This window comes from Leucogemmata humicola, assembly GCF_055379415.1.
Map to the genome: position 1 here is coordinate 2,529,403 of NZ_AP040875.1, position 230,686 is coordinate 2,760,088.

The window sequence follows — 230,686 nt, forward strand, 5'->3', positions numbered from 1 at the left end:
CTTGGCGTCGGCGGAACCATCGTGCTCATGCCGTCCGTGTTTGCCGCGTGTGACGACAAGGCAACCGGCGACCTGGTCCTCAATCCAGGTACCGGCGGATCAACCGCGATTGCGCTCGATCTGTCTAACGACTTTGGCATTCTGAACTTCGCCTACGCGCTCGAGCAACTCGAAGCGGCGTTCTACACGGCCGTCGTAGGATCTACCGCGTTTGCAACCCTGAACGCCGAGCAACAGGAGGTGATGCTCGACCTCCGCAATCACGAGGTGATTCATCGTGAGTTCTTTCGGGCGGCGCTCGGTTCGCACGCGATTGCGTCGTTATCGCTAAACGCTGCTGCCGTCAATGCCACGCTCACCGACGGGCCAACCATTCTGAAGAACGCGGAAGCGTTCGAAGATCTTGGCGTGTCGGCCTACAACGGCGCAGGCAAGTATCTCGTGAGCGCCGACTATCTGACGGTTGCCGGCAAGATCGTTTCCGTCGAGGCGCGCCATGCCGCAGCGATTCGTGATATTCGCGACGCGCTCGGTGTTCGCGGGACCGATACCGCGAATACGCGCTTTGCCGGTGATTCAGTGGTAAACAGCCAGGGCCTGGATGTGAAGCTCGAGCCGAGTGCGGTGCTCGCGCGCGTGGCCGCGACCGGACTCGTCTCGAATACCCTCTCTGCAACTGGACTTCCGACAAAAGCCGGTACACCCGACTTTGGCCCGCCATCACCCACCCCCTGAACTCGCGATCCGAGAGGTATTCCCATGCATACGAATGAACGCATTCTTGGATCGATTGATCCGGAGATTGGCGATCGACTCGCCGCGGCAAGCGCCGAAATCGAACGGGGAAGAACGGTCAACAGCACAGTCGCCGCGGGCCTGGCGATGGCATCCGTGCCGATCGCGCTTGCGGCGCTCGCGCGCGATGCATTTGCTCAAGCGCCAACGTCAGTGGTGGGCGTGCTCAACTTCGCGCTCATTCTCGAAATCTTCGAGAACGAGTTCTACAAGGCGGTCCTAGGAACGAGTTCCTCCGCGGCGCAGAACACGGCGTTCGCGACCGTACGAGCGAAGGCATCGGCGGCTGCGGTCGCCGCGTTGCAGCAAATCCAAAAACACGAGGCGGCCCACGTCGCGTTTCTTTCAGCAGTGTCCGGCGTCTCGAACACGCTCGGCCTGACGGCGAGCAGTTTCGATTTCACTGGCGCGCGCGGCGCAGGCAATGGACCATTCGCCGCCGCGACGACTGATCTCAATTTTCTGCTGCTGACAGCGCAGGGCGCCGAAGACACCGGCGTTCGTGCGTACAAGGGGCAGGCGCCGGTGCTTCAGGCGACCGGCGACACCGCCACTCTCGAGTACGCACTTCGCATCCATTCGGTGGAAGCGCGACATGCAGCGAAGATTCGCCGGCTACGCCGTCAGACTGGCGCGACCACCGTGAAGTTCAGCGGGACAGTGACGGGCGGCGGTGCAGCCGCTGCGGGCGCAGACAATATCACGAATCCGCCGGCCGGTGCGGTGACGGCCCTTGGCCTCATTTACGCTGGCGAAGACAACACGACTCAACTCGGCATCAATGTCACGTCGCTGCCGAATCTCCCGTCGGCGAATTTCACCTCGACGACGGCGGGGACCGAGGCGTTCGACGAACCGCTGACGCGGGCGCAGGTCATCGCGATTGTCCAACCCTTCTTCATTCCTACCATACCAGGTTAGCGGCTTACTTCGTTCGAGACGGCGCCGGGGGACAATCCTCGGCGCCGTCTCAGCTTACGGGCCCTGGAGTGGCACGGTCGCCGTAAACACCGAGCCGACACCAACGGTGCTGGCTACCGTCACATCGCCCCCGAGCAGCCGCGCCAAATTCCGGCTCACAGACAAGCCGAGTCCCGTCCCCGAGGCGATTCGCCCAACGCTCGGCGTACCGCGAATGAACGGCTCGAAAATTCGACCGAGCTCGTGCTCCGGAATTCCCGGTCCGGTATCGCTGACGGCAAACGCCACGCAGTTCGGCTCGACGAGAGTGACGTTGATCCCAATCGTGCCAGTATCTGTAAACTTTGCTGCGTTGCCGAGCAGGTTGATCAAAATCTGTCGGGCCTTCGTGACGTCGGTAATCATGCTGACCGGCGTGGCGAGTGGCACAAACGTCAATTCGAGTCCTTTCTTGCCCACGAGCGGCTCGACGGCATTGATCGCCTCCTGAGCCAGCGTCGATGCGTCGATTGGTGTGAGCGAGAGCGTTTCGCGGCCAGCTTCGATGCGCGCAAAGGTGAGAATTTGCTCGACGATACCCGTCAAGTGACGGCCGACGGCCTTGATCCGGAGTAGTTGCTCTCGCTGCGTCTCGAGAATCTCTCCGAAGACTCCGTCGGCGAGCAGATCGGCGTACCCAGACATCGCACCGATCGGCGTACGCAACTCATGACTCATCGAAGCGAGGAAATCCGATTTCGCACGATTGGCCTCCTGCGCCACCGCTACCGCCGTGCGCAATTCGTCCTCGCGAGCAACCCGCTCGGTCACGTCTTGAATGAGCGCGACCGCGCCCCGCGATTCGCCGTCCGCGTCGCGAACCGGCAGGATACGAACGCTCTGCTGCATGCGCTCGAAGCCGTCGTAGCCGGTTGGCGCCGGAATGTCGAGAAAATACCCGTGAAGGCGTTGGGACAGAACGACGGTCGCGCCGCCCATCGCGCGCTCGAGCGCGGCGCGCGAATTGGGCCGCAATCCTGGCTCGATGTCGAGCAGTGGACGACCGACGACATTCGCCGCCAGCTTCCCGGTCACGGATTCGAGCCACCGATTCCAACCCGTAATGACCATTCGCTCATCGACGCCGAGGATGCCGACATCCAGTGCGTCTCCGATTGTTTCCATCGAAGACGGTGCGCGACCGATCGAGGACAGACCGACGTCGTGCATCGATCAGATCCGCTTGACCAGTGCTTCTGAAATCCGCATCAGCGACTTGGCGCCGACAGCGACGATCAGATAGCCATCGATGGCGAGCGCGCTGAGACGAAACCGTGTCGCCGCGATGACCGCGTATTGCACTTCGTTCGAATCGACGAGCAGAGAACCCAGAATCGTCTTCAGCGACTCGATCTGCATTCGAGGAATGGAAAACGACACCGGCAGTTGGAGCATGTCGCCAAAACCGCTCAGACACGCACCAAGCACGATATTCCCGACTTCGACGAGGACTTCGCGCGCCGATTGATCGAGCCGGCCGCCAAGTGCGGCCTCGCCGTCCGTCATCAATTTCGCGAGCATCGCGGCTTTGTCGTGTTCGAGCAGCAACACGGCATCGCCGGCCACTGCGCCGCCGAACATCTGATGGACCGTCGCGATCTCTCCCCCAACGAGATCGGCCAGCCGCTCCTCGATCTCAGTGATGGGGCAGATCACCAGGCGAGGCATGTCGACGAGAATACGCTGCCCCGTGATCTCCGAGAGCGACGCCGCGGCTCGGTGGAGTCCGACGTTGAACAGCTCGCCAAGCGCGTCGGAATCGATATCGTTGAGATTCACGGAGCAGGCTCGCGCAACGCGGCATTGACCGCGGCAGCCAAGCGCTCGGCACTCGCCGGCTTTGCGACGAAGGATTCCGCACCCGCGGCCATGACGGCCTCTTCGGTCGTGCGTTGCACGTCGGCGCTCACGACGATCACGCGCGCGTCGGCATCGAGTGATCGCATGGTGCGCAATACGTCGAGGCCACCAATGTCCTCCATCGAGAGGTCGAGCACAACGAGGTCCGGGTGTTCCAGCGAAAAGGCTTCAATGGCACCCGTTCCGGTAGCGGATTCGATGACAGTATGGCCCGCCCGCTCGAGCATTCCGCGGTGCACCCGGCGCGCATATGCAGAGTCGTCGACGATCATGATCTTGCCCATTATATCATCTCAGTGATTGTGCTGGCCATCTGGTCGAGCGACGCCTCGCGATCGCTCACGCCCGCTTCGACGACAGCGCGGGGCATTCCGTACACCACGCAGGACGATTCCGCTTCAGTGATAATTCGTCCACCCTTCGCTTGAATATGGGCGGAGCCGACCAGACCGTCAGTCCCCATCCCCGTCATGACGACGCCCAGAACTCGAGAGTCGTAGACCTCGGCTGCTGATCGGAAAAGCACATCGACAGAAGGGCGATGCAGGGAGTCGAGGGGGCGGTCGCCCAGACAGGCGCGCACCCCGCCATCCATCTCGCGGACGAAGGACAAATGCTGCCCCGCCGGTGCAAGGTACATCCTCCCGCCTTGAATCGTGTCCCCGTGACGTGCCTCGACGACATCCAGCGCCGAGATGTCGTTGAGACGCTGGGCATACATGGCGGTATAGCCGATCGGCATGTGGAGCACGACGGCAATCGGAATCGGAAAGTCGCGCGGAAAGAGCGGAATCATCTGGCGTAACGCCTGCGGTCCACCCGTCGAAATACCGATGACGACGATATCCGCGTGGGGCGCGGTCAAGGTAGACGCGCTCGCATCGCTCGCGCCAGGCGCTCCACGGACGAGAACTGGCGCCGCTGCCCGTGCGACCCCCGCAGAGGCGATGCTCGCCGCGGCCGCGGCCTTGACCTTTGCGATTAATTCATCAGCAATCTCGAATACCCGATCGGTGGCCAGCGCCGTCGGCTTTTGGACAAAATCAACGGCTCCCAGTTCGAGTGCCTCGAGCGCCGCCGCGCCTGACTCGTGGCTGATGCTGCACACGACGACTGGAATCTGTCGCACCGCCATTTGCCGTCGAAGGAACTCGAGTCCATCGACCCGTGGCATGACGAGGTCGAGGGTCACGACATCAGGCTCCAGGCGATCAACCATCTCGCGGGCTTCCTCGCCATCGCGCGCCGTGCCGACGACCTCAATGAATGGGCTGCGGCTCAGCATCTGCGTCACGACTTTTCGCACGAACGCAGAATCGTCGACGACGAGAACGCGGATCACCTGAGTCATTTCAATCCTGTATGCTGCGGCGTCGCTCTGTGCGCAACCGTCGGTTCAGACGAGGGGCGCCGAACACGCTCCACTGCTTGTCGTCGTCCTTCTTTCACATAGCCGAATGCTCGCCCGATCTCCGCCAGCTCGAGATCGACGCTCAGCCGGGTCAAGGACTCCGATGCCCCGACGAATAGATATCCGTCGTGCGGCATGCACTCAGAGAACATACCGACCACGCGACGAACGACGTCATCGCCGAAATAGATGAACACGTTCCTGCAGAAGATGACGTCCGCAGCAGCAAAAGGCCGGACGTCGGCGGGTTCTACGAGGTTGGCGACTTCCCAGCGTACGGCACGACGTATCTGTTCGATTGGCCTCCAGCCAGCGGGACCTGGCTCGAAATACTTTTCCTTGAGCGAATCGCTGATCTGCCGGAACGACCGCGCTCCGTACCAGCCGCGTTTCGCGCGTTCGATCATCGCGACGCTGCCGTCGGTGCCGACAATTTCGATCGGATGTCGATCCAACAATCCGGCCTCGGCCAGCGCAATCGCAATGCTCAGCGGCTCCTCTCCGCTGCAGCAGCCGGCGCTCCAAATTCGAAGCGGCCGACTCGGTTGCGTCGCAAAATGCGTTGGCGCGACGATCTCGGACAGCGCCTGGATTTGCTCCGCCTGTCGCCAGAAATACGTCTCCGGCACGGCGAGGCGATTCATCAAATCGACGAGGTGCTGCCCGGCGGCGTCGTCGTACTTCAACAAATAGTAATAATCGAGAAACGACGTCAGGCCATTCTGGTTGACGAGTTCCGACAACTTGTCAGCGAGAATGCCTCGTTTCGGTTCATCGAACAGAACGCCGGTACGCTCGAGAATAAAATCGCGCAGCAAGGCAAACGAGCCGTCAGGCAGAGCGAAGACTTCGCTGTGCCACGCCAACTGCGAGCGAACTCGGATGCCGTCGCCGGCCATCAGCCGTTCACCAACGATCGGCGTGAATCGTCCGGCCGGCGCGTCGTTCCACTGGTGGGCGCTGTTCCAACCGGCAGATACGCGGCTCGAAGGTCGAGCCGCCGAATGCCGCGTTCTGCGGCATCGCGAACACTCGGCGACGGGTCGTCGAGTAGCGATGCCAACAGCCGATCGGTGCCGGCGTGCTTCATTCGTCCGATCCCGTCCACGAGCAGGACGCGAACCTCATCCGATACTCGCGGTAGTTCACGCTCGAGCATCGGCAAACAGTCGCTGCGGAGTTGCGCAATCGCACTCGTCACCCGCTCGGCGTAGCGATGGTCGCGACCGAGAGACGCGAGTGTGGCGACCGACGACTCGTCTCCGATGGCAACCAATGCTTGAAGTGCGAGTTTGCTCGTCGTTTCATCGATGGATTCACGAACTCTCGCGGCGAGGGCGGGAACGGCGTGAGCCGCATCGCCGCCCTGGCGCTCGAGTGCAAGGAGAGCGGCCCGAACTCGCGCGACGTCGGGTCCAGTGACCGCGCCGATGAGCGCCGACGCTGTCCGGGAAGCATCGAAGCCCCCGAGGCCGGCGAGGGCCGCGCAAGCGATGTCTGCATCGCTGTCGCGCGACAATTCGAGGATTGTCTCAATCGACGTCGGAACGGCGAGCTCGCCAAGCGCATCGATTGCCGCGATGCGGACGGGCGTTGCGCTATCATGCCGGGCGCGTTCCGTCAACGCAGCGACAACATCATCCGTGGCTTCGCCACGACGCGCGCACGCGCGGGCCGCGTAGTACCGCACCCACAGATTCGGATCCGCCAGCGCGCGTACGAGGACGGGCAGAGAATCCGCCGAGTTCAACTCTCCGAGCACGCGCGCCGCGGCTGCTCGGACTGTCGCGTCGGCATCGTTCGTCATCACGCTATCGATCTTCGATGACACCGCGTCGTCGAAATTGGCGAGTCCTTCAACCGCGGCACGACGAACGAATGGCTCGTCGTCGTCGCAGAGTTCGATCATTCGATCGACGCACGACGGATAGCCAAAATATCCGACCACTCGTGCGCCAGACTCCCGTACGCGCGGCGAAGGATCGTCGAGGCGGCGGACGAATTCGGCTTCCATACTCGGATCCGCAATCGAATTCAACGCCGCGATGGCCGCTTGCCGAACCGTGGACTCTGCGTGATCGATCAGCGGAAGCAGAGCAGGGAAGGCACGTCGATCGCCGATCGCGCCGAGTGCGGCGGCGGTGGCAACGAGCACCTGGGATTCGCATTCGTCCGTCAGCATCGCCATCAACGCAGGAACGGATGACCGGCTCCCGATCCGCCCGAGCACGAAGGCCCCCGCGGCGCGAACGTCTGGTGCGTTGTCGGCGTGGAGAGCCCTCTCGACGACGGGCGCCGTACCACTGCCGCGACGACCAAGTCGATCCGCGACGAACTCGCTGAGTTTCTCGTGCCTCAGGAGACGCGTGAGTTCGCGATCGACGCCATCGAAGGGCAGCCACGAGAGCACCATCGCCAACGCCCGTAGTTCGCCGACGTCCCCGCTCTGTAAGGCGGCAATCATCGCGTCTGACACGTCCTTCGTCACTACGCCTTGTACGACATCGGCAACGACGGTCGCGTCGCCCAAGATTCGTTCGACACGCTCGTACACGCTGCACAACGCAAGCGCTGTATCGACAAGTGGAGCACCCGCGCGGCCAAGTACCTCGGCGAGGTGTCCAGCGATGTCTTCGGTGCCGACGGCACCGAGACAAGACAAGGTCGCCGGGAGAAGCAGTTCGTCATCGAGCAGCGGCAGGAGACGGTGCGCCATCGACGGATCACCGATGATGGCCAACGCGTCGAGCGCCGGAAACGCCAAGAAGAAATCGCGCTGCTCCGCGACGCCGATTAGCGCCTCGACCGCTCGGCGATCGCCAATGCGGCCAAGCGCCTCGATGGCGTGATAGCGGACGTTCACATCGGCGTCATCGAGGCGCTCGAGCAACCCGGGCACCGCGCGCTCGTCGTCCATGAGACCCAGCGCGAGCGCTGTATACGTACGAACATCCGCATCTTCGTGCTCCAAGAGCGGAATGATCGCCAGGGCCGCGTCGTCGCGAGTTTGAGCGAGCGCCGTGATGACGGAGTTCAGCAGTGCCGGGTCGCGATGATGTTCGCGAAGCGCTTTGACGAGCGTTTCGACTCTATCCGTGTCACGACCGGCGGCCATGCCCTCGGCGGCGACGCGTCGAACGCGCCAACTGCGATCGCTCAGCGCCTCGCTCAATCGTGATGATGTTTCGCCATCGGCTGCGATCGCTTTCGCGGCGCGAAGGCGGACCGCTTCATCTTCGCTATCGAGATCTGCCGCCCACTGACGGTCGCGCTCATTGCGCTCGGTGACATCTTCGATCGTGACGATGATGCCGTCGATTCGATCGCCGTCTCGCAGCGGCGCTATCGTGACGAGCTGACGCATGCGCTCGAACGCCGATGATCGGTCGCGTGGAGGGCAGGGGATCAGATACTTGTGCAGCGCAGGCGCTAGCACCTCGACACCTGCTCCATCGGCGACACGCCGCAGGCGCGCGAGGAGCCCGCGCTCGGACAGTTCGGGATAGAGGCTAACGAGCGGCTCGCCGCACGCTGCGATCTCCGAAACGCCAGTCGCTTCCGCGAGCCACGCGTCCCACGTCTGAACGACGAGCGAGCAATCGGTGGTAAAGGTGCCAGTCGAACCGTGGCGCGACGTCACGTAGTCAGCTCGCCGCGTTCTGACCGAGCCTGTAGGCTCGCTCGCGGAGCTGCTCGGTCAGGAGACTGGTTTCCTTCGTGCCCTGGACCGTGCCACGTCCGAGGCGCTGCGCCTCGCCGAGATTGGCGGCCAGGTCAGCCATGGCCTTGGACTGCTCCTTGTTGGCTCGAGTGACGAGAATGATCTGCGACGCAATGTTGCGCGTCGCAGCCGTCAAGTCTGACGCCGCCTTTGCCTGCTCGGACATACCTTTGCTCGTCTGCTCGGTCTGTCGTCGAATTTCGTTCGCAGCGGATCCAACCTGCGTCATCGCCGTTGCTTGTTCGCCCATGGCGTTACTGACCGATGCTACCATCTTCGTGAGACGTTCGGCCTCGGCACTGATCTGCGTGCCTGCAGTTGCCTGTTCGGCCAGCGCGATTGCCGTCGTCGCCGCTCCTCGGCGAACTGCGTCGGTGGCACTCGAGATCTGCGTCGCCGATGCTGCCTGCTCGTTCATTGCACGACGCACCTCCGAGGCGAGCTTCGCACCGCTTTGTGCGGCCTTGATGATCTCACGTGATGACTGCGCCTGATCGATCATCGCGCGGGCGACATCCTGGCCGACGACCCGCATGCGGCCTGTGGTGCGAACAATCCCTTGCAGGACGCGGGCCTGCTCGGCTGTACCGACGGATACCTGCTTCGCCTGTGTGGCGACCGCGCTGACCACCGCGACCACGTTTTGTCCCGCCGATAGCTGCTCCTCGGTGGCTCGAGCGATCTGTTCGACCTTGCTCGTGCTCTGTGAAACACTCGCAATAATTCTCTTGAGCCCAGCCGAGCCATCGGCGGCAAGCCGAGTGCTATCGTCGGCGACTCGCAGTCCGTCGGCAGACGCCGTCACTGCGTCTCGCACGACACTCTGAAGCGCCTTGATGATTGTCGCGATCTCCGAGGTTGCTCGAGCCGAGCGGTCGGCAAGATTTCGAATCTCTTCGGCAACCACGGCAAACCCGCGGCCGGCCTCGCCGGCGCGCGCGGCCTCGATCGACGCATTGAGCGACAACAGATTCGTACGCTCGGCGATCAGATTGATCGTGTCGACGATGGACGTGATGTCTTCGGTGCGATTCCCGAGCTCCTTAACGACGTTCGCCGACTGCGTCATCGATTCGCGAACCCGCGTCATTCCGTCGATCGAGCGATCGATCGCCAGCCCGCCTTCCTCGGCGTCGCGAACCGCGCGCTGAGCGAGGTCGCGCGACTCGCCAACGAGCGCCGACACACTTTTGATCGAACGGTCGAGCTGCATTGCGCTGGTCGAGGCATCGGCGGCGGCTTCTGTAATCGAGGCTGCACTTTGGGCAACGCCGTCCACCGAGCGGGCGGTCTCCTCGATTGCGGTGGCAGCTTCCTCGATCATCGCCGCCATGTTTTCCGTACTGGCTCCGACCTGTTCGATCGACGACGCCATTTGGTTGATGGAAGTCGACGTTTGTTCCGACGCCGCGGCGAGGTCGTCGGCGTTCGTTCGAACCGAGTCGATTGAGCGCGCCATTTCTTCGATGGCTGCGGCGACCTCGGTGACCGATGTCACCAGCGCGTCGCCCTCGTTCTTCACACCTTGAATCGAGGCGGCCATTTCGATCATGCCGTTCGCAACTTCGCTCGCGGCGTTCGTCATCCCACGACCCGTTTCGGCAACCGCGGCAATCGAGCGGTTTGTTTCTTCGAGCGACGCGGCTGTCTCTGACATCGCACTCGCAAGGCCTGTCGTGCCCCGCGTGATCTCTTCGATCGACGCACCGAGCTCGTTGATCGATGACGCGAGCTCTTCGCCAGAAGTAGCAATCGAGTCGGCCTGGTTCGCTGTACTGCGCAGCGATTCGGCGACCTCGGTGGCGGCAGCCATTGCTCCTTCGATCACGCTTGCCTGCGCCTCACTGCCTTGAGTGATCACCGTAAAGCCTCGGGCGACCGCAGTGGCCGTGTCGGCGATATGACCAGCCTCCACCTGAAAGGAACCGCGACCGTTTTGACTGACGAAGGGATTGCGCATTGCAGAAGTCCTGGGAGACGGGCGTTAAACGATCGACGGGAGAAGCGCCGCGGCGTAGGGAGCCGGTGCATCGGTGACGCGAAGGAGTTCGGCGACGTCGAGAACCAACACGAGCCGTTCGCCGAGGTGTGCCAGACCGCGAAGATACGCGGAGCTCAGATCGGACATTCCTTCGGGCGGCGGCTGAATCGACGACGCCGGAATCGTGGCGAACTCGCGTGCGTTGTCGACGATCAGGCCAACGACGCGCGCGTCGGAGCGAACGACGACGAGACGCGTGCGCAGATCATGCGGAGTGCGTTCGAAGCCGAAGCGTGCGCGCAAACTGACTGCCGGAATCACTCGGCCGCGCACCGAGGTCACGCCGTCAACGAACGAAGGCGAGTTCGGCACCGGAGTAACCTGACCGATCATCTCGAGCTGCTCGATGTCATCGCTACGCAGCGCGTAAGTCGTCCCTGCCAACTCGCAGAGCACGTACGAATCGGAACCTGCTGCGGTCACGACCATGATTCTTCCATATCGTCGTCCTTACCCGTGAGACGCAGCGCGCCGGCATACGACGGCGTTTGCAACCGCGCCGCCGATCCGTGTCGATCGCGAGAATCGCGAATCAATGCACCGGCATCGAGAATGAGACTCACTCGTCCATCGGCGAGCTCCGTGGCACCACCAATTCCCGGTACAGCAATCATGGGATCGGTCACCGGATGGACGACGATCTCTCGTAGTCCGATGAGGCGATCGACAACGAGCCCAGTTTGATGCGCATCACTACCGACGATCAGGACATGGCGCCGCGCGTCGGGCGATGATACCAGGTTGAAGCGCGCCGCGAGATTCAGCAGCGGAATGACGCGGCCGCGATACGAGAGCACTTCGTTGTTCTCGAGCCGCGTGATGGACCCGTCCTCGAGCGCGATGATTTCACGCAGCGACGTTTGCGGAATCGCCATCGATTGGCCGCCGACCTCGAGAATCAGCGCGTCCGTGATCATGAGCGTGAGCGGCAGCTCGATCGTGAAGCGCGTTCCCTGGCCGAGGACCGAGTCGAGAAGGAGCTCGCCGCCGAGGCTGCGAATCGTCGATCGAACAACGGCCATTCCAACGCCGCGACCGCTCGTCATGTCGGCCGACTCTCGCGTCGAGAATCCCTGTGCGCAGATCACGTCGAGTAACTCGTCTGGCGTTGACAGTTCTCCAATGACACCCAATCCGAGATCGCGCGCGCGGCGCGCAACGCGCCTCGGATCGACTCCGGCGCCGTCGTCCTGAATCTCAATGACGATGCGATCACCGGCGGCGCGCGCCCGAAGCCAGATCGTTCCCTCCGGCTCCTTGCCTGCAGCAACGCGCTCGGCACGGGTTTCGATGCCATGGCTGGCCGCGTTCCGAACGAGGTGCAGGAGCGGCTCCAACATTCGATCGACGACCAGTTTATCGATCTCGGTTTCCTGCCCGCTGAACTCGAGGCGAATTGCCTTCTGCGTTTCGCGCGCAATGTCACGCATGGCGAAGCGCATGCGCTCGAACACCTCGCCAACGGCCACGAGACGCACGCGCATCACGCCTTCGCGAATCATTCGAACCTGTCGCTCGATCGCCTCGTTGGTGTCGTTCAGGTCTTCGCTGATGGAGGCGGGCAACCGATCGCTGAGTTGCGCGACGAATTCTCCGAGACGTGCGCGGGCAACGACGAGCTCACCGACCATGCGCATCAAATCGTCGAGTCGTGAGAGATCGACGCGAACGACGTTCGAGGCCGCCGCCGGAACCCACGCCGCTGAAGCGTTGGGTTGTGGTGCGTGCACGACGAGCCCGACGGTTGGCTCGACTTCGTAATCTTCATGCGCCTCCCATGACAGACCGTCGTTGCGCCACGATTCGTCGGGCGCGAGATCGGCGCGCAGCAGCACAGAGAACTCGAACTTCACGCCGCCTTCAGGGCGAACCCGCGGCACGGTCGCGGTGATGTCGCCCAACGACGCCAACCGCTGCCGAATGACCTCGACGCCGATGCCGCGACGCGCGAGCTCCGCCGACGGCGTGAACTCGAACACGCGAGCCGCCGTTCCAAGCGACTGATTCCCGTTTTCGATTCGGGCAGGGGAATTCGACGTGGACGATGGCTCAGTAACCGGGATGCGCTGAAGGACCTCGCGCATCCGATCCACGAATGGCCCTGGCGATGGCGGAAGTGCATTCGAACGCCGAGCGGTGGTACAGGCTTCGAGCAGCGCTTCTCCAGCGAACAACGACTCGAGCAGCTCCGGCGGAAATCCCTGATCGCGCGGAAGCGCTCGAACCCCATCTTCCATTGCGTGCGCGACCTCTTCGGCCGACGCGAGACCGACCATGCCTGCTAAGCCCTTCAGTGTATGGAGCGCTCGGAGCAAATCGGCGATATCGGCCGGCTGGGGAGCCGCCTGCCGGGTGTCCTCGATCTTCAAGAGGACCCGGCGAACCGTCCCGAGGTGCTCCTCCGACTCCGAGAAATAGTCGTCGATGAATTGGTCGACGAAACTGCCTCCGCCGCCCATTTAGGCGTCCTGCAACAACGGCGCGACCTGAGACGCGATCGCGGTCGGCTGGAAGGGCTTCGTGAGATAAAGCGTTGCTCCATCTCGTAGCGCGGCGAGTCGACTGTCCTCGTCCCCGCGCGTCGTGAGGATGACGACCGGCAGATCGCGCAGCGTTTGCTGGCCGCGTATGAAGCGAAGGACCTCGAGCCCGTGCACGTCGGGCATGTTCAGGTCGAGGACGACGAGGTCGATGTGCGAGAGCGTCAGGCGCTCGATCGCCTCCAGACCGCTAACGGCCTGCTCGAAGCCGAGCCCACCGAGTTTGGCGAGGGATGCGATGATCATCCTTCGCATGGTAGCGGAGTCATCTACCACGAGAATTGTCTTCATCGACCCCAGCAGGAACAGGAGTTTTTAAAGGTACGCGACGTAACTAGTCGCTGATAGGCGGGCGGCGAAACTCATGATGCATGAAGCGGGCCCAGCCAGTTACCGGGAGCCTCAACGGCGCTTCACGTCGTTGTGCACGGGCGGGACGGTCCTCAGATACAGGTACATCGCTTTCAGATCGTCATCGGTCATCCGGCGGAGCGTTGGCCACGGCATGATCGGATTGAGCGTATCGCCCGTCGGGGTCACGCCCGTACGCATGGTTCGCACGAATTCCGCTTCGCTCCAGCGTCCGATGCCCGTCGCGCTGTCGGGCGTGATGTTCGACGGATTCGCCGGAAACTCTTTCGGTGGCGAGGCGTCGCCGGCGTACGCGAGTCGATCGTCATACTGGTCGCGGATGCCCGATCGCGGCGTGTGGCAGTGCGCACAGAGCGCCACGTGATCCGCCAGGTAGTTGCCATACGCTGCAGTCGGACCGCGCGGCGGCGGGATCACGGCGACCGGATCCTGTGGCGCCATGAACAGTCGCGCGAACTTGAAGACGAGATTCGGATTCTGTCGAACCTCGTTCCGCACGGGTGGCTGCGACTTCAGGTACTGCGCCACAGCGAATGCGTCGACGTCGGACATTCGATTCAACCAATCGAAGGGCATCACGGGCGAGATGAGGCTTCCATCCTTCCGCTGTCCATCTCGGAGTGCGCGGACGATATCCGCCTCACTCCATGTGCCGAGGCCGGTGGCGGAGTCGGGCGTGAGATTCGATGCCCGAATCGTTCCTAGGCGCCAATCCCTGAACTCGGTGCCACCACCAAGCGGCCCGTCGGGATTCTTCTCACTCGCGGAGTGACAACCACCGCAGGTCGCGGCATTGCGGACGATGTACTCGCCGCGGGCTACGAGATTCATCGTATCGATCGCCAGCGTTCCCGCCGCCGACGCGACGACGAGGGGTGGTCGCTGACAGCCCGAGAGGCCGACGACGAAAGTGATGATCGCGACCGTCCGCGTGGCGTAGCAGGTCATGCGTGAGCCGCCTGTTTGCGTGAATGCCGTCATGCAGCGACGCAGCAGGCGTACCACGCGAGCCGTTTTGTTGAACGGCTCGCAAATCACCTCTCGAGCTAGGCGGCCCCGAGGCTTGGCTCGGCACTCGATCGAGATGGTGTGATCACATCATGCTGCACCGACGAGGGCGATGCAGAGGTAGTAGAGCCCCGCGACCGACACCGCGCCCGATCCGACGCGCTGCAACATTGAAAGCGCGTGCTGCTGCGCGGCGCCCTGCGCGCGAAGGCGACGCGTCAGCTTGAGCGACGCGAAGAGCGGAAGCAGAACGATCTGATTCCCGGCCTCGACGCCGAGGCTGAAGCCAAAGATCGCGAGAAGGATCGTCGTGGGCGGCATCTGACGCATGATGTCGAGCAGTCCGCCGGCGAAGCCGAGCCCGTGAAATAGGCCGAAGCAAAACGCGACAAGTAGCCGGCTGCGCCCATGCGACTGGTCGGGCCAGAACACATTCTGCACCGCCACGAACACGATGCTTCCCGCAATCAGCGGCTCGACGACGCCACTTGGCAGGTGCACCCACCCCAACGCCGCGAGCGTCAAGGTGATTGAGTGCGCAAGGGTGAACGCCGTGACGACCTTGACGAGATCCCACAGCGTCGCGGCGCCAAGGACGAGCGCAGCGAGGAAGAGAAGGTGATCGAACCCGCTCAGAATGTGCTGAACGCCGTGCCAGAAGTAGGTCCTGATGAGCGCGGATCGGTCGCCGCGCACAAGCGACTGCTGCGCGTCGGGTGGAGCATTTGCCGCGAGAGCGGACCCGCCGTCGGCAAAATCCAACCGATACGAGGATTGATCGCGGGATCGATCTTGCCCTAGAACGCGGATCGCCGGATCCTCGGGAACGAGGGTGTTGACCAGATAAGCCGCGATCGACCGTTGATGATGATTCTCGAATGTGAGCCGGTGGTTCACAGCGGCTCGCGACATCGTGCCCGCGAAAGTCAACACGACATCGCCAAGCCCCTGGCGAACGTCGCTTTCGAGCGGAAAGGAGGAAGCGATGAGCGTTAGTTGTATGTTGCGGTCATCGACCTCGAGCGACAAATCCTTGCGAACCCTGTCGGCGTAAGACTGCCGCTCGGCCTCGGAGATGATGCCGTCTCCATTGGAATCGATTAATGCGAGGACCTTTGGCGCCGCGGCTACACCTGCCGCGAGTCGGAGACGAAGCACCACACGCTCACCCGTGAGGGTGATCGTTGCCGCCTGGAGATATTCGTCGAGCCGATGCGCGAACGCGGGAGCGACGGCACTCAGAACAGCGATACACGCGATCGTAACCGAGATGAGACGCCGCTTCATTTCTTGACGTGAGCCGCGCCGTAGTCGTTGGTCGGGTCGCGATAGATCGTATGAACGTGCAGAGCAGGGTCGTCGCGCTGCGGCGCGAACTCGATCACGAGGTGTGGGCCCTGAATGCGATAGTATCCTGTGATATTCTGGCCCGGCGCCGCGGTCGTCGCGCCGCTCCACGCGAAGTACGTTTCGCTCAGGTCGCCTGCGAGCTCCGCCATACGAATCGCTGCCGCGCTGTCGTTGACGATGCCCGCCCATTCTTTGATGAGATCGAGCAGCATCGCGCGCTGACTGGCGTTCATCGCCGAAGCCTTGAGACCTTCTGGAAGAATGGTCTTCGCGTCCTGGCCCGGCCCGAGTACGAGGTCGGCGACGTCATAGGTGAGAATGGCCTTCGTGCGCTGCGCAGCGTCGAGCGCGTTGAGCAACGCCAGTCCTTTGTCGCTCTCGCCGCCGAGCGGGCGAATCGTTTTGCCCTGCAGCGTATAGAGCGAGGGCTGTGCACCGGTGAGCGTCGGCGTGATGATACCGCGGTCGCCGATGATGGTGATGTTCAGGGCGAGGTGATGTCCGCCATACTGCAGCATCCACGGCGCGGTCTCGGACGGTGTCCCGAGGATGGAGATGTAATAGAGATCGCTGCCGAAAAGGTCACCGCCAGCGCCACCACGTCCGCCAGCACGATTGCCGCTCGGCGGCGGACCACCCGGTTGTGCTCCACTTGGCGGTGCTCCACTCGGCGGTCCACCGCGCCGACCGCCCCCGCCGCGTGGACCTTGGCTCTGTGCAGTCGTTTTGAAGACCTCGTCCGCCTCCATGGTCTGTTGCACTTTCTCATAGCCGCGTGCACTCAGCACGGTCGAGACGAGCGTCATCACGGCAGCACGCTGGTCAGCACTGAGTTCACGAAGATTCAGTCCGGCACGTGGAACGACGCCAGTCGGAAAGTTGGACCACCGTCGTCGTTGCTGGTCGTCGTCGAAGGCAAACATCACGCGTCGTCGCTGCGCCGTATCCAGCGTAGCGAGGAACGCGTTCGTGGCGCGCACGACTCGCGTGGTTGCTGACTGCGCGCTGGCGATCTTCGAAGAAAGCGCAATGAGTGCGAGGGCGCTTGCGCGTCGAAAGCTGATCAAGAGATGCTGGTGCGTCATGCGGTGCAGATGGGCGGGAAGGGAGTTGACCGGCCATTCAGTGATCGCGCCTCGAGAGTTGAGGCGTGACCACGATTCAGTCATCTCATTGACAGCCGCACTGCGAATTCATTCCATCTCGGCGCACCCAACGGGGCGCTACTCATCGGCCGATGGAAAGAGCGAGGATCTCGCCGGTGATGTGTTTGACGCGAAGATCAAAACTTGAGCGCGACTTCCGCCGGCTGCCCGAGGCGCCGCATGGAAGCGGTTTATAGAAGTAGCCAAAAGAAGTCGCGCTATTCTGTCTACTGCACCACGATCGTTCCTTTCATACCGGCGACAAGGTGTGGGACGCAGTAGTAGTGATATGTGCCCGGAGTCGCACCGGCGAACGAGACGGTGTAGGTCTCGGCGGCCGTGGCGAGCAGAGGACCGTTCAGCGGCGCCATCGTCTGCGGCATGTTGGCTTGCAGTGCCGAGGTTGCACCGCTCGGAATGCTGTCCGGCCAGAACGCGACATTGTGCGGCGGACCCGATACGAGCGTCCATTTCACTCCGTCACCAACCTTGATGGTGAGGTTCGGGGGATCGAATCGACTCCCCTGCGCGTCGACAATCATCTTGACGTCCCACGTCTTGCCGGTTACGGGCTGCGGTGCCGCGGGCGCGGGCGGGGTTGCGGCCGGAGGAACGGCCGACGCCGCAGTGGCTCCGGCGCTTGGCTTCTCCCCTCCGCGTCCACACGCGATAGCAGACGCGGCGAGAATGAGCGACAATGAGCGAATGTTCATGATGGGCCTCCGTCGATGGGCGGTCGAGACGAAGCGCCCGCGAGCAAGCTCCGGACCGTGACAGTGTTCGGTTCAGGTCGGACCGTCGTCGGCCCGCCCGCGCTCGACTTCGTCGGACAGCCGCGTGTGCTCGCTGTTCTTCTCGGCTTCGTCGTGCTGCTCGCGGTGCTCCACCAATCGGCGCTTGCCTTCGAATGCTGCCTTCGATCGGTCGTATTCGGCGTGCGCTTCTTCCGACGACTTCGGTTGCCCGGACTGCAACTGTTCGACGATGCGCGCCTCGGTCTTTGCGCCGTGCTCGCCTTCGGCGTGCGACGTGTTTCGTGTGCGGCGTTTGCTCATGCTCTGCTCCCCACCGGTGAACTCGACGAAGACGATGTTTGAACAGCGGTCGTTATCGCGAATCGCGCGCCCCGAAGGGAGCCAAAATGCCCGAGAGGGGCCAATTCGAGCCCACCAGTCGACCCTGCTTGCGCCCTTCGATCGGAGGGGCCCAACTTTGCGGGCTATGGACCACCTTCCGTGATGTCGGAACGAGCCCTGCTGCGCGAACTCATGAGTCGCGCCGCGAGCGCTGCTTCGCTCGACGCCGTATACCAGTCTGCGCTGCAATGCGTGCAGGATGGAATCGGCGTCGAACGCGCGTCGCTCCTCCTGTTCGACGCCACGGACACCATGCGCTTCGTCGCATGGTCCGGCCTGAGCGAGGAATACCGTCGGGCGGTCGACGGGCACTCGCCGTGGTCGCGCTCTGAGACGAACCCAGAGCCGCTTCTCGTCAGCGACGTCGAATGTGATCCGTCGACAGCTGGGTACGTGCCTGTCATGCAGCAGGAAGGAATTCGTGCTGTTGCGTTCATTCCGCTGCAATTCGGCGCGACGCTGCTCGGGAAGTTCATGCTGTACTACCGCGAGCCGCACGTCTTCTCCGCTGCCGAGATCGCGACGGCCGAGCAGATCGCCGACTACGTCGTGTTTGCGCTCGAACATCACCGCATCGCGGTCGCGCTCGAGGAGCAACTCGTATCGGAGCGCCAACTGCGTGAGCGCGCTGAAGCGGAGGCGGCGCAGCGACAGGAGGGCGAGAGCCGGCTGCACGTGGCGCTCGCCGCCGGGCGCATGGGCGCGTGGGATTGGGACATGACCACCAATCGGGTCCGCTGGTCGGAGGAACTCGAACGCATGTACGGCCTGGAGCCCGGTGCGTTTGACGGCACACTTCAGACTGTCCAGCGATTCATTCATCCGCTCGATGCTGACCGTTTCGCGCGCAGCCTGACCGATACCGATGCGTCGCGCTATGGCGGGGATCGAATGGAACTTCGTATCGTGCGTGCCGATGGCGTCGTACGGTGGCTAGGGTGCATGGGCCGCGTACTCGTAGACAGCGACGGGCGGCCGAGTCGGATCGTTGGCGTGTGCACTGATATCACCGAAGCAAAGCGACTGGCGGAGGCGGCCAGCGAAGCCGATCGTCGGAAGGACGACTTCCTCGCCACGCTCGCGCACGAGCTGCGCAATCCGTTGGCCGCGGTTCGCACCGCTGCCGCCGTGATCCGAAAAGCGGAGGGCGATCGGGAGACGGTTGTCGAATACTGCACGATCATGGAGCGACAGCTTCGACACGTCACGCGTCTGGTCGATGATCTGCTGGACGTCGCGGACATCACGCGGCGCGGACTGCCGGTGGAGCAGGTCAGAGTCGAACTATCGTCCGTGGTGCGCGTCGCACTGGAGCAGAGTCGTGCTCTCGTCGAACAAGCGGGACATGAGTTGTCGGTGAGACTGCCGTCGGAGTCGATAACGCTTCACGCCGATCCGGAACGGCTCGTCCAGGTGTTGACGAACCTGTTGAGCAACGCAGTGAAGTACACGCCGCGTGGCGGTCGCATTGCATTGACTGCCGAGCGTGACGGCGGCGAAGTGCGTCTCTCCGTCAAAGACTGTGGGCTTGGTATTCCCGTCGACAAGCTCGACTCCGTCTTCGAGATGTTCAGTCAACTCGATCGATCGCTCGAGACTGGGAATAGGGGATTGGGCATCGGCCTCGCGCTGGCGAAAGCGCTCGTCGTGTTGCACGGCGGCAGGATCAAGGCGTACAGCGAAGGTCTTGGGACGGGCAGCGAGTTCACCGTATGGTTGCCCGTCGCGTCGTCGGTCGATGCGGTACAGCCAGCCGCGACGCCGGAGCTATCGTACGATCCGCAGGTTCCCGCCGGGTGCAGAGTGCTCATGGTCGACGACAATCAGGACGTGGCGCTGTCGACCGTTCGATTGCTGCGACAGATGGGGCACGATGTCCGCGTCGCGCTCAACGGCGCCGATGCGATGGAGATCGCCGACGATTTCCGCCCCGACGTCGTGCTACTCGATATCGCGATGCCGAAGGTGAACGGGTACGAAGTTGCTCGAACACTGCGATCGAACACGTGGGGCCGGCAGATGACGCTCGTTGCGGTGACCGGCTGGGGACAGGAGGCCGATCAACGCCGGTCGGCCGAAGCAGGATTCGACCGACACATGACAAAGCCAGTTGATCCGCTCGTGCTCGAGGCCTTTCTGGATTCCATCGCGCGCCCGCAAACTGTCGCGCCGCGGGCACCTGGTTGGCGCTGAGCGAACCCGTGCCGAACGTTGTCGCGCTAACGTGCCGCGACGTTGCCGTACGTGACTGACGTCAACGACAGCGTCAGCGAGAACCGAGAGAACTTCGTCTTGAGCAGCACCGGTAGGCGGCGCTCGTCAGTCGTGAACCAGACCTGAGCCTCACCGTTCTCCGAGAAGATTCCACCAGTTCTGATCGTCGGACGAACGACGATTGTCGGAAAGGTGCCGGCGCCGACGGTGACCGTGTCTTCGCGCAGCCCGGTCAGCACCACCGGGTTGCGATCCGGAACGAAGTAGCGATCGTCGCGCCGGGCTTCGCCAACGCGGATGCCCGCCGCTCTGACGGCATAGATGAACGACCCGTCGTCGAGTGGGTTCGCGACACTCGGCTGTACGGGCTCGTCGTTCTTCTGATACTCGCCTCGCTCGGGCATGATTTCATACGTCGTGTTGCGCTTGTACCGCCCTTCGGAGATCTGCTGGCGATGCCGGAGCGACGACAATGTTTCGATGTCGATCCAGCTGTCGTAGCGATCGTGAACGCGAAAGAGTGGAACACCGCCTTCGACGGTGAAGATGACGTGATAGGCTGCGCGCCCGCGCACCGTGTCGATTGCTTCCACGCGCATGCGCGCGGTGCCGGCCGGGAGCACGCCGAACTTGGCGTGAAACACCAGCTCTTCGCCCACCGAGAACGGAACGGGGGCCGCGACGGGTACCTGAACCGATATCGCTGGCTGTGCTGGAAGGCGAGTGGTCGTCCCCAGCATGACCGCGCTGGCTGCTGCTATACGAAGTAGAGAACTATGAAATCGAAACATTGGGTGGTTCTTTCGGTCGAGTCGGGGGCGCCGAGAGTGGCGCCCCCATGAGGCTGAACTGCGGTTAGCGGCCGACCGTCAGCCCGGCGGTCTGTTGAAGGGGCGCCGGCCTTTGCGCCTGGACGCGCACTGCGTATGCGGCGAATGCCGCCACGACCGCGAGCGTGAGTCCCGCCCGTAAGGTAGAGGGGCGAAGCGCAGGTGGAACAGTCGCGGCCGCGGTATTCATGCTTTTGCGAGACATTTGGTGGATCTCCTTCGGCGCAGGGGCGCCGAACCTCCGTGATGAAAAGCTCATCGATTCATCGGTGTGCCGCCGGCCGCTTTGTACACGGCAACGAGCGCCGTCGCGGCCGAGGTGTGTGCGTTCGCCAATTGATTCTCTGCGTCGAGCAACGTCCGCTGAGCGTCGAGCACCTGGAGGAAGTCCGTGAGGCCTGCCTCGAAGCGCTGCTGGGCGAGCGCCGCCGCGCGCGTGCTCGACGCCACCGCTTCCGTTAGAATCGCCACGCGTTCGTGTGCGCGATCGTACGTGACGATGGCGCTCTCCGTTTCCTCGACCGCACGCAGCACAGTCGCGGTATACTGCGCTTGCGCTTCGTCCTGCCGCGCTTCGGCAAAGCCCACTCGTTGTCTAACGCGACCGAGGTCGAAAAGCGGAAAGCTCACGACTGGACCAACGAGCAATCGTGACGTGCCCGTACGCGTCAACGATTCGAATCGGTTCGCCGTGTACCCGGTACTGGCCGCCAACGAGAAGCGCGGCAGATATTCCGCGCGCGACGCGCCGACCGAAAGCGACTGGGCAGCGAGTTGCCGCTCTGCAGCCAACACGTCTGGCCGATTGCGCACGACTTCGCGCGGCGAGCGGATCGTCACGGAGTCTGGAAGACGCGGCGTCGGACCGTCTACCAATAATTCGGCCGGTATTGCCTCTGGTGCCCGCCCGAGCAGTACCGCAATGCGATAGCGCCCGATGGCGATTTGCGACTCGAGCCCTGGCACTGCCGCAAGCGTGAGCTGGAGTATCGAGCGCGCGCGTTCCACATCGAACGCCGTTCCACGACCGGCCGCCAACCGATCTTGTGTCAAGCCAACGGTCCTACGCTGAACATCGGCATTGCGGCGTGCGACGGCGAGCTGTCGTTGAGCACCGCGTAGCTCGAAGTAGCTTCGCGCGACTTCCGCGGCGAGACTCAGTTGCACGTCGTCGACGGAGTGCTCCGCGGACTCGACGAGCGCGCCGTTGGCGTTCACGGCGCGTCGCGCTCGGCCGAAAATGTCGAGTTCCCATGAGGCGTCGAACCCGACGTCGTACATGTCCTGCTGCGGCAACGGCGTCGTAAGTCCTGGCACCTGCGCAATCGACTGTCGTGTGCGCAGCGCGCTGCCATTTGCGGTAATCGTTGGCGCGAGATCGAACGCCGACAGGCGTCGTGCCGCGCGTGTGGCGTCGAGACGTGCTTCAGCGACACGGACGCTCGTGTTGGCGTGCAGAGCCTCGACGATCAGGTGGCTCAATGCGCTGTCACCAACCTCTTCCCAAAACGGCGACGTGGCGGTGACCGGCCGGAATTGCGCCGACTGTGCGACTGCGTGTGCTGGTGCAATGGCGACCGACGGCGCCTGGTATGCCGGCGAACCAGCGCATGCGGACAAAACCACCGCCGCGGCCACGACCCCTGCCTTCGCTCGCTTCGCGACCAATCCACGCACGATGATATAGAAGAGTGGCGTGAACAGGAGACCGAAGAACGTTACGCCGAGCATGCCGGAAAACACGGCTACGCCCATCACGTGACGCATCTCGGCGCCTGCACCACTCGCGAGAACGAGCGGCACAACGCCCATGATGAAAGCGAACGACGTCATCAGAATCGGGCGGAGTCGAATGCGAGCCGCCTCGAGCGCTGCCGTCAGACGATCGTAGCCCTGGCGTTCGAGATCACGGGCAAACTCCACGATCAAGATCGCGTTCTTGCACGCGAGCCCGACGAGCACCAGCAACCCGATCTGCGTGAAGACGTTGTTGTCGCCCCGCGTAATCCACACGCCGGCGATTGCCGATAGAAGGCACATCGGCACAATCAGAATGATCACCAACGGCAGCGACCAACTTTCGTACTGCGCCGCGAGCACGAGGAACACGAGCAGCATGCACAGCGGAAAGACGAAGACCGCGGTGTTGCCGGCCAGCTTCTGCTGATACGTCAACTCAGTCCACTCGGCGTTGACGCCATTGGGCAGCGTCTCCGCCGCGAGCTGCTCCATGCGCTGGACGGCTTCACCTGCGCTGATCCCTGGAGCGGCGTTGCCGTTGATGTCGGCAGCCGGGTAGCCATTGAAGTGCGTCACCTGATCTGGCCCGTAGGACTGCTTGACCTCGAGCACCGATCCGAGTGGCACCATCTGCCCTTGAAGGTTGCGGACCTGGAGACGTCCAATGTCCTCCGCGTTCGACCGGAACGGTGCGTCGGCCTGTGCGATCACCTGATAGGTGCGACCGAACTTGTTGAAGTCGTTCACGTACGCCGAGCCCAGATAGACGCGCAGCGTTTGAAAGACATCGGCGAGCGGAAGCCCGAGCTGTTTCACCTTGTCGCGGTCGACGTCGGCGAAGAGCTGAGGAACGTTCACCTGAAATCCCGAGAACTCACCAGCGAGTTGTGGCGTCTGATACGCGCGACCAAGCAGCGCCTGCGCCGACGCGTAGAGCACCGAGTCGCCGAGTCCCGCACGATCCTCGAGCATCAGCTTGAAGCCGCCAATTGCACCGAGTCCGTTCACCGCTGGCGGCGGAAAGACTCCGACGTAAGCGTCCTGGATCGCGGAGAACTTCTGGTTGAGCGACGCCACGATCGCGCCCGCGCTGGTCGCCGGCGTTTTGCGTTCGTCGAACGCCTTGAGCGAGACAAAGATGATTCCCGCATTGGACTTGTTGGTGAACCCGTTCACCGACAGGCCAGGGAAGGCAATCGCCGACTGCACGCCTTCCTGCTTCAAAGCGATATCAGACATCCGGCGAATGACAGCCTCGGTCCGATCGAGCGACGCTGCATCGGGCAACTGTGCGATCGCCACGAGATACTGCTTGTCCTGGCTCGGGACAAACCCGGCAGGAACCCGCATGAATCCGAAAATACCCAGCGCGACGAGTCCACCGTACACGACGAGCGTGATCGCCGAGCGTCGAGTCAAACTCCGCACGATGTTGCTGTATCGGCCGGACATGCTCGCGAACGCGCGATTGAATGGGCGAAACAACCAGCCCAGCGCCGAGTTGAGTACGCGCGTTGGCGCGTCTTCCTTTGCACCGCGCGGCTTGAGGAGGAGCGCGGCGAGCGCCGGCGAAAGCGTCAGCGAATTGAACGCCGAGATGAGGGTAGAGAAGGCGATCGTCAGCGCGAACTGCCGATAGAACTGGCCCGTGAGTCCGCTGATGAATGCAACGGGCACGAACACCGCGCACAGAACGAGCGCGATCGCGATGATCGCACCACTCACTTCCTCCATGGCTTTGTGGCTCGCCTCGAGCGGAGTGAGACCCTCTTCGATATGGCGCTCGACATTCTCGACGACGACGATGGCGTCGTCCACCACGATGCCAATGGCCAGCACCATGCCGAACAGCGATAGCGTGTTGATGGAGAAGCCGGCCGCGAACATCACGGCGAAGGTTCCGACGATCGAGATCGGCACTGCGGCGAGCGGAATCACGGAAGCGCGCCACGTCTGCAGAAAGAGCACGACGACGATGACGACCATCAACGTCGCCTCGAGTAGCGTCCGGATGACTTCGTGGATCGAGTCGCGAACGAAGACCGTCGGGTCGTACACGGCCGACCACTGGACGCCCTGCGGGAAGCGCGTCGCCAGCTCGGCCATGGTCGTCCGCACGCCGCTCGATAGCGCGAGCGCGTTCGACCCCGGCGCTTGAAAGACGGCGATCGCGACCGCCGACTTGTTATCGAGCAGCGCGCGTAATCCGAAATCGCTCGCGCTGAGTTCTACGCGTGCGACGTCGCGCAGGCGAGTGGCTTCACCGTTGGCGCCCGACTTGACGACGATATTACCAAACTCTGATGCATCGGCGAGACGTCCCTTTGCCGTGACGGTGAGCTGATAGGCCACATTGCTGGCCATCGGCTGGCCGCCCACGACGCCTGCGGCGACCTGCAGATTCTGCTCGCGTATCGCCTGCACGACGTCGGTCGCAGACAACCCGCGCGCTGCGACCTTGTTTGGGTCGAGCCACACTCGCATCGCGTAGTCGCCGGCGCCGAACACGAGGACCTGTCCGGCGCCTGGCAGCCGCGCCAGTTCGTTTCGGACATTCAACATCGCGTAGTTGCGCAGATACACGGGATCGTATCGTCCATCAGGCGATACGAGGTGCACCACCATAGTGATGTCGGGCGACGTCTTCTCCGTCGTCACACCGAGCGCGCGGACTTCTTCGGGAAGTCTCGCGAGCGCCTGGCTCACCCGGTTTTGCACCTGCACCTGCGCGAGGTCGACGTTGGTTCCAATCGCGAAAGTGACGGTGAGATTGAGCACGCCGTCCGCCGTGGCGGATGACGACATGTAGAGCATGTGCTCGACGCCGTTCATCGCGTCTTCGAGCGGAGTGCCGACGGTCTGCGCGAGCACCGTTGGATTGGCGCCGGGATACATCGCCCGCACGACGATCGTCGGTGGCGTGACCTCGGGATATTCACTGATGGGCAACGCCGAGATCGAGATCAGACCTGCGGCGAGAATGACGAGCGATAGCACGACCGCGAACACCGGTCGGTCGATGAAAAACCGCGAAAAGCGCACGATGAGACTCTAGAAGAGTGTGAGTTACTGACCGGCGCGCGGCGGCACCGCCGCTGGCGCGAGCGCGAGCATGGTGCCGGTCTTGGCCGCCACCTTCATTCCTGGCCGAACGCGAAGCAGGCCGTTGATCACGACGTTGTCGCCCGCCTTGAGGCCAGACTGGACGACGCGCAGCCCGTCGACGACTCGACCCACACTGATCGCTCGGTACTCGAGGGTGCTATCCGGCTTGAGCACGAGCACGAACTTGCGATCCTGGTCGGTGCCGATTGCCTGGTCCTGAACCACGGTCACCGTGCGACGCTCGCCGCCAGCGAGACGAACGCGAGCGAACAGCCCGGGCGTGAATTCGTGATTGGGATTGCGCAGCACCGCGCGAAGACGAATCGTGCCGGCGCTTCGGTCGAGGTGATTGTCGACGAAGTCCAGCGTGCCGTCGTGCGTGAAGCCCGTCTCGCTTGCCAATCCGATCTGCACTTTGCGCGATTCGTTGCGCTGTGTGCCGGTCGCGCCGACGTACTTGAGGTACGCGCGCTCGTCGGTGTCGAAGTAGACGTAGATCGGATCGAGTGAGACGATCGTCGTGAGAAGCGACGGAGCTGGCGCGCCACTCTGCACGAGATTGCCCTCGGTGATCTCGGCCCGACCGACACGGCCGGAGATCGGGGCGCGAATGGTTGTCCAGTCGAGGTTGAGCTGCGCGTTGCGAAGCGCGGCCTCTGCTCCGCGAACCTCCGCCGCCGATTCGGCGACGCCGCTCGTGCGCGCATCGAGTTCCTCGCGCGAAATCGCCTGCGTGCTCACGAGCCGTCCGGCTCGCTCCAACTCTTGATGCGCGAGTTGGGCGTGGGTCTTCGCCTGCTCGAGAATTGCGGCAGCTCGCGCAACCTCGGCCTCGTACGGTCGCGGATCGATCGTCACGAGCGCGTCGCCCTGTTTCACGATGCTTCCTTCTGGGAAGGAAACGCGTTGAATGAACCCGGAGACGCGCGGGCGAACGTCGACCGACTGAGCGGCTTCGAAGTGTCCGGTGAACTCATCCCAGTCGGCGACGTCGTGATCGATGACCGAAGCGACGGTCACTTCTGGGGCTTGTGGGGCAACCTGGGGCTTGGCGCACGAGGTCGCGACGGCCGCGGCGAGGGGCAGGGCGGCGAGCACACTGGTGAAACGGGGCGCGATGTGTCTCATTACAGGTATCTCAGGGAACGAGCGGGCCGGCTCGGAGTAGAAAAGCGGGTGGTACCGATCGGTAACATTGCCTATGTTACCGATCGGTACCACCAGAGTCAAGCCCAATACCTGTCTGCCAACCGTAACGATGTCCGTACAGCCACCTCGACAACGAATCCTTGCTGCGGCCGACGATCTCTTTCGTCGAGTCGGGATTCGTGGCGTCGGTGTGGAGGCAATCGCCGAAGCGGCTGGTACGAACAAGATGACGCTGTACCGTCACTTCCAGTCGAAGGACGAGCTCATCGCCGAGTGGGTGCGCGGCATCATCGCCGAGAAAGAACGCGCGTGGGACGAACTGGTCGCGGCGCATCCTGGCGATCCTGGCGCCCAGCTCGTGGAATGGAGCCGACGCACAGCTGCGGCGTTCGAGCGAATGGAGGAGCGCGGCTCGCCCATTCTGAATGCGCTTGCTGAGTTGCCTGAGCCTGATCACCCGGCTCGTCGCGTGATCGACGAACACCGGCAGGGTGAGCATGCGAGAATTCTTCAGCTCTGTCGCGAGGTTGGCTTTCCGGATGCGGAGCTCGTCGCCGACGAGATGTTCTTTCTGCTCGAGGGCGCCAAGTCCTGCGTGCAATGCATCGGATTGAAGCGTGTCGGCCAGCACCTCATGCGGCTCGTCGATTCGATCTGTCGTCGCGACAGGAGTTTGCCGGAGCGCTGACGCCGCGGGCGCTTCGTTGCGCGAGCGACTGGCACGCTCTACGCCTGTCGTCGGGCCTCGTATCCGATCCGAGGAGCGTTGCCATGGCAACGAACGAATCCGTCAGTACAAGCGCGACCATTGAACGGTCGTACGTGCAGATCGCGCTACCGTATGAGCGAATAGTCGAGGCATTCGAAGCGGCAGTTGGTCACCTCGATCCGGAAACCGTCGCCGCGTCAATCGAGCGTGGCGCATCGTGGACCGAATTGGAGGCAGCGCTGACACGCGCAGCCGGACCAAGTGGCCTGATGATTCTTGGGAAATTCGATCAGGGGCAGGCCGCCACGCTCAGCGGCGCCCCAACTCGGTGTCGACTCTACCTCGTCGGAAATCCCGCGATCGCTGCGCAAATCGTGAAGATCGATGCTCGCGCCAGCCTGTACGTTCCGTTTCGCGTGGCGATTTACGTCGAAGAGCGGTCTCAGGCACCGACGATTTCATTCGATCGCCCATCGTCATCGCTGGGAGTTCTCGATCGCGTGGAGTTGCATCCCATCGGACGGATGTTGGATCAAAAGATCGACGCTGTCGTCGAATCGATTCGTCAAATTGCCAAGACGGGCCGCGCCGCGGCCTGACGGCGATCGGGATTTTCCGTGGTCGGCAAAGATTGGAGTTCTTTAATGATCGGCCGACCGTCGCGCGCTCGGTTGTAACTCTTACGCCTAGCGGTATTTAAGCCGTAGCGCCCATCCGCTAGGTTCAGTTGCTGTGCGTAGCGCGATCTTTACAGGTGACGGCCGCGGTGGCTCGTGCGTCGTTGCTTGGTGCGCCGACGATCCTTGTCTGCCGCGCTTTACGCGTTGTTTACACAAATGGCCGAGTTTTCGGCCGAAACCTGCGAGCCGTATTGGCCGTGGTATAGAACGAACGGCCGATCAAGGGTGTCAAACCCATCGCTACAGGTCACGGCGCCCCGCCGACGGTAGGCCGGGTCCGATTCACTGATGACGCCCAGTCGGCGCGTGACTGGTCCAAGAGTCGTCAGATAACTGCAATTCAACTATTACAACGACTGATGCATAGTTCACGAGCGCTCGTTCGAACCGGCCTCGCCCTGGTGTTTTTCGCTATTGCCGGAGCACATCGACTCATCGCCCAAGCGCCGCCCGCGGCTCGTGTCGCGGCCGGAATTGGTGAAATCCGGGGACGGCTCGTCGATTCGACGAGTGGCCACCCGGTGACCGGCGGATCGGTCGCGGTACGTCGCGCCCAGGATTCGACCTTCGCGAGCGGCGCGTTGCCGAAAGAAGACGGTTCCTTCCGCGTAGACGGTCTGCCGGTCGGCCGATATACGCTTCGCGTTCGAGCGATTGGTTTTGCGCCGGTTCTTCGCGCCAACATCGTCATCAGCGCCGACAAACCGATCGTCGATCTCGGCCCAATCGGGTTAATGACCTCCGCCACGAAGCTCGACGCGGCACAGGTCGTCGCTGAGCGCGAGGAGACGGTGCTCGCGCCGGATCGGAATAGCTACAGCACCAAGAACATGACTACCGCGAGTGGCGGCACTGCCATCGACGTGCTTCGCAACATCCCGTTGGTGGAGGTAGACGGTTCGAACAACGTCAGCCTCCGCGGCAATGCGAATGTCGTGATTCAGATCAACGGCCGTTCCACGCCGCTCAAGGGCGACCAGCTCGGCGCCTTCCTCGCGCAGCTCCCGGCGGGAACGGTGAAGAACGTCGAAGTCGCAACGAATCCGTCGGCGAAGGACGACCCCGAAGGTACGGCTGGCATCATCAACATCGTGCTCAATCAGCAGGCCGAGCTCGGATTGAGCGGCGGTCTGTCGCTCGGCACGGCGTCCACCGGTACGCTCACCGCGAACGGCAACATCGGCAAGCAGCAGGGCAAGCTCACGATGTTCCTCTCGGCGAACGTCTATAGCGACCACCGCTCGACGTCGGGTACGATCGCACGCACCAATCTCGTGCTGCCGGTTCCCGCGTTCACCGAGACCAATCTCGCCGGCAAGCAGTCGCCACTCTCAGGCGGCGGAACCGTGCGCAGTGAGTATCGCTTCACGCCGCGCAATTCGCTGTCGCTCGACGCATTTCTCTTCGGCGGACATTTCGGCGGCGACCAATCGTCCGCGTACACCGATCTCGATGCGACGCATTCGGTCATTGGGCTCGTGGCACAGCGCACGTCGCAGCTCTCGCGGAATCTGTCGCAAGACTACGATCTGACCTTCCGGCGCATGACGCCCAAGAACGCGCCGCTCTTTTCCATGGAAGTTGAATACTCCAACAACTACAACAGCAACAACATCGATCTATCGGGCGACGTCGTTCGTCCCGATGCGTCGACTCCGATGTCGATTCCGACGGAGCGCGATCACACGGTCGGCAGCTTTCCATACTTCAACTGGAAGACCGACTACACGATGCAGTTCGGCGATGCGACGAAGTTGGAGTCGGGGGTCAAGGTGACGCAGCGCCTGACGTCGAATGACTTCGATGCAGCGTATCTGAACGCCATCACGTCTCAGTACGATGCGGTTGCAGCGCGCAAAACATCGTTCGACTATCACGAGGACATCGGCGCTGGCTATCTGCTCCTGTCGAACAAGATCGACAAGGTGCAGACCCAGGCTGGCCTTCGCCTCGAAGACGCGGCCACGTATCTCGATCTGCACACGGTCAATCAGCGCTACGACCGTCGGTACGCGAGCGTGTATCCGAGCGCGATCGTGTCGTACAACTTCACGCCGCTTCGCCAGGCGAAGATCAGCTATTCGCGTCGCGTCAGCCGTCCGAATCCTTTCCAACTCAGTCCGATCGAGTTCAAGCAGGATACGCGCAACGTGTTCCGTGGAAACCCGGCGCTTCGCGCAGAGTACACGGATGCGTTGGAGTTTGGGTATCAGGAGTCGCGGTCGTGGGGATCGATCCAGCTGAATCCATACCTTCGTCGCACTCTGCACGCCGTGCGCAACATTCAGTTCGTCGACTCGACAGGCGTGTCGGTGAGCACGTACGACAACGTGGCGAGCACGATGACGGTGGGTTCAGATCTCAACGTGAACGCACATCACGGCCCACTCCAGATCGGTGGCGGCGGAAGCGTCTATCACTACTCGAGCGACGCATCCAATCTGAGCGGCAATCTGTCGGCCCATGCCATGGTGTGGTCGGCCCGAACAAACGCGACGTGGCGTTTCGGAACGATCGCGGATGCGCAGGCCTTCGTGTTTTATCGTGCGCCCTTCGCGACCGAGGGCGGATCGCAGCTCTCGTCCGTTTCGATGAACCTGGCAGGCCGCTACAAAGTGTGGGGCGATCAGGGTAACATCTCGCTTCGCGTTTCGGATCCGTTCAAGCTGCAGAAGTTCGGCTATCGAACGGCGAACGGCACGGTGGTCGAATACAGCGAACGCTTCTTCGGGTCGCGCGCGGTGTTCCTCACCATCACGCGCAACTTCGGCAAGGCGATCAGACTCCAGCCTAAGCAGCAGGACCCGGATGCTTCGTCGGCACAGTCGCCGCCGGGCTCCACGCCTCCGTGAGCACGCTCGGCGCGTCAGGTGGCATACCCTCTGCTTTTTGCCACTATAACGCCTGATGGAGCAGAGGATGACCAGTCGAAACGTCGGATCAAAGCGCCTCGACACGGACGACGCCGACGTGCCTGCAGAGTTGGCGAGACGCGAAGCGCAGGATCGCCGTAAGGGCGACGAGCGCGGCGGTCAGGCGGAGAGCCCCGTCGATTCGATGCACGTTGACGCGCCGAAACAGCAGGACAACGCGCGCGGACACAAGCGGAAACGTCACGGCTGACGCTACGCGCGGCGCTCGAGCCCCATCGTCAACTCTCATGGGGCTCGCGATGGGCAAGCGCATCGATGTCCCAGCCAGCGAGCGTCGCCGCTGCATCATACGTGCTCTGCAGGAATTGCGTGACTAGAAGTTCTGGATGACGCTCCTTCCTCACCGCATCGTAGGGGAGAACCCACTCGCGTAGCGTCGGGTGATAGCCGGCGGCGGCCGGCTCTATTTGCGCGGCGCGACAACCATCGGGTTCGGGATACGCGTACGCGTAGAACGCTGGCTCTGTCACAGGTCCATCGAGTGAGCCTGGCCACCATCCCGCGCTGATGCATTCGTGCGAGTACGCCTCGCGCGTCACGTAGTCCGGGCAGTTGGGGATACCACCAGGATGCGGCGGTGCTCGCCTACCTGAAAACCGCGTACAGGCAATGTCGAACGCGCCCCACCACAGGTGCGACGGACTGCATTTGCCGACAAATGCTCCGCGAAAGTCTTTGAGTACCTGATCCACGCTGCTCAGAATACGCCACCATCGCCGGACTGCGCCGCTATCGTACGTCGCGTGCGCCTCGTCAATCGAGAACGGGGTCGTGTCAGGCACCTCATTCGGCCACGCGTGAATCGGAAACGCCATCCCGGCCGAGGCGAATGCGTCGCAGTACGCCTGATAGAACGCGGCGACTGACTGCGGGCGCAGCGGGACGGTCTGCGTTCGTCCGTCGTTCACGCGAACGAACAGCGTATCACTCAAGAAGTCGAACTCGACCTCGACGTTCTCTCCGCCAAAGGGCATTGGCGATGTCGTCAGGCCGCGCGCCGAGACGTAGAGCGCGCAGTGCCACCAATGATTCTCGAACGGTGATAGTGCGAGGCGCGTCTTCCCGACGATCTGCATCCAACGGTTGAGCGTGGTGCACGTTGGCGCCCACTCGGCGAGTGGTAGCGGCGGCCATCGTTCCCCAGTTGTCGTCTGCTTCCCAGGCATTGGCCGCATCTCGTTGGTGTCGGACAAACGGAGGCTCGGGTCACTTCTGCGCGAGCGCGGCTGCAAGTCACTAGCCATCGACGGATACGCGCCTGAGTCCGCAATCGTCGCGATGCGTCGATCGAAGTGGCGACGGAATTGCGAGTTCCGCCGCGGAAACTCCGTCAGGAGATGACGCATGGCAGAGGCACTCGACGAGCGCGCGTTCGACACGTTGTTCCGCGAAGCGCGAACGTATTCCAAGTGGCAAACGAAGGACATTCCAGAAGACACGCTGCGGGCGCTCTACGACCTGCTCAAGTGGGCGCCAACGAGTGCGAACGCAACGCCAGGGCGGTTCGTCTTCGTCCGGTCAAAGGAAGCGAAGGAGCGCCTCCGTCCGGCACTCGCGCCTCTGAACGTCGAAAAGACGATGACTGCTCCAGTGACCGTGATCGTCGCCTACGATCTGAGATTCTACGATCACTTGCCAGCGCTCTTTCCCCAGAGGCCAGCGCTCGTCAAGAACTTTCAAAACAGTCCAGAGCTCGTCGAGGTCACGGCCAAGCGAAATTCCAGCCTTCAGGGCGCGTACATGATTCTCGCGGCGAGGGCCCTCGGTCTCGACTGTGGACCATTGTCCGGTTTCGACAATGCGAAGGTCGACGAGGAATTCTTTGGGGCAGGGAAGCCGTGCTTCGGTTGCGAGCAGGAGTTCTTCGTCGAGGGGCACGTGAAGAGCAACTTTCTGTGCAACCTCGGATACGGCGATCCAAGCTCGCTCTTTCCGCGGCTTCCCCGGCTATCGTTCGATGAAGCCTGTTCCGTGATGTAGTCGCGTTCAGGCCAAGGCGCGCGCCAGATACGCCGCCGTGCGGCTCTCGGCCGACCGGGCTACGTCTTTCGGCGAACCGGCGGCGACCACACGCCCGCCCTCTTCGCCGGCGCCGGGGCCGATGTCGACGACCCAGTCACTCCGTGCGACGATCCGCATGTCGTGCTCCACGACGATCACGGTGTTCCCGGCGTCGACCAGCGCATCGAGCTGCGTGATGAGCGTCTCGACATCAGCTGGATGCAGGCCCGTTGTTGGTTCGTCGAGTATATAGAGTGTGTCGCCGCGCTGCATTCGTTGCAGCTCTGTCGCGAGCTTGATCCGTTGCGCCTCGCCTCCCGATAACTCGGTCGCAGGCTGCCCGAGGCGGAGGTACCCGAGACCGACTTCCCGTACGATGCTCAGCGACCGATACACCGACGCTTCGTCGGCGAAAAACTCGGCCGCAGTGGCGACGGTCATTCCGAGCACGTCGGCGATGGATTTATCGCGATACTTGATCTCGAGAGTTTTTGCGTTGTACCTCGCACCGTGACAGGTGGGGCAGGGCGCGTACACGCTTGGCAGAAAGAGCAATTCGACCATGACGAAGCCCTCGCCCTCGCACGTCTCACAACGTCCCTTGGCAACGTTGAACGAGAAGCGCCCTGCGTCGTACCGTCGCGCGCGCGCCGACTTCGTCGCGGCAAACAGCCGACGGATGTGATCGAATAGCCCAGTGTACGTCGCGAGATTCGAGCGCGGCGTGCGACCGATCGGCTTCTGATCGACCTGTACGAGTCGTTTGATGCCGGCGAGGTCTCCGGTGATGCGGCCGCTACCCGCTATGACGGCGTCGGCTTCCAGCGCTTCATCCTCTTCTTCGACGGGGATTTCGTTGCCGAGATGCTCGCTGACCAACTCCACCAAGGCCTGACTGACAAGACTCGACTTGCCAGAACCCGAAACGCCCGTCACCGCGGTCAGCACGCCAACCGGTAAGTCGACGTCGAGTTCGTGCAGGTTGTTTCGAGTGATCGCCGCGAGGCGCAACCATTCTTTCGGCGAGCGAGGCGAGCGAGCCGCGATGGGCAGATGATCGAACAGATACAATCGAGTCTGCGATGCATCGACGCGATCGAGGCCCGCGGGGGGCCCACTGTACAGAACGTCGCCGCCCAACTCACCGGCGCCAGGCCCTACGTCAACTAGCCAGTCGGCGTGCCGGATGACGTCGAGTTCATGTTCGACCACGAAGAGTGAATTGCCTGCGCGCTTGAGCTGATCGAACGCCGCGAGAAGTGCTTCCGTGTCCGCGGGATGCAATCCGGCCGATGGCTCGTCGAGCACGTACACCACGCCGAACAGATTGGACCGTATCTGCGTGGCGAGCCGCAGACGCTGCAGCTCGCCGGGCGAGAGTGTCGGCGTGCTTCGCTCGAGCGTGAGATACCCGAGCCCGAGATCGATCATCGCCTTGAGGCGAGTGATGAGATCGTCCGCGATACGTTCCGTGACGAGCGCTTTCTCTGGATGCTCGGTCATCATCTGCTGCAGTTCGGGCGCTGTGCGCTCGGCATACGGGCGCACGACATCGCTCAATCGCTTCACCGCCAACCGAGAGATGTCGGTAATGTCGTAGCCGGCGAATGTGATTGAGAGCGACTCCAAGCGCAGTCGCTTTCCATGGCACAGCGGACACTCGGCGCTGAGCATGTACTGCGACACGCGCCGCTTCATCATCGCACTCTGTGTATTCGCGAACGTGTGCAGCACGTAGCGCTTCGCGCTCGTGAAAGTGCCATTGTAGCTCGGCTCTTCTTTCCGTTTCAGCGCGCGGCGGACTTCGTCGGGCTCGAGCCCCGCGTACACTGGCACTACGGGTTGCTCATCGGTGAAGAGGATCCAATCGCGATCCTTCTTCGACAGTTCCCGCCAAGGCCTATCGACGTCGTAGCCGAGCGTGACGAGAATGTCCTTCTGATTCTGGCCTTGCCACGCGAGTGGCCATGCGGCGACGGCGCGCTCCCGGATCGTGAGCGAATCGTCCGGCACCATCGATTGTTCGGTGACTTCGTAGACTCGTCCGAGGCCGTGACATTCAGGACACGCTCCTTCCGGCGTGTTTGGCGAGAATGCTTCGGCGTAGACGAGTTCCTGTCCCGGCGGATAGTCGCCCGCTCGCGAGTACAGCATGCGAAGCAGGTTGGACACGGTGGTGACGCTGCCAACGGTCGAGCGCGTCGTTGGCGATCCACGCTGTTGCTGCAGCGCGATCGCAGGTGGCAGTCCGTCGATGTCGTCGACGTCGGGCACACCGACCTGATTGAAGAGTCGGCGCGCGTACGGCGCCACCGACTCCAGGTACCGCCGTTGCGCCTCGGCGAAGAGAGTTCCGAACGCGAGAGAGGACTTGCCCGAACCAGATACGCCGGTAAACACAACCAGCGAATCGCGCGGAATCTCTACGTCGATGTTCTTGAGGTTGTGCTCGCGTGCGCCGCGAACACGTACGAACCCTGTAGGTCCTTTAGTTTGCTTGCCTTCTGAATTGCTTGCCACGTGCACTCGTCGTTGCGGATGTGATCACTCCGCTTGATGCAAAAAGAGATCTCTGGCGCTCTCGATCACTCGGCGAAGAGGCCCTTCTGACGCATCAGCGCTTCGATGAAGAAGTAGTCGGCGTAGACGATGCCGACGTCGACTTCGGACTTGAACGGCATCGCGCCGGTTGAATGCGCCAGGATCGCGCCGCGCGGCGACGGCGCGGCGGCGTAGTTCGACGCCAGCGACGACAGAATACGGTCAGCCGTTGCTCGATAGTGATCTCTCACACCCGCGTCGCCGTAGCGCGCGAGATCGTAGAGCCCCGATGCCGCGATCGCCGCGGCAGACGCGTCTCGCACGGTGTTCGGGACTGCTGGATCGCGAAAGTCCCAGTAGGGTACGGCGTCGGCAGGCAGGTGTGCGATGAACCAGTCTGCGGTGCGCTGCGCGGCCTGCAACAACTCGGGTCGTTTGGTGTGGCCGTAGGACGCGGTGAAGCCGTGAATCGCCCAGGCCTGCCCACGTGCCCAGGCCGAACTGTCGCCGTAACCCTGCCACGTGGTGCGGCGTTCGAGCGCGCCCGTCGTCGGATCAAACAGCGCGATGTGCGCGGTGCTCCCGTCATCGCGAACGTGCGCCCGTGCCGCAGTGAGGGCATGTCGCTCGGCGATGCGGAACCAGGCGCTGTCACCTCCGTGGGCCGCCGCCCAGAACAGCATCTCGAGGTTCATCAGGTTGTCGACGATCACGGGGTACTTCCAATCGCGCCTCGCGTCGGCAACGCTATCGGTATCCCACGACTTGATCGCGCCGACGCGCGGGTTGTAGCGCGTCGCGAGCGAGCGGCTCGCCTGCATCACGACGTCGCGGTAGTGTGCGTTCCCCGTGAGTAAGAATCCGCGACCGAAGCTGTCGAACATCATGAAGCCGAGGTCGTGCGTGTTTGTGCGATTCTTGTTCGGCTCGAGACCGGTGGTCCAACGCTCGGCGAGTGTACGCCACTCGGTCGCACCGGTCTCCTGATACATGGACCAGAGCATGCCCGCGAAGAACCCACTCGTCCATTCAGTCGCCGCGCGTTGGTCCAGATTGCCGGCCGCATCAGTCGAGCGCGGATAGCCGTTCGCCGGATCGAGCGCCATCGCCGTACGTCGCAGTTGATCCGCGGCACGATCGAACGCGCGTTTCGATACAGCTTCGAGCGGAAAATTGACGGCGTCGGGATCCTCAGTTCGAAGGCCGAGCGGGATGTGTTCGAGCGCGCGTGCGAACGCGGCGTTACCGAATTGTGCGGCCGCCCGGCGCAGCGGCGGAAGAAATTCGCCTTGGCCTTGCTCGGCGATATCGGGTGTCGGGAATTTCACAGTACTGTCCGCATACGGCGCGATGAAGAGAATCGCCTTCTCGAGGTTGCCGCCGCTGGGCGCAGTGTAGTGCCACAGATCGATGCCGACGTGCCGCCCCATTTCGGCGAGCATCGTGAACGCGTCGAGATTGAACAACGTGTAGTGCAGGGGACGCGTGCGCTCGAGCTCTCGCTTCTGCTTTCCGTCTCCGTCGATCTGGTTGGCAATCCTGCTCTTGCCGCTCTCGCCGATGAGTTGCTTGGCCATCGCGCTATCACCAATGAAGACTGCGAGCGCGGCGGCCTGCTCGTCGAAGAACACGCCGTGGTTGTTCTTGGCGGCGCGCTCCTCTATTCCATTCTTGCTCTCTAAGAGCCATTTGAGATACGCACCGCACCACGCGACCATCCCGTCTGCGTCACGCTGTGTCCAGCCGGGTGCGTTATCGAGCAGCCGTAGCGCGTCGACCAACTCCGGCATGTCGCGCGTATCGATGATGCCGAAGCTCCGTCCCTCCGTGACGCCGAGCACTGCCTGGGCAAAGCGCAGGTTTGGGTTCATTCGCGTCGCTGTGTCGAGGAAGAACACGCGCAGACGTTTCGCGGCGTTTTCGGAGTACCGCGCGTCGCCCGTGAGGTACCAGGCGAGTGCGAGAGCATGCACATGGCTGACGGTCTGTTGCAGCCGGAGGCCGTCATGGTCCTTGCGACTTTCGGGATTCATCTCGCCATCACGATTCACGAACGGAAGTCCGTTCGGCGTCGCGGGATTCGGCCAGAAGTACGGCGCCATACTCATGTAGTCGTGCTTGTCTCCACTCGACGGAGTGCGCCCCTTCTGCATCACCGAGAGCAGCGGGGCTGCAAGCGCCACGCGGGCCGTCTGCAGCACGGCGTCGACGACGGGCTTGACCGACGCGTCGCCGATCGTGAATAGACGCTTCGATTCGGCGAGGCGTTCACCGCGGAGGAGGATCGTACGCGGAACGCCGGCCGCTGTTCCTGGATCGCGTTTCGGTGAGCCAGCGGCGCTCTGCGCCAGGCTAGGAATCGGAACCGCGGTTGCGATCACGGCGAAGAGCGAGAACGCTCCAATCGCGCGGACAGCGCGAGGGCGAATAGCTGGCTGCATTACAAAGCATCCTCTGGCGAAACTTGTGGTGAAGCGAGCTCGGTCGCCGGCGACGGAACAAGATGTCCGAATCCGTCGGGTTAGAAAAGCGGTAAGAAATCCGCGCGTACTCGCGGGGCGCAAACCGCTAACTTGAAGGTGCTGGTGTGTGGCGCCCGCGCCACCTCCCCCTGGTCTCCTGTGCCTGTCGATCGGCCATCGGACTCGAGAGCCTCTCGGTCCAGCGCTGCTCGTCGCAACGACAGGAGTCAGAATGAACCAGCCGAAAACTGGCGCGCCGACGGCGCGCAATCTCACGGATCTCGCAGACGCAGCCGACCTTCGGTCGGTCGTCTCAGCCGCTCTCGCGTCGAAGCCAGTCGACCAACAAGCACTTCGACGCGGCGTATGGACCTACGTTGGCGTCGAGCGGAGCGCCGGCACCTCACCGGGCCATGTCATTGCGACGCTGTCCGAACTCGTCGAAGCGGCCGACATTACGCCGTTGGCCGAGCACACGGAGCTGATCCGACAGGTGATTCTCTGGAGCGTCGAGGCGTATTTCGGTCACCTCGGTGGCGAGCCCAGCGCGACTTAGGCGAACGCGTCGAAGATGTCGTTCAGCCGCTTGCTTGGTGCGCCGCTGGCCAACCCGGCGAACGATCCCGCCTTCATCTGCTCCGCGGCGGACAGTACCGCGGACCAGCCGACGCGCGCGAGCGCGCCGCCAACGCTGATTCTGCGCACGCCAAGGTCCGCGAGTTCCGCGACGCTGGGCCCAGGGCCCATCATCAGAACATTCACAGGTTTTGGTGCAACGGCGCGGACCATTGCGGCGATGTCGTTCTTGTCGCGCACACCAGGCGCGAAGAGACAGTCGGCACCAGCGTCGGCAAAGGCCACCAGCTTGTCGATTGCCGGCGTCACCGCGGTCGCGTCGGTCAATAGACCCTCGGTGCGCGCGACGAGAATGACGTCGTGCCCGGAGCGATCGATTGCGGCACGTGCGGCGCGAATTCGTTCGACGGCGAAGGGTGTATCGTATAACGCGAACGGCGCTTCGAGTGCACGGTCCTCAATGGACAGACCGGCGACTCCTGTCTCGATTGCGAGGCCGACGTTCACTGCCACGCGTTCGGGATCGGCCGCGAATCCCGATTCGAAATCTGCGTTGATCGGAATGTCGACAGCGGCGCAGAGCGACGTGAGGTGTTGAAGCACGTCGCTCAGGGTCACGTCGTAATCGGGGCGCCCGGTGGTCCAGGCGAAAGCCGCGCTGGATGACGCGAGCGCGGCAAAGCCGAGATGCTGCAGCAGTCTCGCGCTTCCAACATCCCAGGGATTGGGAATGACGAAGCAGCCCTGCGTGTGGAGGGCGCGGAAGGCGGCGCGTTTGCCGGCGATCGTACTTGTCATGAGGTAGTTCTTTGCGACCGCCGGCCTTGGAGCTCCGACGGTCGCTGACGCGCGCTAGTGCGCGTGATGGACGACGAGGCCGCGGGTACGTGCAGCGTCGCTGACGAGCAGCCACTGGAGATATGCGTTCACCAGAATCGGTGGGCCCTGCAGCAGCATGTACCGCGCGCCGCTGCGTGCCTTCTCCACCTTTTCCTGCTTGCGAAACGTCGCGTGCAACGATGCTTCGGCCTTGACGAGCTGATTGTCGGCAAGCGTAGCAATCCAGCGCGCGTCTACTCGGTCAGGAATGGTCATTGATACCTCGTGTCACATCTTGTGACGGAAAGTGATACGTCCCCTAGTGAGATCGTACGGCGAGACGGCGACTGTCACGCGGTCGCCGGCAAGAATGCGAATGCGAAACTTCCGCATCTTTCCGGCGGCGGTGGCGAGAAGCCGATGTCCGTTGTCGAGGTCGACACGAAACATGGCGCTCGGCAGCACCTCGTACACGATCCCTTCGAGCTCGATCGCTTCTTCCTTCATGATGCCTTTTGAAAGGGTATTCGGCGGCGACGCGAAGCGAACACGCTATCGGTCGTGCCGAGGCTGTTTGCGCGCCTTGTCGCGGGCACGCTGAGCCGCTTTCGATTTGATTTTGCGCGCTTCGCTCGGCTTCACATGATGCCGACGCTTACGAAGCTCGCGCAGCACGCCGGATTTCTGAACCTGGCGCTTGAACGTCTTGAGTGCCCAATCGATGCGATCGGTTTCGCTAAGATGAATTTCGGCCATGAATCCTCGAGCTATTGCGCAGTGATGTCGCGGAACCGGACGAGCCTTCGGCGGTCCTCGTCCCAAAGAGCCAGACGTAACGCCGCCATGCCCGACGACAGCGTCACGACGGGAGAACGCTGAAACAGCTCGTTCTCATCGTGACATCGCTGCAAGCGGTAGTTCGGGATACGTGGCGCGACGTGATGAACATGGTGAAGTCCGATGCTCCCGGTGAACCAGCGGAGCACTGGAGAGAGACGAAGATGTGAACTTCCCTGGAGCGCCGCCGTGACGTAGTCCCAGTCATCGTGCGACTCCCAATACGCATCTTCAAATTGATGTTGCACGTAGAACAGCCAGACGCCTGCCATCGCCGCGATGTAGTACGGGATGATGTAGGCGACGAGCACGCTCTTCCAGCCAATCAGAAACACAGCGGCCGCGAGTAGCAGTGCGAGCGCGATATTCGTGCTCCAGACGCTGAACGTCTGCCGAGCACCGGACGCCGCGCCTGGACTACGAAAACGCTGCGTGATCCCGAGGTAGAACGGTCCACCGACGAGCAGAAGCACAGGGTGGCGGCTGAAGCGGTACATCAGGCGGTCCCAGCGGGACTTTTCCATGTACTCACGAACGGTGAGTGTGGGCACGTCACCGTGGCCACGCCGATCGAGATCGCCCGAGGTCGCGTGGTGAATCGCGTGATCGCGACGCCACTGCGCATACGGGGTCAGTGTCAGCACACCGGTCACGAATCCGACCGTGTCGTTCACGACGCGCGACGGAAAGAACGATCCGTGCGCGCAATCGTGCATGAAAATGAACGTGCGAATGATCAGGCCCGCCGCGGGAATCGCGAGCAACAGCGCCGCGACGAGCGAATGCGGCATGACGGCATAGATCAGCCAGACGATCAATGCGAGCGGAACGAGCGTCGTGACGAGCTGCAACGACGCGCGCCGTGCATCCGGGCCGAGGTACGGCCCGACTGCACGGCGCCAATCCGCTCCCTCGCGGGAGACGGTGGGGCTACTCAACGAGCCAACTTCGTGAGATTCTCGGCGGCCGGGCCCTTGGGACCCTGCACGACGTCGAACTCGACTCGATCGCCTTCCATGAGCGACTTGAAGCCTTCGCCCTGAATGGCCGAATGGTGCACGAAGCAATCCTTCGCGCCACCCTCTGGGGTGACGAAGCCGAAGCCCTTCGTGTCATTGAACCACTTGACGGTTCCAGTTGTTCGCATCGTACTACTCCTTGTTGCTATGCTGTGTTGGGAGTGCGGAGATGCGGTACCAACCGACACAGTGCTTCGTGATCTAGCCCTCACGATGGGCCGCTCCGCGGATTGCGGAATGACCGTCCCCCGAAACACAAAAGAGCCTGCCGGCAATTCGGCAGGCCCCTAAAATATCCGGAACTTGTCCACGCGGTCTCGCGTGTCTCGCTGCTATAAGTATAGCAGGAGACACCCCTTGGCGCAACGCGACGGCCCCGTTCTAGCGAAGTTGTAAAGACCGCTCGCTGGCGGGGTTAAGCCGCCGCGATCAGTGCGTTCGCCAGCCACTCCGCCGCCAAATTCGCGGTCGAGTGCGCTCGGCCATTTGCATCTTCCGAGCGCCAGCGCCACCCCTCACGATCCGACGCCTCCACGCGATACACCGTCTCGCGAACCGCCGTAGCAGCGGCCAGGGACCCAGCGCCGCCGCGACTGGCAACCGCGCCCTCCCATTCGATGACCAACAGACGGCCGTCCGCCACGGTTCCAAGTCGCCCCGAGACCCAGGAGAAGCTCAGCGCCACCGAACCGATTTGCAGCACCAACCTGTTTGGCAACGTGTGAAGTTCAGTGGCGTGCTCTGCCGGATCCGTCGCCGGTCGCTTCGCGCGGGGCGTCAGCGCCACGGCGAGCGCATCGAGCTCGCGGCGTAGCGACGAGAACGCGCGCGGCTGCGCGAGAAACGGCGGCGGAGCGCCCACACTGCGTCCTTCGGTCGGCGACGGAGTTGGAGCGGACTCGGGAACCAGCGTCATGTCGCGCGCGTAACCTTCGCACGCGACGACCGCGTCGACGATGAAGTCCGTCACGCCGTCGAGTCCGAGAGCGCTCAACGAACAGCGCGGAACGGACGCAAGCCACTGCGGAAGCGGATGCGCGTCGAGCGCCACGACTCGCACGGAGTCCGGCCGTGTGCGAAGACGCTGAACGATTTCAGCCGCGTCGTCTTGCGTCGTCGATTCGTGCTGCCACAAACGCTGATGCAGCACGATCGTCACGCGCGATGCGTCTTCGCTAAAGGGCGATCCGACATACTCGACGGCATCGGGTGCGGCCGCGTGTCCGCTCCAGTGCGAATTCGAACCGAGTCGCGCCGCGAGGCGTTCTGTAAGTTCGGTGACGAGAATTGCGTCGTACGGGACGGCGGAAATCGCCAACTCGTGTCGATAGATCGGAACGTGGCTCGTTGCGAGGAGGCGAGAAGTCATGCGGCCACCATCTTGGCAACGAGGCGGGCATGCTTCGCACGCAAAAATGACATTTGCAGCGGCACTGGCGGCCTCGGATTCGTCGAGGGACCACTGGATCGAAACGACTCTCGGGAGCCGGCTAGCGGTGCTCGACGCCAGGCGACTGGAGAAAGGAGCGGATCAGGTCCGCTCGCCAGTATGATGTAACCTAACCCCGGGACCGAATCGCGGCTCGACGAACTGCGTTGTCATCCTTGGCGCCGTAACTTGAAGCGCATGGAACCACTGATTCTCATCCATGGCGCTCTCGGTAGCGCGTCGCAGGTCGCGCCATTGAAAACGCTACTCGCGCACGATCGCGACGTGCACATTCTCGAGCTCGAAGGGCACGGTGACACGCGGTCCGAGGTGAGTCAGTACACCATCGAGCGCTTCGCGCAGAATCTGCGCGACTTCATGCGTACGCGCTCGATCGCGAACGCATCGTTGTTCGGTTATAGCATGGGCGGCTACGTCGCGCTTCACGCCGCCGCCGAACAATCGGAGTTGGTGACCTCGGTCGTCACACTCGGCACCAAGCTCGCGTGGACACCGAGCGCCGCCGCACGCGAGACGAGTCGCTTCGATGCGGCCACCATTCGAGCAAAAGTGCCGCGCTTCGCGGAACAGCTCGAGACGCGACACGCAGGCGCCGGTGGTTGGGAAACCGTGCTCGCGAAGACATCGGACCTCATGCTCCGCCTCGGCGCCGAACCGATCGTCGATACCGCGCTGCTCGCGCGAATACAGCAGCCTGTGCGCTTGATGGTTGGCGACCGCGATGCACTCGTCACGATCGAAGAAACAATGACCGCCGCGCGAGGAATGGCTCGCGCCGAACTCGCGGTGCTGCCGGGAACGCCACACCCGTTCGAACAAGTGCGTACGACGCTCGTCGCGGCGATGCTTCGCGAGTTCGCTGAAAACCGCAGGTAGGCGTTACGGCTTCAGCGAGAGCGGGACACGTCCGACCGTGCTCGCCTCGAAGCCACCGGAACCCGTCGGCAATACCTGCCACCAATAGATCACCACGTCGGTCGTCTGTGCGTTCAGACCGGCGACGTCCGCAAGCGGGACGGTCGCGACTCCGCCAGGCTTGAGTCGCAGGCACGCCGGCGACGGATCCGAGCAGGGCGCAAACAAGCCGAGAAAATTGGGATTCCACACCGCGTAGCCCACAGCGCGCTCGGTTCCGTTCGCAATGGCGACGCCGCCAGCGACGCGCGTAGCGGTCACGCTTCCCGCAACGATCGATGCCGGCACAGCCGCTTCGGTGGGAGCGCCGCGGTCGCCGCATGCGGCCAGAGCGATCAGGGCGGCCGCGGCAATGCCACTCGCGGCCCGGATTGGATTCATCGTTTTCATAGTAAATCGCTGAACCGGCCGGCTCGCGTGGTCGTCACCGGGGGACCTTTGCAATCGTCTGGTGTACTCCAAGCCGCTGTCGCCCCGTCTCCTGCCGGAGGTCCCGTTGGTCCCCCTCGCATGGCTCGCTGGCTCGGCCGATGAATCCAACCGCTCCACGGTGATCTAATGCTCATTCGCCGTCTCGATCGGTATGTGTTCGGCGAGTTCTGGAAACTCTTCCTGGTGACGATGCTCGGGTTTCCCGTGCTCCTCATCATCAGCGACCTTGCTTCGCGCCTCGATGACTATTTGAGTCGCGATATCCCGTGGCGCGACCTCGCACTCAGCTACGTCTATTGGCTGCCCGATTCGGCGTTCATGGTCGTGCCCGCGGCCGTGCTGTTCGCGACCGTGTTCACCATCGGGTCGCTCACGCAGCACGCCGAGCTGACAGCGGCGAAAGCATCCGGAATCAGTTTTCTTCGAATGATCGCACCGATCTTCGCTGGGGCAGTCCTGGCGACGGGTGTGGACATTGGCCTAGGAATGGCGGCACCACGCGGGAATCAGCGACGCGCCGAGTTGATTCGAGAAGATCGCGTGTCCAACGGCACGAGCCGCCACAACTTCGTGTTCGCCGGTGGACTCGGCCGCGTGTACAAGGCGTTCGAGCTTCGCGCCGATTCCGGTCGAATCCAGGAGCTGCAGATCGAGCGGAAGGGGTTGGGGCGATCGTACCCCACGTATGTATTGGCGGCGGACCGCGCAGTGTACAACACGCGCACTCGCGGCTGGCGCTTGGGCGCCGGGCAAATGCACATCGTGCGCGACACTGGCGATATGACGACAATCAACTTCGCGTCGGCGCGCGACAATCACTTCAGTGAACGGCCGCTCGAGATGCTGACGCGTCAGCGCGACCCGCACGAGCTGAGCTTCGGCGAGCTGACGCGAATCATCGTGGCTACCGAGCGTTCTGGCGGCGACGCGAATCTGTTGCGCGTCGAACGCATGCTGAAGTTCGCCATTCCGGCGACGTGTATCATCATCGCGCTATTTGGCGCGCCCCTCGCCACGAGTTCGCAGCGCGGAGGCTCGGCATACGGTGTTGCCGTGAGTCTCGCGACGACAATGATCTTTCTGCTCATGATCCAGCTCACGCGCGCGATCGGTAGCAAGGGCGTCGTTCCCCCGGACCTCGCGGCGTGGATTCCTGCGGCGATCTTCGGCCTCGTTGGCATCGGCCTGCTCGCCCGCGTCGAAAGCTGACCCAGGGCGGGGCCTGCGTTTACGTCGACTGTTCGAGCAATGGAAGCAGCGTATCGATGTCGACGGGTTTGACCAAGTGCGCGACAAACCCGGCGTCGCGTGATCGCGCGCGGTCCGACGGCTGACCGTACCCCGTGATGGCGACGAGCCGCGGGCCGGTCGGTTGTGAGCGGCGCAGCCGGCGCGCAAACTCGTAGCCGTCCATTCCCGGCAGCCCGATGTCGACGAGAATCACCAACGGCTGCAAGTCCTCGACGATCTTGAGCGCCGTCGGGCCATCTCCGGCCCCGATCGCCTGATACCCGTGAAGTCCGAGGAGCCGGCAGAGGCTCTTTCGAACATCCTCATTGTCATCGACGACGAGGATGTTGCGTGGCGCGCCGGCGCGGAGCGAACGCCCCGTGGTGCCGGGCGCGAGGCTTCGCGACGGAGACGCGACGGCCGGCGCAATCGGTAGATCGACTACGACGACCGTTCCGCGCCCGCGTCCCTCACTGTTGGCGCGCACTGTTCCGCCATGCAGCGTGATGAGATTGCGAACGATCGTGAGTCCCAGTCCCAATCCGCTCTGGGCGCGATCGGCAGGTTGGCCGCGCTGAACGAACAAGTCGAAAACGCGATCCAGCATATCGGGGTCGATGCCTTCGCCCTGATCCCGTATCTCGGCGACGATGCGCTCGCCGCGCCGCTCGGCGGCGAGGTACACCTCCGTGCCCTCGTCGCTGAACTTCGCAGCGTTCGTGAGAAGATTCGCAAAGGCCTGCACGAGTCGCGACGGATCGGCGTCGACCACGAGACCGCGCGCGGCGATATCGACGGTCAATCGCTGACGCTTGCGTTGGAACAGCGGGCGCGCCACCTCGACAGCTTGCGCAGCAACGACCGACAGCTCGATGTGTTCGGTGTGCAGTTCCACCTTACCGCGGGTGATGCGTGAGACGTCGAGCAGGTCGTCGACGAGTCGGCGAAGGTGCGATACCTGGCGGTCGATCAGCTCGAGCTCATCGTCGTTCCGCCCGCGGCGACGAAGGATTTCGAGCGCGGTCACGATTGGCGTGAGCGGGTTGCGCAATTCGTGGCCGAGCATGGCCATGAACTCATCCTTATCGTGCGATTTGCTTTCGGCTCGACGGGCGGCTTCTTCGTTCGCACGCGACTCAGTGATGTCATCGCAGACGATGAGTGCCGTCGCGCCGTCGGGACCGTCAGCGACGCGCGTCGTTTCCTTCACCCACATCGTCGAACCATCTTTGCAAATCTTACGGAACGACTGTTCGCGCACGACTCCGGGCTCGTTGTAGCACGCGGCCAGGTGCTGCGTGACGGCAGCGCGATCTTCGGGATGGACGATCTGCAGAACGCTGTGGCCGAGCAGCTCATCGGAGGAGTAGCCGAGGTGCTGTGTGGCATACTGATTCACACTTCGTACGGCGCCGGCGGCGTCGACGGTGAAGAACATCGACGGCGTGGAGTCGTAGAAGAGTCTGAAGCGATGCTCGCTCTCGCGAAGTTCGGCGTCGGCGCGTTCACGCTCTCGCATGAGCTCGAGCTTCATCAGCGCGAGGCTTACCTGGTTGGCGACGACCTGAACGAACTCGAGCTCGTCAGCTTCCCAGTCGCGATCGCGCGTGACCTGATTGAACGCGAGCAGATAGAAGCCATCGTGTCGCCGGCCAAAGGGAAACCAGAGCAGGCGTTCGATGGACATCTGTCCGTGCAGCAGCACGTCGGCGCCGTCGGCGGCGAGAAGCGGATTGACCGCGGAGCGACTGCTCTCGAGTGCCGCACCAGTCCGCGAGACTTCGATGGCCGCGGTTCGGAACAGATGCAGCGGGTACGTAGCTTTGGTCGACGTGACACCGCTGTCAGGCTGCCGCCATTCACATAAACCAACCGCGAGCTGTGGCGTGAGCTGAATGTCGTAGATCAGCGCCCGGTCGGCGGGCAGAATCGGTCCCGCGATGTCGACCAGCGATTGCAAAACATCGGACGTCGTGTCGCCGCGTAGAATGGCCTCAGAGAGGCGATTCACCGCCTGTGCAAGCTCGAGACGTCGTTCCTGGGATATCGTCGTCGACATGTCCTGAATGAACGCGGAAACGAACCGAACTGCGCGGCGGATTGTTCGCGCGACAGCCTGGTGAACGTGCACCAACGGAAGGCTTTCGTGCAACCACCGGCTGGCTCAAACCCGCTTCGTTTACTTTGGGCCGATTGACAGGGGGAAACCGACCCAACTACAGGCAAGGCTCGGCCGAGCGGCGATCTCGGCCGTCGAGGGTGGAGAGGGGCAACCCGGAACCGCCGACGGACGGCGATCCGCTTCTTGCCTCTTGCACCGACGGGGCGCGGCCGTGTGACGGCGCGCCGATGCTCGAGGATGCTTGGAGGTTCCGATGCGTGGCAAGTCAAAGGAACGAGCGCGGCGAACGCGGCGCGATCAACCGATCGCAGCAACGACCAACATCACGCGTGTCACAGAGCCGGCTGATTTTCGCGCCGGATACCCCACCGAAGCTGGCGAGCGCCGCCTGCGCGACGACCTGCTCTACGTCAACGCGGTGTCGGCATACCTGTGGGCGCTGCCAGTCCTGAACATGTACGCCATGAAGGAAGGATCGGAAAAGGCCTTCGGCCGAGGATACAATGTCTTGCCGATCTGGAAAGAACGGCTCAATGCAAAAACACTCATCGCGACGCCGAACTCGGACGTGATCTATGCGATGGGCTATCTCGATCTGAAGGAGGATGGTCCCGTTGTGATCGAGGCGCCGCCGGGTCTGCAGGGATTGCTCGACGACTTCTTTCAGCGGCCGCTGCGGTCGGTGGGTCGGATCGACGGACGGGTATGGAGCGGCGACGTCGGGCTCACAGGACCCGACCGAGGGAAGGGCGGCAAGTATCTGATCTTGCCGCCCGACTACGACGGGAACGTTCCCTCGCCGTACTACGCGTATCGTTCGCGGACGTACGGCGTTTTTGTTTTCTGGCGGGGATTTTTCGAAGATCCCAAAGCGCTCGAAGCGCCTGTTCAGGTCATGGAGCAGACCCGGATCTACCCGCTCAACGCCGGCGCGGAGGCCCGGGCGATGGAATTCCCCGACGGGTCGGGCGTTGCCGCGAACATGCTGGCGCCGCGCGACGACCGCGCATTCGACATGCTCAAGCGATTCGTGGATCACGAGTACGTCGACTGTCTCGACATGGACATGCGGGGCGTGCTCGCGGCCATCGGCATCGCGAAGGATCGGCCGTTCGAGCCGGACGCGCACGTGCGAGATGTGTTGTCGCGCGCGGCGAGGCGCGGATCGGAACTCGCGCGCTTTCAGGCGTACGAGCTGATCGCGGAGCGCGACGGCGGGAAGTATTACGAGGACCGCCAGTGGATCAACGGTTTTCCGCCGTTCCCCGGAAATCCAGAATTCGTCGCGCCGACGTACAACGACGTCGATCTCCGCGCCGGGTTTTTCGCGGCGGCCTACTCCACGAGTCCGGCGATGGCGCTCGACATGCCGAACGCCGGCGCAAAGTATCCGTCGGCGTTCAAGGATTCCGACGGAGAGTTCCTCTCTGGCGATCGTGCGTATCGTCTTCATCTGCCTGCCGAGATTCCGGCGAAGATCTTCTGGTCCGTCACGCTCTACGACGCGGAGAATGCGTCGGGTCTCGACAATGGTCAGCCCTTTCCGTCGATCAATTCGATGGACAAGCCCATCGTCGACGCCGACGGATCGATCAGCATCGCGATTGGTCCGCGTCAACCGACATCCGGGAATTGGCTCGCGACTGTACCGGGCAAAGGATTCTTTGTGATCCTCAGACTCTACGGTCCCACGAAGGCATTTTTCGATCGAAGTTGGAAGCCGAGCGACGTTGAGAAGGTCGAGGTAGCAGCACAGGGGTAACCGCTGCGTGGCGTGTCTCAACAGAGTCATTCCTGATCACTCTGGACACGTCATTACATGAAGCAGTCAGTACTCGCACTTGCCGTCGGAATTCCCCTCGCAAGCGCTGCGTGTTCGCGAGGGTCGCGCGCGCCGCAGGTCGATCCGGCGGTGCTCGCCGCGACGCACGGCGAACTGCGACTCGTTTCGAGCGAGACCACGTGGGTGGCGCGCGGCAGCGGTTATGAGCTTGTCGGTCGTTCGAACACCGACCTGGCGATGGTGCAGCCACAGCTGAATCGCGACGCGGGCGTGTTGGCGCGCGTCTTCCCGATCGAAGGCGTGACGCCTGTCACTGTTACGATTCGACGCGTTGTGCCCGAGGGAAAGCCATTCATCATGCGCGCGCCTTTGCCCGAGGGCGTGCACGGCGCGGTCGTCGAAGTGGTGCTTCCAGATCCCTCGGCAAAGAAGCAGGACGACAAGGCACGTGGTCCTGGAATGAGCTATCGTCCGCTTGCAGCGGGTTCGGCGACACTGCCGGTGGTTCGCGCATGGACATCTGCTCACGCAAGCGCGATCACACACAAGCCCGCGGTCTCGACGCAGGCCGACGGTGAGACAGACGATCCTCGCGTGCCCGCGTGGGCCGCGACGATGATTCCATTGCTCACGGCGGACTCTCTCGTCGATCGATTTACGACGACTCTCGCAGCTCACCCCGACGCGCTCTTTCCCTTGTCCGAGTATTTCACCATGGAGCGACCGCAACCCATGGTACTCGCTGAAGGTGGGCGCGAAGGGCGCGGATCAGGCGGTGGAGTGCCTGGTGGTGGGGCCGGCGGTATGGGAGGAGGAGGGATGGGCGGTCGCGGGGGAATGGGTGGAGGAGGACGCGGCGGCATGGGTGGAGGAGGCCGCGGTGGAATGGGTGGACGCGGCGGCGGAGCGTCGTCGGGGCAGGGGCGGGCGGCCGCGCCGCCGCTGCAAGGCAGTGCGCTCTTCGACGCGCAGTCACTGGTGCTCGGCCGCTTTCTCGTCTCGCGCGAGGGATACGATTTCATCGGACTCGTTGCCGACGCGCAAATTCTGGGACGACCGATCGCTGACGCGCTCAAGTTGAAGAACACGCTCGACCTGGCGCAGCTCGACGTCGAGTGGCACAGGTGGCTCGTGGATCGCGCGGCGGTCGTGAGTCGCTGACGCAAGCGTCCAAAGCAAAACGGCCCGTCAGATCGCGTATCGATCTGACGGGCCGTTGTGCAATCAGCGTTTGCTCACGGCTCTTTGGCGAGCGTGAACTGGAACGGCATCTGGACCAGCTGCTTCACGGCTTTGCCACCCACCTGGGCGGGATGGAAGCGAAGGCCAGCAAGATTGTCCTTCACCGTCTGCGTGAAGAGCTCGTGCGACGATCGAAGAACTTTGAATGTCGATACCTCCGCATAGCCCAAGGTATCCACCGTGAATTGTGCGAGCACTTCGCCCTCGACGTGTGCCTCTCGGAGGACGTCCGGGTAGCGCGGGGCGATGTTCCCGCTCATCGGCGTCGCGCCCTGTTCGACCTGAAAGTCGAAGAAGGTCTGATCGGAGGTCATCGGCGTTGGCGATGTGCCGACGACGCCCTTGGTAGTGACGACAGGATCCAACAGCGCAACCCTGGGCGCATCGTTCGGTCGTACGCCAACCACGACCACCGCGCCCGGCGGGAGATTCTTCTCCATGCCCTTCAAATCCTTCGCGGTTTGATCTGCCATCAGGAACACATACGGAATCTGCACCGTGCTGTTCGCTGGGCCGTACCACGTTTGGAGCGACGAGCGGACCGATTCCGAGAAGAGATCGTGTGTCGACATGAGCATGAGGGCCGAGCTTGGGATCGCCCGTCCATCGGCGTCGGTGCTGAAGCGCACGAGCGTGGCACCTTCGATGCCCGCTGACAGCAGCATGTTCGGATAGCGCGGTGTTGGCGTTGCCGTGCTCTGTACGGCGTCGAGTTTGAGCACCTCGTTCCGATTCGCGCCAGGCTTCCCGGGTGCCGGCTTGGGAACTGGAATCGTCTCGGAGCGAATTGCCGGCACCGCGCGCGCGGCAGCGCGAGCCACGGCGTCAACAACGTTCGGCTTCTTGAACGACGTGCCAGCCGATTGCAGTGAACTAGCAAAGGCGAGCAGCGACAGCGCAATGATGCTTCCGCCATACATCGTCGTGCGTGCGAGCCTGCGTGTGGTGGTGCGCATCGCGAGAATCCTCCGCTCGAGATTGGTCGTTGGTTCCGACAACATTGGAGCAAACAGCGTGGGTGCGACCGAACGTCGCTGCGCGATCGTCAGGATCAGCATGCCGTAGCGTTCCGGCGACGGGTGCACGCGTAGCACTCGCGCGTCGCAATCCATTTCGATGGCGAGCCGAAGGCGACGCGCTTGGAACCAGAGCGCCGCATTCCACGGCATGAGTGCGACGGCGATGGCGGCGCCAAAGAGGAGATACGGATCACCCGCCGTGCGGTGTTCTTCCTCGTGTCGCAGGACGATGGCGCGCAGCGATTCGTCGAGTGACAGGATCCATTCCGGAAGCACGACGTCCATCGAGCGAAGGCCGACAACCGCGGGCCCGACGTTATCCGATAGTTGGACACGAACACCGTTTACGCGACCGCGTTTCCAGGTCGCACGCGACCGCTCCAACGACGCGACGCCGACCGCCAGCCGACCCAGGAGCAGCACCGACAATGCGATCCACAGTCCGATGAGCGAATCGTCAATGATGCGTGCGCGCCGAGCGGCTGCGGCGTCGTCGGGAGAGATCACCATTGGTGCTTGCACGACGATCGTGAATGGCAGCACGCGAACCGGTCGCGCCGTACTCGGAACAAGACGGGCAATCGCCGGCGCGAGTGGCCAGCCGAGCGAGAGGGCGAGCGCCGCTGCCCAGACAAATCGCGTTGGACGCCCACGCGATGCCATGGCACGCTCGGCGGCAACGGCAGCGGCTGATAAGAGAATGCTGATCAGCGCGGTGTAGAGCATCCAGGACGCAATCATCGGCTACTTTCCTCCCTTCTTGGCGCCAGACTTCGGGGGAGCCGCGAGCAGCGCGCGGAGGCGCCGCAGGTCTTCAGGGGACAGATGTTCGTCTTCGACCAACTGCGCGACGAGTTGCTCCGGCGAGCCATGAAACAGCTTATCGACGATCTTTGCGATGGCGCTGCGGCGCGCGGCCTGACGCGCGACGCGCGGGAAGTAGCGGTGGGCTTTGCCTTCGCTGGTGTGACGGAGGAACTCCTTCGCCTCGAGATTGCGAAGAATCGTGAGTACGGTGGTGTACGCGAGGTCGGCGGGGAGTTTGTCCCGCACTTCGGTGACGGTGCCGGAACCAAGATCCCAGAGCACGCCCATGACATCGAGCTCGCGATCGCCTAGAACGAAGTCGTCCATGAAATGTCCTGTCTACTAGCGTGGTAGTAGTTTATGGCCAAGGTGTGGTGTTGTCAACTACGAGAATAGTAGATGAGCAGTTTACCGCGCGGCTGACGGGCCCTTCAGCAGGGGAGCGAACGTCTCACGAACGGATTCGGAGAGCGCGCGGTACTCGGTGAGTACCGTGCGACCGGTGGTGGTGAGCGAGGCGCCGCCGCCTTCGACGCCGCCCTTCGCCGTGGTCACGAGCGGTGACCGAAAGCAGGCATTCATCGTATCGACGAGAAGCCAGGCGCGCCGATAGCTCATGCCCATGGCGCGCGCGGCGCCGGAGATCGAACCCGTGTCGGCGATCGCGTCGAGCAGATCGGCTTTGCCGGGACCCATCGCAACCGACGAGTCGGCGAGAACACGGACGCGGACATCGGCGGACTTGCCGGTACGCGCGGGGCGTTTGGGACTCTTGGTGGTAACGCTCACTGTCGGCGTCTCCCTCGAATGGCGGCCTGCGAATTGACCATCATGAATCTGTGCTTCGGGCGATACTAATGTTACCTACTACCGCCATAGTAGATAATGTGCCAGATTGGTCGCATGACCTTCAATCGCCTCGTGCTGCTCGCCGCGGTTGTCCCGTGGCTCGCGGCCAAACGGATCGATGCACAGTCGCCGGCGCCGCGGGCGTCGGCAGACCAGAGCACCATTGAACTCTCGCGGCTGGTGCGCGGCCTCACGACGACGGCGCGCGTGCTCGTCATCGGCATGCACCCCGACGACGAGAATACGCAGCTCATCACCTGGCTGTCGCGAGGGAAGAACGTCGAAACGGCGTATCTCTCGATCACGCGCGGCGAGGCGGCCGCGAATTTCGGCGGCAGCGAATCCGGAAATTCGCTCGGCGCCATTCGCACGGAGGAAGCGCTAGCCGCGCGCCGGATCGACGGCGCGGCGCAGTACTTCACCCGAGCGTACGACTTTGGCAGCGCTCGCAATGAGAGCGATGTGCTCAAGCGGTGGAATCGCGATTCGATCGTCGGCGACATCGTCGCGGTCATTCGATCATTCCGACCGCAGGTGATCGTCGCGATGCTGCCGGATTCGGCGGGCGTCGCCGACGGCCAGCACGCGGCGCTGGAGTTGTTCGTGGCGCAAGCGTTCCTCGCGTCAACCGATGCGTTCCGGTTTCCGGTGACGCCGTTCGGTATTCCCTGGCTCGTTCCACGCATTTACCGGCCCGGCCATGGCTTTACGGTCGAGATGACGGGGTACGACCGCGCGTCAGGCAAGACATACACTGAACTGGCGCTCGAGTCTCGGTCGCAGCATCGATCGCAAGGGTTGAGAGATCTCGCACAGCCAGCGGCTACGCATCTCGATCTCCAGCGACTCGCGCTCAAAGCGGGCGACGATGCCGCCGGGGACAAATCACTCTTCGCCGGGATCGATACGAGCTTTGTGCGACTAGGACGCGACGCGCCCTCCGGTTCGGGCGTCGCAATTCTGTCGATTGCGGCGTACGCGGATTCGGCGCAGCGCGCGCTCGACGTCCTCAATCCGTCGGCTGCCATACCGTATCTCGCCGAGGTCGTCCGACTGACGTCGACGATTCGGTCGGCGGTCCCATGGTGTCGTCACCCGTCGCCAATCGCCGCGCCGCCGGTGTTGCCCAAAGGCACGTGCGATCCGCGGGTGCTCGATCTCGATGCGGCGATCGATCTCGTGAACTCGCGTGCGCAGGCAGCGCTTCTGACGGCGGCCGGCGTGTCGTTCCAGGTGAGTGCCGATCGCGATCTCGTCGCTGGTGAGGATACGCTTCTCGTCACGGTGACGATGGCGAATCATGGCACCGCTCCGGCGACGTTCAGCGATCTCGCGGTATGGGGCAACGTCGATGCGCGCATGACGTCGATTGTGGTTCCCCCCGACAGCGTCGTGCAAGTAACGGCGCGCGTGCATGGGTTGCCCGATCCGCGTCCTTGGTGGATCGGGTCGCGCGGTGGCGTAGGCCGGGGTGGTGATCGATTTGCCGCAGTGGTGTCGTCGGTCGACGGATTGCTGGAAACCGATCTGATCCCCGCCGCACGCACGCTGCTCGGCGTCGCAATTCCCGAGACCATTCGTCGTACGTCCGACGCGACCGCGACCGTCGTCGTGGGCGGGGCAACAGTGATCACGAGCCTGGGTCCGATCGTGCATCGATACGCGGACGCAGTTGTCGGCCTTCAGAATCGACCGGTCGCCGGTGTGACCGACGCGACGCTGCAGTTCGCGCGCGGACTCGAGTGGATTCCTCGGAATAAGCCGTTGACGCGAGCGTTGCGCGTCGCGGTGAAATCTCATTCCGATCGCGAGCAGGATTTTGCGCTCAAGATCGTCACGCCGAAAGGCATGCCGAAGGGCATTCGCGTCGATTCGCTTCCGCCGCGACTGCGGCTCGCGCCGCACGAAAGCCGCGAGCTCTTCGTGCAGCTACGCGGAAATCTCACCGACACCGCGCGGCTGGCGATCGCGCTCGTTGGCGTACCACGCGGCGCCGCGAACGAGGAGGAGAAACAGTATCAAACGGGTTTACAGATCGTGCAACGCGATTACCTGCCGCCCATTCGACTCATGCCGACGTCGGGCGAATGGATTCAGCCAATCGACATTACGGTTCCATCAAACCTCTCGACGCTGTATGTACCTGCCGGTATCGACGACATTGCGCCGGCGCTCAGGCAGGTCGGCGGGTGGGTGACCGAAGTCGAGTCGGCTGACCAACTGCTCACCGTCGATCTGGCCAAGGTGACCACCGTCGCGATTGGCGCGCGCGCGTTCGATGTGCACCCCGAATTGTTGGGCCAAGTGCCGCGCCTGATCGACTTCGTTCGCCAGGGCGGCACATTGGTCGTGCTCCGCGGCGACGCACCGACAGTGGAGTCGCACCTCTTTCCGTACCCGTTATCGTTGGCGCGTCCGACGGCCGAGCGGGTGATGCAGCCCGACGCGGCGGTTACGGCGGTGGATCCGAATGCGCGCGTACTCAACTGGCCGAACAAGATCGTGGCCACCGATTGGGCAGAATGGGTTGGCGAACGCGCTCAATTGGTGCCGACGACCGCGGACCCTCGGTATTCGAGCGTGATCGAAGTACACGACAACGGCGAGCGAGAGAATCGGAATGCGATTCTGGTCGGGCGGCTGGGGAAGGGGACCATCATCTATACGACGCTGACGCTCGAACAACAGATCGCCGGCGGCGTGCCCGGCGGGCTTCGGTTGTTCGTGAACCTATTGAGCGCGGGGTTGACTCCACGGTAGGCCGCCAGTGGGCGGGGCCGCAGGGCCGGCCACGGGTCGCTGGCCGGCCTGCGTGACAATGGGGCATATTTAGGAGCCCACGCCGTGAGAGGAGCTCCGCCATGTGCCGCAACATCAAAGTACTCGCCAATTTCGAGCCGCCCGCCACGGACGACGAGATCCGTGCGTCCGCGCTGCAGTTCGTTCGGAAACTCAGTGGCACGTCGAAGCCGTCGCGCGCAAACGAGGTAGCGTTCAATCTGGCGGTCGATGAAGTGACCGCCGTCGCGACGCGTCTCATTCAGTCGCTCGAGACGAATGCGGCACCGCGCAATCGCGAAGAGGAAGCACGGAAGGCGCAGGAGCGTTCGCGTCAGCGTTTCGGCTAGTCATTGCCGCACGTTCCCTCACCGTCGCAGCGAGAGGCGATCGAGGCGGGACCTCGCTCGCAGCTCGTGCTCGCGGGACCAGGTGCCGGCAAGACCTACTGCCTGACCGAGCGTATTCGCTTTCTCATCGATCGCCTCGGCTTCGATCCGGCGCGAATCTGTGCGTTCACGTTCACGAACAAGGCGGCGGGCGAGATCGCCCATCGTCTCGAGACGAGCCTTGGCCCGGCGGCGGCGCGCGTCAAACGCGGGACAATCCACGCGTTCTGCGCGGAACTACTCCGCGAGTTCGGATCGCACATCGGCCTCGATCCCGGTTTCGGTATTGCCGACGAGGAGTATCAGCTCAACGTCCTGGCGCGAATCGAAGGCCCGCGTCGCTGGCATCGAAATACGCTGACGCGTTTTTCCGCGCATCGCTTTCGTCGCGAACCGTTGATGCACAACGACGCGGCGCTGTTCGAGCAGTACGAGCGATTCTTGAGTGCTCGTCGGCTGCTCGATTTCGACCTGCTGGTGATCGAAGCGGCGAATCTCCTGGAGAAGCCAGACGTTGGACCGCTAGTTCGATCGAGGTGGGATGCGATCCTCGTTGATGAATTCCAGGACGTGAATCCGGTGCAGTACCGTGTGATCCGCGCGCTGGCCGTGGATCACAAGCACGTGTTCGCGGTTGGCGACGACGACCAGTCCATCTACTCATGGGCCGGCGCCGATCCGACCGTGTTCAAGAACATGGCGAACGACTTCGACATTGCGCGCGAGATTCACCTCGAGGAAAATCGCCGCTGTCCGCGCGAGGTCTTCGCGCTGGCGCGGAAGCTCGTCACGGTGAACAAACCGCTGTTCGGCGACAAGATTACTCCGAAGGCCGAGCGTGAGTCGGTGTTTCCAGTTGGGACGCCGAACTTCGAGACGGATCAGGAAGAAGTCGCCTGGATGATCGATGACATCCTTCGCGACCGCGCTGAGCATGGCCACGAGTGGGGCGACGTGGCGCTGTTGTATCGCAAGCACGAGATCGGCGACGCGCTCGAGGGTGCATTCCTGAACGCGGGCATTCCGTGTCGGCTGGCGCAGGGCCGCGCGCTATCGGAGGATCCGGTCGTGGCCTACGTGCTCGCGGCGCTGCGAGTGATCTCCAGTCCGACCGACGTCGTGTATCGCGACGCGCTGTTTGCGGCGCTGCTTCCGCGACCGTTGTTCGACGAGGCACGCGCGCAGGCCGAAGCGAACCGCCATGACCTCCGGCGCCAGCTCAATCACATGGCGACGCGATTGCCGCGCGCTGACGAGAATGGGCGTCAGATCCGTCGAGCGCTCACCGATTGGAAGAACCTCGATGCGCTGAGCAAGCGACACACGACGCTGCGTTCGCTGGTTCAAGAGCTGCTCTCGCGCCGAGTGGGCCGCACGCGGTCGGTGCTCGACGATCGTCGCGACGAGCTGACCGATCCGGCGGGGCTGCCGGATGTCGTCGCCCTCGCGTCACGCCTCTTCGCGGTGCGAGCACGGAACGGCGAGTTGTGGATCGAGAGAATGGGTGGCGTCGAGATCGCGCTCAAGAATCTTCTGACGGCCATTGGGTGCACGGTTCACATCGGCGGCCAGCGCCCCGCGAACGCCGAACGCATCGACGTCGAGAGCACGCCGTCTGTCGGATTGCCGCTTGGCATCTTTAAGGCGGCGCAGCTGATGGAGATGGACGAATTCGGCGCAGCATTCTCGAACTTCACAGCGATCGATCTCGAGACGACCGATAACGACATCGAGAAGGCGGAGATCATCGAGATCGCCGCGGTGCGCGTGCGCGACGGTGAGATCGTCGACTCGTTCTCGTCACTCGTCAGACCGATCGGCCCAATAGCGCCAGGTGCGTCGGCGACTCATGGTCTATTCGCGGCTGACGTCGCAGACGCGCCGCCATTCGAGGAGATCTGGCCGCGCTTCCGCGAATTCTGTGGCGAAGACGTCATCGTTGCACACAACGGATACGACTTCGATTTTCGGATTCTCAAGCGGATGGCTGGCGCGGTGAACGAGCGCTTCGACCTCTGCACGTACGACACGCTGCCGCTGGCGCGCGACCTGTTTCCGACGAGTCGAAAGCTCGTGGACCTTGCTCGCCTTTTCGACATCCCGCCCGGACAATCACATCGCGCACTCGACGACACGCTCGCGCTCGCGAAGATCGTTGTGGCGTTGGATGGCGTGAAACGCGCGCGAGCTCGAACCACGGCGCTCGTCAATCTGCTCGACCATCTCGGCGTCGCGCTCGCGCTGTGCGACGAGGAGACGCTGGGCGACGAGGCGACGTTGTTTCGGGGCATCACGCGCGTGTTCGCGCTGAGTCGCTACAGCACCTGTCTCGAAGCGTACGATCGCGAGCGGAAGCACGACGAATCACTGCCGAGCGTTGCCGATGTGATCGAGCGGTTGGGCGGCGTTGACCTGATGGCCAAGATCCAGACGGACAAGAGCGCCGACGAGCGGTATCCTGCGGCGATGCTGCGGTTGCGACGGTTGATCGTCGACCTGCCCGAAGCGTCGCTCGACGCACAGCTGCGCCTTTTCCTCGAGCGTGCGGTGCTCTCGAAGTGGGATGGCAACGAGCCCGAGCGGATGCGCGTGAATCTGCTCACCCTTCACTCCACGAAAGGCCTCGAGTTTTCGCGCGTTTACATCGTGGGTGTCGAGGATGCGCAGCTTCTGACGGCACCGGCCACGATGGGTCCGAAGCCCGAGGAAATCGAAGAGGCGCGTCGACTGCTGTACGTCGGCATGACGCGAACGAAGGACAGGCTCGTGCTCACGCGCGTCGCAATGCGGGGAGGCAAGCCAACGCGCGGGCATCAGTTCCTCGATGAGATGGGGCTATCTCCACAGCTGGCGACGGAGCCTGTATGAGCGACGCAACGTGGCGCATTGCCGTTGGGGCAGACGAAACGACGGCGGAATACGACGCAGCAACCTCCGGCGAGGATCGGGCAATATTCGTATGCGCCCATGGTGCAGGCGGGAGCATGTCCGATCGGTCGACGTTGGCGGCGGCAAACGCGCTGCGCAAACAGGGATTCGGCGTTGTTCGTTTCAACTTTCTCTATAAGGCCAAGGGCTCCGGTCGGCCCGATCCCATGCCGCGACTCATGACCACGTTCTCCACCGTGGTCGATCGCGTTCGCGCCGAGCTGTCGCCGAAAACGCTGATCGTCGGCGGGCGATCGATGGGCGGCCGCGCCGCGTCGATGCTCGCCGCCGAGGGATTCGACGCGGATGGGTTGCTGCTGCTTGCGTATCCGCTTCATCCGGAAGGACAACCGGAGAAGTTGCGCGATGCTCACCTTCCGCGGATCACGATGCCGGTGCTGTGCATCAACGGCACGCGTGACGGGCTCTGCACGCCCGCGCTGATGGAGCGCGCGCTCACGACGGTCTCGGCGCCGTGGGAGATGCACTGGCTCGACGGAGCCGACCACAGCTTTCACGTCCTCAAGTCCTCCGGTCGCAACGACGCTGCCGTCCTGGGTGAGGTCGGCGAGGTTGCAGGACGGTGGCTGGTGTCAAGTTTTCCCAAGTAGCCGCCGCCTGCTTCCCCGCACGGCGTTCCGGTCGTATGCTAGCGGCTGGCTCTCACCCGCCTCGAGTCGATTCCCGACGAAGCACGCCGGTTCCCCCAACCGGTGCAACAGGAGAATGGTCCGTGAACCAGATCACTGACAGGTCCCGCAGGATATCCAGCGTGTTGGCCGCGACCGCATTGGTCGGCGTTGCCATCACCGCTCAGCCGACCGTCGGCAGCGCGCAGGCCGCGCCGAAGAAAGTGCTGACGGTAGAGGATTACACCCGGTGGCGTAGCATCGGCGGATCGGCGATTTCTGGCGACGGCAAGTGGGTCACCTACGTGCTCTCGCAGACAAACACAGCACCGGCCGACGCAAAGCCCGTGACGCACCTGCTGCGCCTCGACACGAATCAGGATGTCGAGATCCCCAATGCGTCTGCGCCGGCATTCTCGGCTGACTCGCGCTGGATCGCCTATCAGATCGATCCGGCGAGCGGCGGACGCGGCGGACGCGGTGGTCGCGGCGGTGCCGGCGGCGCAGGTGCTGCAGCTCCGGCTGGTCAGAACGGTCGAGCGGGAGCGCCGGCGGCGCAGCCGCGACGCGTTGAGTTACGCAACCTGGCGACTGGGGCAGTGCAGTCGTGGCAAGACATGCAGTCGTTCACCTTCGCGGCGACATCAAACCAGCTCCTCTTGCGCCGACGTGCGCCGGGCGGCGCTGGCGGTGGCGCAGGTCGAGGCGCAGGTGGTGGTGGCGGTGCGCCGGGGGCTGGTGGCCCGGGCGGCGGAGCCGGCGCAGAGCCGACCGGACCGCGCGGCGCCGATGTCATTCTCCACGACCTCGTGTCGGGACGCGATCAACTCCTCGGCAGTGTTGGCGACATTTCGTTCAACAAGAAGGGTGACTTACTCGCGTACACGGTCGACGCCGCGGTGCACGACGGCAATGGCCTCTTCGTGCTCGACCTGCACAGCGGTCGCGTGAATGCGCTCGACAACGATGCGCGCTCGTACAACCGGCTGACGTGGAACGACGACGGCACTGGTCTGGCCGTGCTCAAGGGCGTTGACGTCGACAAGATGCGTGAGCGCGACAACATCCTTCTGGTCTATCCGAACGTGCAGGCCGCGCTTGGCGACGCCGAGTATTCGCCGGCGAAGCTGGACCCGGCAAAGGCGTCGAGTTTCCCGAAGGGTTGGGTGGTCAGCGATCGTGCGGCGCTCGTGTGGAGCGACGACAACAAGCGAGTCTTCTTCGGCATGAAGGAGCAGGTTGCCGCGCCTGACACGTCGACCCGTCGGCGCACGGGTGATGAAGTGGCCGATGTCGACGTCTGGAACACGAAGGACGAGCGCATTCAGTCGCAACAGATGACGCGCGCCGACGCGGATCGGAATTTCACCTTCCGCGAATCGTTCGAGTTGAACGGCGCGAAGTTCGTGAAGCTTGCCGATACGACGATGCGTGAAGTGGATGTGAGCCAGGATGGTCGCTGGGCAATCGGTCGCGACGTTCGCGGATACATCTCGGACTACAAGCGCCCTGCCGCCGACATCTATCGCGTGAACACGGCGACGGGCGAGCGAACGCTGATCCTCAAGAATCAGCTAATCGGTCAACACGTGCTCGGTATTTCTCCGGACGGGAACTACTTCCTCTACTGGAAGGACAACAAGTTCCAGGCGTACAACATGGACGCCGCGACAACGAAGACGCTCGGCGGCACTTCAAATGTGAGTTTCGTCGACCTCGAGTTCGATCATCCGGGGCCAAAGCCGTCGTACGGCATCAGCGGCTACACCAACGACGGTAAGGCGGTCATTGCGATGAACCGCTACGACCTCTGGATGATTCCGCTCGATGGATCGGCGCCGACCAATATCACGAACGGTGCGGGGAACAAGGGCGAGATCCGATTCCGCTACGTGCAGATCGAGGCTGATTCGAACGGTGCGGCCGCAGCGCCAGGCGGCGGTGGTGGTGGTGGGCGCGGCGGGCGTGGCGGTGCGCGTGGAACGATCGATCTGACCAAGCCGGTCACGCTGTCGGCATATGGCGAGTGGACAAAGAAGTCGGGCTTCTATGAGCTCGCGAATGGCCAGCTGAAGCCGCTCGTCTACGAGGATGCGTCGTTCAGCAATCCGACCAAGGCGGCGAAAGCAGACGTCTTCCTGTTTACGCGCCAGACGTTCACTGAATTCCCGGATCTCCGTGTTTCGGGTCCCGGTTTCGCGAACTCAAAGAAGATCAGCGATGCGAATCCGCAGCAGGCCGAGTACCTGTGGGGCCATCGCATCTTGTTCGACTTCAAGGATCGCGATGGACATCGGTTGCAGGGTATTCTCGCGATTCCGGACGACTACAAGCAGGGCGAAAAGCGTCCAATGCTCGTGAATTTCTACGAGAAGAACTCGCAGAACTTGAATCGATACAACGCGCCGTCGTACCTCACTGGCATGGGATCATCGCCGATCGAGGCCACGACGCGAGGCTACATCACGATGTTGCCCGATGTGTACTTCCATACGGGTTCGTCGCATAGCGACATGCTCGACGCGGTCGAAGCGGCGACGAAGAAGGTGATCGAGATGGGCTACGTCGATCCGAAGCACATCGGCATCAACGGTCACAGCTTCGGCGGTGAGGGTGCAGCATTCATCGGCACACGCTCGCGGTTGTTCGCGGCCATCGGCATGGGCGCTGGTGTGACGGATCTCTATCAGGACTTCAGCCAGAACTGGGGCTGGGGCTACCAGGTGCCCGGCGGCAGCGGTGCGAACGGCAACGATTACTACTTGTACGGTCAGGGACGCTGGGGCTTCTCGCCCTGGGACAAGCCCGACGTGTACATGCAGGAGTCCGCGCTGACGCACGTGCGCGAAGTCACGGCGCCGTTCCTGATCATGCACGGCACGTCGGATCCGACGGTTGCGTTCCAGAATGGACTCGGCTTCTACAACGCGCTGCGATACAACGGCAAGAACGCGGTGTTGCTGGCGTATACCGGCGAGGGTCACGGCCTGCGCGGCCTGGCGAACCGGAAGGATCTCACGGTCCGGTATTTCCAGTTCTTTGATCACTATCTGAAGGATGCGCCGGCGCCGAAGTGGATTACGGACGGCGTGCCGTTCCTCCAGAAGGACGCAAACCGGGATCCTGGAATCGTCCCGTAGCCGACCCAGTCGGTAAGGCTCAGGATGAACGAAAAAGCACAATCGCAAACGCTCGCGATTGTGCTTTTTCTTTCCTATGCGGCGAACGTGCGTGTAAGGGCCTGTTCAGTTGTGACGCGGCGGGGTTCCCCGGCCTTGGAGGGTGTGGCAGATTTGCCCATGACTTCGTCACCGAGAGACGCCTTCATGCGACGCATCTTTGCGCTAGCCGGTTTGAGCGCCGTTCTTTTCGTTAGCCAGACAGCGGCTGGCCAACAGCCTCCCGCCGGCGGAGGTGGACGCCAGGGTGGTCGCGGTGGCGGACGTGGAACTCCGATTGCCGCGGGCGAGTCCTGCCCGGCGGGCACGACGGAAATTCGGCCGCGCACGTGTATGGCACCCGAGGCGCCGGCGCCGAGCATTCTGGACTATCGTCCGCGGTCGACGCTGGTCGTGCCCGTGCACATGGTGAAAACGGCCAAGTATCCGGCGATCGACTTTCACGGGCACCCCGCTGGCCTGATGAACAACGAGGCCGGCCTGCTCAGCCTCGGTGCATCGCTGGACAGTTTGAACGTTCGTATGATGGTCTCCGCCGACAACACGTCTGGCGATCGACTCAAGTCGATGATCGCGGCGATTCGTGGTTCGGCGACGATGAAAGACCGAGCGGTCGTACTCGCGGGGATCAACTTTCAGAACGTCGGACCGGGTTGGGCAGAGAAGGCGGTCGCGCAGCTCGAGGCCGACGTCGCCGCTGGTGCGGTTGGTGTTGGCGAGATTCCGAAAAGCTTTGGACTGTCGGTGAAGAAACCCGATGGCTCGCGACTCAAGATCGATGATCCCGAGCTCGATCCAATTTGGGAAGCGTGTGCGCGGCTGAAGCTGCCCGTGTTCATTCACACGGCCGATCCGCAGGAATTCTTCAAGCCGATCGACAACAGCAACGAGCGTTGGCTCGAGCTGTCGCTCTTCCCGGACCGCCGATATCCGCAGGATCGCTTTCCGAGCTTTGAAACGCTGATGACGGAGCGCGACAATCTCGTGCGTCGCCATCCGAAGACCACGTTCGTCACCGCCCATATGAGCTGGTATGCGAACGATCTCGGCCGGCTGGCCAAGATGTTCGACGACATGCCGAATCTGTACACGGAGGTTGGCGCGGTACTGTACGACATCGGTCGCCAGCCGCGTACCGCGCACGACTTCTTCATCAAGTACCAGGACCGCATTCTCTTCGGCAAGGATTCCTTCCAGCCCGAGGAGTATCCGTACTACTGGCGCGTGTTCGAGACGGCCGACGACTACTTCGACTACTATCGCGGCTATCACGCGTTCTGGAAGCTGTACGGCGTGAATTTGCCCGACGACGTGTTGAAGAAGGTCTACTATAAGAATGCGCTAAAGATCACGCCGCTGATTCCGCAGAACGGCTGGCCGAAGTAGCGTCTAGAGTCGCGCCGCGATTGCGCGTGCGACGTCCACGGTGGTTGCCGCGCCGCCGAGATCGGCGGTGCGGGGTGCAGTAGGATCGGACACTACTCGCTCAATCGCAGACTCGATCGCGGCCGCCGCGTCGGTCTCGCCGAGGTGCTCGAGCATCATCGCGCCGGACCAGATCTGACCGATTGGGTTCGCAATCCCACGGCCCGCGATGTCAGGCGCTGAGCCGTGGACCGGCTCGAACATCGACGGATAGTCGCGCTCGGGATTGAGATTCGCGCTCGGCGCAATGCCGATCGAGCCCGCGATTGCCGGGCCGAGGTCCGAGAGGATGTCGCCGAACAGATTGCTCGCAACGACTACATCGAACCAGTCTGGGTGCCGCACGAAGTGCGCGCACAGAATGTCGATGTGGTACTGATCGGTCGTGACATCTGGGTGCTCGCCGGCGATTGCTGCGAAGCGCGAGTCCCAATACGGCATGCTATGGAGGATGCCGTTCGACTTGGTGGCCGACGTCAGATGCTTACTTCGGCGCGTGGCGAGGTCGAACGCGTAGCGCATGACGCGATCGCAACCGCGGCGTGAGAAGCGCGCCACCTGCGTCGCTGCTTCGTCCGGCGTGCCAGCGTCGACGATGCCGCCGACGTCGGAATACTCGCCTTCAGTGTTCTCTCGTACGATACAAATGTCGATGCTTCCGGCTTCGCGCCCGCGGAGCGGCGACTCGATTCCGGCGAGCAGGCGCACCGGCCGAAGATTGACGTACTGCTCGAAGCCGCGGCGAATCGGGAGGAGGAGCCCCCAGAGCGACACGTGATCGGGTACGCCCGGATAGCCGACTGCGCCGAGGAAGATGGCGTCGGACGAGCGAAGCTGGTCGAGCCCGTCGTCGGGCATCATGCGCCCAACGTGGGCGTAGCGTTCGCAACTCCAGTCGAACGGCTGCCAGTCGAGTTCGAAGCCGTGGCGGCGCGCTGCAGTGTCCAGCACGAGTTGGCCGGCGGGAACTACCTCTCGCCCGATGCCGTCGCCAGGGATCACCGCAATTCGATGTCGTCGCGTCATGGGCTGAAGTATCGATTGGTCGGGAACGCCTGGCGACCCTCGCCAATCGTACGCGAGGAGGATGCTTGGCTCGGTCCGGCACGACCCCTGCCTTTGCCGAACCAGTCCGACGACGCGGAGGCGGCGCGCGAGTGCTCGAGATTCTCAAGGGTGCATTCAAGGGATTCGGCAAAGACGACTGCGGCATGCGAGCCGCTGCGCTGTCGTATTACACGGCGTTCGCGTTGCCGCCTCTCTTAATCTTGCTCGTCACGATCGCCGGCAAGATCTGGGACCCGGTTCAGGTTCGACAGGGACTCGAGGGGCAGTTCGCAAAGATTGTTGGTCAGGGAGGCGCGACACAGATCCACGAGATGATCGAGCGTGGACCCGCGACCGTTGGCCGTGGAGTTGTGGCGACGATCATTGGGTCGATCGGCCTGGTGCTCGGTGCAATGGGCGCGTTTCTGTCGCTCCAGAACGCGCTCAATCACGCGTGGGAGGTGAAGCCAGATCCAGCGCAGGGCGGCATCAAGAACTTCGTTCTCAAGCGGCTGCTGTCGCTCGGAATGGTGCTCGGGCTCGGGTTTCTGCTCGCGGTATCGCTAGCCCTTTCCGCGGCGATCGCATCGGTGGCTGGATCGATTGCCGGGGAGGGCGCCACGACGCTGCTGTTCGTTGCCGATCTGGTCGTGTCGTTGCTAGTTCTGACGGTTCTCTTTGCGGCGCTCTTCAAATTCCTGCCGGACGCCAAGATCGCGTGGCGCGACGTCTGGGTTGGCGGAATCGTGACTTCGGTTCTGTTCATCGCCGGAAAGTTCGTGATCGGTCTGTACCTCGGACGCAGCAAGCCCGGGGACGCATTCGGCGCGGCGAGCGCACTCGCCGTGATCCTCGTGTGGATCTACTACGCCGGGCTGATTTTGCTCTTTGGTGCCGAGCTCACGCGCGAATGGGCGGCGTGGCGCGGCAAGCGCGTTCGCCCGGTCGAAGGAGCGGAGCGCGTGATCGAGCGCGAGGTCCACGTAGACGAACGCACGACGTCCCGGTCGTGACCGCCCGCCGCGTATACGCTCCCGCGTGCGCAACCCGGCTGGATGAGATAGCTTCGATGTGCGAACCGCAACAGCTCAACGCGACCTCTGAGAACGGAGTAAAGGAATGCGACGTGCCCTCGTTGTAACGATTCTTACACTGGCAGTTGCCTGCGAGAAGAAGGCAGCGACTAGTGACTCGACGAACGCAGCCGCGGCGGCCGCTGCTGCAGCGCCGGCAGCAGCTCCCGCGGCACCCGCCGCTCCTGCGACGGCGGTGCGGATTGTGTCGCCCGCCAAGAACGACAGCACTGGTCACGATGTGACCGTGGTGCTGGCGGAGACGGGCGTCACCATCGCCAAGGCCGACGGCAAGAAGGTGGAAGGCACCGGTCACTACCACCTGTTCCTCGATACGCCGCCGAGTCCGGATGGAGCGCCGATTCCGCCGACGAGCAAGACGATCGTGCACATCGGCACCGGTGACTCGACGTACACGTTCAAGGGACTGACGCCTGGGCAGCACGAACTCATCGCCGTCATTGGCTATGGCGATCACACGCCGATGGCGACGCAGCGCGACACCGTGCACTTTGTCGTCAAGAAGTAAGCACGCGATTGGAGAATTAGCATATGGTGACGAGACGGTCGGTCATTGCACTCGTGGCAGGCATCGCGGCGATCACGATTGGCGCCGCGTGTCCTGACCGCGCTGGCACGAGTGTGAGCACGACGCCCGCGCCGGATTCATTTCGCGTTGCGTTCGAGACCTCGCGCGGCACGTTCGAGGTGGACGTACTTCGATCGTGGGCGCCGAAGGGCGCGGATCGATTCTACGATCTGATCCAGTCGCAGTTCTTCGACGGAGCTCGGTTCTTTCGCGTCGCGCCAGGTTTCGTCGTCCAGTTTGGGCTCAACGGCGATCCGAAGCGCAATCAGCGGTGGCTCGACGAACGGATCCTGGACGACTCGGTCAAGCAGCACAACGTTCGCGGCACACTCACGTTCGCGACGGAAGGGAAGGATACCCGAGCGAATCAGGTATTCATCAACCTCGGCGACAACTCGCGGCTCGATCAGCTTGGCTTTTCTCCAATTGGCCGTGTCGTAGAGGGCGGTATGGCGGTCGTCGATTCGATCTACAGCGGCTACGGCGAAGACCCCGACCAGCACATGATTCAAACGCTCGGCAATTCCTATCTCGAGCGAATGTTTCCGAAGCTCGACTACATCAAGACGGCGCGGATCTCGACCAAACCGTAATGAGCATTCATGGATGAATCCTGGTCCGCGCGATGGAGTCGCGGCGAATGGAATCACGCTGTGCGGCAAGAACGTTGAGTCTCTGAAGGCGCGCTTGATAGTCGATGTTGAGACTATCTTCGCGCCTTCGATCTTTATGACCGCTGATCGAAATGACGGTGTAGGCGACGCTCGCTCCGCCGTTCATCGTCGGCGCATAGATCGCCTCGCCGGGAAGCCGAGCGGCGCGCCCGTTTCGAGGAATTCCCGGGGCTCGCTTGTCTTGCAGCGCGACCTCCTCTTCGTGGGTGAGCTGTCGCCAGCTTTCTATTCCTCTCGAGTGAGCCGCAGGCCCGCCCGGATTGGGCGACGAGACGCCGGCGCGATCCGAAAAGGGAGCGCCTAGAGTCGCTTCGCCGCGAGCGCCGTCGCCGATGCCTACTCCGCCAGACATCGGGATCGCGGGCAGTGCGCGCGCGGGCGCCGGCAGAAACGCGGCGCGGTTTAGCTCCGTTGTTCGCGCTGGCGCAACGGAGGCTGTGTCACGAGGCGGTGCGACCGGCGCGACCACGGTTGGCGTGCCCGGGTCGGCCGCTTTGGGAGCGGTCGGACCTGCGATCGGCGATGTCGTGCGCGAGACCCGTCGAGGCGGTGCGATTTGCGGCACGGTAACCGCGGGCACCGGAGGGAGCCGAAGCACAGTCGTCCGTTCGCGGGTCTCTCGCTCGCGTGCGGATTCAGCGAACACCCGGGTCATCGAACGAACGGCCAGCACGAAGAGAGCGGCGGTAATCGCCGTTCCCGCCGCGCGACTGGTCCACGACCCATCGATAGGCGCATTGGCCGCCCATCCACGACGTGTATGACCCACCGGGCTCCCCCGAAGATCGATGGCGCTTCTTCAACCACGGGGACGGCCGGGATGTTCCAAGATTCTCAACGTCGCCGCTCGACGTCCAGGCGGCCGGCGGTCCGGGCCGGTGTCAGGTAACTCGAGTCAGCTGGCGCGGCGTGAGGATTGGGCGCACCGTATCGAGGGATGGAGCAAACAGAGAAAGCTGATCAGGGTCCGCGAAGACCACGGCGAAGTCTTCGGCGGTAAACGCCCGAGCAAGGCGCGCCGCGAAGGTATCGCGAAGAACGCGCGAGTAGTGATCGACGTCGTAGTCCCGTGCACCGGCCGCGGCAGCCACGTCATTCTCGTCGACGTCCTCGGCAATGCGGCCGGCGCCGCCAATGGTGCGATATACGCGCACTCGGTCGCCGACACTCCACGTGTTTCGGCCGCTGGCGAACATCGCCTCGTACGCAAGCTCGCGACGAACCTCGCGAGTCATCCGATAGCGCTCTGGCGACTTGGTCAGCCGCACGCGCTGCGACACGTCGCGCGTCGTGAGCGCGCGCAGACGCAGCGCATCGAGTGTTCTCAAATACGCATCGCGCACGCCGACGACGTCGCCAACCAATAATCGGCGAATCGACGTTTTGAGGAAGGACTCGCCGAACGGTTCGGCGCGACTCGACCGAAAAGCGACGCCGCGGAGGAGCAGCGAACCATCGTAGTGCATCAGCGCGTAATTCTTCGGCTCGTGCGAGAGCATCGCTGCATATCGTCCTTCGAATTCGAGCTGCACGAGCGGCGGAAGGAGTGCTGCGACTTCACCGACGACGCGCCGCTCATCCTGCTCGGTCCACGCCGCTGGAACGGAGAAGTACACGCCGTCTGTATCGGCCTCGACCAGCGTGACGCCACGGTCGCCGAGCTCGCGACACATCATCTCGAGCGTTTCGCGTCCGCGCCGGGTCACCTCGTTGGCAGCGTGGACGTCGGCGAAGCGCGTGAGACCGCCGCCAGCGGCGAGATATCCGTACGCCGAATTAACGACGAGCTTCATCGCTGCCGACGTTGCTTCGTGCACATACCGCTCGGCTGATCCCGCCGGCGCCGCGCGCGCTGCCGCCTTGGCTGAGAGTCGTTGCTCCACGAGGCGATCGACGAGGGCGAGGAGAGCACCGAGCGAGTCGCGTGCCGGCCCGATGCGGTACGCGCGCATGAGCGACGGATATAGACTCGCAACGTCTGCCTTCACCACGCGCGTGGCGACGCCGGTGGCGAACAGGTGCAGCGCGGCGCCGCTGTGCGGTGTGTGATCGCCCTCCGCATGCGCGGGGAGAGCCGTTCCAGCGCGGAGGTACGCGCGAACGAGTAGCGGATCGATGACTCCAGTGGCAGCACCGGCGTCGGCCAACCGTTCGTATCGCCGCGGCGCCATACGCGCGAGCGCGAAGGCTGCGCCGCCGAGCATCTTCGCGAGCGCGGCGACTTCGTCGACGTCGGCGGTGGCGTAGCGACGGACGCGATCCGGATCCGTGAGATACGTGGTGAAGATCTGATCGCCGCGAATGAGCTCGCGATTGGGCCCGGCGATGCCGAGGTGTCGCGCGACGGCCTTGAGTCCGTGACCCGGCAATTCGCGCGTCGAGAAATCGTACCGGCGAACGGCGTCGAGCGTGTCGATGAACTCGCGTCCGGGTGCGACGAGCCGAATGCGACGACGGCCGTCGTCGTCGCCGGGGGCGCTGCGTCGCGCGGGGCGTTGCTTCAGTCCAACGGAGCCGAGCCGGCCGATCGGCAGCGGGACGCCGAGCGTCCGCGCGCGTCGCTCGACGAACGGCAGGTCGAAACCGTGAAGGTTGTGGTTCTCGATGACGTCGGGATCGGCGTCGACGATGGTTTCGACGAGACGCTTGATGAGATCCGCCTCGCCGGCATCGCCGCGACCGGTTGCCTCGAGTACGATCCCCGTACCTGACGGGTCGCGTACGGCGACCATGAAGATCCGGTCTCGGCGCGGATCGAGCCCTGTGGTCTCGAGATCGAACTGCAGGCGACGGAGTTGGTCGAATGACAGATCTCGAAAGTACGTCCGCCCAGTCGAGACCAGATATTGTTCTTCCGGCTGAAGCACGAGGACCGACTCGGAGCCGAGCTCGCGCAAATGCCGGATTTCCTTGCCGAGCCGTTGCGATGCGCCGTGAAGGACAGCAGTGGACAACGTTTTGGTATCGCTGGCGCTGACGAGAAAGCGGAGCGCACCGGGGCCAGTCAACTCGCGATAGGTGACGGCTGCGTTCGGCGTTCCATCGACGGCGAGGGACGCACCGAGGTGCCGGAGGTCGTCGAGACGATCGAGAAGCGCCCAGGGGCGAAAGCGGTCGTCTTCTCGGACCAGCTCACCGGTGGCTGGGATGCGTCGCCAAACGATGGCGTGGCCGGACTGCTCGGCCCATACGGAGACGATGCCAGGCGTGGGGTCCCAGCCCCAGAGCCATTCGTCTTCGGAGGTGAGGGTAGGCGGCGTGCCGAGCGGCGGCTGAGACTCCATGCGTCGAGACATAGTGGGGTGGCGTGCTGTCGCAAAGACCACGCTGGCATTCCCGCGGCCGCGCGGGCGGCTCGTATTGACATCCTATACGACGCGCCGTATCCTCGTACAGAATGTCTATACGACCATCGAACGAGCAGGCGAAACTGCTCCAAGGGACGCTCGACCTCCTGATTCTCAAGGCGCTAGCGCTCGGTGAGCTGCACGGGCTCGGCGTGTCGCGGCGGATCGAGCAAATCACCAACGGGACGTTCCAGGTCAAACCCGGTTCGCTCTTTCCAGCATTGCATCGCATGGAAGAGGCGGGGTGGCTCGCGGCCAAATGGGGCGAATCAGAGTCGAACCGTCGGGCGAAGTACTACAAGCTCACGGCAGCCGGGCGACGACAGTTCGAGACCGAAACCGAAGACTGGAACCGCTACACGCTCGCCATCTCGATGGCGTTGCGGACCACCTGACCCCGATGTCGGCTATCGCTCGACTGCGGAGCGCCGCGCGAAACCTCTTTCGCCGGGAGAAGGTAGAGCGAGAGCTGGACGACGAGCTTGGCGCGTACGTCGACGCGTTGGCCGCCGAAAAGGCGCGTGCTGGAATGGACGGCGCGATGGCGCGACGCGCGGCGCTGATCGAAGCGGGCGGCGTGGAGCAGTTGAAGGAGAACGTCCGCGACGCGCGAGCTGGAGCACTGATCGACGCGCTTGTTCGCGATGTGCGGCATGCTTTGCGCGGCCTGCGTCGTTCCCCCGGCTTCACGCTTGCCGTGACCGCGACGCTGACGATCGGCATTGGCCTCAACACGTCGATCTTCACGCTGGTCTACGCAACGCTCGCGCGCCCTCTTCCAGTTCGTGACGCCGGGCGTGTGGTGAACGTGTATCAACAACTGCGTGGTCGCGGTATTCGCGAAGTGCGCGGTACGACATCGTGGCTCTCATACGCTGACTTCCAATCGTACGCGCAGTCGCCGGCGTTCTCGTCGTCGTCGGTCTATGCGCCGTCGACCCTGATCGTCGGTGGTGCGGATGCGCCGATCGCGTCGGAACTCGTGTCGTGCGCCTACTTCCGCACAACCGCAACCCGTATGGCACTCGGCCGAGCGTTCACGGTAGACGAGTGCGCACAGCCGGGATCCGGGCCAGTCGTCGTCCTCAGTCACGCACTCTGGTCGACGCAGTACGGTGGGGACTCGACGATCGTCGGCCGCGTCATCCGCGTGAATAGCCTTCCGCTCACGGTCATCGGCGTTGCCGAGTCTGGATTCAATGGGATTTCGTTGCAGCCGTCGGCGCTGTGGGTGCCGGTGACGATGCAACCGGCGCTCGCGCACGGTCGTGACAGCATTCTCGTGCACCGCAACGCTAGTTGGCTGATGATGGTCGCTCGCCTCGCTCCTGGAGCGACGTTCGCCGAAGCGAATGCACAGGTGACGGTGACCGGTAAGCGTCTCGACTTGGATTATCCGGGACGACGTGTCGTGCCGTCGGTCGTACCGGGGGCATATCTCAACTTCCCGGAAGTAGCCCGCGAGGGACGTGTACCGATCGTGTTGACGATCTTCCTCGGACTGACGATCGTCGCCATGGCGTGCGCCAACGTCATGAATTTGCTGCTCGCGCGGGGATTGGCGCGACGACGTGAGATTGCCATTCGACTCGCGATTGGCGCGGGGCGGCGGCAGTTGATTCAGCAACTACTCATCGAGAGCGGCTTGCTCAGCTTGTGCGGTGCGCTCCTTGGCATGGCGTTCGTTCTGGCGCTGCCGCGCCTGTTGGCCGCGATCTCGCCGATTGGGGCGCTCCAGATCGATCCGTCGCCAGACGCTCGCGTTGTTGCCTACGCATTCGGCGTCGCGGTCTTCACAATGATGCTCGTTGGACTCGTTCCGGCTCTTCAATCCACACGCGTCGATCTCGTATCGGCGTTCAAGGGTGTGACGATGGTTGGACGGCTACACGTTCGTCCGTCGCGCATTCGAAGCGCGGTGATCGGCGTTCAGGTGGCTGGCAGCGCGATGCTCCTCGTCATGTCCGCGCTCTTCGTGCGCGGTGCACTGCGCGCGACCCGCGTCGATCCAGGATACGCAACGCACAACGTCGTTGCGTTTTCGCTGAATCTGGCGGCGCTCGGTTACGATGCGGCGCGGGCCGACGCGCTCTATGGGGAAGTGATGGGTCGGATCGTCCGCACTCCTGGTGTGGCGGGCGTGGCGATTGCGGCACGGCTACCCCTGATCGGACGCACGACGGAGACGGTACAACTCGACCGCGATCACGGCGGGGCGGCAGACGCGCATACCGTGAACGTGACGCGTGTGTCCGGCGCGTACTTCAAGACGATGGACATGCGCATCGTGCGCGGCACGACGTTCGACAGTTCTGCCCTTGGCGACGGCGATCGCGCTGCGGTGATCAGCGGTTCGATGGCGACGGCACTGTGGCAGAGCGCCGAGCCGATCGGTGAACGATTCAAGGCGGCGGGCCGATGGTTTCGCGTTGTTGGAATTGCGAGCGAAGCAAGTGCGTCGACGCTCGCGCGGACCTCCGATCCAACTGCCTACCTCGCGATCGGTTCGGCACTCGACAACGCGATCGTCGTGCGCACCAACCAATCGCCGGCGTCATTGATGCAGGCCGTTCCCGAATGGGTGCGCACCATCGATCCTCAGGTAGTGGTTCAGACCGAGCGCTTCGAGGATCGAATTGCCAGTGTTCTCGCACCCACGCGCATGGTTGCTACGGCGATGGCCGCGCTGGGTGCGCTCGCGCTGCTGCTGGCGGCGATCGGTGTCGCCGGCGTCGTCAGCTTTGGACTCGGTCAACGGCAGCGTGAGGTCGCGGTGCGGCTCGCGCTCGGTGCGACAAGTCGGCAGGTGATCGCTCTGATGATGCGTCAGGGCACGACGCCGATCGTTGCGGGCGCACTCACTGGACTCGCGATAGCCGGCGTTCTCGCGCAACTCGCACGTGGTTTCCTCTTTGGCGTCAGCCCGCTCGACCCCGGTGCGTATGGAGGAATGATCGTCGTGCTCGTGGCCAGCGCGGCGCTGGCCACATACCTGCCGGCTCGCCGCGCAGGGCGAATCAGTCCGGCCGCGACGCTGCGCGAGGATTGACGCGATATCCGTCGGTGAGCGTTTTCAGAAAGGCGATGATGTCGCTCATGTCCCGATCGGACATCGCTGGCGCCTGTCCGCGCGCCCGATTGAACGGTGCATCGCTCGTATCGACGTTGCCGTGGTATTGCGTGGGAAGGTCGTTGAACCGCTGCACACGACCCTGTAACGTCGGGTAGATCCGTTCAGGGCGAACGTCGCGAAAGTTGTAAAACGCGAGCACGTCGTCGAGCGTGCGATAGACGCCGTTGTGAAAGAACTCTGACCGCGTGGCAGTGTTGCGCAGGGATGGCGTACGGAACATGCCGCAGTATTGTGTTTGGCCGCGGAGATCGGTGCGCAAAGGGCCGCATGCGCCGAGATCTGTGCCGCGCGCCAGCGTATCGCGAGGAACGCCGAGCGCCTCGTACTCGTAATCGGTGAACACGGGAGGCAGGCCGTCGCCGCGTGGACGATCGAGATGGCATGCTGCGCAGTTGCCGCGCTTTTCGTCATCGAACGCTTGCAGGCCGCGCCACTCGCTCGGCGTAAGGCGAGCTTGTCCCTCGAGGAAGTAGTCGTATTTGCTCGTGTACGGGTGAAACGACGCGTCCTCGATCTGAAAGCGCGCGACGGCGAACATTGCTTCGTCGACGAGTCGGGTGGGCTGCGCAAAGACGTTCACGCCGAAGAGCGTCACGAACTGCGGGACGTACGTCGACTTGCGGAGCTTGGCGACAATCGCATCGATGGACGTATTTCCCATTTCGTTCGCATTGAACAGCGGGCCCATGGCCTGATCTTGCAGCGTATTTGCGCGCCCGTCCCAGAAGAGACCACCGCGAGCGACCATCACCTCAGAACGAGCGGCACCGCCGGCGACCTTGACTGGAGATGTTCCCGGCGCAGGCGGCGCGCTGGCTGCGGCGGTCATGTCGTCGGCGTCACTGAGTTCCGGGCCGACCGAGAAGTTGGGCGCGCGATACGCGTATCGCAGACTGGGAACCGCGCGCACGATTCCATGATTCTCGCGCGGAGCTGCCAGCACGATCGAAGACCGAGTGGGCGACGCGTACGCGTTCTCCGGTCGATGACAACTCGCACACGACCGCTTTCCCGACGCTGACAGATTCGTGTCGTAGAACACCAGGCGGCCGAGCTCCCCCATCGCGCTCAGTGGGGATTCGGCCGGTCGTTTGAGCTGGACGGGATGCGGATTCGCAATGTCGTCGGTGTCGCTCCCGCAGCCGACCACACCCCACGCAACGACACCGAGCGCGACGACACGCAGCGCTCGGCGCATCAGCATCGCCGGCGTTAGCGACGCGCTGGCGGCGTCGAGACGACCGTGCCCAACTCGGCGTCGAGGTAGAGGGGCGTCGTACGCGGCTGGGCGGAGAAGTCGAACATACCGGTCATATTGCCGGTCGTGGCGTCGAACGAGCCGCCGCCGAGTCGCTTGCCGCCAAGCCAGTTGTCTTCGATGAAGCGAATGATCGACGACTGCGTGATCTGCGCGTGGTCAACGTAGTTGACCCGGGCCCAAGGCGAGATGACGATGAACGGTTGGCGTGTGCCAGGCCCGCAGCGACCGTGAACAGGCTTGTTGCTCGCGACGCCGCGCGCCTGCGGCGTTCTACCACGAACACCGCACCGTCCGGGACCCGAAATCTGATCGGCCGTGGAATCGAAGGACGCGTTGCCGATTGGCGCCATCTGGTGGTCGTACCAGCCGTCCGAGTCATCGTAGGCGAGGATCACGACCGTTTCGCGCCACGCCGGTTGTTGCTGCAGGAAGTTGACGACTTCGACGACGAAGCGCTGCTCGTCCAGTGGGTCTGAGTTGCCGGCATGAGCATTCTCATATGCCGGCGCCTTGAGGAACGATACGGAAGGAAGATTCCCGGCTGACACCGCGGCGTAGAAGTCGCGCACATCGTACTGATGATTCCCCGCGGTATCGCGTGCCGTACCGATGGTCGCGATTGAAACGGGTCGTGCATGCCGGGGATTTACGGTCGACGCATAGTATTGGAACGGCTGGTGGTGCGGTACATAGTCGCGAACGTCAACATTGGTGACGTCGGAATGCGTCGTGCGCACGCAGCCCGTTGAACCATTGGCATTTGTGACCGTGAGGTCGAAACCACCCTGGAACCATCCCCAACTCAGCCCCGCTTCGTTGAGCAAATCGCCGATGTTCTTTCCCGCCATCATGGCAACGGCACTTTTGCCACCGGCATTCGAGCAGGAGTCGCGACCAGGATCGACGTCGCCGATCATCGTTCGCCCACCCTGGCCGTCGTCTACCGCGTATGACGGCTTCGTGGTCACGTTGATGCTCAGGCCATTTGTCTGCCCGGAGATGAGATTGAGCGCGCCGGGAGTGGACGGCCCGTACTGATCGCCGTACGAGTTATCGCTCATGGCGAAGCGCTGCGCGTAATTCCACATCGCGGTGACGGTGTTGCCGTCGAAGTAGCCCATGACGAGCCCCTTCGTGGCGAACGCACCAGTGCCGCCACTACCGGCGCGCCCCGTGTACTTCGGAAAGAGATCGAGCTTGCCGTCGTTGTACGCGCGCTGTTCCGGCGTGTAGGCGTGCCCCTGGTCGGAGGTCGCGGCTTGGGTGCGATCGAGGCGAAACGGATTGGCTGCGCCCGTACCGTTTTCGTCGTTCAGGTTCGGATTCTTCGTCAGCAAGTCGCCGGTCAAGCCGTTCACCGACGGCGTGTTCGCAACGGCGGCGAATGCCGGTTCACCCGGCGGGTTCGTGGCACTCGGGTAGAGGCCGAAATAGTGATCGAACGAGATGTTCTCGCCGTAGATCACGACGACGTGCTTGATTGGCGTCGCAGTGGTCGCCATCGACGCACGACTCTCACGCGGGCCGCGAGCGCCAGTGGCGCAGGCGTAGGCCGCGACAGCGGCGAATGCGATCGATGGAAGAACGAACGGGCGCAGATTCATGGCCAAAATCTTACTAGCCATGCACCCGTGGCGAAACCGCTGGCGTCGGTAACGTTCTGGCTACACGCGAAGTGCAGCGATCGATCGAAGGAAGCCGTCCACCGCGGGCGGGCCCGAGCCGACGCCCTCGTCGTGCTTGAAGTAGACGTGTGTCTCGTTCCAGGGCTGCGCCGCGATTCGCTTGGCCCAATCCGTGAGCGACGCTTCGTCATAGTCGAAGCGATGCAGACGCGCATAGCCCCACGTGGCGGTCGCGACGAATGGCGCGGAGAATTCAGCCTGATCGATGATGCACATCGCGATGTCGCGCGCGCGCAGCACGTCGAATACATCATCTTCGAACCAGCTCTCGTGTCGGAACTCGATCGTGTATCGCCGATCGCTCGGCAGCGTATCGACGAAGGTGCGCAGGCGATCGAGATCCTTTTTCAGATTCGGCGGAAGCTGGAACAGAATCGGCCCGAGGCGGGCGCCGAGCGACGCCGTGTTCTTGAGGAGAAACTCCACGGCGCTCGCACTCTCAGGCTTGAGGCGCCCGTAGTGCGTAATCCGTTGACTCGCCTTGATGGCGAACGTGAACGGCTCGGGAACCTGTGCTGCCCACGATTGCAACACCTCCTCCTTCGGGAGGCGATAGAAGGTGTTGTTGATCTCGACGGTTGGGAATTTGCTCGCGTAGTAGCCGAGCATTCCATCGTCCTTGAGATCCTGCGGATAGAACGAACCCTTCCACTCCTTGAACGCGAAGCCGCTCGTACCGGCCTTGAGGTTCATGACGCCTTTGCGGTGGCGTCAGGCTTGGTTGCCGCGAGGCTGGCCTTCAGCGCTTCCATGAGATCGATGATCTTGCCGCCGCCGTCTGCCGGCGTGTCGGCCGACGTGATATCCTGGCCTTCGATCTTGCGCTGAATCGTCTCGAGCACGCGCTCACGCACGGTGTCCTTGTACTTCTGTGGCTCGAACGTGTCGCTCGCCGTCTGCTCGATGAGCTGCTTCGCGAGCTTGAGCTCCTGCGGCTTCACTTCGCCTTCTGGTACCGTGACCTCAGTGGTCGGACGGACTTCATCGGCGTAGTGCAGCTGCTCCATGACGAGAACGCCGTTGAGCGGGCGGAGAAGCACGAGGTGCTGTTGGCCGCGCGCAGCGTACTGGCCTAGCGCAGCACGACCGGTTTCCTGGAGCGCCGCGGCGAGCAGGCGATACGCGCGATCGCCGCCCTTGTCGGGTCCGAGGTAATACACCTTCTCGAGATACTCGCGATCGACTTTGTCGAGCGGCACGAACTCGATCACGTCGATCATGCCCGTCGCCTTTTCCTCGAGCGCCTTGAGCTCTTCGGGATTGAGGATCACATACTGATCCTTTGCGAACTCGTAGCCCTTTACGGTCTCGTCGCGAGTGACGATCTCGTTGTCCTTGGGGCAGGTGTACTGCTGCTTGAGTCGCGAGCCGCACTTTTTGTGCAGCATGTTGAACGACACGCTCGACTTGGATTCGGCCGACGAATACAGGTTGACGGGGACCGAGACAAGTCCGAACGAAATTGTGGCGGTGCCAATCGTGCGAGCAGGCATTGGGCTGGACGCGAGAGGGGAAACGAGGGGACGGGAAGTATCCACGACGAGTTAAATACTACCCCAAACAGCGGCAAACGGTGCTCGATCATGGGGCAGTATTGACCGGTTCGCCATGGGTGATTGAACCGTGCACCGGTCCGGTGCATACTGTGAAAAATCAACCCTTCTCGAATCCATCGCAAATGCGTTCGTCGCTCGGTGTCTCCTTTTGCCTCCTGTGCCTCGCTTCGTCCCTTTCGGCGCAGTCTGCACCCACGGCTCCCGCGGAGATCGTCCCGGCAAAGCGGTTGAAACAGCTGGGTGACTCGCTCACGCCGGGCGCGTCGCGCACAGCACAACTCGGCAAGGGGCCAGGGTTCACCTACGGAATCACCCATCGCGATAGCACGGGTGGACTCGAGCGCCACGAAGCCTGGACGGACATCTTCATCGTCGAGTCGGGGAGCGCGACGCTACTTACGGGCGGCGTCCAGGTTGGCGCCACGGAGAGTTCGCCGGGTGAATGGCGCGGCGGCACCGCGCGCGGCGCGACACGCGCGCCGTTGCACGCTGGCGACATGGCGACGATTCCCGCGGGAACACCGCACCAGATGATCCTCGCCCCGGGGGAGCGCGTCACGTACGTTGCCGTGAAGGTCGCTGCTCCGTCGAGCGATAAACGACCCTAGCGTAGCAGCGACGCGTGCCGGGCTATAGTTTAGGCGCGCGGTGTACTCCAAACAATTCTGACTCAGCGCATGGACCTGCGTAGCCAACTGCAGTCCACCCTCGGCGCGGCCTACACCCTGGAGCGAGAGCTCGGCGGTGGCGGAATGTCGAGGGTCTTCGTTGCCACCGAGACGGCGCTCGGCCGCAACGTTGTGGTCAAGGTCCTTCCGCCCGAGTTGGTGCAGGGCGTCTCCGTCGAACGATTCAAGCGCGAGATACAGCTCGCCGCGCAGCTGCAGCATCCGCACATCGTGCCGGTGCTCGCATCGGGTGAGACGGAAGGCCTGCCGTATTACACGATGCCGTTCGTCGAGGGCACGTCTCTCCGCGCGCGTCTCGCGCATGGCGACGCTGTGCCCATGGGCGAGACGATCAGCTACCTGCGTGACGTCGCCAAAGCTCTGGCGTATGCGCACGATCGCGGTGTCGTGCACCGCGACATCAAGCCCGACAACGTGTTGATCACGGGTGGCTCCGCCGTCGTCACCGACTTTGGAATTGCGAAGGCGTTGTCGGCGTCACGCACGCCGACGCCCGGCGGAACGCTTACGCAGTTGGGAACGTCGATTGGGACGCCGGCGTACATGGCGCCGGAACAGGCTGCCGCGGATCCAGCGACTGACCATCGGGCCGATCTGTATTCGTTCGGCTGCATGGCGTACGAGCTGCTTACTGGCCGAGCGCCATTCGTTGGACGCACACCGCAAAAGCTGCTCGCGGCGCACATGGCGGAGGCACCACAGCCGGTTACGGAGCTTCGGCCAGACACGCCGCCGCTGCTCGCCGACCTCGTCATGGCCTGTCTCGCCAAGGACGCCGACAAGCGGCCGCAGTCGGCGATCGATCTCGTGAAAGTCCTCGAGACCGTGACGACGAGCGGCGGCGCCCACCCGGCCATGGCGGGGATTCTCCTTGGCGGTCGCCAGCGGTTGTGGCGCGCACTGGCGATCTACGCGGCGGCGTTCGTCACCGTGGCGATCGTCGCTAAGGCGGCAATCGTTGGCATTGGATTACCGACCTGGGTGTTGCCCGGCTCGGTGATCGTGATGGCGCTGGGTTTTCCCGCGATTCTCTTCACGGCGTTTGTGCACCACGGCGCACATCAGGCAATGACGATGGCGCAGATCACGCCGGGAGGTTCGCCGGCGACGCAATCGACGATGGCGCGCCTCGCGGTCCGCGCGAGCCCGTGGGTGAACTGGCGTCGAACGACGATCGCCGGCATTGCCGCGTTTGGCGTGTTTGTGCTGCTGGTCGGCGGTTACATGGTCATGCGCACGTTTGGTATTGGACCGGCGGCCTCACTGCGCGCGGCGGGTACGTTTGGCGACAATGATCAAATACTCATTGCCGATTTCAAGAGCCCGGCGTCGGATACGAGCCTCGGACCGGTGGTGACGGAAGCGTTCAGGTCGGATCTCGCTCAGTCGCGGCAGCTGCGAGTCGTGCAGCCGACGACGATTCGCGAGACGTTGAATCGAATGCAGAAGCCGCTCGATGTATCTCTCGACTTCGCGCTCGCGCGCGAGATCGCGACGCGCGATGGCATCAAGGCGGTGATCGACGGAGAGGTGTTGTCGCTGGGCGGCAAATACGTCATCGCGGCCAAGCTCTACTCGGCGCAGACCGGCGAAGTGTTGGCGACGTTCCGCGTAACCGCCGACAAGAGCAGCGAGATCATCGCGGCCATCGACCGACTATCGCGCGACGTGCGCGCCAAGGCGGGCGAATCGCTGCGCTCGGTCAATGCAGCGATGGAGCTCGAGAAGGTGACGACCCCGTCGCTCGAGGCGCTGAAGAAGTACGTGCAGGGCATTCGAGCGTTCCGCGAGCACAACGACTTCAGTCGTGGCGTCGAGCTGATGGAGGAGGCGATCGCACTCGATACGAGTTTTGCGATGGCGTATCGAAAGCTGGCGATCGAGCTCGGAAATCGCGGCGGCTATACATCACGCCAGGTCGCGGCGCTCGAGAAGGCGTTTCAGCACAAGGATCGGCTGAGCGATGCGGAGCGCTATCTGACGCTCGGCTCCTACTACGACTTCGGGCCACATCCGGACGTCGAGAAAGCGATCGCCGCATACGAGGCGCTGATCGAGATCGATCCGAAGAACGCTAGCGCGCTGAACAATCTTGCCAACGACTTCAACACCGGCGGCCAGTTCGAAAAAGCGGAGGGGTACGCGCAGCGTGCTGTTGACGCGAGTCCCACAGGATGGACCTACTTCGCGAATCTCTATCAGAGCCAGGTCGCGCAGAAGAAGTTCGACGCCGCGGCAACCACGATCGCGGAATGGAAGAAATCCCTCCCGTCGAATCCGACCCCGATTTTCATGTCGTCGCACCTTGCCGCGGTGCAGGGTGAACTCGACTCGGCGCAGGCGACTCTGCTGAAGCTCCGGTCGTCGACCGATGACCGAAGCACGCGGAGTGCCGCGGACGGGAATCTGGCCGACATTGCTCGCCTGCGCGGCCGCTTGAACGAGGCGAACAAGTATGGCTCAGAAGCGGCGACGCTCAGTGAACAGCAGGGCGCCTTCGCGGCGCCGCTCGTCGACGCTGCTACGACGGCGACTTCCGAGGTCTGGTTCCTTGGAGATACCGCTCACGCATTGCGCACCCTGCAGGCCAGTCTCGATGCTCACCCGCTCGAGAAGCTGTCACCGCTCGACCGCCCGTTCTACGCGCTGGTGCGGGCCTATGCCGTTCTTGGGCGCGCCGATCGGGCGAAGGCAATCCTCGCCCAGTACGATCAGGCACACCCGAACCCCAGCAGATTCGATACTGGCGATCGGCACTACATGGTCGCGCTGATCGCCATCAGCGAGAGTCGATTCGATGCTGCGATCAGCGAGTTACGCGACGCCGGCAAGGGGGCGTGTCCGGAGTGCACTATGGGCGATTTGGGGCGCGCCTACGACCTCGCTGGTCGCGCCGATTCTGCGATTGCGGTCATGAATCGCTACATCGACGGACCACCATCGATCGACCGGTTCACCGTGGACGGATGGTTGATGGCCGGCACTCAAAAGCGCCTCGGCGAGCTGTACGAGGCGAAGGGCGACCGCCAGGCCGCTGTGGCGCACTATACAAGATTCCTCGAACTGTGGAATCATGCTGATCCCGAGTTGCAGCCAAAGGTCGCCGAGGTGCGTAAGCGACTCGCGCGACTGAGTGATTCCGAGAAGCGTTGATCGTGGTGGACGACCGCGACGACGTACCCGCTCCGGACAACCTCAGCACCTATCGCGCGAAGCGATCGGCCGACACCTCACCTGAGCCGGTCGGCACGGTCTCGGCGGTTCCTGGCCGTTTGTTCGTTGTGCACAAGCACGCCGCGACGCGACTGCACTTCGACCTGCGTCTCGAGATGGACGGCGTGCTTCGCTCGTGGGCCGTGCCCAAGGGGCCGTCGTACGACATGAACGACAAGCGCCTCGCCGTGAAGGTCGAAGATCATCCGCTCGAGTATGGTGATTTCGAAGGCGTGATCCCGAACGGCAACTACGGCGCCGGCGGCGTGATCGTCTGGGATCGCGGCGAGTGGATCGCGCTCGAAGATTGGCGCGAAGGACTCGAGAAGGGAAAGCTGCTGTTCGAGTTGCGCGGCTACAAACTTCACGGCAAGTGGACGCTCGTGAAGATCAAGAAGAGCGACAAGGAGTGGCTCCTGATCAAGGAGCGTGACTCGTATGTGAAGTCGCCGGGCGACGTGTTCGTCGAGACGTCGGTACTTTCGGGTCTCACCGTCGACGAGGTAAAGTCGGGCCAGAACTCGGCCGGAGCGCTTCGCGTCGCAATCGAACAGGCGGGCGCGCCGAAGACTCGAGTCGATCCAAAGTCTGTGAGCGTGATGCTTGCCGAGTCGTCGGATACGGCGTTCACACGCGATGGGTGGGTGTTCGAGCTCAAGCTCGATGGATACCGGCTGCTCGCGAGCAAGTCGCGCGGCGAAGCGCTGCTGCTGACGCGCAATGGGAACGACTACACCGCGGTTTTCCCGGAAATTGCGCGCGCGATCAAGGCGCTGCCCTTCGACGAAATCGTCGTCGACGGAGAAGTTGTCGTGCTCGACGCGAAGGGGAAGCCGAGTTTCTCGATGCTTCAGCAGCGCGGGCGACTGAGTTCGCCGATCGACATCAAGGCCGCCGCCGTCGAATTGCCGGCGACGTTCTACGCATTCGACCTCCTCGGATTCGAGGACTACGACCTGCGGCCGTTGCCGCTGGTTGCGCGCAAGAAGCTCCTCATGAACGCGCTCCCAAAACTCGGCGCCGTGCACGCGCTCGATCACATCGAGCGTGAAGGGGAGGCGTTTCTGACACAGGTGGCGGCGATTGGCCTCGAAGGAATCATCGCCAAGAAGGCCGACGCGCCGTATCGCGGCGGACGCACGGACAACTGGATCAAGATCAAAACCGAGAGCACGGGCGACTTCGTGATCGTTGGATTCACGGAGCCCAGGGGGAGCCGGAGCTTCATGGGCGCGCTGCAGCTTGCCGACATGGTAGGCGGTTCGCTCGTCTACGCTGGTCGCGTTGGCACGGGCTTCAACGATGCACTGATCGGCGAGCTTCAGAGTTTACTCGAACCGATCGTGCGCCGGGATCCGCCGTGCGCACCGCCGCTTGGCGGGGCGACCGCGATACCCGAGACGAAGACGACGACGTGGGTCGAACCGCTCTATGTGTGCGAGGTCCGGTTCCGCGAGTGGACGCCGGACGGTGTACTGCGGCACGCAGCGTTCCTGCGAATGCGTCCCGACAAGGATCCGCGCGATTGCGAACGACAGGGTGCGTTGTCCGAGCCGCCGGCGACCGCACGGCAGCAAGCTGTTGCAAGCGCGCCCGTCGTTGCTCCGACTGTGCCAAGCGCCAAGATCGAGAAGACGATCGCGTTCTCGAATCTCAAGAAAATCTATTGGCCGGGCGAGGGCTACACGAAGGGTGATCTCGTCGACTACTACCGCGCGATCTGGCCGTGGATGTCGCCGTATCTGATCAACCGTCCGCTCGTGCTGACGCGCTTCCCCGACGGCATCGACGGAAAGTCGTTCTACCAGAAGGACGCGCCGGAGTTCGTGCCGGGATGGATTCGCACCTTCCCGATCTGGAGCGAAGACACGCAGCGCGATGTGAAGTACTTCGTCTGCGACGACGTCGAGTCGCTGCTGTACGTCGCGAACATGGGTTCGATTCCCATGCACATCTGGAATAGCAGAGTGGGGTCGCTCGAGCTACCGGATTGGTGCGTGATCGATCTCGACCCGAAGGAAGCGCCGTTTTCCGATGTGATTCGCACGGCGATCGTGTTTCGCAAAATCTGCGAAGCGATCGGAATGCCAAGCTATGTGAAGACGACGGGCAAGACGGGCCTACACATCTTGCTGCCGCTCGGCCGGCAGGTGACGTACGCGCAGTGTCGCACGTTGGGTGAACTCCTTGCGCGCTTGGCTCTACGTGAGCTCGGCGACATTGCTACGATCACGCGACACGTGACGAAGCGCGGCGACAAGGTGTATCTCGACTATTTACAGAATCGTCATGGGCAGCTGATCGTGTCGCCGTATGCCGTCCGACCGCTGCCCGGGGCGACTGTGTCGATGCCGTTGGTGTGGGACGAGGTCGATCAGTCACTCGATCCACGGAACTACACGATCAAGAATGCGATCGAGCGGTTGGAGCGGCTTGGCACCGATCCGGTGGTACAGGTGTTAGCGGACAAACCGGACCTGGGCGGGATCCTGGAGCGGCTCGCCGCGCTCATGGCTGGCTAGACGGCGTCGGTAGACGCGGACGTGGAGGTTCTTCGTCTGGTCGCCGTTCTGCTCCTGTGCGGGCCGCCGCTCATTCCAAATGTGGAATGAGCGGCCGCGGACGAGACTAACGTCGGAGCAATCGGCTGGGCAATCGTAGAGCGGGCAGCCGACTCCCCTTGTGCGGCGCACGCGCTCAGCCGGGCGGGCGCGCCGGTGTACGTCGCGTGCTATCAGCCGGAGTCGGCGGCGGGACCGGATCGTACTCCTTTTCAGGAATTCTAAAGCCCTTCGCGATCGCCGCGTCGCCCTCGATGCCCATGACGCGTTGCGCTGCGTACTCGCCGATCACGGGGCTGAACTTGAAGCCTTCTGCGTTTCCACCGGCGACGATCCAAGCGTTCGACATTGCGGGATGGACGTCGATGATGAAGTTGCCGCTCGACGTCGACTCGTAGTGACACGCATGCGTCTGCGCGATCGGCGCATCCTTGAGGATCGGGAAGCGATGCGCGACGAAGCGCCGCGAGCCTTCGATGCGCGTCTGGTCGGCCCAACGATCGCTCGTGTCGGGATCTTGCTGCGCCAACGGTACGTCGGCCTGTTGTCCGCCAGCGGGACCGCCGGTACCAGCGCCCGCCGCTCCGGCTGCGCCACCACGACCGCCGCCGTTCGCGCCGTTCCCGCCAGCGCCGCGGCCACCGCGACCATCGGCCGGTGCTCCGGCCGGTGCGACGCCCGCGGGTGCTGCGGCGCCGCCACGTCCATCGCCACCGCGACCACCTGCCACCGTTTCACCCGGAGGCGTCGGTGCACGCTCGGCGCCACGAACGCGGAAGCCGCGGTTGTCGACGGGTAGCGCTGGCCAGCCCGTTACACCCGGGAAGTTGAAGCTCGGGAGATTCGGGAAGGTGAAGCGATGATCGCCAATCGGTGTGCCGAAGTAGCAGACGTACCCGATCGGGACGCGCGTCTTCTTCGCGAGAATATCGGGGAACGTCTTGCCGAGCCACGGTCCCACGGCGAACACGAACTTGTCGGCGCGGAGCGTCTGGCCGGTGTCCAACGTGACCTCTTCGAGCGTACCATTAGAGGTCTTTGATGGGGTCGCTCGGCCGATGACGATCTTGCCGCCGAGTTTCTCGAAGACAGCCGCAGCCGTCTGAGCAGCGCGGCGGGCGCGAACGACACCGGCGTCGGGCTCGTAGATCACCGCGGTGATGTCGTCCATCGAGATCACCGGGAACGCCTTGCGAACGTCGTCCGGATTCAGGATCTGATACGGGATCTTGTTCTTGTCCCACCAGACCTTGGTGCGCAGCTGGAAGTTGTCCCACTCGGTGCGCATGATGAGATCGCCCGTGGTGTGGAACAGGTTGAGCCGGAATTCACGACCCCACTCGTCGTCGAACGCCACCCAACGCTTCATCGCTTCGCGTGCCCATAGCATCCATAACTCGCCGAGCGCGCCAGTCTTGTCGCCGTACGACGAGCGCACGCCGCGCGACTCGTCGCCAGACGTCGACCGTGAGTTGCCCGGACCGTACGCGTCGACGAGCGTAACCTTCGCGCCCATCTTGCGGAGGTTCATCGCCGTGAAGCTGCCCCATGCTCCAGCGCCAATCACGACGATGTCGGCGGACGCACTGGCCGAGCGCACCGATCGCGTCGCCTTGAGTCCGGGGACTCGCAGAGAGCCGCTGCCGATGCTCGTTCCGCCGACCAGAAGTGCACCAGCGCCAGCGCCGGTCACCTTGATGAAATCACGACGGTGTAGGGAGCCAGGATCGACCCAACCGCTCGGCGGAGTGACGACGATCTGCGCGGAGGATGCGGCGGATTCGTCGGACGTCGAGGGAGAGGAGGGAACTGGCGACTTCGAATCGTTCATCATTATCCGGAATGCCGTGGGGGGGACACGTTAAGATGGGCTTCGGCAATGACGAAATCAAACGAATCAGTCGGATTGTTGGAGTCGCCAAATGCCGACCGCGCGGTATACTTATGCGTCCGAATCGAAACGACGTGACTGGGGGGAGGATTTCGATGCGACTGAGTCGCGGAAGTGTGTTGGCAGGAACGGTATTCGTCGCGGCCTGCGCGAGCGTCGCGACCAACGTGCGTCCACCGATCGAGGCGCGGCTTACACCCGCTGCTCGAACGGGCGCACCGGTTCCGCTGCACGTTGATCCGAATGCGAAGGTGATTCTGTCGAGTGCGGCCGGCCTTCCTGCCGCGTCATTCCTCGCGTCGCAGGCTGCACGCGGCGAGAAGGTCTACGAGGAGACCTGCGGCACCTGTCACGGCCCGGGACAGCTCATTGGACAGGGCTTCGTGGAATCGTGGAATGATCGGCGCGTGTACGACCTCTACGCCGTCGTCCGCGGTACGATGCCGCTCGACAAGCCAGGCGGCATGAAGGAACAGGAATACCTCGACGTGATTGCGTATCTGCTGCAGGCCAATCACGCACCGACGGGCGCCGACTCACTAAAGTCTGATAGCACGGCGATGAGGAAGTCGCGCATTTCGGTCAAGTTCCCCTGAGGTCACAGGTCTCTGGTCCCTGGTCACAGGAAAAACCCTGAGACCTCAGACCTGAGACCAGAGACCTGCCCGAAAACAAAACCGCCCCTGAACGCATTTGCGTTCAGGGGCGGTTTGCTTTCGGGCCTTACTTCGTCGCGTTGGCGAGATCGCCGACCGACGTCGCGAACGTGTGCGCCTTTGCTTCATCGCGCGCGCCGCGGGCATCCGTGTGGAGCTTCGTGGCGAGTGCCGTCAGCGCATCCTTTCGCGCTGAGCCAGACAGCTTTTCAGCAGCCGAGAGACCAGCACGCGCGGCCGACAGCTTGTCGGACGCGAGACCGCCGTTGCGCTCGAGCTGATCCGCATACGCGCGGGAGAGCGAGAAGCTCGCCGGCCAGACGAACTTCGGCTGACCCTGCGTATTGAGATAGTCCATGTGGACCGTCTTCGCCGCGTCGATTTCGTTCTGCGAGATCGCTGCGCTCGGCGTGAGCTCGACGATGTCGAGACCGCGCGCGATTTCGGAGCTGACGATCACGCCGTTGTACCAGTACACCGACCACGAACCGCCCATCGTGAAGTGCGTGGCGTCGACCGGACCACGGTCGAAGTACGCGATCTCCTTGGCGTTCGCGGCGTCGGTCCAATCGAACACCGAGATGCCGCCCTGGTACCACGCCTGCACCATCACGTCGCGGCCCGGGATCGGGATGAGCGAACCGTTGTGCGCGACGCAATTCTCCATGTCCGTCTGTGCAGCCGGGAGCTTGTAGTAGCCCTGGAACTGCATCTTGCCGTCCTTGATCGTGAAGAGCGCGTCGGCGCCCCACTCCTTCTTGTCCGTCGCGCGGCACTTCGGCGCGCCACCACCGCCCCATTCATCCGAGAACAGGACCTTGGTGCCGTCGTTGTTGAACGTGGCGGAGTGCCAATACGAGAAGTTTGAATCCGCGACCGCGCCGATACGAACCGGGGCCGTCGGGTTCTTGATGTCGATGAGCAGACCGTAACCTTCGCACGCGCCGCCGGCGTAACCGATCGCCGGATAGACCGTGATGTCGTGGCACTGCGTCGGGCCACGCGGCGGACCGTTCGAGCCGCCGCCCATCATCTTGGCGACGATGCCCGGAAGCGCGGCGCGAAGCGCGCTGCTGTCGGCGCCGGTCGCCGCGCCCGAACCATTGCGCGAACGAACGATGCTGTCGAGCATCGGCTTGATGAAGTTGTCCGGGGCAACCATCTGCTGGCCCTGGATCTCGAGGACGTACGCGCCGCGAGCGCGGGCAGCGTCAGCGGCCGCCTTCGCCTTGGCAATGTCGCCCGGCGCTTCGCCGTGGTGCGGCGGAGCAGCGAGGTCGTTGAAGATGCGCGGCGACGCGACGATCGCGGCCTGCTCGGGATGCGCGAGCGGAACCTTGATCACTTCGATGCGGAACAGCGCGCTGGCCGCGTCCTTTTCCGGCATGGCGCCGGAGCAGCCTTCGAGCTCACTGGCCGAGCGAACGCCGGCAGAACCCGAGACGTAGACGTAGACGTTGTCCTTGTCCTTGGGATCGACGAGCACCGTGTGCGTGTGCGAACCACGGCACGTCTGCACGTTGGCGACGTTCTTGGGGTGCGCGATGTCCGTGATGTCGAAAATGCGCACGCCGCGGATGCGGTCCTTGCTGACCGGATCCTTGATGCCCTGATCGCCGCAATCGATGCGGCCCGTGTTGCCTTCGGCCGACACGAACAGGAGGTTCTTGAAGACCGAGACGTCGCTCTGCGACGCCGGGCAGTAGTTGCCGACCTTCAGCGTGGGCGCACTCGGATTCGAGATGTCCCAGATCTGATAGCCGTTGTAGCTGCCCTGGATGACATAGTTGCCCGTGAAGGCCATGTCGGAGTTAGTGCTGCCGAGGAACTTGGGCGACGGCGGCGTCTTCGACAGGATCTTCAGGTTCCACGTTGCTTCAGCCGCGTCCATCACACCGGCGCGGAGTCCGACGCGCGAGTCCGGGCTCGGCGGCGAGATGTTGATGCCGCCCATCTGCTGCGGGCTGGCGGCCGACGACATTGGGGTCGAGTGGGAGCACGCGGCCATGGACATGAGTCCGATGGCGAGCGACGCCTTCGACAACGAGAGTTGGGACATGATGTTGGTGGGTGAGAGGAAAATCATGGAGCTTGCTGGGCGCCGAACAACACGACGGCGAGCATCTTCTCCATTCGGGCAATCTCGGTCGTCTGATCGACGTTGACGTCAGACGCGAACTTGAAAATGAGTTCGTCCTGGCCGGCGCCGTACGTCGCAAACAGGTCGGAGACCATCGACGTGGCGCCCTTGTGGTGCTGAATCATGAACGTGAGGAAGAGCCGATCGAAGTCGGAACCCTTCGCTGCGTTGAGCTCCTTCATCTGTGCTTCAGTCAGCATGCCCGGCATGAGCATGTCGTGCTCCATGCCGTTCATCATCATCTTCATGCCCATGGGGCTCGCTTCGGGCACGGGCTGATTTCGATCGCGGAGCCAGCGCTGCATCGCGACGATTTCGTCGGTCTGCGCATTGATGATGCGTGATGCAAGAATTCGAACGGATTCACTCGCGCCGTGGCTTGGCGCCCACCGCGACATGACGATCGCCTGCGAATGGTGCCCGACCATCGCGGTCATGAAGTGGATGTCGGCCTCGGTATACGGATACCGAGTGCTATCCGCCCGCGCTTTGGCGATTGCCGAGGGCGTTGCTACGCCGCTTGGAATCACCAACGGCGCCGACGCCGATCGCATGTTGCTTTGGCCGGCGTGCGAGCATGCCGTCATGGCTGTCGCGGCGAAAAGAGCCGTGACGATGCGGCGGTGCTGTGATGTGATCATGGCAGTCGATTATCGTGGAAGACCCGGCCGATTTGAGGCCGGATACACGCGTAATGAACCAATAGTATCAATGGGGCCGGACGCGGGTAAGCGGTTCTCACGTAAGGATCTGTGTATCCAATATTCGGGGTGACGGGCGTCCCAAAGTGGCGTGCGATCGGTCACCGTCGTTAGGCGGAGTTGGCCGCCGTTGTCGGGGACTTGGCGACCAGGCCTGGACCGGATCTCGATCCGGGTGGTGTCAGCAGTACGGTGGAGGCATCGAATGGGGTTCAACTTTTTTCGCGCCGCACTTATTACTGGCGCCATCGTCGGGTCCGCTGGCTCGCACCGAGTGATCTGAGCGGGCCAGCCTGGGGCGCGGAGGCGGTAGGGGTCGACAACGCGTAGGGGTTCAGGCAATGGGGGCGGTCGCCTACAGCAGTCCAAGTGGTGTCGTTGCCACACCGGCCGGTTTGCGAGGACCGTCGCACGCGCAGGTGTCGATGGCCTCGGCCCAATTCCTGGTCAATTTCGCGCCGAGGGCCAGCGCGGGGGGCGATCGATCCCGTCGGGCGTACAGGCGCACCGGTAGAAGTTCTCGAACAGGGGCGGCGGACCGACGTCCTGCTGCACGCTGGACTAACCATCAAGGCTGGCTGAAGCTGTAGACGGCTCCCGCTCGTCGCCGCCGATAGCTGGGCGCGGTGGAACATCTTGGCCGAGGCGGGCGGGGGGGCGGCGTGGCAGATTGGCGACGCAGGCTGACCCGGCCATCAAGGAACCGCCAGCGGACGTCGAAGCTCTGAGCGGATGTCCGCTTTGACTGTGCAATTCCGTTACAGCACCGCGCAGTCCGCTTGTCGACGTCGCGATACTTTGGTGTCGTACATAAATTCTCAAATCCCCCCAACTATGCTGAGCGCGCGACTGCACTCTGCATAGTCTTCTAATGGGTACCCGACGATTTCTCCCAATCGTCGCTGGTCCCTGAACGGCCCCCGCCGGCCTCGCGACACCGCACGATGTCACTGGCAGCCTACCAATCCCCCTGGATGAACGAAGAGCTTGCGACGTTTCGCGGCTCAGTTCGGCGGTTCGTTCAGGAGGAACTCGCGCCCCATCAGGATCGTTGGCGCGAGCAGCATCATCCTGACGAAAGCGCATGGCCGGCGGCGGGAGCGGCCTCGCTCCTCCTGACCGACATTCCCCAGGCGCTGGGTGGCCACGGTGGAACGTTCGCGCACGCCGCCGTCGTGACCGAGGAGCTCGCATTCGCCGGAGTGTACTTCGGCGTCCGCGAGCAGAGCATCGTGGCGCAGTACATCAAACAGTATGGCAGCGCGGACCAGCAGCAGGCTTGGCTCCCACCGATGGCGCGCGGCGAGCTCGTCGCGGCGATCGCGATGACCGAGCCGGGAGCTGGCTCGGATCTGCCCGGTATCAAGGCAACGGCGCGACTCGAAGGCGACGAGTACGTGATCGACGGTTCAAAGACGTTCATCACGAACGGACTCCACGCCGGACTGGTTTGTTTGGCCGTGAAGACCGACGTGCGCGCCGCGGGACCGTCTGGCATCTCGATGATACTCGTCGAGACGCAGGGGCTTCAGGGTTTCCATGTCGGGCGCCCGCTCGAGAAGATTGGCCAGCGCGGCCAGGACACCTGCGAATTGTTCTTCGATGGTGCGCGAGTGCCCGCGACGAATCTTCTGGGCGGCGTACCAGGTAAGGGATTCGCGCAGATGATGGAGCAGCTGCCATACGAGCGCCTCACTATCGCCCTTTCGGCGGTTACGACGTGTGAGCGCGCCGTAAAACTGACCACTCGGTACGTCAAAGAGAGAAAGGCTTTCGGAAAGCCTCTCATCGACTTGCAGAACACTCGCTTCAAGTTGGCCGAGTGCGAAACGGAAGCGCACATCGGGCGGGTGTTCGTCGATCACTGCGTGGGTCGGCTCATCGCGGGCGAGCTGGACGGAGTCACCGCGGCGATGGCGAAATATTGGCTGACTGAACGGCAGAGCCGAATCGTCGACGACTGCTTGCAGTTGCACGGCGGCTACGGGTACATGACCGAATATCCCATTGCGCAGATGTATACCGATACGAGAGTTCAGCGGATCGGTGGCGGGACGAATGAGATCATGCGCGAGCTCATCGGCTGGGCACTCTAGGACGAGGCAAAGAGTTCACTGTGAAGAGTCATACGAGTCCCGACGCCAAAGCGGCTTTGAACCCATCTGTTTCGCGAGACCCGAGCGAACACGAAGCGCTCGTCGTCGCGTACAATGACACGGCGTCGCCCTACCCGTCGGACAAGACGGTCGTCGATCTGTTCCTCGCGCAAGTATCGCGGGTGCCAACAGCGCCCGCCGTCCGTTTCGGCGATCAAGCGCTCGACTATCGCGAGCTAAATGCGCGCGCCAATCAGGTTGCGGCGCATCTCCGCGCGCTGGGCGTTGTGCCGGGCGACGTCGTCACGATTTCGATGGCGCATTCGGTCGAAGTGGTCTGCGCCATTCTCGCGGTGTTGAAGGTCGGGGCGGCATATGTCCCGGTCGACCCAAGCATTCCGAAGGGCCGTCTCGCGCGCATCATCCAGGAAACGGTGGCTGGACCGAGCGACACGCTGCCGGTGCTGATCACGCAGTCGCGGCTCGCCGGTGATCTGCCGGACGATGTCGCGCGCGTGTTCACGCTCGACGCCGACTTCGCGTCGGTCGATGCGTACCCAACGGCTGATGTCGCGTCGGCGGCAACGCCCAACGGTTTGGCGTACGTGATTTTCACGTCGGGATCGACCGGCACGCCCAAGGGCGTGATGATCGAGCATCGCAGCCTGGTCAACTATGCGTGGTGGGCGAACGAGAAGTATGGTCAGGGCGAACCGCTCACATGGCCGCTCTTTTCGTCGCTGGCGTTCGACCTCACGGTCACGTCCATCTACACGCCTCTGATTTCTGGCGGTTCGATCGTCGTCTATCGCGAAGACGTCGGCGTGAACAGCATGGTCGTGTTTCGCGTGATCGACGACAACGCGGTCGACATCGTGAAGCTCACGCCCGCGCACTTGGCGATGGTGAAGGATCGAAGTCTGCGGTCGACGAAGATTCGCAAGCTCATCGTCGGCGGCGAAGACTTCAAAACCGAATTGGCGCGTGACATCACGCAGGCGTTCGGTCGCACGATAGAGATCTATAACGAGTACGGTCCGACCGAAGCGACTGTCGGCTGCATGATTCATCGCTTCGATGTCGCCGACGATCGCGCCGCATCGGTGCCGATCGGCGTGCCTGGAGCGAACGCCGGGATCTACGTTCTCGACAAGGATCTCCGCCCGGTGCCGCCGGGCGTGATTGGTGAGATGTACGTGGCCGGCGACGGTCTCGCGCGCGGCTACCTCAATCGCCCAGATCTTACCGAGCAGCGATTCATCTTCGCCGATGACCCGCGCGTGCTCGGCCCGAACGGCCCGCAGCTCAGACTTTACCAGACCGGCGACATTGCGCGCTGGACGACCGAGGGAAGGTTGGAGTTCCTCGGCCGTGCCGACCATCAGGTCAAGGTTGGCGGCGCGCGCATCGAGCTTGGCGAAATCGAAGCGCGTCTGCTGTCACACCCCGACGTGCGCGAATGTGTGGTCGACATCGTCAGCTCCGTATCGACCGACGCGCCGACTGAACTCCGCCACTGCACCCGGTGCGGCGTGAAATCGTCGCTCCCAGGCACGACGTACGACGAGGACGGCGTCTGCAACATCTGCCGCGGGTACGACCGATACGTCGATACTGCGCAGGCGTACTTCAAGTCGCCAGACGAATTGAAGACGCTCGTTGCACGCATGCAGGCGGAACGTGCCGGCGACTACGATTGCTTGGTACTGCTGAGCGGCGGCAAGGACAGCACGTACATGCTGTACCAGCTCTGCGCGCTCGGACTCAAGCCGCTCGTCTTCAACCTCGACAACGGGTTCATCTCGGACGAGGCGAAGGAGAACATTCGGCGCACCGTGCAGGCCCTCGGCGTCGATCTCGTGTTCGGCCAGACGCCGCACATGAACGCGATCTTCGTCGACAGCCTCAATCGGTTCTCGAACGTGTGCAATGGTTGCTTCAAAACCATCTACACGTTGGCGACGAACCTCGCGCGCGAAAAGAAGATCGGGTACATCGTCACCGGTCTATCGCGCGGCCAGTTCTTCGAGACGCGTCTCACCGAAGACGTCTTCCAGCAGAAGGACTTCGACGTCGACAAGTTGGACAAGCTCGTGCTCGATGCGCGAAAGGCGTATCACCGCCGCGAGGACGCCGTGTCGCAGCTGCTCGACGTCGAGGCGTTCAAGGACGACGCCATCTTCGAGCAGATCAAGTACGTCGACTTCTATCGCTACTGGAGCGTGCCGCTCGAGGAGATGTATGCGTTCCTCGACACGCATGCGGCGTGGACCCGCCCGACAGACACCGGTCGTTCGACGAACTGCCTGATCAACGACGTCGGCATCTATCTGCACAAGAAGCAGCGCGGTTTTCACAACTACTCGCTGCCATACAGCTGGGATGTTCGCCTCGCGCAGAAGACGCGTGACGAGGCGATGGAGGAGCTCGAGGACGAGATCGACGAGTCGCGCGTCAAGGCGATCATGACGGAGATCGGTTACGTCGAGCCGCCGCCGCCGGACGAGACGGGAATCAATCGGCTCGTCGCGTACTACGTGAGCGACGGAGCGCCGACCGTTGCCGATCTGCGCGCGTACCTCGCGCAGGAATTGCCGGACTACATGATTCCGCCGCACTTCATCAAGCTCGATGCATTGCCGCTCACCACGAACGGCAAGGTCGATCGCCGCGCGTTGCCGGCGCCGAGCTCGGAGAATCTGCAACTCGCGCACGATTTCGTTCGGCCGAACACGGAGACGGAGAAAGCGCTCGCCGTGATCTGGTCGGAGTTGCTCAAGATCGACAACATCGGAATCAACGACGCGTTCTTCGACCTCGGCGGACATTCGCTGCTCGCGATCCGAGCGGTGTCGCGCATTCGCGACGTGTTCGGCGTAGACATTCCGTTGGACGTGATGTTTGCCACGCCGACGATCGGCGGACTCGCCACGGCGCTCGGCAAGGCCAAGGGAACCGGCGGCGCCATCCGACAGATCACGCATCGGTCGGACGGAGGACCGTTCCCGTTGTCCTTCGCGCAGGAACAGCTCTGGTTCCTCGACCAGCTGTCGCCGGGCAATCCGTTCTACAACATCGTCGACGTCGTGCACATCGAGGGCGCGTACGATCAGGACGCAATGCGCCGTGCGATGAAGGAGTTGGTACGTCGCCACGAAGTGCTGCGCACAGTGTTCTCGGACGCGAGCGGGCAGCCGATGCAGGTAGTGTTGCCCACGATCGACGTCGCGCCGAAGGAGATCGACCTCAGCGCGCTCTCCGACGAGGCGCGTCGCGCCGAGTGGGGGCGTATTGTGAAAGAGCAGGGACGAGTGCCGTTCGTGCTGTCGCAGGGACCGCTCGTTCGCGGAACGATCGTGCACATGTCGCCGCGGCAGCATCAGCTGCTGCTGACGATCCATCACATCGTTGCTGACGAGTGGTCACAGGACCTCATTCAGCAGGAAGTGCGACAGCTGTACGATGCGTTTGCGCAGGGACTGTCGTCTCCGCTCGCGCCGCTGCCGGTGCAGTACGCCGACTTCGCGTCGTGGCAGCGCGAATGGCTGCAGGGCGAAGTCCTCGATCGCCAGATTGCGCACTGGAAGAAGGAATTGGCGGGCGCGCAGACGGTGTTGCAACTACCGTCGGATCGCCCGCGTCCCGCGGAGCAGACGTTCCGTGGCGCCATGGAAGTCTTTCAACTGCCCGAGCATCTGCTCGATCAGGTGAAAACGCTCGCGCGCGAGGAAGACGCGACGCTGTTCATGACGCTCCAGGCAAGCTTCATGGCGCTACTGCGTCGCTACACCGCGCAGGACGACATTCTCGTTGGAACGCCGATCACTGGGCGCACGCATAGCGAGACCGAGCGCCTGGTCGGCTACTTCGTGAACATCGTCGTGCTGCGCAGCCAGTTCTCGGCGCGTCTCAACTTCCGCGGATTGCTGCAGCAGGTGCGGGAACGTGCACTGGGCGCGTATGCGCATCCTGATCTGCCGCTCGAGCGCGTGGTCTCTGAGCTGTCGCCTGAGCGCGACCCGAGCCGCACGCCGCTCTTCCAGGTGATGTTCGTTCTGAACAATCCGGAAGCGGTGTCGCAGGTCTCGAAGGTGTCGGGTATCCGCGAGCTGGAGACGGGCACGTCGAAGTTCGATCTCACGATGTTCCTCGCAGAGTCGAATGGCCGTCTCGAGGGGATGATCGAGTACAGCACCGATCTGTTCGATCGCGAAACGATTCAACGGATGGGCAAGCAGTTCAGCACCATGTTGCAGGCCATCGTCAGCAATCCAGACCGTCGCATCGACGAGCTGCCGCTGCTCACGACCGCCGAACGTCAGCAGGCGATCTCGGGATGGAACCCGTCGACGGCGTTCACGTCTGACCGCTGCTTGCACACCCGCTTCGAGGAGCAGGCGGCGCGGACGCCGAACGCAATCGCCGTGTCGTGCGAGGACAAACAGCTCACGTATGCGCAGCTCAACGCGCGGGCGAATCGTCTTGCGCATCGCTTGCGCGAACTCGGTGTTGGACCGGATCAGCTCGTCGGTCTGCGCTGTGAGCGCGATCTCGACATGGCCGTAGGGATTCTAGGAATTCTCAAGGCCGGCGGTGCGTATCTGCCGTTCGATCCTGTTTATCCCAAGGATCGCGTCGCGTTCATGGTCGACGACGCGAAGGTGAAGTTCGTCGTGACGGCCAGCCACATGGTTGCCGATCTCGAGGGGATTGGCGTCTCGCATGTTTTGCTCGACGGTGCGCTGTCGACCGACGAATCGAATCCGACGAACGTCGCCACGATCGACAATCTCGCGTATGTCATCTACACGTCCGGGTCGACGGGTACGCCGAAGGGCGCGTTGATCACACACCGGAACGTCGCTCGGCTGTTCGATGCGACGGACGCGTGGTACGGGTTCAATGAAAAGGACGTGTGGACGCTGTTCCATTCGTACGCCTTCGACTTCTCAGTGTGGGAGCTGTGGGGCGCGCTGTTCTATGGTGGCCGCGTCGTCATCGTTCCGTATCTCGTCAGTCGGTCGCCTGAAGCATTCCGCGCGCTGCTCGTAAAGGAGCGCGTCACGGTGCTCAACCAAACGCCATCGGCGTTCAGACAGCTCGTGCAGGCGGACCTCGCTGAAAAGCCAGCGGACTACGCGCTGCGATACGTGATCTTCGGTGGAGAGGCTCTGGAACTCCAAGGTCTGCGTCCGTGGTTCGAGCGATATGGTGATACTCGGCCACAACTCGTGAACATGTACGGCATCACCGAGACGACCGTGCACGTCACGTATCGGCCAATTCGCTTGGCGGATCTGGAAGCAGGGTTGGGGAGTGTCATCGGAGTTCCGATTCCGGATCTCCAGGTGTACATCCTCGACGCGAACGGTCAGCCGCAGCCGATCGGGGTTCCGGGCGAGATGTATGTCGGCGGCGCCGGCGTCGCTCGCGGGTATCTCAACCGCACGCAGCTATCGTCAGAGCGTTTCGTTCCGGACCGACTTTCGACAACCAAGGGCGCTCGGCTCTATCGCACGGGCGATCTTGCTCGCCGACTGGCGACGGGCGACATCGAATACCTGGGACGAATCGACACGCAGGTAAAGGTTCGCGGCTTCCGCATCGAGCTTGGCGAAATCGAAGCGAGCATCGTGCGTCATGCCGGTGTTCGGCAGGCGACCGTCACGGCGCGGCGCGACGCTGACTCCGACACGCGACTAGTGGCATTCGTGGTCGCCGAGAGTGCGTCAGCGGATCTCGTCGATCAGCTACGTGCGCACATTCGTTCTTCGATGCCCGAGTACATGGTGCCGTCGCACTTCGTATTGCTGTCTGCGCTGCCGCTGACGCCCAATGGCAAGGTGGACCTCAAGGCGTTGGCAAAGATCGATGTCAGCGCCGAGGCGCGCCGTGGCGACTCGGTGGCACCACGCACTGCCACGGAGACGAAAGTCGCCGCCATCTGGGCCGAGGTACTTCGACTCGAGCGAGTTGGCGTGGACGAGGATTTCTTCGAGATCGGTGGACACTCGCTGCTCGCGACGCAGGTCGCATCGCGCGTTCGAAGCACCTTTGGTGTCGCGCTCCCATTGCGCGATCTCTTTGCTGCATCGACGGTCGAACGATTGGCGCAGCGCGTCGACGCGTTGGCGAGTGACTCGCAGGTTTCTGGTGGCCGCGAAACCGTGGAGCTATGACCGAACCCGCACTCATTGGCGAACTTGCCGAGCGTGACATCCATCTGTGGGCGGTCGGTGACCGTCTTCAGGTGGATGCTCCGACCGGTGCGCTCACTGGCGACCTTCGTGCACGACTCGTCGAGTCGAAGGGGGACATTCTCGCATTCCTGCGCGAGCCCGCGCCAGCGTCGTTTGCACAGCAACGACTTTGGGTGCTCGATCAGATCGAGCCCGGCGGAGCGACATACGTCATTCCCGTCGCGCTTCGGTTGCGCGGTGCGCTCGACGTGCCTGCCTTGGAAGCGGCGCTCAATGCGCTCGTCGCACGGCACGAGTCGCTGCGTACGACGTTCGCGGAAGTCGATGGGCGCGCGGTGCAGGTCGTCGGCGAGCCAGTAGCGACCAACCTGCCGATCGTTGACCTCGCCGGTCGTGGCGACGAACTCAACGCGCGACTGAACGCCGAGGCTGCGAGTGGTTTCGATCTGAAGGTAGGGCCGCTGTTCCGTGCGATGCTGTTTGTCCTCGGACCGGACGAACACGTGCTCTCGCTCGTGCAGCACCATATCGTGTCCGACGCGTGGTCGCTGAGCGTACTGCAGTCTGAGTTGGGAGCGTTGTATCGCGAGTACGCCGCATCGCAGGCGACGACGCTACCGCAGCTATCGATTCAGTATCGCGACTTCGCACGTTGGCAGCGCCACGACCTCGCTGGGCCAACGCTCGCGCGACGCGAAGAGTTCTGGCGTTCGCACATCGGCAGTGCGCCACAGATGCTCGATCTCCCGACTGACCGCGTTCGACCGCCGGTCGAGTCGCACCGCGGGTCAGTTTATTCGTTCGACTTGCCGCGAGAACTCGGCGAGCAGATCAACGCGCTGTCGCGCCAGGAAGGCGCGACGCTGTTCATGGTCTTGCTTGCGGCGTTCGAAGTCTTGTTGTGGCGATACTCGGGGCAGGACGAACTGCTCGTCGGCACGGCGGTCGCCAATCGCCATCGGCAGGAGCAGGAACATCTCGTCGGTCTGTTCGTCAACACGCTCGTTCTGCGCGGCGATCTCTCCGGAAATCCCACGGCGCGTCAGCTCATCGCGCGCGCGAAGGAGGTGTGCCTCGGCGCGTATGCGAACGAAGACATGCCGTTCGAGAAGCTGGTCGAGGCGCTCAAGCCTGAACGCGAGTTGAGCCGCAACCCGCTCTTCCAGGTCATGCTGGTGCTGCAGAACGCGCCTGTCGAGCCGTTCGTCGCTACGGGGCTCGACGTCACGCCGATCACTGTTGATCGCGGCGCGTCGCAGCTCGATCTCGCGTTGAGCGTGGAGCAAACTCCGCACGGGCTGCGAGGCACGTTCGAGTATGCGACCGACTTGTTCGAGCGCGATTCAATCGTGCGCATGTCCGGGCACCTCGGCGCGGTGTTGCAGGGAATGGTCGCGAACCCCGATCAGGCGATCGTCGATCTTCCGCTGATCACGCCAGGCGAACGCACGCTGCTTCGCCAATGGAATGCGACGGACGCGGCGGTTTCCGACGTCTGCGTGCACGACCTCATCAGCCGCGTGGCCGCGGCGGCTCCGACGCGTGCGGCGGTGGAGTTTGGCGGCAAACTGCTGACGTACAAAGAACTCGAAGAACGCTCCGATCGAATCGCCGAACGTCTTCGACGTCGCGGTGTTGGCCCGGGTGCCCGCGTCGGTGTGTACATCGAGCGGTCGTTCGAGATGGTGATCGGTCTGCTCGGCGTTCTAAAGGCGGGCGGCGCCTACATCCCGCTCGATCCGATGTTCCCGGCCGATCGATTGGCGTTCATGGTAGCAGACGCCGGTACGACCGTTCTGCTCACGACGACATCGATGGAAGCGTCGCTACCGACGCGCGATCATCCGATCATGCTCGTCGATCGAGACAACGACGGCGTTGCGCACCCATCGATGGCGTCGAGCACGCGCGCCGGCCTGGCGGACGCGGCGTACGTGATCTACACGTCCGGGTCCACGGGCCGTCCGAAAGGCGTGGCGGTACCGCATGGAGCGCTCGTCAATCTGCTCGAGTCGATGGCACGCGAGCCAGGCTTCACGTCGAACGACGTTTTGTTGTCCGTCACGACACTGTCATTCGACATCGCTGGACTCGAGCTATACCTGCCGCTCATTCAGGGCGGACGTGTTGCGATTGCAACGCGCGAGGAGGCGTTGGACGCGGACGCGCTGCTCGCGCGAATGAAGGCGACCGGCACGACCGTGATGCAAGCAACGCCAGCGACGTGGCGGATGCTGATCGATTCGGGCTGGAAGGGGGCGCCACGCCTGAAGGTTCTTTGCGGCGGTGAAGCGCTGCCGCGGGACATGGCCGAGGCGTTGCTCACACGCGTGGGCGAGCTGTGGAACGTGTACGGACCGACGGAAACGACAATCTGGTCGACGGCGGGCCGCGTTGTTTCTGGCTCTGGATCGGTATCGATTGGCCGACCCATCGCCAACACGCAGACGTGGGTGCTCGATGCCAAGCGAGAGCCGCTACCAATTGGTGTGCCGGGCGAGCTGTACATCGGCGGTACTGGCCTCGCGATCGGCTACTGGAATCGCGACGAGTTGACGGCGGAAAAGTTCGTCGCTGACCCATTTGCGACGCCGGGCTCGAAGATGTATCGCACTGGTGATCGTGCTCGCTGGCTTGGCAATGGTACGCTCGAGTGTCTTGGACGTATCGACGATCAGGTCAAGGTGCGCGGCTACCGCATCGAACTCGGTGAGATCGAATCGGTCATCGGCGATTTTGAAGGCGTGTCCGCGGCGATCGTCGTGGCGCAGGACACGCCGAGTGGCGATAGGCGCCTGGTTGGATACGTGGCGCACGGACAGGGTCCGCGACCCGATGCAGCCCGGTTGCGCGACCACCTCGAGCAGCGACTGCCGGCGTACATGATTCCGTCGGCGTGGGGATTTCTCGACGCCCTGCCGTTGACGCCCAACGGCAAGGTGAATCGGCGTGCGCTGGCTGAGATGAAAGTGAGTAGCGGCGCCGAGCCGGTGAATCAGGTTGCGCCGCGCACGCCGACAGAGCATGCGTTGGCGAAGATCTGGATTGAAGTCCTCGGTCTCACGTCGGTTGGGACCGACGAAAACTTCTTCTCGCTGGGCGGCAATTCACTCAGCGCGGTTCGCCTGATGGCGCGCGCTCGCGCTCAGTTCAATATCGACGCGGGCATCCGGGCGCTGTTCGAACGTCCCACGATCGCCGGTCTCGCGGAGTCGATCGACCGCACGGACGTCGTACAGAGCGGGCCACGGTCGATCATTCCGATCAAGGCTGAGGGCACGCGCGCGCCGGTGTTCGCGGTTCCGGGGCACAACGGCGACGTGTTTTGCTACGTGGCCTTCGCGCGGTACATCAATCCGAATCAGCCAATTTTTGGCGTGCAGCCGCGCGGTCTCGAAGGCACCGAGCCGTTCGACAACATTCCAGATCTCGCATCGTACTGCGTCGAGCAGATTCGCCAGTTCCGTCCTTCTGGCCCGTACAACATTCTCGGCTTCTGTGCCGGGGGATCGGTGGCGTTCGAAATTGCACGGCAGCTCGAGGCGTCCGGCGCAGAGGTGTCGACGCTCACGCTGCTCGGCAGTCCGGCTCCCGCGACGTATCGCTGGGGATGGACGGCGCTGAGAGCTGTGAAGTACTACGCCAAACGCTCCGCGTTTCACGTACGTGCGTCGTTCACCCGACCGTGGTCCGAGACGGTGGCGTTCATCAAGTCCAAACTCCGTCCGCAGCCCATCATCACGGCCGACGGGGCGACGTACGTTCCATCGATCGCGACGCAGCGCCTCGAAAAGGCGACGCTCGGCGCGATTCGCGCGTTTCGGCCGGAGCCCTACGCCGGGGAAATCGATCTCGTGGTCCCGTCGGAGACGTGGCGCGATTCCGGGCCGCAGCCGTGGCGGTGGGCGAGGCTGTCTCGCGGTCTTCGCCAGCACATGCGTCCTGCGCCGTGTACGCTGGACGAAATGCTCCTCGAACCGCATGTCGGTCTCACTGCCAACATCGTCGATCGACGGCTGGACGAGATCGCGACGCATACGACACCTATCGAGCGTGACGCGGACTCGCGCCGCTATAGCGCTGCCGACTAGATCGCGTGGCGTTTCCTACCGTTCTTGCATCAGGGGTGTTCGCAGATGAGCGATACTAGCGGCGCACGGTACAGCCGTTCGGAGAATCCTCTCCAACTGTCGTTCTGGCTTGGCGAGGTTGATCCGCGACCGGGTGCGATTTTCCGAATCGCTCTCGGACTGACGGTCCTGCACTACCTCGCCGGACTGTCCGTCGACGTCACGGCGTTTCTGTCCGACGACGGCATTCTGCCTCGCGCCGCCGACATCCTGCGTCCGGGCCTGTTCAGTCTCGTTGGCGATCCGTGGTCGGTCGGTGCGGTGTACGCGGCGGGTGTACTCGCGGTTGCGTGCTTCACATTTGGATATCACACGCGTGTCGCAACCGCGGCATCGTGGATTTTCATGATGTCGATTCTCCGCCGCGATCACTTCATCGCCGACGGGGGAGACGAACTCGTACTAAATCTGCTCTTCTTGTCGATGTTCACGGACCTCGGGCGAGCATTCAGCGTCGACGTCGCGATCGGTCGCAAGAAGGTCAGTCCCGTGCCGGCGCTCGGCGTTCGCTTTCTCAGCGTTCACATCGCGCTGCTGTATTTCCTGACGGGTTCGATGAAGGCGCTGAACGGCTGGTACTCGGGCAATCCGATTTTCGACGGATTACAACTCACTGGCTTCCTGCGGCCGCCCGGCGCACTGCTGCTCGAGTATCCGGACATCTGTCGCTTTTTTGCCGTGGTCACGGTGACGCTCGAGTTGGCGTTTGCGCCGCTGGCGTTCTCCCCGTTCTTCGTCTCGTTCTGTCGAGGAGTGGCAGTCGCGGCCGGCACTGCGGTGCAGATCGGGATTCTGATCACGATGCGGGTTGGCGTCTTTACAGAGGCGACGACGGCGGCGGCGTTCATTCTCATTCAGCCAGAATGGCTGGATTGGGTTGCGGCTCGCTGGAAGCGCGTGCGCTTCGTGGCGCCGCCTCTTGTGGCGGCAACGCCGACCCCGGCGTTCGGTTTAGAGAAGTTCTATGGTCCGCTCAAGATTGCGGCGTTTGGCTTTCTCGCCGTTCACTCGTGGGCGTTCCTGAACTCCGGTCCGTTCTCGGGCTACTTGCCGGGATCGAGCAAGTTGGCGGAGGAGCGGCATCTGTTGACGCTCAACCAGTCGACCAACCTGTTCACCGACCACGATTCGATCCCCGTGTGGCATTCACCGGGCGTCACGGTGAAGGGCGATTCGGTCGACGTGCTCGCCGCAACTCGACCGGGTGTCGTGCCGACGGGCCCAGGATGGAGAATGTCGCGGTGGTACAAACTGAACTTTCACACACGAAATGCCGGATTCCCGTTTCAGGGCATTGGGCGTGTGTTGTGTCGTGATTACAAGGAGCGCACGGGCGTGGCGCTCCAGTCATTCGCGATCATCGAGACCGTTACTCCGCCACGCCGGCCGAACGAACCTGCCGAGCCGGCGATTCGCCGACAGTCAGTCCAACTGACCTGTCCGTGAGCCGCGTCACGAGCACGGACCAGGTCAACGCCCCGGTTTGTGCTCGCGAATGGCCGACGTGGCGCCGTCGAGGCGCTTGATGTAGTGGCTGGCGCTTTCGTCGGCCGCACGAGAGGGAATGACGAATGCCGGGTTGTCGGGCTCTCCGATCTCGTCGGCCGGGGGCTCGTCGACCATCAGATCCCCGCCGTGGCGCTGGACGGCGCGTTCGAAGGCCTCGACGGCGTTGAGCAGACGCACGAGATCCTCCGGCGAGTCGTCGTCGTAAACGTCGACGCCACTTCCACGTAACCGGCTAGCGACCTCTTGTGTGACCCGAGCGATGTCTCGGCTGTCATTTTGGAGACGTTCGTTGTGGGGTGCGCTCATGGTGTACTCCGCGGGTTGAACACGTGTCGTCATGCAATTTCGATGGCATCCCGGCACCGGGCCCGAGCGCTCTTGCGCCCATCGATATTCGATGGACATTCCATGCCGGGCTTCTCCTCGTCGGTGTGAGCGGGGAAGGCCGAGACTTCTACCTTTTGCTGCGTGAGAATGACCCAAGACGGGGGATCGGCCGGACCGCACGCGCATCGGGTCAAACCCGACGGTACGATCGAACAGGTTTCGACCGACTCGACGCGTGATCATCGCGTTCGCCGACATAGCGGTCCGTCTAGCGACATCCCCGTTGCGAACATCGACGAGGTTCGCGAGCGGTCGTTCTACCCGCGCCCGCACGAGCGCAACAACACGTTTCGGCGTCGGCTCTCGAACTGGCTTCGAGAAAAGGTCGGATTGGAGCGCAAGACGGTCTGAGCCGCCAAGGCGGCCGTCGGTCCTTACCTGATCGTTACGCGATCGAATTTCTTTGAACGAGCGCAACCGGCATCATGCGATGATGCCATTGCGCCGTCGTGGTCTGACTCCGGCAATCGTGAGCGTGTGTTGGATCGCGATTGGAGTCGCCACATCCGCCGTTGCGTCGCGCCTGCTGCGTCCGACGCTCTTTCGTCCGCGAGTTGCCGAAGCTCGTCCAACCCCTCGAGCCACCGCCGCGAGACGTGTGTTCGAGCGCGATCTCGACGCGCTCTCGGCCAGCCTCGGCAAACTCGATACGACGCTGGCGCGTGGCGAGCGCGCTGAGATCGATCGCTCGTTCCTCGCGGCTCGGCTGAGGTACAAGCACGCCGAATCGTTGCTCGCTCTCTATTCGCCAACTGTGGCGGGGCAGCTCAACGGTCCGGCGGAGGAGGGCGAGGCAGATGATGCGCCGCGTCCGCTCGGAGCGGCCGGTGCATTTCAAGAGCTGTACGACGTGATGCATTCCGACGCATCGGTGGCGACATCACCCGCACGCGTTGCCGTAGCGCGAATGCGAAAAACCGTCGCGGGGCTTCGTGCGGCGACGCGATTTCTCGACGTCGCCGATTCCACCGTGCTAGACGCAGCGCGGTTGGAACTCGCTCGCGTCTCTACGATTGGCGTTGCGGGTGGCGACGGACTTCCGGAGTCGGCGCTCGCTGAGAGTGCCGCCGCAATCGACGGGATCCGTGCGGCGACCGATTCGTTGACTCGGGGAAGGGACCAGGTCGCAGCTCTCGGACGCGGCCTGGATTCGGCAGCCAGTTTCCTTCGAAGCGCACGCGGCTTCGACGACTTCAATCGCCTGACATTCGTCGCGGCGTATGTTCGTCCGGCCGCCGAGCGCGTTCGTGATGTGCGTGTTTCGATAGATCGTGCTGCGCCTGCGTCACGGCGCCTATGGCGTGCTACAGCGGCGACGCCCTTCGAGGCAAACGCATTCGATGTGTGGGCGCTCGCTCCGGAGTTCGCGTCGGCGCCGACGCCGGAGCTCGTCGCTCGCGGGCGCGCGTTGTTTTCCGATCCGCGACTCTCAGGTCCGGGCACGCGGGCTTGCAGCACCTGTCACGATCCGTCGCGCGCGTTCGCCGACGGTCGCACTCGACCCGTCGCGCTGTCCGCGACTGCAGTTCCGTTGCGCAATACGCCAACGCTCTTGAACGCCGCGCTCGAACCAGCGCTCTTCGCAGACGAGCGAGCGGGTACGCTCGAAGATCAGGTTCGGGTGGTGCTGGCCAGCGTCGCCGAGATGGAGAGTTCGTCGGAGCGCGCGGCCGCGCGTGTCGGCATGGACGAGCGATCGCTTCGCCTAGCGATCGCCGCGTACCTTCGATCGCTCGTAGCGATGAACTCGCGCTTCGATCTTGCGGTGCGCGGCGACACGAACGCGCTCACCGCCGGCGAGCGACACGGCTTCACGCTGTTCATGGGCAAGGCGCGCTGCGGTACCTGTCACTTCGCGCCGCTGTTCGACGGGAATCGTCCGCCGGAATTCACGCGGTCGGAACTCGAGATCATCGGTGTGCCGTCGACGGCCACGCTGCATCGTGGAACGATCGATGGAGACCCGGGTCGTGCGGGCGTGGACGGAGAAACGCTGCACCGACATGCGTTTCGGGTGCCGTCGTTGCGCAACGTCGCTTTGACTGCGCCGTACATGCACAACGGCGCGTACAAATCGCTGGAGGACGTTGTCGCGTTCTACGATGCTGGCGGCGGCGCTGGGATTGGAATCGATCAGCGAGTGCCGCCGCAGACGCTGTCGCGCGATCCGCTACATCTGACGGATCAGGAGAAGCGCGACCTCGTCGCATTCCTCGGCGCGCTCACCGACACGGTTGTCGTCACACCGAGTCAATATGCGCGTGTTGCTCATCCGTGACGCGGCCGTCGCATGATTCCGGATTGCGTGAGTGAGATTCGACAATCCTCACAACATCCCGCGCTCAGAGGTCAACCGACATGCGCTGTCCGTGGTCATTTCGCACTTCCGCCGGGCTTGGCTCAGCGGCTGCACTCATCATAGCGGCAACGTCCTGCTCCGACAGCACGACGTCGCCGAAGGCCGGTGACATCACGAAGATCAATCACGTGGTCGTCATCTATCTCGAGAACCACAGCTTCGACAACATGTTCGGCGAGTTCCCGGGCGCCGACGGCCTGTCGAATGCGACGGCGACGACCAAGACCCAGATCAGCGCCACTGGAAGCGCCTACGCATCACTGCCAGAGGTAAATGGATCGCCGATTCCCACGTCGGTGGCGAACGGCCCATTCAATATCGACCAGTACGTTCCGCCCACGGTGGCGACGCGCGATCTCGTGCACCGGTATTATCAGGAGCAGATGCAGATCGATGGCGGCAAGATGGACAAGTTCGCGCAGGTGAGCGATGCGCAGGGCCTGAGCATGGGGTACTACCACACGGCCACGCTGCCCCTCGCGATCGAGGCCGCCAAGTACACGCTCGCCGACCGCTTCTTCCATACTGCATTCGGCGGATCGTTCCTCAATCACCAGTTCCTCATTGCCGCGGCGGCGCCAACGTTCCCCGGCGCGCCTGCGAACATCACGGCAATTCTCGATGCCAGCGGCGCGCTTCTGACCGACGGCGCGGTGACGCCAGATGGTTTTGCCGTCAACACGTCGTACTCCGTCAATCAGCCGCATCCGGCCACCGCGGCCGCGAACACGCTCGTGCCCAACCAGACGAACCCGACGATTGGCGACCGTCTAACCGACGCTGGCCAAACGTGGGCCTGGTACTCAGGCGGTTGGAACGATGCGCTCGCCGGGCGCCCGGATCCGCTATTCCAGTTTCATCATCAGCCGTTTGCCTACTTTGCCAAGTATGCCGACGGAACCGCGGCAAAGGCCGAGCATCTGAAGGATGAAACGGACTTCATCGCCGCCGCACAGGCGGGAACGCTGCCGGCCGTGTCGTTCGTGAAGCCGATTGGAGCGAATAACGAACATCCGGGGTATACAGACCTGATGACGGGCGAAAATCACGTCATTCAGTTGATCAATGCCGTGCGCAACGGTCCGAACTGGAAGGACGCCGCGATCATCATCACCTACGACGAGCACGGCGGTTTCTGGGATCACGTCGCGCCGCCCGTCATCGATCGCTGGGGTCCGGGCGCGCGAGTTCCTGGAGTGATCATTTCGCCGTACGCAAAAAAGAGCTACGTTGATCACACGCAGTACGAGACCGTCTCGATCCTGTCGTTCATCGAGACGCGTTGGAAGCTCACTCCGCTCAATAGCCGCGACGCCAAGGCCGCTAACCTCACCGCCGCGTTCGATTTCTCGCAGACGCCGTAAGCTTCGCTCGGACCCTCGCGTCCGTCGAAGTGGAGGCAAAACACAACCCCGCAAGCCTCTGGCTTGCGGGGTTGTGTGCGTTTTGTCGAGATCCGCAGGCGACCAGGTCGCCTGGCGAGGCATCGGCGATGGTCGTCGGTATGCATAGGAATCTGTATGTCCCTGACGGCGTGATTGTGGATGGGTACGGTGAGACTGTCTTCGTTCATCAAAACGCACATCGAAGAAATCCTCGGTGAGTGGGAGGAGTACGCCCGCTCGCGCGCGCCAGCCGGCGCCGAGTTCGACGGGTCGATTCGCGATCACGCCGACGCCATGCTCCGCGCTATCGCCGAAGACCTCGAGACGTCGAAGCCCGAGCGCGAACAGGACGCGCGAAACAAGGGACTAGACGACGCCTCAGCACCAGGCGCGGAGGCGGCGGCGGAGGAACACGGGGCGGGGCGCGCCGCGTACGGATTTTCGCTGAAGCAAATGCTGTCGGAGTTTCGTGTGCTGCGGTCCACGGTTCTGAGGCAATGGCGTGTGTCGGCGACCGACGTGAGTCTCACCGACTTCGACGACCTGAATCGGTTCGACGAGGCGATTGACCAGACGCTCATGGCGTCAGTGTCGCAATACATCAAGGAGCTCGATCACGCCAAGGAGACGTTCCTCGGAATTCTGGGGCATGACCTCAAGACGCCGCTGTCGGCGATCATCATGTCTGCGCAATTCCTGCTGGAGTCGGAAGAAGTCAAGGAAGGCAACCGAACGATGGTCGCGCGCATCGAGCGCAGTGGTAAGCGCATGAATCAGATGGTGGGTGACCTCCTCGACTTCACGCGCAGCCGGTTGGACAAGGGAATTCCGATCGAGCGGACGGAGTGTGACCTCGAGAAGGTGGTTCACGAGACGGCCGACGAAGTGAGGGCGTCGCACCCGACGCGCAAAGTCGAGGTCGAGACGACGGGATCACTCGCCGGGGTGTGGGACCCGAAGCGGATCAGTCAGGCGCTGTCGAACCTGATTGGAAATGCGGTTCATCACGGCGAGGAGAGTGCGCCGATCGCCGTCACGGCACGCGGGGAAGACAACGAAGTGGCGATTGCCGTCCACAATGAGGGGCCGAGTATCCCCGAGGACAGAATCGTCCAGCTGTTCGACCCGCTTGCCCGCGTCAATCCTCGCAGCTCAAAGACTCACGACCCCAATCATCTCGGGCTCGGGCTGCAGATCGCCAAGGCGATTGCAAACGCGCATGGCGGTACGATCGAGGTCGATTCGTCGGCGCAGAACGGAACGACGTTCACGATCCATCTGCCGCGAGAGGCCTGATCGCTCCGTGCGCGCAATGCTTCTGCGTCACCCGGCGGCGGTGACTGCCGACGCAGCCCCATTAGAGTTGTCCGATGTGCCGTCGCCTGTGCCTGGCCGCGACGAGCTCCTCATCTACGTGACCGTGTGCGGCGTGTGCCGCACGGACCTGGATATCGTGGAAGGACGGATCACGGCGCCAGCGTATCCCGTGATTCCCGGCCATCAGATCGTCGGGCGCGTCGCGGCCGTAGGCGACGACAGTGGCAATCACCGAATTGGCGACCGCGTTGGCGCAGCGTGGATCCACTGGGCGTGCGGGGAATGTCGTTGGTGTCGTGCGGGTCAGGAGAACCTGTGTCCGCGCTTTGTCTCGAACGGATGTGGAGCCGCAGGCGGATACGCTGACGCGGTGACGGTTCCCGCGGCGTTCGCGTTCGCGCTCCCACCGGAAATCGGCGACGTCGAAACGGCCCCGCTGCTCTGTGCGGGTGCGATCGGATGGCGGTCGCTGCGCCTCACCGAACTTCGCGACGGCGATCCTCTTGGCCTTGCTGGCTTCGGTGCGTCCGGTCATCTGGTGCTGCAGCTCGCGCGTCACCGGTATCCATCGTCTGCGGTCTACGTGTTCGCTCGCAACACTGAGGAGCGCGACTTCGCGCTGAGTCTGGGCGCGAAGTGGGCCGGCGACTTCGGCGAGACGCCGCCGTCCCCGATCGGTGCCGTCATTGATACGACGCCCGCGTGGAAGCCGATTGTCGACGTGCTGCGGCATGTGATGCCGGGTGGGCGGCTCGTGATCAATGCCATTCGAAAGGCGTCGGCCGATCAGGATCGGCTCCTGCAGCTCGACTACGCGCGCGATCTCTGGATGGAGCGAGACATCAAGAGCGCAGCCAACGTTACGCGCGACGATGTGCGCGAGACACTCGCCGCTGCCGTCGCGATTGGACTGCGTCCGACGGTCGAAGAGCTTCCGTTGGCACGAGCGAACGAGGCACTGCGAAAACTCCGAAGCGCGGCGGCCGTTCGCGGAGCAACGGTATTGAGGGTCGCGACCCTATGATCCGTTGCCGCGCGCGTGGGTCGCGCGCAGCATGCCGAAATGCGCTGTAAACCAATCACGCGCCAAATCAGCAACCTGCTCTAGTGCTCCAGGCTCTTCGAACAGGTGCGTCGCCCCCGGCACGACCTCGAGGCGCGTAGGGGCCTTCATCTCATCTCGCGCGCGTCGATTGAGCGCCAGCACGATGTCATCGTTTCCGCCGACGATCAGCAGCGTCGGTGCTTTGACGATTGGCAGAGAGTCGGCTGCGAGGTCCGGCCGGCCGCCGCGGCTCACGATCGCAGCGACGCGACGAGAACGTTGTGCGCCGGCAACGAGCGCTGCCGCCCCGCCCGTACTGGCTCCGAACAGGCCAACAAACAATTCCGACGTCGAGGGCTCCTGCTGAAGCCAGTCGATCGCGGCAACCAGTCGATCGGCGAGGAGCGGGATGTTGAAACGATGCTCGGCCGTGACGGCATCGGTCTGTTCCTCTCCGGGAGACAACAGATCGAGCAGCAGCGTGGCGAAGCGGCCCTCGTTGAGCACGCGAGCGACGAAGCGATTTCGTGGGCTGAAGCGGCTGCTCCCACTGCCGTGCGCAAAGAGGATGACGCCGATCGCGTTTGGCGGAACGTCGAGATTTCCCTCGAGCGAGGTTCCGTCGACGGCAATCGACATCGTCTGAGAATTGTCACGCGGCATGGTTCCTCGGCGGGTGCATGAGGAGATCGTGAACCTCTTCATCGCTCGTCTGCTCGAAGTCTTCGTACCAGAGCCCCACCGACTGAAAGGGTTCTGGCGTTTCGACGCACACGATCTCGTCGGCGATCGCACGGAACGCGGCGCATGTATCCGGCGATGCAACCGGTACGGCGACGACGATGGTCGCTGGCTTTTGCGCGCGGAGCGCCATCACCGCGGCGCGCATCGATGATCCGGTAGCGAGGCCGTCATCGATGAGGATGACGGTCTTGCCGGCGACATCTGGTGCTGGCCGGTCATCGCGATACTGATGTTCGCGGCGCTCGAGCTCAGCCGACTCCAGTGCCGACACGCGATCAATGTCAGAGGGAGTCACTCCGGTTGCGCGAATGATCGCTTCATCGAGCACGCGAACACCGCCGCTGGCCAACGCGCCCATTGCGAGCTCCTCCTGTCCCGGAACGCCGAGCTTGCGCACGACGAACACGTCGAGTGGAGCGCCGAGCGCCGCGGCGACTTCTGCGGCAACCGGAACTCCGCCGCGTGGCAGCGCGAGGACGACAACATCCGACCGTTGGGCGTACGAACCGAGCCGCAACGCCAACGCCTGTCCCGCCGATCGCCGATCGTGAAAGCGTGTGCGCATCCCGTCTCCCTCCGATCCGACTGCGTCGACTCCGCCGCAGCGCGATGACCCGGGGTAGCACGGCCTATGCCCCGCGAATAGGCATGGATGGAATGGTGCTGTTCGGTGGTTCGGGGAGCGGAACGCTGACGGCAGCGGTAGCCAGCGAATTGGGAGTTCGCGTCGGCAATCGGCGAGTCGAGCGTTTCCCGGATGGGGAGACGACTGTCGTGCTCGACGAAACGGTGCGCGGACTCGAGGTCTTCGTTCTGCTGTCGACTTCGCCGCCGGTGAATGACAGTCTCGTCGAACTACTGATTTTCGCCGACGCCTGTCGTCGAGCGTCAGCGCAGCGCGTCACCGCGATCGTACCGTACTTTGGCTACGCACGTTCCGATCGTCGCGATTTACAAGGCACGGCGATCACCGCGAGTCTCGTCGCCGATCTGATGCAGCGTGCTGGCATTGGTCACGTGATGTTGGTCGACGTGCACGCGCCGCAAATCGAGGGGTTCTTTCGCATCCCTGTCGATCATCTCACAGCTGTTCCGGCGCTTTGCAATGCGCTACGCGATCGGTTGCTCCCAGACACGGTCGTCGTGTCGCCCGATTCTGGACGTGTGCAATCGGCCACCGAGTATGCGCGGCAACTCGACTTGTCGCTCGTTGTTCTGAACAAGCATCGGGGCAGCGGGCACGAAACGACGGTGACACACGTCGTTGGCGACGTGCGAGACCGTCCGTGTCTGATCATCGACGACATGATCTCGACAGGCGGGACGATCGCCGAGAGTGCACACGCGCTTCGCGACGCCGGTGCGCGCGGCGAGTTCGTCGTCGCGGCAACGCATGGTCTATTCGTGGGCGACGCCTGCGAACGCCTGCGCGCCGCAGGCGTCGCCCACGTGTACGTCACCAATTCGATCGGCAATCCTGATCAGCGATGTGCCCTTGCCAGAGTCGTCACGATCGCGCCGCTGATTGCCGAGAGCATCAGGAATCGCCTCGACGGCTAGTCGTGTTCCGGCTCTCGGTGGAGCTGTCGTTCGGCGGCGCGTTCACCGGTGACGCTCGCCCAGAACCCGTGGCGAACCTTGAGTTGATTGTCGACGTCGTCGACCCCGAGCGTGTCGTCGGCAATCAACTCGGCAATGCGCTTTTCGTGGCGGCTTTCAACCGTCCCAATCATCGTGACGATAGCACCGTCGACATGCACTTCGAGATCTGACGCGTCCACGTCGGGATGGGCGATGAGGCGATCACAGATGTCCTCGCGGATCCGTTCATCCGAGCGCCGATAGTTCTTTGGCCCGCGGCCAAAGAATCGCCCGTGCCCCGGACGGAGATCGACCTCGCGCGCCGTTCGGTCACGCTGGATATCGAAACGTCCTTCCGATCGTTCGCCAACGCGCGCGTCGTCAGGCAGGCGATCGATGTGTCTATCGGTCACGTGAACCTCCTCAGCGTGGCTTGATGGTGCCGACCAGTCCGTGCGCTTCGTCGTTCGGTCCCGAGGCGAAGTACAACGTCGTCGAGCCGGCGGCGGGACCAAACGTCAGACCCCAGAGACCGTCGATCACGAGCGGAATGGCGTTCAGATCGTTGATATAGCCGAGGAACGAGCCATTGTTGGTGTCGTACGCGCCTATACGGCCGTCGCCGAAGTTGCCGACGAGTAGTGCGCCCGCGAAGGGACCAAAGCCCGAGGGTGCGATCACCATCGCCCACGGCGAGTTCAGATTGCCGTTGGAGACGAAACGACTCGCGACCGTGCCGTCCGGGTTGAAGACGTCGATGAAGCCGTTGCCCGCGCCGGCAAGGTCGTCATCGTTGTCAGGAGCGAGCTGCTTGGCGAACGACACGTACAACCTGCCGCCGATGTTCGCGATACCGAACGGCGCGAAGCCGGCCGGAATATTGGGATCGGTAAACGACTTCACAAATGCGAAGTTCTTGTCGAACACGTCCACATGCGCGTTGTGGAAGTCGGCGGCGTACAGAAAGTTCGCGCCGGCGTTCGACGCGATCGCCAGGCTCTTGAACACAGCATTCTCCGCGGTGCGGCTCGCAACGACCTTGGCGTCGGCCGCCGCCGCATTCCAGGCGGAAATGATGCCGTCCTCGCCCGCGAAGATGAACAGTGCTGCACCCGAAGTCGCGATCGCGAAATCGCCTGTGGAGTTCGCGGCGATTCCCGTTGGCTTTCCACCGGTCGCCGCGGCGGGGCCAGGAATATTCACCGTGAGCTGCTGCTTGTTGCCGTTCGCGTCATACACCGTCGAGGTACCGGTGCCGTTGTTCGCAACCCACAAGTTCCCCGTGCTGCCAAACGCGAGACCCCAGGGATTGACGAGGTTGGGGTCGATCGTCGTCGCGCCGAACGTTGCGACATCGGCGACGAGCGGCGTGATGGCGAAGCCGGGAACGCTGATGGGAATGACGACGTTGCCCGTTGGCTTGTCGTCGCAGGCGGACACAAATACTGCAAATCCAACGGCCGCGATCGCCGATCCAACGAGCGAGGCTGAATAGCGTTTCATGATATCTCCGGTTGATCTCGGCTCGATTCGAGCAGCAACGCCCGGCGAGAGAGAGAAAGTCGCGGGGGGCGAGTAACAAGAAGCGCACCTTGGTCAGGCAATTCGTCCGATCCGCCGGCACTGGTTGTATCTCTTTGCACGACCTGACTCGGCCGTGACTCCCTTGCTGGGGCAGACCGCACGCGCCAATTTCGCTGAGGTCGCGATGGATTCTCTTCGAGTGTTTCCGGAGTGTGGGGAGGAGCGCTGATGCCGACGCGTTCGTACGAGACGCTTGCACGCGAGTTGGCGGCGATCGGGCAGCGATTCTATGCGCGCGGCTGGGTGCTGGGAACGAGCGGCAACTTCAGCGCGGTCACGTCGCGCGCGCCGCTGCGCCTCGCGATCACTGCGAGCTCGGTCCACAAGGGTGTGCTCGGTTCACACGACATCGTGCAGGTCGACGAGCAGGGAACGGTTGTCGGGCGGAGTCGCGCGCAGCCGTCCGCCGAGACCTTGCTTCATCTCGCGATCGTGCAGCGTTTCGGCGCCGGAGCCGTGTTGCACACCCATTCGGTGTGGGGTACGATCCTCTCTGGGGCTCCGCGCCATCAGCGAGGCTTGTCCATCGAGGGCTTCGAGATGCTCAAGGGTCTTGGTGGCGTCCGCACGCACGAGCACCGCGAGTGGATTCCGATCGTCGACAACGATCAGGACATGCGGCGCCTGGCAATCGCAGTTGGCGCGGCCCTCGATCGTGAACCCGACGCGCACGCGATCCTGCTGCGCAAGCACGGACTGTATACCTGGGGCGCAACGCTCGCTGAGGCGGAGCGCCATGTGGAGATACTAGAGTTCCTATTCGAGGCGATTGGGCGAGGGGCCGGCTTCAACGCAAACGCAACGGAGGTGCATCATGGCGCTCTTGAAAATTCCTGACGAGAATCGCACGCTCACCGACGACAGCGAAGTCACGGCATACCTCGCTGCGCGCGGCATCGAGTATGAGCGACTCGGCGCCCTCCCGATCGAGTCGGCGGCCTCCTCGAATGACGCGTTGCTCGAAGCGTACGCCGGAAAGATCAATGACCTCAAGGCGCGGGGCGGGTACGTCACGGCCGACGTCATCGACGTTACGCCCGTGACCCCCGGTCTCGATGGGATGCTCAAGAAGTTCAGCAGCGAGCATTGGCACGACGAAGACGAAGTTCGATTGATCGTCGATGGGCGTGGGCTCTTTCACATCCATCCGACTGACGGACCGGTATTCGTCATCGAAGTGACTGCCGGCGATCTCATTCGGGTGCCGCGCGGAACACACCATTGGTTCGATCTCTGCGGCGAGCGACGCATCCGAGCGATTCGGCTCTTTCAGGACATGTCAGGATGGACGCCGCACTACACGCAAAGTGGCGTCGACAGCCAGTTCCAGCCGCTCTGTTTTGGCCCCGCGTATTTGCCGCCCGCTCGTATCGCGCCGGCCGTAACGGTGTGACCGACACACTGAGAGCTCGCAACGTCTCGGGCGTCGTTCTCGATGTCGAGGGAACGACGACGCCCGTGTCGTTTGTGTACGACGTGCTCTTTCCGTATGCGCGCGAACGTCTCGATCAATACGTCGCGGCCAATCTTGGCACCGCCGAGTTCGCGGAGACTGAGCGAATGCTGCGCGTCGAATGGGCGGAGGACGTGCTGCGTGGCGAGCCTGTTCCCGAGTGGCCCGAAGCGACGTCGGCGCTCGCTGCCGACATCACCGGCTACCTCGCGTGGCTCATGGAGCGCGATCGAAAATCCACAGCGCTGAAAGCGATTCAGGGGAAGATCTGGGAAGCCGGGTTCCTCGGCGGCGCGCTGCGGGGTGAGGTGTACGACGATGTTCCGAGAGCGCTGACCCGTTGGCACGATGCCGGATTGACCATCGCGATCTACTCATCGGGCAGTGTTCTCGCGCAGCAACTGCTCTTCGCGCACAGTGTGGCGGGCGACCTCACGCCTTATCTCGACCGATACTTCGACACCGCCGTGGGACCGAAACGCGCGGCGACGAGCTACGCGCGAATCGCATCGGCGCTGGATCAGCCCCCCGGCCGCTTGCTGTTCATCTCTGATGTGAAAGAAGAACTCGACGCTGCAGTAGCCGCAGGGTTCCAGACGATCCTCTGTGTCCGGGGCGCGATGTCAGGTAAGCCGAGCGGACGACAGATCATTCAAAGTTTCGACGAGGTACCATGAAGATTAGATCCATCTCCGCGATCACTACGTTGGTCGCGCTGCCGATTGTCGCTCAAGCACAGGACTCCGTCGCAGCCACTGGCCGCGTCGTGTCTGTGGCGAGGTCCCTCGCGACTCTCGTCGAACACGAACGCGCGCAGAAAGGGATTCCCGCAATTTCGATTGCGATTGTCGACGGCCAACGCGTGGTGTGGTCGAGCGGTTTTGGATTCGCGGATTCGGCGGCCGGCGCGCGCGCAACGTCGAGCACGGTGTATCGCGTGGGGTCGGTATCGAAGCTGTTCACCGACATCGGCATCATGCGACTGGTGGAGCAGGGAAAGCTCAACCTCGACGTGCCCGTTCAACGTTATCTCCCAGAATTCAAGCCGACGAATCCATTTGGTGGCGAGATCACACTCAGGGAACTGACGTCGCATCGCGCAGGGCTGACGCGCGAGCCGCCGGTTGGGAATTACTTCGACGACACGTCACCGACGTTGGCCGCGACGGTAGCAAGCCTCAATCGTACGTCGCTCGTGTACAAGCCGGGAACGCACGCCAAATATTCGAACGCGGGCATCGCTGTGTTGGGCTATGTGCTCGAGCGCACGCAGGGCGAGTCGTTCTATCCCTATTTGCGTCGCTCTGTGCTTCAACCGATGGGCCTCGACCACAGTGCGTTCGAGCCACTTCCGGAACTCCAGGCCAAGCTGGCGAAGGCGAGCATGTTCACCATCGACGGCCGGCGCTTTCCCGCGCCGACCTTTCAACTCGGCATGGGGCCGTGCGGCAGCATGTACAGCACGGTGCTCGATCTCGGGCGCTTTCTACAGGTGCTCTTTGCTCGCGGTGCCACGTCGAACGGTCAGCGAATTCTCGCGGCGGCCTCGATCGATACCATGTGGACGCCGCAATTTGCCGCGCCGGGCGCTACCAGCGGCTTCGGGATTGGGTTCAACATCGGCCGATTGAACGGGCATCGCACGATTGGCCACGACGGCGCGATCTATGGATTCGCGACAACGTTGCTGGCTCTGCCGGATGATTCGCTCGGAGTGGTGGTGACCGCGACGCTGGACGGTGCGAATGCCGTGGCCGATCACATCGCGCAGACGGCGCTGACCCTCATGCTCGAAGCGCGACAGGGCCGCGAGGTTGCGTCCCTCGACACGACGGCCGATCTGCCAAAGGGTCGTGCGCTCGAGCTGATGGGGCGCTATGAGAATACTCGTAACACGATCGACCTGGAGGAGTACGAAGGACGCCTGTATCTCACGCCGGCGCTGGGTGGCTCACGGGGCGAGCTTCGCCGTACGGTCGCCAACGGTCCTGCGCCAACCGGCTTGCTGATGGTTGATGACGCGCTTGCGTTCGGCGAACGCGTTCGCGCGCTCGACGGCGCGCGAATTGTCGCCGGCCGCGATACGCTCACGCGGAAACCAACCCCAGACGGCGCCATCGTGCGCATGGCGGATACGAAACCAAAGGCTGCCGCGAATGAATTCGCGTCGCTCATCGGCGAGTACGGCTGGGATCACAACGTCCTGTACATCCGCGAGAAGGACGGCAAGCTGAACGCGCTCATCGAGTGGTTCTTCGAGTATCCGCTCGAGCGAGTGACGAAGGATGTCTACCGTTTTCCCGCGTCGGGATTGTACGACGGTCAGGAGATCGCGTTTCGACGAGGGCCGGATGGAAAGGCGACGCTGGCAACCGTCGCGACTGTGCCGTTCAAGCGTCGAGTGCTACCGGCGGACAACGACAAGGTGAACTTTCGGATAACGCCAGTTCGTCCGCCGGCAGAACTGCGAAAAGAGGCGCTGGCCGCCAGCCCGCCGCGCGAATCGCCGGATCTGAAAAAGCCGGACCTCGTGGAACTGCGCGGGCTCGATTCCACGATCAAGTACGACATTCGCTACGCGACGTCGAACAACTTCATGGGCACGCCCTTCTACACGTCGGCACACGCGTTCATGCAACGTCCGGCCGCGGAAGCCGTCGCGCGGGCCTCGGGCGAACTGCGCAGACTCGGATATGGTTTGCTCATCCACGATGCATATCGCCCGTGGTACGTGACGAAGATGTTCTGGGACGGCACGCCGGCCGACAAGCACGTCTTTGTCGCCGACCCGTCGCAGGGGTCGCGGCACAACCGCGGATCAGCCGTCGATCTCACGCTCTACGATCTCAAGACGGGCACGCCAATCCGCATGACCGGCGGCTACGATGAGATGACGGATCGATCATATCCGCTCTATCCGGGCGGAACGTCGTTGCAACGCTGGTCGCGCGACCTCTTGCGTCACGCCATGGAGGCGCAGGGCTTCAACGTATTCGAGGCCGAGTGGTGGCACTTCGACTACGGCGACTGGCGGAGCTATCCGATTGGCAATCTCACCTTCGAGCAGCTCGCCAAGGCGCGCGGCACTTCACCGCAGCCGTAGGTTGGCGAGCGAGACGGCGATCGCGTCAGCGACGCGGTCGACGTCTGCTTGTGCGACTGTCCAGTTGTTGCACAGGGTGCTGAATTCGAGCAGACGTCCGTCGGCCGTGCGCACATAGCCGGAGAGCGATCGCACCATCGACAGCGTGCCGGTCTTTGCGTGCACGTTGCCTTCGGCCGCAGTTCCCTTCATGCGCGAGCGAATGGTTCCGTCGACGCCGGCGATGGGAAGCGATTCGTAGAACAGATTGAAGTTCGGCGATTTGCGCATCACGTCGAGAATTGCGACGACGGTCTCGGGCGAGATCAGGTCGTTTCGCGACAGCCCGCTCCCATCGCGCACGACGAATCCGTCGGCGGGAATCTTCCAGTCGGAAAACTGTCGTTCGACGACCTTGCGTCCGCTATCGGCCGTGCCGACGCCTGTGCGCTCCAGTCCAAGAGTGCGGAGAAATACTTCGGCGATTTGGTTCTGTGACGGCTTCATGACCGCGGGCATGATGTCGCTGAGCGGCACGGATACGATCGTGAACAGCGAGTCACCGCGCGCCTTCGTTCGGGGAAAAGCCTGATTGTCGACGGCAATACCTCGATCGCGCAGCGCTTCCGTGAGTGCAGCGACGTACGCCTCGTCGGGATCGTGTTGTGTGATCGTGAGATTCGCGGAATCGCCGATGGCGATCTGTCCGCGAACGACCACGTCGGACGTCACGGTATCCAACGACGCCGAAAGACGAGGACCGCCGGCGCGCCCGCTGCGATTCGTGGTGGGAGCGGAATCGCGAACGACGGTGATCACCATGTTCTTGATCGACGGATAGGTGCGAGCGGGCTTCGTCTCGATCGTCGCCGGGTCACCAGCCTTGGCGCCTGATTTCACGTGAACCGTTGCAAGCCCTTCATTGAACAGCAGCTCATCGACGCCGGCGAACGATGCGCCGTTGAGGCCATCCCACGGCCAACCCGCGCCGGCGACCGGACCTGGAAACGCGTTGCCGACGGCGACAACGCGCCCGGTGATATGCCGAATACCGCGTCGCCAGATGGAGTCGGCGATCTGACGCATCGGTATCATCGCGTCGCCCTTCATATGATCGCTCGCCGTCGGATCGCCTCGTCCGATTACCGCGAGATCGCCGTTGAGCGTTTGCTCGGCGACGGCACCGCGTGTCGCAATCACCGTGCGAAAACGATAGTTCGGTCCGAGTTGCTCCAGCATCACCGAACTGCTGACGAGCTTCTGGTTCGACGCTGGGATGAACAGGCGCTGCGCACTGTGCGAGTAGAGCGTATCGGCCGTCAACGGGTCGACGATGAGGATGCCCCAGTTTGCGGTGCGAAACTGTGGCGCGGTGACCATCGAATCGATCGTCCGCGTGAGCATGGCGCGTGCTGCACGAACGCCATTACCCGATGACGGACCTGTCGATGCGTGAAACACGCCGCAGCCGCTCAGAACCACCGGAAGCAACAGGGTACGCCACGTCGCGCGCATTGTTGGAAATCCTCTCGAGAACGCCTTGGGTGACACATGGCCGGTTTTAGCGGCGCATTTCGTCTTCGAGTCTGAAGAGATTTGGCGCGCGACACAAGACCCACGCGCTAGCCAAAGAGGGACGGTCCGCCCGCGGCCGAGTGTGATCGGGCGTTCGGTCAGGGCAATGGGACGCGCTGGTGTGATGCATCGTGGCGACGCCATGAATGCGCCACGCGCGTCACGCGGAAGTTGTTACAACTCTTTGAATCTCTTTTGTGTCAGAGGACGTACGCTCACACACGACGTGTTCTACAGTTTCGCTTTGTCTGAGGAGGTTCGAGGATGTCTGTCGCTGCTCCGCTCGTTGCGCTTGCGATCATCAGTCTCTCAACATCACCCTCACCGTCGATTCCGCGCGCGCATCATCTCGCGCCGACGACGTGCATTGCCCCGGAGCGCACTGGAACGTTCCGCATTCTTGCCGCAAAAGCCGACGGCAGCCAGCCGGTTCCCGCGATGCTCGTACTCGAGAACATCGAAGGCTGTCTAGAAGCGTCATTCGTAACGGACGATCGCGGTCCGGCGATCATCGATCATTTGTCGATGTCCGGTGACACGCTGAAAGGGTCGCTCAACGTCACCGGCAGTCCGGCTCAAGTCACGTTCCGCTTCAATGGCACCACCGTAGCCGGAACGATCGTCGAGCGTCGCCAAGAGTGGCGCGTCGAGGGCAAGCGCACGAGCTGATTCGCCATGGCGCCGGCGCGAGGCATGGGCCAATTTGTGCGCATGCCTTGCTCCTGCCGTAGTCAGGTCGTTCCGCGGGCCACTCGGGCGCTCCGCTGATGCAATCCACCGCGGACGTCGTCATCTGTGGTGCGGGAATTGGAGGTATTGCCGCCGCGTACCATCTCGCCGTGCGGCAACGGGTCGGCCGAGTCGTCATCGTCGACGAGCGCGAGCCGCTTACGCTCACGAGCGACAAGGGCACCCAGGCGTATCGCAACTGGTGGCCAGGCCCCGATGCCACGATGCATCGCTTCGTGTCGCGAAGCATCGATCTCCTCGAAGAATCAGCGCTCGAAAGCGGCAATGCGTTTCGGCTGAGTCGTCGCGGCTACCTGTTCGCGACGGCGCGCGAAGCTCAGGTCGCGCGCATCACGGAAACGGCGAACCAAGTGTCGTCGTTCGGCATGGGTCCGGTGCGTACGCACACCTCGAGTGCGACCTACCAGCCTGCACCCCCCGAGGGCTTCGCCGATCAACCGATCGGTGCTGACGTCCTGTTGGGCGACGCCGTGCACAATGCCTTCCCGTATCTCGCCGGCGACACGATCGCCGCGCTCCACGTGCGTCGCGCTGGATGGCTGAGCGCTCCCGCGCTCGGCGCATGGCTACTCAAACGGGCGATTGCGAATGGCGCCGTGTTCGTGCGCGATCGCGTCTGCGGCGTACGGTCCGAGGGCGGCCGCGTTCGCGAAGTGCAGCTCGCATCAGGCGACCTGATCGGCACGGACCGATTTGTCGTTGCCGCCGGACCGGCACTACCCGAAGTCGGTCGCATGATGGACATCGACTTTCCGGTGCTGCACGAGCTGCACGGCAAGATGACGATTCGCGATCATCGAGGCGTCGTGCGCCGCGACGCGCCGTTCGTCATCGGACTCGATCCCGTGCACCTCGAGTGGAGCGACGCCGAGCGTCGCGTGCTCGAGCGCGACGAGCACACGCGTCGCCTGATCGATCCACTGCCAGCTGGCGTGCATGTTCGTCCGGTCGATCTCGCGCATGGCGACGAGCTCTTTCTTATCTGGACGTATGAGACCGACGTGCGTCCGTATGTCTGGCCGCCGACGTTCAGCCAGCACTATGGCGACGTCGTGCTCCGCGGATGCGCAGGGATGATTCCTGGGCTGTCGGCGTACGTGGCGGCGGGAGCCACCGGATTCGTAGACGGCGGCTACTACTGCAAGACACGAGAGAATCGTCCGCTCATTGGTCCGCTGCCACTCGAAGGCGCGTACGTTCTTGGTGCGCTCTCGGGCAGCGGCGTCATGGCCGCGCACGCGGCTGGCGACCTTCTGGCGCGACATGTGGCAGGCGCTCCTCTGCCGGAATACGCGAAGTGGTTTCTGCCATCGCGGTACGATGATGCCGCATACCGTGCGCTCGTCGACGAATGGGGACCGCTCGTTGGGCAGCTGTGACTAGACGCAGTCCATGATTCTGAGTGGATTGGCGGCGCTGCTGCTTGCGTGCGGCCAAGGCGCGACCGCACCCGCGGAGTCGGCGCTGAATTGTCTGACGTTGTATCCTACGCCCGACCTCGGCGGCGTCTCTGGCGAAGTCGCGCTCCTGCCAGCGCAGTCGCCGTTCGGTGTCGCCGTGACGGTTGACGGTCGGCCGCGCCAGCACCTCGTTGCCACCGTCCGCGGACTTCCCGACGCGAAGTCGCTGGGCGCGTACACGACCTACGTCGCGTGGGCGTATACGCTCTCGCTCGACAGCGCCGTCAAGCTCGGACCGATCACCAACGGACGCATCGATCTCGGCGAACTCGACTACGTGCAGTTCCGAATTCTCGTCAGCGCGGAACGGTCTGCATCAGTTCGCACGCGAACGGGACGACTTGTGTTACGTGGCACGTCGCCGAGCGCGCGATTGATGGCGCATCGCGATGTGACGCAGCCGTCGGCACCGGGAGCGCCACGCGATGCAGCATCGTCGAGCTCGATGACTGGCGCGCATGAGATGCATTCGGTCGCTGGTGCGGGGCAGTGGTCAATGCCGCCGATGTCGCCACGTCTTGCAGCGATGCCCGGAATGTCGGGAATGCTGCCAAACACCGGGCCGTTCCTTCCACGACCTGGCGCATCGCCAGCGAAGCCGCGCGCGATTCTCCGCCCGAAGAGTGGCGATACGATCGCGCTCGAGCCTGGCGTTGTCACCGCAACGATCGCTGAGAAGGCCGTGACGATGTTCGCGTACAACGGCAGCGTGCCCGGTCCGCTCATCGACGTGAAGGAGCGCTCGACGCTCAACGTTCGGTTGCGAAACGCGCTCGAGCAACCGGGGTCGGTGCACTGGCACGGCATTCGGCTCGACAATGCGTCGGACGGCGCGGTTGGTCTGACGCAGGTGCAGGTGGCTCCGGGCGATTCGTTTCTGTACAAGCTTCGCTTTCCCGATCCGGGCATCTACTGGTATCACCCGCACGTTCGCGAGGATCTGCAACAGTCGCTCGGACTCTACGGAAATATCCTCGTCCGCTCGACCGATCCGGCGTACTTCGCCCCGGCGAATCGCGAGGAAGTGTTGATGCTTTCCGACCTTCTAATCGGCGCCGCGGGACCGACGCCGTTCGGCGCGGATTCGCCGACACACGCGTTGATGGGCCGGTTCGGAAACGTGGTGCTCGTGAATGGAGCCACCCGCTACCAACTCGACGTGAAGCGCGGTGCGGTCGTGCGTTTCTACCTGAGCAACGCGTCGGCGGCGCGGATTTACAACCTGTCGTTTGGCGACGCCCGCATGAAAGTCGTTGCGGGTGAAGCCGGCAAGTTCGAGCGCGAAGTGTTCGCGTCGAGCATCGTGATCGGACCGGCGGAGCGATATGTCGTCGACGTCGAGTTCGCGCGCGCGGGAAGCGTTGCGCTGGTCAATCGCGTTCAAGCGCTCGACCACATGAGCGGCGTCTATTCACCGGAGAGCGACACGCTCGGCGCCGTCCACGTTCTGGCGGAGCCCGAACCATCCAGCTACGCGACGAGCTTCGCGCGGGTTCGCCGGAATGCCGACGTCCAAGCATCGCTTGCACCGTTTCGCCGGGAATTCGACCGCCCGGTCGATCGCGAGCTCGTCCTCAGCCTCGAAACTCGGAACCTCCCGGCGTCGGTCTCGAACATGTTGATCGGCATCAACGCTCCCGTTGAATGGAACGACGGGATGCCAATGATGAACTGGCTGACGACCGGCAAGGAGATTACCTGGGTGCTGCGCGACCCGGCGACGGGAAAGCAGAACATGGACATCGACTGGCGCTTTCGTCGCGGCGATGTGGTCAAGGTCCGGATCTTCAATGACCCGTCGACCAGCCACGCGATGGCGCACCCGATCCACCTCCACGGCCAGCGCTTCCTCGTGTTGACGCGCGACGGCGTACGGAGCGATAATCTCGTCTGGAAGGACACGGCAATCATCCCTGCCGGTCAGACGGTCGACCTGCTCGTCGATATGTCGAATCCGGGGCGATGGATGATGCACTGCCACATCGCCGAGCATTTGAGCACAGGGATGATGGCGTCGTTTGTCGTAGAGTAGGGCAGCACAGGGAATCCCACCCACGTCAGGAGAAGGGCAATGCGTAGTCTCGGCCGTCTCACCGCCGCGCTCGCGCTCTGCGCGCCGCAGCTCCTCGCGTCGCAAACAGCGGCGTCGCAGGCGGGCTCGCCACAGAGTCGCACGCTGTCGCCGGCGTATCGTCAATACGTTGCCGTCGACGCGCCCGTCGTCGCGATTACCCACGCAAAACTGATCGATGGCACTGGCACGCCAGCCAAGAACGATCAGACAATCATCATTCGTGGCGAGAAGATTTCTGCCGTCGGTTCGGCGTCGAGTGTCGCCGTTCCGGCCGGGGCGCAGGTGATCGACGCCGCTGGGAAATCTGTCGTTCCTGGGTTCATTGGTCTGCACGACCACATGTACTATGGCGGCATGCGCTTCATGGGTGTGAGTTATCCGCGGCTGTTTCTCTCCGCGGGCGTCACGACGATCCGCACCACCGGAAGCGTCGATTCCTATCAGGAGCTCAATCTCAAGCGACAGATCGATTCGCTGCTCATCCCAGGCCCGGGCATCGTCGTGACCGGCCCGTATCTGCAGGGCGCGGGCGTTGGGCCAGGCGCAATGCATCCGCTCAAGGACACCGCCGACGCGGCGCGCATGGTTCGGTACTGGGCGGAGGAAGGCGTGACATGGTTCAAGGCGTACACGCAGATCTCTCGCGCCGACCTCGGCGCAGCGATTCGTGAAGCGCACAAGCGCGGCGTGAAGGTGACCGCTCATCTGTGCTCGGTCGGATTCCGAGAGGCTGTTGCACTCGGCATCGATCAGCTCGAGCACGGTCTGCTCACGAACACCGAGTACTTCCCTGGGAAAAAGCCCGACGCCTGTCCGACGGAAGGCGACTCGGTGCTCTACGGCGCGCTCGACATCGACAGTCCGGACGTCCAGCGCACGTTCAAGGAAATGGTGGCGCACAACGTGGCGATGACGTCGACGCTCGACGTTTTCGAGCTGTCGTCCCCGAGTCGCGTGCCGTTCGATCAACGCGTGCTCGACGCCTTGTATCCCGATGCGTCGAAGTCGGTCGCGACGTTTTATGAGCGCGGCAAGACGGCCAGCGACAGCATCCATCGCGTCGCGTTCAAGAAGGCGATGGCCTTTGAGCGGGCGTTCGTCAAGGCGGGCGGTCTGCTCGGCGCAGGCTCAGATCCGTGCTGCACGAGCGCGATCGCTGGGTACGGAGATCAGCGGAACTACGAGCTGCTGATCGAGGCCGGGTTCACGCCCGAAGAGGCGGTGAAGATCATGACGTCGAATGGCGCCAAGATCTTGGGCTTCGACAAGACTGTCGGTACGATTCAACCAGGCATGCAGGCTGATCTGGTCGTCGTGAACGGCGACGTCGTTCGTACGCCAGGCGACATTCGGAAGACGGACATCGTGTTTCGTCGCGGGATTGGTTTCGACTCGGCAAAATTGCGCGAGTCGATCAAGGGACTCGTGGGCCTGAGGTGACAATGTCGACCCGACGCACTTTTCTGAAGACATCTGCCGCCATCGGCGGTGCACTGAGCCTCGATGGACTTTCGGCGCTCTCGTTGAAGGCGCAACCCGCCGCGCCCGCGAAGCCGCGCGATGTCGGCAAAGCGCCCGCCTCGCTGAATATTCTCATTCTCGGCGGCACGGGCTTCACGGGTCCTGAGCAGGTCGACTACGCGATCGCACGCGGACATCGCGTGACGCTTTTCAATCGCGGCGTGACGCGTCCCGGCGTGTTCAAGGGAAAAGTCGCCGAGGAATTGATCGGCGATTTGAACAACGACACGAGTGCGCTCAAGGATAAGAAGTTCGACGTCGTGATCGACAACCCGACGACAGCGCCAGCGTGGGTGCGCAATGCGGCGAAGTATCTCGCGGGGAACGTCAAGCATTACATCTTCGTCTCGACGACGTCGGTCTATCGCGATCAGAGCCAAATCGGGATCAACGAGGAAAGTCCGACCACGCCGATGCCTGACGGTCTCGATCCGTACACGATTGACGCCAAAGCCATCGCGGGGAATTACGGGGCGCTCAAGACGCGCGCCGAAGAAGAGGTCCGAACGCAGTATCCGGGGATCAACACCATCATTCGTCCGTGTTTGATCGTCGGTCCGCTGGATCGGACCGATCGCTTCACCTATTGGCCAGCCCGAATCGATAAGGGAGGGGAAGTTCTGGCTCCCGACAAGCCCGACGATCCGTGTCAGTTCATCGACTCGCGCGATCTAGCCGAGTGGACGGTGCGCGTAGCGGAGGCGCGTGAGTTCGGACTGTACAATGCGATTGGTCCGGCGCATCCCATGACCATCGCCGAGATGCTGTACGGGGTGAAGGCCATCACGACTGCGGGAGCGAGCTTCACCTGGGTACCGTGGGAGTTTCTCCAGGCGAACAAGATCAGTCCGTGGCGGCACATGACGGTGTGGCAGCCGCCCGTGGGAAGAACCGCCGGCTATCAGCGTCGGAGCGCAGCCAAGGCGATTGCCAAGGGCCTGACGTTCAGGCCTCTCGCCGTCACTGCCAAGGACACGCTCGACTGGCACAAGACGCGTCCGCAGAAGGAGCAGGACGCGACGTTGAACGGTGAGATCAACGGACTCGCAATGTCGAGGGAAGCCGAAGTGCTTGCGTTGTGGAAAGCCAAGCAGGCTGACGGCAAAGGCTGATCGACCGAAGTCTCAGGGTCGATGCAGGCGCTGCGCGTGCACTAGTTCATGCACGCCAGCGCCTGATTGTTATCCATGATCCTTCCAGCCTGCGATGCCTGAATGAATGCGGCGATCGGGCAGAGTGAGCGCGTGGGGCCAGCGCCCCCGCGTCGCATGGAGTACGGGCGAATGAACACGCTGCTCGAGTCCATCGGCAGCGTCGCGACGTTCGCGTAGAAGGCCTGCGCATGTCCGTCGCCGAACAGATACTGCTCGACGTTCGAGACATAGAACGCGCTCACACGACCCGCGTGCTCGCTGACATAGGTGCCGATCGAGCGAATCGCTTTAGGCCCGGCAAAGTCGCCGGACACTGGCACGATGAGATTTCGCTCATGCAAGCCCTTCAGGTACCGATAGTTGTCTTCCGATGAGAGAAAGCTCTTCGGTTGACCGGTCGCGTCCACGGAAAAGCCGGTGAGGTCGGAGAAGTCTCCGCCGCGTCCGCTGAACGCACCGCGCGTCGTGATCGACGGACCGAACTGATAGAACGCATCGTACACGCGCCGAAGCTGCGCGAGTTCGTCTGTCGTGAGTGCAAACCCGTGCGTCTTCGTCAGCCGGTCGAGAACGCGCGCGTAGTTCTTTCTCCCCAGCGCCGAGTCGGTTCGAACTGATCGGTACGCTTCCCAGATGGCCTGAATGGTCGTAGACGTATCGAGACCACCCGGGCGCGGTTTTGCGAACAGCAGCGAGATGAAGTCCGCGCGGTCGGCAGCGAGCTCGAACATCGCCTTGAACATCAGATGCTGAACGACGGCCTGCCGGCGAATGTCGACGATGAAGGCCATCTTCGGCCGGATGGCGGCGATGTACGAGAAGTTCTGCTCGGGACCGACGCCCATGTATACGCCGCCGGCCACCTGCGACGTGCGAAGCTGCGTGAACAACTGTCCAACTTCCATTTCGTTCGACGTGAAGTTGTCTTCGATCTGAAAGTAGCCGCCGGGCTCCGAGATGTCGGTCTCGAGCTTCCAGTACTCGGCGTCGCTCAGCTTTGTCGGCAGCGCAGGAGCAGGCGGAGGCGCAGGCTGTGCAGCCGGTGTGACGTACACGGGCGCCGATGCGGTGACCACCGTAGTGCGCGAGCAACCGGCGAGCAGTCCAACGAGCACCGGTGCAGCAAAGAGCGACAGTCGTTTCATGAGGTCCTGTGCGTCACAGTCGGGAATCAGGCCGAACGGCCGGCGCCGTTGGGCCGCTCTGTCCATTCTACGCCGAGCATGGCGCTCCACACCAGCCCGCATACATTCGCGCAACCCCTAAATCAGCAACGGAACGATCGATGCCACGCCTTCCAGCTCCCGGATTCCTGACGACCACCTCGATTTCCATCGACGGGTACGACGTCGTTCAAACGTACGGCGTCGTCCGGGGTATCGTTGTTAGATCCCGCTCGGTCTTCGGACAGATCGGGGTGAAGTTCCAGACGATCTTTGGTGGCAACATCACCCTGCTGGAGGAACTCTGCGAAACCACACGCGCCGAGGCGTTTGCCAAGGCCGTGGATAACGCTGTGTCGCTGGGCGCGAACGCGCTCGTCGCCATTCGGTACGACGCCACCGAGATCATGCCGGGCGTCTCCGAAGTGCTGTGCTACGGCACGGCGATGCGCCTCGCGCCGCGACTCCGTGGGCAGGCGAGTGGGCAGGGCTAGTCGAATCTCTTACACCGTTCATACATGTTCAGCGTTTCCCGTCGTCGCGCGAGCGTTGGCCTCGCGTTTGGAATTCTTTTCGCCGCGCCGGTGGTCGCCCTCGCGCAGGCGCCACTCACCGTCGCACGCATTTTTTCCGGCGAGTTCAGATCGGACTACGTCGGCCCATCGCGTTGGCTAGACGACAGCACCTACACGATCCTGGCGCCCACGTCGGGAGGGCAGGGCGCCGACCTGGTTCGCGTCGATGCCGCCACGGGTCAGCGCTCGGTTTTGATCGCGGCGAGCAAGCTCGTCCCAGCAGGCGCGGGCGCACCGCTGGAGGTCGAGGACTACGACTGGTCTCCCGATCATCAGCGGCTCCTCGTCTTCACGAACTCTGGCCGAGTGTGGCGCGGCAATACGCGCGGCGATTTCTGGGTGCTCGACATTGCGTCGGGCAAGCTCCGGAAGCTCGGCGGTCCGTCGGCCAAGCCATCGACGCTGCAGTTCGCCAAGTTTTCGCCCGACGGCAAACGCGTGGCGTACGTTCGCGAGCACAACATCTACGTTGAATCGCTCGCCGACGGAAAGATCACGCCGCTGACGAAGGACGGCTCGAAGACCGTCATCAACGGCACGTTCGACTGGGTGTACGAAGAAGAGCTGAGTCTTCGCGACGGATTCCGCTGGAGTCCAGACGGTCAACGCATCGCCTACTGGCAGCTCGACGCGAGCGGCGTGCGCGACTTTCTGCTCATCAACAATACGGATTCGCTCTACTCGTTCACGGTTCCCGTGCAGTATCCAAAGGCGGGAACGACGAACTCGTCGGCGCGCGTTGGAGTCGTGAGTGCCGCCGGCGGCCCGACGACGTGGATGAAGGTGCCGGGCGATCCGCGCAACAACTATCTCGCGCGCATGGACTGGGCGGCGAATCCGACCGAACTCACGATCCAGCAGCTCAATCGACGGCAGACGGTGAACACCATGTTCATCGCCAACGCCAAAACTGGTGCGGTAAAACCGCTGTTCGTGGACAAGGACAGCGCGTGGATCGACATCTACGACGATCACAACGATTGGGGTCCGGGACCGTCGCTGCATTGGCTCGACGACGGCTCGGCGTTCGTGTACCTCAGCGAACGTGACGGCTGGCGCCACGCATTCCTCGTGTCGCGCGACGGGACGATGCGTCTCATCACGCCCGGGAAATACGACGTGATGAAAGTCTCATACATCGACACGAAGGGTGGCTGGCTGTACTACTACGCGTCGCCAGACAATGCCACGGAGATGTTCCTGTGGCGCATTCGCCTCACGGGCGGCGAGCCGCAACGCCTCACACCAGCGGCGGCGCGCGGCAACCACGACTACGACATCGGACCAGGGGCGCGCTTTGCGATTCATACGGCATCGTCGTGGGGCGTGCCGCCGGTGACCGATCTCGTTCGCCTGCCGTCGCACGACGTCGTTCGCATGCTCGTCGACAATCACGTGCTCAAAACAAAGCTCGAGGGGCTCGCTCAGGGCCCGGTCGAATTCGGGCAGGTCGACATCGGCAACGGTGTGAAACTCGACAGCTGGCTCATGAAGCCCGCGAACTTCGATCCGACGAAGAAGTATCCGATTCTGTTTTACGTCTATGGCGAACCAGCCGATCAAACCGTGCGCGATTCGTACGGCGGCAGCCGTTGGCTATGGCACCTCATGCTCACGCAGCAGGGCTATATCGTCGCGAGTGTCGACAACCGCGGCACACCCGGTCCTCGCGGCCGTGATTGGCGCAAGGCAGTACACAATCAGATCGGTTCGCTGCGCGTGCGCGAACAGTCCGAAGCGGCGCGCGTGATCGGGCGTCGTCCGTACGTCGACTCGACGCGCATGGGCGTGTGGGGCTGGAGCGGTGGCGGCTCGTCGACGCTGTTGCTCATGTTCCGCGCGCCTGACGTGTACAAAGTGGGAATGTCAGTCGCGCCGGTGGCCGACGTTCACAACTATGACACGATCTACCAGGAGCGGTACGTCGGACTTCCCACCACCGACTCGGCAGCGTATCGCGATGCGTCGGCGGTGAATTTCGCGCGCGGCCTGCGCGGCGATCTACTCGTCGTCCACGGCTCGGGCGACGACAACGTGCACTTTCAGGGAACGGAGCAACTCGTCAACGCACTCGTTGCCGCGGGGAAGCCGTTCCAAATGATGGAATACCCGAATCGCACGCACGGCATCTACGAAGGGCCGGGAACGACGCAGCACCTGTTCAACCTGCTGACCAGGTACCTCGAGGAGCATCTCCCCGCAGGCGGTCGACCGATTACGCCGGGGCCGGCGACGCCTTGAGTTTGATTGACGCGAGTAACGGTTTTCAGTTGGGAGTGTTCGAGGGTTCGAGTTCTCGACAGCTCAACGACTGAAGGCCGTTACTCAGTCAGCCTGCTTTGAGTTCTTTGTACCAGGCGTCGAACGCGCGCGGGAAGAAGCCCTTGTTGAACAGCACCCACTCGCCGAGCGACGGCGGAAGTGTGAATGCGGCGCCGGCTTCAGCTGCTGGGGTTCCCGCCGCGTAGGCCTTCCGCGCACCGCGCTCCAACTCCTCCAGCATCGCGACGTACCGATCATACTCGGCCGTCTTTCCAATCGCTCCGTGCCCGGGGATGTACGTCGTGTCGCGCGTCCGCCGCAGTGCACGCACCGAGGCGGCAAGCTTCGTCGGGACCGCGTCGACGAAGTTTGGGAACATCGCATTCCAGAATAGATCGCCGCAAAAGACGATGCTCGGATCGTCGAGCTCGAGCGAGACATCGCTCTCTGTATGACCGCTGCGCGGCACGACGCGAACGGTACGACCGCCGAGGTCGAGTGAACTCGCGTCGCTGCCCGAGAGTAGAACGGCGTCTTTCACTGCGGCAATCCGCGATGCATCCGCGGGCTGATTGCGCTCTACCACGAGGTCGCGCGTGCGAGCCGTCGAACGAACCGTTGGGTGATCGGACTCCGTGAGGTAGCCCGCCACACCATTCGCGTGATCCGAGTGATAGTGCGTGAGCGCAACATGCGTGGGCCAACGACCGGTGAGCTCTCGCGCCTTACCTGCGAGCCACACTGCGCCTTGCGGTTTGTTGAATCCCTCGATCGCCAGCACGGCATTCCGTCCGACGATGATGCCGCCGTTGGATACCGTCGTTGCGTCGCCGTTCAACGGCGTCGAGATCAGCGCCCAGACTCCGTCGCTGACCTTTTCGAGATTGCCGAATGGCTCGCGCGCGACGACTGACCCAGGAGTGCTCGCCGCCCACTGCGCGCGTGCAAGCGACGGCATGAACGTCGCCGCCAGCGCGAGGTGCGCAGCACACGATCCGCTGCGCGCGAGGAAATCGCGACGATTGAGCTCGCGCTCTGATCTTTCACTCATTTCGGTGCCACCCAAGGAGCGGGTTCTTTGACGATTGGAATGATCGTGATCAGCGTCGCGCCCTTGGCCATCGAGGGCACGCCCCGCACGAACGTCACGAGACCGTCGATTGGCGCGCGCAGGTCGCCAGTCGGGCGACCAAGCAGATCGGTGGTGTGACCGACGATCTGGCCTTTGTGAACTTTCGTGTCACGCGCCACCGCCGCGAAGAACACGCCGGCGCTGTCCGCCACGATGCGCGATCCAGGTCCCGCGAGCCAGACTGGGGCGCGGAGCGGTGCCACTTTGCGCGGGAGCATGTCGAGCGACCCGAGCACGTTCAGAGATCCTTCAACGAGCGACGTGATGTCGCTCGGCGCCACCACGCCGCTGCGCCCCGCCTCGGCCACGAGCACGGTCTTGCCGCGGACCAGCGCCTGTGTCGATAGGCTGCGGCCAGGGTTCGACCCAGCGTCGATGTCGCTGATGATGACGTGATCGAGGCCGAACGCCTTCACGAGCTTGAGGCCCGCCGAATCCTGCGCCGGCTTGCCACCACGGAACCAGTAGCTGTACGGGCGAAGGTCTTCGTCGAGATCTCCGCCGTGCAGATCGACCACGACGTCCGACGGCATGAGGATCTGCGTTTGCACCGCGGCGAGTGCGCGCTGCGTCTGCGTCCCGTTCACGTCGCCCGGGTACCCCGCGTTCATGCCCTTGCGGTCTGTCGGGTTGACGTGCGGCGTCATCTGGAGGAACGACGGAACGTTGAGCAGCGGCGCGATGATCACCGTGCCGCCCAACGTCTTTGCATCGATCCGCGCGACGAGACGCTGCATGGCGATGATCGACGAATACTCGGTGCCGTGAGCGCCAGAGACAAAGGCGACGGTCGGGCCGGCCTTGGTGCCGCGAATCACGACCACCGGCATCTTCATCGCGGAATCGCTGCCAGCGGCGATGGCGATTTCGCCAAACGCCGTGGTTCCCGGCGCCGCCGTGGCCGTACCGACGGAGAACGGCGCTTGCTGTGCGGCGAGGGTCGGCGCGGAAGCGACCGTGAGAGCCGCGAGAAGCGCGGGAATGCGTTGCATGAGCCTGTCCGGGTCGGAGTGGGTGACGGTGACGATACCACTCCGGCCCGGCGCGCGCCAACCCGGGGGGCGACCTACCGAAGTATCACGCCGCTGTTGTCGCCCGCCGTCGATGACCGGAGGAACTTGAGCACGCGGGTATCGAGATAGTTGGCGATTTGCATCGGCAGCTTGCGGCGCTGCGACGATGTCAGGACGTCGTTCACATTTGGAACGAGCTCCAGCAGATAGTCGACGGTTCGTTCGCGCGCTGAGACGTACCGATCATAGGCGCGACCCTGGCTGTACGCGTCCGGCAGGGCTGCGAGCTCGATCGAGATTGGCGTCCAAATCGAATCCGCGAAGGTGGCAAAGGCGTGGCTCAACGTTGCGAGACTGTCCGCCTGCGTCCGCGACAGAAACAGCGAGTCTGCCGACTGAAGGATCATCGACATCGGATTCGGGATCGAGCTGATGCCGAGGATCTTCATCGACTCGGAGGTCTGCTTCGCGCCCGGGTGTCCGCGTCCCAGGTCCAACCGCTGTGAAAGCAGCTGACGTTCGCGTGGCGCGCCGATATCGAGCTGCACCGAAAGACTGATGAAGGGAAGCAGCTGCGCCGTCGACTGCTGCGGGCGTGTCGATCCGAACCGTTGATTCACCTCGTACTTGAACTGCTTCGTTCCCGGATCGAAGCCACGGACATAGAGCAAATTCTGATCGGGCGCGATATTCTGCCCCCATCCATGCGCTCCGTTGCTGCCATGCAGGGCCAGGTCCGCGAGGGCGAACGGATTCTGGACCGCGAACATCACCGTCGCACGCTTCGGGAGGCCGATCTTCTGCGGATTGAGCTTGATCCCGAATCCGCCTGTCGCGGTCCACGGCGCCTGACAACTGCCGCGCGCCGCGAGCGCGCCGAGCTGTCGGTCGAGACAGTCGCGAGCGGCACTGGTGCCGGACGACAGCAAGGAACGCATCGCCGCGGCCGTCGACGAATCGAGACTGCCCCTTGGATCGAACACGAATGCGCGGTCGTTTGCGACTCCGTCGCCATTCACGTCGCCGCCGACCATCGGCGTGTATCGCGGGCCGGACGTCAGTCTCACATTAGCCGTGAGATAGAAGATGTCTCGAATCGGAAAGTCGCTCCACTGTAGGAGCAGTGTGTGGCGTCCTGGCGCGAGGTGCGGCCCCCAATACCTATCGAGCGGATTGCTCGCAGTGCTCGTGAAGCCGTAGACCATCTCGTTCACGTCGACCAGCGTGTAGCTCAGATCCCATTTGAGCCGCGGGTTGACCGTGACGGGCTTCAGGTTCACAGTGAGCTGACGCGAGTTGACGCGCAGATCGGAGCGTTGCGTCCACACGTGCTGAAATGCCGACGATACGCGCCCCGCGCTCGGCGCGATGGCGCCTGTGGTCGGAACGATCGTGGTCGGGTCCGCGAAGATGGGACGTCCGCCCTCATCGCTCAGCTGAAAGCGCGCGACTGGGTCGAAGTTCGCATCGATCTGCCCCGTCTGCGCGATTCCAGCCGACGCGATTCCCTGAACGCCAAGCACAAAACGGTTGTCGAGCACGGGGCCAGACCAGTCAGCTGCCGCGCGCACGGATTGCGGCTGGCGAAAGCGTGAGTCGAAGAGCGTCACGTTTGGCGCCGCGGTGGCGAACCCGGGTCCAGTCGAGCCGTCGGCGCAGCGCGACGGAATCGAGCTCCGATCGGTGACGAATGCATTCCAATCGGGGAAGGGTACCGCCGAGCCGACGCACGTGATCGTTTGCGTCGACGTCGACAATCCCGTGGATGCTACCGCGGAACTGATCAGCTGCGACGGAGCCATGTTCTGGAATACGCCGACACCGGCGTGGATGACGGCGCGCGGCGGCCGGGCAGAGCCGGGCGCATATGAGATCTTTGGTGAATCGCCGTAGTACCACTGCACGCCGACGCGTGGACTGACATAAGCGCGGTTCGGAACGACGTCGTTGCGGAGGCCAAGTGCGTCGCTCACCGCGGAATTGAACCCCGGCGTCGAGAGGAAGTGATTCACGTCGACGCGCGCACCGTACTGCACCTGCACGTTTGGCGATGGACGCCAGTAGTCGCCGAGCGATGCGGCGCCGGTCAGCTGACTGCCCGCGCGCGTGTTCTTTGCCAGCGTTCGCGTGAAGCTGCTCGCGCGGCCGGCCTCCAGATCCGCGAGCGAATTGAACGCGAACGAACCGAGCAGACTCGGCGTGAGGTCGACCGAGAACGCGTCGCGCGACACGCTGGATGTCAGCTTGATCGTATGCTTGCTGTCGAGCGAGAACCAGCTCAACTGGTTGGCGAGTTGAATCGCTTGATCTGACGACGACGAGAGCGAGGCGTTGCCGCCGAACGTCAGCGACTTCACTGACGCGCTCCCGCCGGGCAGGATCGAGCTCACACGCACCGTGCCTTCGGGCAAGTTCTCATACGGCTCGGACGAATTGTTTGTCGTGGCAAGCCCGAACGTCGTCTTGGACAGCACACCGAACCAGAAATAGTTCGTGTGAGTGAGTGCGACGTTCGCGCCCCAGAGATTCGCCTCGCCCGCATGCGCCGGCGTCGTGAGCAGCAGCCCTCCGCGACTCACAGGCTGCGTCCGCTGGACATTGCCCCCGCCGCCGAGCGTAAACGAATGGCCGGCGCCAGACGCGCTCGGCGAAAGATCGATGTTGCCAAAGATCTGCGCGACGTCCTGCGATTGAAGAGTGGGCGCGGAGGCGAAGGTCAGCGGAACATGTTGGTTGCGTAGGATAGCGAGCAGCCGGTCGGCGGAATCTGGGGCGACGCCCGCTGCCGCGAGGCCCGCCGGACTCGTGTTGAGCAAAGTCTGAATATCGCTGAACCGCCTGCCAATGTTGTACGCCGAGTTATAGAACGAACGATCCATGGCGATCGGGCCGGCGGCGTTGCCTCCCAGGCGCATGAACGTGTACTGCTGTCCCTGTGCTGCGGCTGTCGCATCCGGCCACTCGAGCGACGGGCTGATGTCCGAGTTGGTCATCGCCCGGCGGGAGAAGTTCGAACCGGGGATCGTCTGGATCGCTATCTGTGCGCCGCTGAACCCACCTTTCGCCGGGTCGAACGTGTACGGAAGAATCGATGTCGTAGCGAGAATGTCCGGCGGCAGCGCGCTGATGCCGGAGCCGAGTCCGTTGAACGTCGTATTGTTCTGATCGCCCGACAGGCCGAGCAGCGAGAACATGTCCGCCGCACCATCGAGGCCGGGAATGATTTGAATGCCGGAGACCGTGGCCGCCATTTGCGCGAGATTGCCTGCTTGATCCGGGGGCAGCCCGTTGTTGGCGAGCGGGCGTTCACCCCCTCCAACGTCAGGCGCGTTGCCGTTCCGATTCGGCAGCGCGCGATTGCCCTGACCCGTCACCTGCATCGCGCCGAGTGTCTGCACCGTGGTCGACATTCGCGCGTCGCCGAGGAGTACTTCTTCGTCGCCGATACGTTTGATCTCGTATCGCTTTGGCGCGAAGCCGATCTTGGTGAAGTCGAGCCAGTAGTCGCCCTCACCGTTGATGTAGACGATGGTGTATGAGCCTCGCTTGTCCGTCGTCGCGGTCTTGACCACGCCGCCCGCGTATGATGTCGCGCGCACGTTCGCACCCTGGATCGGTACGGAATCGGGGCCGGTCACTCGGCCGCGAATGACGTCTGTCTGCTGCGCTGCGAGTGGCGCAGCGACGAGCAGGAGCGAGAGTGCGACGCGCGCGTTCATCGGGGAAGCCGTGTGCGCTCGAGGGTGAACCCGTTCGTGATGTCGCCGCTCGTGAGATAGACGACGCCACCTTTCGCGAACCCGGCGATTGCGCGACCGAGCGGCAGTCGCACTCGCTGGAAGAGCTCTCCCTTCGCGTTGAGCACGTCGTACACGAGTTCTCCCTTCTGTGAGAGTTTCGTCGTGCGCGGTAACACCCAGAGGTTGCCGTCCATGTCTCCGACAGTGGAACCGGGCCGAATTGCCGCGTCGTAGTCGTCGATGCCGCCGCTGCGATACAGATCCGCGAGCGGAGGACGTGGCGTTCGCATCACGCCGAGCGCCGCGCCGACCAGGTTGTTCTCGAAGTGCGTACAGTTGCGAGGCCCGCTACTGCTGTTGGTATCTGGCCGCGACGCCGCGGCCGCGTTACCGCCGCGCGCTACGGCTCCTGGTGGCGGACTCTGATTGTCGCAGGGGCCATCCACGAACGCGATTTCCGCGAAAGGATAGCCCGTAGCGAGCAAGTCGTTTTGCGCCGTGCGCACTGAATCCGCGAGCCGCGCTTTGTCGTCGTCGCTTCGCCGCTTCCAATCGAACGGCACCTTCGGGCTCGAGCTGGCATCACCGTCGCCTCGAAGCCAATCGATGTGATAGTCATGGCCACGCACGAAGGCGACCGCTCCGTTCGAGAGCACGGCGAACTCGTCGTCGCTCTGCAGCGGATCGAGTGCGATCAACGTGGTCACGTGACCGTCGGCGCTCTTTTCGGTCGTGAGCTTCATGAACGGTCGAGCGACTTGGCCGATCGTGTCGACGCGCCGCTGTGCCAGATCCGCGCGCATGATCGGTAGGGAATCCTTGTATTGATAGTCACCTGTGCGAAGACGAATGGGCGGGCGGCTTGCGCGAATGATCAGTCGGCCCTGGGCGTCGACACCGGTATACCCGCTATTCACCGCGCCGAAGTACCCGCGACCAGGGATGTCTACCGCGCGCGCGACCTGGCCGTGTGCGTCGAGTAGCAGCATTGTTTGCGAGTTCCACTCCGCGATGAGCGAGGAATCGCCGAGGTACGGGATGAGCGGCGTTCCGAGACGGCCGTAGCTCGTCGCGCTGCCGGGCACCGAATCTCGCACGATCGTCGACGTCGACAACGTCGAGTCGAAGAGCTTGAGCTGACGTCGGCGAGCATCATTCACGAGCACTTTACCGTCGGGCGCCTGCTTGAGGCCGAGGATCGCGCCGAACGTCTCCGCGGTGCGCAGCGTTGCGGCCGGCAGGTCGATGACGGGAACTACCTTCTGCAGCGGTGCCACGTGCGGCGCCGGCGTGGCCGGTCCACAGCTGAACGCCGCGAGCGCCGTTCGCACCGGCATCGCACGGAGAATCGCGAACGCCGACCCAGACTCAGGCGCGCGCGTGGTCGTGCTCACATTGTGCTCGATCCGGGCGACATTTGCCGTCATGGAATCGACTTCTGCTTCGGCCGCAACCAACGATGCTCGCGCGGATGCGCCCTGCTGCGCCGCGAGCTCGACGAGTCCGGCGCGCGTGCGAGAAAGCTCACGGCGTAACGTCGCCAGTTGATTCGTCACCCGACCCGCGGTCGCGGCAATCTCGTTGCGCTCACGCTCCCCCTGCACGCGCGCCGATGCGTATCCAGTACTCGTTCCCCAGACCATCCCGACGGCGAGTAGCAGCATTGCCGCGATGACTGACGCGCCGGCAACGGCGAGCCTTCGCGGCGAATACCACGGACGCTCAATGTGTCGCGCGGGATTCGTCGTGACAGGTGCATGGAACGGCGGCGTCACCGAGGAGACTCGGTCGGCCAGTTTGTGAAAGCGCGCGCGGAGATCGTCGTCATTCTGCATGATTGCCGTTCTCCCCGAGGATTCGGCGCAGCTGCGCCTTGCCTCGCTCGTAGTGCACGCGCGCCGAACCCACGGACACGCCAAGCACGCTGGCGGCATCCGAAATTGTGAGGTCCTGATAAAACACCAGATGGAGGACCTGGCGCTGGCGCGACGAGAGTCGCTCGAGCGCGGCCATCAATTCGCGCGATGATTCGTCGAGGATTATCGGTTCCAGGCCGCTGTGTGGAGCGCTTTCCGCCGCGGGCTCGTGTCTCAGCGCCCCAAGCGTCAGCGCTGAGCGAATCGCTTGGCGACGTCGCTCTTCACTTGCGGTTCGTCGTATGACGCCGAAGAGGAAGGTTTGGAACTGAGCGCGCCCGTCGAATCGGGCACGCCCGTCCATCAGTTTGAGATAGGCGGTTTGCAAGACATCCTCCGCGGCGGTTCTGTCCCACCGGCAGCACGCGAGCGCCCAGCCAAAGGCTGCCCGGTGATGGTGGGAGAGTTGTTCGTCGAGTTCGGCCACGATCGACGGGTGAAGGGTCGGGGTATGCAGATGAGTGACCCGACCCGCCGATGTGTATGACACGCCGTCTCGAACTACTTCTTCGCCGCGCCGCCAAGCGACGTTCGCTCGAGCGTGTAGCCCGTCGCGATGTCGCCCGTGGTCATGTAGACAACGCCGCCTTTGCCGAAGCCGGCAATCGCACGTCCCGCAGGAACTCGCACGCGCTGGAACAGCTCGCCGTTGGCGTTGACGACGTCGTAGACCAACTCGCCGTGCGGTGACAGCTTCGTCGTGCGCGTGAGGATCCACAGGTTTCCGTCGCGATCCGCCATCGTTCCGCCGACGGAAATCGGTGGATCGTAGTCGGAAATTGCACCAGCTCGTGCAAGGTCCAACATCGGAGGAATCGCAGGCAGGGTTCGCCCGGGCCCGCCGCCGCCGGTGAGCATCTGGGTACATCCGCCCTCGGGCGGAGGCGCCCCGCCGTTGCCCGATCGACCACTGCCTCCACTGCGACCACCACCGTCAGCGGGGCCTCCACACGACATAGGTCCGCGCGTTCGCAATTCAGCGTATGGATAGCCGGCCGCGAGCAATGCGTTCTGCGCACCGCGTACCGAGTCAGCGAGTCGCTGCTTATCATCGTCCGTGAAGCGCTTCCACTCGAACGGTAGCTTGGCCGTCGACCTGAGTGAGCCGTCTGGTTGAATCCAATCGACGTGGTAGTCGTGGCCACGTATGATCGCGAGGGCGCCCGTCGACAGTACGGCCCATTCGTCAACGGGCTGGAGCGGATCGACGGCGTAAACGCGTCCGCTCGATCCATCGCTGTATTTCTCGCTGCTCACCGCGATGAGCGGTCGAGCGAAGCGCGCAATCGTGTCTGTCCGTCGCTGATCGAGGTCCGCGCGCACGATCGCGATCGAGTCTGGATAGTCCAGCCCCGTTGGATTGGCGCTGTGTACAGCATTCCGCGCGGCGCGAAACACGATACGTCCCTTGGCATCGACGCCGGTCCCTGGAGCCGAGATGGAGCGGAAGTCTCGCTGGGATGGCAGCGCGAGACCACGCGCGATCTGCCCGCGTGCGTCCAGCACCACGAGTGACTGTGCATTCCAATCAACGAAGAGCGACGAATCGCCGAGGAAGGGCATCAAGGGCGCTCCACGCGGACCGTAGCTGTTGGATTGGCCAGATGTGGAATCCAATGCGACGGTCGACGTCGCGAGCGTCGAGTCGAACAGTTTGAGCTGGCGATGCACGGCGTCGTTCACCAGGACCTTGCCGTCGGCAGCCTGTCGCACGCCGAGAATCGCTCCGAATGTCTCAGGCGCTTTGGCGGTGGCCGGCGGCAGATCGATCAGCGGAATGCCCCGCTGAATCTCCGCGACCTTGGGCGGAGGCGCGACCGTCCCGCAGGTGAGCGCGGCGATCGCATTGCGTACGGGCATCGCTCGCAGCAGATCGAGCGGCGACCGATCGCCGCCGCGATGCCGCTCGTCGAGTCCTTCAGCCGACGCGTAGCGTGTGTTCGCCCCGAGCACCAAGCCGACCGTCAACATGATGACCGCACCCATCGCCATGCCAACGACCATTCCAAATCGTCGCACATGATTCATGCGCCGAGCAGCGCCGAATTGAACCTCACTCCGAAACGCTCGCGCAATCTCGCGCTCCAACGATGCGCGGAACTCCGGAGTCGGCTCGTGGTTGTCGGTGAAGTCAGTCATGCGAAGCCCCCTCGTTCGACCTTCAATGTGATTTCCAGTTCCTTGCGAAGCCGCTCGCGGGCGCGACGTAATCGCCCTTCCACAGCTCGCTCCGAAATTCCGTACGCCGCGGCCATCTGTGCGACCTTGATGCGATCGTAGTGAAACGTCTCCAACAGCTGCGCCTCGGCCGTGGGTAACCGCAGTAGCGCCTGCCGCACCACCGACGCGATTTCCTCAGAGTCGCTCACCGTATTCGCCTCCACCGCCGCGAACACCTCGGCCGGCGACACTGAATCGAGCGGCACTGTCTCGCGCCGCCTGAGGTGATTCAGAATGAGATTCCGTGCAACAGTCGTCAGCCAACCCAGTGGATTGTCGGGCACACCGCTGCGTCGCCAGTCGCGCACCGCGCGCAGCCAGGTTTCTTGTGTCACATCTTCGGCAAGCTCCCGCTGACCATCACACCTGCGCGACACGAAGCCGTACAGGACATTGATGGTTTCGCCGTAGATGCGGCGGAGCTGCTCTTCGGTGATTTGCTCGTGCATCCGTTGGGCTTGGGTCCGTACCTTATGACACATGATGGGCCAAAAACCCACGCGGACCGTAGACGCGCGGCGCGATTGTTCGCAGAATCAAGTACATCCGATTCCGGAGATGAAGGCCGATGGCGCTGCTATCCTTTCTCGACCGTGAGCATTCAGTCGCTGGAGACAACTACTCGCGCTGGTTGGTTCCGCCGGCGGCTCTGGCCATTCATCTGTCGATTGGCCAGGCGTACGCCTTCAGCGTCTTCAATCTTCCGCTATCTAAGCTCGTTGGCATGACCGACTCCGCGCCAACGGATTGGAAGCTGAGCACACTCGGCTGGGTGTTCAGCGTCGCGATCGTCTTTCTCGGGCTCTCGGCGGCGGTGTTCGGCGCGTGGCTCGAACGCGTCGGACCGCGGCGCGCGATGTTCGCGTCGGCCATTTGCTTCGCGGGCGGATTTCAGGTCGCGGCACTCGGCGTCGCACTGCACCAGTTCTGGCTACTGTTGCTCGGCTACGGTGTGATCGGCGGAATCGGGCTCGGACTCGGGTACATCTCGCCTGTGTCGACGCTCATCAAGTGGTTTCCAGACCGTCCGGGTATGGCAACGGGCATGGCGATCATGGGCTTTGGTGGCGGAGCGATGATCGCGTCGCCTCTTTCGACATTGCTCATGGCGCGTTTCAAGACCCCCACGTCGCAAGGGGTTGCCGAGACGTTTGTGGTGATGGGATTGATCTATCTCGCGTTCATGATGTTCGGCGTGTTCAGCGTTCGCGTGCCGAAGCCCGGTTGGCAGCCGGCTGGTTGGACCAAGGCGCCATCGGCAAAGCGTATGATGACCGCCGGTAACGTCACCGTCGACCGCGCCGTGAAAACGCCGCAGTTCTGGCTTCTGTGGGTCGTGCTGTGCATGAACGTCACCGCGGGAATCGGCGTGCTTGGCCAGGCATCGCCGATGATTCAGGAAATGTTTCCGGGCGTGATCTCGGCAGGTGCCGCGGCGGGATTCGTTGGGCTGCTCAGTCTCGCCAACATGGGCGGGCGTTTCTTCTGGTCGTCGCTGTCGGACGTCGTTGGTCGCAAGACCGTCTACGCGACCTTCTTCTTGCTCGGTGGAATGCTCTACGCAGTGATTCCCGCCACGGGCCGAGCGGGAAGCGTCACGCTGTTCGTGCTCGGCTACGTCGTCATTCTCAGCATGTATGGTGGTGGCTTTGCGACTGTCCCGGCGTACCTACGCGACATGTTTGGCACCGTGCAGGTCGGCGCAATCCACGGCCGATTGCTCACCGCTTGGTCGACGGCCGGTGTGCTCGGCCCCATGCTCGTGAACTACATCCGGGAATATGAGATTGCACATGGCGTCGCAAAGGCCGACGCTTACACGACGACCATGCACATCATGGCAGGGCTGCTCGTCGTCGGTTTCGTCTGCAACCTCCTGGTGCGTCCGGTCGACGAGCGCCACGTCGAGGCGGAGCAGCCTCTGATGTCTCCCGCCAATGCCTGAGGATCATTCGATGAACTCGCGATCGCCCAACTCAATCGGCGTCAAGCTGCTGCTCGCCTGGTCGCTCGTCGGCCTCCCGCTGGTGTGGGGCGTCTGGCAGGTGTTCAAGAAATCGCTCGATCTATTCAAATAGCCGGAAACGACGAAGCCCCCGACCATGCGGTCGGGGGCTTCGTTGCGAGCGTCGGTCGCGACCTACTCGACCTTGAACTCCTTGACCATGCCGTGAACGATGTGCGGCTTGCCGTCTTTGGCGTCGGGGATGAAGCAGGCGAGGGCATAGTTGCCGGGCGTCAGATCGACGTCGAAGTACGCGGAACCACCGGCGGCCACACCAGCCACGCCGCCGAGCGAGTTGCCAGGAACCGTGGCGCCGGGCGTGTAGACCGCCGCATCGATGTCCTTGAGAGTCTTGCCTGGGGCAATGCGGAAGACCGCAACCTCGTGGGTCTGCGGGCCCTTGTTCATGACCTTGATCGTGTGATGGCCGCTCTTCAGATCACCGGTCGTGGAGAACGCGTAGTCCGCTACCGTCATCGTCAGGTCGGCAGTCGGCTCCGTCGAGGGTGCCGTTGACGCGACCACTGTCAGCGGACGCACCATGCCTTTGGCCATGTGCGGCGTGCGGTCCGGCGTGTCGACGAAGCACAGCATCACGTACAGGCCCGGCTGCATGTTCACCGCACCCACGGTGCTCGCGCCTGGATCGGCCGCGTTGGGTCCACCGACTTCAACGAGCCACTTCGGCGGCGGCCCCTGCGACTTCATCGCGTTGGCGACGTCGGCCATCGTCTTGCCGCTGTCGACACGAACGAGCGAGAGGTGGTGCAACGTGCTGCCGCCGTTTGTCAGGTGAAACGTCGTCCAACCGGCCTGAATCGTATCTGGTCCGGCAAACGCGAAATCCGTTGCCTTGACGGTTGCCGTGCGAGTGGCGGGATCATAGCTGCCACCGGCGTTGGCGACCGCGCCAGTCTGAGCAACCTTCGATGAGTCTGGCTTTGCTGCTTCCTTCGGACTGCACGCGCAAAGGACGGCTACGCTCGAGAGCGCGATCGCCGCGATGGAACGTTGCATGTTTCCTCGTGTGGGGTGTCGATGTGGGGCGGGATTCCAATTGCGTGGAACCCTGCACACTGTGCGGCTCGCTGTCAACTCCGAGAACCGCGCGTGACGTACGCCTGGCGCGTTGTTACGGTTTCATCGACTCCGGCGCCGATGGACGACTCATCCACCGGTTGAGAAAATTGAATTCGACGTCGGTCACGAGGAGCATGCTCTGCATGTTGTAGATCGCGCCGTGACGCCCCGGCGGATAGATGCGTGCTTCGATGTCCTTGCCGGCGTTCGTGAACGCCGTGAACAGCTGCATGGTGTTTTGCGGATGGACGTTGTCGTCCATCATCGAGTGAATCATCAGCAGCTTGCCCTGCAGCTTGGGCGCGTTGACGACCACGGAGCTCTGTTCATACCCCGCCTGATTGTCGCCCAAGATCGACATGTACCGCTCGGTGTAGATCGTGTCGTACAGCCGCCAGTCGCCGACACCGGAGTTCGATAGGCCAACCGAGAACACGTCGGGGTACATCTCCATTGTGATCATGGTACTGTAGCCGCCGTAGCTCCCGCCCATGATGGCGATGTGCGCGCCATCGACGAACGACATCGTCTTCAGATACTTGGCGGTCTCCGCAAAGTCTCGGCTCTCGTATTTGCCGAGTTGCTTGTAGACGACCTTCATGAAGTCGCGGCCGTAGTTGTTCGAGCCGCGATTGTTCACGTTCACGACGATGTAGCCGTGCTGCGACAACCACTGCGTCCAGCCATTCGCGTCGAACGAGTCGTACACGCCCTGCGATCCCGGACCGCCGTAGATCCCGAACACGACAGGGTACCGCTTGGCGGGATCGAAGGGAGTCGGCTTCACCATCGACGCATCGATCTTCACCCCGTCCGACGTCGTGAAGCTGAACATTTCCGGCGCCGCATACTCGTGCGTGGCCAGCCACTTCGTGGTGCCGTCGTTCGTCTCCATCGTCCGCAATTTGCCGCTGGCGGTCGACCAGATCTCGACCTGACGCGGTTGTGTCGTTGACGACCAGCGATCGATGAAATACTCGGCGTTGGGCGACATGTCGATGCTGTGTCGGCCTTTCGTCGTCGTGATGCGCTTGAGGCCGGAGCCGTCGAACTTCACCTGCCAGAGTTGGCGCTCGAGCGGCGACGGATCGGTCGACGTGAAGTAGATGATCTGATTCTTCGAGTCGGTGCCTTCGATGCGCGCCACGGTCCAGCTTCCGTGCGTGACCTGCTGAATCAGCTTGCCCGAGTAATCGTACCGATAGATGTGCTGATAGCCATCGCGATCCGACACCCAGAAGAACTCATTCGCATTGGAAGGGAATGACATCAAGTCCTGCACGCCGGCGTAGAAGTCGTACACGTCGATCCAGGTCTTGGACGTCTCCTCCATGACCTGACGCGATCCGCCGGTGTTCGCATCGAAGAACAGCAGCTTCATGTCGTTCTGTTTGCGATTGAGCACAATCACCGCGAGCGTATCCGGGCGACTCGTCCAATAGATGCGCGGGATGTAGAACTCACCCGTCTGCTTGGGATCGAGCCAGATCTTCTTTCCGGTGCGTGGATTCACCACGCCGATCTTCACCGTCGGATTGGAATCGCCGGGCTGCGGAATGCGAACGTGATCCCACTTGGGATGCAGACCGCTGTAGTCGGTGAGCTGAATCTCAGGCTCCTTTCGCTCATCGACTTGCCAGAAGGCGATGTGTCGGCTGTCCGGCGACCAACTCCACGCCTGCGCCAGGCCGAACTCCTCCTCGTACACCCAATCAAAATGGCCGTTGTAGACGTGCTCGGTCGCGTCGGTCGTCAGACGCTTTTCGGTGCGCGTGCGAAGGTCGAACACGTACATGTCGCCATTGCGTTCCTCGCCCAGCATGCTGCCGTCAGGCGACAGTTCGGCGGTACGCGCGCCTTTGCCGGCGAGTTGCAACGACTTGTTCGCGAGGTTGTAGACGTGAAAGTCGGAAGTTCCCGAACGCCGATACAGCTCCTGGAAGTTCGACTGAAACACGATGTTCTTGAAATCGCGCGCCCACTGGAACGACTGATACTCGAACGCGTTCTTCGTTCCGGGGACGGTCAGTCCATCGCCGCTGAACAGCAGCGTGTCGCGCCCGGTTACGGGATCGTACGCACGGATCTGTGAGCGACCCGCGGAATCCGTGGTCGTAAACGAAAAGCGTTTGCCGCCGTCGATCCAGACGACTCCGCGCGGCCCGTTGCGGCCGGAGAGAATGCCCCCGGCCGATAGCGCCTCGCCGATGTTGGCGAACCGCTCCTTCTGCTGCGCGGCGGCAATGGGAGCAATGACAACGAGTGCGATCTGCGCACAGAGCGCGACGCGAGTGGTATTTCGCATTCGATAGGTTTGTAACGGTGTAGTGGGGCGACGTAAGGCGCCGAAGACAGAAAATCTATCGGTGCCCGCGGTGGAACCGGTCGCCCAATCGTAAGGATTCCTTGTGTGGCCGCCTCGAGCATAGCCGCGGGCATCTCGCCATCTTGCTGCAGGTATCGCCTCGTCCCATATCTAGAGGCGATTTCGATCGCTCTTCCCCAACAACTCTCTCGAGAGAGACGAATCATGCGCCGCATCACGCGTCAAGTCGCATTCGCCGCGACGATCGTTGCCATCGGCTCACCAGCCCTCGCCCAACGCGGCGGTCGCGGAGGAGGAGGCGATGCCGCGGCCGGTGCGGGCCTGCCGCTCACGCCGACCAAAGCCCTCAAGTTCACGACCGACGAGGGCACGTGGCTTTCGCTCGACCTCTCGCCCGACGGTCGAACGATCGCCTTCGAATTGCTCGGCGACATCTACACGATTCCGATCGAGGGAGGAAAGGCGACGCGTCTCACGAGCGGTCAACCGTTCGACGCGCAGCCCCATTACTCGCCCGACGGCAAGTCGATCGTGTTCGTAAGCGATCGCAGTCAGTCGGACAACCTGTGGATCATGAATGCCGACGGGACCAACCCGCGCGCATTAACGCGAGAGAATGACCAGAAGTTCCAGTCGCCCGCCTACACGCCCGATGGCAAGTACATCGTCGCGTCCAAGGGCAACGACATCTTCATGTATTACGCAAATGGCGGTACGACCGCGGGCATGCGCCTCACCGGCGACACGGCCGCTGCCGGTCGCGGTGGCGCTGCACCGGGTGGTGGACGGGGCGCCGCTGCGCCGAACGTCTTCCTCGGACCGACGCCGAGCAAGGATGGTCGATACCTGTACTTCGCCATGCGCAACAGCACGGGCGGCGGATACAACCAGACCGCACTCGGCTGGCAGATCGGCGTGCTCGATCGCGAGACGGGCGGCATCTTCACGAAGACCAACGCGGTTGGCAGCGGCATGCGTCCGGAGATCAGCCCCGACGGCCGTTGGCTCGCGTACGCAACACGCAACAACGCCGAGACGTCGCTGATGATCCGCGATCTGTCGAACGGCGATGAGCGTTTGCTCCTCCCGAAGATTCAGCGCGACGATCAAGAGTCGCGTCCCAATCGCGACGTCGTGCCGACGTATTCGTTCACGCCCGACAGCCGGTCGATCGTGATCGGACATCACGGTCACTTCTGGCGCGCGAACGTTGCCGACGGTAAGGAGACGATGATTCCGTTCACCGCCGACGTCGACATGATGATCGCCGGTCCGCAGAAAGAGACGTATGCGATGAACGACACGGCGCTCACGGTGCACCAGATTCGTGACGTCGCGGCGTCGCCCGACAACAAGCGCATGGTGTTCGTTGCGCTCGACCGCCTCTGGATCATGGATCTGCCCGGCGGCACGCCGCGCCGGCTCATTCCGAATGAGAACGTTGGCGAGTTCCAGCCGACGTGGTCGCCCGACGGTCAGTACATCGCGTACGTGACGTGGAATGACCTCGACGGCGGATCGGTGTCGCGCGTCCGCGCCGACGGCGGTCAACCTGAACGCCTGAGCAACAAGCCCGCGTACTACGAGAAGCCCGCGTACTCGCTCGACGGACGTCGGATTGTCGTCGGCCGCGGCCCACGCAACATGCGAAAGGATCTCGAGGAACTCGAGCGTCCGCCCGCACAGGCCGTGGGAGTGGAACTCGTGTGGCTTCCCGGAACCGGCGGTGCGGAAACGCTCATCTCGCCGATCAACAATTTCGGACGTCCGCACTTTGTGCGCGGCGACACCGTTCGCGTGTACTTCTCCGAGGGAAGCAGCCTCGTGTCGATGCGCTGGGACGGCACCGATCAGAAAACGATTCTGCGCACCGGTGGCGGCGGCGGTCGTGGGGGCGGTGGTGGTGGCGGCGAGTTGATCATGGCGCCCGACGGCAGCAAGGTGCTGATGCAAGTGACCGATCAAGCCGGCCCGCGGGTGTACGTCATTCACGAAATTCCAAAGACGGGCGTTGCGCCAACGATCAACGCGACGAATCCCGCGCAGTCCGAGGTTCCGGTTCGTAAGGCGACCGGCGTTGGCGGTGAGTTCGCGGGGTGGTCGGGCAACGGATCGCAGATCTACTACGCGCTTGGGCATTCGCTGTTCACCTACGACCTCGCCGCGGCGGATGCCGCAGTGCGCGACTCCGTAACACGCGCCGAGGCGACGCGTGACACGACGGGCGGTGCGGCGAATGCGGCGGGCGGAAACGCCGGTCGCGGAGGTGGACGCGGCGCGGCACCAGCCCGCCCGATCTACGAAGCCACACGACGCGACATCGCGATCACCGTTCCGAAGGACAAACCGCAGGGAACAGTTGCCTTGCGTGGGGCGCGCATTCTCACAATGAAGGGCGCCGAGGTCATTCCAAAGGGCGACATCGTGGTGAAGGACAACCGCATCATCGCGGTTGGCGCGCAAGGGAAGGTGAACATTCCGAGCGGTGCGAAGATCATCGACGTTACCGGCAAGACGATCCTGCCCGGCTATGTCGACGTGCATGCTCATATGTGGCCGGCGTTCGGCATTCACCGTTCGCAGCCATTCGAGTATCTCGTAAATCTCGCCTATGGCGTGACGACGACGCGCGATCCGCAGACGAATACGACTGACGTGCTGTCGTACGAAGACATGGTGGAGACGGGCGACTTCATCGGACCGCGCATTCTGTCGACGGGTCCGGGTGTATTTGCCCAGACGCAGATCAAGTCGCTCGACGAAGCGCGCGAAGTGCTCAAGAAGTACTCGGAGTTCTACAATACTGAGACGATCAAGCAGTACATGGCCGGCGATCGTCGCACGCGTCAGTTCATCATTCAGGCGGCGCGTGAGCAGCACCTCACGCCAACGCTCGAGGGTGGGCTCGACTTCAAGAAGAACCTCACCGAGGCGATGGATGGCTACGCCGGCAGCGAACACACGCTGCCGATCGCGCCGCTCTATAAGGACGTGCTCACGCTCTATGCGAACTCGGGTACCACGTGGACGCCGACGCTCATCGTGCAGTACGGCGGTCCGTGGGCAGAGAACTATTGGTACGAGAACAGCGACGTCGTGAACGATCCGAAGCTGAACCGCTTCACGCCGCGCGAAGTGGTCGAGCGAAAGACGCTGCGTCGCCCAGGCTGGTGGGCACCGTCACAGTGGTCGTTCCAGCTCTTCGCGGAACAAGCGGCCAAGATGGTCGCCGCCGGTGGTCGCGTTGGCATGGGCAGCCATGGCCAGCTCCAGGGACTCGGCGCTCAATGGGAGATCTGGAACATCGCGTCGGGCGGCATGCCGAAGTACGACGTGCTTCGCGTCGCTACGATCTTTGGCGCCGAGGCGATTGGTCACGAAAAGGACATCGGTTCGCTGGAAGCAGGGAAGTTTGCGGACCTCCAAGTGCTCGACAAGAATCCGCTCGACGATATCAAGAACACCAACACGATTCGGTATGTGATGAAGAACGGCCGCATGTACGACGGTAACACGCTCGACGAAGTCTGGCCGCGTCAGAAACAGATTGCACAGCTCTGGTGGTGGAACGAGCCGGTGCAGGCGGGGCAGCAGAAGAAGAACTAGGGTTTAGGCGCTAGGCGCTAGGCGCTAGCCGCTAGACACAAAGAAGGCCGATCGCGGCGTTGCCGCGGTCGGCTTTTTCTTTGCTTCCCTTCGGGTCCTTCATGACCTTCGTGACCTTCGTGGTTCAATTCGCTTCAGGAACCACGAAGATCACGAAGGACACGAAGAAGTCCAAAGACTGATCGATTATGTCGTGTTCTCCGGTCCGCTAAGGACGCATCCCGGCTGCCTTGCCTCCCCAGGCGCGCATCAGTATCGTTCAGTGCATACTGAACGAACTGAATGGAGCGTACATGGACCGAGCCGCCAGCACTTTCATCGATCGGATGGGCCACGCCGCCGAGTCGGACGGCCTGTCGCCCATCGCGGGTCGGCTCTTTGGAACGCTCCTTCTCAGCGACGAGCCCCAATCCCTCGACGAGCTCGCTGAAAGTCTCGGCGTGAGCAAAGCCAGCGTAAGCACCGACGCCCGCCGGCTACTCGAGCGCGGCATCGTCGAGCGAGTTTCACGGCCCGGCGATCGACGCGATTACTACGAGCTCGCCCCCGATTTCTTCGCCCAGGTCATTCGAAGCCGCGTCTCGCGCTGGCGCCGGCTGCACGACCTCACGCGCGATATGCAGGATTCCTCGCCGAACCTCGCACCTGTGGTCAGGAAGCGCATGGCCTCGATCGACGCGATTCACTCTTTCGTCATCGAACGCATCGATCAGGCGCTCGTCGATTGGGAGCATCAAGCGCGTGCGGCCGCGCGACCGCGGGGCGCCCGAGCCAAGGCGGCGGGCAAACGACGCACAGCCGTATAGGAAACTCTCGTGGCACAGTCTGCTGTCCTCGACCAACCAACCGCGACAAGTCCGCGCTACACCGCGCCGGCGGCAACGCTCGCGGCTGAAGGCGATCCGCACAAATACATCATCGCGTTCGCGGTCGTTCTCGCGGCGCTCATGCAGGTGATCGACAGCTCGATCGTCAACGTCGCGCTGCCAGACATGATGGGAAACCTCGGTGCGAGTCTCGACGAGATCGCCTGGGTGTCAACCGGCTACATCCTCGCGAGCGTCATCATCATTCCCCTCACGGGCTGGCTCGGATCGTTCTTTGGACGCAAGCGCTACTTCGTCGGATCGATCATCCTCTTCACCGTATCGAGCGTGTTGTGTGGCGCCGCACACTCACTCGGCGCGCTGATCTTCTGGCGCGTCGTGCAGGGACTCGGCGGCGGCGCTCTCATGACGGTGTCGCAGGCCGTGTTGTTCGAGGCATTCCCGCGCAAGGAAGCCGGGATGGCGATGGCGCTGTTCGGCCTCGGCGTGATGGTCGGTCCCACGATCGGGCCGACGCTCGGCGGTTGGCTTACCGACAACTACGGCTGGCCGTGGATCTTCTACATCAATCTGCCTGTCGGCGTTCTCGCCGCGATGATGATTGCCGCGTACGTCCACGATCCCGACTACCAGCGTAAACCTGCGGCGATCGACTATCAGGGCATTCTGCTGCTCACGTTCAGCGTCGGCGCACTGCAATACGTGCTGGAGCACGGCCAACGCGAAGACTGGTTCGACTCGCGGCTGATCATCTGGCTGACCGTGATCGGCGTGGTCGGCGGCATTGGCCTGTTGTGGCGTGAGCTCACGACGGACCATCCAGTGATCGACTTCCGCGTCATGCGACATCGGCAGATGTGGGTGGGCACCATCCTCGGCGTCGTGATGGGCGTCGGGTTGTACGCGATGTCGTTCACGCTACCGGTGTTCCTGCAGAGCAATCTGCGAATGACCGCCGAGCAAACTGGCTTTGCGCTGCTGCCAGGAGCGATTGCCACTGCGCTGTCCATGGCGGTCGTTGGCCGAATTACGAATCGGTTCGATCCACGAATACTCATTACCATCGGTGCGCTCACCTTTGCGCTCGCGGCGTGGCAGCTGTCGCGAATCACCGGCGAGAGCGGGGCACACGACTTTTACTGGCCACTCATCTTTCGTGGTCTTGGACTCGGACTGATGTTCGTGCCGCTCACTACGATCACGCTGGCGGAACTCTCACCCGGCGAGCTCGCGCAGGGCACGGGCCTGTACAACTTCTTCCGGCAACTCGGCGGCTCCTTTGGCATTGCCGGAATTGCCACGCTGCTCGGACGGTACACGGCCCAGATCCGCGCCACGATTGGCGATCACGTCGCCGCTGGCGATCCGTCGGCGATCGCGCGCGTGGATATGCTCACACGCGGCATGATGGCGCGCGGCGCCGACGCCTGGACGGCACACCAGCGCGCGCTGGCGCTCGTCGACCGGCAGCTCGTCGGACAGGCAAGCGTGCTCGCGTATAGCAAAATTTACGTGCTTAGCGCCGCGCTCATCCTATTCTTGATCCCGCTGCTGCTGCTGGTTCGCCAGACGAAAGGCGCCGGCGGAAGCCACGCCATCATGGAGTGAACCCGGGCCGGACAGTAGATTTTCCGGAACCGCTTTCCGGAGCCAATCGCTGTGTCCGTGTTTCGCCGATGTGCGTTGTACGCTGCCTCCGGATTGCTCGTCGCTACCGTCGCGCAGGCGCAAGACTCCCTGCCGCGCAAACTGCCGCCAGTCGTGACGGTCACGCGCGACGTCGGGCGCTCGCCGCTCGATCTCCCGTATTCGATCACCAGCCTCCGGCCCGATAGCCTGGCGCCTGGCCAGACACATACGTTCGTCGAGCAGACGCTGTCACTGCTCCCGGGCGTGACCGTCGCCAATCGTACCAACCCGTCGCAGGACACGCGCATTTCGGTGCGCGGCTTCGGCGCCCGATCGCAGTTCGGCGCGCGAAGCATCCGCATTCTGCGCGACGGCATGCCGCTCACGCTCCCCGACGGACAGACGCCGATCGACTACCTCGACCTCGAGTCCGTGGGGCGCGTCGAAGTGATGCGGGGAAGCGCGTCGGCACTCTACGGAAACGCATCCGGCGGCGTGATCGATCTTCGCACCGCCGACGCACCGAATGCGCCCCTCGCCATTCAGGCGCGTTCGTTCACTGGAGCGTCGGGGCTGCGCCGGACCACGGGGCTGTTCGGCGGAACGATTGGTGGCTCGTCGTATTCCGGCAACATCGGGCGAACGACGAGCGACGGATTTCGCGCGTACGCGCAGCAGCAACTCACCAACGCGTTCGTGCATGCGGCAACGGATGTTGCAGGAACGCACTTCACGTTGACTGGGCTCGGCATGGACATGCCGATCGCGCAGAATCCGGGTGCGCTCACTCGCGCCCAGGCCGACAGCGCGCCGCAACAGGCTGATGCACCGTCGGTGCTGAAGAAAGCGCGGAAGGCCGTGCATCAGGTTCAGGTCGGACTGTCGGCACAGCGGCCCGTGTTGGGCACCGGCGAGCTAGTCGCCCAGGGCTATCTCGGTACGCGATCGCTCTTCAATCCGCTCACCTTCGCCGTTGTCGGCGTTGGACGACACCAGGGCGGAGCGGGTGCGCGCCTCACGCTGCCGTGGAACGTGGATGACATTTCGAATCGATTGAGCGTCGGTGCAGATGCACAGTGGCTGAACGATGCGCGGCGCAATTGGGCGAACTGCAATGGTGTCGCCGCGGTCAATGCATCGTGTCCGTCGATTACGGTGGAGAAGGGCGTCCTGCAGCTCGATCAGAACGAGTTGGTTACGAGCGTTGGTCCATACGTTCGCGACGAGCTTGAGCTCGGTCGCGTTCGCGCGACGGCCGGCGTACGCGCAGATCGCGTTCGTTTCGAAGTACGCGACCATTTTCTCACCGACGGTCGCGACGACTCGGGCATTCGCGATCTCCACGCGGTCAGTCCCATGCTCGGACTCGCGGCTCGCCTGAATCCCTTTCATTCGGTCTACGCGAACGTCGCTTCCGCATTCGAAACGCCCACGACAACGGAGCTCGGCAACCAGGCCGACGGGTCTGCCGGGCTCAATCGCGATCTCAAGCCGCAGTACTCCACGACGTACGAGACGGGCGCGAAGGGATTGGCGATGGGTCGAGTGCAATACGACGTTGCACTCTTTGACACCGAAGTGCGCGACGAGCTCATTCCATTCGAAGTTCCGAATGGCAACGGTCGCACGTACTACCGCAACGCCGGACGCACGCGTCGTCGTGGAGCAGAAGTCGAGTTGAGCACGGAGTTTGGGCCGCTTTCGCTCACGACATCGTACGCGCTATCGAGCTTCCACTTCCGAAATTTTACGAGTGGCACGGCACAGTACGCGGGAAACACTATCCCGGGAATTCCCGAGCATCAGCTTCAGGCGACCGCCGTGTGGCGCATTCGCGATGGCTTCGTGCTCGCCGAATCGCAGTCGAAGAGTCGCGTCTTCGTCAACGATGCGAACGCTGCATCGGCGCGCGGTTTCAGCATTCTGAATGTTCGTACTGGCGCCACGGCTGCCTTCGGTCGTCCCTGGTTCTCGCCGATCTTTGGCATTCAGAACCTTTTCGACAAGCACTATATCGGCTCAGTCGCCGTGAACGCCGCTGGAGCAACGACTGCCGCGACGAAGTTCTACGAGCCGGCGGCCGGTCGGACCTGGTATGTAGGCCTCAGTGCTGCGACGAGCCCGTGGTAGAATCGGTGTGAGCGACGGGGATATGCCACAGCCGCATCGAGGGTCCGATGCGCGCGGTTGGTGGATACTGCAGTAGCCACGCATAGGCATGTCCCACCCATTCGCCAGCGAGGAAGGTCTCGCTGGCCGCCACCCATCCGGTTGCCGGTTCGTGAAGGCCTAGCGCGCGCGCGTTCGGCACACCCGCCGCAGTGAGATCGGCAGTACCGAAGTAGGCAACGCGGACGCTGTCGGTAATGCCACGCGCCGCGAGCGTGTCGCGCAAGCGATACAGATCCTGCCCCCAATCGAGATTGCTGTCGACGAGCACGTTCTCCGGATGTGCACCGGCGAACGGGTTGAAGTACGCGAGGTGATCGGGATGTGCACGCACCGCGATGAATGCCGCACTCGCGAGCGCGGCGCCTGCGATCATCTGCGCGCTTCGTCCGGGTTGTTGCCGGAAGAGATACGCGACGCCCTGAGCGGCGACGATCGCGAGCAGCGGATAGACGGGCAGCACGAGGCGCACGCCGAGGTTCACTCGAACGGTGAGGCTGATCAGCACGATCGCCGCCGCAGACACGAGAGGAACCGCGCTACGCCAATCGCGCTCTTGTCGCAGTTTCGTCACGACGGTCGCGGTGCCCAGAACGCTGAACAGGAGTAATGGCAGCGGCGTTTTGACGAGCAACGCGACCGGGAAGTAGTACCACCAGCCCCGATTGCTCGGCGTGCCAAGCAAATAGGTTGGATGACCAGAACTGCCGTGAAGAAAGAAGGTCTCCACGCCAGATACGAACGCCGGCGCCGGCACCAAAGGTCCACCCGGATGCATTGGTGCGATGGCAAACCGGTACGTCGCCCAGATGAAGAGCAGCACGGCCCCGGCCACATTGCCGAGCGCAATCGGAGCCGTCGTTCCAGCTTCGCGGGCGTCGATGCGCGGAGATCTCGTTGCCCAGCATCGTACGAGGTAGCAGGCGACGAGCGGCCCACCCACGAAAGCGATCGACGACAGCCGGCTCATGATCGCCGCACCAATCGCCAGTCCGAAGAGCGCCGAGCGTTTCCGCGACGGATGCTCGATCCACCACACGCCGGCGAACAGGGCGAGCGTCGTCGTGGCTGCGCAGGCGATGTCCGTCGTGGCGAGTCCCGCGTGCGCGAGAATATTCGGGTTGGTGACGACGAATGCCGTGGCGATCGCGGCGCCGACATCGCCGACCAATCGGCGACTCCACGTCCACACGACAAGGCACAGGAGCAGAAAAAAGACGAGTTCACCGTGGCGCGCGCTGGCCAACGTGTCCACATAGTGAGTGCCCGTCCCCAGCAAACGCGCGCCTTCGTCATAGACGGCTGGCGCCCCGGTGTTACGTTCACCGCTGAGAAACGGCCCAATTGCCGCGGCAATGCGTCCGAGCGGCGGGTGCGGCACGTCGTAGTCGTACCGATTGGTCGTGAGCCACTGCATGCCGGCGGCGATATGCGCTGGCTCGTCGACCGTTCCGCTGAAGGTGCGGGCCGTGGAGAGAATTGCGAATGCCGCGACTGCAACGAGCAGCGCGGAGAACAGCTTGAGCGGAGTGGAAGGCACTGGTACTTTCAACCGCCCGGGAATGGCAACGTCTGGCGCAGGTGACATGGACCTATCGTCGATCGAGATTCGGCCGCTGGCCACGCCTCAAGAACTCAACGCGTGCGTCGCGCTGCAGCAGGAAACGTGGGGCGAAGGATTTTCCGACGTCGTGCCCTCGGCGATTCTCAAAGTCGCGCAGCGCATCGGCGGCGTGGTCGTCGGCGCGTTCGACGGTACGGGAACGCTGCTCGGATTCGTCTTTGGGCTCACCGGTGTGGAGCGTGGCAAGATCGTCCACTGGTCGGACATGCTCGCCGTGCGGCCCGAAGCGCGAAACCTGGGGCTCGGTCGCAAACTCAAAGAGCATCAGCGGCAACTCGTCCGTGATCTCGGCGCATCGGTCATCTACTGGACGTACGATCCGCTGATTGCCCGCAACGCACACCTCAACTTCAATCGGTTGGGTGTTCGGTTGGCGGAGTATGTCGAAGACATGTACGGCATCACGGACAGTGTGCTTCACGGTGGCGTTCCCACAGACCGGCTCATCGTCGCCTGGCCTACGCACGACGAAGAGAGTGATCAGTTGTTGGCGGAGGCCGATCGCGCCCACGCCTCAGGCGACTGTCAGCAGGCGCCGATCGTCACACCGGAATGGATCGCCGGCGCATCTGGCGCGGCCATCCTTCCACACTCCGTTCGCGTCGAAATCCCCGCTGACGCCGAGGGGCTATTGCTGGAAGCGCCAGCGGAGGCGATGGCTTGGCGAAAGAGCGTTCGCTGCGGTCTCGAATGGGCGCTCGCCGCCGGATACACCGTGAGTGCGTTTTCGCTCGACGAAAACGCGGACCGCGGCTACTACCTTCTCACGAAGTCCGCTCGTCCTACCCCCGTGGCAACCCGCTAATGCTCAATATCGAACGCATCACACTTCGCGAAATCAGGCTTCCACTCAAGGAGCCATTTCGTATCTCCTCGGGCGTCGTCACCGATCGCCGAATTGCTCTGCTAGAAATTGCTGATGCCGACGGAACGATCGGTTGGGGAGAGTGCGTCGCCGGAGAACTGCCGAACTACAGCGCCGAGACGATCGACACGGCGTGGCTTGCGATGCGCGAGTGGCTCGCGCGGCGGGTGATTGGTCGTTCGTTCGACCATCCGCGAGACGTATTTGCCGCGCTCGACGCCACCGGCGTCGTTGGGCACAACATGGCGAAAGCGGGCATCGAGATGGGCATGTGGGACGTCGCCGCTCGCAAGGCGAACGTTCCGCTGAGCAAGTTGCTGGGCGGTACGCGCGATCGCGTTGCCACGGGAATATCGATCGGCATTCAGTCGAGCCCCGAGGCGCTCGTGCAGCGGGCGCGTGCTGCGTACGACGCCGGCTACCGAAAGATCAAAATGAAGATCGAACCGGGAGCGGATGTCACGTTCGTCCGCGCGGTGCGCGAAGCGCTGGGTCCGTCGGTGCATCTCATGGCCGACGCGAATTCCGCCTATACGCTCGCAAACGCAAACCACCTCGCGGAGCTCGACGCCTTCGATCTCATCATGATCGAACAGCCACTCAGCCGTGACGATCTCGTTCGGCACGCGACGTTACAGTCGCGCTTGAAGACGCCGATCTGCCTCGACGAATCGATCACGAGTGTGGATCGCGCCGAAGACATGATCGCGCTCAAGGCGGGTAAAATCATCAACATCAAGCCGGGCCGTGTCGGCGGGTTCTCCGTGTCCAAGGCGATTCACGATCTCGCTGCGTCGAACGGAATCCCTGTTTGGTGCGGCGGCATGTTGGAGAGCGGGGTAGGGCGCGCGCACAACGTCGCGCTCGCCTCGCTGCCGAACTTCATTCTCCCCGGAGATCTGTCGCCCAGCTCACGCTATTGGGAGCGCGACATCGTGCGCCCCGAATGGACCATGGATGCCGAGGGCATGGTGCACGTGCCGCTCGACCGTCCGGGCATTGGCGTCGACGTCGACATGGATCGGGTCGACGATCTTACGTTGCGACGCGAGGATCTTGGCAAAGCGCTGGTGACGGCATGACGCCGGTTCTCGATCCTCGAATCGCGGCGATGTTCACGCCGGGTGCATCGGAGCAACTGCGTACGCTCCGTCGGTCGATCCATGCCAATCCGGAGCTGTCGTTTCAGGAAACGGGTACCGCCGACCGACTCACGGCCGGTCTCCGTGAATTCGGCATCACCGATATTCAGAGAATTGGAAAGACCGGTGTCGTTGCGCGCGTTCGCGGACGGAACTCCAAGGCGCCGGTTGTCGCGCTGCGCGGCGACATCGATGCGCTGCCCATTCAGGAGGCGACGAACCTCCCGTACGCGTCGACCGTTCCGGGCGTGATGCACGCCTGCGGTCACGACATGCATGCGACGTGGGCCGTCGGCGCTGGTGTGCTGCTCGCGCAAGCACCGGCTGAGGGCGACGTGTTGATCGTACTGCAACCGGCCGAGGAAATCGGAAAGGGAGCGTTGGCGATTTTGGAAAGCGGTGCTCTCGATGGCGTCGCGGCGATTTTCGGTGGCCATGTCGATCGCCGATTCGAAGTCGGACAGGTCGTGGCGGATGACGGGCCGCTGGCGGCGTCGGCGGACACGTTCGAGATCGAGCTCGTTGGGGTTGGCGCGCACGCGGCACGACCGCACGAATCGCGGGATCCGATCGTCGCCGCGGCGGGTTTGGTCACGGCGCTGCAAACGATCGTGGCGCGACGACTGAACCCCGCGACCCCGGGTGTGGTGACCATTGGCACCATCCACGCGGGATCGGCGCCCAACGTCATTCCCGATCGGGCGAAGCTCTCGGGAACGGTTCGCGCCGTCGAGCCCGTTTCGCGCCAACTCATGCTCGACGAAGTGCGTCGTGTCGCCGAGGCCGTCGCGTCGGGGTACGGCGTCGAAGCACGTGTCACGGTCGACAGAGGCACACCGCCAATCGTGAATCCCGCCGCGCAGACTGCGATGGCGAGAAAGGCAGCGGTGTCGATCGTGGGTGAGGAGAACGTCGTTCCGCTGGGCTTTCTGAACCTCGCCGGGGAGGACTTTGCGCACTACATGGAGAAAATCCCCGGGTGCTTTCTGAGAATCGGTGCGCGCGAACCCGGGGGTGCAGTGATCCCTGCGCACGCGTCTACTTTTTATCCAGCGGAAGAAAGTCTGTTCGTTGGAGCGGCGGTCCTCGCGGAGAGTGCGCGCGTCGCCTCGGCAGCGCTCGCTTAGTCGAACGAGGCGTTGCCTCGCATTGCGCGGGAACGTCCTCAGTATGGGTGGATTTACTGGAACACGTGTTTTCGTAGGGGTACGGGAAGGGTCGTCCCCCGCCTCTGCCTTCGTCCTGATTTCATGAGTTTTCGCTTTCCCATTCGGTGGTGCGTTGCCGCGCTGTCGGTAGCCCTGGCTGCCTGCGGCTCCGATTCGCCGATCACGCCATCGAACGAGCCGCCGGCGCACATCGACGCGGTTACGCCGATCAGTCGGTCTGCCGCTGTTGGAACGGCGGTCGCCGGCGGAATCGTCGTTCAGGTTACCGACTCCAAAGGGCGCCCGGTCGCCGACCAGGGCGTTGCGCTGGCCGTGACAGCGGGAAACGGCTCAACCAATCCACGCGTAGCCGTCACCGACTCGAAGGGACAGGCAACCGCGGCGTGGACGCTCGGGACCATCCTCGGCCCGAACGAAGTGACCGCCTCGGTCAGTGGCGTCGCGACGCAGGTCCGCTTTCAGGCGACTGGAACGTCTGGCCCTGTCACCTCGATTTCGATTTCGCCGTCGAACCCGCGACTCCTCTCCGGCGTCGATTCAACGCGCATCACAGTTCAGAGTCTCGATTCCTTCGGCAATCAAACATCGCCGGCACCTACGCTCGTGGCGCGCGACCCGTCACTAGTCAGCGTCGCCGCGAACGGCGTGATTCGCGTGCTGCGTCGAGGTTCGGCAACCTACGTCGTTGCCACCGCCGGCCAGATGAGCGACAGCGTCCTCGTGACCGTTCTTGCGACCGGCCAATCGCTGTGCACCGGCGCGGCGACGCCGGTGGATCTCGCCGTCGGTCAGGTGCTAACCGACGTGAGCGGCAATGGCTTCTGCGTGCACGCCTCCAGCCCGGCGGCCGAATACGCAGTGATTCCGTTCTACAACTCTGGTGTGCCGAGCGCGACGATCAGCATCGATGTTCGCGGCTTGGGCCTCTCAGCGCTCGGTTTGCCTAGCGGCGACGTCGCGTTGTCAGCGCAGCTGTCAAAGGTTGCGGTCAAACAAACCGGCGTCGTCCCCGACGTCGCGTTCGAACAGCGCCTTCGCAAGCGCGAACGCCTCGAAGGAAACCCGCGCATTGCGGGCGCTCGCGAGGCTTGGCGTGCTCGCCGGGTTGCCAGGAATTCGTCGCGAACACAGAGCTCCACGAGCGGCGCGAGTGCAACAGACGCCGTGACCGTTCCCGCGATTGGCGATCTCATGCGGCTCAACGTCAACACGTTGAACTACTGCGATCAGCCCGACTATCGCACTGGCCGAGTGGTGGCGATCACCGATCGCGCCATCGTGGTTGGCGATACGGCTAACCCCGCGGGCGGATTCACCGACGCCGAGTATCGGTCGATTGGTGTCACGTTCGACACGCTGGTCGATCCGGTCGACCGTGCGGCCTTTGGCGCGCCGACCGACATCGATAACAATGGCCACGTGCTCATCTTCTTCACGCGCGCGGTGAATGAGCAAACGTCGAACGGAGCCGGCGGAGTCGTCCTCGGATATTTCTACAATCGCGACCTTCTGCCCAAGGTCAACACGCCCGCCACCAACTGCCCGGCGAGCAACGAAGCGGAAGTGATGTTCGTGCTCGTACCGGATACGGGTGGCGTGATCAACGGCAATCGCCGCAGCAAGTCGCAGGTGGTGACGTTCGCGAACGGCACGGTGGCGCATGAGTATCAGCATATGATCAATGCTGGTCGCCGTCTGTACGTGAACGGCGTAGGCCCAACGTTTGAAGAGCGTTGGCTCGACGAAGGTCTCGCGCACATCGCCGAGGATATCAATTTCTGGCGCGCCGCGGGAAAGAGCACGCGAACGAACCTCGACAACAGCGTCTACACCGACCCCAAGGCGGGGCCAGCCTACTCGACGTTCGAGTCGAACAACTTCCTGCGCTATCAGACCTACCTGACGCGGCCGGAGATTCAGTCGCCGATCGGATTCGACGCGTTCGACGACGACCTACAGACGCGCGGCGCGATCTGGAATTTCCTCCGCTTCGCCGCAGATCATCAACCGGTCGGCCAGGACAACAGCTTCTGGTTCAAGCTGGTGAATTCGACGACGACCGGCATCGCGAATCTCACCGCCGCACTCGGCACGTCGCCGTATCCGCTGCTGCGCGACTGGTCGATTTCCGTCTTCCTCGACGACAACGCGGCAAACGTCGACCCCCGCTTCCAGCAGCCGAGCTGGAATTTGCGGAGCGCGTTCACCAACGGCGGGTCGGGGCTTCCGTTCCCACTGCTTACGCATCTACTGGCCGACAATACGACGTCGTCGACGCTGCTAGCCGGGAACGGCACCTCGTTCTTCCGCTTCTCCGTGGCGAACAACCAGGACGCGCTTCTGACGGTGACCACGGGCGGCCAGCCGCTCCCGTCGACCGTCCAACTTGCGGTTGTTCGCGTCAAATAGACGCCAGGGTCGAGACGCGGTATTGTTGTAGCGCGATCTGTTCGACTTCCACCTGGGAATGCACTCATGAAGCGCTTGCTGATGTTGACCGCAGCGGCTGCAATCGGTGTTCACGCCGCGTCTCCGGCCGTCGCGCAGACGGGGACGACGGATCCGGTACTCAAGCGGATTTGGGCGATGGGAATGGACAGTTCCCACACCTGGGATCTGGCGCAGACTTTCTTCGACTCGATCGGGCCGCGCCTGACCGGAACGCCGCAGGGCACGGCGGCCAGCGATTGGGTGATGAAGAACTATCGCGCGTGGGGAATCGACACGCGTCGAGAACAGTACGGAACGTGGCGCGGTTGGCGTCGCGGCTATAGCCACATCGATCTCATCAAGCCACGCGTTCGCTCGCTCGAGGCGATCACTCTGGGAGACAGCCCGGGCACGCTAGGCAAGGACGTCATTGGCAACACGGTCATCCTGCCGATGGTGGCCGACAGCAATGAGTTCGTGAAGTGGCTGCCGAATGTGAAGGGAAAGTTCGTCCTCATTTCGGCCGCGTATCCCACCTGCCGCCCCGAAGATGAATGGACCGCCATGGCGACGCCCGAGTCAAAGGCGCGCATGGACACGACCATCGTGAAGCTCGTCGCCGATTGGACGACGAGAATCCGAAACACGGGCTATCCGGTCACCGCCGGCAATCCGACGGGCAACCTTGGAATGCGCCTGGAAAAGGCCGGCGCCGTTGGTGTCATCGTGTCGAACCTCGCCAGCCCAACGGGCGGCGCATGGGGAACGTGGACGGTGTATGACACGAAGAACACCACCGCCCTCGGCATCGCGATGAGCTGCGAGGACTACGGCTTGATCTATCGGCTCACGGAGCGAAAGCAGGGGCCGCAGCTTCGAGTGAACGCCGTTTCCGAAACGCTCGGTCAGGTTCCGGTCTACGACACGTTCGGATCGATCAAGGGAACCGAGAAGCCGAACGAATACGTCCTGCTGTCCGCGCACTTCGATTCGTGGGATGGATCGCAAGGCGCAACGGACAACGGCACCGGCACGATCATGATGATGGAAGCGATGCGCATTCTGAAGCAGGCGTATCCGCACCCGAAGCGCACGATCATCGTTGGCCACTGGCCGGGAGAAGAGCAGGGGCTGATCGGCTCGCGCGCGTTTGCGTACGATCATCCGGAATTCGTTCGCGCCATCGCCGCTGGATTCAACCAGGACAACGGAACGGGCCGCGTCGTGAGCATCGGCGGCGTCGGCCTTCCCGACGGCGGCGCGCACGTCCAGGCGTGGTTGGCAAAGCTCCCGCAGGAAATTCAGAATCAACTCAAGTACAACGGCGTTGGCGCTCCGGCCACGGGCGGAACGGACAACGCGTCGTTCAACTGCTATGGCGCGCCGGTGTTTGGTCTTGGCGCGACCGGTTGGGACTACGGCTCCTACACGCACCATACGAACCGAGACAGCTTCGACAAGATCGTCTTCGACGACCTGAAGGGGAACGCGACGATCGTGGCGATGCTCGCGTATCTCGCGTCGGAAGATCCGACGTTCATCTCGCGTGAGCGCGCAGATCTGACGGCCGGCGGTGGCGGTGGACGCGGTCGTGGTGCGCCGACCGGTCGCGGTGCGATCAACCTCGCCGGCGGTGGCGGACGCGCCGCGGGTGGTGGACGCGGTGGTCCCGATGTCGACGAAAAGGGTTGGGCCCCGACGTGCACCAAGGCGCCGCGCTTCTTCAACGACACGTCGCGCGTCACCGCACCGTCAAAGCGTCCGTAATTCGCCGGAGTAGCCGTGGAAGTGCAGACGCCGCTCTGGACGCCGTCGAGCGAGCAAGTCGAGCGCGCGAACCTGACTCAGTTCATCGAGCAGGTTCGCGCGCTTGGCGATCGTACGGCACACATCAAAGATTTCGCATCACTGTACGACTGGTCGATTCGCGATCTCGAACTGTTCTGGATCGAGGTTCGTCGCTTCTGCGGCATCGTCGAAGGTGCGCAGGATCCGGCGATCGCGTGCGAGCGGCCACTCATCGGCCGTAATCGTGTCGCGCCTCCCGATCCCGAGCTTGGTCCGGTGTGGTTCGTCGGCTCGCGGATCAACTTCGCCGAGAACCTGCTACGGTTTCGAGATGATCGGCCGGCGATCATCTTCTGGAACGAACGCGGTGCGCAGCGACGCCTGACCTACGCCGAGTTATTCGCTGAAGTGGCTCGGCTCGCGGCGGCGCTTCGTACCATGGGCATCAAACCGGGCGATCGCGTCGCCGGCTTCATGCCCAATCTCCCCGAGACGATCATCGCGATGCTCGCGGCCACGAGCCTCGGCGCAATCTGGTCGTCGTGTTCGCCGGACTTCGGCGTCAACGGTGTCCTCGATCGGTTCGGCCAGATTCAGCCGCGTGTTCTGTTTTGCGCGGATGGCTATCGCTACAGCGGACGGGAGATCGATTGCCTCGAGCGTGTCCGTGAAATTGCCGACCAGATTCCAGAGATCGAGCGCGTCGTCGTCGTGTCGTACCTGAACGATGCGCCGAACATTTCGGAGGTTCGCGCAGCAGAGCACTGGGAGGCGTTTGCTCCGGCCAGCGGCGACGCACGGACGATCGACTTTGCGCATCTGCCCTTCGACCACCCGGTGTACATCATGTACTCATCGGGCACGACGGGACTGCCCAAGTGCATGGTGCATGGTGCTGGCGGCACGCTGCTGCAGCATCTGAAGGAGCTCGTGCTTCACACCGACCTGCGTCGTGAAGATCGCATTTTCTACTTCACGACGTGCGGTTGGATGATGTGGAACTGGCTCGTGTCCAGCCTTGCTGTCGGTGCGGCGGTCGTGCTGTACGACGGGGCGGCGTTCATCCGCCGTCGTCCGATTTTGTGGGACATGGTCGCCGATGAGCACGTGACGATTTTCGGGACCAGCGCAAAGTGGATCGCGCTGGCCGAGAAGGAGGGATCGCAGCCGGTTGCGACGCACGACCTGCGATGCCTTCGTGCAATTCTGTCGACGGGAAGCCCGTTGGCAGAGCACTCATACGACTATGTGTATCAGCACGTGAAGCCAGACGTGCGACTGAGCAGTATCAGTGGCGGAACGGATATCGTGTCGTGCTTCGCGCTGGGCAATCCGATCGGACCGGTGTGGCGTGGCGAGCTACAGACGCGCGGCCTCGGAATGAAGGTCGAAGTCTTCGACGATGACGGACGTTCGATCGTCGGCGAGCAGGGAGAGCTCGTGTGCACGGCGCCGTTCCCGAGTATGCCCGTTGCATTCTGGAACGACCCCGATGGATCGAAGTACCGCGCGGCGTACTTCGAGCGCTATCCCAACACCTGGCGTCACGGTGACTGGGCCGAGATCACCGAACATGGCGGCGTGATCATCTACGGGCGGAGTGATGCGACGCTGAATCCAGGCGGCGTGCGGATCGGCACGGCCGAGATCTACCGTCAGGTGGAGCAGTTGCCCGAGATCATCGAGAGCCTCGTGATCGGGCAGGACATCATGACGGACAGCGGCAAAGATGTGCGTATCGTCCTGTTCGTCCGTCTCGCGGCGGGTGAGTCGCTGACCGAGGCGCTCAAGGACAAGATCCGCGCGCAGATTCGCGCCAATGCGAGCCCGCACCACGTGCCGAAGAAGATCATCGCCGTGGCCGACATCCCTCGCACGATCAGCGGAAAGATCACCGAGCTCGCGGTGCGCGATGTGGTGCACGGGCGGCCGGTGAAGAACGCGGATGCGTTGGCAAATCCGGCAGCGCTGGAGTTATTCCGAGATTTGCCGGAGCTGGCAACCTGACAGGTCACAGGTCACAGGTCACAGGTCACAGGTCTGAGGTCTCAGGGAAACGGCGCACGATTCCGGTCGCAGTTCCCCTCAGACCACAGACCAGAGACCTGAGACCTCCCAAACTACGTGCGGCGCGGTCCTCTCAGTCTCGGCTGCGCTGACACGATCGATTCGCGCGCCTGCGCCGCCAACTGCTCGGCGAGCAATCGGAGCTGCTGCTCGCGCTTGCGCGACGTGCGCCCGAAGAAACCGCGGGCCGCGAGGTACGACGCGGCAATGGAGCCGGCCCACATCCACGCGCCAAACGCGAGGTTGTGCATGCTGGCGCCGACGCCCATCCAGATACCTGACGTCCCGCCGCCAAAGCCGCCCACCATTCCGCCGAACATTCCGCCGACGATCTGACGCAGAGTTTCAGAAACTCTAATCGTCGTCTTGCCGCCGCGCGACAGCACCGACGCCTGGAGATTCCGCTTCGGCTGGTGCGTTTGCCAGGCGAACGAGCGGCCGACGGACGCGAGATGTCCGGCCTCGCCCGTCGAATGGCGGAGGATGTCGGCCAGCAGATCGTAGTCGCTCTCCGGCATTTCGCCTTCGACGACGATCTCGTACTCGAGATGAATGCGTCCGCCGACAACGATGTTCTTCGGCCGACTGCGATCGACGATGGTGAGAGGCCGCGCCTCGAGCGGTGCCAACGGCGCGAGCCCACGCTCCTCGAATACGTGATCGACGTACCTGCCCGAGATGCCCGCTTCGACTGCGGCATCGCGAATGTCCGCCGGGCGGTAGCCAGAGGTACGAGCGGCGTCGCGCTCAGCGTCACGGCGCGTTGCTACGGGCGCCGGCCGCGGCTCGATTCCGGTACGCGCCTGCAGATCAGCCGCGCGGCCGATGATCGACTGCGCCTCTGAATCGGAGATGAGCGACGGACGCGGCGTCGCGATCGGCGAGTACGTCGACGGAGCGGGGTAGAGATCGACTCGCTCGAGTTCGTCGAGCGCGACGATCAGCTCGTCGCAGTTCTGGAACCGCTCGGCCGGATCTTTGGCCAGGCAATGATCGATGATATCAGCGAGGCCACGAGGCGTGTGCGGCGACACGGTGTGGAGCGGCGGAGCAGTCTTGGTGACATGTGCGATCAGCACTGCCGACGCGAGCTCGGCGTCGAAGGGGAAGCGTCCGGACAGGGCGAAATAGCCCACGACCCCAAGCGAGTAGATGTCGCTGCGTCCATCGACTGCGTCGCCGGAGATCTGCTCGGGGCTCAGGTAGTACACCGTCCCCAACACCTGACCGGTCGCCGTAAGCGGCGCTGCCTCGGCGAGGCGAGCAATGCCAAAATCGGTGACCATCGCGCGGCCCGTGACGCGATCCAGCAGGATGTTCTCGGCTTTGACGTCGCGATGAATCACGCCATTCGCGTGCGCGTAGCCGAGCGCGCTGGCGACGTCGCGAAGTTGGCGGACGACATCGTTGGTCTCGAGGCGCCCGCGATCGCGGATCTGCTGCGCAACGGAGTCGCCGTCAACGTAGCCCATGACAAAGAACACGCGGCCCTGCGCCTCGTCGGCCCGATGGATGGGGACGATGTTCGGGTGCGACAGCCGTCCGGCCGTGCGCGCTTCGCGGAGGAAGCGTTCGCGGACGATGGGGTCGGAGGCGAGGTGAGGAGGCAGGGTCTTGATCGCGACTCGGCGGTCGAGGCGTATGTCCCGCGCCAAGAAGACGATGCCCATGCCGCCGCGGCCGATTTCGCGCTCGACCTCGTATTGCCCGGCGAGCGCGTCGGCGAAGCGTGCGAGATCCTCGGATTGCTCAGGCGTCGGTAGGGTCGTCACGGGCGTATAAATTATCCTGAAGTGGGTGCTTCTCCGAAGCGCGTCCGCGCCCCTTTGACGCGCGGTCCGAATGCTATAGCATGCGGGTGGAAACGCGGCCATCGCCGCGGCGACTGCGAATTGAGGAGCAACGAATGGCTACGCAAACTCTGCCCATCGGCGCCGAAGTCCACGATACCTTCCCGATCAACGGCACCGACTACATCGAATTCTACGTCGGAAACGCCAAGCAGTCAGCACTATTCTACCAGGCCGCGTTCGGTTTCCAGCTGGTCGCGTACCGCGGTCCGGAAACGGGCGTTCGCGACCGGGTGAGCTACCTCCTGGTTCAGAACAAGATTCGCCTCGTGCTGACGTCTCCGCTGGGACCGGACGGCGACATCGCCGATCACGTTCGGCGGCATGGCGACGGCGTGCGCGACATTGCGCTGTGGGTCGACGACGCGCGCGACGCGTACGAAAAGGCCGTCGAGCGCGGTGCCGTCTCGGCGTATGAGCCGCAGACGCTGCGCGACGACGATGGCGAAGTCGTCGTTGCCGGCTTCAAGATCTACGGCGACACGATCCATTCACTCGTCGAGCGCAAGAACTACCGCGGCGCATTCTTGCCCGGATTCCAGAAGCGCGAGCCGCGCTTCCAGGCGAAGCCAACGGGCCTCCAGTATGTCGATCACTGCGTCGGCAATGTCGAGCTCGGAAAGATGAATGTGTGGGTGAAGTTCTACGAACACGTCATGGGCTTCAAGAATCTCATCTCGTTCGACGACGAAGACATTTCGACGGAATACTCATCGCTCATGTCGAAGGTGATGTCGAACGGAAACGAGCGCATCAAGTTTCCGATCAACGAGCCGGCAGCTGGCAAGCGCAAGTCGCAGATCGACGAGTATCTCGACTTCTATCGCGGTCCAGGCGTCCAGCATCTCGCCCTCGCCACTGACGACATCATCGCCACCGTCAGCGCGCTGCGTGACCGCGGCGTTGAATTCCTCAAGGCGCCGACGTCGTACTACGCCGAACTGCAGAAGCGCGTCGGCAAGATCGATGAGCCGCTCGACAAGCTCGAGGAGCTTGGCATCCTGGTCGACCGCGATCCGGACGGCTATCTCCTGCAGATCTTCTCAAAGCCAGTGCAGGATCGTCCGACGCTCTTTTATGAAATCATCGAGCGAAAGGGCGCGCGCAGCTTTGGAAAGGGGAATTTCAAGGCGCTGTTTGAAGCGATTGAACAGGAGCAGGCGTTGAGGGGCAACCTATAGTCGTAGCTAATTGCGTCCTGTTCGAGATTCGGCAGTTGCAGGTCTCGGGTCGCTGGTCTGAGGTCTGAGGGGAAACTCCAAGGGATCCGTGCGCAGTTTCCCTGAGACCTCAGACCCGAGACCTCAGACCTATAGTGTTTGCCTTTCACCGTCCGCTATTAGTCCATGCCGATCTATCACACGTTGGGAACTGTACCCCCCAAGCGTCATACCGTCTTTCGAAAGCCCAACGGCGGCATCTATGCCGAAGAGCTCATGGGCCACGAGGGATTCACGGGAACGTCGGCGCTGCTCTATCACGTGCATCCGCCGACGACGGTAAAATCGGTGCGGCGGATTCAGGAGATGAAGTTCGAAGCCGATCCGGATCAGGCGTTGCGTCATCGCCATTTTCTCACGGCGCGCGCGGGGAAGGGAGGCAGCCCGACGCTCGATCGCATTCCGATGCTGTTCAATCAAGACATCGCAATGCTGTACGTCGAGCCGGACAAGCAGGACGAGCATTTCTACCGCAATGCACAAGCGGATGAACTAGTCTACGTCGCGAAAGGCAAAGGCACGCTCGAATCGGTGTTCGGTGATTTGCCGTTTGGTGAGGGCGACTATCTCGTCATTCACCGTGGCATCTTGCACCGGTACAAGTTCGACACGGGTGTCGATGCACCGAAGCTCCTCGTCATGGAAAGTCGGGGACACGTGCGTTGGCCCAAGCGCTATCGCAACGAGTTCGGTCAGCTCAAAGAGGGCGCACCGTACTCGGAGCGCGACATGCGTCGTCCCTTGGTACTCAACACGCACGACGAGATGGGTGACTTCCGGTTGCTCGTCAAACAATACGACGGCATCAACGAACTCATACTCGACCACCATCCGTTCGACGTCGTTGGCTGGGACGGATATTTCTATCCGTGGGCATTCAACATTCGTGATTTCGAGCCGATCGTCGGGCGCATTCATCAGCCGCCGCCGGTGCACCAAACGTTCGAGGGCGACGGTTTTGTCGTGTGCTCATTTTGCCCGCGACCATACGACTTCGATCCGAACGCGGTGCCTGCGCCGTACAACCACAGCAACGTCGATTCGGACGAAGTGTTGTACTACGCGTCGAGCGAGTTCATGAGCCGAAAGGGTATCGAATTCGGCAGCGTGACGCACCATCCCGACGGCATTCCGCACGGCCCGCATCCGGGACGCGCCGAGGCGTCGATCGGCGCCAAGGCAACGAACGAGCTCGCGGTGATGATGGACAGCTTTCGCCCGCTACACGTCGCGAAGCAGGCGCTGCCCTTCGAAGATCCGGCGTATCACAGAAGTTGGATCGACGCGCAGCACGCCGGCTTCAACCCGCCGACAACTTAACTTGCATGTTCACCTGTAGTCTCTAAACTCGACGGCGGTATCTCCTGCGAGGCCGCGTGAGCTCCGCCGTTCTACGTCGAGTTTGGTTCAGTGTCGCGATGATTGCCGTCGCGGGTGCGCATGCCGCCGCGCAGGCGGCGACACTCGTCGGCACCGTCGCCCGCGACTCGGGCGACATCCGCCTCAGCGGCGCCGAAGTCACGATCATCGCGCTCGGCCGCACGGCGACCACCAACGCCTCCGGCGAGTTCCGGTTGAACGAGCTCGCGCCGGGGCGATACGCGGTGCTCATCCGACACGTCGGCTATGCGGCGAGAACGGACACGATCGAGCTCGCATCCGGCGCACGGCTCGAGCGAGAATTCGTGCTCAAGACGTCGGTCGCACAGCTCGATTCGGTTCGCGTATCGGCGCGCGAGGACCGAAAGTACATCTCGCCCTCGCTCAACGCGTTCGAGGAGCGTCGCAAAATGGGCTTCGGGTATTTTCTCGCCGACAGCCTGCTGCGTGAGCATGACAACGAGCGGCTGTCGTCAGTATTGCGCCGCATCCCGGGAATGAATCTCATTCCGTATCGTTCCGGCATGTACGCCGGAACGATGCGATCCAACAGCACGACGCGCCCCGTTCACGTCATTCCGAGTGATCTGAAGAGTCCAAACGGGTGCTGGTCCACCGTGCTTCTCGATGGCGTGCCGCTCTACACAATCACGGCGGGTCGGCAGGGAGAGAACGCGCCCGACTACACCACCTTCTCCGTCGATCAGTTCGCGGGCGTGGAGTTCTATCCCGGCAGCGCCACCGTTCCTGCCCAATATTCCGGGACCGAGTACGGCTGCGGAACACTGCTGCTCTGGACGCGCGAACGCTGAATGCGGCGATAGGTCTCGGTCGTCGCGTCGGCCGCTGGCAGGTGTCGAGTCCGGGATCTAAGTTCACGCGGCAGCCATCGACCGATGGAGGCCTTCGTCCTTCCCGGCTTTTTCGCGCCCTGTGTCGATCCCCGACGTACTACCTTCTCTTCGAGAAGCGCTCGCCGACCGGTACGACATCCAACGCGAACTCGGCGCCGGTGGCATGGCCACCGTGTACCTCGCCCGCGACATTCGCCACGACCGCGAAGTCGCCCTGAAGGTATTGCGCGCTGAACACGGAATCGCGTTGGGCGCGGAACGATTCGATCGAGAGATCAAAGTTCTCGCGCGACTACGTCACCCGTTCGTCTTGCCGCTGCACGACTCCGGTGGCGCCGCGGGTGCGCTGTACTTCGTCATGCCGTACATCGATGGGGAATCGCTCAGGGCGCGGCTCGTGCGCGATGGTAGCGTGTCGCTCGTCGATGCGGTCGACATCGTTCGTCAGGTAGCCGATGCACTCGCGTACGCGCATAGCGAAGGCGTCGTCCATCGCGACGTGAAGCCGGAAAACATTCTGCTGTCGCGACACGGACACGCGCTGCTCGCCGACTTCGGAATTGCCGGCGGTTCGCTCGCCGCGGCCGTGTCGACCAGCACGATGACGCAGGTCGGCATCACACTCGGCACCGCGGCGTACATGAGCCCGGAGCAGGCCGTTGGGGAATCGAACATCGACGGCCGAAGCGACGTTTACAGCCTCGCATGCGTGATGTTCGAGATGCTCACCGGCCGTCCGCCGTTCGTGGGTCCGACGACGCTGTCCGTGGTTGGTCAGCACATCGCGTCTCCGCCACCCGTACTTACGACACTCACGCCTGGCGTTCCGCCTGCTGTCGTGTCGGCCGTCGCTCGCGCGCTCGAGAAAGAGTCGGCGAATCGCTTCGCCACCGCAACCGAGTTCGCCGCGGCCCTCGGAACGTCCGGGCCTCCACTTAGCAGCTCACGCGCGGCGGCTGGGGCGCGGCTCTCGATTGCCGTGCTGCCCATCGTCAACATCGACGGCAACGTTGAGAATGAGTATTTCAGCGATGGCATGACCGAGGAGCTGAACAATGCCCTCGCGAAGGTCGAAGGACTCCGGGTGGTGTCGCGCACATCTGCCTTTGTCTTCAAGGGGAAGCAGGTCCCGATTCGCGAGATCGGCGCACAGCTCGATGTCGGCTTCGTGCTCGAAGGCAGCGTTCGACGTTCTGGTGCGCGGCTGCGCGTCGCCGCAAAGCTGATTCGTGTCAGCGACGATTCATTGCTCTGGTCCGAGACCTACGAGCGTACGCTCGACGACGTGTTCGCGATTCAGGATGACATTGCGCGACGCATTGTCGAGACGATCACGCATGCGCTGCAGTTGGGCCACCTGCGCGGGAATACGGCCGCAATGAAGGCAGGAAGCGTCGAGGTGTACGATCTCTATCTCCTCGGCCGTTACCACTGGAATACGCGCACCGAGGCCGGTCTTCGAAAAGCGCTCGATCTCTTCGAGCAGGCAGCGACGATCGATCCGAACTACGCGCCGGCGCACAGTGGCATCTCCGACGCGTCGGCGCTTCTCGCTTCGTGGAATTTCGCCGAGCCGCACGAGAGTTTCCCTCGCGCGGTGGCTGCTGCGAAACGCGCGATCGACCTCGACGATCGATCGGCCGACGCGCATGCGTCGCTTGGCTTCGTGAAGTACAACTACGAGTGGGATTGGGCCGGCGCCGAGCGCTCGCTTCGACGAGCGATCGAGCTGAATCCGAGTCACGAGACAGCGCATCGCTGGTTGTCGGGTTTTCTCGCGGGAATGGGCCGGGATGCCGACGCGCTGCCAATTGCTCGGCGCGCACTCGAGCTCAATCCGATGTCGGTGCTCCCGCACATGAACCTCGCGATCATTCACGATCTCGCCGGTCGATTCGTCGAAGCCGGCAGCGAGTTGCGTCAGGTACTCGCAATGGACCCTGGCTTCATGCGCGCGCGCCTCTTCCTCGCCATGAATCTGATGTGGCGACGCGAGTTCGAGGACGGCGTGCGTGAGGCCCGTACGGCATATGACAGCGCGCCGAACTATCCGATGTTTGCGACGCTGCTCGCGGTCACGTCATTTGCGGCGGGTCGGATCGACGAGGCGCGCGAAATGAGGACGCGAGCGCTCGCTGGCGGCATCCCGTCGACCTATCGCGCGATGATCCACGCCATCTTCAACGAGCCGGAGGAGGCCATCGACGCGCTCGAAGTGGGCTACGAGGAACGTGCCGATTGGATGTACGCGATCGGCGTGCAACAGTGGTTCCGCACACTCCATGACCATCCACGATTCGTTGCGCTGGTCGACAAGATCCGGCGCGGCTCGCGCTAACCCTGGGCGTGCGGCGTGAGGCGGAATCAGGCTTTCGCCGAGAAGGCCGCGATCGCGTTTCGCGTGTAGTCTGACAGCACGAGCGAACCGCTCATCGCGGCCCGCTCTTCGAGCAGCCGAGGCCAATCGTCAGTGCCTTCCCAGGCGATCGCCTTGATGCGCGACACGGCGTCTGGATTGGCCGCAGCCAACGTGGCGACGAACGTGTCGACGCCCGCATCGAGCGCGGGTACGGTGTCCCACAGGCGCGCGTAGAGGCCGTTGTTCGCGCCCCACGCCGCATCACGCCAGTCCGCGTCGATTGCCATGGCGCTGAACGCGCCAGCGCCGACTTTCCGCTCGATCACGGGGCCGACGACAAACGGTCCGATGCCGACGGCCAACTCGCTGAGTCGCAGCGCTGCCTTCTCCGTTGCCATCGCGTAGTCCGATGCGGCGACGATACCAACGCCGCCACCAACGACCTTGCCATGCACGCGCGTGACGATCGGTTTGGGACAGCGCGTCATTGCGAGAATGACGCGTGCAAAGCCCATGAAAAACTCTTTGCCCGCGCCCGCGTCGCGAATCGCCGACAGTTCCGCGAAGGATGCGCCGGCGCAGAACGGTCCCGTGCCGTAGCTGCGAAGCAAGATGACGCGTACGTCGGACCGAGTGCCCGTCGACGTGATTTCATCGGCGAGCGAGCGCAGGACGGAAGCGGGAAGGGAGTTGCTCTTCGGATGACCGAAGCAGATGTCGGCAATGCCATCGGCGACGATCGCCGATACGGAGCCCGAGTCGGCGAGTGGTGCGTGTTCGAGCATTTCGTCAGCGGCCGATGTGAACGCGAAGACCGCCGCGAATGATGCCAAGCTGCGTGTTCTTCAACAGATCGCAGTCGGCCTGCAAGCAGGCGCTTCCTGAGGCGGCCAGTCCACTTCCGAAGCTGGTGTAGCCGTAAGTGTATGCAGCGTCGCCAAAGATGAAGAAACGATCGACGATGTGCTTGTCGAGACCACCGGAGAAGTTGATCGATCCGCCGGTTCTGTTTTGCTGCTTCGCGGTCCCTGACCCGGTCGCGGTTGTGTACTTGATCTCACCCGGACGCCAGTGGAGGAATCCAAAGCCCACCGCGATGTTCGGTATGATGAACGGCATGGGGATTCGCAGTCGGGTCGTCACACCGAGTTGGAGGATCGACGCGTTGCTGGCGCTCGCGGTGACGACTTTGCCAAGCGGTCCGTTGACGAAGTCACCGATGAATCGCTGTTCGTCGAACGGAAACATGGTGTACGAGCCTTCCAATCCGAACGCGACTCGGGCGACGCCGCGCGAGCCCAAATCCCAGTTCTCCCAAAGCACGTTGATGCCCTGACCGTTCTTCCAGTCGCGGATACTACCCTGAGGATTGATTCGATTTGCGCTCGCGTAGCCGACGCGGAGATAGTCGCCGGGAGCCAAACCGTCGGCAAAACGGTCGGGCGCGTCCTGGGCCTGGGCGGATCCCCAGGCGAAGAACGACATGAGAGCCGCGGCACCGAGGAGCAACGCACGAGAGCGCATTCCGACCTTTGTCGTGGGTGAAAATCGAGGTGGAAATCTACCCGGACCGCACCGTCCGGCACTAGATTTCGTGAGAACAGGCACGTCGTATCTCGCCTGCCGACCTGGAGTTGAGCCAATGGCCGACCAATCCAAGCAGACAGCCTCCGGCCCCGACGACGCCGTGAGGAACGCTGAGTTCGAAGCCCGCATCGCACGCGGCGAGAGCATCGAGCCCAAGGACTGGATGCCGGATCGGTACCGCAAGCAGCTGACCCGGATGATGTCGCAGCATGCGCACTCCGAAATCGTCGGCATGCTACCCGAGGGCAACTGGATTACCCGCGCGCCCAACCTTCGTCGCAAAATGGCGCTCCTGGCCAAGGTGCAGGATGAGGCCGGTCACGGGTTGTACATCTACTGCGGCACCGAAACCCTGGGCGTCGACCGACAGGAGCTCGTGCAGCAGCTGCTGGACGGAAAGGCCAAGTACTCGAGCATCTTCAACTATCCCACGCTGTCCTGGGCCGATATCGGCTGCATCGGCTGGTTCGTGGACGGCGCGGCGATCGTCAATCAGACCATGCTGGCGAAGGCCTCGTACGGGCCGTACGCCCGCGCGATGGTTCGCATTTGCAAAGAAGAGAATTTCCATAAGCGCCAAGGGTTCGAGATAATGACAACCCTGGCGGCTGGTACCCCGGCGCAACGCGCCATGGCGCAGGACGCCGTGAACCGCTGGTGGTGGCCGTCGCTCATGATGTTCGGGCCGCATGACAGTGAGTCGTCGAATAGCGACGAGCTCCTGCGCTGGGGCGTGAAGAAGAAGAGCAACGACGAGCTTCGTCAGCGTTTCGTCAACCTCACGGTTGCTCAGGCGAAGGCGATCAACCTCACGCTACCCGATCCGGACCTCAAGTACGACGAAGCCACCGAGAATTGGTCGTTCGGTCCGATCGACTGGGACGAGTTCTGGCGCGTGGTGAAGGGCGATGGTCCCTGCAACCGCGAGCGACTCGCTGCGCGCAACAAGGCGCACTCGGAAGGAGAGTGGGTTCGTGTCGCCGCCACGGCATACGCCGAAAAGCAGCGACGCGCGGCGACCGAAGCCGCCTGATCAATCACCGACGCACGGCGGCCCAGAGCCGCCGTCTTCACGAACATGGCTGAACAGACCGAAGCGAAGTCGAACGACATCGGCGCTCCCGCCGACACGCAGTGGCCTCTGTGGGAGGTGTTTCTCCAACCGCCCAAAGGCGAGCCGCACGAACACGCCGGAAGCGTGCATGCGGCCACGGCCGAGCAGGCGTTGCAGAACGCGCGTGACGTGTACGCGCGCCGCGGCGAAGCGGTGAATATCTGGGTCGTTCCCACGACGTCGATCACCGCGTCGACGCCGGACGACATGGGGCCGTTCTTCGACCCGGGCAACGACAAGGCGTATCGTCATCCGCAGTTCTACAAGGTGCCGCGCGGCATTCGCGTTTTCTAATATCATGACCACGCCTGCGCTGTTCCCGTACCTGCTCCGACTGGCGGACGATCGGTTGATTCTCGGACATCGGTTGTCCGAGTGGTGCGGCCACGGCCCAATCCTCGAAGAGGACATCGCCCTTGCCAACGTCGCGCTCGATCTGATCGGCGAAGCAACGCTCTTGCTCAAGCTCGCTGGCGAAGTCGAAGGCGCCGGCCGCAATGAGGACGCACTCGCCTATTTTCGCGACGGCACGGACTACACCAACACGCTGCTCGTCGAACTTCCCAAGGGCGATTTCGGCTTCACGATCGTTCGGCAGTTCTTCTACAGCATTTTCTCGCTGTTGGAGATGGAAGCGCTCCAGCGCAGCTCGAACGCCGAGTTGGCGGGCATCGCGGCCAAGGCCGTGAAGGAAGCTCGGTACCACGTTCGACACAGTGCCCAGTGGGTCATCACACTCGGCAACGGCACCACGGAGAGCCACGATCGCGTGCAGCGCAGCGTCGATGAGCTGTGGCGCTACACGGGCGAGCTATTCATGTCCGACGCGGTCGATCAGGACGTTGCGGCGGCGGGAGTCGGCGTCGATCCGAGCACGTTGGCGGCAGCGTGGCGATCGCAGGTCGACGACGTGTTGCGTGAGGCCACGCTGACCGTGCCGAAGGAAGGGTACATGCAGCGCGGCGGGCGCATCGGGCACCACACGGAGCATCTCGGATTACTGCTCTCTGAGATGCAGATCGTCGCGCGTTCCTACCCGGGCGCGTCGTGGTAAGGCGTGTCGTACCGTCGCGCGAGGAGCTGTTCGAGATCCTCGACACGGTGATGGATCCCGAAGTGCCGGTGATCAGCGTCGTCGAGCTGGGTATCGTGCGCGACGCGGTGGCGAGCGACGACGGCGTTGTCGTGACGATCACGCCGACGTACTCCGGCTGCCCCGCGATGCGCGAGATCGAGACGGAGGTCCGCGCGGCACTCGAGCGTGAAGGGCTCGGCCCCGTCGAGGTGCGCACGACATACACGCCGGCGTGGACTACAGACTGGATCGGGCCGGCCGCGCGCGAGAAGCTCGAGGCGTATGGCATCGCGCCGCCGGGTGTGGTCGATCGGTCAAACGATCTCGTGATGCTCCGCCGGCGAGCGACGACGGTCCGCTGCCCCTATTGCAAATCTCTGAACACGGAACAGAAGAGCGTGTTCGGCTCCACGGCGTGCAAGTCGATCTGGGTCTGCAAGGACTGCCGGCAGCCGTTCGAGGAGTTCAAGGCAATTTGAGGCGCTAGGCACTAGGCACTAGGCGCTAGAGAATCGGAAGAAGATTTATGGGGTGGCTCGGCGTCCAGATCGCGGAGCGAAGGCACCCAATTGCTCAGGGCAAGGAACGAGAATGGAAACGGAAACGGCCGGATAAACGGAAACGGCCGGATAAACCAACACTGCCGGAAAACCAAAACTGCCGGATACTCACTATGAGTATCCGGCAGTTTCCGTTCATCCGGCCGTTTCCGTTCACCGGGCCGTTTCGTTTTCAGTCGCCTTGATGCTCGACTGGCGCAGCACCTACATGTTCAGCGTCTTCTCAATCCGTTCACTAATCCGGTCTACGTTCGGTAGCACGGTGTCGAGCAGCACCGGATGGTACGGCATCGGGATGTCTTCGACTGCCACGCGATCCACGGGCGCATCGAGATACCAGAACGCTTCCTTCGCGACGACTGCCGCGATCTCGGCACCGAATCCCGCGGTGATGTTGTCCTCATGCGCGATGATGCAGCGCCCAGTCTTCATCACCGACTCGAGGACGAGCGAACGATCCCACGGGGCGATGCTGCGAAGGTCGATGACTTCTACTCGCCCTTCGAAGCGGTCAGCGGCTTCGACGCACCGGTGTACGAGGGCGCCCCACGATACCAACGTGAGATCACTGCCCGTACGCAATGTGGTGCCTTTGCCAAACGGAACGACAAAATCGTCGCCAGGATAGCGCGAGCTGCCATCGCTCGTCATCAAGAGCGAACGGTGCTCGAAGAAGATCGTCGGATCCGCGCCGCGCATTGCAGAGCGCAACAGTCCAACGGCGTCGGCAGCGTTCGACGGCATTGCCACCTGCCACCCATACGCGTGAACGAAGCGAACTTCGTCGCTCAAGCTGTGCCACGGATCGCCGACGTCCTTGCCATAGCCGCCAGGCATGCGCACCACGATCGGTGCCGCAAACCTGTTTGCCGTGCGCCAACGCATCGTTCCGCAGTTGTTCAACTGCTCGGCGGCGGGATCGGCGTATTTGCGAAACTGAATTTCGGCCACCGGCATCAAGCCTGAAATCGCCATACCGACAGCGCGGCCGATGATGCCTTCCTCGGACAAACTCGTGTCGAACACACGCGTGTTGCCGAACTGCTTCTGCAGCCCTTCGGTGACGAGATGCACGCCGCCTTTGCGACCAACGTCTTCGCCGAACACGAGGACCTTGGGATTCACCTCGAGCTCGTGACGCAGCGTGCGACGCACCGCCTCGGCGAAGCGCACCACATCCGTTGACTCCGCGGCTGTTTCGCTGCCGTCGAGCGCACTTCGCTCAGCGCGCGATAGGCCACCAAACGCCTCTGGGGAATTCGGTGTATCGTCGGCGTAGACCCAACGCGCAACGCCCGCCGGATCCGGATTCGGACGCGCGCGAGCTGCATCGAGCCCGGCCTGAACGTCTCGTGCAACTTCGGCTTCGAGCTCGGTCCACTCGCGTTCGGACAGCATCGCCGGAACGAGGTGCGCGCGAAGCTTCGGGAGCGGATCGCGCGCGGTGTCCGCCGCGATCTCCGCGTCGGTGCGATAGCCGCGCTGATTGTCTGGACCCGAGTGACTGTTCAGTCGCGGAACCGTGAGTCGGACGAGCGCCGGACCCTTGCCGCTGCGGACGTGCGCCACGCATTCGCTGATCAGCTGCGCCGATTCGCCCGGGTTCGTCCCGTCGCCATTGCGGATGAACAGGTTCTTGAATGACGCCAGGTTCTGCGCGATGTCCGAGCCAGGCGTCTGCATGTCTCCGCGAACGGAGATGCCGAGGCCATTGTCCTCGACATAGAACAGCATCGGGAGTGACAGCGTGGTCGCCATCGTCAGCGCCGACCAGAAGCCGTTGGTTGCCACCGAGGCTTCGCCGCCGAGGACGACGCCCATCGCGCCTTTCCAATCGGCTTCGCCGAGGACGTCGGCGTGATACTGAATCGACTGCGCCCATCCAGCGCACGGCGTGTACTGGGAGCCGACGTCGCCCGACATCGGAATGACGACTGGTCCGTTGGGATTCGGCAGGTTGCAGACGACGCCGATGTCGCGGCCGTCGCTGAAGCCACCGGCGCGTCCCAGCGGACTGCCGAGCGCGTCGTCGATTGTCAGGCCCAGCGCGAGCAGCAGCGGGCGCGAACGATAGTAGGCGCTGGCCGCGTCGTGCCGGTGGTCGATGAAGGCGCCCAGGATCGACTGCGCCACGTCGTGGCCGCGCGCCGAGAACTGGTAGAGCACTAGGTGCTCACGAGGGACCGACGCCTTGTTCTTGTTCGTCGCTTCTTCGACGTCGTCGAGGGAGCGTGAGACAAGGGCGTTGTAGGCGATCTTCCGCCAGTCGAGGGCCGGGGCTCCCGACGAGGGAGCGGCGTTCTTCGCGGCCTTGGCCGTTTCGCGCGACTTGGATCCGCGCGCTGCTTGGGGAGGGGTTGTCACGCGCTGTAATCTGTCAGAGTGGGCACCCAAGAGCCAGCGCCAAGGCCTGCCAGGGGCACCCGCGATACGGCTATCTTCCGCCGTCGAGCCTACTGAACACGAGAGAGGAATGAGCGATATCCTGTTCGCCGCCGCCGACGGAGTGGCCACGATCACACTGAATCGGCCCGACGTCCTTAACAGCTTCACTCGATCGATGGCCGGCGAGCTTCGAGACGCCCTGCGACGAGTGGCCGAGGACGACACGCTACGCGCCGTGGTTCTCACCGGCGCCGGCCGAGCCTTTTGCGCGGGTCAGGACTTGGCCGAAGCCATGCCCAAGGACGGCCAGATTCCAGACTTGGGCGACTTCGTCCGCGATAGCTATAACCCGGTGGTCCGCGCGATCCGAACGCTCGAGAAGCCTGTGATCTGCGCTGTGAACGGCGTGGCGGCGGGCGCCGGGGCGAACATCGCTTACGCGTGCGATATCGTCTTTGCCGCGTCGTCGGCGACGTTCATCCAGTCGTTCGCGAAAATCGGCGTGATCCCGGACAGCGGTGGCACCTTCCTGCTTCCGCGCATCGTCGGCCTGCATCGGGCGACGATCATGACCATGCTCGCCGAGAAGATGTCGGCCGAACAGGCTCGCGAGTGGGGGCTCGTGTTCATGGTGGTCGAGCCAGAATCGTTGCTCGCAACGGCCATGGGAACGGCGCGGACGCTCGCGACCCAGCCGACGCACGGCCTCGGGCTCATCAAGCGCGGGTTCAATCGTTCGCTTGGCGTCGATCTCGACGCGCAGTTGGACTACGAGGAAGCGCTGCAGCGCGAGGCCGGCCAGACGGAAGACTATCGAGAGGGTGTGACTGCCTTCCTCGAAAAGCGAAAGCCCGTCTTCAAGGGGCGATAGCAATGGCGCTCGGCAAGGACAGTCGCGTCGGTGTCGTCGGCGCGGGGGCGATGGGAACTGGTATCGCACAGGTAGCGGCGGCCGCGGGTCATCAGGTTGTGCTCGGCGACGCCGGCGGTGGTGCAGCGATGCGCGCACAGGCGAACATCGCCAAGGCGATGGATCGCGAAGTCCAGAAGGGACGTCTCTCGCGCGACGCCGCGGATCTGATTCAGTCGCGCATCGAGTTCCAATGGGAACCGCTGGGCGAAGATCTGTCGGCATACAAGTCGTGCGACCTGGTGATCGAAGCGATCATCGAGGATCTCGCGATCAAACAGACGCTATTTCAGCGACTCGAGAGTGTCGTTGCGAAGGACGCGGTGCTCGCGACGAATACCTCGTCGCTCTCCGTTGCGTCGATCGCATCATCATGTACGGTGTCGGAGCGCGTGGTGGGAATTCACTTCTTCAATCCAGCGCCTGTGCTGCCGCTGGTCGAAGTGGTTCCGTGGCTCGGTGGCAGCGCGGCGACTGCGCCGGCGGCGTACGAGTTGATGCAGCATTGGGGCAAGCTTCCGGTCATCGCGTCGGACACGCCGGGCTTCATCGTGAATCGCATAGCGCGTCCGTTCTATGGCGAATCGATTCGCCTGCTCGAAGAGGGCGTCGCCAGCGTGGCGACGATCGATGCCGCGATGAAAGACCTCGGCGGCTTCCGGATGGGCCCGTTCGAGTTGATGGACTTCATCGGCAACGACGTGAACTACGCCGTGACGCGTTCGGTCTTCGAGGGCTTCTTCTACGATCCGCGCTACAAGCCGTCGCTTACGCAGCGTCGCTTGGTCGAGGCCGGATTCCTCGGCAAGAAGTCGGGGCGGGGCTACTACGACTATCGCGAGGGCGCCGTCGCGCCGGAGCCGATCAAGGACCCGCAGGTGTCACTGCTCGTCTTCGAACGCGTGATCGCAATGTTGATCAACGAAGCGATCGATGCCGTGCACATGCGTGTCGCGTCGCCCGCCGACGTCGATCTCGCCATGACGAAGGGGGTAAATTACCCCAAGGGATTGTTGGCGTGGGGGAATGAGATCGGCCTCGATCGCGTGTTGGCGTGGATGGAGCGGCTGCAGAGCGACTTCGGCGAAGATCGCTATCGCCCGAGTCCGCTCCTTCGCCGAATGGTGCGCGACGGCCGGCGGTTCTTCGAATGAACCAGAGCGACGAACAGGCGCTGGCCGAGCGGGTCGTGGAAACGATGTTCGCCCGCGACACGAATAGCCGCCGGCTCGGAATGGAGATCGTCGCCGTTGCACCGCGCTGCGTGACCGTGCGAATGGCTATTCGCGCGGACATGCTCAACGGCTTCGGCGTGTGTCATGGAGGCGTGACGTTCTCGCTCGCCGATTCCGCGATGGCCTTCGCCTGCAACACGCACGGCCATGTCACGGTGGCTGTAGACAATTCGGTCACATACCCCAAAGCGGTGTATGAAGGGGACGTGTTGACGGCCGTGGCGGAGGAGGAAAGTGCCAGCAATCGCCTGGCCTACTACCGCGTTACGGTACGCCGCGACGGTGAGCTGGTTTCGATCTTTCGCGGCACAGTGTACAGAACGAGCAAGCCAATCTTTCCAGATCCAGAATGACTGACGCATTCATCATAGATGGCATCCGGACGCCGATCGCGAACATCGGCGGCGGACTCAGCGAAGTCCGCGCTGACGACCTCGGCGCTCATGTGATCGCGGAGCTGATGCGACGCAATCCAACGCTGGATCCCGCCGCGATCACCGACGTGATTCTCGGCTGCGCGAATCAGGCGGGCGACGACAATCGAAACGTCGCGCGTATGTCGCTGCTGCTCGGCGGGCTGCCGGTCACCGTACCTGGAGAGACGGTCAACCGACTCTGCGCGTCGGGCATGAGCGCTGTGGCGAATGCTGCTCGCGCCGTGAAGCTCGGCGAAGGCGACTTCTACATTGCCGGCGGCGTCGAGAACATGACTCGCGCACCGTACGTGATGTCGAAGGGCAGCAAGCCGTTCGCACGCGACATCGAGCTGTTCGACACGAGCCTCGGCTGGCGCTTCGTGAATCCGAAGATGAAGGCAAAGTACGGCGTCGACTCGATGGGTCAGACCGCCGAGAATGTCGCCGAGCAGTACGGCGTGTCGCGTGCCGATCAGGATGCTTTCGCGGTGCGGTCGCAGCAGAAGGCGACGGCCTCGCGCGCCGATCATCGCTTCGACAGCGAGATCGTGCCAGTATCGATTCCGCAGAAGAAGGGCGAGCCGAAACAGTTCTGCGACGACGAGTTCATTCGCCCCGACACGACGCTCGAAGTGCTGGCCAAGTTGAAGCCGGCGTTCCGCGCCGAGGGTGGTTCGGTGACGGCGGGCAATTCGTCGGGCCTGAACGACGGCGCCGCTGCACTGTTGATTGCATCGGAAGCTGGCGTAAAGGCGCTGAACGCGAAGCCGTTGGCGCGCGTCGTCACGTCGGCGGTGGCCGGCGTTGAGCCGCGCATCATGGGCATGGGTCCTGTGCCGTCGTCGCGAAAGGCCCTCGCGCAGGCGAAGCTGTCGCTCGAGCAGATGGATGTGATCGAGTTGAACGAAGCGTTCGCCGCGCAATCACTGGCATGCTTGCGCGAGTTTGGAATCGCCGACGACGACGCTCGCGTGAATCCGAACGGTGGCGCGATCGCACTCGGACATCCGCTGGGCATGTCGGGCGCTCGTCTGCTGCTCACCGCTGCGCGCGAACTCGAGAAGACTGGCAAGCGTTACGCGCTGTGTACGATGTGTATCGGCGTTGGCCAGGGCATGGCAACGATCATCGAGCGCGTGTAGCGGTCGTATGATTTACGAATTCGAGGGCTTTCGTCCGGTGGTGCACGAAACGGCATTCGTGCATCCGACGGCGTCGGTGATCGGGAACGTCGTGATCGGCCGGGACGTGTACATCGGCCCTGGTGCAGCGTTGCGCGCCGATTGGGGCGGCATCGAGATCGACGATGGCTGCAACGTGCAAGAGGGCTGCGTCATCCACATGTTCCCTGGCGTGACGGTCGTACTCGAAGCGAGTGCGCACGTCGGACACGGCGCAGTGATCCACGGTGCTCGTATTGGGCGGAACGCATTGATCGGCATCAACGCCGTGATCATGGACAACGCGGTTGTCGGCGAAGAGTGCGTCGTCGGCGCTCTCACTTTCGTGCCGTCGGACATGCAGATCCCGGCGCGAAAGGTGGTCGTTGGCAATCCTGCCAAGATCGTGAAAGACGTCACCGATGAAATGGTGGCCTGGAAGACGGACGGAACGCGTTTGTACCAGGGGTTGCCGAAGCGGCTGCACGATTCGCTCAAGACGTGCGAGCCACTTCGTGAAATTCCCGCCGATCGCCCGAATCAGACAATGAGCTACCGAACCTGGCACGCAACGAGAGAATCATGACGACGACAGCACCGATCGTTCGGCCAATTGGAATGCCGGGCACTGATCCGCGACGCCTCGAGAACTTCGTGCGCGGCGAATGGGTCGTCGCCAACGGCAACGCAACCGATCTCTTTCATGCAGTGACCGGTGCGAAGATCGCCGAGTCGACGACGGGCGGCATCGACTACAAGTCAATGGTGGATTACGCCACGCGCGTTGGCGGTCCCGCGCTCAGAAAGATGACGTTCCACGATCGCGCGCTGATGCTCAAGGCAATCGCGCAGAATCTCATGGCGCGCAAGGACGAGTTCTATCTCGTTTCCGCGGCAACGGGCGCGACGAAGCAGGATTCGTGGGTCGACATCGAGGGCGGCATCGGGACGTTCTTCGCATATGCATCGCGCGGCCGCCGAGAGCTTCCGAATGAACGCTTCTACATCGACGGCCCGACGGAGCCGCTGTCGAAGGGCGGAACGTTCGTCGGTCGGCATATCTGCGTACCGCTCGAAGGCGTTGCCGTGCACATCAATGCGTTCAATTTCCCCGTGTGGGGAATGTTGGAGAAACTTGCACCCACGCTGTTGGCCGGCGTTCCGGCGATCGTCAAGCCGGCAACGGTGACGTCGTTCCTCACGGAATCCGTATTCCGCGCGATGATCGAAACGGGACTGCTTCCTGACGGCGCCGTTCAGTTGCTCTGCGGCAGCAGCGGCGACCTGCTCGACCATCTCGACTGTCAGAGCGCCGTGGCCTTCACCGGCTCGGCCTCGACGGGCAAGATGCTCAAGGGCTCAAAGGCGATCATGGACAACAATGTTCGCTTCAACATGGAAGCGGACTCGCTCAACTACTCCATGCTCGGCCCCGATGCCGCGCCGGGCACTCCAGAGTTCGATCTATTCATCAAGGAAGTCGCGCGCGAAATGACGACGAAGGCGGGGCAGAAGTGCACCGCGATTCGTCGCACGCTCGTTCCTGAAGGCATGATTGGCGACGTGATGACGGCACTCAAGAAGCGCCTCGAGTCGATCACGATCGGCGATCCGTCGGTTGACGGCGTGCGTATGGGGCCGTTGGCGGGGCGCACGCAGGTTGGTGAAGTGCGTAAGAGCGTTGACGCGATCGCGAAGCAAGCGGAGCTCGTCTACGGCTCACTCGATGATTTCGCCGTTGTTGGTGCGGACCGCGAGCGCGGCGCGTTCTTCCCGACGTTGCTGTTCTATGCGAAGGATCCGTTCGGGTCGTCGGCGGCGCACGACGTCGAAGCGTTCGGGCCCGTGAACACCGTGATGCCGTACAAGTCCGTCGACGAAGCGATCGAACTCGCGAAGCGAGGCAAGGGAAGCCTCGTTGGTTCGCTATTCACCGCCGACGACAAGGTTGCGCGCGACGTCGTGATGGGCACCGCGGCGTATCACGGTCGCTTGGTGCTGTTGAATCGCGATAGCGCCAAAGAGTCGACCGGCCACGGTTCACCGCTGCCGCACCTGGTGCACGGCGGTCCGGGACGCGCGGGTGGCGGTGAGGAAATGGGCGGCGTGCGCGGTGTGCTGCACTACATGCAACGCACGGCGCTTCAGGGTTCGCCCACGACGCTCATGCACGTCACCAACGAATTCACGACGGGTGCCGAGCGCACGTTCGATCGCGTGCATCCGTTCCGGAAATACTTCGATGAGTTGAACGTCGGCGACGCGCTCGTCACTCCGCGGCGCACAGTGACGGAAGCCGACATCGTGAACTTCGCCGGCATCAGCGGCGACTTTTTCTACGCGCACATGGACGACATCGCAGCGCGCGATTCGATCTTCGAGCGGCGCGTTGCGCACGGCTACTTCGTGCTCTCGGCTGCAGCGGGTCTGTTCGTCGATGCGGCGCCCGGTCCCGTGCTCGCGAACTACGGTTTGGAGTCGCTGCGTTTCGTGAAGCCGGTTTATCCTGGCGACACGATTCAGGCGACGCTCACGGTGAAGCAGAAGACCGCGAAAGAAAAGCGTGAAGGGCAGGTGTTGCAGGGCGTCGTCGCGTGGGACGTCGAAGTGAAGAATCAGACCGGAGAACTCGTCGCGGTCTACACGATTCTCACGCTAGTTCAACGAGTGGATGCGTCACAGGCGTAGAGCACCCACTCTCATCGCCTGACCCCGGCCACGCCGAGTCCGATTCGCGATGCGACACCGAATCGGACTCCGCCGCCCCGGACCGCTTGCACCCACACACCCGGGACGTAGGTGGCCGAACCGACAATCCCCGGGTAGACGTTGAGTGTTGCTCCATTGCTGCTTCCTCCTTTCGTGATCAGAGAGACGAGCAGGGAGCCGTCTCTGTCGAGAAAGAATCCCGCATTCGGAAGCAAGGTGGCGGTCTTCGCGCCGGTCGCGGAGTTGACCACCGGATTGTCGGCTGGGTCGAACCCGCCTGACGCCGAGAGCCAGAGATCCCGTCCGGCGCGCCGCGACACGCCGACGAGAAAGGCATTGCCCATCGTCGTCATGAGCTTCCAGTCGTCCGTTCGCGGAACCGGAACGCGCAGCATTGACATCATGTACGCGTTCTCTAATCGTCGAGTCCGCGGCACTAACGACGCCTGGCCCATCCACGTTGTGAACTCGACACGACCACCGAAAGGCCGACGCATCCATTGCTGATTCCATAGCAAAATCGACGCGGCATCGAACACGAGGAGATCGGTAAGACCGTCGACGTCCTCGCAACACACGCCGTTGCTCTCGACCATCTCCGTGAGCAGGTGCCACGCATAGACGGTGAAGCCGGCCGCCAGCTCGGGATGCCCGTTTCCCTCAGCTTCGTACCACTCGACGGTGCGCACGTACGTCATGCCTCCGGCGAACAGATGCAACTGATAGTTCGGATACCACTGCCCGCCGCCCTGCGCCTTCGTCGTGAGCGGGAACACCTCCTGACGCAACCACGCTCGCCACCCGTAGTGGCGAAGCGCGGGTTCCGGATTCGTCACCGACTCCCACACGGTTCGGAACGAACGACGATACGGGAGAGCGAATGGGTAGCGGTTCTCGCCCGTCCGCATCTGATCGAATCCGCCGTTGACGATCAGCGACAGCGGGTTGAATTGCGCTTCGCTGCCATACGGTCGGTCCGCGTAAAACCGATGAGTGATCTCGGTCTTTGCGAGCGAGTCCTGGGGCGCGGGAGCCGACGATGCTCGTGGCGCCGACGAGCACGCGCCGAGTGTCAGTCCGATCAACAGCGGAAATAGTGATGCGCGAACCATCACATCAACGAACGGTTCTTGTGCAATTGGGCATGTTTGTCTTCTTGGCCCGGTGCAGCGCTCAGCGAGTGGCGGACGCTGAGTCGATTGCCGTGAGCAGCTGCTTGAACGTATCGACCGACTCACCGTTCGCGATGCCGATGTTGGCCTGCTCGCGAGCGCCGGCGAAATCCTTCGCTTGAATCCGACACAGCACGACGCCGGCGCGCGCCGACGACAGCGTGGGATCGAGCTCGAGTGCTTTCTTGAACGTCGACTCCGCCGCCGGCCAGAGGCCCGCATCGACATACAGGTTGGCGAGCTCGACATGCACTTCGGGATCGTTCGGGTAAAGCGAGATCGCGCGACGCAGCCACTTCTCCGCGGTCCCGGGCGCCCGGCGCGTCACGAGATACTCGGCATAGAGGGCGTCCACGGTGTAGGCGTCTGGGAGATCGCGGACGCCGGCGGTCGTGATAGTTCCGGTATCGAACCAGGCGCGCTGACGCATGGCACTTCGAGCGACACCGGCAAGCAGCACGATGCCGAGCGCTCCGGTGGCAACACGACGAACCTCGATGGACGGTAGGCGTGCCCACAGCAGCTGCACCACTCCCGCCACCGCCACAGCAATCCCAACGCTCGGTGCGAACAACGTTCGCTCAGCGACGAATACGCCGGTCGCGAAGATGACGTTGCTCACCGGAAATAGCGCGATCGCAAACCACATCAGACCAAACGCGATCGCCGGTGCACGCCGATACGAGAACGCGATCGAAGCGATCACCGCAAGCACGAGAGCAATGCCAGGAAGGATCTCTGGCGATGCTGTCCTCACGATCGCGAGGTACGGCGGCGAATACGAGAACGAGAGAAGTGACGGCCAGAACGTGAGTCGAACCCACTCTCGGCTCGCCGCGAGCATCGTGAAGATTCGCTCACTCGACGAGAGCTGTTTGAGCGCCGGTACCGGAGAGTCGCCGAGCCACGATCCGATGACCGCGTGACGAAGCAACAGCGCGCCGACTGCAACGATTCCGAGCGTGGCTAACATCGGAAGCCATGCGGACGCACCACTTCGCACGCCTGATTTCCGAAGCACGGTCAGCTCGGCTGCGATGAGCAGCGCCGGAAGGACAATCGCGCTCTCCTTCGAGAGCACTCCGAGAGCATATAGCACCGCGACGCCGCTGATGTCGCGCAGCGAGAATGCGCCCGCGCTTCGTGCGCGAACGTACCACCACGCGCCGAACACGAGACTCGCGCCGGCGAGCAACTCGGATTGTCCGACCACGTTTGCGACTGCCTCCACATGGACGGGATGCACGGCGAAGAGCGCCGCCGCGAGCCACGCCGCCGACGGCGAGAGTATCTCGCGCGCGAGCAACAGCACGCCAACGGCGCAAAGCGCGTATAGGAGAATGCTCGTAGCGTGGAATACGAACGGGCTGCCGCTGCCGAGCGTCCATTGGATCGAGAAGCCTAGAATCGTGATCGGCCGATAGAGCGCGTGCGCGAACGCCGCGGGCCAATACGGCTCGGCAAAACGCAGCCACCACTCGTGCAGCGAATGGACACGATCGTTCGTCGCGATTAGGGCGCCATCGTCGTACGCGAACCGGTTGGCGAGTCCGACGATCGACGCGACAACCGACAGGAGCGCCACGGTGATCGCGGCGGCCCGCGGTCGTTCAGGGATCTCTGATAGCTCGATGGACGAAGCAAGAGGCGCGTCCGCTGACGTAGCGGACGCGCCTGAACGGTGATTCATGCTCTTGCTGCTTATGGAACGGTCCGCGTCGTATCGCGTACCATCGGATACTTGATGCCGAGTTGCTCGAGGTACGTCTTGTACTTCGTCGGATCGTAGTAGTACTTCCGCATCTCCGGCCGCATCTTGTCCATCATCGTTTTGTTCATCCAGATGGGCGGCTTGTCCTCCGGACGCATCAGCGGATAGTACTTGATCTCCTTCGTGGTGACGTTGCGGAAATAGTCCCACGCCTGCGTGATCAGCGTCGGCTTCGTCATCAGATCGAGCGTCGTGAGCGCCTGAACCTTCGCGCCGGCCGTCGCTCCTTTATGCGCGATCGGCGTCGCCATCGAGATCGCGTTGGCCCAGTTGTGGCCCGGCAGGCCCGGAATGTTGCCCGGAAAGCTGAGCGTCACGGTCGGCACGTTCCACGACACGTCGCCGATGTCGTCGGAGCCGCCACCGCGGAAATCCGCCGGCAGCGGCGGGGGACGCAGGTCGCCGCTGCCGCCGTCGCCCGCGCCACCGCGACCACCGTTCGCCGGCAGCCCGCGAGGCTGTTGGCCGAGCTCCCTCTGAATCCCGCGAGCGAGTTGCTGATCCGCTTCGGACCACTGCGGATTGCCCACCGCCTTGATGTTCTGGTTCATCGTCTCGGCGACGACTTTGTTGAAGTTCGCCGACCAACCGCCTCCCACGATGTCGACGCCGACGAGCTTCGTACCCGTCATCATCGCCGCGGCACGGGCGATCGTATCGCCGAGTGCGAAGAGTGCCTGCACTTTCGGCGCGTCTTGTTCGCGGAAGTAATACCACACCGTCGCCGTCGGCGGCACGACGTTCGGCTGATCGCCGCCGTCGGTGATCACGTAGTGTGAGCGCTGCGTCAGCGGCAGATGCTCTCGTCGGAAATTCCATGCAACGTCCATCAGTTCGACGGCGTCGAGCGCTGAGCGGCCGGCCCACGGCGCGCCGGCTGCGTGCGCGCTGGAGCCAAGGAAGTGGAACTGCGCGCTGATCAACGCCGCCTGTTGGCTCTGTCCGTACGACACCCCGAGGCCGGTGCCGATGTGTGCGAACAACACCGCGTCGACGTCCTTGAACACCCCCGCCCGCACGAAATACATCTTGCCCGCCATCAACTCTTCGGCGACGCCCGGCCAGAGATGGATCGTGCCCTGGATGTGCTCACGCTCCATGACCTTCTTCACCGCGATCGCGGCCGTGATGTTCATCGGCACGCCGGCGTTGTGGCCTTCGCCGTGTCCAGGCGCACCCGTCACCATCGGATCCTTGTAGCCGACGCCCGGCTTCTGATTCGCCTGCGGGATATCGTCGATGTCGGAGCCGAGCGAAATGACCGGCTTGCCCGAGCCCCAGGTTGCGGTCCAAGCGGTGGGAATTCCGGCGACGCCGCGCGTGATCTTGAAGCCATTCTTCTCGAGGATTCCCGTGAGATATTTGCTGGTCTCTTCCTCTTGAAATCCTGGTTCGCCGAAGCTGAACACCTGATCGACCATCTGTTGCGTGAAGGTTGACATGCTGTCGACGAGCCTAATCGCCTCGGTCTTGAGTGCCTTCAGCTTGGCGTCATCGGGCGGAAGGGTGACCGGAAAGGTGACCTCGGGCCGATTGTCCGTGGCTCCGCCACCGCGGCCTTGGGTAGTCACCTGAGCAGTCAGCGGTCGCGCGCACACTAATGTGAGCGCCGCGAGTCCGCCGAAACGATATACGGAACGGTGCATGCCAGCCTCTTGGAGGTTGATTGCCGAGGGTGGGGGTGTCCTCGGTTCGAAAATTCTCGCCCGACGTCGTAAGATGTGCAAGGCGCAACGCGCTCGGAGGAAACTCGTCTACATGTAGTAACGCGGTTGGCCTCTCCAACTCTAATGTGCGCAAATGCCCAGTCGTTCGCTGTGGTGGCGTGGAGTTCTCCTCGTTTGCGCATCGATCGCGGCTGCATCGTGCGGCGGTGATTCGGGTGGAACGCCAAGTACCAACGCGCCCCCTACGCCAGGCGCACCCGACGTTACGACGAGCTTTGGCCGACTGCAGGCGTCTGTCCTCTCTCCGTCGTGCGCGACCTCTGGGTGCCACGTGTCGGCATCGGCGGCGGCGAGCGGCAACTTGGTTCTCGCGCCGGACGTGGCCTACGACAATCTCGTCAACGCTGCGCCGACCAACCTCGCCGCACAGCGCGATGGACTGAAACGCGTCGTTCCGGGCGCGCCCGAATCGAGTCTGCTCTTCCAAAAGCTGTCACTGGCGCTCGCGTCGGCCCACGCCGGTTCGTACGGCAACACGATGCCCGTTGGCTCGGCCGCGTTGTCCGACGGCCAGCTCGAGTTCATTCGGAAATGGATTCAGGCTGGGGCGCCAAAGACCGGCGACGTGGTCGACGCGACACTGCTCACGAGCAAGACGCCGCAAACCGCTTCCGTGTTCACGCCGTTGCCGGTTCCTGCGGTGGGGCAAGGAATCCAGCTGCGCGCAGATTCGTTCGCCGTCAAATCGAACTTCGAGCGTGAGCTGTTCGTCTATCGCCCACTCGGCAATGCGTCGGACATTTACGTCAATCGCATTCAGACGTCGATGCGCGCGCTGAGCCATCACTTCGTGTTGTACAGCGTCGATCCCACGATGGCGCCGGGATTCCCGTGCACGCCGGCGGCGAACGTGGTGCGCGACATTCGCAACGCCGACGGGTCGATGAACATCCTCAACATGATTCCGATGGCGTGCCACGTGTTCGTGGCCGGCGCCATGAGTCAGACGACCGACTACGTGTTTCCAACCGGCGTCGCGCTCAAGCTTCCAGCCGCGATGTCGCTCGACTTGAACGTACACTATGTGAACCGCACGACCGGCGAGATTCCGGGCGAAGCGTACGCGAATCTCTACACGGTGCCGCTCGCGTCAGTGCAAAAGGTCGCGCACACGCTGAACATGTCGAACACGGGCATCTCACTGCCCGCGGGCAAGGTCACGACGCTCGAGAAAACGTTCACCGTGGCGCAGACGACCACGGTCTTCATGCTCACGTCGCACATGCACATGCTGGGTACGCGCTTTCAGATCAAAATCGTTGGCGGCGCGCGCGACGGAGAGCTGGTTTACGACAACGCCGACTGGGAGCATCCGCAGACGTTGACGCTGGCCGCCCCGGTCGTGCTCGAGAAAGGGCAGGGCCTCAAGTCGATCATCACGTGGAACAACACCACCGATCACACGGTGTCGTTCGGGCTTCAGAGCACGGACGAGATGGGCATCATCTTCGGGTACTACTACTAGCCGCTATCGAAATCCCTTGAGCACGCGCTCGACTTCGTCGACGCGCGGCTCGATTTCGATCGGCCGATTCGCGTGCGGCGGCGCCGGTTCCGTTTCCTGATGGTACCGCACCAGTGCACCCGGATCTTTGAGTAGGTGTCCGGTGAGCACCGCGACCACACGATCGTGCGGCGCAATCACGCCCTCGGCGCGAAGGCGTTTTACACCTGCAACGCTCGCCGCACTCGCGGGTTCGCAGCCAACTCCGGCGGCGTCGATCACCGCCTTGGCGTCGAGAATCTGCTCGTCCGTCACGGAGGTGACGACGCCATTGGTCTCGCGGATCGCACGCACAGCGCGATCCCACGATGCCGGTGCGCCAATCCGAATTGCGGTGGCGATGGTCTCGGGATCGACGCGAATGCGCTGCTCGAAGTGATGCTGAAAGCTTTGCGCGAACGGCGACGCGCCGAGCGCTTGGACCGCGGCGATACGCGGCATCCGCGAGATCAGACCGAACGCGTATGCTTCCCGGATGGCTTTCCCGAACGCCGACGTGTTGCCGAGGTTTCCGGCCGGCAGCGCGATCCACTCCGGCGGATCCCAATCGAGTTGGTCGAGTAGCTCGAATACGATCGACTTCTGCCCCTCGAGCCGGAAGGGATTGATCGAATTGAGGAGCTGGATGTTCAGCGCTTCGCTTGCCGAGCGTGCGAGCGTGAGGCAGTCGTCGAAGTTGCCGCGAACGAGGAGCGTCTTCGCGCCGTAGGCGAGCGTCTGCGTGAGTTTTCCGAGTGCCACCTGGCCGGCGGGAACGAAGACGAGCGCCGGAAGTCCGGCCTGGGCGGCGTACGCCGCGAGCGACGCCGAGGTGTTGCCGGTGGACGCGCAGGCGACAGCGCTGGCGCCGGTGCGACGTGCCTGCGTCATCGCCACCGTCATCCCGCGGTCCTTGAACGAGCCGGTAGGGTTGTGGCCCTCGTGCTTCATGAGCAAACGCTCAACGCCCGCGTATTCAGCGACTCGGCCGCGATCGAGCAGCGGTGTATTTCCTTCCGGATGCGAGACGATCGCCTCGTTCGTGACCGACGGCAGCAGCAACTCGCGGTACCGCCACACGCCAGATGCATCGGGGCCGCTCATCGCGCGCCGGCGTTCGACGAACCGCGCCGGCAACTCGTGTGCGTGAGGCACGTCGCCGTGCACGAGCTCCAGCAAGCCGCCGCACACCGGGCAGACCGACGCGGGATCGAGCTCGTCGAGCGTATTACCGCACTGCTCGCACTGTTGGCGCGAGGTCGATAGCATGGTCACGTGTTGGAGGGAGTCGTGGGTTCAGCTGGCTCGAGCCGGGTGCCGCGGTCGTCGATGCGCGCAATCCGACCTGTCGCGTTGACGCCGGCCTTTTTATACGCGTCGAGCATTGCGGCAAGTGTGCGTTCGGCCGCGTCGTCACCGTTCGTCATTGCGAAGGCCGATGGTCCGCCGCCCGCGATCGAACAGCCAAGCGCGCCCGCGGCGATCGCCGCTTGCTTTGCCGCAGCGAACCCTGGCAGCAGCGACGTGCGCGCGGGTTCTGCGATGCGATCGTCGATCGTTCCTCTGAGCTGCTCCGCGTCGCCTGTTCCGAACGCCCACACCATTTTCGCAATCACTGCGGCCTGCGCCATCGCGGTCGGAAGATCGACGCTTGTCGGAAGCACGGCGCGCGCGTCAGCGGTGCGAAGGCGCATGTCTGGATGCACCAGAACGAAACGCAGCCCGGTCGGTGCCGGCAGTTTTACGATGTCGAGCGGCTCGATCGAGCGTACGAGCACCGCGCCGCCGAGCAGCGCGGGCGCTAAATTATCTAGATGCCGTCCTGCAACACGTTGCTCGGCCACCAGTGCCGCGAGCAATAAATCGTGTTCTGAGAGCGGCGCTCCGAGAAGTGCGTTGACGGCAAACGCGCCGGCGATTGCCGATGCCGCGCTTCCACCCTGACCTCCGGACAACGGAAGTCCTTTCTCTACGGTCAGCGATACTCCGAACGACGTGGCGCCGGCGCGGTGCAACACCTCGGCGGCGGCGATCGCCGATGCGTGATGCTCGGGATCCCTTGGTAGTTCTGGGTGTCCTGGCTCGTCGACGTAAACGCCGGGCGTGTCACGCTTTCGCGCGATCACGGCGTCGCCAGGTCCGGTGACGGCGCAGCCGAGAATGTCGAGTCCCGGACCGAGGTTTCCGATGCTGCCCGGCGCGAACGCGCGCACACTGGAAGGTGTGAGGGCGTCGGGAGTTGTGGGGCGGGACGGTGACGATGTCATCGCGACCGAAGAATAATCGGACGAGGAATCGAAAACAGCGTAGAGACACGCGCGAGTAATCGGGGACGCGCGAAAAGGGAAGCGATTCGTCCCTGAGAATCGCTTCGGTTATTGGATAAAATCAGCATCCGGTAAAGCCGCTTACATCCGTCTTGACAACAACTTCGGCTCGGTGATACATCCCGCGTGTCTTGTGTGACCAATTGGCCGCTTTTAGGGTTGTCATCCAATACAAGTGTAAGTGGACTCGCCTCGGCGCCGCGCCGCTTACCGCATTGGTCCGAAAGCAGACACCAGCGTTTTCCCCCACTTCCTCTTATTGAGGTGTCTCAGTGTTTCGTCGAACGCTCCTCTCGCTAGCTCTCGTACTCACGGCAGTGCCGCTGGCGGCACAACGCCGAGAGATCACGGGGAAAGTGACCCAGGTCGGCACGGGCACGCCCGTGACGGAAGCGACCGTCAGCATCGTTGGCGCACAGCAGGGCGTGCGCACCAACGAACGCGGCGAGTACCGGCTTCCCGCACCAGCAGGTGAAATTCAGGTCCTTGCACGCGCCATCGGCTTCAAGCGAGTCACGGTCAAGGTTGCCGCAGGTTCGAACACCGCGGACTTTGCCCTCGACAAGGACGTCCTGCAGCTCGAAGGCGTGACCGTCACTGGTCAGGCGACGACGGTCGATAAGCGAAACGCTTCTACGGCAATCGCTGCCGTCTCCGCCGAAGAGCTGATGGTTGCTCCGGCGAAGTCAGTCGAAGGCAACCTCGCTGGTAAGGTCGTCGGCGCGACGATCTTCGAGAACAGCGGCGTGCCGGGCGGCGGTATGCAGATCCAGATCCGCGGCGCGACGTCGATTCTCGGTCAGGGCGATCCGCTCTACATCGTGGACGGCGTCATCGTCTCGAACGCGTCGGTCAACGGCGGTCTCGCGTCGATCTCGCGTTCCAGCGGCTCCACGACGAGCTCGCAGGACCAGACGGTCAACCGTCTTGCCGACGTCAATCCAAACGACATCGAGAACATCGAAGTCCTGAAGTCGGCTGCGGCGACCGCCATCTACGGTTCGCGCGCAACGAACGGCGTCGTCGTCATCACGACGAAGCGTGGTAAGGCCGGCGCGGCGCGTTACAGCGTCACGCAGCGTGTTGGCTCGCAGCAGCCCACGCGTCTTCTCGGCTCGCGCCACTTCCAGAGCTATGCAGACGTGCAGCCGTATCTCGGTGGTTCGGTCCACGCGGACTCGATCGCCAAGGCGAATTGCACCCCGGTCTGCTCGTGGTATGACTGGCAGAGCCAGCTCTACAACAACACGAGCCCGTCGTGGGAAACCGTCCTGTCGTCGTCGGGCGGCGTCAACAACACCAAGTACTTCGCGTCGGTCAACGACCGCCAGAACAAGGGCACGCAGCAGAACTCCGGCGCGCGTCTGACCTCGGGTCGCTTGAACCTCGATCAGACGGTTGGCGAAAAGCTCACGTTGAGCGCCTCGTTCAACTTCTCGCACAACTTCACGCAGGACGGTATCGGCAATAACGACAACGCCGGTATCAGCCCGATGTACACGTTCGGCTACGCTCCGGCGATCTACGATCTCAACAAGATCGATCCGGTCACGGGCCGCCTGGTCAGCATGTGGATGAACGGTGGCGGCAACGGCACCGTGAACCTCTTCGACCTCGTGCACTCGATCCAGAACAACGAAGACACGTGGCGTGGCATCGGTAACATCCGCGCTGGCTATTCGTTGATCTCAACGCCGAAGAACTCGGTGAACCTCACGTACATCGGCGGCGTCGATCGCTTCCAGTTCGAGGGCAACCAGTACTCGCCGAACTACATGCAGTACGAGTCGGCTGACGGTTACCTCGGCACGTCGCAGGTCAACACGACGACGAGCAAGAACATCAACCAGAGCATCAACGGAGTCTGGAGCTACAACCCGGGCTTCAAGTGGTTGAACTCTGCCCAGACGTCGGTCGGTGGCACGTACGAAACGCAGCGTCAGCGCGGCTACCTCGTCCGCATGCAGGGCCTCACGCCGACGCGTCAGATTGCGACGAACGGTGGCCTGATCGGCACGTCGGACGGCATCACGGAATTCCGCGATCAGTCGCACTACATCAACGAGCAGATCATCGCGATGGACGAAAAGCTTTCGCTCTCCGCCGGCGTCCGCGCCGACCGTGGTAGCGCGAACGGCGATCGCTCCAAGTTCTACTCGTTCCCGAAGTACTCGGCCAGCTATCGCTTTACTGAGCCGCTCAGCTTCCTCACGAACAAGATCGACGAAGTGAAGTTCCGCGCTTCGTACGGTCAGTCGGGTAACCGCCCGAACTACGGCTTCCGCGACGTCACGATTTCCAGCGGTGGTACGATCGGCGGTCTTGGCTCGCTCGTCGCTGCGACGACGGTCGGCAATCCGAAGCTCAAGCCGGAAGTCATGAACGAGACGGAACTCGGTATCGACGCGGCGTTCCTCCGCGGCCGCGTTTCGTTGGAAGCCAGCCACTACGAGCGCATCATCAAGGACCTGCTCGTGAACTACCCGCTCGCCCCGAGCTCCGGCTTGGCGCAGCAGCAGATCAACGGCGGTCAGATGTCGACGCGTGGTTTCGAGGCCGGTTTGAGCCTCGTGCCGGTCAGCACGCGTGATCTCGAGTGGACGTTCCGCACGACGTTCCAGCACAACGTCCAGTACATCGACAAGCTCACGGTTCCGCCGTTCGCCGCTGGTGGTTCGTTCGGCGCTTCGTACGGCCGTAACTACATCCGCGCTGGTACCCGCCCGACGTACATCTGGGGCAACCAGACGTACAGCTGCATCAACACCACGAACGCCAGCGGTGCGGTTGTCGTGGGCACGGGCGCTGACGGCAAGCCCTGCCATCGCGTCGACTTCGGTCAGGCTGCAGTCGCGGGAAGCGTCGTGCGTGACTCGATCGTCGCCGATGCCAACCCGATCGGTCAGACGTCGTTCCTCAACACGATCCGCTGGAAGTCGTTCACGATCACGGGTCTCGTTGACTGGCGCGTGGCCGGCTACACGTCGGACATGACCAAGAACCTGTTCGACGAAGGCGGTAACTCGCGCGACTACGACAACTCGTCGCCGGTTGCTGGCCAGAAGCTTGGCCAGGCTCGTTACGGTGCGTTCTCGGCCGGTAACATCCAGCCGTACATCGATCTCGGCTCGTTCGTCAAGCTCCGCGAGATCAACGTCTCGTACCAGGCGCCGAAGCGTTGGGCTCAGCTTGCCCGCGCGAACGAAATGCGTATCGCGGTGCAGGGTCGTAACCTTGGGATGAAGTCGAACTATTGGAGCTTCGACCCAGAGTTCAACAACTTCGGTAACTCGAACTTCAACCGCTTCATCGATCTCGCGCCGTATCCGTCGATGCGTCAGTTCTTCTTCAGCGTCGACTTGGGGTACTAAGCCATGACCACGACTCACACACAGATGCGCAAATTCGTAGCTCTTGCCGCTCTGGCCGCCACGGCGGCCGGATGCCGGCAAGCCGATATCGATATCGCGAACCCGAACAGCGCGCTCGCCAGCGCGGTCGCGTCGGATCCGACCGCGTTGCAGCTGCTCGCCACCGGTCTGTTCACCGATCAGCGCGGCACGCGTAGCGCGATGATCACGAACACCGGCACGTTCGGCCGCGAGATGTACACGTTCACGCCGAACGAGGGTCGTAACACGACGCACTTCCTCGTTGGCATCACGGTCGCCGGCGTTCAAAAGCTCGATCCTACGGGCTTTGCGAACGGCAGCTGGGGTGGCGGCTACGGCGCGCTTCGCGACATCTACAACTTCAAGAATACGATCAATGCGTCGACCTCACTGAGCGCGGCGCAGAAGGCGGCGTCGCTCGGTTTGGCGCAGACGATCGAAGGCCAGATGCTGCTCGAGATCATCGACACGCGCGACACGCTCGGCGCCATGGTCGAGATCAAGGCGAATCCGTTCGACCTCGCGCCATTCGTCTCGCGTGACTCGGTGTACAAGTACATCCTGAACACGCTCGACGACGCGAACACGAAGCTGGCGGCAGGCGGAGCGGCGTTCCCGTTCACGCTTCCCCCGGGCTACGGCACGTCGGTTGGCGGCGCCGATTTCTCGACGCCCGCGAACTTTGCGAAGTTCAACCGTGCGTTCAAGGCCAAGGCGGCGTCCCACTACGCAACGTCTGGCGGTGGAGCAGCAGCGTGGCAGGCGGTCTTGACCGCGCTCAACGGCTCGTTCATCAACGCCTCGGCAACGACGCGTGCTGGTCTTGATGTCGGCGTCTATGAGACGTACGGCGCCACTCCCGACACGCCGAACGGTTTGACGCAGGCCACGAACACCACGCTGTACGCGCACATGTCCTTCCTCACGGACGTACAGAACAAGGCGAACGGTTCGCCGGACGATCGCTACACGGCGAAGATCCGCACGGGCCTGCCGTCGCGTACGGGCCCGGTCACGGGCGACGGACCGACCACCGGCTCGTCGACGCTTGGCTTCAGCATCTGGCCAACGACGACGTCCCCGATTCCGGTCATCCGTAACGAAGAGCTGATTCTCATCCGCGCTGAAGCCAAGCTTGCAACGGGCGACAAGGCGGGTGCGATTGCCGACCTCAACCAGGTTCGCGTGAACTCTGGTGGACTTCCGGCCTCGACGCTCACCACGGCCTCCACGGACGATGCAGTTCTCACCGGCATCCTCTACGAGAAGCGTTACTCGCTCATGATGGAAGGCACGCGTTGGATCGACATGCGCCGCTATGGCAAGCTCGGTCTCCTGCCGCTCGATATCCCCTCCGGCCCGAACAAGAACTTCGTCGCCAAGGTGATGCCGATTCCGCAGGCCGAGTGCCTCAACCGCATTCCGCTGGGCGGCACGTTCATCGGACCGAACGGCCTGAACGACTGCGCACCGTAACACGCGTGCAGTAGGGCAAGACGGTACGAATGGAAAACAGAAGCCGGAGACCGGTGTAGTATCCGGTCTCCGGCTTCTACTTTTTAGAAGCCCCTCGCTCTCCGAGACTTAGATGCGTTACTCCATTTTCAAGTTCGTTCCGCTCGCGCTCGCTGGAATGGCGGCGATTCAGGCCCTTCCCGCGCAGGGCAAGCCTATTCCGCTTGGCGTCACGCCCAGCAATGGCGGTCCGCTTCGGGCCAATCAGCTCGGCACGATCGACGGCATTGTGGCCGACTCCGGTCTGGCTCCGATTCAGGCGGCGTTCGTGTCGATTCTCGGGACGAACATCCGCGTCGGTACCGGCCCCAACGGGCGGTTTCGCATTACGAAGGTTCCGATTGGGCAGTACCTCATCATCGTGAAGCGAGTTGGCTTCCGCCCGACATCCAGTGTGATCGAAGTGCCGTCGAGCGATACGCTGCGCCTGTCGTATACGCTCGAGCGAGCGGCTCAGACCACGCTCGATCCAGTGATTGTGACGGAGAAGGCTCCGCTCGCCAAGCTGTCCGAGTTCGAGAAGCGTCGTCGCCTTGGCGTCGGGGAATTCATGACGGCGGAAGACATCAGAATTCAGAACCCGGTGTACCCGACCGAGCTATTCCGCCGGTTCAAGACCATCAACGTGTCGCCTGATCGCTCCAAGCCGTCGACGGAGTACTACGCGCTGAGCGGGCGCGAAGGTGCGAATCCGAGCCTCGGCGCGTGTCCCATGCAGGTGTTCCTCGATCAGGTTCCGTTGCCCATGCCGTTCAATCTCGACCTGCTGCCATCGCCGCGTGAGATTGTTGGTATCGAGGTATACGCGGGATCCGCGACTATGCCGCCCCAGTTCAATGGCCCGAATCGCGGCTGCGGCGTCGTGCTTGTCTGGACCCGTGAGTATTAGCCAGTTGAGATGATGCGCTTGCTGCCGTGAACGACGGTTTTCTGTTTGCAGTCTTCAGCTTCGAGTTGTGGACGGGTTGATAGTTCTGTAAACTGAACACGAATCCAGACTCGCGGAGCTGGCAGTCGTGCGGTATCTCAAAGCAGTACTGACGGTTCTCGCCGCGATGCTTGCGCTCATCGCGGCGTCGCCCGTGGCGGCTCAGACGATTCGAGGGTCGGTGGTGCTCCCGAACGACTCCACGCCGGTCGTGGGCGCGATTGTCGTCGCCGCCGACGCTCGGGGTACCACTGTGGGGCGCGCGCTGACCAGTTCGCGCGGCGAGTTCACACTCCGCCTTCCGGCCGCGGGCCAATATGCGCTGACGGTGCTGCGCATCGGGTCCCGGCCCACAGTGCTGCCGCCAACGACCGTTGCCGCCGGAGCCACTGAGACGATCCGAGTCGTGTTCGCTGGACAGGCGGTAACGCTTTCGGCCGTCAACGTTCGCGAACGTGAGACCTGTCGCGTGAGCGCGGACACCGGACTAGCGGTTACGCGCGTGTGGGAGGAAGCGCGCAAGGCAATGCTGTCGTCGCAGATCAGCTCCGATGGCGCGCCGCTCGTCGCAGAATGGATCGAATACGATCGCACGCTCGACTCGGCGTCGCGGTACGTTCGCCAGCAGCGCATCCGTACGTCGCGCAGTCCAACGACGCACGCCTTCGTCAGCGCGCCCATGGCCCGCCTAGACTCGGCCGGGTATGTCGTCAGCGATAGCACCGGGACGACGTACTATCTGCCCGACGCTGAGGTCCTGCTTTCACCGCTGTTTGCATCGTCGCACTGCTTCCGTCTGCAGGCGCCGCCGAGCGGGGCGGCGAATCTCATCGGTGTGGCGTTCTCCCCAGCGCCGCAGCGCCATGACGCTCGCGAGATCGAAGGAACGGTGTGGGTCGATCGCCAGACATCAGAGTTGAGGAGACTTGAACTACGATATACGAACCTCCCGTCGGTCGTCTCGGCCACCAAACCGGGCGGATCCGTCGAATTCGTTCGGTTGGCCGACGGCAACTGGCTGATCAATCGGTGGAGCGTCCGGATGCCGCAACTCGGCGTTACGACGCGCCCGTCGACGGTCAACATGCGCATGACGATCACGGGGACCGCGGCAATCGTTCGCGGTATTCAGGTCACGGGTGGAGAGGTCAACCGAGTTTCTCGCCGCGATAGTGTGTTCTACCAGTGGAGCGGCCCGCATCTGCGGCTCCTGATTCAGGGAGATGATTCCGTCATGCGGCCGGCCGGAGCCACTGTCGAACTCGACGGTACCGACTACAGCCGAAAGGCTGACATCGACGGAAGAATCGACCTCTCGCCAGTGCTCGCCGGCCGATACAAGGCGAAGATTCACACGGCGCTGATGGATTCCCTAGGAATGCCGGCGGTCGACCACGATGTCGATGTCCGCGACGGAACGAGCGTGGATACACTGCGACTGCCGCGCGCTCGCGATCTGCTTGGCGTGGCGTGCCCGCGTGCCTCCATCGCGAACGGCGAAGGCATGCTTCGTGGTCGCGTGATGGACCAGCACGGAAAGGCCTTGCCTCACTCGGCAGTCGTTGTCACGTGGAAGACGAGCCTCGCTGTCGTCGGCGGCGCCGCGGGCGATCAGGTAGCACTTACGGAAAAAACGATCGGCGCACTCTCGGATGATTCCGGCGGTTGGCGCGTCTGCGGAGTTCCTCGACGTGTTCCGCTCGTCGTGAGCGTTGCGACCGACGCTGGCTCTGCCGCGCGAGGAACGACGTTGTCCGAGGACTTCGGTGCCATCGATCTGCAACTCGGCTCGAACTCTGTAACGGCGAGTGAGAAGGCGCTCGCCGCTATCGGCGCGACGGGAAACCGCGCCGCGTTGGTCGAAGTTGCCGTGTTCAACCTTGCTGGCGTTCCGATCCCCGATGTGACGGTCGACGTTCAACCGCCGAACGGGCCTGTGCGCACCGTCGTCACCGGTCAAAGCGGGCGTGCGTTGATTCCAGAGATCAAACCAGGATTGCTCACGGTCAGGGCCCGGCGCATTGGCTTCAGGGAAGGACAGCTGGCCGTGACCGTGGAGAGTGGCCGCAACACCGTGCCGATTCTCCTCGGAGAAAACGTGGCTCCGGTGCTCGACACGGTGCGCGTGATTGGCGGCCGGAGCATGATTGGCCGGCACGACGAATTTGAAACGCGCCGCCTCAACCACATGGCGACGGTGAGCTATACGCATGAGGATATCGTCAAGCGCAATCCGGTCGACATCTGGCAGATGCTGCGCGGGATACCGTCGATCGAGATCATGCAGACTGATATCGTCGCGGCGCGATCGAGCAGGTCGATGCGCCTAACTCCGAACCTCGAGCCCGCTCCCTGCTATTTCGCAGTGATGGTCGACGGTGTAATGCAGACGCCGAATGGCGACCAGAATGGACCGGTCGACCTCCGCTTGCTGCCCAAACCGGAAGAAATTCACGGCGTCGAGGTTTTCGCCGGCGCGGCGATGATTCCACCGCAATACGGCGGAGTGGGGAGTGGGAAGTGGTGCGGGCTCATTGCCGTATGGACGCGGTGAGACCCGCTCTCACGAGCGTTCTCTGATCAGCGTGTCCAGATCATAACTAGCCCGCAGAAGCGGTCAGGCCCGCCGCCGTTGAAGAGCGGAGGAAGGCTTGCGGGCCCCGCGTAGACCTCGATGCCGTAGACGTCGTTTGGCGCGATCGAATTGATGGAAAAATATGAATCCATCAGGAATCCGTTGACGGCGACGGGCAGGACGCATTGCACCGGGACCAGCTTGCCGCCGATGTTGACCATCTTGATCCCGCGCGAAGAAATCACCACGGGAACATGCACGCTGTCGACGACAGTGATGCCCATGACGCGCCGCAACAAATCGGTCGTCGCAATTGGGCCCTGCTTCTCGATGTCCGCGCGCGTGATGTACTTGCCACCGATCTCGTGCTTGCGGCGCTCGTCGAAACCAGAGAGGCGGTCCGGAGCCGAGATTGCCGTCGTTCGCGTCGTATCGAGCACGGCGGCGACGGGATGAAGCGTGATCGCCAGCCGTAACGTGTCGTCTTCGCGGACATCGACGACGCTTGTGACGGCCTCGAAGCCAGGGCGCCGAACCATGAGGATATGGCGCCCCACCGGCAGATGCGTAATTCGAAAACGCCCTGACTCGCCGGTCTGAACGGCGACGCTCGTCCGTAGCACGCTGATGGTGGCTGCTGGGATTGGCGCGAGCGCCGAATCCGTAACGGCGCCGTCTACGACGCCACCGACGTGTCGTTGGTTCGTCTGACGGTCGGAGTGTGGTACGGTCGCTCGGAATGTCGTCGCGCGGACCACGCGCGACCCCGCGGGCGCCATCGACGAACTGGGCGCCTCAACTACAACGGCGGGCAGTGTCGCAGCGGCCAAACAAAGCCAAGTGCGGGCTAGCCACATTCTCCGACCACCTTAGAGGAGGTCCACGGAAAAGCGTGTTCGTCGATGTGATCGACGGATCCGTGTCGCCACGTGATATGGCTGGGATCACAGATTCTGAGAATACTATGAAAGGGTTCTAATCGGAATGGTCTTCAAGGTACTGACGCGCGCGACCGAAATACCATGCATACAGTAGGATTCGTTGAGTTCGGTGTTGCCGAACAGGTCCGCGGCATGCTACACCTTCATCGACGCTGTACAGGCGCGCTGAGGAGCAACGCTTTGGCCGTGACGAGGTCGAACAGATGCTGATTTATGGAAGGACCGATGTCGGGTCGTAGTGGCACGGCGGCGCGAATGCGCCGAACGACGATCATGTTCGGCGCGTTCCTTCTAGCCAGCTGCGCGGGAGAGGCGGTGAGCGGGCCACAGAACGGGCTCGTCGCAACCCTGGCGGCTCCGACGTCGGTCGCCCGCGGAGACTCCATCACGATCGTCATGACCGTCGTCAATCCAACGACGCACTCGGCGAGCCTCCGATTGGCTCAGAGCGATGGCTTCGCCTTCGATCCCATTGTGACAACGTCGACGGGCGTGTTCGTGTGGAACCGCCTAGCCGGACAGGTTCTTGGGGGGACGGGGCTCTACACCGGTATTGCGCCGGGCGATTCCGTGCAGTTCAGCGCGCGCTGGAATTTGAAAACCGCAGCGGGTGTTCCAGTCTCCCCCGGATCATATCGCATCGTTGGCCGATTGCTGCTGGACCGCGACTCGCTTCGCACCGAGGCTCGGATACTGGAAGTCGAGCCTCGGTGAGGGGGAGAGAAGCAGCAGCTTTAGCCAATCACGGCTGCTTGTACACCGTCCCGTTCTTCATCACCATCGCGACGTTCGACAGCGCCATGATGTCCTTGGTCGGATCGCCCTTCACGGCCACGAGATCGGCGTAGAGCCCAGTCTTCACACTGCCGATGCGATCTTCCCATCGGAGCATCTTCGCATCGTTCACGGTCGCGGCGCGCAACGCCTGCAGCGGCGTCAATCCATTCGTTACGAGTCCTTCGACTTCTTTCGCGTTATCGCCGTGCGCGAGCGGGCCTGAGTCGGCGCCATTGCAGATCGTGACGCCTGCGTCCATCGCCAGCTTTAGCGTTTCCTTCTTTCCCGCGCGATTGCCCACCGACACCGTCGGCACAAAGCACACGCCATGCTCGGCCATCAGCTTGAACACTTCCGGCGTGCCGCCGTCGCCATGCTCGATCGTCGCCACACCGGCGAGCGTTGCGCGGCGCATGCCTTCGGCAGTGCTCGAGTGCGCCGCCACCTGTCGGCCAGAGCTCTTGGCGATGTTCACGATGAGATTCAATTCATCCTGCGTGAACCCGGGCATCGCTTCGCCATTCGGACCCCAGCGATAGTCGGCGTACACCTTGATCCAATCCGCACCGTGCTTGATCTGGTCGCGCACCACGTGGCTGATCTTGTCGGGACCATCGGCCTCCTCGGCGCCCTGCGGAATGTCGTCAATGTGCTCGGTGACGAATCCCTTCGGCGCATAGCTGCCCGTGACGACCATCGCCTTGGTGACTACGACCATGCGCGGACCCGGAATGATTCCCTGATTGATCGCCTGCTTCAATCCGACGTCGGCGTACCCGGCGCCTTCGGTGCCGAGGTCGCGCGCGGTGGTGAAGCCCGCGAGCAATGTTGCGCGTGCGTGGTTCACGGCACGTGCGACACGCAGCGCCAGCGGTTCATGCAAAACCTGATCGTCCCACGACGTTTCGTTGTACGGATGGAGCAGCAGGTGCGAGTGCCCTTCGATCAACCCGGGAATGAGGGTCGTACCGGGAAGGGAAATCGTCACCGCATCGGCGGGGGCGCCAACCTGCGCTTTGGGTCCGACTGCCTCGATGCGTTCGCCGCGCACGAGCACCGCCCAGCCTTCGTGCGGATTCGCGTCGATACCGTCCCACACGCGGTCGGGGAGGAGAAGCGTCGGTGGACCAACGGGTGCCGCGCCTCGCCCACCGCCTCGCCCCTGCGCGAAGGCCAGCCCTGGTAGTACCGCGACCGCCGCAGCGATGAGAAAACTCTTACGCATGATTGACTCGCGTTGAAGTCGAGAGGAACGTCTACGAGGAAGATCGTTCGGTAGGAAACCCCGCCGCACGCCACGCCTGAATGCCGCCCGCCACGTTGGCAACGTCGGTAAAGCCCTGCGCCTGCAGTATGCTCGCCGCGATCGCCGAGCGTGTTCCGCCCTGGCAGTGTACGGCGATCGGTGTGTCGTGTGGAATCTCGCTCGCGCGCTGCGCCAGGTCGCCCAGGAACAGATGCTCGGCGTTGCTCAAATGTCCTTCATCCCACTCCGATGCGCCGCGCACGTCCAGTACGCGGCGGTCGCGACTCTCCGCCAGTTGCTTGGCGTCGAGCTGTTTGACCGTCTGCAGCTTCCCGTGACGCGCCTGCCATTCGGTTCGCAGCGCCGACCCGCCCCACGCCGTGACTCGGTCGAGTCCAATGAGCGACAGTCCGTGCCGCGCGCGCGAGAGCCTCTTCTGATCGTCGGCCAGCAGGACGATGTCTCGGTCATAGGGCAGCAGCGTTCCCGCCCACGTGAGGAACGACGTGCCGGTCGGAATGTTGAGAACTTTCGGAAGGTGACCCGCCGCGAAATCCGCGGTGCTCCGAACGTCGACCACGGAAGCACCGCTCGCCATCGCCCGATCGAACGCCGCGAGGTCCAGCTCGGGCAACCCAGTCACCGCTGGCGTCGGCGCTGGGCCGTCGCGGTTGACGGCTTTCATGGTCGCGAAATACTTCGGCGGCTCTGGCTGACCCGCGAGCACCTCTGCGACAAACTGGTCCTCGTCGTCGGTCTGAAATGCCCAGTTTGCAATTCTCTCATAGCCAAGCGTCGTCGACGGCATGGCTCCGAGCGCTTTGCCGCACGCCGACCCGGCGCCGTGTCCCGGCCAGATTTGGAGGTAGTCGGGAAGGTCGGCGAGTGCCCGAATCGATCGAAACAGCGATCGCGCCATCGCGTCCATCGTGCCGCGGACATTGGCCGCGCGCTCGAGTAGGTCGGGCCGTCCCACGTCGCCGACGAACACGAAATCGCCGCTGAACATGCCGATCGGGCGGTCGCTTGCCGCCCGATCGGTCACGACGAGCGAGATGTGCTCGGGGGTGTGACCGGGCGTATGTCGCACCTGAAGCTGCACGTCGCCGAGCTCGATCGTGTCGCCGTGGCGGACCAGGCGCGCGCCGTTGCTTTTCGCAAAGCGATACTGCCAGTCCTTGCCGCCCTCGGCGGACAGCAGCAGCGTCGCACCGGTCTTGTTGGCGAGTTCGCGCGCTCCGGACACGAAATCCGCATGAATGTGCGTTTCGGTAACGAAGGCGATGGTGAGCTTTTCGTGCGCTGCCGCGGCGACGTATCGGTCGATGTCGCGGTTCGGATCCACGACGATGGCGCGTTTCGTTTCCTGGCAGGCGAGCAGGTAACTGCTCTGCGACAGCCAGTCATTGTAGAGGCGTTCGAGCAACATCCATTCAGAATGCCTTGCGAACGCGCTTCACGCAACGCAGGATGTCGTAATGCGGAGAACTGCGCTGTCACTGCTATTCGCGGTATCGTCGGTTGCCGCCGCGCAATCGACGGAGACGCCAATTCCGTTCGACAGTGCGCAGCGGGTCGTGGCCGTAACCCCGGCGGTGGCAGCGCGGCTGCAACTCGGCGGCCCGGCGTGGCCCGTCACCGGCCCGTATCGCGAAGCGCGACTGTACTCGGTCGATCCGGGCGGCAGTTTCGTGCTCGTCGTACAGTTGCCGAGCGGCGTCCTCCAGCGTTTCCCTCTGACCACGGCCGAGCGAAACGCGCTTGGATTGTCGATCGACGCCGCGATGCGGGCGTCCGGGCGACCCAGCGCCGAGGCGATGTCGGATCTCGTATCCGAACCGGCTGGCAATGCGTTCGCGCGTCATCAGACCTTTCTCGCGGCCACGGTCTACGCGCCATTGGCCGCCTCGCTGGCCGATGACGGCGCGGCCGCGGGCGGACTCTATCTCGCGACGACCGGACTGGCGTTCTTCATTTCCTACGGGTCCGCGCAGAACACGCCGTTCACCCGCGCGCAGAGCGATCTCGCGGGAGGTCTCGGCCTCGCCGCAGCCAGTGGCGCCGCGCTACTCGGCTATTCGGCGACGGGCGAAGGAAATCGTGGTGTTCGTGCGCTGGCGCTGGGATCAGGGATTGTGGGGACGGTCGTCGGCGCGTCGCTCGGCGCCCGGCTGAGCGATGCCGAGGTCCATGCCGCAACGCTCGGCATCGAGACCGCCGCCGTGAGTGCTGTGACGGTCGCCGGAGCCGCGGGCGCTGATCCTCGGTCGTTGGCACTCGCCGCCACGGTCGCGGGCGGATTGGGATATCCGATTGGCGTGCGCTATCCGCGGCGCGCGTCGTACACGGTTACTGCTGGCGACGTCGAGGCTGCGAGCACCGCCGGCCTCGTCGGGGTCCTGGCAGCGGGTTCCATCGTCGCTGCCCTCGACCATCCTAGCCCGCGGCAGTACGCGAGTCTGCTCGGCGCAGGGTATCTGACCGGTGTCGCCCTCGGCGATCTCACGATCGCTCGGGGTTTCGACCTCACCCAGTCGCAGGCGAACGTGGTGAACGTCGGCGCCGTCGCCGGCGCGCTGATCGGCGCTGCGATTCCGGTTCTGGTGGGCGGCGGCGACGGCGCGGTTCCTTACGCGGTCGCGTCTGGCGGGGCACTGCTCGGGATGGCCGCCATTGTCGGTACCTTTCCGCGGGCCGGGGCGAGGGTGTCGGCAACGGCTCCCTCGTCGGGCGTTCGCGGCGAATCCGCGGCAAACGGACTTCGGTTCGTTGTCACGCCGGGCGGCTTGGCGGGAGTCGCGAGCCGCGTTCCTGGCCCGCACGTTCTGGCAAGGCTCGTTTTCTAGGGCTGGAGCCTGCGGGTGCCAGGCGTCTAACTTTCCGGCGCCAGATCCAGCTCGATTTTCCCCAACGCCACCCGTATCAGCGTCGTATCTACAGATACGGTTCCGTCGTCCCGCGGCCTTTGCCGCGCCTCCCCCACACCGACGATGTTCTCATGAGAAAGATCGCCATCGCGTTGACGGCTGTGTTTGCTGTGCCGGCTGCAGCGCATGCCCAGAAGAAGCTGCTGACGCAGGCCGACTGGGACAAATGGAAATCGATCAGCTCACCCGTGCTGTCACCCGACGGTAAGTGGGCGGCATACACGCTCATTCCGCAGGTCGGTGACGGAGAGCTCGTCATTCGATCGACGACAAACAACACCGAGTATCGCGTTCCGCGCGGTTTCCTCGGACGACCCAACAACACGCCGGGCGGCCTTCGCGGCCCGGCTGGCGGTACGGGCGAAGAAGCGCCCACCGGTCCGACGGCGACGCCCGCTCAGATCTCCTCGGACAGTCGCTTCGTGATCGTCAGCACCCAGGCGCCGCAGGCTGAGGTCGAGCGCGCAGGGCGGGGGCGTGGCGCGGCGGCGGCCAATCGGCAGTCGGTCGTCATCGTCAGCCTCGCCGACGGTAAGTCGACGACGCTGGCCGGAGCGCGCTCCTTCCGCATGGCGCGCGACAACGGAACGTGGCTCGCCTACGTCCCCGAAGCCGACTCGGCGTCGGGTGATTCGACGTCGCGCGGCGCCGCCCAGGCAGCGCCGGCCGGCGGCGGTGGACGTGGTGGTCGTGGCGGTCGCGGCGGCGGTGGTGGCGCAGCGGGTGGCCGCCGTCAGTTTGGCTCGCCGCTCGTACTTCGCAACCTCGCGTCGGGCGCCGAAGAGCGTCTCGCTGATGTGCTCACGTATGCATTCGACGACAGCGCGAAGGTCTTCGCGTACACCGTCGTGTCGCGTGATTCGACGAAGGACGGCGCGTTCCTCCGCAACATGGGCTCCGGCGCTACGACGACGTTGCTCGCGGGGCACGGTGACTACAAGGCCATCACGTTCGATCGCACGGGAGCGCAGCTCCTGTTCGCGTCGGATCGTGACGAATTCGGTCGCGGTGATCGCCCGCACTACACGGTCTACCAGGCGTCCACCAAGGGCGGCACGGCGCAGGCGATCATCACGCCCGCGCAGCTCCCGTCGGGAATGCATCTCGCCGACGGCGGCAGCATTGCCTTTAACCGCACGAATACCGCGGTGATGTTCTCTGTTGCTCCGCCGGCGATCGATTCAGTGCCGGCCGACTCGCTCGTCGGCAAAGCGACGTTCGACCTGTGGCACTACAAGGATCCGGTGCTTCAGCCGACGCAGAAGCTCAACGCGTCGCGCGATCGCAATAAGACGTATGGCGCGATCTACTTCATGAATTCGAAGAAGGTCGTGCAGCTCGCCGACGACTCGATTCCGACCGTGAACGTGTCGGACGACGGCCGAGTTGGCGTGGCGAACTCGCGCGAGCGATACATGATCGAGCAGATGTGGGGCGACGGCGGCACGGACGTCTACGTGATCGATCCGGCGACGAACACGCGCAAGATCATCAAGGAAAAGATCAACGGAAACGCGCAGCTCTCGCCGGACGCGAAGTACGTCGTGTTCTACGATCACAAGAATTGGTATAGCTACAACACGTCGACGGGGAAGACGGCGAATCTCACCGGCGGTCTCAAGGGCGTGCACTTCGACAATGAGACCGACGATCATCCGGCTGAGCCACCCGCATGGGGCTTGGCAGGTTGGGTCAAGAACGACGCATCTGTGTTGCTCTACGATCGCTTCGACATCTGGGAGATCGATCCGAACGGCGCGAAGCCGGCGGTGGTCGTAACGGATTCGGTTGGTCGCAAGAACAACATTCAGTTCCGCCTCGCGGAAGGCGGCGGTCGTGGTGGTCGCGGCGGCGGCGGCGGTCGCGGTGGCCCTGGTGGGGCTGCCGGCGACGATCGCGGTTCGCTAGATCCGAACGAGACGATCATGCTGCGCGCCGTGAACACCGAGACGATGGCGAGCGGTTTCTATCGCGATCAGCTGGGCACGAAGAAGGAGCCGGAAAAGATCGTGATGTCGGATCTCGCGTATGGCCAGCTCACCAAGGCCGCGAATGCCGACGTCTACATGACGACGAAGAGCACCTTCACGGAGTTCCCGAATCTCTGGGTCGGACCGTCGGTCACGAACCTCACGAAGATCTCGGACGCGAATCCGCAGCAGAAGGACTACAACTGGGGCACTGCGGAGCTCGTGCGTTGGACCAGCGCCGACGGTAAGCCGCTCAAGGGCATTCTCTACAAGCCCGAGAACTTCGATCCGAACAAGAAGTATCCGATGATCTCGTACTTCTATGAGATCCTGTCGAACGGTTTGTACAGCTACGTGGCGCCGAACGGCCGCAACGTGATCAACCCCACGCACTACGTCTCGAACGGCTACATCGTGTTCGAGCCGGACATCGTGTATGAGGATGGTCATCCGGGCATGAGCGCCTACAAGGCGATCGTTCCGGGCGTTCAGTCGCTCATTCAGCGTGGCTATGTCGACGAGAAGAAGCTCGGTTTGCAGGGCCAGTCATGGGGTGGCTACCAGACCGCATACCTGATCACGCAGACTCACATGTTCGCCGCGGCAATGGCGGGCGCGCCGGTCGCGAACATGACGAGCGCGTACGGCGGCATTCGTTGGGGTTCGGGCGTTGCTCGCGCGTTCCAGTACGAGACGGGTCAGAGCCGCATTGGCCAGTCGCTCGATCAGGCGCCGCAGCTGTACCTCGAGAATTCGCCGCTCTTCCATCTGCGCGACGTCACCACGCCGTTGTTCATCATGAGCAACGACGCTGACGATGCCGTTCCGTGGTACCAGGGCATCGAGTTCTTCGTCGGCATGCGTCGATTGAACAAGGAAGTGTATCTGATCGACTACAACAACGACGTCCACAACCCTGCGAGTCGCGCGAATCAGAAGGACATCGCGATGCGCATGCAGCAGTTCTTCGACAACAAGCTGCGTGGCTTTGCGGCTCCGGATTGGATGGTGCACGGCATTCCGTACACCGCCAAGGGCAAGGATCAGTTGGCGCCCGCGCCGGTGCAGGCGGGCAAGGTCACGCCTGAGGGCAAGCAGCGATAGCACGGGGTAACAACTGGACCACGGCTGCCGGCGATGACACTATTCGCGCCGGCAGCCGTTTTGTTTCTATGTTACAGCCTGGTTCCGACGCCCGTTCGTGGCTGTAGCGTGGACTCGGCCTCCAAGCGCCTCGTCCTCTACCACCTCGCACCTAGGTACTGAGGTTCAAATGGCTGACGAAATCGACTACAAGCTGATTGGTGACGACCTTCAAGCGGTCATTGTGACGCTCGACCCCGGCGAGATGATGATCGCCGAAGCGGGCGCGATGATGTACATGCAAGACGGCATCGTCATGAACACGACGCTCGATCCGAACGCGCAGGGCGGCGGCCTAATGGGCAAGCTGTTCTCTGGCGCCAAGCGCGCACTGTCGGGCAATACGTTCTTCGTGACGACGTTCGCGAATGCTGGAAACGTCCGCCAGGACGTCGCGTTCTCCTCGCACTTTCCCGGCAAGATTCGTCCGATCGATCTGCGCGAGTGGAACGGCACGCTGATCGCGCAAAAAGACTGTTTCCTCTGCGCGGCGCGCGGCATCAATGTCACGATCGCGTTCACCAAACGAATCGGCGCCGGCTTCTTCGGCGGCGAGGGGTTCATTCTCCAGCGCATCGAGGGCGACGGGCTCACGTTCCTGCACGCCGCGGGTGCACTCGCCGAGATCGACTTGCAGCCGGGTGAATCGCTGCGTGTAGACACGGGGTGTTTGGTCGCGATGTCGGAGAGCGTTGATTACGACATTGAAATGGTGCCGGGCATCAAGACGGCGCTCTTTGGCGGCGAGGGACTCTTCTTCGCACGCCTGCGCGGTCCTGGACGCGTCATTCTGCAGACGCTTCCGTTCTCGCGCCTTGCCGATCGCATCATCGCCGCATCGGCGCATGGACGCGGCGACCATCACGGTGGGCGAGTCGGCGGTCTCGGCGCAGCCGGCGTGATTGGCGGCGTGATCGGATCGATGATCGACAGCGACCGTTAAACAACGCAAATGGCAGCGATCGAAACACGCGCGCTTCGAAAGGTTTATCCCGCCCCGCCTGCGCCGAAAAAGCGCGGACGGGGCGGTCCGCCTGGTATGGGCGGTCCTCCAGGAATGGGCGGGCCACCGGGTGCGCCGCGCGGAGAGATCATTGCCCTCAAAGGTCTCGACCTCGAGATCCGCGCCGGCGAGTTCTTTGGTCTCCTTGGTCCAAACGGAGCGGGTAAGACCACGACGATTGGAATTCTCACGACGCGCGTTCGTGCGACATCGGGTACGGCACTGGTTGGCGGCGCTGACGTGACGAGTCAGGCGGTGCAGGTGCGACAGCGCATTGGTGTCGTGCCTCAGCGCCCGAATCCGGATCGCAGTCTGAACGTCCTCGAGAATCTGCTCTTTCATGCGGCGTATTTCGGGATCGCCGCGTCGGCGGCGTTGCCCAAGGCGAACGCGCTGCTCGAGCAGCTCGGCATTTCCGATCGCGGGCAGTCGAAGGTCGACGAGATGTCCGGCGGACAGCAGCAGCGTCTCATGATCGCGCGCGCGCTCATTCACGAGCCGCAAGTGATCTTTCTCGACGAGCCCACAGTCGGCCTCGATCCACAGACGCGTCTGTCGCTCTGGGAGATCCTGCGCGCGCTGCACAACGAGGGGCGCACGATCGTCATGACGACGCATTACATGGAGGAAGCCGACAAACTCTGCGATCGCATTGCCATCGTCGATCGCGGTGAGTTGCTCGAGCTCGACACGCCCGAGGCGCTCAAACGACGCGCACCAGGCGGAACGCTCGTCGAGATTTCACTCTCGGCGAATGCGGATGGCGTCGTCGAGCCGGTACGCGCTGTCGCCGGAGTCCTGCGTGCGGAATCCAAAGGTCCACTGCTTCGCGTCTACAGCGACCGCGGTGGCGCGGTGATCTCGCCGGTGATTCAGATTGCCGAAGAGAAGGGCGTGGCGGTGACCAACATCAGCCTGACGGAGCCAAGCTTGGAAACACTCTTCGTGGCTCGCACCGGGAGGAAGCTCGATTGACCGCCGCCTCTGTTCCTGCCGCCTCTGCGGGCGCCACAACCTCCGCTGAGCCGCGCCCCGTTCCGGTCTCGTCGGTGTTTGCCGCGCTGCTGCGCCGCGACATTCGCGTTGCGAGCAAAGAGCTTCCGTTTTTTCTCATTCGCACCACGATGCAGCCGCTGCTCTTTCTCATCGTCTTCGGCTACCTGCTGCCGAAGATGAGCTTCGTGGGCAAGGGCTATCAAACCGCGCTGCTTCCAGGAATCCTCGGCGTCAGTTTGAGCCTCTCGGCGATTCAGTCGGTCGCGCTACCGATGGTGCAGGACTTCGGCTGGACGAAGGAAATCGAGGATCGCCTGCTCGCGCCGGTGCCAACGCGTATCATCGCAGCCGAGAAGATTGTTGCTGGGATGATTCAGGGGGTGATCGCGGCTGCGTTCGTCCTGCCGATTGCGCGGCTGGTCATGGGTCCCATTCCCGACCTTACGCTCTCGAACTTCGGAGCGGTGCTCGTGATCGTCCTGCTCGGCTCGCTGGCCTTCTCATCGCTCGGGATGTGGTTGGGAACTGCGATCGCCCCGCAGCAAATCGGATTGATGTTCAGCGTGATCATCGCGCCGATGCTGTTTTTCGGGTGCGCGTACTACCCGTGGCGTGGTCTCGATGTCGTGCCGATCATGAAGTACCTCGTGCTCGTCAATCCAATGGTGTACGTCTCGGAGGGGATGCGTGGCGCGCTCACACCAGGTGTGCCGCACATGCCGCTTCCGGTCGTTGTCATTGCGCTCGTCGTCGTCACGTCGATCTTCTGGACGCTCGGCATCCGGAGCTTCTACAAGCGAGCCATCGGATGAAGATCGCGGCGAAGGACGATCCGTTCGTTCGCTTTCAGGCGGTCTTCGACGAAGCGATGCGTACGCCGCGCGACGTCATCCCAGAGCCAAACGCGTTCTCGCTCGGGACGGTCGACGCTAACGGTTGGCCGAGTGTGCGCATCGTGCTGCTCAAGGGTTTTGACGAACGTGGGTTCGTGTTCTACACGAACTACGAGAGCCGAAAGGGGCGTGAGTTGCTGGCTTCCAAGCGGGCCGCGCTGTGCTTCCACTGGCCGCTCATGGAGACGCAGGTGCGCGTCGAGGGCGACGTGGACACCGTGACCGATGCCGAGGCCGACGCGTACTTCGCTTCACGGGGGCGAGGGAGCCAGATCGGAGCGTGGGCGTCGATCCAGAGCCGTCCGCTCGAGCATCGTGGCGATCTCGAGGCGCGAGTGCTCGAGATCGAGCGCCGATACGAGGGCGTCGCCGTGCCGCGGCCGCCGCACTGGTCGGGCTTTCGCGTCGTCCCGCGCATGATCGAGTTCTGGAAGGGCATGCCGAGTCGCTTGCACGTCCGCGAGGTCTTTCGGCGGGACGCGCCAGGCAGTCCGTGGACCGTGGAGAGCCTCTACCCGTAGCGGATTTGCCACACCGCCGGCCAGGGCATTTCCCCAGGCGCCACGCGGGTTATTTTCTTCCCCATGGCTACACGTATCGCCGAGACCACACCGGCGGATCAGCAGACGAACTGGACGATCGACGCGGCGCGCTCGCTCTACAACATCGAGGGCTGGGGCGCCGGGTACTTCGACATCAATGAGAAAGGCCACGTGATCGTGCGTCCCGACAAGGAGCACTTCGATCACGTCGTCGACCTCTACGACATTACCAACGATCTGGAAGAGCAGGGCATCGCACTGCCCGTGCTTCTCCGTTTTTCGGACATCCTTCGTTCGCGGATCAACTCGCTGACGAACCGGTTCGATCAGGCGCGCGAGGAATTCTCCTATACTGGCGGATACACCACGGTGTACCCGATCAAGGTGAACCAGCAGCGCCACGTCGTCGAAGAGATCGTGGAATTCGGCAAGGTCCATCAGGTTGGTCTCGAATGCGGCAGTAAGCCCGAGCTGCAGGCCATCCTGGGGTTGGGCGAAAGCACCGAGCACCTGATCATCTGCAACGGTTACAAGGACGAGGAGTTCATGCGCCTCGCCCTCATGGGTCAGAAGCTCGGGCACCAGGTATTCATCGTCCTGGAACAGCTCAGCGAGATCGACGTGCTGCTCAAGGTCGCCGACGAAATGGGTGTCACGCCAACGGCTGGCGTCCGCATCAAGCTGGCGTCGCGCGGCTTTGGCCGATGGAAGGAGAGCGGCGGCGAGAAGTCCAAGTTCGGCCTCAACGCCGCGCAACTCATGCAGGCGATCGACAAGCTCCGGGCGGCCGGTCGGCTCGACATTCTCAAGCTGATCCACTTCCACCTCGGCTCGCAGATCACCGACATCCGCTTCATCAAGATCGGCCTTCAGGAACTCACGCGCTTCTACGTCGAGCTGCGGAATGTCGGTCTCGACATCACGCACGTGGACGTTGGTGGCGGTTTGGGCGTCGACTACGATGGGTCGAATTCGACGTCGGACGCGAGCGTGAACTACTCGCTGCAGGAGTACGCCAACGACGTGGTCTATACGTTGGCCGAAGCCTGTCGCGAGCACGAGCTCCCGATGCCGCACATCATCAGCGAGTCGGGGCGCGCGCTCACGGCGCATCACGCCCTGCTGCTGATCAAGGTCATCGACGTCGAGTCGCAGGGCGATCGTCCGGTACCGGATCTGACCGACGACGACCATCCGCTGCTGCACGAGATGATGGCCGACTATCGAGACGCGTCGCGCAAGAACGTGTCGCGTCGGCGCGTGCGCGAGATCTTCCACGATCTGACGTTCGACAAGGAGCGCGCGCAGGAGCTGTTCAACACCGGCGTCGTCACCCTCCGCGAACGCGCCGTTGCCGAGCAGATCTACTTCGCTACAGTGAATGTGTTGGCGCGCTTCGTCCAGAAGAGCCGCGAAGATTTCGAGGATATCGTCACCGACCTCGATGCCACGTTGGTCGATCGATACTTCTGTAACTTCTCGCTCTTCCAGTCGCTGCCCGATAGCTGGGCAATCGATCAGCTCTTTCCGATCATGCCGATTCACCGGCTGGACGAAGAGCCGCTGCGCCGCGGAACGATTCAGGACGTCACCTGCGATTCCGACGGCAAGATCGATCGCTTCGTCGGCGATCGCGAAGGCAATCCGAGTCTCGAGTTGCACGAATTCCGCGACGGCGAGCCCTACATGCTCGGCGTATTCCTCACCGGCGCGTATCAGGAGATCCTCGGCGACTTGCACAATCTCTTCGGCGACACCAACGCGGTGCACATTCGGCTCGGACCGAGTGGCGTGTACGAGGTCACCGATCTCGTCCACGGTGATACGGTGACCGAAGTGCTGAACTATGTGCAGTTCCGCGCCACGGATCTGTTGCAGACGTTCCGTCGAAAGGTGGCCGCGGCCAAGCACATCAGCCGGCAGGAGTCCAACACCTTCATCGCGGACTACGTGGCTGGCCTGGAGGGCTACACGTACCTCGAGGGCGAGGCCGCGCAGTGATCATGCGCCGAGCCGTCATCGCACTCGTCGCGACGGCTTCGGCGCTGCACGGTCAGAATTCTTCGATCGCGCCGGTGGCAGGAGCGTCGGTGACGATCCATGCGGCGGCGATGATCGATGGCCGTGGCAAACAGTCGCGCGACGTGCTCGTCACCGTTCGCGCCGGAAAAATCGAGCGTGTCGAATCGGCCGTTGGCGCGCGCGGTCGTGGCGCGACCTACGAGCTCGGAACGGCGACGCTGCTTCCTGGCCTGATCGACGCGCACGTGCATCCTGGCTGGTACATCAACAAACAGGGTGCGCTGCACAACGACCGAGACGGAGACACGCCGGCGCAGTCTGCGCTCGCTCGCGCGGGCAATCTGTACGCAACGCTCATGGCCGGTTTCACGACCATTCAGAGTCTCGCTGGCCCGGAAGATCTGGACCTTCGCGAGGCCGTGGAGCGCTGGCAGATTCCCGGTCCGCGGATTTTGACCTCGATCACCCAGATCAACGATCGGAACCTGTCGCCAGATTCGTTGCGTGGCGTCGTCCGCGCGCTCAAGGCGCGTGGTGCCGACGTCATTAAACTCTTCGCATCGGCGGGACTTGGCGCCGGTGGTCAACAAACGCTCTCCGACGAACAGTTGGGGGCAATCTGCGGCGAAGCGAAGTCGGTTGGACTTCGGTCGGTCGTGCACGCCATCAGCGCCGGCAGCGTTCGCGCGGCCACGCTCGCTGGTTGTACGGAGATCGAGCACGGCACCTTTGTGACCGACGCCGAGTTGAAATTGATGGCGGACAAGGGAACGATCTTCGATCCGCAGGTGTGCCTCGTCTTTCAGAACTACATCGACCACCGCGACGTGTATTCGCGCTCCGGTTTCACCGAGCAGACCTTCGAGAGTCTCGCCGCGGCAATTCCGACGGCCACGGAGATGTTCAAACGCGCGCTTGCGACGCCTGGGCTGAAGATCATCTTCGGCACCGATGCGGTGGCGCTGGCACACGGCCGAAATGCCGAAGAGCTAGTCTGCCGGGTGCACGCTGGTCAGAAGCCAATGGACGCGATCACCTCCGCGACGTCCGCCACTGCCGCCGCGCTTGGACTCGGCGGGCACCTCGGTGCAGTTGCACCGGGTTTTGACGCAGATCTCATTGCGGTGCGCGGCGATCCGTCGGCGGATATCGCGGCGATTCGGAATGTCGTATTCGTGATGCGCGGCGGTGTGGCGTTCCCAGATCGTCGATAGATCCAGCCAAGGGTTACCACGAAGGTCACGAAGGTCACGAAGAAGTCTCAACGCCAGCGCGGTATCTCCAATGCCATGTTGCGAATCTCGATAGCAACCCGCGCCGTCCGCGTTGCGATACTATCGCTGCTCCTGGCGCATGCGGTCACGGCCGTCGCGCAGGCACCCGATACCACGCACAAGTCCGTGCGCATCATCGGCGTGTTCGACTCTCGCAGCGGAGATCCGATCGGCGGAGTTCAGATCCTCGACGTGTTTAGCGGCTCGTATGCGATAACGAGTCCAACAGGCGCAGCACCGCTGAGCTTCGTCACGTTCAAGGGATCGGCCGGATTCGTCGAACTGCGGAAGCTCGGCTATCAAGCGAAGCAGGTGATGGTGAGCAGCGCCGACACCATGCCGATGACCGAGATCATGGAGCCGGTTACAACGCTCGCTCCGGTCGTTACCACTGAGCGCTATCGCATCGATCGCGACGCAGGACGGTGGGATGGCTTCGAGCAGCGCTGCCAGTCCAAGTCCGTGACCTGCTTCAGACCCGAAGAACTCGAGCGCCGACAGACGGCGAATCTCGCTGATTTTCTCATTCACGCCGACGGTGTGACGCTCGGCGCCTGCGGCGGAGGAAGCGGGAAGTGGAGCGCCAACCGCGCCGGTCAGTGCGGCAAGATCTCGATGCGTTCGTCGACGATTCCGCCATCGTATTGCGCGCCTACGTTTTACATCGATGGCTTCGAGTGGAACGCGAAGCTCGGTGCGGCGGCGGACCTCGTTCCGGGCAGACCGCCGGAAGCTCCGTTCACGCCCACGAACGTAAAAGCGATCGAGGTCTACGCCACTGGGAGAAACCGGCCCATGCGCTTCGAGGGCGACCCCAATTGCGGTGTCGTCCTCGTTTGGACGAAGTAGTTCGTCTACTCGCTTCGCAACGCCGTCAGCGGTGAAACGGTCGACGCGCGCCACGCAGGAATGATTGCGGCGAGTACGCTGACCGTGAGTAGCATGACCGACGCCGTCGAGAGAATGCTGACATCTCGCGCCGACGTCTCGAACAACAGCGCCTGAGCGAGCGGCGCCAGCACGAACGCGATCACGCCGCCGACCGCGAGCCCGAAGGCAACCATGCGCATCGATTGCCCGACGACGAAGCGCGCGACGTTCCCGCGCGTTCCGCCGAGTGCGAGACGGATGCCCATTTCAGCGGTGCGCTGCGAGACGAGGCAGGAGATCACGCCGAACAATCCGACGGCCGCGATGACCAAGGCCAGCATTCCGAACACCGAGAACAGCGTCGCACCGAGTCGCCACGGGCGAAGCTGCGGATCGAGCAAATCCTGATACGGCCGCACGCGTGCGAAAACCGACCCGCCGGTCGCGCCCTGAAGCCACTGTTGGATCGGTCCGACCATACGATCCGCGTCGCCCGAGACGCGCAACATCAGGGCTTGCACGTTGGGTCCATTTCCGAATGGTGTTGGCGGTAGCTGCGAGAATGGGATGTAGTACTGCATCAGGGTGGCTTCGCGCCCCGTACGTTGGAGCGATCGAGCACGTGAATCGCGCACGACACCCACGACCTCGCGACAGGGAAGTGTCGCGGGTGCAAGCGGCGTTGGTGGCGCGGAGAGATCGAAGCCAATGCGGATGCACTTCCCGATCGCGCTCTCGTTCGGCCAGACTTCGCGCGCCATCGTTTCATTCACGAGGGTCACGGGCGGCGTGCCGTGCGAATCGGCGTCGGTGATCAGGCGTCCCCGCAGAAGCTTGACGCCGAGGAGGTCGAGGTATGCCGGCGTCGCCGGATACATAATTGGCAGCTGCCCGCCCGCGCTCGGCGGTTCAGCATGTCCAGGAACGCTGATGGGCGGAATGTTGTGGTAGCCGAACGGCATAGCGCCGACGATGGCCGCGCGCGTCACACCGTTGACGCGCGCCAGTCGTTCGGCGAGCTCCGTGTATATGCGATCGCGCTCGGGCCCGGTTGGTTGTGTTCGGAACGACAGTTCGGCGAGTACGAGATGCGACGTGGAAAAGCCGAGGTCCTGTGAGCTGACGCGATCGAGGCTGCGGACGAATGCTCCGGCGCCCACGAGAAGGACCATGCACAGCGCGACCTGCACGCCGACCAACATCGCCTGGGCTCTTGACCGTCGGATCGATCCGGCCGCGCTCCCTCCATGTAGTTCGTCAGTGAGCCCGCGTTGAACGATCTGCGCCATCGGTCCGAGCCCGGCGACAATGCCGGCAATGATGGCGATGATGACCGTAGCCGCGAGCAGCGACGGATCGATGAGTCGTTCGGACGGCGCGAGGTTTGGCAACAATGTTGCTCGCATGATGCGCGACAACCATTCTGCGACGAATAATCCGGCGACGGCCCCACCTGCGGCGAGCACGAGGCTCTCGGTCAGCAACTGTCGCGCGAGTCGCGCGCGCCCGACGCCGAGTGCAATGCGTACGGCCATCTCGCGGCGGCGCTTGACCGCGCGGACGAGCAGCAGCGTCGCGACGTTCGCGGTGGCGATCAGCATCACGACGATGGCGACCCCGCCGAGCCAAAGCGCAATCTTCGCCTGAAGACTCTGCCGTGCCACCTTTCCCGGCAGGACAGATTCGAGAGCGACGGAGGTCGCCTGCTCGTCGGACCGGTCAGCGAAAGTGTTTCGAAAGCTGGCTGTGGCCATTCCGCCCGCCGTGCGCGCTGCGACATGCGACCCGAGGCGCGCGACCACGTTGACGATGTTGAAGCCAGAATTCGTGCGCCAGTCGTCGTGGCGGCCGGCGAACGCCGCGCTCAACGGAAGGAACACGTCGACCTTCGACGCGACGTCTCCATTGAACCCGATTGGCGCGACACCGACAACGGTGTACTTCCGATCGTCGAGGACGACCTCGCGACCGAGCACACTGGCATCGCCATTGAATTGTCGCTGCCAAAACGAATGCGTGAGCACGACGGCTGCATTGCCAACGACAGGGTCGTCGTCGCTCGGGCCGAGGAATCGGCCGAGTAGGGGACGCGCGCCGAGTACGGTGAAGTAGTCGCCCGATGCGGCGATCGTTGCGACGTGCGACGTGTTCGTTCCGGATCCTATCGTGAGCGTGTCGGCTCGCGTTGCGGCGACGTTGATCGCAGCGCCGCTCGATTGAATCGCGACGAACGCCGGATACGACATCGTGGATGAGGCAAAGATGTTGCCGTCATCGGTGAGTCGCACGAGCTGTGCACGAACGACGCTTTGCGGATCGCGAATGCCCGCTGGCGCGGCGAGCATCAACTGCTGGATCAACCCGAACATCGCCGCATTCGCGCCGATCGCCAGCGCGAAGGTCAGCACGACACCTACGACGAGTGACGGCTCGCGCCCGAGAGTTCGCAGCGTGTGGCGGACGTCGTACAGGAGTGTGTCGAACCATTCGCGAAGGGCCACGCGTCGCATCTCCGAAGTGTCCATGGCATTCAGTTGTGTTCGCACCGCGTCGACGTCGCCGAACGCTCGCAACGCAATGGCGCGCGCTTCATCGACGGTTGCGCCCCGGTCGACGAGTTCCTGGATGCGCATCTCGAGATGGAAACCGATCTCGTCGTCGGCTTCCGCCTCCGGTCGTCTCAGCGGTCGCAGCACCCGGCGAAGCCCGCGGAAAGATCCAGACAGCATCGCGCTACGCCGGATGGAGAATGCGCGACACGAGCTGGGCGTATTGCTGCCACGTTGCGACTTCGACGTTCAGTCGGCGGCGCCCGGCGGGTGTGAGTTTGTAGTACTTCGCTTTTCGGTTGTTCTCGGAGAACCCCCACGTCGACTCGACCCATCCTTTGCGCTCGAGACGGTGCAGCGCGGGGTACAGCGCACCTTCCTCGATGTTGAGTTGATCGTCGGTGCGCTCGCGAATCCAGCGCGACACGGCATAGCCATGTGACGGCCCAAGTGTCAGCGCGCGGAGCAGAATGACGTCGAGTGTACCGCGGAGGATTTCGAGTTCGGGCGCCACGTGGCCTCCATAAGGTTCTTATGGAAGCATTGGCGCCGTCCCATAAGAACGCAAGGGGGCGACGTGTAAGCAAACCGCCGGGCAAGTGTTTGGATCCTCTCGTCGGCGATTTTGAATGGTTTCTCCTTCGTGTGCTTCGTGACCTTCGTGGTTCAACTCTGGGGATTTCACCACGAAGGTCACGAAGGACACGAAGAACTGCCGAGGCGCATTTCCAATTCAGAAGTTCTCTGCGTCCTCTGCGGCCTCTGCGGTTCACAAATCAACTGATTGGACCGCAGAGAACGCAGAGGCCGCAGAGAAAACCACTCACGGAGGAGAACCACTCGCCGAGGATTCTCTCTTCGGGATGCACCCAAAAAAAAACGGCCCCGAGGAGGGGCCGTTCGTATTCTCACATCAGCAGGCGATCAGGCGCCGAAGCGCTGCGCCACCGCATCCCAGTTCACCACGTTCCACCAGGCCGCGATGTAGTCAGGGCGCTTGTTCTGATACTTCAGGTAGTACGCGTGCTCCCAGACATCGAGGCCGAGGATCGCCGACTTGCCTTCCATCAGCGGATTGTCCTGGTTCGGCGTGCTCGTGATCGAGAGCTTGCCGCCGTCATTCACCAGCCACGCCCAGCCGGAGCCGAAGCGTCCAGTGCCTGCAGCCGCGAACTGCTCTTTGAACTTTGCGAAATCACCAAACGCGCTCTTGATCGCGTCAGCGAGCTTACCGGTCGGCTCGCCGCCTTTGCCCGGACCCATGAGCTGCCAGAACAACGAGTGATTCCAATGGCCGCCGCCGTTGTTGCGCACTGCTGCGCGCACCGACTCCGGAACACTGTTGATCCCGCGCATCAAATCGTCGAGCGACTTGTCGGCCAGCTCGGGCGCCTTCTCGATCGCGGCGTTGAGATTATTCACATACGCTTGATGGTGCTTCGTGTGATGAATCTCCATCGTCTTCGCGTCAATATGCGGTTCGAGCGCATCGTTCGCGTAGGGCAGCGCGGGCAGGGTAAACGGCATCTTCGTCTCCTGGTTATTGCAGCTTATGCGGGTCGTTCGTCGCGCGCTGCGCGACGTGCTCTCATCCAACCAATCAGTCCCGGCAACAGCGAGAGGAAGATCACGAGAATGATCACCGTCTCGATGTGCTGATCGACCCCAGGAATGTAGCGACCCAGGAAGTAGCCAATGAACAGCATGCTCCAGATCCAACCAATTCCACCGACAATGTTGAAAAGCGTGTAGCGGCGGTATCCCATTTGCCCCATTCCGGCCACGACAGGAACGAACGTCCGGACGATCGGCATGAATCGCGCAATGATGACCGTCTTGCCGCCGTGCCGTTCGTAAAACTCGTGGGCGCGATATAGATGCTTTTTGTTGAAGAGCAGCGAATTCTCACGCGAGAACAAACGCGGTCCCGCGGCGCGGCCAATCGCGTAGCCCACGGTGTTACCGAGGATCGACGCGACGGTCAGCAGCAGCCCGAGGACCCACACGTTGAAGACGCCCGTCGTAGCGGCGAGCAGCCCCGCCGTGACGAGCAGCGAATCACCGGGCAGGAAGAAGCCGACGAGCAAACCCGTCTCGGCGAAAATGATCGCCGTGAGCCCGACGTATCCGCCCCAGGCAATGATGGCGCGAACGTCACGAAGGCGGTGCAGCCAATCCAGCAGCACTTGCATGAGATGAGGGGCGAGGGGCGGGTGCGGCCGCGACTGGGCCAGGGAAGGACGGATGAGCAGGCAAAGTTCGACAGCTGACCGACGGGAATCAACCGGCGACGATCGCAGAGACACGAACGCAACTGCGGACGCGTCGCTCGAGCTCCCGCGCGAGCGACGGAACCCGTGGTGGGATCGCCCCGGCGTCACGCCGCGTGCTGAACGGATTCTCAACGGCGTCGGGGTTGCCCTCGTCGCCGTCTTTGCGGTGGGATGGACGTGGTCCATCACGCGAGCCGAACCGCTCCCGCCTGGAACGGCGACGAGCAGCGGAACACTCGGCGGTGGCGACATCGCCAGCGCGCTCACTCATGAGGATGCGCCAACGACCGCCTATGTCACGGACGCGACACTGAACGCGCTCGTGGATCGCGCGTTCAAAACCGCGCGCGGCAAGAGCGGAAAACTCAAAGCCGACATCGAGCCGGCACCGAACTCGATCACACCAGATACGCTGCCACCGGGCGCAACGGTACAGTACTCGCAAGGTGGTGAGACAGCACCGCAACCAAAGGGCGCGGGAATCTGGAATGTCGCGCTCGCTGTGGGCAACGCCGTTCGACCCGTCGCAAACCTGAATCTCATCTCGATGCTGCCGTTCAGCGCGAAAAAGAATGGACACGTCGGCCTCTACTTCCTCGGCACGTGGCCGAGCGAGAAGGGGAGCGTCGGTCCGTCGAAGGCGCCTGGCGGTGCATACGCAAATCCCAAAGGCTTCATCGAGGTCACGCAGAAGAACGCGGACACACCGGTCTCCGAGCATTTCAAGCTGCGTGATTTTCTCACGCACGATCAACCCAACGTGTGGCCGAAGTATCTCGTGCTGCAGCCGCGGCTGATCGACAAGCTCGAGTTGGTCATGGCCGACCTGCAGGCTCATGGAATCGACACTCGCGGTGTGCACGTGATGAGCGGCTTTCGTACGCCGCAGTACAACTACACCGGCGGCAATACAGGCGGCAGAGCCAACCTCAGCCGCCATATGTACGGCGATGCGTCGGACATTTTCATCGACAACGATGGCGACGGTCAGATGGACGACCTGAACCATGACGGCAAGATCAGCATCGACGACTCGCGAGTCATCGAGGCCGCGGTTGACCGTGTCGACGCGAAGCATCCAGAGCTGATCGGAGGGGCCGGCGTCTATACGGCGGGGCCCGGGCACGGACCTTTCATTCACATCGACACGCGTGGCTATCGAGCGCGCTGGGCGGGGACTTCAGGAGGCTGACGTGGCGGACCAACGGGAGATGGTGGACGGCGGAACGGTCATCGGGGATCGCGAGGCCAAGCTAGACGCACGCAACGGCAAGCCCGACAGCAACAAGGATCGGCCCATCAAGGAAGTTCGGGCCACCGATATCGAGCCGTACACCGGCCTGCGATATCTGTCGAAGCTCTTCCGCTTCATGTCGGTCATCCTCGTGATGCTGCTGATCGCCGAAGTGGTGACCGGCATGTACACGCAGGGTTCAGCCGCCATTCCGACGCTACTCGGCGAAGCGAGTCGCCTCATTGTGCTCGCGGGCGTACTCTGGGGCACGGGCGACCTGGCACATCTGTTGATCGATGTCGGTCACGATGTTCGCGCGACGAGAATTCTCGGCGCACGAGTGGCGTACGCCATGAAAACGGCGCCGCTGGGCTCGAACCGTTCGTCCGATCGCGGTGACGTTCTGCGCGATGACCTCCGCTTCCACGAACGTCAGGTGACGCGTGAAAATCTCACCGATCGCGGGAGCAGCGAAGAGGGCCCTCCGATTCCGTGAGGCGCTCCACTTCACGAGCGCGTGAAGTCTGAAGACCATCACTTGCGCGTAGGGGACGGCCGCGGCGAATATCGCCGGGGCCGTTTTTCTGTTCTCCTCTTTCCCCGACTGCACCCGGATGGCGCTCGACGTTCACATCGTTTCGCATACGCACTGGGATCGTGAGTGGTACCATTCGTTCGAGCGCTTTCGGCAACGACTCGTCGCACTGATCGACGATCTGCTCGAGAATCCCCCCGCGAGCGACGAGAGTTTTCTCCTCGACGGCCAGGCGATTCTCATCGAGGACTATCTCGCTGCGCGGCCTGAACGACGCGAGCAATTCGCGGCGCTGCTCGCGGCAGGGCGTCTTGAAGCCGGTCCGTGGTTCGTTCTTGCCGACGAGTTGATTCCCGGCGGCGAAGCGATCGTTCGCAATCTGCTCACGGGACGACGCGTGCTCGATCGGTTCGGTGCAGTCGCTCCGCCGGTTCTGTATTGCCCAGACTCGTTTGGACATCCCGCTGCGCTGCCGGAGATCGCTGAAGGATTTGGCCTTCCGTTGACGATTCTCTGGCGCGGCTATGGCGGGCCGCACTGGCCTGCGGGCGACACCGTTCGCTGGCAAGCGCCGAGTGGCGCGTCGACGATCGTGTTTCATCTTCCGCGCGATGGCTACGAATTCGGGTCGCATCTTCCGGCGGAACCGCAAGCGGCCGGCGAGCGCTGGGAACGAATGCGCGGCGAGCTCGCGCCGCGCTCGACGACCGGTGTGTTGCTCATTCCCAACGGCGCGGATCATCACGCGCGGCAGGCGCATCTCGACGCGATTCTCGACGCGTTCGAAGCCGTTGGCGCGACCGACGGCGTGCATCGCAGTTCGCTTCGGTCGTTCGCGGAGCGACTCGTCGAGCGCGCAAGCGCTCAGCGTCTTCCAGTGGTCCGCGGAGAATTGCGCGACTCCTACGGCTACACGTGGGCGCTTCAGGGTACCTTCGCGACTCGCGCGCACGAGAAGCGCGGGAGTGCGCGTGCTGAGCGTGCACTGCTTCGCGAAGCGGAGCCGTGGGCTGCTCTCGCGGCCATCGCAGGAACGTCGCGTCGGGTACTCGTCAATCTTGCTTGGCGCGATCTGTTGACGGCGCATCCGCACGACACGCTGTGTGGTTGTTCGATCGATGAAGTGGCTGTCGCTATGGAGGGCCGCGTTCGCGCGTCGCATGCGCAGTCGTCGGCGATTCGCGACGAAGCCATCGCCGAGTTGATTGGCTACGATGCGGCGAGCGCACGTGAACGGCGCGACCGGTGGCAGCCTGTCGTCGTCGTTCGCAATCCCGCGCCACGCGTGCGCTCCGGTGTCGCGATCATCGACGTCGAGGAATTTCTTGCTGACGTACCGGTCGGCCCGGGTTCGGCGACGATTGCGCCACCCGTCGCCGTCATGCCGTCGCGCAAACCGTCGATCCCGGCGTTAGGTCCGCTTCAAGTTCTCTCGCAGAGTATTCGAACCTCACGCATCGAATCGCCACAGCACTATCCCGACAACGACCTCGTAGCGGTACGTCGCGTGGCTGCGTGGGTGAGCGACGCTCCGGCGTACGGCGTATTGACGTATCCGTTGGATGCCGGCGAGGCACGACGGCGACAGCGATCCGAACACGCCGTCGTTGTAGGTCCCGACTCGATGCAGAACGCCGCGCTGCGCGTCGCCGTTGATGACGCCGGAACTGTTTCGCTCGAAGATCTCGCTTCTGGGCGACGTATTGCATCGGTACTCGAGTTCATCGACGAAGGCGATGTTGGCGACCTGTACACGCCGGCGCCTCGGCAGCAGCCATTCGTCGTGCAGTTCCGCGGCGTTCGTCGCGAGCATCGCGGCCCACTCCGCGGCGAACTCGGTCTCCGCTATCGCATCCTCGATTCGGCGACGCAACGCACGAGCGCCGAGCTGACCGTGAATCTCGTGCTGGATGTGGAAACGTCGTTCGTTCGTGTGATCGTACACGGCGACAATCGCCGCGAGGATCATCGCGTGCGTCTCGTACTGCGCGGCGAAGTGAACGATGGCGCGGTCTGGGCAGATGCTGCGTTCGGTCCGGTTCGACGCGAGCCGATCGTCGTCGAAAACGCGCCTCTCGGTGCCGAGCTTCCGCCGGCAACCGCGCCGCTGCACCGATACGTCTCGGTATTCAATGAGCAGGCAGGCTTCACGGTCTTCAGCGATGGCCTGGCCGAATATGAAGCTCGCGACGACGCGATAGTCGTCACGCTCGTGCGGTCTGTTGGGGAACTGTCGCGCAACGACATTATCGAACGCCCTGGCCACGCCGGTTGGCCTTCGCCAAC

General features: G+C 63.1%; 169 protein-coding genes (2 of these 169 running past the window's edge). 93 read left to right on the plus strand and 76 right to left on the minus strand.

Annotation, left to right across the window (positions count from 1 at the left end; translation table 11 throughout):
• Together AC6H4Z_RS10530 and AC6H4Z_RS10535 are read left to right on the plus strand one after the other, a co-directional pair.
• On the plus strand, positions 1-735 hold the 3' portion of the coding sequence (locus tag AC6H4Z_RS10530; protein WP_497546705.1) for a ferritin-like domain-containing protein. Its footprint begins 84 nt before the window's first position; only the last 735 of its 819 coding nucleotides appear in the window; the start codon falls outside the window, past its left edge; its stop codon occupies positions 733-735.
• Positions 736-759: 24 nt separating this feature from the next.
• Complete coding sequence (locus tag AC6H4Z_RS10535; RefSeq protein ID WP_497546706.1) at positions 760-1,716, plus strand: ferritin-like domain-containing protein; 957 nt, start codon at positions 760-762, stop codon at positions 1,714-1,716.
• Between the two features lie 54 nt (positions 1,717-1,770).
• On the opposite strand, the gene AC6H4Z_RS10540 is transcribed toward AC6H4Z_RS10535, so the two are convergent.
• The 15 genes from AC6H4Z_RS10540 to AC6H4Z_RS10610 form a co-directional block, all read right to left on the minus strand.
• Positions 1,771-2,925: a PAS domain-containing sensor histidine kinase gene (locus AC6H4Z_RS10540; protein WP_497546707.1), complete on the minus strand. Its 1,155-nt coding sequence runs from the start codon at positions 2,923-2,925 to the stop codon at positions 1,771-1,773.
• Positions 2,926-2,928: 3 nt separating this feature from the next.
• A complete protein-coding gene (locus AC6H4Z_RS10545; protein WP_497546708.1) occupies positions 2,929-3,534 on the minus strand; it encodes a chemotaxis protein CheC in 606 nt (201 codons plus the stop codon).
• Positions 3,531-3,899 (minus strand): response regulator transcription factor, encoded by a 369-nt coding sequence (locus AC6H4Z_RS10550; RefSeq protein ID WP_497546709.1) that lies wholly within the window; start codon positions 3,897-3,899, stop codon positions 3,531-3,533. Before AC6H4Z_RS10550 ends, AC6H4Z_RS10545 begins: the two co-directional genes overlap by 4 nt.
• Complete coding sequence (gene cheB / locus AC6H4Z_RS10555) at positions 3,899-4,966, minus strand: chemotaxis-specific protein-glutamate methyltransferase CheB (RefSeq protein WP_497546710.1); 1,068 nt, start codon at positions 4,964-4,966, stop codon at positions 3,899-3,901. Before cheB ends, AC6H4Z_RS10550 begins: the two co-directional genes overlap by 1 nt.
• Entirely contained in the window at positions 4,963-5,925 is a 963-nt protein-coding gene (locus tag AC6H4Z_RS10560; protein WP_497546711.1) for a CheR family methyltransferase, read from the minus strand. Before AC6H4Z_RS10560 ends, cheB begins: the two co-directional genes overlap by 4 nt.
• On the minus strand, positions 5,925-8,666 hold the full coding sequence (locus AC6H4Z_RS10565) for a HEAT repeat domain-containing protein (protein WP_497546712.1): 2,742 nt from the start codon (positions 8,664-8,666) through the stop codon (positions 5,925-5,927). Before AC6H4Z_RS10565 ends, AC6H4Z_RS10560 begins: the two co-directional genes overlap by 1 nt.
• Positions 8,667-8,670: 4 nt before the next feature.
• Entirely contained in the window at positions 8,671-10,707 is a 2,037-nt protein-coding gene (locus tag AC6H4Z_RS10570; protein ID WP_497546713.1) for a methyl-accepting chemotaxis protein, read from the minus strand.
• A gap of 24 nt (positions 10,708-10,731) precedes the next feature.
• A complete protein-coding gene (locus AC6H4Z_RS10575; RefSeq protein WP_497546714.1) occupies positions 10,732-11,217 on the minus strand; it encodes a chemotaxis protein CheW in 486 nt (161 codons plus the stop codon).
• Positions 11,208-13,247 (minus strand): chemotaxis protein CheA, encoded by a 2,040-nt coding sequence (locus AC6H4Z_RS10580; RefSeq protein ID WP_497546715.1) that lies wholly within the window; start codon positions 13,245-13,247, stop codon positions 11,208-11,210. Before AC6H4Z_RS10580 ends, AC6H4Z_RS10575 begins: the two co-directional genes overlap by 10 nt.
• A complete protein-coding gene (locus AC6H4Z_RS10585) occupies positions 13,248-13,619 on the minus strand; it encodes a response regulator (RefSeq protein WP_497546716.1) in 372 nt (123 codons plus the stop codon).
• 111 nt (positions 13,620-13,730) lie between these two features.
• On the minus strand, positions 13,731-14,705 hold the full coding sequence (locus tag AC6H4Z_RS10590; RefSeq protein WP_497546717.1) for a c-type cytochrome: 975 nt from the start codon (positions 14,703-14,705) through the stop codon (positions 13,731-13,733).
• Between the two features lie 93 nt (positions 14,706-14,798).
• Positions 14,799-15,995, minus strand: coding sequence for a HupE/UreJ family protein (locus AC6H4Z_RS10595; RefSeq protein ID WP_497546718.1), 1,197 nt, complete (start codon positions 15,993-15,995; stop codon positions 14,799-14,801).
• Positions 15,992-17,143, minus strand: coding sequence for a DUF3500 domain-containing protein (locus AC6H4Z_RS10600; protein WP_497546719.1), 1,152 nt, complete (start codon positions 17,141-17,143; stop codon positions 15,992-15,994). Before AC6H4Z_RS10600 ends, AC6H4Z_RS10595 begins: the two co-directional genes overlap by 4 nt.
• Before the next feature lie 287 nt (positions 17,144-17,430).
• Positions 17,431-17,916, minus strand: a complete 486-nt coding sequence (locus AC6H4Z_RS10605; protein ID WP_497546720.1) for a plastocyanin/azurin family copper-binding protein — start codon at positions 17,914-17,916, stop codon at positions 17,431-17,433.
• 72 nt (positions 17,917-17,988) lie between these two features.
• On the minus strand, positions 17,989-18,258 hold the full coding sequence (locus AC6H4Z_RS10610) for a hypothetical protein (protein WP_497546721.1): 270 nt from the start codon (positions 18,256-18,258) through the stop codon (positions 17,989-17,991).
• Positions 18,259-18,441: 183 nt separating this feature from the next.
• On the opposite strand from AC6H4Z_RS10610, the gene AC6H4Z_RS10615 reads away from it, so the two are divergent.
• On the plus strand, positions 18,442-20,532 hold the full coding sequence (locus AC6H4Z_RS10615) for a hybrid sensor histidine kinase/response regulator (protein WP_497546722.1): 2,091 nt from the start codon (positions 18,442-18,444) through the stop codon (positions 20,530-20,532).
• 26 nt (positions 20,533-20,558) lie between these two features.
• Here AC6H4Z_RS10615 and AC6H4Z_RS10620 read toward each other — a convergent pair whose 3' ends face one another.
• The 3 genes from AC6H4Z_RS10620 to AC6H4Z_RS10630 all read right to left on the minus strand — a co-directional run bounded on the left by AC6H4Z_RS10620 (position 20,559) and on the right by AC6H4Z_RS10630 (position 27,356).
• Positions 20,559-21,344, minus strand: a complete 786-nt coding sequence (locus AC6H4Z_RS10620) for a DUF3108 domain-containing protein (RefSeq protein ID WP_497546723.1) — start codon at positions 21,342-21,344, stop codon at positions 20,559-20,561.
• 294 nt (positions 21,345-21,638) lie between these two features.
• Complete coding sequence (locus AC6H4Z_RS10625) at positions 21,639-26,165, minus strand: multidrug efflux RND transporter permease subunit (protein ID WP_497546724.1); 4,527 nt, start codon at positions 26,163-26,165, stop codon at positions 21,639-21,641.
• A gap of 24 nt (positions 26,166-26,189) precedes the next feature.
• Positions 26,190-27,356 (minus strand): efflux RND transporter periplasmic adaptor subunit, encoded by a 1,167-nt coding sequence (locus AC6H4Z_RS10630; RefSeq protein ID WP_497546725.1) that lies wholly within the window; start codon positions 27,354-27,356, stop codon positions 26,190-26,192.
• A gap of 130 nt (positions 27,357-27,486) precedes the next feature.
• On the opposite strand from AC6H4Z_RS10630, the gene AC6H4Z_RS10635 reads away from it, so the two are divergent.
• The 4 genes from AC6H4Z_RS10635 (at position 27,487) to AC6H4Z_RS10650 (ending at position 31,889) form a co-directional block, all read left to right on the plus strand.
• Positions 27,487-28,065: a TetR/AcrR family transcriptional regulator gene (locus AC6H4Z_RS10635; RefSeq protein ID WP_497546726.1), complete on the plus strand. Its 579-nt coding sequence runs from the start codon at positions 27,487-27,489 to the stop codon at positions 28,063-28,065.
• A gap of 83 nt (positions 28,066-28,148) precedes the next feature.
• Positions 28,149-28,685, plus strand: a complete 537-nt coding sequence (locus AC6H4Z_RS10640; RefSeq protein WP_497546727.1) for a DUF302 domain-containing protein — start codon at positions 28,149-28,151, stop codon at positions 28,683-28,685.
• A gap of 440 nt (positions 28,686-29,125) precedes the next feature.
• The gene (locus tag AC6H4Z_RS10645) at positions 29,126-31,618 is read left to right on the plus strand and encodes a TonB-dependent receptor domain-containing protein (RefSeq protein WP_497546728.1); all 2,493 of its coding nucleotides are present in this window, start codon (positions 29,126-29,128) and stop codon (positions 31,616-31,618) included.
• A 67-nt stretch (positions 31,619-31,685) separates the two neighbouring features.
• Positions 31,686-31,889 carry a hypothetical protein gene (locus tag AC6H4Z_RS10650; RefSeq protein WP_497546729.1) on the plus strand — a complete coding sequence of 68 codons (204 nt, stop codon included), beginning with the start codon at positions 31,686-31,688 and terminating at the stop codon, positions 31,887-31,889.
• 28 nt (positions 31,890-31,917) lie between these two features.
• Here AC6H4Z_RS10650 and AC6H4Z_RS10655 read toward each other — a convergent pair whose 3' ends face one another.
• Entirely contained in the window at positions 31,918-33,045 is a 1,128-nt protein-coding gene (locus AC6H4Z_RS10655; RefSeq protein WP_497546730.1) for a DUF5996 family protein, read from the minus strand.
• Here AC6H4Z_RS10655 and AC6H4Z_RS10660 point away from each other — a divergent pair.
• Complete coding sequence (locus AC6H4Z_RS10660) at positions 33,044-33,679, plus strand: malonic semialdehyde reductase (RefSeq protein ID WP_497546731.1); 636 nt, start codon at positions 33,044-33,046, stop codon at positions 33,677-33,679. The genes AC6H4Z_RS10655 and AC6H4Z_RS10660 overlap by 2 nt on opposite strands.
• Positions 33,680-33,685: 6 nt before the next feature.
• Here the strand turns inward: AC6H4Z_RS10660 and AC6H4Z_RS10665 are convergent, their stop codons facing one another.
• Both AC6H4Z_RS10665 and AC6H4Z_RS10670 read right to left on the minus strand, forming a co-directional pair.
• Entirely contained in the window at positions 33,686-36,220 is a 2,535-nt protein-coding gene (locus AC6H4Z_RS10665) for an excinuclease ABC subunit UvrA (protein ID WP_497546732.1), read from the minus strand.
• Between the two features lie 65 nt (positions 36,221-36,285).
• On the minus strand, positions 36,286-38,682 hold the full coding sequence (locus tag AC6H4Z_RS10670; RefSeq protein WP_497546733.1) for an alginate lyase family protein: 2,397 nt from the start codon (positions 38,680-38,682) through the stop codon (positions 36,286-36,288).
• Positions 38,683-38,935: 253 nt separating this feature from the next.
• On the opposite strand from AC6H4Z_RS10670, the gene AC6H4Z_RS10675 reads away from it, so the two are divergent.
• Positions 38,936-39,259, plus strand: a complete 324-nt coding sequence (locus tag AC6H4Z_RS10675; RefSeq protein WP_497546734.1) for a hypothetical protein — start codon at positions 38,936-38,938, stop codon at positions 39,257-39,259.
• Here the strand turns inward: AC6H4Z_RS10675 and AC6H4Z_RS10680 are convergent.
• The 7 genes from AC6H4Z_RS10680 to AC6H4Z_RS10710 all read right to left on the minus strand — a co-directional run bounded on the left by AC6H4Z_RS10680 (position 39,256) and on the right by AC6H4Z_RS10710 (position 43,323).
• Complete coding sequence (locus tag AC6H4Z_RS10680) at positions 39,256-40,077, minus strand: isocitrate lyase/PEP mutase family protein (RefSeq protein WP_497546735.1); 822 nt, start codon at positions 40,075-40,077, stop codon at positions 39,256-39,258. The two genes, AC6H4Z_RS10675 and AC6H4Z_RS10680, sit on opposite strands and share 4 nt — an antisense overlap.
• 54 nt (positions 40,078-40,131) lie before the next feature.
• Entirely contained in the window at positions 40,132-40,374 is a 243-nt protein-coding gene (locus AC6H4Z_RS10685) for a hypothetical protein (protein WP_497546736.1), read from the minus strand.
• Positions 40,375-40,386: 12 nt separating this feature from the next.
• Complete coding sequence (gene infA / locus AC6H4Z_RS10690) at positions 40,387-40,608, minus strand: translation initiation factor IF-1 (RefSeq protein WP_497547030.1); 222 nt, start codon at positions 40,606-40,608, stop codon at positions 40,387-40,389.
• Positions 40,609-40,650: 42 nt separating this feature from the next.
• Positions 40,651-40,854, minus strand: coding sequence for a 30S ribosomal protein S21 (gene rpsU, locus AC6H4Z_RS10695; RefSeq protein ID WP_497546737.1), 204 nt, complete (start codon positions 40,852-40,854; stop codon positions 40,651-40,653).
• A gap of 11 nt (positions 40,855-40,865) precedes the next feature.
• Positions 40,866-41,873, minus strand: coding sequence for a fatty acid desaturase (locus AC6H4Z_RS10700; RefSeq protein ID WP_497546738.1), 1,008 nt, complete (start codon positions 41,871-41,873; stop codon positions 40,866-40,868).
• A complete protein-coding gene (locus tag AC6H4Z_RS10705; protein ID WP_497546739.1) occupies positions 41,870-42,082 on the minus strand; it encodes a cold shock domain-containing protein in 213 nt (70 codons plus the stop codon). Before AC6H4Z_RS10705 ends, AC6H4Z_RS10700 begins: the two co-directional genes overlap by 4 nt.
• A gap of 287 nt (positions 42,083-42,369) precedes the next feature.
• Complete coding sequence (locus AC6H4Z_RS10710) at positions 42,370-43,323, minus strand: hypothetical protein (RefSeq protein ID WP_497546740.1); 954 nt, start codon at positions 43,321-43,323, stop codon at positions 42,370-42,372.
• 258 nt (positions 43,324-43,581) lie between these two features.
• Here AC6H4Z_RS10710 and AC6H4Z_RS10715 point away from each other — a divergent pair, with 258 nt between their 5' ends.
• Complete coding sequence (locus tag AC6H4Z_RS10715) at positions 43,582-44,280, plus strand: alpha/beta fold hydrolase (RefSeq protein WP_497546741.1); 699 nt, start codon at positions 43,582-43,584, stop codon at positions 44,278-44,280.
• Between the two features lie 3 nt (positions 44,281-44,283).
• On the opposite strand, the gene AC6H4Z_RS10720 is transcribed toward AC6H4Z_RS10715, so the two are convergent.
• Entirely contained in the window at positions 44,284-44,700 is a 417-nt protein-coding gene (locus AC6H4Z_RS10720) for a hypothetical protein (RefSeq protein WP_497546742.1), read from the minus strand.
• 177 nt (positions 44,701-44,877) lie between these two features.
• Here AC6H4Z_RS10720 and AC6H4Z_RS10725 point away from each other — a divergent pair, with 177 nt between their 5' ends.
• Positions 44,878-45,960 carry an LptF/LptG family permease gene (locus AC6H4Z_RS10725; protein WP_497546743.1) on the plus strand — a complete coding sequence of 361 codons (1,083 nt, stop codon included), beginning with the start codon at positions 44,878-44,880 and terminating at the stop codon, positions 45,958-45,960.
• Positions 45,961-45,979: 19 nt separating this feature from the next.
• On the opposite strand, the gene AC6H4Z_RS10730 is transcribed toward AC6H4Z_RS10725, so the two are convergent.
• Complete coding sequence (locus AC6H4Z_RS10730; RefSeq protein WP_497546744.1) at positions 45,980-48,040, minus strand: hybrid sensor histidine kinase/response regulator; 2,061 nt, start codon at positions 48,038-48,040, stop codon at positions 45,980-45,982.
• Between the two features lie 316 nt (positions 48,041-48,356).
• Between AC6H4Z_RS10730 and AC6H4Z_RS10735 the strand changes: the two genes are divergently transcribed.
• Positions 48,357-49,865 carry a DUF1254 domain-containing protein gene (locus AC6H4Z_RS10735; protein WP_497546745.1) on the plus strand — a complete coding sequence of 503 codons (1,509 nt, stop codon included), beginning with the start codon at positions 48,357-48,359 and terminating at the stop codon, positions 49,863-49,865.
• Positions 49,866-49,922: 57 nt separating this feature from the next.
• Positions 49,923-51,047 carry a hypothetical protein gene (locus AC6H4Z_RS10740; RefSeq protein ID WP_497546746.1) on the plus strand — a complete coding sequence of 375 codons (1,125 nt, stop codon included), beginning with the start codon at positions 49,923-49,925 and terminating at the stop codon, positions 51,045-51,047.
• A gap of 74 nt (positions 51,048-51,121) precedes the next feature.
• Here the strand turns inward: AC6H4Z_RS10740 and AC6H4Z_RS10745 are convergent, their stop codons facing one another.
• The 3 genes from AC6H4Z_RS10745 to AC6H4Z_RS10755 form a co-directional block, all read right to left on the minus strand.
• Positions 51,122-52,888: a M56 family metallopeptidase gene (locus AC6H4Z_RS10745; protein ID WP_497546747.1), complete on the minus strand. Its 1,767-nt coding sequence runs from the start codon at positions 52,886-52,888 to the stop codon at positions 51,122-51,124.
• 3 nt (positions 52,889-52,891) lie between these two features.
• Positions 52,892-53,281, minus strand: coding sequence for a BlaI/MecI/CopY family transcriptional regulator (locus tag AC6H4Z_RS10750; protein WP_497546748.1), 390 nt, complete (start codon positions 53,279-53,281; stop codon positions 52,892-52,894).
• Between the two features lie 81 nt (positions 53,282-53,362).
• Positions 53,363-53,743: a winged helix-turn-helix domain-containing protein gene (locus AC6H4Z_RS10755; protein ID WP_497546749.1), complete on the minus strand. Its 381-nt coding sequence runs from the start codon at positions 53,741-53,743 to the stop codon at positions 53,363-53,365.
• Positions 53,744-53,857: 114 nt separating this feature from the next.
• Here AC6H4Z_RS10755 and AC6H4Z_RS10760 point away from each other — a divergent pair, with 114 nt between their 5' ends.
• From AC6H4Z_RS10760 to AC6H4Z_RS10785, 6 genes are all read left to right on the plus strand, one after another.
• Positions 53,858-56,563, plus strand: coding sequence for a PIG-L family deacetylase (locus tag AC6H4Z_RS10760; RefSeq protein ID WP_497546750.1), 2,706 nt, complete (start codon positions 53,858-53,860; stop codon positions 56,561-56,563).
• 101 nt (positions 56,564-56,664) lie between these two features.
• Positions 56,665-56,931 (plus strand): DUF2277 domain-containing protein, encoded by a 267-nt coding sequence (locus tag AC6H4Z_RS10765; protein ID WP_497546751.1) that lies wholly within the window; start codon positions 56,665-56,667, stop codon positions 56,929-56,931.
• A 3-nt stretch (positions 56,932-56,934) separates the two neighbouring features.
• Complete coding sequence (locus AC6H4Z_RS10770; protein ID WP_497546752.1) at positions 56,935-59,838, plus strand: UvrD-helicase domain-containing protein; 2,904 nt, start codon at positions 56,935-56,937, stop codon at positions 59,836-59,838.
• Entirely contained in the window at positions 59,835-60,509 is a 675-nt protein-coding gene (locus tag AC6H4Z_RS10775) for an alpha/beta hydrolase family protein (protein ID WP_497546753.1), read from the plus strand. Before AC6H4Z_RS10770 ends, AC6H4Z_RS10775 begins: the two co-directional genes overlap by 4 nt.
• Positions 60,510-60,670: 161 nt before the next feature.
• A complete protein-coding gene (locus tag AC6H4Z_RS10780) occupies positions 60,671-63,667 on the plus strand; it encodes a S9 family peptidase (RefSeq protein ID WP_497546754.1) in 2,997 nt (998 codons plus the stop codon).
• A 186-nt stretch (positions 63,668-63,853) separates the two neighbouring features.
• Complete coding sequence (locus tag AC6H4Z_RS10785; protein ID WP_497546755.1) at positions 63,854-65,092, plus strand: amidohydrolase family protein; 1,239 nt, start codon at positions 63,854-63,856, stop codon at positions 65,090-65,092.
• A gap of 3 nt (positions 65,093-65,095) precedes the next feature.
• Here AC6H4Z_RS10785 and AC6H4Z_RS10790 read toward each other — a convergent pair whose 3' ends face one another.
• Positions 65,096-66,157: a tartrate dehydrogenase gene (locus AC6H4Z_RS10790; protein WP_497546756.1), complete on the minus strand. Its 1,062-nt coding sequence runs from the start codon at positions 66,155-66,157 to the stop codon at positions 65,096-65,098.
• A gap of 131 nt (positions 66,158-66,288) precedes the next feature.
• Between AC6H4Z_RS10790 and AC6H4Z_RS10795 the strand changes: the two genes are divergently transcribed.
• The 3 genes from AC6H4Z_RS10795 (at position 66,289) to AC6H4Z_RS10805 (ending at position 68,433) form a co-directional block, all read left to right on the plus strand.
• A complete protein-coding gene (locus AC6H4Z_RS10795; protein WP_497546757.1) occupies positions 66,289-67,191 on the plus strand; it encodes a YihY/virulence factor BrkB family protein in 903 nt (300 codons plus the stop codon).
• Positions 67,192-67,297: 106 nt separating this feature from the next.
• Entirely contained in the window at positions 67,298-67,780 is a 483-nt protein-coding gene (locus tag AC6H4Z_RS10800; RefSeq protein WP_497546758.1) for a DUF4399 domain-containing protein, read from the plus strand.
• A gap of 23 nt (positions 67,781-67,803) precedes the next feature.
• Positions 67,804-68,433 carry a peptidylprolyl isomerase gene (locus tag AC6H4Z_RS10805; protein ID WP_497546759.1) on the plus strand — a complete coding sequence of 210 codons (630 nt, stop codon included), beginning with the start codon at positions 67,804-67,806 and terminating at the stop codon, positions 68,431-68,433.
• A gap of 7 nt (positions 68,434-68,440) precedes the next feature.
• Here the strand turns inward: AC6H4Z_RS10805 and AC6H4Z_RS10810 are convergent, their stop codons facing one another.
• Positions 68,441-69,283 carry a hypothetical protein gene (locus AC6H4Z_RS10810; RefSeq protein ID WP_497546760.1) on the minus strand — a complete coding sequence of 281 codons (843 nt, stop codon included), beginning with the start codon at positions 69,281-69,283 and terminating at the stop codon, positions 68,441-68,443.
• Positions 69,284-69,395: 112 nt separating this feature from the next.
• Positions 69,396-71,798 carry a DNA polymerase domain-containing protein gene (locus AC6H4Z_RS10815; protein WP_497546761.1) on the minus strand — a complete coding sequence of 801 codons (2,403 nt, stop codon included), beginning with the start codon at positions 71,796-71,798 and terminating at the stop codon, positions 69,396-69,398.
• A 113-nt stretch (positions 71,799-71,911) separates the two neighbouring features.
• Here AC6H4Z_RS10815 and AC6H4Z_RS10820 point away from each other — a divergent pair, with 113 nt between their 5' ends.
• Together AC6H4Z_RS10820 and AC6H4Z_RS10825 are read left to right on the plus strand one after the other, a co-directional pair.
• Entirely contained in the window at positions 71,912-72,256 is a 345-nt protein-coding gene (locus tag AC6H4Z_RS10820) for a PadR family transcriptional regulator (protein ID WP_497546762.1), read from the plus strand.
• 5 nt (positions 72,257-72,261) lie between these two features.
• The gene (locus AC6H4Z_RS10825; protein ID WP_497546763.1) at positions 72,262-74,910 is read left to right on the plus strand and encodes an ADOP family duplicated permease; all 2,649 of its coding nucleotides are present in this window, start codon (positions 72,262-72,264) and stop codon (positions 74,908-74,910) included.
• Here the strand turns inward: AC6H4Z_RS10825 and AC6H4Z_RS10830 are convergent.
• Genes AC6H4Z_RS10830 through ku form a run of 4 tightly spaced genes read right to left on the minus strand, consistent with a single transcriptional unit; the run spans position 74,879 to position 79,433 of the window.
• Complete coding sequence (locus AC6H4Z_RS10830) at positions 74,879-76,192, minus strand: cytochrome-c peroxidase (RefSeq protein WP_497546764.1); 1,314 nt, start codon at positions 76,190-76,192, stop codon at positions 74,879-74,881. The two genes, AC6H4Z_RS10825 and AC6H4Z_RS10830, sit on opposite strands and share 32 nt — an antisense overlap.
• Before the next feature lie 14 nt (positions 76,193-76,206).
• Positions 76,207-77,859 carry a phospholipase C gene (locus AC6H4Z_RS10835; protein ID WP_497546765.1) on the minus strand — a complete coding sequence of 551 codons (1,653 nt, stop codon included), beginning with the start codon at positions 77,857-77,859 and terminating at the stop codon, positions 76,207-76,209.
• Positions 77,860-77,919: 60 nt separating this feature from the next.
• Positions 77,920-78,633, minus strand: coding sequence for a DUF72 domain-containing protein (locus AC6H4Z_RS10840; protein ID WP_497546766.1), 714 nt, complete (start codon positions 78,631-78,633; stop codon positions 77,920-77,922).
• A complete protein-coding gene (ku, locus tag AC6H4Z_RS10845; protein WP_497546767.1) occupies positions 78,630-79,433 on the minus strand; it encodes a non-homologous end joining protein Ku in 804 nt (267 codons plus the stop codon). Before ku ends, AC6H4Z_RS10840 begins: the two co-directional genes overlap by 4 nt.
• Before the next feature lie 185 nt (positions 79,434-79,618).
• Here ku and AC6H4Z_RS10850 point away from each other — a divergent pair, with 185 nt between their 5' ends.
• The 3 genes from AC6H4Z_RS10850 (at position 79,619) to ligD (ending at position 85,920) form a co-directional block, all read left to right on the plus strand.
• Entirely contained in the window at positions 79,619-80,104 is a 486-nt protein-coding gene (locus AC6H4Z_RS10850; protein ID WP_497546768.1) for a cupin domain-containing protein, read from the plus strand.
• Positions 80,105-80,173: 69 nt separating this feature from the next.
• Complete coding sequence (locus tag AC6H4Z_RS10855) at positions 80,174-83,338, plus strand: protein kinase domain-containing protein (RefSeq protein ID WP_497546769.1); 3,165 nt, start codon at positions 80,174-80,176, stop codon at positions 83,336-83,338.
• Positions 83,339-83,340: 2 nt separating this feature from the next.
• Positions 83,341-85,920 (plus strand): DNA ligase D, encoded by a 2,580-nt coding sequence (gene ligD / locus AC6H4Z_RS10860; RefSeq protein WP_497546770.1) that lies wholly within the window; start codon positions 83,341-83,343, stop codon positions 85,918-85,920.
• A gap of 175 nt (positions 85,921-86,095) precedes the next feature.
• On the opposite strand, the gene AC6H4Z_RS10865 is transcribed toward ligD, so the two are convergent.
• Positions 86,096-87,790, minus strand: a complete 1,695-nt coding sequence (locus AC6H4Z_RS10865) for an NAD(P)/FAD-dependent oxidoreductase (RefSeq protein WP_497546771.1) — start codon at positions 87,788-87,790, stop codon at positions 86,096-86,098.
• A gap of 155 nt (positions 87,791-87,945) precedes the next feature.
• Between AC6H4Z_RS10865 and AC6H4Z_RS10870 the strand changes: the two genes are divergently transcribed.
• Positions 87,946-88,446 (plus strand): c-type cytochrome, encoded by a 501-nt coding sequence (locus AC6H4Z_RS10870; protein WP_497546772.1) that lies wholly within the window; start codon positions 87,946-87,948, stop codon positions 88,444-88,446.
• A 127-nt stretch (positions 88,447-88,573) separates the two neighbouring features.
• Here the strand turns inward: AC6H4Z_RS10870 and AC6H4Z_RS10875 are convergent, their stop codons facing one another.
• Entirely contained in the window at positions 88,574-90,592 is a 2,019-nt protein-coding gene (locus tag AC6H4Z_RS10875) for an LVIVD repeat-containing protein (RefSeq protein ID WP_497546773.1), read from the minus strand.
• Positions 90,589-91,287 carry a DUF305 domain-containing protein gene (locus tag AC6H4Z_RS10880; protein ID WP_497546774.1) on the minus strand — a complete coding sequence of 233 codons (699 nt, stop codon included), beginning with the start codon at positions 91,285-91,287 and terminating at the stop codon, positions 90,589-90,591. Before AC6H4Z_RS10880 ends, AC6H4Z_RS10875 begins: the two co-directional genes overlap by 4 nt.
• 1,034 nt (positions 91,288-92,321) lie before the next feature.
• On the opposite strand from AC6H4Z_RS10880, the gene AC6H4Z_RS10885 reads away from it, so the two are divergent.
• From AC6H4Z_RS10885 to AC6H4Z_RS10900, 4 genes are read left to right on the plus strand one after another with little or no spacing between them, the layout of a single operon-like run.
• Positions 92,322-93,443, plus strand: a complete 1,122-nt coding sequence (locus tag AC6H4Z_RS10885; protein WP_497546775.1) for an acyl-CoA dehydrogenase family protein — start codon at positions 92,322-92,324, stop codon at positions 93,441-93,443.
• A gap of 20 nt (positions 93,444-93,463) precedes the next feature.
• Positions 93,464-99,622, plus strand: coding sequence for an amino acid adenylation domain-containing protein (locus tag AC6H4Z_RS10890; RefSeq protein ID WP_497546776.1), 6,159 nt, complete (start codon positions 93,464-93,466; stop codon positions 99,620-99,622).
• Entirely contained in the window at positions 99,619-103,734 is a 4,116-nt protein-coding gene (locus AC6H4Z_RS10895) for a non-ribosomal peptide synthetase (protein WP_497546777.1), read from the plus strand. The genes AC6H4Z_RS10890 and AC6H4Z_RS10895 overlap by 4 nt, the downstream gene beginning before the upstream one ends.
• Before the next feature lie 45 nt (positions 103,735-103,779).
• Complete coding sequence (locus tag AC6H4Z_RS10900) at positions 103,780-105,219, plus strand: HTTM domain-containing protein (protein WP_497546778.1); 1,440 nt, start codon at positions 103,780-103,782, stop codon at positions 105,217-105,219.
• Positions 105,220-105,243: 24 nt separating this feature from the next.
• Here the strand turns inward: AC6H4Z_RS10900 and AC6H4Z_RS10905 are convergent, their stop codons facing one another.
• Complete coding sequence (locus tag AC6H4Z_RS10905) at positions 105,244-105,588, minus strand: hypothetical protein (protein ID WP_497546779.1); 345 nt, start codon at positions 105,586-105,588, stop codon at positions 105,244-105,246.
• Between the two features lie 162 nt (positions 105,589-105,750).
• Here AC6H4Z_RS10905 and AC6H4Z_RS10910 point away from each other — a divergent pair, with 162 nt between their 5' ends.
• The 5 genes from AC6H4Z_RS10910 to AC6H4Z_RS10930 all read left to right on the plus strand — a co-directional run bounded on the left by AC6H4Z_RS10910 (position 105,751) and on the right by AC6H4Z_RS10930 (position 111,754).
• Entirely contained in the window at positions 105,751-106,020 is a 270-nt protein-coding gene (locus AC6H4Z_RS10910) for a hypothetical protein (protein WP_497546780.1), read from the plus strand.
• 79 nt (positions 106,021-106,099) lie between these two features.
• Positions 106,100-107,947 carry a cytochrome-c peroxidase gene (locus AC6H4Z_RS10915; RefSeq protein ID WP_497546781.1) on the plus strand — a complete coding sequence of 616 codons (1,848 nt, stop codon included), beginning with the start codon at positions 106,100-106,102 and terminating at the stop codon, positions 107,945-107,947.
• Positions 107,948-108,027: 80 nt separating this feature from the next.
• A complete protein-coding gene (locus AC6H4Z_RS10920) occupies positions 108,028-109,392 on the plus strand; it encodes an alkaline phosphatase family protein (protein ID WP_497546782.1) in 1,365 nt (454 codons plus the stop codon).
• A 189-nt stretch (positions 109,393-109,581) separates the two neighbouring features.
• Entirely contained in the window at positions 109,582-110,709 is a 1,128-nt protein-coding gene (locus AC6H4Z_RS10925) for a sensor histidine kinase (protein ID WP_497546783.1), read from the plus strand.
• A 16-nt stretch (positions 110,710-110,725) separates the two neighbouring features.
• Positions 110,726-111,754 carry an alcohol dehydrogenase catalytic domain-containing protein gene (locus AC6H4Z_RS10930; RefSeq protein WP_497546784.1) on the plus strand — a complete coding sequence of 343 codons (1,029 nt, stop codon included), beginning with the start codon at positions 110,726-110,728 and terminating at the stop codon, positions 111,752-111,754.
• On the opposite strand, the gene AC6H4Z_RS10935 is transcribed toward AC6H4Z_RS10930, so the two are convergent.
• Positions 111,749-112,438, minus strand: coding sequence for a dienelactone hydrolase family protein (locus AC6H4Z_RS10935; RefSeq protein WP_497546785.1), 690 nt, complete (start codon positions 112,436-112,438; stop codon positions 111,749-111,751). The two genes, AC6H4Z_RS10930 and AC6H4Z_RS10935, sit on opposite strands and share 6 nt — an antisense overlap.
• The gene (locus AC6H4Z_RS10940; RefSeq protein WP_497546786.1) at positions 112,428-113,084 is read right to left on the minus strand and encodes a phosphoribosyltransferase; all 657 of its coding nucleotides are present in this window, start codon (positions 113,082-113,084) and stop codon (positions 112,428-112,430) included. The genes AC6H4Z_RS10935 and AC6H4Z_RS10940 overlap by 11 nt, the downstream gene beginning before the upstream one ends.
• A gap of 44 nt (positions 113,085-113,128) precedes the next feature.
• On the opposite strand from AC6H4Z_RS10940, the gene AC6H4Z_RS10945 reads away from it, so the two are divergent.
• Positions 113,129-114,079 carry a ribose-phosphate diphosphokinase gene (locus tag AC6H4Z_RS10945; RefSeq protein ID WP_497546787.1) on the plus strand — a complete coding sequence of 317 codons (951 nt, stop codon included), beginning with the start codon at positions 113,129-113,131 and terminating at the stop codon, positions 114,077-114,079.
• On the opposite strand, the gene AC6H4Z_RS10950 is transcribed toward AC6H4Z_RS10945, so the two are convergent.
• Both AC6H4Z_RS10950 and AC6H4Z_RS10955 read right to left on the minus strand, forming a co-directional pair.
• The gene (locus AC6H4Z_RS10950; protein ID WP_497546788.1) at positions 114,076-114,513 is read right to left on the minus strand and encodes a BON domain-containing protein; all 438 of its coding nucleotides are present in this window, start codon (positions 114,511-114,513) and stop codon (positions 114,076-114,078) included. The two genes, AC6H4Z_RS10945 and AC6H4Z_RS10950, sit on opposite strands and share 4 nt — an antisense overlap.
• A 10-nt stretch (positions 114,514-114,523) precedes the next feature.
• On the minus strand, positions 114,524-115,603 hold the full coding sequence (locus AC6H4Z_RS10955) for a TIGR03118 family protein (protein ID WP_497546789.1): 1,080 nt from the start codon (positions 115,601-115,603) through the stop codon (positions 114,524-114,526).
• Between the two features lie 249 nt (positions 115,604-115,852).
• Between AC6H4Z_RS10955 and mtnB the strand changes: the two genes are divergently transcribed.
• The 4 genes from mtnB to AC6H4Z_RS10975 are packed head-to-tail and all read left to right on the plus strand — an operon-like array spanning position 115,853 to position 120,240.
• Positions 115,853-116,521: a methylthioribulose 1-phosphate dehydratase gene (gene mtnB / locus AC6H4Z_RS10960; protein WP_497546790.1), complete on the plus strand. Its 669-nt coding sequence runs from the start codon at positions 115,853-115,855 to the stop codon at positions 116,519-116,521.
• Complete coding sequence (locus tag AC6H4Z_RS10965; RefSeq protein WP_497546791.1) at positions 116,499-117,077, plus strand: 1,2-dihydroxy-3-keto-5-methylthiopentene dioxygenase; 579 nt, start codon at positions 116,499-116,501, stop codon at positions 117,075-117,077. The genes mtnB and AC6H4Z_RS10965 overlap by 23 nt, the downstream gene beginning before the upstream one ends.
• Positions 117,074-117,814 (plus strand): acireductone synthase, encoded by a 741-nt coding sequence (gene mtnC / locus AC6H4Z_RS10970; protein ID WP_497546792.1) that lies wholly within the window; start codon positions 117,074-117,076, stop codon positions 117,812-117,814. The genes AC6H4Z_RS10965 and mtnC overlap by 4 nt, the downstream gene beginning before the upstream one ends.
• Positions 117,811-120,240: a serine hydrolase gene (locus AC6H4Z_RS10975; RefSeq protein WP_497546793.1), complete on the plus strand. Its 2,430-nt coding sequence runs from the start codon at positions 117,811-117,813 to the stop codon at positions 120,238-120,240. The genes mtnC and AC6H4Z_RS10975 overlap by 4 nt, the downstream gene beginning before the upstream one ends.
• Here AC6H4Z_RS10975 and dacB read toward each other — a convergent pair.
• On the minus strand, positions 120,226-121,734 hold the full coding sequence (gene dacB / locus AC6H4Z_RS10980; protein WP_497546794.1) for a D-alanyl-D-alanine carboxypeptidase/D-alanyl-D-alanine endopeptidase: 1,509 nt from the start codon (positions 121,732-121,734) through the stop codon (positions 120,226-120,228). The genes AC6H4Z_RS10975 and dacB overlap by 15 nt on opposite strands.
• Before the next feature lie 324 nt (positions 121,735-122,058).
• On the opposite strand from dacB, the gene AC6H4Z_RS10985 reads away from it, so the two are divergent.
• From AC6H4Z_RS10985 to AC6H4Z_RS11005, 5 genes are all read left to right on the plus strand, one after another.
• Positions 122,059-122,463: a hypothetical protein gene (locus AC6H4Z_RS10985; RefSeq protein WP_497546795.1), complete on the plus strand. Its 405-nt coding sequence runs from the start codon at positions 122,059-122,061 to the stop codon at positions 122,461-122,463.
• A 98-nt stretch (positions 122,464-122,561) separates the two neighbouring features.
• Entirely contained in the window at positions 122,562-123,923 is a 1,362-nt protein-coding gene (locus tag AC6H4Z_RS10990) for an NAD(P)/FAD-dependent oxidoreductase (RefSeq protein ID WP_497546796.1), read from the plus strand.
• A gap of 13 nt (positions 123,924-123,936) precedes the next feature.
• Positions 123,937-126,036, plus strand: coding sequence for a multicopper oxidase family protein (locus AC6H4Z_RS10995; RefSeq protein WP_497546797.1), 2,100 nt, complete (start codon positions 123,937-123,939; stop codon positions 126,034-126,036).
• Positions 126,037-126,075: 39 nt separating this feature from the next.
• Complete coding sequence (locus AC6H4Z_RS11000; RefSeq protein WP_497546798.1) at positions 126,076-127,518, plus strand: amidohydrolase family protein; 1,443 nt, start codon at positions 126,076-126,078, stop codon at positions 127,516-127,518.
• A 2-nt stretch (positions 127,519-127,520) separates the two neighbouring features.
• Entirely contained in the window at positions 127,521-128,711 is a 1,191-nt protein-coding gene (locus tag AC6H4Z_RS11005) for an NAD-dependent epimerase/dehydratase family protein (protein ID WP_497546799.1), read from the plus strand.
• A gap of 41 nt (positions 128,712-128,752) precedes the next feature.
• Here the strand turns inward: AC6H4Z_RS11005 and AC6H4Z_RS11010 are convergent, their stop codons facing one another.
• Positions 128,753-129,898: an LIC_10091 family protein gene (locus tag AC6H4Z_RS11010; protein ID WP_497546800.1), complete on the minus strand. Its 1,146-nt coding sequence runs from the start codon at positions 129,896-129,898 to the stop codon at positions 128,753-128,755.
• A gap of 140 nt (positions 129,899-130,038) precedes the next feature.
• Between AC6H4Z_RS11010 and AC6H4Z_RS11015 the strand changes: the two genes are divergently transcribed.
• Positions 130,039-130,410 (plus strand): YbjQ family protein, encoded by a 372-nt coding sequence (locus AC6H4Z_RS11015; RefSeq protein ID WP_497546801.1) that lies wholly within the window; start codon positions 130,039-130,041, stop codon positions 130,408-130,410.
• A 24-nt stretch (positions 130,411-130,434) separates the two neighbouring features.
• Positions 130,435-132,732: a S9 family peptidase gene (locus AC6H4Z_RS11020; RefSeq protein WP_497546802.1), complete on the plus strand. Its 2,298-nt coding sequence runs from the start codon at positions 130,435-130,437 to the stop codon at positions 132,730-132,732.
• Positions 132,733-132,820: 88 nt separating this feature from the next.
• On the opposite strand, the gene AC6H4Z_RS11025 is transcribed toward AC6H4Z_RS11020, so the two are convergent.
• From AC6H4Z_RS11025 to AC6H4Z_RS11055, 7 genes are all read right to left on the minus strand, one after another.
• Positions 132,821-133,804 (minus strand): MBL fold metallo-hydrolase, encoded by a 984-nt coding sequence (locus tag AC6H4Z_RS11025; RefSeq protein WP_497546803.1) that lies wholly within the window; start codon positions 133,802-133,804, stop codon positions 132,821-132,823.
• On the minus strand, positions 133,801-134,877 hold the full coding sequence (locus AC6H4Z_RS11030) for a M14 family metallopeptidase (RefSeq protein WP_497546804.1): 1,077 nt from the start codon (positions 134,875-134,877) through the stop codon (positions 133,801-133,803). Before AC6H4Z_RS11030 ends, AC6H4Z_RS11025 begins: the two co-directional genes overlap by 4 nt.
• Positions 134,878-134,951: 74 nt before the next feature.
• A complete protein-coding gene (locus tag AC6H4Z_RS11035; protein WP_497546805.1) occupies positions 134,952-138,617 on the minus strand; it encodes a carboxypeptidase-like regulatory domain-containing protein in 3,666 nt (1,221 codons plus the stop codon).
• The gene (locus AC6H4Z_RS11040) at positions 138,614-140,473 is read right to left on the minus strand and encodes a hypothetical protein (RefSeq protein ID WP_497546806.1); all 1,860 of its coding nucleotides are present in this window, start codon (positions 140,471-140,473) and stop codon (positions 138,614-138,616) included. The genes AC6H4Z_RS11035 and AC6H4Z_RS11040 overlap by 4 nt, the downstream gene beginning before the upstream one ends.
• A complete protein-coding gene (locus tag AC6H4Z_RS11045; RefSeq protein WP_497546807.1) occupies positions 140,463-140,981 on the minus strand; it encodes an RNA polymerase sigma factor in 519 nt (172 codons plus the stop codon). The genes AC6H4Z_RS11040 and AC6H4Z_RS11045 overlap by 11 nt, the downstream gene beginning before the upstream one ends.
• 74 nt (positions 140,982-141,055) lie before the next feature.
• Complete coding sequence (locus AC6H4Z_RS11050; protein WP_497546808.1) at positions 141,056-142,693, minus strand: hypothetical protein; 1,638 nt, start codon at positions 142,691-142,693, stop codon at positions 141,056-141,058.
• Positions 142,690-143,223, minus strand: a complete 534-nt coding sequence (locus tag AC6H4Z_RS11055; protein ID WP_497546809.1) for an RNA polymerase sigma factor — start codon at positions 143,221-143,223, stop codon at positions 142,690-142,692. The genes AC6H4Z_RS11050 and AC6H4Z_RS11055 overlap by 4 nt, the downstream gene beginning before the upstream one ends.
• A gap of 119 nt (positions 143,224-143,342) precedes the next feature.
• On the opposite strand from AC6H4Z_RS11055, the gene AC6H4Z_RS11060 reads away from it, so the two are divergent.
• Together AC6H4Z_RS11060 and AC6H4Z_RS11065 are read left to right on the plus strand one after the other, a co-directional pair.
• Entirely contained in the window at positions 143,343-144,719 is a 1,377-nt protein-coding gene (locus AC6H4Z_RS11060) for an OFA family MFS transporter (protein WP_497546810.1), read from the plus strand.
• A 10-nt stretch (positions 144,720-144,729) separates the two neighbouring features.
• Positions 144,730-144,852, plus strand: coding sequence for an MFS transporter small subunit (locus AC6H4Z_RS11065; RefSeq protein ID WP_497546811.1), 123 nt, complete (start codon positions 144,730-144,732; stop codon positions 144,850-144,852).
• 62 nt (positions 144,853-144,914) lie between these two features.
• On the opposite strand, the gene AC6H4Z_RS11070 is transcribed toward AC6H4Z_RS11065, so the two are convergent.
• Complete coding sequence (locus tag AC6H4Z_RS11070) at positions 144,915-145,796, minus strand: hypothetical protein (protein WP_497546812.1); 882 nt, start codon at positions 145,794-145,796, stop codon at positions 144,915-144,917.
• Between the two features lie 115 nt (positions 145,797-145,911).
• Positions 145,912-148,164: a S9 family peptidase gene (locus AC6H4Z_RS11075; protein WP_497546813.1), complete on the minus strand. Its 2,253-nt coding sequence runs from the start codon at positions 148,162-148,164 to the stop codon at positions 145,912-145,914.
• A 225-nt stretch (positions 148,165-148,389) separates the two neighbouring features.
• Here AC6H4Z_RS11075 and AC6H4Z_RS11080 point away from each other — a divergent pair, with 225 nt between their 5' ends.
• The 4 genes from AC6H4Z_RS11080 (at position 148,390) to AC6H4Z_RS11095 (ending at position 156,377) form a co-directional block, all read left to right on the plus strand.
• Positions 148,390-151,791, plus strand: coding sequence for an amidohydrolase family protein (locus tag AC6H4Z_RS11080; protein ID WP_497546814.1), 3,402 nt, complete (start codon positions 148,390-148,392; stop codon positions 151,789-151,791).
• Positions 151,792-152,084: 293 nt separating this feature from the next.
• Entirely contained in the window at positions 152,085-152,597 is a 513-nt protein-coding gene (locus AC6H4Z_RS11085; RefSeq protein ID WP_497546815.1) for a GbsR/MarR family transcriptional regulator, read from the plus strand.
• A 9-nt stretch (positions 152,598-152,606) separates the two neighbouring features.
• Positions 152,607-154,226 (plus strand): DHA2 family efflux MFS transporter permease subunit, encoded by a 1,620-nt coding sequence (locus AC6H4Z_RS11090; RefSeq protein ID WP_497546816.1) that lies wholly within the window; start codon positions 152,607-152,609, stop codon positions 154,224-154,226.
• Between the two features lie 51 nt (positions 154,227-154,277).
• Positions 154,278-156,377, plus strand: a complete 2,100-nt coding sequence (locus AC6H4Z_RS11095; protein WP_497546817.1) for a TonB-dependent receptor family protein — start codon at positions 154,278-154,280, stop codon at positions 156,375-156,377.
• Here AC6H4Z_RS11095 and AC6H4Z_RS11100 read toward each other — a convergent pair.
• Positions 156,352-158,004, minus strand: a complete 1,653-nt coding sequence (locus AC6H4Z_RS11100; RefSeq protein WP_497546818.1) for an ArnT family glycosyltransferase — start codon at positions 158,002-158,004, stop codon at positions 156,352-156,354. The two genes, AC6H4Z_RS11095 and AC6H4Z_RS11100, sit on opposite strands and share 26 nt — an antisense overlap.
• Here AC6H4Z_RS11100 and AC6H4Z_RS11105 point away from each other — a divergent pair.
• From AC6H4Z_RS11105 to AC6H4Z_RS11130, 6 genes are all read left to right on the plus strand, one after another.
• The gene (locus AC6H4Z_RS11105; protein WP_497546819.1) at positions 158,003-158,845 is read left to right on the plus strand and encodes a GNAT family N-acetyltransferase; all 843 of its coding nucleotides are present in this window, start codon (positions 158,003-158,005) and stop codon (positions 158,843-158,845) included. The two genes, AC6H4Z_RS11100 and AC6H4Z_RS11105, sit on opposite strands and share 2 nt — an antisense overlap.
• A complete protein-coding gene (menC, locus tag AC6H4Z_RS11110; protein WP_497546820.1) occupies positions 158,845-159,987 on the plus strand; it encodes an o-succinylbenzoate synthase in 1,143 nt (380 codons plus the stop codon). The genes AC6H4Z_RS11105 and menC overlap by 1 nt, the downstream gene beginning before the upstream one ends.
• The gene (locus AC6H4Z_RS11115) at positions 159,984-161,174 is read left to right on the plus strand and encodes a M20 metallopeptidase family protein (RefSeq protein ID WP_497546821.1); all 1,191 of its coding nucleotides are present in this window, start codon (positions 159,984-159,986) and stop codon (positions 161,172-161,174) included. Before menC ends, AC6H4Z_RS11115 begins: the two co-directional genes overlap by 4 nt.
• 123 nt (positions 161,175-161,297) lie before the next feature.
• A complete protein-coding gene (locus tag AC6H4Z_RS11120; protein WP_497546822.1) occupies positions 161,298-163,625 on the plus strand; it encodes an Ig-like domain-containing protein in 2,328 nt (775 codons plus the stop codon).
• 66 nt (positions 163,626-163,691) lie between these two features.
• Positions 163,692-165,413 carry a M20/M25/M40 family metallo-hydrolase gene (locus tag AC6H4Z_RS11125; protein WP_497546823.1) on the plus strand — a complete coding sequence of 574 codons (1,722 nt, stop codon included), beginning with the start codon at positions 163,692-163,694 and terminating at the stop codon, positions 165,411-165,413.
• Positions 165,414-165,434: 21 nt separating this feature from the next.
• On the plus strand, positions 165,435-167,441 hold the full coding sequence (locus tag AC6H4Z_RS11130; RefSeq protein ID WP_497547031.1) for an acetoacetate--CoA ligase: 2,007 nt from the start codon (positions 165,435-165,437) through the stop codon (positions 167,439-167,441).
• 113 nt (positions 167,442-167,554) lie between these two features.
• Here the strand turns inward: AC6H4Z_RS11130 and AC6H4Z_RS11135 are convergent, their stop codons facing one another.
• Positions 167,555-169,273 carry a serine/threonine-protein kinase gene (locus tag AC6H4Z_RS11135; protein WP_497546824.1) on the minus strand — a complete coding sequence of 573 codons (1,719 nt, stop codon included), beginning with the start codon at positions 169,271-169,273 and terminating at the stop codon, positions 167,555-167,557.
• 134 nt (positions 169,274-169,407) lie between these two features.
• Here AC6H4Z_RS11135 and hppD point away from each other — a divergent pair, with 134 nt between their 5' ends.
• The 4 genes from hppD to AC6H4Z_RS11155 all read left to right on the plus strand — a co-directional run bounded on the left by hppD (position 169,408) and on the right by AC6H4Z_RS11155 (position 175,143).
• Positions 169,408-170,532 (plus strand): 4-hydroxyphenylpyruvate dioxygenase, encoded by a 1,125-nt coding sequence (gene hppD / locus AC6H4Z_RS11140; RefSeq protein ID WP_497546825.1) that lies wholly within the window; start codon positions 169,408-169,410, stop codon positions 170,530-170,532.
• 165 nt (positions 170,533-170,697) lie between these two features.
• Positions 170,698-171,891, plus strand: coding sequence for a homogentisate 1,2-dioxygenase (locus AC6H4Z_RS11145; RefSeq protein ID WP_497546826.1), 1,194 nt, complete (start codon positions 170,698-170,700; stop codon positions 171,889-171,891).
• 56 nt (positions 171,892-171,947) lie between these two features.
• On the plus strand, positions 171,948-172,763 hold the full coding sequence (locus AC6H4Z_RS11150; protein WP_497546827.1) for a carboxypeptidase-like regulatory domain-containing protein: 816 nt from the start codon (positions 171,948-171,950) through the stop codon (positions 172,761-172,763).
• Positions 172,764-172,884: 121 nt separating this feature from the next.
• Positions 172,885-175,143 (plus strand): protein kinase domain-containing protein, encoded by a 2,259-nt coding sequence (locus tag AC6H4Z_RS11155; protein WP_497546828.1) that lies wholly within the window; start codon positions 172,885-172,887, stop codon positions 175,141-175,143.
• Between the two features lie 26 nt (positions 175,144-175,169).
• On the opposite strand, the gene AC6H4Z_RS11160 is transcribed toward AC6H4Z_RS11155, so the two are convergent.
• Together AC6H4Z_RS11160 and AC6H4Z_RS11165 are read right to left on the minus strand one after the other, a co-directional pair.
• Positions 175,170-175,949 carry an enoyl-CoA hydratase/isomerase family protein gene (locus AC6H4Z_RS11160; protein ID WP_497546829.1) on the minus strand — a complete coding sequence of 260 codons (780 nt, stop codon included), beginning with the start codon at positions 175,947-175,949 and terminating at the stop codon, positions 175,170-175,172.
• 4 nt (positions 175,950-175,953) lie between these two features.
• Positions 175,954-176,688 (minus strand): hypothetical protein, encoded by a 735-nt coding sequence (locus AC6H4Z_RS11165; RefSeq protein ID WP_497546830.1) that lies wholly within the window; start codon positions 176,686-176,688, stop codon positions 175,954-175,956.
• Between the two features lie 118 nt (positions 176,689-176,806).
• On the opposite strand from AC6H4Z_RS11165, the gene paaA reads away from it, so the two are divergent.
• The 4 genes from paaA to paaD are packed head-to-tail and all read left to right on the plus strand — an operon-like array spanning position 176,807 to position 179,419.
• The gene (paaA, locus tag AC6H4Z_RS11170) at positions 176,807-177,784 is read left to right on the plus strand and encodes a 1,2-phenylacetyl-CoA epoxidase subunit PaaA (RefSeq protein ID WP_497546831.1); all 978 of its coding nucleotides are present in this window, start codon (positions 176,807-176,809) and stop codon (positions 177,782-177,784) included.
• A 45-nt stretch (positions 177,785-177,829) separates the two neighbouring features.
• Positions 177,830-178,159: a 1,2-phenylacetyl-CoA epoxidase subunit PaaB gene (paaB, locus tag AC6H4Z_RS11175; protein WP_497546832.1), complete on the plus strand. Its 330-nt coding sequence runs from the start codon at positions 177,830-177,832 to the stop codon at positions 178,157-178,159.
• A 4-nt stretch (positions 178,160-178,163) separates the two neighbouring features.
• Positions 178,164-178,919 carry a 1,2-phenylacetyl-CoA epoxidase subunit PaaC gene (paaC, locus tag AC6H4Z_RS11180; RefSeq protein WP_497546833.1) on the plus strand — a complete coding sequence of 252 codons (756 nt, stop codon included), beginning with the start codon at positions 178,164-178,166 and terminating at the stop codon, positions 178,917-178,919.
• Entirely contained in the window at positions 178,913-179,419 is a 507-nt protein-coding gene (gene paaD / locus AC6H4Z_RS11185) for a 1,2-phenylacetyl-CoA epoxidase subunit PaaD (protein WP_497546834.1), read from the plus strand. Before paaC ends, paaD begins: the two co-directional genes overlap by 7 nt.
• A gap of 285 nt (positions 179,420-179,704) precedes the next feature.
• Here paaD and AC6H4Z_RS11190 read toward each other — a convergent pair whose 3' ends face one another.
• Positions 179,705-181,864 carry an alpha-ketoacid dehydrogenase subunit alpha/beta gene (locus AC6H4Z_RS11190; protein ID WP_497546835.1) on the minus strand — a complete coding sequence of 720 codons (2,160 nt, stop codon included), beginning with the start codon at positions 181,862-181,864 and terminating at the stop codon, positions 179,705-179,707.
• 109 nt (positions 181,865-181,973) lie between these two features.
• On the opposite strand from AC6H4Z_RS11190, the gene paaG reads away from it, so the two are divergent.
• Genes paaG through paaZ form a run of 6 tightly spaced genes read left to right on the plus strand, consistent with a single transcriptional unit; the run spans position 181,974 to position 188,294 of the window.
• On the plus strand, positions 181,974-182,756 hold the full coding sequence (paaG, locus tag AC6H4Z_RS11195; RefSeq protein ID WP_497546836.1) for a 2-(1,2-epoxy-1,2-dihydrophenyl)acetyl-CoA isomerase PaaG: 783 nt from the start codon (positions 181,974-181,976) through the stop codon (positions 182,754-182,756).
• Between the two features lie 2 nt (positions 182,757-182,758).
• Positions 182,759-183,949: a 3-hydroxyacyl-CoA dehydrogenase NAD-binding domain-containing protein gene (locus AC6H4Z_RS11200; protein WP_497546837.1), complete on the plus strand. Its 1,191-nt coding sequence runs from the start codon at positions 182,759-182,761 to the stop codon at positions 183,947-183,949.
• Entirely contained in the window at positions 183,946-184,383 is a 438-nt protein-coding gene (gene paaI / locus AC6H4Z_RS11205) for a hydroxyphenylacetyl-CoA thioesterase PaaI (RefSeq protein ID WP_497546838.1), read from the plus strand. Before AC6H4Z_RS11200 ends, paaI begins: the two co-directional genes overlap by 4 nt.
• Positions 184,380-185,588 (plus strand): 3-oxoadipyl-CoA thiolase, encoded by a 1,209-nt coding sequence (gene pcaF / locus AC6H4Z_RS11210; protein WP_497546839.1) that lies wholly within the window; start codon positions 184,380-184,382, stop codon positions 185,586-185,588. Before paaI ends, pcaF begins: the two co-directional genes overlap by 4 nt.
• Before the next feature lie 7 nt (positions 185,589-185,595).
• Entirely contained in the window at positions 185,596-186,192 is a 597-nt protein-coding gene (locus AC6H4Z_RS11215) for an acyltransferase (protein WP_497546840.1), read from the plus strand.
• Positions 186,189-188,294, plus strand: a complete 2,106-nt coding sequence (gene paaZ / locus AC6H4Z_RS11220) for a phenylacetic acid degradation bifunctional protein PaaZ (RefSeq protein ID WP_497546841.1) — start codon at positions 186,189-186,191, stop codon at positions 188,292-188,294. Before AC6H4Z_RS11215 ends, paaZ begins: the two co-directional genes overlap by 4 nt.
• Before the next feature lie 11 nt (positions 188,295-188,305).
• Here the strand turns inward: paaZ and AC6H4Z_RS11225 are convergent, their stop codons facing one another.
• The 3 genes from AC6H4Z_RS11225 to AC6H4Z_RS11235 all read right to left on the minus strand — a co-directional run bounded on the left by AC6H4Z_RS11225 (position 188,306) and on the right by AC6H4Z_RS11235 (position 192,904).
• Positions 188,306-189,427 carry a hypothetical protein gene (locus AC6H4Z_RS11225; RefSeq protein ID WP_497546842.1) on the minus strand — a complete coding sequence of 374 codons (1,122 nt, stop codon included), beginning with the start codon at positions 189,425-189,427 and terminating at the stop codon, positions 188,306-188,308.
• A gap of 61 nt (positions 189,428-189,488) precedes the next feature.
• Entirely contained in the window at positions 189,489-191,177 is a 1,689-nt protein-coding gene (locus AC6H4Z_RS11230; protein ID WP_497546843.1) for a tetratricopeptide repeat protein, read from the minus strand.
• Positions 191,178-191,188: 11 nt separating this feature from the next.
• Positions 191,189-192,904, minus strand: coding sequence for an amidohydrolase (locus AC6H4Z_RS11235; RefSeq protein ID WP_497546844.1), 1,716 nt, complete (start codon positions 192,902-192,904; stop codon positions 191,189-191,191).
• 154 nt (positions 192,905-193,058) lie between these two features.
• Here AC6H4Z_RS11235 and AC6H4Z_RS11240 point away from each other — a divergent pair, with 154 nt between their 5' ends.
• Positions 193,059-194,450, plus strand: coding sequence for a monooxygenase (locus tag AC6H4Z_RS11240; RefSeq protein ID WP_497546845.1), 1,392 nt, complete (start codon positions 193,059-193,061; stop codon positions 194,448-194,450).
• Positions 194,451-194,453: 3 nt separating this feature from the next.
• Here the strand turns inward: AC6H4Z_RS11240 and thrC are convergent, their stop codons facing one another.
• On the minus strand, positions 194,454-195,737 hold the full coding sequence (thrC, locus tag AC6H4Z_RS11245; protein WP_497547032.1) for a threonine synthase: 1,284 nt from the start codon (positions 195,735-195,737) through the stop codon (positions 194,454-194,456).
• Positions 195,738-195,739: 2 nt separating this feature from the next.
• Positions 195,740-196,681, minus strand: a complete 942-nt coding sequence (locus AC6H4Z_RS11250; RefSeq protein WP_497546846.1) for a homoserine kinase — start codon at positions 196,679-196,681, stop codon at positions 195,740-195,742.
• Positions 196,682-197,067: 386 nt separating this feature from the next.
• Between AC6H4Z_RS11250 and AC6H4Z_RS11255 the strand changes: the two genes are divergently transcribed.
• From AC6H4Z_RS11255 to AC6H4Z_RS11270, 4 genes are all read left to right on the plus strand, one after another.
• Positions 197,068-200,166 carry a SusC/RagA family TonB-linked outer membrane protein gene (locus tag AC6H4Z_RS11255; protein WP_497546847.1) on the plus strand — a complete coding sequence of 1,033 codons (3,099 nt, stop codon included), beginning with the start codon at positions 197,068-197,070 and terminating at the stop codon, positions 200,164-200,166.
• A gap of 3 nt (positions 200,167-200,169) precedes the next feature.
• Complete coding sequence (locus AC6H4Z_RS11260) at positions 200,170-201,663, plus strand: RagB/SusD family nutrient uptake outer membrane protein (protein ID WP_497546848.1); 1,494 nt, start codon at positions 200,170-200,172, stop codon at positions 201,661-201,663.
• A gap of 112 nt (positions 201,664-201,775) precedes the next feature.
• Positions 201,776-202,591: a carboxypeptidase-like regulatory domain-containing protein gene (locus tag AC6H4Z_RS11265; protein ID WP_497546849.1), complete on the plus strand. Its 816-nt coding sequence runs from the start codon at positions 201,776-201,778 to the stop codon at positions 202,589-202,591.
• A gap of 127 nt (positions 202,592-202,718) precedes the next feature.
• Positions 202,719-205,184 (plus strand): carboxypeptidase-like regulatory domain-containing protein, encoded by a 2,466-nt coding sequence (locus tag AC6H4Z_RS11270; protein ID WP_497546850.1) that lies wholly within the window; start codon positions 202,719-202,721, stop codon positions 205,182-205,184.
• 26 nt (positions 205,185-205,210) lie between these two features.
• Here the strand turns inward: AC6H4Z_RS11270 and AC6H4Z_RS11275 are convergent, their stop codons facing one another.
• Positions 205,211-205,984 (minus strand): carboxypeptidase-like regulatory domain-containing protein, encoded by a 774-nt coding sequence (locus AC6H4Z_RS11275; protein WP_497546851.1) that lies wholly within the window; start codon positions 205,982-205,984, stop codon positions 205,211-205,213.
• A gap of 387 nt (positions 205,985-206,371) precedes the next feature.
• Here AC6H4Z_RS11275 and AC6H4Z_RS11280 point away from each other — a divergent pair, with 387 nt between their 5' ends.
• Positions 206,372-206,860 carry a BsuPI-related putative proteinase inhibitor gene (locus AC6H4Z_RS11280; RefSeq protein WP_497546852.1) on the plus strand — a complete coding sequence of 163 codons (489 nt, stop codon included), beginning with the start codon at positions 206,372-206,374 and terminating at the stop codon, positions 206,858-206,860.
• A gap of 28 nt (positions 206,861-206,888) precedes the next feature.
• On the opposite strand, the gene AC6H4Z_RS11285 is transcribed toward AC6H4Z_RS11280, so the two are convergent.
• Both AC6H4Z_RS11285 and AC6H4Z_RS11290 read right to left on the minus strand, forming a co-directional pair.
• Entirely contained in the window at positions 206,889-208,148 is a 1,260-nt protein-coding gene (locus tag AC6H4Z_RS11285; RefSeq protein ID WP_497546853.1) for an amidohydrolase family protein, read from the minus strand.
• Between the two features lie 31 nt (positions 208,149-208,179).
• Positions 208,180-209,598, minus strand: coding sequence for an MBL fold metallo-hydrolase (locus AC6H4Z_RS11290; protein ID WP_497546854.1), 1,419 nt, complete (start codon positions 209,596-209,598; stop codon positions 208,180-208,182).
• A 49-nt stretch (positions 209,599-209,647) separates the two neighbouring features.
• Between AC6H4Z_RS11290 and AC6H4Z_RS11295 the strand changes: the two genes are divergently transcribed.
• The 9 genes from AC6H4Z_RS11295 (at position 209,648) to AC6H4Z_RS11335 (ending at position 221,788) form a co-directional block, all read left to right on the plus strand.
• A complete protein-coding gene (locus tag AC6H4Z_RS11295) occupies positions 209,648-211,015 on the plus strand; it encodes a hypothetical protein (protein WP_497546855.1) in 1,368 nt (455 codons plus the stop codon).
• A 152-nt stretch (positions 211,016-211,167) separates the two neighbouring features.
• Positions 211,168-214,170 carry an alpha/beta hydrolase family protein gene (locus AC6H4Z_RS11300; protein ID WP_497546856.1) on the plus strand — a complete coding sequence of 1,001 codons (3,003 nt, stop codon included), beginning with the start codon at positions 211,168-211,170 and terminating at the stop codon, positions 214,168-214,170.
• Between the two features lie 169 nt (positions 214,171-214,339).
• A complete protein-coding gene (locus AC6H4Z_RS11305) occupies positions 214,340-215,152 on the plus strand; it encodes a TIGR00266 family protein (RefSeq protein ID WP_497546857.1) in 813 nt (270 codons plus the stop codon).
• A gap of 9 nt (positions 215,153-215,161) precedes the next feature.
• Complete coding sequence (locus tag AC6H4Z_RS11310; RefSeq protein ID WP_497546858.1) at positions 215,162-216,187, plus strand: ABC transporter ATP-binding protein; 1,026 nt, start codon at positions 215,162-215,164, stop codon at positions 216,185-216,187.
• The gene (locus AC6H4Z_RS11315) at positions 216,184-217,020 is read left to right on the plus strand and encodes an ABC transporter permease (protein WP_497546859.1); all 837 of its coding nucleotides are present in this window, start codon (positions 216,184-216,186) and stop codon (positions 217,018-217,020) included. The genes AC6H4Z_RS11310 and AC6H4Z_RS11315 overlap by 4 nt, the downstream gene beginning before the upstream one ends.
• Complete coding sequence (pdxH, locus tag AC6H4Z_RS11320; protein WP_497546860.1) at positions 217,017-217,622, plus strand: pyridoxamine 5'-phosphate oxidase; 606 nt, start codon at positions 217,017-217,019, stop codon at positions 217,620-217,622. Before AC6H4Z_RS11315 ends, pdxH begins: the two co-directional genes overlap by 4 nt.
• Positions 217,623-217,685: 63 nt before the next feature.
• On the plus strand, positions 217,686-219,644 hold the full coding sequence (speA, locus tag AC6H4Z_RS11325) for a biosynthetic arginine decarboxylase (RefSeq protein WP_497546861.1): 1,959 nt from the start codon (positions 217,686-217,688) through the stop codon (positions 219,642-219,644).
• 2 nt (positions 219,645-219,646) lie between these two features.
• Positions 219,647-220,879 carry an amidohydrolase family protein gene (locus tag AC6H4Z_RS11330; RefSeq protein WP_497547033.1) on the plus strand — a complete coding sequence of 411 codons (1,233 nt, stop codon included), beginning with the start codon at positions 219,647-219,649 and terminating at the stop codon, positions 220,877-220,879.
• A gap of 75 nt (positions 220,880-220,954) precedes the next feature.
• Positions 220,955-221,788, plus strand: coding sequence for a Plug domain-containing protein (locus tag AC6H4Z_RS11335; RefSeq protein WP_497546862.1), 834 nt, complete (start codon positions 220,955-220,957; stop codon positions 221,786-221,788).
• Positions 221,789-221,793: 5 nt separating this feature from the next.
• Here AC6H4Z_RS11335 and AC6H4Z_RS11340 read toward each other — a convergent pair whose 3' ends face one another.
• The 4 genes from AC6H4Z_RS11340 to AC6H4Z_RS11355 form a co-directional block, all read right to left on the minus strand.
• Positions 221,794-224,538 carry an ADOP family duplicated permease gene (locus AC6H4Z_RS11340; protein ID WP_497546863.1) on the minus strand — a complete coding sequence of 915 codons (2,745 nt, stop codon included), beginning with the start codon at positions 224,536-224,538 and terminating at the stop codon, positions 221,794-221,796.
• A 4-nt stretch (positions 224,539-224,542) separates the two neighbouring features.
• A complete protein-coding gene (locus AC6H4Z_RS11345; RefSeq protein WP_497546864.1) occupies positions 224,543-224,872 on the minus strand; it encodes a PadR family transcriptional regulator in 330 nt (109 codons plus the stop codon).
• Between the two features lie 410 nt (positions 224,873-225,282).
• Complete coding sequence (locus AC6H4Z_RS11350; protein ID WP_497546865.1) at positions 225,283-225,885, minus strand: superoxide dismutase; 603 nt, start codon at positions 225,883-225,885, stop codon at positions 225,283-225,285.
• A gap of 23 nt (positions 225,886-225,908) precedes the next feature.
• Positions 225,909-226,550 carry a VTT domain-containing protein gene (locus AC6H4Z_RS11355; protein ID WP_497546866.1) on the minus strand — a complete coding sequence of 214 codons (642 nt, stop codon included), beginning with the start codon at positions 226,548-226,550 and terminating at the stop codon, positions 225,909-225,911.
• Positions 226,551-226,602: 52 nt separating this feature from the next.
• Here AC6H4Z_RS11355 and AC6H4Z_RS11360 point away from each other — a divergent pair, with 52 nt between their 5' ends.
• The 3 genes from AC6H4Z_RS11360 to AC6H4Z_RS11370 all read left to right on the plus strand — a co-directional run.
• The gene (locus AC6H4Z_RS11360) at positions 226,603-227,823 is read left to right on the plus strand and encodes a hypothetical protein (RefSeq protein WP_497546867.1); all 1,221 of its coding nucleotides are present in this window, start codon (positions 226,603-226,605) and stop codon (positions 227,821-227,823) included.
• A gap of 1 nt (position 227,824) precedes the next feature.
• Positions 227,825-228,361 (plus strand): hypothetical protein, encoded by a 537-nt coding sequence (locus AC6H4Z_RS11365; protein WP_497546868.1) that lies wholly within the window; start codon positions 227,825-227,827, stop codon positions 228,359-228,361.
• Positions 228,362-228,479: 118 nt separating this feature from the next.
• A protein-coding gene (locus AC6H4Z_RS11370; protein ID WP_497546869.1) for a glycoside hydrolase family 38 N-terminal domain-containing protein crosses the window boundary here: on the plus strand, positions 228,480-230,686 show its 5' portion. The gene runs 424 nt beyond the window's last position; the window shows 2,207 of its 2,631 coding nt (coding positions 1-2,207); its start codon is at positions 228,480-228,482; the stop codon falls past the right edge of the window.

Bases quoted from the DNA above. Each gene is read 5' to 3' on its own strand.
- AC6H4Z_RS10540 (WP_497546707.1), bottom strand. From the start codon at position 2,925: ATGCACGACGTCGGTCTGTCCTCGATCGGTCGCGCACCGTCTTCGATG.
- paaI (WP_497546838.1), top strand. From the start codon at position 183,946: ATGAACCAGAGCGACGAACAGGCGCTGGCCGAGCGGGTCGTGGAAACG.
- AC6H4Z_RS11260 (WP_497546848.1), top strand. From the start codon at position 200,170: ATGACCACGACTCACACACAGATGCGCAAATTCGTAGCTCTTGCCGCT.
- AC6H4Z_RS10745 (WP_497546747.1), bottom strand. From the start codon at position 52,888: ATGATTGCGTCCTGGATGCTCTACACCGCGCTGATCAGCATTCTCTTA.
- paaC (WP_497546833.1), top strand. From the start codon at position 178,164: ATGACCACGCCTGCGCTGTTCCCGTACCTGCTCCGACTGGCGGACGAT.
- AC6H4Z_RS10930 (WP_497546784.1), top strand. From the start codon at position 110,726: ATGCTTCTGCGTCACCCGGCGGCGGTGACTGCCGACGCAGCCCCATTA.
- paaG (WP_497546836.1), top strand. From the start codon at position 181,974: ATGAGCGATATCCTGTTCGCCGCCGCCGACGGAGTGGCCACGATCACA.
- AC6H4Z_RS11085 (WP_497546815.1), top strand. From the start codon at position 152,085: ATGGACCGAGCCGCCAGCACTTTCATCGATCGGATGGGCCACGCCGCC.
- AC6H4Z_RS11225 (WP_497546842.1), bottom strand. From the start codon at position 189,427: ATGGTTCGCGCATCACTATTTCCGCTGTTGATCGGACTGACACTCGGC.
- paaA (WP_497546831.1), top strand. From the start codon at position 176,807: ATGGCCGACCAATCCAAGCAGACAGCCTCCGGCCCCGACGACGCCGTG.
- AC6H4Z_RS11330 (WP_497547033.1), top strand. From the start codon at position 219,647: ATGCGCCGAGCCGTCATCGCACTCGTCGCGACGGCTTCGGCGCTGCAC.
- AC6H4Z_RS10940 (WP_497546786.1), bottom strand. From the start codon at position 113,084: ATGCGCACACGCTTTCACGATCGGCGATCGGCGGGACAGGCGTTGGCG.
- AC6H4Z_RS10760 (WP_497546750.1), top strand. From the start codon at position 53,858: ATGACCTTCAATCGCCTCGTGCTGCTCGCCGCGGTTGTCCCGTGGCTC.
- AC6H4Z_RS11350 (WP_497546865.1), bottom strand. From the start codon at position 225,885: ATGCCGTTTACCCTGCCCGCGCTGCCCTACGCGAACGATGCGCTCGAA.
- AC6H4Z_RS11050 (WP_497546808.1), bottom strand. From the start codon at position 142,693: ATGACTGACTTCACCGACAACCACGAGCCGACTCCGGAGTTCCGCGCA.
- AC6H4Z_RS10790 (WP_497546756.1), bottom strand. From the start codon at position 66,157: ATGACGCGACGACATCGAATTGCGGTGATCCCTGGCGACGGCATCGGG.
- AC6H4Z_RS10680 (WP_497546735.1), bottom strand. From the start codon at position 40,077: ATGACAAGTACGATCGCCGGCAAACGCGCCGCCTTCCGCGCCCTCCAC.
- AC6H4Z_RS10550 (WP_497546709.1), bottom strand. From the start codon at position 3,899: ATGGGCAAGATCATGATCGTCGACGACTCTGCATATGCGCGCCGGGTG.
- AC6H4Z_RS10740 (WP_497546746.1), top strand. From the start codon at position 49,923: ATGAAGCAGTCAGTACTCGCACTTGCCGTCGGAATTCCCCTCGCAAGC.
- AC6H4Z_RS11055 (WP_497546809.1), bottom strand. From the start codon at position 143,223: ATGCACGAGCAAATCACCGAAGAGCAGCTCCGCCGCATCTACGGCGAA.
- mtnB (WP_497546790.1), top strand. From the start codon at position 115,853: ATGCCGACGCGTTCGTACGAGACGCTTGCACGCGAGTTGGCGGCGATC.
- AC6H4Z_RS11355 (WP_497546866.1), bottom strand. From the start codon at position 226,550: ATGCAAGTGCTGCTGGATTGGCTGCACCGCCTTCGTGACGTTCGCGCC.
- AC6H4Z_RS10650 (WP_497546729.1), top strand. From the start codon at position 31,686: ATGACCAGTCGAAACGTCGGATCAAAGCGCCTCGACACGGACGACGCC.
- AC6H4Z_RS10990 (WP_497546796.1), top strand. From the start codon at position 122,562: ATGCAATCCACCGCGGACGTCGTCATCTGTGGTGCGGGAATTGGAGGT.
- menC (WP_497546820.1), top strand. From the start codon at position 158,845: ATGCTCAATATCGAACGCATCACACTTCGCGAAATCAGGCTTCCACTC.
- AC6H4Z_RS11235 (WP_497546844.1), bottom strand. From the start codon at position 192,904: ATGCACCGTTCCGTATATCGTTTCGGCGGACTCGCGGCGCTCACATTA.
- AC6H4Z_RS10985 (WP_497546795.1), top strand. From the start codon at position 122,059: ATGTCTGTCGCTGCTCCGCTCGTTGCGCTTGCGATCATCAGTCTCTCA.
- AC6H4Z_RS10875 (WP_497546773.1), bottom strand. From the start codon at position 90,592: ATGATTTTCCTCTCACCCACCAACATCATGTCCCAACTCTCGTTGTCG.
- AC6H4Z_RS11075 (WP_497546813.1), bottom strand. From the start codon at position 148,164: ATGCGAAATACCACTCGCGTCGCGCTCTGTGCGCAGATCGCACTCGTT.
- AC6H4Z_RS10840 (WP_497546766.1), bottom strand. From the start codon at position 78,633: ATGAACCTCAAGGCCGGTACGAGCGGCTTCGCGTTCAAGGAGTGGAAG.
- AC6H4Z_RS10720 (WP_497546742.1), bottom strand. From the start codon at position 44,700: ATGAATCCAATCCGGGCCGCGAGTGGCATTGCCGCGGCCGCCCTGATC.
- AC6H4Z_RS11295 (WP_497546855.1), top strand. From the start codon at position 209,648: ATGCGGAGAACTGCGCTGTCACTGCTATTCGCGGTATCGTCGGTTGCC.
- rpsU (WP_497546737.1), bottom strand. From the start codon at position 40,854: ATGGCCGAAATTCATCTTAGCGAAACCGATCGCATCGATTGGGCACTC.
- AC6H4Z_RS10575 (WP_497546714.1), bottom strand. From the start codon at position 11,217: ATGGTCGTGACCGCAGCAGGTTCCGATTCGTACGTGCTCTGCGAGTTG.
- AC6H4Z_RS10585 (WP_497546716.1), bottom strand. From the start codon at position 13,619: ATGAAGACAATTCTCGTGGTAGATGACTCCGCTACCATGCGAAGGATG.
- AC6H4Z_RS10715 (WP_497546741.1), top strand. From the start codon at position 43,582: ATGGAACCACTGATTCTCATCCATGGCGCTCTCGGTAGCGCGTCGCAG.
- AC6H4Z_RS11000 (WP_497546798.1), top strand. From the start codon at position 126,076: ATGCGTAGTCTCGGCCGTCTCACCGCCGCGCTCGCGCTCTGCGCGCCG.
- AC6H4Z_RS10945 (WP_497546787.1), top strand. From the start codon at position 113,129: ATGACCCGGGGTAGCACGGCCTATGCCCCGCGAATAGGCATGGATGGA.
- AC6H4Z_RS10850 (WP_497546768.1), top strand. From the start codon at position 79,619: ATGCGTTCGTCGCTCGGTGTCTCCTTTTGCCTCCTGTGCCTCGCTTCG.
- pcaF (WP_497546839.1), top strand. From the start codon at position 184,380: ATGACTGACGCATTCATCATAGATGGCATCCGGACGCCGATCGCGAAC.
- paaZ (WP_497546841.1), top strand. From the start codon at position 186,189: ATGACGACGACAGCACCGATCGTTCGGCCAATTGGAATGCCGGGCACT.
- AC6H4Z_RS10705 (WP_497546739.1), bottom strand. From the start codon at position 42,082: ATGCGAACAACTGGAACCGTCAAGTGGTTCAATGACACGAAGGGCTTC.
- AC6H4Z_RS11100 (WP_497546818.1), bottom strand. From the start codon at position 158,004: ATGTCACCTGCGCCAGACGTTGCCATTCCCGGGCGGTTGAAAGTACCA.
- AC6H4Z_RS10620 (WP_497546723.1), bottom strand. From the start codon at position 21,344: ATGTTTCGATTTCATAGTTCTCTACTTCGTATAGCAGCAGCCAGCGCG.
- AC6H4Z_RS11060 (WP_497546810.1), top strand. From the start codon at position 143,343: ATGGCGCTGCTATCCTTTCTCGACCGTGAGCATTCAGTCGCTGGAGAC.
- AC6H4Z_RS10855 (WP_497546769.1), top strand. From the start codon at position 80,174: ATGGACCTGCGTAGCCAACTGCAGTCCACCCTCGGCGCGGCCTACACC.
- AC6H4Z_RS10885 (WP_497546775.1), top strand. From the start codon at position 92,322: ATGAACGAAGAGCTTGCGACGTTTCGCGGCTCAGTTCGGCGGTTCGTT.
- AC6H4Z_RS10710 (WP_497546740.1), bottom strand. From the start codon at position 43,323: ATGACTTCTCGCCTCCTCGCAACGAGCCACGTTCCGATCTATCGACAC.
- AC6H4Z_RS10660 (WP_497546731.1), top strand. From the start codon at position 33,044: ATGGCAGAGGCACTCGACGAGCGCGCGTTCGACACGTTGTTCCGCGAA.
- AC6H4Z_RS11035 (WP_497546805.1), bottom strand. From the start codon at position 138,617: ATGAACGCGCGCGTCGCACTCTCGCTCCTGCTCGTCGCTGCGCCACTC.
- AC6H4Z_RS10765 (WP_497546751.1), top strand. From the start codon at position 56,665: ATGTGCCGCAACATCAAAGTACTCGCCAATTTCGAGCCGCCCGCCACG.
- hppD (WP_497546825.1), top strand. From the start codon at position 169,408: ATGGCTACGCAAACTCTGCCCATCGGCGCCGAAGTCCACGATACCTTC.
- ku (WP_497546767.1), bottom strand. From the start codon at position 79,433: ATGCCTGCTCGCACGATTGGCACCGCCACAATTTCGTTCGGACTTGTC.
- AC6H4Z_RS10675 (WP_497546734.1), top strand. From the start codon at position 38,936: ATGAACCAGCCGAAAACTGGCGCGCCGACGGCGCGCAATCTCACGGAT.
- AC6H4Z_RS10935 (WP_497546785.1), bottom strand. From the start codon at position 112,438: ATGCCGCGTGACAATTCTCAGACGATGTCGATTGCCGTCGACGGAACC.
- AC6H4Z_RS11340 (WP_497546863.1), bottom strand. From the start codon at position 224,538: ATGCTGTCTGGATCTTTCCGCGGGCTTCGCCGGGTGCTGCGACCGCTG.
- AC6H4Z_RS10905 (WP_497546779.1), bottom strand. From the start codon at position 105,588: ATGAGCGCACCCCACAACGAACGTCTCCAAAATGACAGCCGAGACATC.
- AC6H4Z_RS11360 (WP_497546867.1), top strand. From the start codon at position 226,603: ATGAGCAGGCAAAGTTCGACAGCTGACCGACGGGAATCAACCGGCGAC.
- AC6H4Z_RS10730 (WP_497546744.1), bottom strand. From the start codon at position 48,040: ATGTCGACGACGATATCCCAGGAACGACGTCTCGAGCTTGCACAGGCG.
- AC6H4Z_RS10775 (WP_497546753.1), top strand. From the start codon at position 59,835: ATGAGCGACGCAACGTGGCGCATTGCCGTTGGGGCAGACGAAACGACG.
- pdxH (WP_497546860.1), top strand. From the start codon at position 217,017: ATGAAGATCGCGGCGAAGGACGATCCGTTCGTTCGCTTTCAGGCGGTC.
- AC6H4Z_RS11300 (WP_497546856.1), top strand. From the start codon at position 211,168: ATGAGAAAGATCGCCATCGCGTTGACGGCTGTGTTTGCTGTGCCGGCT.
- AC6H4Z_RS11020 (WP_497546802.1), top strand. From the start codon at position 130,435: ATGTTCAGCGTTTCCCGTCGTCGCGCGAGCGTTGGCCTCGCGTTTGGA.
- AC6H4Z_RS11240 (WP_497546845.1), top strand. From the start codon at position 193,059: ATGCCCAGTCGTTCGCTGTGGTGGCGTGGAGTTCTCCTCGTTTGCGCA.
- AC6H4Z_RS10880 (WP_497546774.1), bottom strand. From the start codon at position 91,287: ATGATCACATCACAGCACCGCCGCATCGTCACGGCTCTTTTCGCCGCG.
- paaB (WP_497546832.1), top strand. From the start codon at position 177,830: ATGGCTGAACAGACCGAAGCGAAGTCGAACGACATCGGCGCTCCCGCC.
- AC6H4Z_RS10895 (WP_497546777.1), top strand. From the start codon at position 99,619: ATGACCGAACCCGCACTCATTGGCGAACTTGCCGAGCGTGACATCCAT.
- AC6H4Z_RS11335 (WP_497546862.1), top strand. From the start codon at position 220,955: ATGTTGCGAATCTCGATAGCAACCCGCGCCGTCCGCGTTGCGATACTA.
- AC6H4Z_RS11265 (WP_497546849.1), top strand. From the start codon at position 201,776: ATGCGTTACTCCATTTTCAAGTTCGTTCCGCTCGCGCTCGCTGGAATG.
- AC6H4Z_RS10655 (WP_497546730.1), bottom strand. From the start codon at position 33,045: ATGCGTCATCTCCTGACGGAGTTTCCGCGGCGGAACTCGCAATTCCGT.
- AC6H4Z_RS10580 (WP_497546715.1), bottom strand. From the start codon at position 13,247: ATGGGCGGCGGAGGCAGTTTCGTCGACCAATTCATCGACGACTATTTC.
- cheB (WP_497546710.1), bottom strand. From the start codon at position 4,966: ATGACTCAGGTGATCCGCGTTCTCGTCGTCGACGATTCTGCGTTCGTG.
- AC6H4Z_RS10915 (WP_497546781.1), top strand. From the start codon at position 106,100: ATGATGCCATTGCGCCGTCGTGGTCTGACTCCGGCAATCGTGAGCGTG.
- AC6H4Z_RS11005 (WP_497546799.1), top strand. From the start codon at position 127,521: ATGTCGACCCGACGCACTTTTCTGAAGACATCTGCCGCCATCGGCGGT.
- AC6H4Z_RS10800 (WP_497546758.1), top strand. From the start codon at position 67,298: ATGCGACGTGCCCTCGTTGTAACGATTCTTACACTGGCAGTTGCCTGC.
- AC6H4Z_RS11105 (WP_497546819.1), top strand. From the start codon at position 158,003: ATGGACCTATCGTCGATCGAGATTCGGCCGCTGGCCACGCCTCAAGAA.
- AC6H4Z_RS10920 (WP_497546782.1), top strand. From the start codon at position 108,028: ATGCGCTGTCCGTGGTCATTTCGCACTTCCGCCGGGCTTGGCTCAGCG.
- AC6H4Z_RS10685 (WP_497546736.1), bottom strand. From the start codon at position 40,374: ATGACCATTCCTGACCGAGTAGACGCGCGCTGGATTGCTACGCTTGCC.
- AC6H4Z_RS11230 (WP_497546843.1), bottom strand. From the start codon at position 191,177: ATGAATCACCGTTCAGGCGCGTCCGCTACGTCAGCGGACGCGCCTCTT.
- AC6H4Z_RS11125 (WP_497546823.1), top strand. From the start codon at position 163,692: ATGAAGCGCTTGCTGATGTTGACCGCAGCGGCTGCAATCGGTGTTCAC.
- AC6H4Z_RS11285 (WP_497546853.1), bottom strand. From the start codon at position 208,148: ATGCGTAAGAGTTTTCTCATCGCTGCGGCGGTCGCGGTACTACCAGGG.
- AC6H4Z_RS10805 (WP_497546759.1), top strand. From the start codon at position 67,804: ATGGTGACGAGACGGTCGGTCATTGCACTCGTGGCAGGCATCGCGGCG.
- AC6H4Z_RS11080 (WP_497546814.1), top strand. From the start codon at position 148,390: ATGCGCCGCATCACGCGTCAAGTCGCATTCGCCGCGACGATCGTTGCC.
- AC6H4Z_RS11145 (WP_497546826.1), top strand. From the start codon at position 170,698: ATGCCGATCTATCACACGTTGGGAACTGTACCCCCCAAGCGTCATACC.
- AC6H4Z_RS10735 (WP_497546745.1), top strand. From the start codon at position 48,357: ATGCGTGGCAAGTCAAAGGAACGAGCGCGGCGAACGCGGCGCGATCAA.
- AC6H4Z_RS10595 (WP_497546718.1), bottom strand. From the start codon at position 15,995: ATGAAGCGGCGTCTCATCTCGGTTACGATCGCGTGTATCGCTGTTCTG.
- AC6H4Z_RS10600 (WP_497546719.1), bottom strand. From the start codon at position 17,143: ATGACGCACCAGCATCTCTTGATCAGCTTTCGACGCGCAAGCGCCCTC.
- AC6H4Z_RS10535 (WP_497546706.1), top strand. From the start codon at position 760: ATGCATACGAATGAACGCATTCTTGGATCGATTGATCCGGAGATTGGC.
- AC6H4Z_RS10560 (WP_497546711.1), bottom strand. From the start codon at position 5,925: ATGGCCGGCGACGGCATCCGAGTTCGCTCGCAGTTGGCGTGGCACAGC.
- AC6H4Z_RS10570 (WP_497546713.1), bottom strand. From the start codon at position 10,707: ATGCGCAATCCCTTCGTCAGTCAAAACGGTCGCGGTTCCTTTCAGGTG.
- AC6H4Z_RS11160 (WP_497546829.1), bottom strand. From the start codon at position 175,949: ATGCTCGAACACGCACCACTCGCCGACTCGGGCTCCGTATCGGCGATC.
- AC6H4Z_RS10640 (WP_497546727.1), top strand. From the start codon at position 28,149: ATGGCAACGAACGAATCCGTCAGTACAAGCGCGACCATTGAACGGTCG.
- AC6H4Z_RS10725 (WP_497546743.1), top strand. From the start codon at position 44,878: ATGCTCATTCGCCGTCTCGATCGGTATGTGTTCGGCGAGTTCTGGAAA.
- AC6H4Z_RS10870 (WP_497546772.1), top strand. From the start codon at position 87,946: ATGCGACTGAGTCGCGGAAGTGTGTTGGCAGGAACGGTATTCGTCGCG.
- AC6H4Z_RS11120 (WP_497546822.1), top strand. From the start codon at position 161,298: ATGAGTTTTCGCTTTCCCATTCGGTGGTGCGTTGCCGCGCTGTCGGTA.
- AC6H4Z_RS11215 (WP_497546840.1), top strand. From the start codon at position 185,596: ATGATTTACGAATTCGAGGGCTTTCGTCCGGTGGTGCACGAAACGGCA.
- AC6H4Z_RS11070 (WP_497546812.1), bottom strand. From the start codon at position 145,796: ATGCAACGTTCCATCGCGGCGATCGCGCTCTCGAGCGTAGCCGTCCTT.
- AC6H4Z_RS10975 (WP_497546793.1), top strand. From the start codon at position 117,811: ATGAAGATTAGATCCATCTCCGCGATCACTACGTTGGTCGCGCTGCCG.
- AC6H4Z_RS10605 (WP_497546720.1), bottom strand. From the start codon at position 17,916: ATGAACATTCGCTCATTGTCGCTCATTCTCGCCGCGTCTGCTATCGCG.
- AC6H4Z_RS10825 (WP_497546763.1), top strand. From the start codon at position 72,262: ATGTCGGCTATCGCTCGACTGCGGAGCGCCGCGCGAAACCTCTTTCGC.
- AC6H4Z_RS11310 (WP_497546858.1), top strand. From the start codon at position 215,162: ATGGCAGCGATCGAAACACGCGCGCTTCGAAAGGTTTATCCCGCCCCG.
- AC6H4Z_RS11280 (WP_497546852.1), top strand. From the start codon at position 206,372: ATGTCGGGTCGTAGTGGCACGGCGGCGCGAATGCGCCGAACGACGATC.
- AC6H4Z_RS11040 (WP_497546806.1), bottom strand. From the start codon at position 140,473: ATGCAGAATGACGACGATCTCCGCGCGCGCTTTCACAAACTGGCCGAC.
- AC6H4Z_RS10830 (WP_497546764.1), bottom strand. From the start codon at position 76,192: ATGCGCCGAGCGCTGCGTGTCGTCGCGCTCGGTGTCGTTGCGTGGGGT.
- AC6H4Z_RS11290 (WP_497546854.1), bottom strand. From the start codon at position 209,598: ATGTTGCTCGAACGCCTCTACAATGACTGGCTGTCGCAGAGCAGTTAC.
- AC6H4Z_RS10900 (WP_497546778.1), top strand. From the start codon at position 103,780: ATGAGCGATACTAGCGGCGCACGGTACAGCCGTTCGGAGAATCCTCTC.
- AC6H4Z_RS10995 (WP_497546797.1), top strand. From the start codon at position 123,937: ATGATTCTGAGTGGATTGGCGGCGCTGCTGCTTGCGTGCGGCCAAGGC.
- speA (WP_497546861.1), top strand. From the start codon at position 217,686: ATGGCTACACGTATCGCCGAGACCACACCGGCGGATCAGCAGACGAAC.
- AC6H4Z_RS10865 (WP_497546771.1), bottom strand. From the start codon at position 87,790: ATGAACGATTCGAAGTCGCCAGTTCCCTCCTCTCCCTCGACGTCCGAC.
- AC6H4Z_RS10965 (WP_497546791.1), top strand. From the start codon at position 116,499: ATGGCGCTCTTGAAAATTCCTGACGAGAATCGCACGCTCACCGACGAC.
- AC6H4Z_RS11275 (WP_497546851.1), bottom strand. From the start codon at position 205,984: ATGGCGCCCGCGGGGTCGCGCGTGGTCCGCGCGACGACATTCCGAGCG.
- AC6H4Z_RS11165 (WP_497546830.1), bottom strand. From the start codon at position 176,688: ATGCGCTCTCGTGCGTTGCTCCTCGGTGCCGCGGCTCTCATGTCGTTC.
- AC6H4Z_RS11025 (WP_497546803.1), bottom strand. From the start codon at position 133,804: ATGAGTGAAAGATCAGAGCGCGAGCTCAATCGTCGCGATTTCCTCGCG.
- AC6H4Z_RS11015 (WP_497546801.1), top strand. From the start codon at position 130,039: ATGCCACGCCTTCCAGCTCCCGGATTCCTGACGACCACCTCGATTTCC.
- AC6H4Z_RS10815 (WP_497546761.1), bottom strand. From the start codon at position 71,798: ATGGAGTCTCAGCCGCCGCTCGGCACGCCGCCTACCCTCACCTCCGAA.
- AC6H4Z_RS11065 (WP_497546811.1), top strand. From the start codon at position 144,730: ATGAACTCGCGATCGCCCAACTCAATCGGCGTCAAGCTGCTGCTCGCC.
- dacB (WP_497546794.1), bottom strand. From the start codon at position 121,734: ATGCGCGCGACGTGGCGTACCCTGTTGCTTCCGGTGGTTCTGAGCGGC.
- thrC (WP_497547032.1), bottom strand. From the start codon at position 195,737: ATGCTATCGACCTCGCGCCAACAGTGCGAGCAGTGCGGTAATACGCTC.
- AC6H4Z_RS10785 (WP_497546755.1), top strand. From the start codon at position 63,854: ATGCGACGCATCTTTGCGCTAGCCGGTTTGAGCGCCGTTCTTTTCGTT.
- AC6H4Z_RS10645 (WP_497546728.1), top strand. From the start codon at position 29,126: ATGCATAGTTCACGAGCGCTCGTTCGAACCGGCCTCGCCCTGGTGTTT.
- AC6H4Z_RS10750 (WP_497546748.1), bottom strand. From the start codon at position 53,281: ATGGACGACTTCGTTCTAGGCGATCGCGAGCTCGATGTCATGGGCGTG.
- AC6H4Z_RS11115 (WP_497546821.1), top strand. From the start codon at position 159,984: ATGACGCCGGTTCTCGATCCTCGAATCGCGGCGATGTTCACGCCGGGT.
- AC6H4Z_RS10630 (WP_497546725.1), bottom strand. From the start codon at position 27,356: ATGAGACACATCGCGCCCCGTTTCACCAGTGTGCTCGCCGCCCTGCCC.
- AC6H4Z_RS11305 (WP_497546857.1), top strand. From the start codon at position 214,340: ATGGCTGACGAAATCGACTACAAGCTGATTGGTGACGACCTTCAAGCG.
- AC6H4Z_RS11030 (WP_497546804.1), bottom strand. From the start codon at position 134,877: ATGCAACGCATTCCCGCGCTTCTCGCGGCTCTCACGGTCGCTTCCGCG.
- AC6H4Z_RS10955 (WP_497546789.1), bottom strand. From the start codon at position 115,603: ATGAAACGCTATTCAGCCTCGCTCGTTGGATCGGCGATCGCGGCCGTT.
- AC6H4Z_RS10610 (WP_497546721.1), bottom strand. From the start codon at position 18,258: ATGAGCAAACGCCGCACACGAAACACGTCGCACGCCGAAGGCGAGCAC.
- AC6H4Z_RS10670 (WP_497546733.1), bottom strand. From the start codon at position 38,682: ATGCAGCCAGCTATTCGCCCTCGCGCTGTCCGCGCGATTGGAGCGTTC.
- AC6H4Z_RS10635 (WP_497546726.1), top strand. From the start codon at position 27,487: ATGTCCGTACAGCCACCTCGACAACGAATCCTTGCTGCGGCCGACGAT.
- AC6H4Z_RS10820 (WP_497546762.1), top strand. From the start codon at position 71,912: ATGTCTATACGACCATCGAACGAGCAGGCGAAACTGCTCCAAGGGACG.
- AC6H4Z_RS11200 (WP_497546837.1), top strand. From the start codon at position 182,759: ATGGCGCTCGGCAAGGACAGTCGCGTCGGTGTCGTCGGCGCGGGGGCG.
- AC6H4Z_RS10615 (WP_497546722.1), top strand. From the start codon at position 18,442: ATGTCGGAACGAGCCCTGCTGCGCGAACTCATGAGTCGCGCCGCGAGC.
- AC6H4Z_RS11010 (WP_497546800.1), bottom strand. From the start codon at position 129,898: ATGAAACGACTGTCGCTCTTTGCTGCACCGGTGCTCGTTGGACTGCTC.
- AC6H4Z_RS10835 (WP_497546765.1), bottom strand. From the start codon at position 77,859: ATGAATCTGCGCCCGTTCGTTCTTCCATCGATCGCATTCGCCGCTGTC.